The 224,878-nt window shown below is 64.5% G+C and carries 218 protein-coding genes, 3 tRNA genes, 1 other RNA gene and 3 pseudogenes (1 of these 225 cut by a window edge); 103 read left to right on the forward strand and 122 right to left on the reverse strand.

All coding sequences use genetic code 11. From position 1 onward, the window contains the following. Positions 1-267 precede the first annotated feature (267 nt). The 5 genes and pseudogenes from ACXMDY_RS11050 to ACXMDY_RS11070 all read left to right on the forward strand — a co-directional run bounded on the left by ACXMDY_RS11050 (position 268) and on the right by ACXMDY_RS11070 (position 3,989). Positions 268-504 carry a DUF7227 family protein gene (locus ACXMDY_RS11050; protein WP_457767619.1) on the forward strand — a complete coding sequence of 79 codons (237 nt, stop codon included), beginning with the start codon at positions 268-270 and terminating at the stop codon, positions 502-504. 21 nt (positions 505-525) lie between these two features. Beyond that, positions 526-2,138 (forward strand): annotated as a pseudogene (locus ACXMDY_RS11055) (IS3 family transposase). Then, the gene (locus ACXMDY_RS11060) at positions 2,131-2,712 is read left to right on the forward strand and encodes a DUF7227 family protein (RefSeq protein WP_457767663.1); all 582 of its coding nucleotides are present in this window, start codon (positions 2,131-2,133) and stop codon (positions 2,710-2,712) included. The pseudogene ACXMDY_RS11055 and the gene ACXMDY_RS11060 overlap by 8 nt, the downstream one beginning before the upstream one ends. Positions 2,713-2,756: 44 nt before the next feature. Beyond that, positions 2,757-3,554, forward strand: coding sequence for a dioxygenase family protein (locus ACXMDY_RS11065; protein WP_259702429.1), 798 nt, complete (start codon positions 2,757-2,759; stop codon positions 3,552-3,554). 105 nt (positions 3,555-3,659) lie between these two features. Next, positions 3,660-3,989, forward strand: a complete 330-nt coding sequence (locus ACXMDY_RS11070) for a hypothetical protein (RefSeq protein WP_259702428.1) — start codon at positions 3,660-3,662, stop codon at positions 3,987-3,989. 40 nt (positions 3,990-4,029) lie between these two features. Here the strand turns inward: ACXMDY_RS11070 and ACXMDY_RS11075 are convergent, their stop codons facing one another. The 7 genes from ACXMDY_RS11075 to ACXMDY_RS11105 are packed head-to-tail and all read right to left on the reverse strand — an operon-like array spanning position 4,030 to position 8,288. Continuing rightward, positions 4,030-4,224 (reverse strand): hypothetical protein, encoded by a 195-nt coding sequence (locus tag ACXMDY_RS11075; protein ID WP_259702427.1) that lies wholly within the window; start codon positions 4,222-4,224, stop codon positions 4,030-4,032. A 55-nt stretch (positions 4,225-4,279) separates the two neighbouring features. Then, positions 4,280-5,326, reverse strand: a complete 1,047-nt coding sequence (locus ACXMDY_RS11080; protein WP_259702426.1) for a hypothetical protein — start codon at positions 5,324-5,326, stop codon at positions 4,280-4,282. Between the two features lie 12 nt (positions 5,327-5,338). Further along, positions 5,339-6,010 carry a hypothetical protein gene (locus tag ACXMDY_RS11085; RefSeq protein ID WP_259702425.1) on the reverse strand — a complete coding sequence of 224 codons (672 nt, stop codon included), beginning with the start codon at positions 6,008-6,010 and terminating at the stop codon, positions 5,339-5,341. A 58-nt stretch (positions 6,011-6,068) separates the two neighbouring features. Beyond that, complete coding sequence (locus ACXMDY_RS11090; protein ID WP_259702424.1) at positions 6,069-6,263, reverse strand: hypothetical protein; 195 nt, start codon at positions 6,261-6,263, stop codon at positions 6,069-6,071. A 12-nt stretch (positions 6,264-6,275) separates the two neighbouring features. Then, positions 6,276-6,881 carry a hypothetical protein gene (locus ACXMDY_RS11095; RefSeq protein ID WP_259702423.1) on the reverse strand — a complete coding sequence of 202 codons (606 nt, stop codon included), beginning with the start codon at positions 6,879-6,881 and terminating at the stop codon, positions 6,276-6,278. A 9-nt stretch (positions 6,882-6,890) separates the two neighbouring features. Beyond that, on the reverse strand, positions 6,891-7,325 hold the full coding sequence (locus tag ACXMDY_RS11100) for a hypothetical protein (protein ID WP_259702422.1): 435 nt from the start codon (positions 7,323-7,325) through the stop codon (positions 6,891-6,893). A gap of 54 nt (positions 7,326-7,379) precedes the next feature. Beyond that, on the reverse strand, positions 7,380-8,288 hold the full coding sequence (locus tag ACXMDY_RS11105) for a major capsid protein (protein ID WP_259702421.1): 909 nt from the start codon (positions 8,286-8,288) through the stop codon (positions 7,380-7,382). A 258-nt stretch (positions 8,289-8,546) separates the two neighbouring features. Here ACXMDY_RS11105 and ACXMDY_RS11110 point away from each other — a divergent pair, with 258 nt between their 5' ends. The 4 genes from ACXMDY_RS11110 to ACXMDY_RS11125 all read left to right on the forward strand — a co-directional run bounded on the left by ACXMDY_RS11110 (position 8,547) and on the right by ACXMDY_RS11125 (position 10,281). Then, positions 8,547-8,732 (forward strand): hypothetical protein, encoded by a 186-nt coding sequence (locus ACXMDY_RS11110; RefSeq protein WP_259702420.1) that lies wholly within the window; start codon positions 8,547-8,549, stop codon positions 8,730-8,732. Between the two features lie 91 nt (positions 8,733-8,823). After that, entirely contained in the window at positions 8,824-9,555 is a 732-nt protein-coding gene (locus tag ACXMDY_RS11115) for a L,D-transpeptidase (protein WP_259702419.1), read from the forward strand. A gap of 3 nt (positions 9,556-9,558) precedes the next feature. Continuing rightward, positions 9,559-9,888 (forward strand): hypothetical protein, encoded by a 330-nt coding sequence (locus tag ACXMDY_RS11120; protein WP_259702418.1) that lies wholly within the window; start codon positions 9,559-9,561, stop codon positions 9,886-9,888. 174 nt (positions 9,889-10,062) lie between these two features. Beyond that, positions 10,063-10,281, forward strand: a complete 219-nt coding sequence (locus tag ACXMDY_RS11125) for a hypothetical protein (protein WP_259702417.1) — start codon at positions 10,063-10,065, stop codon at positions 10,279-10,281. Between the two features lie 338 nt (positions 10,282-10,619). Here ACXMDY_RS11125 and ACXMDY_RS11130 read toward each other — a convergent pair whose 3' ends face one another. From ACXMDY_RS11130 to ACXMDY_RS11170, 9 genes are all read right to left on the reverse strand, one after another. Next, positions 10,620-11,498: a hypothetical protein gene (locus ACXMDY_RS11130; RefSeq protein WP_259702416.1), complete on the reverse strand. Its 879-nt coding sequence runs from the start codon at positions 11,496-11,498 to the stop codon at positions 10,620-10,622. Between the two features lie 74 nt (positions 11,499-11,572). After that, complete coding sequence (locus ACXMDY_RS11135; protein WP_259702415.1) at positions 11,573-12,790, reverse strand: LysM peptidoglycan-binding domain-containing protein; 1,218 nt, start codon at positions 12,788-12,790, stop codon at positions 11,573-11,575. A 3-nt stretch (positions 12,791-12,793) separates the two neighbouring features. Continuing rightward, positions 12,794-13,288 (reverse strand): hypothetical protein, encoded by a 495-nt coding sequence (locus ACXMDY_RS11140; protein WP_259702414.1) that lies wholly within the window; start codon positions 13,286-13,288, stop codon positions 12,794-12,796. Between the two features lie 16 nt (positions 13,289-13,304). Then, a complete protein-coding gene (locus ACXMDY_RS11145; protein WP_259702413.1) occupies positions 13,305-13,760 on the reverse strand; it encodes a type II toxin-antitoxin system YhaV family toxin in 456 nt (151 codons plus the stop codon). After that, entirely contained in the window at positions 13,757-14,101 is a 345-nt protein-coding gene (locus tag ACXMDY_RS11150) for a hypothetical protein (protein WP_259702412.1), read from the reverse strand. Before ACXMDY_RS11150 ends, ACXMDY_RS11145 begins: the two co-directional genes overlap by 4 nt. Positions 14,102-14,184: 83 nt before the next feature. Next, positions 14,185-15,723, reverse strand: coding sequence for a DUF4055 domain-containing protein (locus ACXMDY_RS11155; protein ID WP_259702411.1), 1,539 nt, complete (start codon positions 15,721-15,723; stop codon positions 14,185-14,187). A gap of 553 nt (positions 15,724-16,276) precedes the next feature. Continuing rightward, a complete protein-coding gene (locus ACXMDY_RS11160) occupies positions 16,277-17,098 on the reverse strand; it encodes a hypothetical protein (RefSeq protein WP_259702410.1) in 822 nt (273 codons plus the stop codon). A gap of 6 nt (positions 17,099-17,104) precedes the next feature. Continuing rightward, a complete protein-coding gene (locus tag ACXMDY_RS11165) occupies positions 17,105-17,998 on the reverse strand; it encodes a hypothetical protein (protein ID WP_457767620.1) in 894 nt (297 codons plus the stop codon). Between the two features lie 133 nt (positions 17,999-18,131). Next, positions 18,132-19,334 (reverse strand): TRAFAC clade GTPase domain-containing protein, encoded by a 1,203-nt coding sequence (locus tag ACXMDY_RS11170; RefSeq protein ID WP_259702408.1) that lies wholly within the window; start codon positions 19,332-19,334, stop codon positions 18,132-18,134. Positions 19,335-19,391: 57 nt separating this feature from the next. On the opposite strand from ACXMDY_RS11170, the gene ACXMDY_RS11175 reads away from it, so the two are divergent. After that, positions 19,392-20,435, forward strand: coding sequence for a hypothetical protein (locus tag ACXMDY_RS11175; RefSeq protein ID WP_259702407.1), 1,044 nt, complete (start codon positions 19,392-19,394; stop codon positions 20,433-20,435). 430 nt (positions 20,436-20,865) lie between these two features. Here ACXMDY_RS11175 and ACXMDY_RS11180 read toward each other — a convergent pair whose 3' ends face one another. From ACXMDY_RS11180 to ACXMDY_RS11210, 7 genes are all read right to left on the reverse strand, one after another. After that, positions 20,866-21,531: a sigma-70 family RNA polymerase sigma factor gene (locus ACXMDY_RS11180; RefSeq protein ID WP_259702406.1), complete on the reverse strand. Its 666-nt coding sequence runs from the start codon at positions 21,529-21,531 to the stop codon at positions 20,866-20,868. 14 nt (positions 21,532-21,545) lie between these two features. After that, a complete protein-coding gene (locus ACXMDY_RS11185) occupies positions 21,546-23,192 on the reverse strand; it encodes a phage terminase large subunit family protein (protein ID WP_457767621.1) in 1,647 nt (548 codons plus the stop codon). Between the two features lie 8 nt (positions 23,193-23,200). After that, positions 23,201-23,722 carry a hypothetical protein gene (locus ACXMDY_RS11190; protein ID WP_259702404.1) on the reverse strand — a complete coding sequence of 174 codons (522 nt, stop codon included), beginning with the start codon at positions 23,720-23,722 and terminating at the stop codon, positions 23,201-23,203. Between the two features lie 4 nt (positions 23,723-23,726). Beyond that, complete coding sequence (locus ACXMDY_RS11195) at positions 23,727-24,104, reverse strand: hypothetical protein (RefSeq protein ID WP_259702403.1); 378 nt, start codon at positions 24,102-24,104, stop codon at positions 23,727-23,729. A 103-nt stretch (positions 24,105-24,207) separates the two neighbouring features. Beyond that, positions 24,208-24,897, reverse strand: coding sequence for a hypothetical protein (locus ACXMDY_RS11200; protein WP_259702402.1), 690 nt, complete (start codon positions 24,895-24,897; stop codon positions 24,208-24,210). Positions 24,898-25,184: 287 nt separating this feature from the next. Continuing rightward, a complete protein-coding gene (locus ACXMDY_RS11205; protein WP_259702401.1) occupies positions 25,185-27,842 on the reverse strand; it encodes a primase-helicase zinc-binding domain-containing protein in 2,658 nt (885 codons plus the stop codon). A 12-nt stretch (positions 27,843-27,854) separates the two neighbouring features. Further along, complete coding sequence (locus ACXMDY_RS11210; protein ID WP_259702400.1) at positions 27,855-28,049, reverse strand: ribbon-helix-helix domain-containing protein; 195 nt, start codon at positions 28,047-28,049, stop codon at positions 27,855-27,857. 105 nt (positions 28,050-28,154) lie between these two features. On the opposite strand from ACXMDY_RS11210, the gene ACXMDY_RS11215 reads away from it, so the two are divergent. Then, positions 28,155-29,588 carry a DEAD/DEAH box helicase gene (locus tag ACXMDY_RS11215; RefSeq protein WP_259702399.1) on the forward strand — a complete coding sequence of 478 codons (1,434 nt, stop codon included), beginning with the start codon at positions 28,155-28,157 and terminating at the stop codon, positions 29,586-29,588. Positions 29,589-29,689: 101 nt separating this feature from the next. On the opposite strand, the gene ACXMDY_RS11220 is transcribed toward ACXMDY_RS11215, so the two are convergent. Beyond that, entirely contained in the window at positions 29,690-30,961 is a 1,272-nt protein-coding gene (locus tag ACXMDY_RS11220) for an ATP-binding protein (RefSeq protein WP_259702398.1), read from the reverse strand. Positions 30,962-31,066: 105 nt separating this feature from the next. On the opposite strand from ACXMDY_RS11220, the gene ACXMDY_RS11225 reads away from it, so the two are divergent. From ACXMDY_RS11225 to ACXMDY_RS11265, 9 genes are all read left to right on the forward strand, one after another. Beyond that, positions 31,067-31,447, forward strand: a complete 381-nt coding sequence (locus ACXMDY_RS11225; protein WP_259702397.1) for a VRR-NUC domain-containing protein — start codon at positions 31,067-31,069, stop codon at positions 31,445-31,447. Beyond that, positions 31,444-31,623, forward strand: a complete 180-nt coding sequence (locus tag ACXMDY_RS11230; RefSeq protein WP_259702396.1) for a hypothetical protein — start codon at positions 31,444-31,446, stop codon at positions 31,621-31,623. Before ACXMDY_RS11225 ends, ACXMDY_RS11230 begins: the two co-directional genes overlap by 4 nt. 43 nt (positions 31,624-31,666) lie before the next feature. After that, a complete protein-coding gene (locus tag ACXMDY_RS11235; RefSeq protein WP_259702395.1) occupies positions 31,667-32,368 on the forward strand; it encodes a hypothetical protein in 702 nt (233 codons plus the stop codon). A gap of 125 nt (positions 32,369-32,493) precedes the next feature. Beyond that, positions 32,494-33,204: a hypothetical protein gene (locus ACXMDY_RS11240; RefSeq protein WP_259702394.1), complete on the forward strand. Its 711-nt coding sequence runs from the start codon at positions 32,494-32,496 to the stop codon at positions 33,202-33,204. Continuing rightward, on the forward strand, positions 33,201-33,428 hold the full coding sequence (locus ACXMDY_RS11245) for a hypothetical protein (RefSeq protein ID WP_259702393.1): 228 nt from the start codon (positions 33,201-33,203) through the stop codon (positions 33,426-33,428). Before ACXMDY_RS11240 ends, ACXMDY_RS11245 begins: the two co-directional genes overlap by 4 nt. Continuing rightward, the gene (locus tag ACXMDY_RS11250) at positions 33,421-34,014 is read left to right on the forward strand and encodes a hypothetical protein (protein ID WP_259702392.1); all 594 of its coding nucleotides are present in this window, start codon (positions 33,421-33,423) and stop codon (positions 34,012-34,014) included. The genes ACXMDY_RS11245 and ACXMDY_RS11250 overlap by 8 nt, the downstream gene beginning before the upstream one ends. After that, positions 34,014-34,298 carry a hypothetical protein gene (locus ACXMDY_RS11255; RefSeq protein ID WP_259702391.1) on the forward strand — a complete coding sequence of 95 codons (285 nt, stop codon included), beginning with the start codon at positions 34,014-34,016 and terminating at the stop codon, positions 34,296-34,298. The genes ACXMDY_RS11250 and ACXMDY_RS11255 overlap by 1 nt, the downstream gene beginning before the upstream one ends. Further along, on the forward strand, positions 34,295-35,065 hold the full coding sequence (locus tag ACXMDY_RS11260) for a BRO-N domain-containing protein (RefSeq protein ID WP_259702390.1): 771 nt from the start codon (positions 34,295-34,297) through the stop codon (positions 35,063-35,065). The genes ACXMDY_RS11255 and ACXMDY_RS11260 overlap by 4 nt, the downstream gene beginning before the upstream one ends. A gap of 257 nt (positions 35,066-35,322) precedes the next feature. Then, a complete protein-coding gene (locus tag ACXMDY_RS11265) occupies positions 35,323-35,469 on the forward strand; it encodes a hypothetical protein (RefSeq protein WP_259702389.1) in 147 nt (48 codons plus the stop codon). Here ACXMDY_RS11265 and ACXMDY_RS11270 read toward each other — a convergent pair. Together ACXMDY_RS11270 and ACXMDY_RS11275 are read right to left on the reverse strand one after the other, a co-directional pair. Continuing rightward, complete coding sequence (locus ACXMDY_RS11270) at positions 35,453-36,592, reverse strand: site-specific integrase (protein ID WP_259702388.1); 1,140 nt, start codon at positions 36,590-36,592, stop codon at positions 35,453-35,455. The genes ACXMDY_RS11265 and ACXMDY_RS11270 overlap by 17 nt on opposite strands. Positions 36,593-36,734: 142 nt before the next feature. Further along, positions 36,735-36,808, reverse strand: a tRNA-Arg gene (locus tag ACXMDY_RS11275). 89 nt (positions 36,809-36,897) lie between these two features. On the opposite strand from ACXMDY_RS11275, the gene rnpB reads away from it, so the two are divergent. Both rnpB and rnc read left to right on the forward strand, forming a co-directional pair. After that, positions 36,898-37,305, forward strand: an RNA gene (gene rnpB / locus ACXMDY_RS11280) — RNase P RNA component class A. A 24-nt stretch (positions 37,306-37,329) separates the two neighbouring features. Continuing rightward, complete coding sequence (gene rnc / locus ACXMDY_RS11285) at positions 37,330-38,112, forward strand: ribonuclease III (protein WP_259702387.1); 783 nt, start codon at positions 37,330-37,332, stop codon at positions 38,110-38,112. Here the strand turns inward: rnc and ACXMDY_RS11290 are convergent. After that, entirely contained in the window at positions 38,078-38,272 is a 195-nt protein-coding gene (locus ACXMDY_RS11290) for an NAD(P)H dehydrogenase subunit NdhS (RefSeq protein ID WP_259702386.1), read from the reverse strand. The genes rnc and ACXMDY_RS11290 overlap by 35 nt on opposite strands. A 60-nt stretch (positions 38,273-38,332) precedes the next feature. On the opposite strand from ACXMDY_RS11290, the gene rimM reads away from it, so the two are divergent. Together rimM and ACXMDY_RS11300 are read left to right on the forward strand one after the other, a co-directional pair. Continuing rightward, positions 38,333-38,941: a ribosome maturation factor RimM gene (rimM, locus tag ACXMDY_RS11295; protein WP_399244208.1), complete on the forward strand. Its 609-nt coding sequence runs from the start codon at positions 38,333-38,335 to the stop codon at positions 38,939-38,941. 69 nt (positions 38,942-39,010) lie between these two features. After that, positions 39,011-40,504 carry a mannose-1-phosphate guanylyltransferase/mannose-6-phosphate isomerase gene (locus ACXMDY_RS11300; RefSeq protein ID WP_259702385.1) on the forward strand — a complete coding sequence of 498 codons (1,494 nt, stop codon included), beginning with the start codon at positions 39,011-39,013 and terminating at the stop codon, positions 40,502-40,504. Here ACXMDY_RS11300 and selD read toward each other — a convergent pair. From selD to ACXMDY_RS11355, 11 genes are all read right to left on the reverse strand, one after another. Then, positions 40,447-42,648 carry a selenide, water dikinase SelD gene (gene selD, locus ACXMDY_RS11305; RefSeq protein ID WP_259702384.1) on the reverse strand — a complete coding sequence of 734 codons (2,202 nt, stop codon included), beginning with the start codon at positions 42,646-42,648 and terminating at the stop codon, positions 40,447-40,449. The genes ACXMDY_RS11300 and selD overlap by 58 nt on opposite strands. Positions 42,649-42,650: 2 nt before the next feature. Beyond that, positions 42,651-43,679 carry a UDP-glucose 4-epimerase GalE gene (galE, locus tag ACXMDY_RS11310; RefSeq protein ID WP_259702383.1) on the reverse strand — a complete coding sequence of 343 codons (1,029 nt, stop codon included), beginning with the start codon at positions 43,677-43,679 and terminating at the stop codon, positions 42,651-42,653. Between the two features lie 13 nt (positions 43,680-43,692). Continuing rightward, on the reverse strand, positions 43,693-45,804 hold the full coding sequence (locus tag ACXMDY_RS11315) for a transglutaminase family protein (RefSeq protein ID WP_457767622.1): 2,112 nt from the start codon (positions 45,802-45,804) through the stop codon (positions 43,693-43,695). A gap of 28 nt (positions 45,805-45,832) precedes the next feature. After that, positions 45,833-48,286, reverse strand: coding sequence for a glycogen/starch/alpha-glucan phosphorylase (locus ACXMDY_RS11320; RefSeq protein ID WP_259702381.1), 2,454 nt, complete (start codon positions 48,284-48,286; stop codon positions 45,833-45,835). Between the two features lie 131 nt (positions 48,287-48,417). Then, entirely contained in the window at positions 48,418-49,308 is an 891-nt protein-coding gene (locus ACXMDY_RS11325; RefSeq protein ID WP_259702380.1) for a transglutaminase family protein, read from the reverse strand. Further along, complete coding sequence (locus ACXMDY_RS11330) at positions 49,293-50,348, reverse strand: alpha-E domain-containing protein (RefSeq protein ID WP_259702379.1); 1,056 nt, start codon at positions 50,346-50,348, stop codon at positions 49,293-49,295. The genes ACXMDY_RS11325 and ACXMDY_RS11330 overlap by 16 nt, the downstream gene beginning before the upstream one ends. After that, on the reverse strand, positions 50,342-51,781 hold the full coding sequence (locus ACXMDY_RS11335; protein WP_259702378.1) for a circularly permuted type 2 ATP-grasp protein: 1,440 nt from the start codon (positions 51,779-51,781) through the stop codon (positions 50,342-50,344). The genes ACXMDY_RS11330 and ACXMDY_RS11335 overlap by 7 nt, the downstream gene beginning before the upstream one ends. Positions 51,782-51,887: 106 nt before the next feature. Further along, positions 51,888-53,609: an urease subunit alpha gene (ureC, locus tag ACXMDY_RS11340; RefSeq protein WP_259702377.1), complete on the reverse strand. Its 1,722-nt coding sequence runs from the start codon at positions 53,607-53,609 to the stop codon at positions 51,888-51,890. A 37-nt stretch (positions 53,610-53,646) separates the two neighbouring features. Continuing rightward, the gene (locus tag ACXMDY_RS11345) at positions 53,647-53,964 is read right to left on the reverse strand and encodes an urease subunit beta (RefSeq protein WP_259702376.1); all 318 of its coding nucleotides are present in this window, start codon (positions 53,962-53,964) and stop codon (positions 53,647-53,649) included. Positions 53,965-53,986: 22 nt separating this feature from the next. Then, complete coding sequence (locus tag ACXMDY_RS11350; RefSeq protein ID WP_259702375.1) at positions 53,987-54,289, reverse strand: urease subunit gamma; 303 nt, start codon at positions 54,287-54,289, stop codon at positions 53,987-53,989. 172 nt (positions 54,290-54,461) lie between these two features. Then, positions 54,462-54,641, reverse strand: coding sequence for a hypothetical protein (locus ACXMDY_RS11355; RefSeq protein ID WP_259702374.1), 180 nt, complete (start codon positions 54,639-54,641; stop codon positions 54,462-54,464). Positions 54,642-54,844: 203 nt separating this feature from the next. Here ACXMDY_RS11355 and ACXMDY_RS11360 point away from each other — a divergent pair, with 203 nt between their 5' ends. Both ACXMDY_RS11360 and ACXMDY_RS11365 read left to right on the forward strand, forming a co-directional pair. Beyond that, entirely contained in the window at positions 54,845-54,988 is a 144-nt protein-coding gene (locus ACXMDY_RS11360; protein WP_259702373.1) for a high light inducible protein, read from the forward strand. Between the two features lie 176 nt (positions 54,989-55,164). Further along, positions 55,165-55,401 carry a chlorophyll a/b-binding protein gene (locus tag ACXMDY_RS11365; protein WP_259702372.1) on the forward strand — a complete coding sequence of 79 codons (237 nt, stop codon included), beginning with the start codon at positions 55,165-55,167 and terminating at the stop codon, positions 55,399-55,401. Between the two features lie 104 nt (positions 55,402-55,505). On the opposite strand, the gene ACXMDY_RS11370 is transcribed toward ACXMDY_RS11365, so the two are convergent. Continuing rightward, the gene (locus ACXMDY_RS11370; RefSeq protein ID WP_259702371.1) at positions 55,506-55,643 is read right to left on the reverse strand and encodes a hypothetical protein; all 138 of its coding nucleotides are present in this window, start codon (positions 55,641-55,643) and stop codon (positions 55,506-55,508) included. 53 nt (positions 55,644-55,696) lie between these two features. Between ACXMDY_RS11370 and ACXMDY_RS11375 the strand changes: the two genes are divergently transcribed. Together ACXMDY_RS11375 and ACXMDY_RS11380 are read left to right on the forward strand one after the other, a co-directional pair. After that, positions 55,697-56,425, forward strand: coding sequence for a TIGR02117 family protein (locus tag ACXMDY_RS11375; protein WP_259702370.1), 729 nt, complete (start codon positions 55,697-55,699; stop codon positions 56,423-56,425). A 205-nt stretch (positions 56,426-56,630) separates the two neighbouring features. After that, entirely contained in the window at positions 56,631-57,518 is an 888-nt protein-coding gene (locus tag ACXMDY_RS11380; protein WP_259702369.1) for an alpha/beta hydrolase, read from the forward strand. Here ACXMDY_RS11380 and ACXMDY_RS11385 read toward each other — a convergent pair whose 3' ends face one another. Further along, entirely contained in the window at positions 57,519-57,722 is a 204-nt protein-coding gene (locus ACXMDY_RS11385; protein ID WP_457767623.1) for a hypothetical protein, read from the reverse strand. A 244-nt stretch (positions 57,723-57,966) separates the two neighbouring features. Between ACXMDY_RS11385 and ACXMDY_RS11390 the strand changes: the two genes are divergently transcribed. After that, complete coding sequence (locus tag ACXMDY_RS11390) at positions 57,967-58,773, forward strand: LysE family translocator (protein WP_259702367.1); 807 nt, start codon at positions 57,967-57,969, stop codon at positions 58,771-58,773. On the opposite strand, the gene ACXMDY_RS11395 is transcribed toward ACXMDY_RS11390, so the two are convergent. Continuing rightward, positions 58,763-59,482 (reverse strand): class I SAM-dependent methyltransferase, encoded by a 720-nt coding sequence (locus tag ACXMDY_RS11395; RefSeq protein WP_259702366.1) that lies wholly within the window; start codon positions 59,480-59,482, stop codon positions 58,763-58,765. The genes ACXMDY_RS11390 and ACXMDY_RS11395 overlap by 11 nt on opposite strands. Before the next feature lie 137 nt (positions 59,483-59,619). Then, positions 59,620-61,989, reverse strand: a complete 2,370-nt coding sequence (locus tag ACXMDY_RS11400) for a RelA/SpoT family protein (RefSeq protein ID WP_259702365.1) — start codon at positions 61,987-61,989, stop codon at positions 59,620-59,622. 69 nt (positions 61,990-62,058) lie between these two features. On the opposite strand from ACXMDY_RS11400, the gene ACXMDY_RS11405 reads away from it, so the two are divergent. The 3 genes and pseudogenes from ACXMDY_RS11405 (at position 62,059) to ACXMDY_RS11415 (ending at position 66,372) form a co-directional block, all read left to right on the forward strand. Next, the gene (locus ACXMDY_RS11405) at positions 62,059-63,678 is read left to right on the forward strand and encodes a dipeptide ABC transporter ATP-binding protein (protein WP_259702364.1); all 1,620 of its coding nucleotides are present in this window, start codon (positions 62,059-62,061) and stop codon (positions 63,676-63,678) included. Between the two features lie 8 nt (positions 63,679-63,686). Beyond that, on the forward strand, positions 63,687-65,006 hold the full coding sequence (locus ACXMDY_RS11410; RefSeq protein WP_259702363.1) for a chloride channel protein: 1,320 nt from the start codon (positions 63,687-63,689) through the stop codon (positions 65,004-65,006). Positions 65,007-65,050: 44 nt separating this feature from the next. After that, positions 65,051-66,372, forward strand: a pseudogene (locus tag ACXMDY_RS11415) (MFS transporter). On the opposite strand, the gene ACXMDY_RS11420 reads toward ACXMDY_RS11415, so the two are convergent. Beyond that, complete coding sequence (locus ACXMDY_RS11420) at positions 66,263-67,015, reverse strand: TetR/AcrR family transcriptional regulator (RefSeq protein WP_259702362.1); 753 nt, start codon at positions 67,013-67,015, stop codon at positions 66,263-66,265. The pseudogene ACXMDY_RS11415 and the gene ACXMDY_RS11420 sit on opposite strands and share 110 nt — an antisense overlap. A gap of 69 nt (positions 67,016-67,084) precedes the next feature. On the opposite strand from ACXMDY_RS11420, the gene ACXMDY_RS11425 reads away from it, so the two are divergent. Next, on the forward strand, positions 67,085-68,161 hold the full coding sequence (locus ACXMDY_RS11425) for an NAD(P)-dependent alcohol dehydrogenase (RefSeq protein WP_259702361.1): 1,077 nt from the start codon (positions 67,085-67,087) through the stop codon (positions 68,159-68,161). On the opposite strand, the gene ACXMDY_RS11430 is transcribed toward ACXMDY_RS11425, so the two are convergent. Together ACXMDY_RS11430 and ACXMDY_RS11435 are read right to left on the reverse strand one after the other, a co-directional pair. Continuing rightward, complete coding sequence (locus tag ACXMDY_RS11430; RefSeq protein ID WP_259702360.1) at positions 68,116-69,819, reverse strand: SulP family inorganic anion transporter; 1,704 nt, start codon at positions 69,817-69,819, stop codon at positions 68,116-68,118. The genes ACXMDY_RS11425 and ACXMDY_RS11430 overlap by 46 nt on opposite strands. A gap of 43 nt (positions 69,820-69,862) precedes the next feature. Continuing rightward, a complete protein-coding gene (locus tag ACXMDY_RS11435; protein ID WP_399244152.1) occupies positions 69,863-70,771 on the reverse strand; it encodes an urease accessory protein UreD in 909 nt (302 codons plus the stop codon). Between the two features lie 117 nt (positions 70,772-70,888). On the opposite strand from ACXMDY_RS11435, the gene ureE reads away from it, so the two are divergent. The 9 genes from ureE to ACXMDY_RS11480 all read left to right on the forward strand — a co-directional run bounded on the left by ureE (position 70,889) and on the right by ACXMDY_RS11480 (position 79,583). Then, on the forward strand, positions 70,889-71,377 hold the full coding sequence (gene ureE / locus ACXMDY_RS11440) for an urease accessory protein UreE (protein ID WP_259702359.1): 489 nt from the start codon (positions 70,889-70,891) through the stop codon (positions 71,375-71,377). Further along, a complete protein-coding gene (locus ACXMDY_RS11445) occupies positions 71,367-72,086 on the forward strand; it encodes an urease accessory protein UreF (protein ID WP_259702358.1) in 720 nt (239 codons plus the stop codon). Before ureE ends, ACXMDY_RS11445 begins: the two co-directional genes overlap by 11 nt. Before the next feature lie 60 nt (positions 72,087-72,146). Then, the gene (gene ureG / locus ACXMDY_RS11450; protein WP_259702357.1) at positions 72,147-72,770 is read left to right on the forward strand and encodes an urease accessory protein UreG; all 624 of its coding nucleotides are present in this window, start codon (positions 72,147-72,149) and stop codon (positions 72,768-72,770) included. A 154-nt stretch (positions 72,771-72,924) separates the two neighbouring features. Further along, the gene (urtA, locus tag ACXMDY_RS11455) at positions 72,925-74,247 is read left to right on the forward strand and encodes an urea ABC transporter substrate-binding protein (RefSeq protein ID WP_259702356.1); all 1,323 of its coding nucleotides are present in this window, start codon (positions 72,925-72,927) and stop codon (positions 74,245-74,247) included. A gap of 123 nt (positions 74,248-74,370) precedes the next feature. Then, a complete protein-coding gene (gene urtB / locus ACXMDY_RS11460) occupies positions 74,371-75,528 on the forward strand; it encodes an urea ABC transporter permease subunit UrtB (protein WP_259702355.1) in 1,158 nt (385 codons plus the stop codon). 3 nt (positions 75,529-75,531) lie between these two features. After that, positions 75,532-76,707, forward strand: coding sequence for an urea ABC transporter permease subunit UrtC (gene urtC / locus ACXMDY_RS11465; protein ID WP_259702354.1), 1,176 nt, complete (start codon positions 75,532-75,534; stop codon positions 76,705-76,707). After that, a complete protein-coding gene (gene urtD, locus ACXMDY_RS11470; protein WP_259702353.1) occupies positions 76,704-77,501 on the forward strand; it encodes an urea ABC transporter ATP-binding protein UrtD in 798 nt (265 codons plus the stop codon). The genes urtC and urtD overlap by 4 nt, the downstream gene beginning before the upstream one ends. Beyond that, on the forward strand, positions 77,498-78,256 hold the full coding sequence (gene urtE, locus ACXMDY_RS11475; RefSeq protein WP_259702352.1) for an urea ABC transporter ATP-binding subunit UrtE: 759 nt from the start codon (positions 77,498-77,500) through the stop codon (positions 78,254-78,256). Before urtD ends, urtE begins: the two co-directional genes overlap by 4 nt. A 13-nt stretch (positions 78,257-78,269) precedes the next feature. Next, positions 78,270-79,583: a chloride channel protein gene (locus ACXMDY_RS11480; RefSeq protein ID WP_259702351.1), complete on the forward strand. Its 1,314-nt coding sequence runs from the start codon at positions 78,270-78,272 to the stop codon at positions 79,581-79,583. On the opposite strand, the gene ACXMDY_RS11485 is transcribed toward ACXMDY_RS11480, so the two are convergent. From ACXMDY_RS11485 to queC, 3 genes are read right to left on the reverse strand one after another with little or no spacing between them, the layout of a single operon-like run. Then, the gene (locus ACXMDY_RS11485; RefSeq protein ID WP_259702350.1) at positions 79,507-80,370 is read right to left on the reverse strand and encodes an aminotransferase class IV; all 864 of its coding nucleotides are present in this window, start codon (positions 80,368-80,370) and stop codon (positions 79,507-79,509) included. The two genes, ACXMDY_RS11480 and ACXMDY_RS11485, sit on opposite strands and share 77 nt — an antisense overlap. After that, the gene (locus tag ACXMDY_RS11490; RefSeq protein WP_259702349.1) at positions 80,367-81,662 is read right to left on the reverse strand and encodes an anthranilate synthase component I family protein; all 1,296 of its coding nucleotides are present in this window, start codon (positions 81,660-81,662) and stop codon (positions 80,367-80,369) included. The genes ACXMDY_RS11485 and ACXMDY_RS11490 overlap by 4 nt, the downstream gene beginning before the upstream one ends. Positions 81,663-81,688: 26 nt before the next feature. Continuing rightward, complete coding sequence (queC, locus tag ACXMDY_RS11495) at positions 81,689-82,384, reverse strand: 7-cyano-7-deazaguanine synthase QueC (RefSeq protein ID WP_259702348.1); 696 nt, start codon at positions 82,382-82,384, stop codon at positions 81,689-81,691. A 73-nt stretch (positions 82,385-82,457) separates the two neighbouring features. Here queC and ACXMDY_RS11500 point away from each other — a divergent pair, with 73 nt between their 5' ends. Next, a complete protein-coding gene (locus tag ACXMDY_RS11500; RefSeq protein WP_457767624.1) occupies positions 82,458-82,988 on the forward strand; it encodes an ecotin family protein in 531 nt (176 codons plus the stop codon). A 15-nt stretch (positions 82,989-83,003) separates the two neighbouring features. Here ACXMDY_RS11500 and ACXMDY_RS11505 read toward each other — a convergent pair whose 3' ends face one another. Both ACXMDY_RS11505 and ACXMDY_RS11510 read right to left on the reverse strand, forming a co-directional pair. Continuing rightward, positions 83,004-85,094: a serine/threonine protein kinase gene (locus ACXMDY_RS11505; protein ID WP_457767625.1), complete on the reverse strand. Its 2,091-nt coding sequence runs from the start codon at positions 85,092-85,094 to the stop codon at positions 83,004-83,006. Between the two features lie 8 nt (positions 85,095-85,102). Beyond that, entirely contained in the window at positions 85,103-86,149 is a 1,047-nt protein-coding gene (locus ACXMDY_RS11510; protein ID WP_457767626.1) for a cysteine synthase A, read from the reverse strand. A 100-nt stretch (positions 86,150-86,249) separates the two neighbouring features. Here ACXMDY_RS11510 and egtB point away from each other — a divergent pair, with 100 nt between their 5' ends. From egtB to ACXMDY_RS11535, 5 genes are read left to right on the forward strand one after another with little or no spacing between them, the layout of a single operon-like run. Then, positions 86,250-87,488 carry an ergothioneine biosynthesis protein EgtB gene (egtB, locus tag ACXMDY_RS11515; RefSeq protein WP_259702521.1) on the forward strand — a complete coding sequence of 413 codons (1,239 nt, stop codon included), beginning with the start codon at positions 86,250-86,252 and terminating at the stop codon, positions 87,486-87,488. Next, complete coding sequence (gene egtD, locus ACXMDY_RS11520; RefSeq protein WP_259702522.1) at positions 87,485-88,465, forward strand: L-histidine N(alpha)-methyltransferase; 981 nt, start codon at positions 87,485-87,487, stop codon at positions 88,463-88,465. The genes egtB and egtD overlap by 4 nt, the downstream gene beginning before the upstream one ends. Next, positions 88,462-88,686, forward strand: a complete 225-nt coding sequence (locus ACXMDY_RS11525; protein ID WP_259702523.1) for a hercynine metabolism small protein — start codon at positions 88,462-88,464, stop codon at positions 88,684-88,686. The genes egtD and ACXMDY_RS11525 overlap by 4 nt, the downstream gene beginning before the upstream one ends. A gap of 10 nt (positions 88,687-88,696) precedes the next feature. Next, a complete protein-coding gene (locus tag ACXMDY_RS11530; RefSeq protein WP_259702524.1) occupies positions 88,697-89,218 on the forward strand; it encodes a hercynine metabolism protein in 522 nt (173 codons plus the stop codon). Between the two features lie 12 nt (positions 89,219-89,230). Next, entirely contained in the window at positions 89,231-90,028 is a 798-nt protein-coding gene (locus tag ACXMDY_RS11535; RefSeq protein WP_259702525.1) for a YdcF family protein, read from the forward strand. A 93-nt stretch (positions 90,029-90,121) separates the two neighbouring features. Here ACXMDY_RS11535 and ACXMDY_RS11540 read toward each other — a convergent pair whose 3' ends face one another. From ACXMDY_RS11540 to ACXMDY_RS11570, 7 genes are all read right to left on the reverse strand, one after another. Then, positions 90,122-90,385 carry a hypothetical protein gene (locus ACXMDY_RS11540; RefSeq protein ID WP_048016474.1) on the reverse strand — a complete coding sequence of 88 codons (264 nt, stop codon included), beginning with the start codon at positions 90,383-90,385 and terminating at the stop codon, positions 90,122-90,124. Between the two features lie 45 nt (positions 90,386-90,430). Continuing rightward, positions 90,431-91,951: a lysine--tRNA ligase gene (gene lysS / locus ACXMDY_RS11545; RefSeq protein ID WP_259702526.1), complete on the reverse strand. Its 1,521-nt coding sequence runs from the start codon at positions 91,949-91,951 to the stop codon at positions 90,431-90,433. A gap of 76 nt (positions 91,952-92,027) precedes the next feature. Further along, on the reverse strand, positions 92,028-92,834 hold the full coding sequence (gene rpaB / locus ACXMDY_RS11550; protein ID WP_259702527.1) for a response regulator transcription factor RpaB: 807 nt from the start codon (positions 92,832-92,834) through the stop codon (positions 92,028-92,030). Positions 92,835-92,909: 75 nt separating this feature from the next. Continuing rightward, positions 92,910-94,211 (reverse strand): ABC transporter substrate-binding protein, encoded by a 1,302-nt coding sequence (locus ACXMDY_RS11555; RefSeq protein ID WP_259702528.1) that lies wholly within the window; start codon positions 94,209-94,211, stop codon positions 92,910-92,912. Positions 94,212-94,254: 43 nt separating this feature from the next. After that, positions 94,255-94,755, reverse strand: a complete 501-nt coding sequence (gene mreD / locus ACXMDY_RS11560) for a rod shape-determining protein MreD (protein WP_259702529.1) — start codon at positions 94,753-94,755, stop codon at positions 94,255-94,257. Positions 94,756-94,758: 3 nt separating this feature from the next. Continuing rightward, positions 94,759-95,514, reverse strand: a complete 756-nt coding sequence (mreC, locus tag ACXMDY_RS11565; protein WP_259702530.1) for a rod shape-determining protein MreC — start codon at positions 95,512-95,514, stop codon at positions 94,759-94,761. A 5-nt stretch (positions 95,515-95,519) separates the two neighbouring features. Continuing rightward, complete coding sequence (locus ACXMDY_RS11570; RefSeq protein ID WP_259702531.1) at positions 95,520-96,566, reverse strand: rod shape-determining protein; 1,047 nt, start codon at positions 96,564-96,566, stop codon at positions 95,520-95,522. A 162-nt stretch (positions 96,567-96,728) separates the two neighbouring features. Here ACXMDY_RS11570 and ACXMDY_RS11575 point away from each other — a divergent pair, with 162 nt between their 5' ends. Then, on the forward strand, positions 96,729-97,133 hold the full coding sequence (locus ACXMDY_RS11575; protein WP_259702532.1) for a single-stranded DNA-binding protein: 405 nt from the start codon (positions 96,729-96,731) through the stop codon (positions 97,131-97,133). 71 nt (positions 97,134-97,204) lie between these two features. On the opposite strand, the gene ACXMDY_RS11580 is transcribed toward ACXMDY_RS11575, so the two are convergent. After that, positions 97,205-97,864: a DedA family protein gene (locus tag ACXMDY_RS11580; protein WP_259702533.1), complete on the reverse strand. Its 660-nt coding sequence runs from the start codon at positions 97,862-97,864 to the stop codon at positions 97,205-97,207. Further along, a complete protein-coding gene (gene ahcY, locus ACXMDY_RS11585) occupies positions 97,864-99,327 on the reverse strand; it encodes an adenosylhomocysteinase (protein ID WP_259702534.1) in 1,464 nt (487 codons plus the stop codon). The genes ACXMDY_RS11580 and ahcY overlap by 1 nt, the downstream gene beginning before the upstream one ends. 105 nt (positions 99,328-99,432) lie before the next feature. Here ahcY and tsaE point away from each other — a divergent pair, with 105 nt between their 5' ends. Beyond that, positions 99,433-99,885 carry a tRNA (adenosine(37)-N6)-threonylcarbamoyltransferase complex ATPase subunit type 1 TsaE gene (gene tsaE / locus ACXMDY_RS11590; protein ID WP_259702535.1) on the forward strand — a complete coding sequence of 151 codons (453 nt, stop codon included), beginning with the start codon at positions 99,433-99,435 and terminating at the stop codon, positions 99,883-99,885. Here the strand turns inward: tsaE and mutT are convergent. From mutT to ACXMDY_RS11605, 3 genes are read right to left on the reverse strand one after another with little or no spacing between them, the layout of a single operon-like run. Further along, positions 99,797-101,029, reverse strand: a complete 1,233-nt coding sequence (gene mutT / locus ACXMDY_RS11595; RefSeq protein WP_259702659.1) for an 8-oxo-dGTP diphosphatase MutT — start codon at positions 101,027-101,029, stop codon at positions 99,797-99,799. The genes tsaE and mutT overlap by 89 nt on opposite strands. Before the next feature lie 51 nt (positions 101,030-101,080). Next, positions 101,081-102,664 carry an NCS2 family permease gene (locus ACXMDY_RS11600; protein ID WP_259702536.1) on the reverse strand — a complete coding sequence of 528 codons (1,584 nt, stop codon included), beginning with the start codon at positions 102,662-102,664 and terminating at the stop codon, positions 101,081-101,083. An 8-nt stretch (positions 102,665-102,672) separates the two neighbouring features. Continuing rightward, on the reverse strand, positions 102,673-103,407 hold the full coding sequence (locus ACXMDY_RS11605) for a 2OG-Fe(II) oxygenase family protein (protein ID WP_259702537.1): 735 nt from the start codon (positions 103,405-103,407) through the stop codon (positions 102,673-102,675). Between the two features lie 59 nt (positions 103,408-103,466). Here ACXMDY_RS11605 and ACXMDY_RS11610 point away from each other — a divergent pair, with 59 nt between their 5' ends. Beyond that, positions 103,467-104,090: a DJ-1/PfpI family protein gene (locus ACXMDY_RS11610; RefSeq protein ID WP_259702538.1), complete on the forward strand. Its 624-nt coding sequence runs from the start codon at positions 103,467-103,469 to the stop codon at positions 104,088-104,090. Positions 104,091-104,123: 33 nt separating this feature from the next. Here the strand turns inward: ACXMDY_RS11610 and ACXMDY_RS11615 are convergent, their stop codons facing one another. Continuing rightward, positions 104,124-105,053, reverse strand: a complete 930-nt coding sequence (locus ACXMDY_RS11615; RefSeq protein ID WP_259702660.1) for an RpoD/SigA family RNA polymerase sigma factor — start codon at positions 105,051-105,053, stop codon at positions 104,124-104,126. A 216-nt stretch (positions 105,054-105,269) separates the two neighbouring features. After that, positions 105,270-106,679, reverse strand: coding sequence for a magnesium transporter (mgtE, locus tag ACXMDY_RS11620; RefSeq protein ID WP_259702661.1), 1,410 nt, complete (start codon positions 106,677-106,679; stop codon positions 105,270-105,272). Between the two features lie 92 nt (positions 106,680-106,771). Between mgtE and ACXMDY_RS11625 the strand changes: the two genes are divergently transcribed. Further along, entirely contained in the window at positions 106,772-107,251 is a 480-nt protein-coding gene (locus tag ACXMDY_RS11625; RefSeq protein WP_259702539.1) for a glutathione peroxidase, read from the forward strand. Here the strand turns inward: ACXMDY_RS11625 and ACXMDY_RS11630 are convergent. The 4 genes from ACXMDY_RS11630 to gyrB are packed head-to-tail and all read right to left on the reverse strand — an operon-like array spanning position 107,217 to position 110,318. Next, positions 107,217-107,645, reverse strand: coding sequence for a fluoride efflux transporter FluC (locus tag ACXMDY_RS11630; RefSeq protein WP_259702540.1), 429 nt, complete (start codon positions 107,643-107,645; stop codon positions 107,217-107,219). The two genes, ACXMDY_RS11625 and ACXMDY_RS11630, sit on opposite strands and share 35 nt — an antisense overlap. A 1-nt stretch (position 107,646) precedes the next feature. Further along, on the reverse strand, positions 107,647-108,030 hold the full coding sequence (locus ACXMDY_RS11635; protein WP_259702541.1) for a fluoride efflux transporter FluC: 384 nt from the start codon (positions 108,028-108,030) through the stop codon (positions 107,647-107,649). A 21-nt stretch (positions 108,031-108,051) separates the two neighbouring features. Further along, a complete protein-coding gene (locus ACXMDY_RS11640; RefSeq protein WP_259702542.1) occupies positions 108,052-108,360 on the reverse strand; it encodes an SH3 domain-containing protein in 309 nt (102 codons plus the stop codon). Further along, complete coding sequence (gene gyrB, locus ACXMDY_RS11645) at positions 108,360-110,318, reverse strand: DNA topoisomerase (ATP-hydrolyzing) subunit B (protein ID WP_259702543.1); 1,959 nt, start codon at positions 110,316-110,318, stop codon at positions 108,360-108,362. Before gyrB ends, ACXMDY_RS11640 begins: the two co-directional genes overlap by 1 nt. A 325-nt stretch (positions 110,319-110,643) precedes the next feature. Here gyrB and miaA point away from each other — a divergent pair, with 325 nt between their 5' ends. The 4 genes from miaA to cysE all read left to right on the forward strand — a co-directional run bounded on the left by miaA (position 110,644) and on the right by cysE (position 114,353). Beyond that, positions 110,644-111,543: a tRNA (adenosine(37)-N6)-dimethylallyltransferase MiaA gene (gene miaA / locus ACXMDY_RS11650; protein WP_259702544.1), complete on the forward strand. Its 900-nt coding sequence runs from the start codon at positions 110,644-110,646 to the stop codon at positions 111,541-111,543. Positions 111,544-111,708: 165 nt separating this feature from the next. Continuing rightward, positions 111,709-112,371, forward strand: a complete 663-nt coding sequence (gene infC / locus ACXMDY_RS11655) for a translation initiation factor IF-3 (RefSeq protein WP_457767627.1) — start codon at positions 111,709-111,711, stop codon at positions 112,369-112,371. A gap of 112 nt (positions 112,372-112,483) precedes the next feature. Continuing rightward, positions 112,484-113,512, forward strand: a complete 1,029-nt coding sequence (locus ACXMDY_RS11660; protein WP_259702546.1) for a GntR family transcriptional regulator — start codon at positions 112,484-112,486, stop codon at positions 113,510-113,512. A 70-nt stretch (positions 113,513-113,582) separates the two neighbouring features. Continuing rightward, the gene (cysE, locus tag ACXMDY_RS11665) at positions 113,583-114,353 is read left to right on the forward strand and encodes a serine O-acetyltransferase (protein ID WP_259702547.1); all 771 of its coding nucleotides are present in this window, start codon (positions 113,583-113,585) and stop codon (positions 114,351-114,353) included. Positions 114,354-114,369: 16 nt separating this feature from the next. On the opposite strand, the gene secA is transcribed toward cysE, so the two are convergent. Next, positions 114,370-117,213: a preprotein translocase subunit SecA gene (gene secA, locus ACXMDY_RS11670; protein ID WP_259702548.1), complete on the reverse strand. Its 2,844-nt coding sequence runs from the start codon at positions 117,211-117,213 to the stop codon at positions 114,370-114,372. A 301-nt stretch (positions 117,214-117,514) separates the two neighbouring features. Between secA and ACXMDY_RS11675 the strand changes: the two are divergent. From ACXMDY_RS11675 to ACXMDY_RS11685, 3 genes and pseudogenes are all read left to right on the forward strand, one after another. After that, positions 117,515-117,967: pseudogene (locus ACXMDY_RS11675) on the forward strand (GNAT family N-acetyltransferase); the annotation flags it as partial. An 800-nt stretch (positions 117,968-118,767) separates the two neighbouring features. After that, positions 118,768-119,571: an ABC transporter permease gene (locus ACXMDY_RS11680; protein WP_259702662.1), complete on the forward strand. Its 804-nt coding sequence runs from the start codon at positions 118,768-118,770 to the stop codon at positions 119,569-119,571. After that, the gene (locus ACXMDY_RS11685) at positions 119,572-120,981 is read left to right on the forward strand and encodes an ABC transporter ATP-binding protein (protein ID WP_259702549.1); all 1,410 of its coding nucleotides are present in this window, start codon (positions 119,572-119,574) and stop codon (positions 120,979-120,981) included. A 398-nt stretch (positions 120,982-121,379) separates the two neighbouring features. On the opposite strand, the gene ACXMDY_RS11690 is transcribed toward ACXMDY_RS11685, so the two are convergent. The 6 genes from ACXMDY_RS11690 to ACXMDY_RS11715 all read right to left on the reverse strand — a co-directional run bounded on the left by ACXMDY_RS11690 (position 121,380) and on the right by ACXMDY_RS11715 (position 128,147). Next, entirely contained in the window at positions 121,380-122,396 is a 1,017-nt protein-coding gene (locus tag ACXMDY_RS11690) for a class I SAM-dependent methyltransferase (protein WP_259702550.1), read from the reverse strand. Between the two features lie 907 nt (positions 122,397-123,303). Further along, a complete protein-coding gene (locus ACXMDY_RS11695; RefSeq protein WP_399244293.1) occupies positions 123,304-123,495 on the reverse strand; it encodes an integrase core domain-containing protein in 192 nt (63 codons plus the stop codon). Beyond that, positions 123,486-123,746 carry an integrase core domain-containing protein gene (locus tag ACXMDY_RS11700; RefSeq protein ID WP_399244295.1) on the reverse strand — a complete coding sequence of 87 codons (261 nt, stop codon included), beginning with the start codon at positions 123,744-123,746 and terminating at the stop codon, positions 123,486-123,488. Before ACXMDY_RS11700 ends, ACXMDY_RS11695 begins: the two co-directional genes overlap by 10 nt. 507 nt (positions 123,747-124,253) lie before the next feature. Further along, positions 124,254-124,436 (reverse strand): transposase, encoded by a 183-nt coding sequence (locus ACXMDY_RS11705; protein WP_399244298.1) that lies wholly within the window; start codon positions 124,434-124,436, stop codon positions 124,254-124,256. 253 nt (positions 124,437-124,689) lie between these two features. After that, positions 124,690-126,477 carry a glycosyltransferase gene (locus ACXMDY_RS11710; protein WP_259702551.1) on the reverse strand — a complete coding sequence of 596 codons (1,788 nt, stop codon included), beginning with the start codon at positions 126,475-126,477 and terminating at the stop codon, positions 124,690-124,692. After that, the gene (locus ACXMDY_RS11715) at positions 126,474-128,147 is read right to left on the reverse strand and encodes an FkbM family methyltransferase (protein WP_457767628.1); all 1,674 of its coding nucleotides are present in this window, start codon (positions 128,145-128,147) and stop codon (positions 126,474-126,476) included. The genes ACXMDY_RS11710 and ACXMDY_RS11715 overlap by 4 nt, the downstream gene beginning before the upstream one ends. Before the next feature lie 443 nt (positions 128,148-128,590). Here ACXMDY_RS11715 and ACXMDY_RS11720 point away from each other — a divergent pair, with 443 nt between their 5' ends. Beyond that, positions 128,591-129,526, forward strand: coding sequence for a class I SAM-dependent methyltransferase (locus ACXMDY_RS11720; protein ID WP_259702553.1), 936 nt, complete (start codon positions 128,591-128,593; stop codon positions 129,524-129,526). Positions 129,527-129,989: 463 nt separating this feature from the next. On the opposite strand, the gene ACXMDY_RS11725 is transcribed toward ACXMDY_RS11720, so the two are convergent. From ACXMDY_RS11725 to ACXMDY_RS11755, 7 genes are all read right to left on the reverse strand, one after another. Beyond that, positions 129,990-130,928, reverse strand: coding sequence for a GDP-mannose 4,6-dehydratase (locus tag ACXMDY_RS11725; RefSeq protein WP_259702554.1), 939 nt, complete (start codon positions 130,926-130,928; stop codon positions 129,990-129,992). After that, on the reverse strand, positions 130,925-132,469 hold the full coding sequence (locus ACXMDY_RS11730) for a glycosyltransferase family 2 protein (protein ID WP_259702555.1): 1,545 nt from the start codon (positions 132,467-132,469) through the stop codon (positions 130,925-130,927). Before ACXMDY_RS11730 ends, ACXMDY_RS11725 begins: the two co-directional genes overlap by 4 nt. After that, positions 132,466-133,617: a glycosyltransferase family 9 protein gene (locus tag ACXMDY_RS11735; protein WP_259702556.1), complete on the reverse strand. Its 1,152-nt coding sequence runs from the start codon at positions 133,615-133,617 to the stop codon at positions 132,466-132,468. Before ACXMDY_RS11735 ends, ACXMDY_RS11730 begins: the two co-directional genes overlap by 4 nt. Positions 133,618-134,174: 557 nt before the next feature. Continuing rightward, the gene (locus ACXMDY_RS11740) at positions 134,175-134,558 is read right to left on the reverse strand and encodes a DUF6165 family protein (RefSeq protein WP_259702557.1); all 384 of its coding nucleotides are present in this window, start codon (positions 134,556-134,558) and stop codon (positions 134,175-134,177) included. Between the two features lie 21 nt (positions 134,559-134,579). Then, the gene (locus tag ACXMDY_RS11745; protein ID WP_259702558.1) at positions 134,580-135,449 is read right to left on the reverse strand and encodes a hypothetical protein; all 870 of its coding nucleotides are present in this window, start codon (positions 135,447-135,449) and stop codon (positions 134,580-134,582) included. A 172-nt stretch (positions 135,450-135,621) separates the two neighbouring features. Further along, positions 135,622-136,863 (reverse strand): class I SAM-dependent methyltransferase, encoded by a 1,242-nt coding sequence (locus ACXMDY_RS11750; RefSeq protein ID WP_259702559.1) that lies wholly within the window; start codon positions 136,861-136,863, stop codon positions 135,622-135,624. Between the two features lie 823 nt (positions 136,864-137,686). Continuing rightward, on the reverse strand, positions 137,687-138,481 hold the full coding sequence (locus tag ACXMDY_RS11755) for a glycosyltransferase (protein ID WP_259702560.1): 795 nt from the start codon (positions 138,479-138,481) through the stop codon (positions 137,687-137,689). Positions 138,482-138,851: 370 nt separating this feature from the next. Between ACXMDY_RS11755 and ACXMDY_RS11760 the strand changes: the two genes are divergently transcribed. From ACXMDY_RS11760 to ACXMDY_RS11770, 3 genes are all read left to right on the forward strand, one after another. Continuing rightward, positions 138,852-139,769 (forward strand): glycosyltransferase, encoded by a 918-nt coding sequence (locus tag ACXMDY_RS11760; protein WP_259702561.1) that lies wholly within the window; start codon positions 138,852-138,854, stop codon positions 139,767-139,769. A gap of 345 nt (positions 139,770-140,114) precedes the next feature. Further along, positions 140,115-140,186 (forward strand) — tRNA-Gly (locus tag ACXMDY_RS11765). 670 nt (positions 140,187-140,856) lie between these two features. Further along, positions 140,857-141,942, forward strand: coding sequence for a calcium-binding protein (locus ACXMDY_RS11770; protein ID WP_259702562.1), 1,086 nt, complete (start codon positions 140,857-140,859; stop codon positions 141,940-141,942). 1,400 nt (positions 141,943-143,342) lie between these two features. Here the strand turns inward: ACXMDY_RS11770 and ribH are convergent. Together ribH and psbZ are read right to left on the reverse strand one after the other, a co-directional pair. Continuing rightward, positions 143,343-143,837, reverse strand: a complete 495-nt coding sequence (ribH, locus tag ACXMDY_RS11775; RefSeq protein WP_259702563.1) for a 6,7-dimethyl-8-ribityllumazine synthase — start codon at positions 143,835-143,837, stop codon at positions 143,343-143,345. A gap of 6 nt (positions 143,838-143,843) precedes the next feature. Then, positions 143,844-144,032 (reverse strand): photosystem II reaction center protein PsbZ, encoded by a 189-nt coding sequence (psbZ, locus tag ACXMDY_RS11780; RefSeq protein WP_259702564.1) that lies wholly within the window; start codon positions 144,030-144,032, stop codon positions 143,844-143,846. Between the two features lie 170 nt (positions 144,033-144,202). Between psbZ and mutS the strand changes: the two genes are divergently transcribed. Next, positions 144,203-146,986 (forward strand): DNA mismatch repair protein MutS, encoded by a 2,784-nt coding sequence (gene mutS / locus ACXMDY_RS11785; protein ID WP_259702565.1) that lies wholly within the window; start codon positions 144,203-144,205, stop codon positions 146,984-146,986. Here the strand turns inward: mutS and ACXMDY_RS11790 are convergent. After that, a complete protein-coding gene (locus tag ACXMDY_RS11790) occupies positions 146,983-147,615 on the reverse strand; it encodes a precorrin-8X methylmutase (RefSeq protein WP_399244248.1) in 633 nt (210 codons plus the stop codon). The two genes, mutS and ACXMDY_RS11790, sit on opposite strands and share 4 nt — an antisense overlap. A gap of 11 nt (positions 147,616-147,626) precedes the next feature. On the opposite strand from ACXMDY_RS11790, the gene holA reads away from it, so the two are divergent. From holA to ACXMDY_RS11805, 3 genes are read left to right on the forward strand one after another with little or no spacing between them, the layout of a single operon-like run. Continuing rightward, the gene (gene holA / locus ACXMDY_RS11795; protein WP_259702567.1) at positions 147,627-148,595 is read left to right on the forward strand and encodes a DNA polymerase III subunit delta; all 969 of its coding nucleotides are present in this window, start codon (positions 147,627-147,629) and stop codon (positions 148,593-148,595) included. Positions 148,596-148,630: 35 nt separating this feature from the next. Beyond that, entirely contained in the window at positions 148,631-150,442 is a 1,812-nt protein-coding gene (locus ACXMDY_RS11800) for an aspartate kinase (RefSeq protein ID WP_259702568.1), read from the forward strand. After that, the gene (locus ACXMDY_RS11805; RefSeq protein WP_259702569.1) at positions 150,443-151,777 is read left to right on the forward strand and encodes a sugar transferase; all 1,335 of its coding nucleotides are present in this window, start codon (positions 150,443-150,445) and stop codon (positions 151,775-151,777) included. A gap of 16 nt (positions 151,778-151,793) precedes the next feature. Here the strand turns inward: ACXMDY_RS11805 and uvrB are convergent, their stop codons facing one another. The 3 genes from uvrB to ACXMDY_RS11820 are packed head-to-tail and all read right to left on the reverse strand — an operon-like array spanning position 151,794 to position 155,151. Beyond that, positions 151,794-153,800, reverse strand: coding sequence for an excinuclease ABC subunit UvrB (uvrB, locus tag ACXMDY_RS11810; protein ID WP_259702570.1), 2,007 nt, complete (start codon positions 153,798-153,800; stop codon positions 151,794-151,796). Between the two features lie 56 nt (positions 153,801-153,856). Further along, on the reverse strand, positions 153,857-154,282 hold the full coding sequence (locus tag ACXMDY_RS11815) for a phage holin family protein (RefSeq protein WP_259702571.1): 426 nt from the start codon (positions 154,280-154,282) through the stop codon (positions 153,857-153,859). A 38-nt stretch (positions 154,283-154,320) separates the two neighbouring features. Then, complete coding sequence (locus ACXMDY_RS11820) at positions 154,321-155,151, reverse strand: DUF561 domain-containing protein (RefSeq protein WP_259702572.1); 831 nt, start codon at positions 155,149-155,151, stop codon at positions 154,321-154,323. Positions 155,152-155,268: 117 nt separating this feature from the next. On the opposite strand from ACXMDY_RS11820, the gene tilS reads away from it, so the two are divergent. Further along, entirely contained in the window at positions 155,269-156,258 is a 990-nt protein-coding gene (tilS, locus tag ACXMDY_RS11825) for a tRNA lysidine(34) synthetase TilS (protein ID WP_259702573.1), read from the forward strand. Then, positions 156,251-156,856, forward strand: a complete 606-nt coding sequence (locus ACXMDY_RS11830) for a hypothetical protein (protein WP_259702574.1) — start codon at positions 156,251-156,253, stop codon at positions 156,854-156,856. The genes tilS and ACXMDY_RS11830 overlap by 8 nt, the downstream gene beginning before the upstream one ends. A 3-nt stretch (positions 156,857-156,859) precedes the next feature. On the opposite strand, the gene ACXMDY_RS11835 is transcribed toward ACXMDY_RS11830, so the two are convergent. The 3 genes from ACXMDY_RS11835 to ACXMDY_RS11845 form a co-directional block, all read right to left on the reverse strand. Next, positions 156,860-158,839 carry a ribonuclease J gene (locus ACXMDY_RS11835; protein ID WP_259702575.1) on the reverse strand — a complete coding sequence of 660 codons (1,980 nt, stop codon included), beginning with the start codon at positions 158,837-158,839 and terminating at the stop codon, positions 156,860-156,862. Between the two features lie 97 nt (positions 158,840-158,936). Further along, on the reverse strand, positions 158,937-159,845 hold the full coding sequence (dapA, locus tag ACXMDY_RS11840; RefSeq protein ID WP_259702576.1) for a 4-hydroxy-tetrahydrodipicolinate synthase: 909 nt from the start codon (positions 159,843-159,845) through the stop codon (positions 158,937-158,939). Further along, on the reverse strand, positions 159,842-160,933 hold the full coding sequence (locus ACXMDY_RS11845; protein WP_259702663.1) for an aspartate-semialdehyde dehydrogenase: 1,092 nt from the start codon (positions 160,931-160,933) through the stop codon (positions 159,842-159,844). Before ACXMDY_RS11845 ends, dapA begins: the two co-directional genes overlap by 4 nt. Positions 160,934-161,463: 530 nt before the next feature. Between ACXMDY_RS11845 and tig the strand changes: the two genes are divergently transcribed. From tig to ACXMDY_RS11870, 5 genes are all read left to right on the forward strand, one after another. Beyond that, positions 161,464-162,798: a trigger factor gene (gene tig / locus ACXMDY_RS11850; protein WP_259702577.1), complete on the forward strand. Its 1,335-nt coding sequence runs from the start codon at positions 161,464-161,466 to the stop codon at positions 162,796-162,798. 100 nt (positions 162,799-162,898) lie between these two features. Next, on the forward strand, positions 162,899-163,579 hold the full coding sequence (clpP, locus tag ACXMDY_RS11855) for an ATP-dependent Clp endopeptidase proteolytic subunit ClpP (protein WP_259702578.1): 681 nt from the start codon (positions 162,899-162,901) through the stop codon (positions 163,577-163,579). Between the two features lie 52 nt (positions 163,580-163,631). Then, positions 163,632-164,972: an ATP-dependent protease ATP-binding subunit ClpX gene (clpX, locus tag ACXMDY_RS11860; RefSeq protein WP_259702579.1), complete on the forward strand. Its 1,341-nt coding sequence runs from the start codon at positions 163,632-163,634 to the stop codon at positions 164,970-164,972. Between the two features lie 19 nt (positions 164,973-164,991). Then, on the forward strand, positions 164,992-165,669 hold the full coding sequence (locus ACXMDY_RS11865) for a lecithin retinol acyltransferase family protein (protein WP_259702580.1): 678 nt from the start codon (positions 164,992-164,994) through the stop codon (positions 165,667-165,669). Beyond that, the gene (locus ACXMDY_RS11870; RefSeq protein WP_259702581.1) at positions 165,666-167,462 is read left to right on the forward strand and encodes a DNA polymerase III subunit gamma/tau; all 1,797 of its coding nucleotides are present in this window, start codon (positions 165,666-165,668) and stop codon (positions 167,460-167,462) included. Before ACXMDY_RS11865 ends, ACXMDY_RS11870 begins: the two co-directional genes overlap by 4 nt. Here the strand turns inward: ACXMDY_RS11870 and ACXMDY_RS11875 are convergent. Together ACXMDY_RS11875 and ACXMDY_RS11880 are read right to left on the reverse strand one after the other, a co-directional pair. Further along, complete coding sequence (locus ACXMDY_RS11875) at positions 167,459-168,823, reverse strand: glycosyltransferase (RefSeq protein ID WP_259702664.1); 1,365 nt, start codon at positions 168,821-168,823, stop codon at positions 167,459-167,461. The two genes, ACXMDY_RS11870 and ACXMDY_RS11875, sit on opposite strands and share 4 nt — an antisense overlap. A 199-nt stretch (positions 168,824-169,022) precedes the next feature. After that, a complete protein-coding gene (locus ACXMDY_RS11880) occupies positions 169,023-170,582 on the reverse strand; it encodes a SpoIID/LytB domain-containing protein (RefSeq protein WP_259702582.1) in 1,560 nt (519 codons plus the stop codon). A gap of 96 nt (positions 170,583-170,678) precedes the next feature. On the opposite strand from ACXMDY_RS11880, the gene rpmI reads away from it, so the two are divergent. From rpmI to ACXMDY_RS11895, 3 genes are read left to right on the forward strand one after another with little or no spacing between them, the layout of a single operon-like run. Beyond that, the gene (rpmI, locus tag ACXMDY_RS11885) at positions 170,679-170,879 is read left to right on the forward strand and encodes a 50S ribosomal protein L35 (RefSeq protein WP_259702583.1); all 201 of its coding nucleotides are present in this window, start codon (positions 170,679-170,681) and stop codon (positions 170,877-170,879) included. Between the two features lie 51 nt (positions 170,880-170,930). Continuing rightward, complete coding sequence (rplT, locus tag ACXMDY_RS11890) at positions 170,931-171,278, forward strand: 50S ribosomal protein L20 (protein ID WP_259702584.1); 348 nt, start codon at positions 170,931-170,933, stop codon at positions 171,276-171,278. 25 nt (positions 171,279-171,303) lie between these two features. Then, entirely contained in the window at positions 171,304-171,894 is a 591-nt protein-coding gene (locus tag ACXMDY_RS11895) for a tetratricopeptide repeat protein (RefSeq protein WP_259702585.1), read from the forward strand. Here the strand turns inward: ACXMDY_RS11895 and ACXMDY_RS11900 are convergent, their stop codons facing one another. After that, on the reverse strand, positions 171,895-172,452 hold the full coding sequence (locus ACXMDY_RS11900) for a hypothetical protein (protein WP_259702586.1): 558 nt from the start codon (positions 172,450-172,452) through the stop codon (positions 171,895-171,897). It abuts the gene before it with no gap. A 65-nt stretch (positions 172,453-172,517) separates the two neighbouring features. Here ACXMDY_RS11900 and ACXMDY_RS11905 point away from each other — a divergent pair, with 65 nt between their 5' ends. The 4 genes from ACXMDY_RS11905 (at position 172,518) to ACXMDY_RS11920 (ending at position 176,052) form a co-directional block, all read left to right on the forward strand. Then, positions 172,518-173,351 (forward strand): thiazole synthase, encoded by an 834-nt coding sequence (locus ACXMDY_RS11905; RefSeq protein WP_311133762.1) that lies wholly within the window; start codon positions 172,518-172,520, stop codon positions 173,349-173,351. Between the two features lie 72 nt (positions 173,352-173,423). Continuing rightward, on the forward strand, positions 173,424-173,591 hold the full coding sequence (gene psb34, locus ACXMDY_RS11910) for a photosystem II assembly protein Psb34 (RefSeq protein ID WP_259702587.1): 168 nt from the start codon (positions 173,424-173,426) through the stop codon (positions 173,589-173,591). An 84-nt stretch (positions 173,592-173,675) separates the two neighbouring features. Then, positions 173,676-174,872, forward strand: coding sequence for an NAD-dependent epimerase/dehydratase family protein (locus ACXMDY_RS11915; RefSeq protein WP_259702588.1), 1,197 nt, complete (start codon positions 173,676-173,678; stop codon positions 174,870-174,872). Between the two features lie 46 nt (positions 174,873-174,918). Then, a complete protein-coding gene (locus tag ACXMDY_RS11920; protein WP_259702589.1) occupies positions 174,919-176,052 on the forward strand; it encodes a glycosyltransferase family 4 protein in 1,134 nt (377 codons plus the stop codon). On the opposite strand, the gene mrdA is transcribed toward ACXMDY_RS11920, so the two are convergent. The 5 genes from mrdA to cbiD form a co-directional block, all read right to left on the reverse strand. Then, positions 176,037-177,788: a penicillin-binding protein 2 gene (gene mrdA / locus ACXMDY_RS11925; RefSeq protein ID WP_259702590.1), complete on the reverse strand. Its 1,752-nt coding sequence runs from the start codon at positions 177,786-177,788 to the stop codon at positions 176,037-176,039. The genes ACXMDY_RS11920 and mrdA overlap by 16 nt on opposite strands. Positions 177,789-177,793: 5 nt before the next feature. Further along, complete coding sequence (locus ACXMDY_RS11930) at positions 177,794-178,186, reverse strand: hypothetical protein (protein WP_259702591.1); 393 nt, start codon at positions 178,184-178,186, stop codon at positions 177,794-177,796. A gap of 83 nt (positions 178,187-178,269) precedes the next feature. After that, on the reverse strand, positions 178,270-178,878 hold the full coding sequence (locus tag ACXMDY_RS11935) for a hypothetical protein (protein WP_259702592.1): 609 nt from the start codon (positions 178,876-178,878) through the stop codon (positions 178,270-178,272). A gap of 69 nt (positions 178,879-178,947) precedes the next feature. Continuing rightward, positions 178,948-180,546 carry a glutamine-hydrolyzing GMP synthase gene (gene guaA, locus ACXMDY_RS11940; protein ID WP_259702593.1) on the reverse strand — a complete coding sequence of 533 codons (1,599 nt, stop codon included), beginning with the start codon at positions 180,544-180,546 and terminating at the stop codon, positions 178,948-178,950. Between the two features lie 31 nt (positions 180,547-180,577). Continuing rightward, complete coding sequence (gene cbiD, locus ACXMDY_RS11945; RefSeq protein WP_259702594.1) at positions 180,578-181,732, reverse strand: cobalt-precorrin-5B (C(1))-methyltransferase CbiD; 1,155 nt, start codon at positions 181,730-181,732, stop codon at positions 180,578-180,580. An 89-nt stretch (positions 181,733-181,821) separates the two neighbouring features. Between cbiD and ACXMDY_RS11950 the strand changes: the two genes are divergently transcribed. The 4 genes from ACXMDY_RS11950 (at position 181,822) to ACXMDY_RS11965 (ending at position 183,888) form a co-directional block, all read left to right on the forward strand. Then, positions 181,822-182,976, forward strand: coding sequence for a pyridoxal-phosphate-dependent aminotransferase family protein (locus ACXMDY_RS11950; RefSeq protein WP_259702595.1), 1,155 nt, complete (start codon positions 181,822-181,824; stop codon positions 182,974-182,976). A 40-nt stretch (positions 182,977-183,016) separates the two neighbouring features. Further along, positions 183,017-183,088: transfer RNA gene (locus ACXMDY_RS11955), tRNA-Gly, on the forward strand. A 174-nt stretch (positions 183,089-183,262) separates the two neighbouring features. Beyond that, on the forward strand, positions 183,263-183,499 hold the full coding sequence (locus ACXMDY_RS11960) for a hypothetical protein (RefSeq protein WP_259702678.1): 237 nt from the start codon (positions 183,263-183,265) through the stop codon (positions 183,497-183,499). A 53-nt stretch (positions 183,500-183,552) separates the two neighbouring features. After that, entirely contained in the window at positions 183,553-183,888 is a 336-nt protein-coding gene (locus ACXMDY_RS11965; RefSeq protein ID WP_311133950.1) for a hypothetical protein, read from the forward strand. On the opposite strand, the gene ACXMDY_RS11970 is transcribed toward ACXMDY_RS11965, so the two are convergent. Next, complete coding sequence (locus tag ACXMDY_RS11970) at positions 183,858-184,145, reverse strand: hypothetical protein (RefSeq protein WP_259702596.1); 288 nt, start codon at positions 184,143-184,145, stop codon at positions 183,858-183,860. The two genes, ACXMDY_RS11965 and ACXMDY_RS11970, sit on opposite strands and share 31 nt — an antisense overlap. A 54-nt stretch (positions 184,146-184,199) precedes the next feature. Here ACXMDY_RS11970 and ACXMDY_RS11975 point away from each other — a divergent pair, with 54 nt between their 5' ends. Both ACXMDY_RS11975 and ACXMDY_RS11980 read left to right on the forward strand, forming a co-directional pair. Beyond that, entirely contained in the window at positions 184,200-184,760 is a 561-nt protein-coding gene (locus ACXMDY_RS11975; RefSeq protein WP_259702667.1) for an AbrB family transcriptional regulator, read from the forward strand. A gap of 79 nt (positions 184,761-184,839) precedes the next feature. Next, the gene (locus ACXMDY_RS11980) at positions 184,840-185,286 is read left to right on the forward strand and encodes a DUF6554 family protein (RefSeq protein WP_399244259.1); all 447 of its coding nucleotides are present in this window, start codon (positions 184,840-184,842) and stop codon (positions 185,284-185,286) included. On the opposite strand, the gene ACXMDY_RS11985 is transcribed toward ACXMDY_RS11980, so the two are convergent. Next, positions 185,280-186,860, reverse strand: coding sequence for an SNF2-related protein (locus ACXMDY_RS11985; RefSeq protein WP_457767629.1), 1,581 nt, complete (start codon positions 186,858-186,860; stop codon positions 185,280-185,282). The two genes, ACXMDY_RS11980 and ACXMDY_RS11985, sit on opposite strands and share 7 nt — an antisense overlap. Before the next feature lie 247 nt (positions 186,861-187,107). On the opposite strand from ACXMDY_RS11985, the gene ACXMDY_RS11990 reads away from it, so the two are divergent. Then, positions 187,108-187,521, forward strand: coding sequence for an HNH endonuclease (locus ACXMDY_RS11990; RefSeq protein ID WP_259702598.1), 414 nt, complete (start codon positions 187,108-187,110; stop codon positions 187,519-187,521). Between the two features lie 13 nt (positions 187,522-187,534). On the opposite strand, the gene ACXMDY_RS11995 is transcribed toward ACXMDY_RS11990, so the two are convergent. Further along, positions 187,535-187,705 carry a hypothetical protein gene (locus ACXMDY_RS11995; RefSeq protein WP_259702599.1) on the reverse strand — a complete coding sequence of 57 codons (171 nt, stop codon included), beginning with the start codon at positions 187,703-187,705 and terminating at the stop codon, positions 187,535-187,537. A 34-nt stretch (positions 187,706-187,739) separates the two neighbouring features. Here ACXMDY_RS11995 and ACXMDY_RS12000 point away from each other — a divergent pair, with 34 nt between their 5' ends. After that, the gene (locus ACXMDY_RS12000; RefSeq protein WP_259702600.1) at positions 187,740-188,675 is read left to right on the forward strand and encodes a Rossmann-fold NAD(P)-binding domain-containing protein; all 936 of its coding nucleotides are present in this window, start codon (positions 187,740-187,742) and stop codon (positions 188,673-188,675) included. Positions 188,676-188,712: 37 nt separating this feature from the next. Here the strand turns inward: ACXMDY_RS12000 and ACXMDY_RS12005 are convergent, their stop codons facing one another. Continuing rightward, positions 188,713-188,892 carry a hypothetical protein gene (locus tag ACXMDY_RS12005; protein ID WP_259702601.1) on the reverse strand — a complete coding sequence of 60 codons (180 nt, stop codon included), beginning with the start codon at positions 188,890-188,892 and terminating at the stop codon, positions 188,713-188,715. Here ACXMDY_RS12005 and pdxA point away from each other — a divergent pair. Next, positions 188,891-189,907, forward strand: a complete 1,017-nt coding sequence (pdxA, locus tag ACXMDY_RS12010; protein WP_259702602.1) for a 4-hydroxythreonine-4-phosphate dehydrogenase PdxA — start codon at positions 188,891-188,893, stop codon at positions 189,905-189,907. The genes ACXMDY_RS12005 and pdxA overlap by 2 nt on opposite strands. A gap of 15 nt (positions 189,908-189,922) precedes the next feature. On the opposite strand, the gene accB is transcribed toward pdxA, so the two are convergent. Then, positions 189,923-190,393 carry an acetyl-CoA carboxylase biotin carboxyl carrier protein gene (gene accB / locus ACXMDY_RS12015; protein WP_259702603.1) on the reverse strand — a complete coding sequence of 157 codons (471 nt, stop codon included), beginning with the start codon at positions 190,391-190,393 and terminating at the stop codon, positions 189,923-189,925. Positions 190,394-190,399: 6 nt separating this feature from the next. Further along, complete coding sequence (efp, locus tag ACXMDY_RS12020) at positions 190,400-190,960, reverse strand: elongation factor P (protein ID WP_259702604.1); 561 nt, start codon at positions 190,958-190,960, stop codon at positions 190,400-190,402. A 116-nt stretch (positions 190,961-191,076) separates the two neighbouring features. Between efp and ACXMDY_RS12025 the strand changes: the two genes are divergently transcribed. Together ACXMDY_RS12025 and thiL are read left to right on the forward strand one after the other, a co-directional pair. After that, positions 191,077-192,192, forward strand: a complete 1,116-nt coding sequence (locus ACXMDY_RS12025; RefSeq protein ID WP_399244304.1) for a peptidylprolyl isomerase — start codon at positions 191,077-191,079, stop codon at positions 192,190-192,192. Positions 192,193-192,209: 17 nt separating this feature from the next. Next, positions 192,210-193,241 (forward strand): thiamine-phosphate kinase, encoded by a 1,032-nt coding sequence (thiL, locus tag ACXMDY_RS12030; RefSeq protein ID WP_259702605.1) that lies wholly within the window; start codon positions 192,210-192,212, stop codon positions 193,239-193,241. An 82-nt stretch (positions 193,242-193,323) separates the two neighbouring features. Here thiL and ACXMDY_RS12035 read toward each other — a convergent pair whose 3' ends face one another. Next, positions 193,324-194,346: a type I glyceraldehyde-3-phosphate dehydrogenase gene (locus ACXMDY_RS12035; RefSeq protein WP_259702606.1), complete on the reverse strand. Its 1,023-nt coding sequence runs from the start codon at positions 194,344-194,346 to the stop codon at positions 193,324-193,326. 172 nt (positions 194,347-194,518) lie between these two features. On the opposite strand from ACXMDY_RS12035, the gene murC reads away from it, so the two are divergent. From murC to ACXMDY_RS12050, 3 genes are read left to right on the forward strand one after another with little or no spacing between them, the layout of a single operon-like run. Then, a complete protein-coding gene (murC, locus tag ACXMDY_RS12040) occupies positions 194,519-195,946 on the forward strand; it encodes a UDP-N-acetylmuramate--L-alanine ligase (RefSeq protein WP_399244265.1) in 1,428 nt (475 codons plus the stop codon). Further along, on the forward strand, positions 195,943-196,863 hold the full coding sequence (gene murB, locus ACXMDY_RS12045; protein WP_259702608.1) for a UDP-N-acetylmuramate dehydrogenase: 921 nt from the start codon (positions 195,943-195,945) through the stop codon (positions 196,861-196,863). Before murC ends, murB begins: the two co-directional genes overlap by 4 nt. Before the next feature lie 36 nt (positions 196,864-196,899). Further along, positions 196,900-197,235, forward strand: a complete 336-nt coding sequence (locus ACXMDY_RS12050) for a YbaB/EbfC family nucleoid-associated protein (protein ID WP_259702609.1) — start codon at positions 196,900-196,902, stop codon at positions 197,233-197,235. Here the strand turns inward: ACXMDY_RS12050 and rsgA are convergent. From rsgA to grpE, 4 genes are read right to left on the reverse strand one after another with little or no spacing between them, the layout of a single operon-like run. Beyond that, the gene (gene rsgA / locus ACXMDY_RS12055) at positions 197,198-198,229 is read right to left on the reverse strand and encodes a ribosome small subunit-dependent GTPase A (protein ID WP_259702610.1); all 1,032 of its coding nucleotides are present in this window, start codon (positions 198,227-198,229) and stop codon (positions 197,198-197,200) included. The genes ACXMDY_RS12050 and rsgA overlap by 38 nt on opposite strands. A gap of 2 nt (positions 198,230-198,231) precedes the next feature. After that, positions 198,232-198,525 carry a sulfurtransferase TusA family protein gene (locus ACXMDY_RS12060; RefSeq protein ID WP_259702611.1) on the reverse strand — a complete coding sequence of 98 codons (294 nt, stop codon included), beginning with the start codon at positions 198,523-198,525 and terminating at the stop codon, positions 198,232-198,234. A 20-nt stretch (positions 198,526-198,545) separates the two neighbouring features. After that, the gene (gene dnaJ, locus ACXMDY_RS12065) at positions 198,546-199,655 is read right to left on the reverse strand and encodes a molecular chaperone DnaJ (RefSeq protein ID WP_259702612.1); all 1,110 of its coding nucleotides are present in this window, start codon (positions 199,653-199,655) and stop codon (positions 198,546-198,548) included. Then, the gene (gene grpE, locus ACXMDY_RS12070) at positions 199,655-200,374 is read right to left on the reverse strand and encodes a nucleotide exchange factor GrpE (protein ID WP_259702613.1); all 720 of its coding nucleotides are present in this window, start codon (positions 200,372-200,374) and stop codon (positions 199,655-199,657) included. Before grpE ends, dnaJ begins: the two co-directional genes overlap by 1 nt. 97 nt (positions 200,375-200,471) lie before the next feature. Here grpE and ACXMDY_RS12075 point away from each other — a divergent pair, with 97 nt between their 5' ends. From ACXMDY_RS12075 to ACXMDY_RS12085, 3 genes are all read left to right on the forward strand, one after another. Continuing rightward, positions 200,472-202,316, forward strand: a complete 1,845-nt coding sequence (locus tag ACXMDY_RS12075; protein ID WP_259702614.1) for a GspE/PulE family protein — start codon at positions 200,472-200,474, stop codon at positions 202,314-202,316. 47 nt (positions 202,317-202,363) lie between these two features. Continuing rightward, a complete protein-coding gene (locus ACXMDY_RS12080; protein ID WP_259702615.1) occupies positions 202,364-203,443 on the forward strand; it encodes a type IV pilus twitching motility protein PilT in 1,080 nt (359 codons plus the stop codon). Between the two features lie 159 nt (positions 203,444-203,602). Further along, positions 203,603-204,862, forward strand: a complete 1,260-nt coding sequence (locus ACXMDY_RS12085; protein WP_259702670.1) for a type II secretion system F family protein — start codon at positions 203,603-203,605, stop codon at positions 204,860-204,862. Here ACXMDY_RS12085 and ACXMDY_RS12090 read toward each other — a convergent pair. Continuing rightward, positions 204,855-206,126, reverse strand: a complete 1,272-nt coding sequence (locus ACXMDY_RS12090; protein WP_259702616.1) for a BaiN/RdsA family NAD(P)/FAD-dependent oxidoreductase — start codon at positions 206,124-206,126, stop codon at positions 204,855-204,857. The two genes, ACXMDY_RS12085 and ACXMDY_RS12090, sit on opposite strands and share 8 nt — an antisense overlap. Before the next feature lie 6 nt (positions 206,127-206,132). Between ACXMDY_RS12090 and dusA the strand changes: the two genes are divergently transcribed. Then, the gene (gene dusA / locus ACXMDY_RS12095; RefSeq protein WP_259702617.1) at positions 206,133-207,140 is read left to right on the forward strand and encodes a tRNA dihydrouridine(20/20a) synthase DusA; all 1,008 of its coding nucleotides are present in this window, start codon (positions 206,133-206,135) and stop codon (positions 207,138-207,140) included. A gap of 7 nt (positions 207,141-207,147) precedes the next feature. Here the strand turns inward: dusA and argH are convergent, their stop codons facing one another. The 6 genes from argH to ACXMDY_RS12125 all read right to left on the reverse strand — a co-directional run bounded on the left by argH (position 207,148) and on the right by ACXMDY_RS12125 (position 213,685). Then, positions 207,148-208,596 (reverse strand): argininosuccinate lyase, encoded by a 1,449-nt coding sequence (argH, locus tag ACXMDY_RS12100; protein WP_259702618.1) that lies wholly within the window; start codon positions 208,594-208,596, stop codon positions 207,148-207,150. Positions 208,597-208,633: 37 nt separating this feature from the next. Then, complete coding sequence (locus ACXMDY_RS12105; protein WP_399244272.1) at positions 208,634-210,007, reverse strand: PP2C family protein-serine/threonine phosphatase; 1,374 nt, start codon at positions 210,005-210,007, stop codon at positions 208,634-208,636. Positions 210,008-210,082: 75 nt separating this feature from the next. Then, positions 210,083-211,546 (reverse strand): signal recognition particle-docking protein FtsY, encoded by a 1,464-nt coding sequence (gene ftsY, locus ACXMDY_RS12110; protein WP_259702619.1) that lies wholly within the window; start codon positions 211,544-211,546, stop codon positions 210,083-210,085. A 15-nt stretch (positions 211,547-211,561) separates the two neighbouring features. Then, positions 211,562-212,173, reverse strand: a complete 612-nt coding sequence (gene nusB, locus ACXMDY_RS12115) for a transcription antitermination factor NusB (RefSeq protein WP_259702620.1) — start codon at positions 212,171-212,173, stop codon at positions 211,562-211,564. A gap of 30 nt (positions 212,174-212,203) precedes the next feature. Next, positions 212,204-212,956, reverse strand: a complete 753-nt coding sequence (locus ACXMDY_RS12120; RefSeq protein WP_259702621.1) for a DUF502 domain-containing protein — start codon at positions 212,954-212,956, stop codon at positions 212,204-212,206. Between the two features lie 78 nt (positions 212,957-213,034). Beyond that, positions 213,035-213,685, reverse strand: a complete 651-nt coding sequence (locus ACXMDY_RS12125) for an HpsJ family protein (protein ID WP_259702622.1) — start codon at positions 213,683-213,685, stop codon at positions 213,035-213,037. Positions 213,686-213,716: 31 nt separating this feature from the next. On the opposite strand from ACXMDY_RS12125, the gene queG reads away from it, so the two are divergent. The 3 genes from queG to ACXMDY_RS12140 all read left to right on the forward strand — a co-directional run bounded on the left by queG (position 213,717) and on the right by ACXMDY_RS12140 (position 218,178). After that, positions 213,717-214,685 (forward strand): tRNA epoxyqueuosine(34) reductase QueG, encoded by a 969-nt coding sequence (gene queG, locus ACXMDY_RS12130; RefSeq protein ID WP_259702623.1) that lies wholly within the window; start codon positions 213,717-213,719, stop codon positions 214,683-214,685. 26 nt (positions 214,686-214,711) lie between these two features. Beyond that, on the forward strand, positions 214,712-215,629 hold the full coding sequence (locus tag ACXMDY_RS12135) for a tetratricopeptide repeat protein (protein WP_259702624.1): 918 nt from the start codon (positions 214,712-214,714) through the stop codon (positions 215,627-215,629). Between the two features lie 77 nt (positions 215,630-215,706). Then, entirely contained in the window at positions 215,707-218,178 is a 2,472-nt protein-coding gene (locus tag ACXMDY_RS12140) for a DNA gyrase/topoisomerase IV subunit A (protein WP_259702625.1), read from the forward strand. A 2-nt stretch (positions 218,179-218,180) separates the two neighbouring features. On the opposite strand, the gene purF is transcribed toward ACXMDY_RS12140, so the two are convergent. The 5 genes from purF to ACXMDY_RS12165 all read right to left on the reverse strand — a co-directional run bounded on the left by purF (position 218,181) and on the right by ACXMDY_RS12165 (position 224,746). After that, positions 218,181-219,611 carry an amidophosphoribosyltransferase gene (gene purF, locus ACXMDY_RS12145; RefSeq protein WP_259702626.1) on the reverse strand — a complete coding sequence of 477 codons (1,431 nt, stop codon included), beginning with the start codon at positions 219,609-219,611 and terminating at the stop codon, positions 218,181-218,183. Positions 219,612-219,715: 104 nt separating this feature from the next. Then, the gene (gene purL / locus ACXMDY_RS12150; RefSeq protein ID WP_259702627.1) at positions 219,716-222,088 is read right to left on the reverse strand and encodes a phosphoribosylformylglycinamidine synthase subunit PurL; all 2,373 of its coding nucleotides are present in this window, start codon (positions 222,086-222,088) and stop codon (positions 219,716-219,718) included. Positions 222,089-222,163: 75 nt separating this feature from the next. After that, positions 222,164-223,015 (reverse strand): RNA methyltransferase, encoded by an 852-nt coding sequence (locus ACXMDY_RS12155; RefSeq protein ID WP_259702628.1) that lies wholly within the window; start codon positions 223,013-223,015, stop codon positions 222,164-222,166. Between the two features lie 4 nt (positions 223,016-223,019). Next, positions 223,020-224,204 carry a DNA polymerase III subunit beta gene (gene dnaN / locus ACXMDY_RS12160; protein WP_259702629.1) on the reverse strand — a complete coding sequence of 395 codons (1,185 nt, stop codon included), beginning with the start codon at positions 224,202-224,204 and terminating at the stop codon, positions 223,020-223,022. Next, positions 224,201-224,746, reverse strand: a complete 546-nt coding sequence (locus ACXMDY_RS12165; RefSeq protein ID WP_259702630.1) for a hypothetical protein — start codon at positions 224,744-224,746, stop codon at positions 224,201-224,203. Before ACXMDY_RS12165 ends, dnaN begins: the two co-directional genes overlap by 4 nt. Before the next feature lie 15 nt (positions 224,747-224,761). On the opposite strand from ACXMDY_RS12165, the gene ACXMDY_RS12170 reads away from it, so the two are divergent. Beyond that, positions 224,762-224,878, forward strand: partial view of a hypothetical protein gene (locus tag ACXMDY_RS12170; protein WP_259702631.1) — the 5' portion only. It continues 951 nt past the right edge of the window; only the first 117 of its 1,068 coding nucleotides appear in the window; the start codon lies at positions 224,762-224,764; its stop codon lies off the right edge, out of view.

Raw genomic sequence — 224,878 nt, forward strand, 5'->3', positions numbered from 1 at the left:
CCGGCCCGCTTCGCCGGCGCAGATGGTGACAGGGCCGAGCAACCAATGGCACATCCACGGCCATCGATCGCCTCAGCGCTGATGTGCCGCGGGCGATCGGCTGCGCTTTGAGGTCGGTGCCGCAGGCCCTTCCATGCTCCGCGCCTTGGCAAGGGCTTCACCAGCCAGCCGTGCTGGACGTTGGGCTCCGCTGCGCTGCGCCATTCTCTGGTGGCTGGCCCTTGACCGGCGGCGCGGCTGCAGGGCGGGTCCTGCGTCACCCCACCTGTGGCTGCTGCCCAGTCCCACCGTGCATCCCTCTCGTTTCCAAGCGAAAACCGCAAAACCGGCCCAATCGCCGTCTCCAGCACAAGCCGGCTCACCTGCCCCTGCAGCTGCCCCTTGGCCGGGCGAGAAGGCTGCTACGCCGAAGCCGGCCATCACACCCGTCTGCACTGGGATCGGCTCAGCCCCCCTCTGCCAGCAAAGTTGACGCCTCTCCACCCCGACCATCTTTTCCACTAGGGGGCTTGATGGAGCGATTCGATGCATCGGTACAGCGAGGCCGTGAAAGCTGACGTGAAAAGGCGGATGACTCCGCCGCACAGGCAGAGCGTGGCCCGGATTTCAGAAGAGCTGGGCATTCATGTGGTCACGCTCTACAACTGGAGGAAGACCTGGCGATTACAAGGGGAAGTGGTGCCGGCATCCGAGAAGGATCCTGAGGGCTGGGGCGCCACCGACAAGTTCACGGTGGTGCTGGAGACCGCGGGGTTGAACGCCACTGAACTCAGTGCCTATTGCCGTGAGAGGGGCCTCTATCCGGAACAGGTGGCCCGCTGGCGCCAAGCATCCCAGGATGCCAATGAAAAGCCAGTGCTCACCTTGAAAGAGCAGAAGGATCTAGACCGCCGCCATCAGCAGGACCAGCGTGAAATCAAACAGCTCAAACAGGAACTGCGGCGTAAGGAGAAGGCCCTGGCGGAGGCGGCAGCACTGCTATTGGCTGCAAAAAAGATCCAGGCCTTCTGGGGAGAGGACGGGGGCGACTGACCTCGCCCGAAGACCGCCAGAAGGCTCTGCAGATCCTGGATGAAGGCATCGCGGCAGGCGCCCGTGTCAGTGAGCTGGCCCTGCTGCTGGGGGTGGGCCTCACAACGTTGCAACGCTGGCGACGCCAATTCGCAGGTGATGGGGACGGCCTTGATCTCCGTAAAGGGAGCCACCGCCATGTCGGTCACCGGCTCAGTGAGGAGGAACGCCAGCGGATCCTGCTCACTTGCAACGAGCCGGAATTCGCGGCGTTGCCCCCCGGGCAAATCGTGCCGATTCTGGCTGACCGGGGCCTGTTCATTGGCTCAGAGCGCAGTTTCTACCGGGTGTTGCACGCCCATGGCCAGGCCCACCGCCGTGGTCGTGCCCGGCCACCGCAAGAGCCCAGAGCGGTTCCACGCCTGCGGGCTGCAGGGCCGAATCAGTTGTGGAGCTGGGACATCACCTACCTGCCCACCACCGTCCGTGGTGTGTGGCTCTACCTCTATCTGGTGATCGACGTCTGGAGCCGCAAGGTGGTGGCCTGGGATGTCGCTGAGCGAGAAGACCCAGCCATTGCAGCCGATCTGGTGAGCCGGGCGTGCCTGCGCGAGCGGTACTGCTGCGCAGAAGGCTTCGCCTACAGCAAAGGCCGCAAGCAACCACTGGTGCTGCATGCCGACAACGGCAACGCCATGCGTGCTGCCACGCTCAAGAGCCGGCTGGAGGAGCTGGGTGTGCTCAGGTCCTTTTCCAGGCCACGGGTGTCGAATGACAACCCTTACTCCGAATCGCTGTTCCGCACAGCGAAATACCGACCCGACTATCCAAGGCGGCCATTCAGCAGCGTGGAGACGTCATGTCAGTGGGTGGCGTCGTTTGTGGACTGGTACAACCACAGGCACCGCCACAGCGGCATCAAGTTCGTCACGCCCCACCAACGGCACAGTGGCCAGGCCGTTGACATCTGCCGCCACCGGGCTGTCGTCTACGAGCAGGCACGCCAAAGGCATCCACGACGGTGGTCACGATCGACGCGGTGCTGGCGTCAACCGGAAGTGGTGTGGATCAACCCGCCGCCGCCTGAAATCGAGTCAGACTTAACTACGTTGGCGATGGCTGCCTGAACAGCAGCAGAGGCATCATCTTTCCTGGCAGTCACCGAGCCGCGGCGAGACCGGCTTCCCGGCGGCGGCCTTCATCCGTCAGGTGATGGCACTGCCGGCCGGCATCCTCTTCCGCCATTGCGTGGCCGGGGATCAGTGGCCCGATCCCGCTGATCCGCTGCGCATCGATCAGGCCCTGCTGCTCCAGCTGGCACGGGCCACCAGGCATCTGCGGGCGGCCTGGTCCTACACCCACTTCCCGTTGGGCCCTGAGAATCAGGCCACCGTGCGGCTGGCGGCCGCCAAGGGCCTTGTGGTCAATGCCTCCACCGAATCCCGATCCGTGGCGGCAGGGCTACAGCGCCAAGGCATCCCGGCGGTTTGCGTGGTGCCGACCGAGTGGCCAGCGGTGTTCCGCCATCAGGGCGTGCGGTTCGTGGCCTGCCCCGCCAACCGCGGCGGCCGCAAGGTGCAGTGCATCAGCTGTGGCGGCCGCTTTGGCCTCCCCCTCTGCGCCCAGGGCGATCGGGGGTTCGTAATCACCTTCCCGTCCCATGGCGCTCGCGCCGCGGCGGCAGCGGCCCATTGCAGCTGAGCGGGCAGGGCCCGCCAGACTTGCCAGCAGGCGCAGGCGCAGGCATGGCCACCTCTCCATCGGTTCTGTTCGTGGCTCATGGTTCGCCGATGTTCGCCATCGAGCCTGGTGCGGCCGGTGTGGCCCTCCAATCCCTCGCCACCGAGCTGGACCAGCCGCGGGCTGTGCTGGTGATCAGCCCCCACTGGGAGACGGAAGTGCCAACGGTGAGCACGGCAAGCCAGCTGGAGACCATCCACGACTTCGGGGGCTTTGATCCAGCCCTGTACGAGCTCCAGTACCCGGCCAGTGGCAGCCCACAGGCAGCACAAGAAATTGTTCAGGCTTTGCAGGCCAAGGGGCTGTCGGTGACCACTGACCCGCAGCGAGGTCTGGACCATGGGGCCTGGGTACCGCTGCGTTATCTGTTCCCCGCGGCGGATGTGCCCGTGGTGCCGCTGTCGATTCAGCACCACGGCGGCCCGGAGCATGCTTATCGGGTGGGCCAGGCCCTGGCGCCCCTGACTGAGCAGGGTTGGCTGATCGTGGCCTCCGGCAACATCACCCACAACCTGCGCGACTGGCAGCAGGCCACCCGCAGCGGTGGGGTCGACACCAGCTACGCCCAGCGGTTCTCGGACTGGGTCGACAAGCAGCTGAGCAGTGGGCAGGTGGAGGCGCTTCTGCATTACCGCGAACACCAGCCGGATGCGTTGCGCGCCCACCCTCGCGATGAGCACCTGCTGCCGCTGTTCACGGCCCTCGGTGCGGCCGGTGCTGATGCCAAACCACGTGCCTTCCACCGCGGCATCACCGACCATGTGATCGCGATGGACGGCTACGCCTTTGACCGCACGGCCTGAGCTGGGGATGGGCTTGCTACGGGCCTCTCCAGTCTGAGGCCCTCCTGCCGTCGGGCCTCCGCTGGGATCGGTCCCGTCGCTGCGCCACATCCGGCGCCGATCGTCATGGCCACGCTCTTCGCCTTCCCGCCCGCTGCGGCTGCCTCGCCGTTCTGCAGCCCCGAGGAAGATCCATTCCTGCTGCTGGAATCCACGCTTCGCGGGGTGCAGGAGATCCTGTTGCGTCGGCGGGGGCTGCCGCTGCGCCGCATCTGGATCGAGCAGCCCTATGGAGAAGAGGAGATCACCCGGCTCGAGGAGGAGGTACTGCCGGTGATCCAGCAGTGCCTGGAGCGCATCGCTGAGATCGATGCGGAGCTCCAGGCGCAGCAGGAGGCCGAGATCTCCTGCCTCCAGGCCCAGTGCCTGGCTGAGCTGGAGCTGGCGGAGGCCTGAGCCCGGCTGGGGGGCTCAGACCCCCTGCCCGTCGCGCGGCTCAGTCAGCTGAGAACACCAGGGTGGTGAGCGGCCACCAACCGCTGCCGCCCTCCTCGTAGCTCAGCTCCACCATCGGATCAACGGGGCTGCTGCTGGTGTCGAAGCTGAGCACCATGGCGCCGGTGGCGGGGCTGACCAGGTCACGCCAGCAGCGCGAACCGATCGCCGGCAGGGCTGCAGTGGTGGTGGTCATTGTTCTGGAGGGGTGTGAATTGGTCGTGCCGTTGAGATGCGGCACGGGGGGCTGATCAGGGGCTGAGCATCACGCGGTTGCCGCTGCCGCTGTTGCTCACCGCCACGAACTGCGCCCGCTGCGGCGACCAGCAGATCGAGCGCCAGCCCAGATCGGCCGGTGAACTGCGCACCGTCCAGTTCAGGCCATCGGGGCTGGTCATGATCCGGTTGCCGGTGCCGCTGCTGGCCACCGCCACCAGCAACCCCCGTTCCGGCGACCAACACACGGATGTCCAGGCGTTGTCCGCCGCCGAGCTGCGCAGGGTCCAGGTGATGCCATCCGGGGAGGTCATCAACCGATTGCCTTTGCCACTGCTGCCGATCGCCACCAGTAGTCCCAGTTCCGGTGCCCAGCGGAGCGCGGTCCAGTTGTTATCCGCCGCGGAGGTCCGCAGAGTCCAGCGGCTGCCATCAGGCGAGGTCATCACCCGTTGACCGCTGCCGGTGCTGCTCACGGCAACGAACAGACCCAGCTCCGGTGCCCAGCACACCGATCGCCAGTCTTGATTCGCAGTAGCCCTTGCTGTCCAGTTGATGCCATCGGGGGAGGTCATCACCCGGTTGCCGCTGCCGCTGCTGGCCACCGCCACCAGCAAGCTGCGTTCGGGCGACCAGCAGAGCGCGGTCCAGCTGTTGTCTGCCGGTGTGGCACGCACCGTCCAGGTGATGCCATCCGGAGAAGTCATGACGCGTTGGCTACTGCCGCTGTCGCCGCTGGCCACGAACAGGCCCAGCCCGGAGGCCCAGCAGAGCGCGATCCAGTTGTTCTCGGTCGCTGCTGCTCGCGGGCTCCAGCGGAATCCATCGGGTGAGGTCATCACCCGGTTGCCGCTACCGGTGTTGCCCACGGCCACGAACAGGCGGCGCTCCGGTGACCAACAGGCGTCCTGCCAGCTGTTGTCCGCCGCAGAGCGGGCGCTCGACCAGAGGATGCCGCTGATCCCCAGCACCAGCGCGGGGCTGAGCTGCGCCACCAGCGCCAAAACCGGGAGCTGATAGGTGCCGGCCTCGGGCCCAGCGGGGCGGGTGATCGCCAGCCGGTCATCGCTGTGGAGCGTCATCAAGAAGTGAGCTCAGGGCAGGGCCGGCAGGGTGCTGATGTCCAGGGGCATGTAGTCACCGGCTGGCTGAGCAGCGGCCATGGCTTCCGCAAGTTGAGCGGCATCCACGACGGCCCCAGGCGTGCCGGCGCTGATGTCCGTGCCGCCGGCCAGCCGCACTACACCGACAGCTTCCGTGGTGGCGCCGCTAATGCCGATAAGCGGCTGGGCCGGGTCGTTCTCATCCACCGTCACCGGGGTCTCAGCCAGGATCCGTACCACACCAAGGCCATCGGGACCCAGGGCGGCGTTGGCGCTCCATGCGCTGCCGTCGAACAGCAGCAGATCGCCCTGGCTGATCGCCTCCCCGGCGAGGCCGCTCCAGCTGGCCAGGGCCGGGCCGGGGCTACTTGCCAGGTAGACATCCCCCACCGCCGCATCCGCCGGGGCATCTTCTGTGGTGGGGTCGATCGCGCCCTTGTAGAGCAGGGCGCCGGGGATGGCGGCATGGAGGGTGCCGTCAGCCTCCACCGTCAGGTTGGTGCCGGGCTTGATGCCACCGATCGCTGCCGCACTTGCGGGAGTGAGCACGTAGGCCTTCACCTGCTCGGCGGTGGCCTTGTAGGGAGTGCTGCCCCGCTGCACCAGCAGCAGATCGGTGGGCTGGGTTGCGGCGGCAGCGGTGGTCGTTGCGGTGGGGGCCATGGCGAGGGAGAAGCAGAAGTGCGGATTGAGTTGACCGTGGTTGAACCAGTCCTGGCGGTCAGGGCGGCAAGGGGTCGAGCAGCTGCAGATCAAGGTGGAGGCTCACCACGCCATCCAGCTCGCTGCTGACAAGGGGTGGCTGGGCCTGCACGGCGGTGATGGCGCCATCCGGGGGAAGCGGTGGCAGAAGGTCATCGCCCTGCCACTGCGCCTCCCCCAGAAAGACCACACCCTCCAGCCGATCTGACGCCATCAACCGGCTGCCTCAGAAGAGATCAGCGGGCAACTCCAGCAAAGGAGTGCCGTCGGCAACGGCGCCGGCTTGGAGGGCGGTGGCTTCCTCCACCAGCTCAGCCTTGGTCATCCCCCCATCGAGGCTGACGCCATAGGTGCCGGAGCAGAAGGCGACGATCTCGGCCTTGGTCATCGCCTGGAAGTTGGGAGCTTCCTCCGCCAGCAGCGCCTCACCGGCAGCTGGCTCGGGGGCCTGAGGCTCAGGCTCCTGGGGCTCGGCGGGTTCGGAGGCCAGAAGAGGTTCCTCCAGCTCCGGGTGCGGTTCGCTGGGTTCCCGTGGCTCCGGCTCTGTCGGCTCCGGCTCAATCGGCTCCGGCGCTGCCGGTGGGGTGGGGTTGACCACCTGCCAGCCCAAGGCCTGCCAGCCGGTGAGATGCACCGGCCAAATCGAGCGGTTCTCGCTGTCCTTGGTGATCAGAAGCCGGGAGTGCAGCAGCTCCAGCTCCACACCAGCGGTGTCAGCCGCCAGCAGCATTGCGCGGCGCTCTCCACCGGGCGGGTTGGGTGTAGCGATCTGACTGTCGGGGTCTAGTGGGCTCAGCAGATCGAGGGGCAGGGCGTCGGGGGCTTGACTCATCGCTGCACCTCACAGTCCCTGGGACGCGGTGAGCGCCACCAGCATCCCGTCAGGGGAAGTGGGGGAGACGAGGGCGCGGGCCAGGCGGATGCAGGGCGGCTCGGCGCTGCCTGCATCGGCCGGGTTGGGCAGCAGGCCGTGGCCGGCGATCGTCGCCTCCACCTTCCCGCCAGCGGCGGGGATGGCGACGGCCGCGGCGGTGATCCAGGTGCCGGCGTTGCCGTCGGGGAGCAGTGGCGCCAGCTCCAGCGTCACCGTCACCGCCTCGCTGTGGCCTGGGTGGGAGGCCACCAGCACAAAGGAGGCGCTGGTCTCGAGGTCGGTGCCGAGGTTGATGATTTCGCCGCTGGATCGGATGTGCTCGTAACAGTCGGTGGCGGAGTGGTTGATCCAGCCGACGAGCACGGTCTGGGCATCCAGCAGCCGGGTGGCCTGGGTGGTCATGGGGTTTCTTGTTGCGGTGAGGTCGTTGATCAGGGCTTGCTGCGCTCCTGCTGGTCAGGGGGTGGCCAGCGGCATGGGGGCGACGTTGTACAGCCGCGCGGCGGCCTTGCGGTCACACACCGCAAAGCCCACGTACCAGTCGATGCGGGTACGGAACACCGGGGCGTCATGCACCTCCCCGAAGTCCCGCACCGCGATGCCATAACGGCCCTCGAAGGGGCCCTGCAGGCCGCAGACCGCCGCATCACCGAGCACGCAGCAGTACAGGGAGGTGGTGTCACCGGCCTCGTCGTAACCCAGCACCGGATGGCCCTCGGCGTCGTCCTCCACCAGCAGGAACTCCACCCCCTCGAAGTAGTGGCGCCCGTCGATCACCTCGTAGAGGTCACCGCCCGCCTGGCGGGAGGCGGTGCTCAGCTGGCGGCGGGCGGCCTTGCTGCCGATCAGCACCTTGTCGCCGCCGTAGCTCACCACGCTGTCGATCAACGCTTCGACGGCCAGCAGGTTGAGGGTGCCGCCGCCGTTGTCGATCGTCTGGACCTCCCCCGGCACCAGGCGCTTGCTCAGCCCGTTGAACGCCCGCGGATCAAAGGTGTCGTCGCCGTTGATGATCGCCGCCTCAAGCGTGAGGCGCATCGAGCGCACCTTCATCTCGGTCTGGGCGGCGCGGGCCTCGGGGCCCTGAAGATCCACGATCGAGCGGTCCACATCCAGATCGCCGCCGAAGAGGTGGACGAACTCGCTGTCGTTGTGGATCACGCCATAGCTCTGGCGGTAGCCCTCGTTCACCGCCCGGAACCCCACCCGGGGGAGCTTCACCTCGGCGGGAAAGGAGAGGGAGCCGCCGATCAGGTTGCGGAACGGCAGACGCCGCAGCAGCTCCCCTTCCGAGAAGGTCTTGAGCACGGCCAGGCGCTCAACCCGCTTCTCGTACTTGGCTGCCTCCAGCAGGGTGAGGCCCATGGTCACTCCCGGGGCCTGGCCCCAGACACGTCACCATCTGTTGCCAGGTCGTCAAGCAAGGCAGCGGTCGATCGCGGTACGGCAGCCATCCGCTCTCTCGAGGGCTTCGCTCCGGCCCTCTTCATGGTCGGGGAGCGCGTCAAGGGTTCCACGAGCCCGCCGTTGTGGATGCTGGCTCCGCTGCGCTCCGCATCTCCGTGGTGGACGGACCCTTGACCCGCCCCCCGCCGGCTGAAGGGTCCTACGCGAAGCCCTCCCATGGCCTCTCTCTCCCGCAAGATCCGTCTGCAGCAGTTGTCCTGGCAGTTGCTGGAGGATCTGGCGATCTGCGGCGAGCGCATTCCCCGCCTGGCCACTCTGGCGGCCGAGGTGCTGTTTGAGCAGCAGTGCCAGCGGCCAGCAGCACCGGCCGATCCGGAGCTGGAGGCGCTGCTGCCCTGGTGAGGCCGGCTCAGCCAGCGGGGCTCCCCAAGCCCCCAGGGGGCCGCTGGACTGCTGATCGCAGCTGGCAAGAGGGGTGGTGAGCCAAACCACCATGACCACCCCGATGACGGCCGAGCGGTTCGCGGACCGCTTCCGCTTCTACAAGGACCAGGAGCAGCAGCACCGCGGTGTTCTGCAGCTGCACCAGGCCATCGCGGATGGCCTGCCGGCGGAGGAGATCCTCGTCGAACAGGCCCCATGGGCGGTGACCTTCAGTTCGGCGTCGCCGGCACCCCCCGCCAGTTCCGGTGGTCTTGATCCGAGGGGTTCAGAGGAGGCCGGCCTGATCGGCCCCAAGATCAAGGCACCGGTCAAAGCCGGCGACTCCTACTTGCTGGTCAACGACCGCGACGAGGACCTGGAGGCGTTTGATCACACCGGCACGTTCCTGTGGAAGGTGCCGTGTCTGGCCCGGGGTCAGGGGGCTGACAACGACTGGAAACACACCAGCACCGACACCCCGCCGGGGCTCTACAAGCTCGGCCAGCTCTATCCCGACTACGAGCAAAACCCCAATCCGCCCTGCAGCGATACCGCCATGTCCTACGGCTGGTTCAGCTTCGACATGGAAGAACTGGAGGGGCAGGAGGTCAAGGTCGGCCGGGCCGGGATCATGCTCCACGGCGGCGGATCAGGTTGCGGCTGGCCCGGCGCCTGGGCGCCCACCCAACCACTGCTGCCGACACTCGGTTGCGTGCGGCTCCACAACATCGACCTGCGGGATAAGGTGCTGCCGCTTTACCGCCAGGGCAGCGTCTACGTCGGCGTCTTCCAGGAGCCGTAGGCCGTGGCCGGCCAAGCGGAACCGGAGCGGCAAGCCGAGCGGCCTGGTGATCACCCGCACGCGCAAGGCGATGGCGGCAGGTCCAGCAGCGGCGGCAGCGGCTTCAACCGCGAGCGCTTCCTGCTACGGCTGGTGGCCGTGATCCTGATCGCGGAGGTGCTGCTCTTCACCCTCGCGTCTACCGCCTGCATCGCCCTCGCCCAGAGGCGGCCGCTGCCGGAGAAGAGCCTCTGCCACCGGGCCGACAGCAGCCTCGAGGCGGCCTTCGCGGTGGCGCTCAACACCTTGCTCGCCCTACTAGGCGGCAAGGCCATCGGTGACAGCGCCAGGTAGCGGGGTTTGTATGAGGCCGCCCGCGATGAACAGCGAACGGGACCGGCGCAGGGGGCCTGGTGAGGTGCTGCTGGCGGGACCGGCGCGAAACACCGTCCTCAGTCTTCCCCCCGTGCTCGGGCTAGCCCTGCGCGCGCGGGGAGCTGGGCCTGTGTTCTCCGCACCCAGCCAGCCATGGCAGCACCCCAAGGCCCCATCTGCGAACTCCGCCTGCTCGTGGTTCACCGCTATGAGCCCGGCATCCAGAAGCTCGGCTCCACGCCTCTCGCCATCGAGCACCTTGGCCGCCGCGGCAAGCCGGTCAAGAAGATGCGGCTGATCCCCGCGGAGAAAGCCTTCGCCTTTGCCCGCAAGCTGCAGGGCACACCCGGCTGCACCGTCTCGGTCTGCTGAGCCCGTGGGCTCTGGCCCGGCCCTGCCTGGGGCCGGGCCTTCCTTGACATCTCAGAGCCAAAACCGGTAACGACTCCGCTGCCGGCGGGCCCTGGCCTTCGATGGCGCACTGCCGAACTGAGGACTGCTGCCGTCCCGGCGCCGACGCACCCACGCGCCCTTGCGGATGAGGTGGGAGTCGGCAGCATTGGCTCTGCGGGCAGCCGTGATGGAGCCGTAGCCGCGCTTCTGTCTGGCCGAAGCCCGGCGTCTGGCCTGACTGGCGCTGGCGGCCGGCACCACGGTCGCAGTGGAACGATTCCGCCAGAACACCAGATACCAGGCCATCGCACTCGGCCTCAGCTGCGCGCCGGCACCCGCGGCGTGGTGGAGCGCATCGCCTCCATGTACAGCTCCCGGGTGCTCATGCTCTGCAGATTCACTGGAACGCCGGTGCTGTCGTAGCCGCCCTCAGCCGTGGACTGGTAGAGCCCGCTGCGCTGCTGGAACAGGAAGCTGTACACCGGGTGGCGGCGCAGCTCCTCCACGTAGTCGGTTGCTGAGAGCGCCACACCGTCGAGCGCATAGGGCTGGCCGGCGCCATCGATCGGCTCCAGCCGTTCCCTGCCCTCGCTATGGCTGAGGCGGAACTGGCCGCCGCAGAGCTTGCAGAAAGTGTCAAAGAAGGTGCTGCGTTCATCGCCGCCCACCCGGCCCTCGGCGTCGACGAACAGGCGTTCAAGCAGCCGTTCCTTGCGCAGGCTGAGCGACTGCTCGCGAGCGTCATCCCGCTCCTTCTCCACTGCCTGCACGCGGCGGCGGTTGGCGTTGTTCAGCTCCTGCTCGCGCAGGTTCCACTGGCGTTCCTGCTCCTCCCGCTTGCGCTCGCCCTCCTGCAGGCGGGCGTACTCGTCGGGATTGATCTCTGAGAAGCGGGCCAGCTGGGCACGGGCCTTGCGTAGCTCCTTCTCAAGCTGGTTGCTGCGGCGGCGTTCGGCGCGCAGGGGATCAGGACCATTAGGAGGAGCACTGCCAGCGGGAAGGTCGTCGCCGTCGCTGGCCGGATCGAGCTCATCGCTCTCCGGCGGAGCATCGTCCAGGTCGTTGTCTTCAAGCGGAGCAAGGTCAGGCTCGCTGGTCGGTGGAGCAGCGGCTGGGGCCTGGTTGGGTTGCTGCTGGAGCTGGGGCTGGAAGGCGCCAGTGTCGGCGCCGAAGCGTTGGAGAAAGGAAGAGGGCATCACCCATCACGGCTGTGGTGCTGCAGGCGCCCCGTCCGGGCTGCACCTGCACCTGCTGTTGCCAGCTCGTGCGATCAGGCCTCCGGCACTGGCGGCGGGGTGGACTGATCCCAGGCATCACTCACCACACTTGCCCGCCTGCGGGGGATCACGATCCACTCGCCCGCCGGCAGCTCCGTCGAGGGCAGATACGCCGGGGCCAGCAGCGGCTGGCCCAGCTGCAGCGGCGCCGATGGCCGCACGGCCAGCACCAGCAGTTCCGCGGCGATCGGCAGCGGGTCGTAGCGGGGCCAGCGGGCGTAGTCCGGATTGAGATCTCGCAACGCGGTGACGGTCATCTCAAAGGCCGCCGCCACGCTGGTGAGTGTGTCGTCAGTGGCGGTGACGAAGGGCTCGGCCTGCTGCAGCTCTGGGTTGAGGCGCCGCAGCGTCTCGATCGTGGTGCCATGGCGGCCCGCCAGCACCGTGAGCGAATCGCCCTCGGCGGTGGTGATCGTCTGGGTGCTCTCCAGGTGCGGGTTGAGCTTGCGCAAGGTCTGAACAGTGGTGCCGTAGCGCTCCGCCAGCAGGGTGAGGGTGTCGCCGGCGCGCAGCACCAGCACGCTGTGGGGCTTGAGCACCAGCTCGATCGCCTCACCGAGCAGCGGCTGGGTGAGCAGCCCGATGCCGCCGCTGCCGTAGCGCGCCCCGAAGTGCTGCACCAGGCAGCCTGCGAACTGGGCTCGCGGCTCATTGGGCAGCACACCGTCCGGCTGCAGCAGGGCCAGGTCCCCCAGCCAGATCACCCCTTCGCAAGGCGCCACCACTGTGCCGAGCAGGGCTGGATCCCAGGGCAGGGGCTGGCCGTCGCGGAAGCCAGGTGTGCCCCAGGCCTGCTCCGCCGCCAGCCAGTCAAAGGTGTTGCTGGTGGCCAGCGGCAGGACGGCGGCGCGGCAGAGGAAGCCGGAGTAGCGCACGTCGCCGGGGTCGGTGAGGGCTGTGTCGTCGTAGCCGCCCACCACCCGTTCAAAGCGCAGGAAGACATCGAGCACATGGCGGCGGATGGGGACCGGCTCCTTGCTCTCCGGCCGGTCCACTTCGAAGAGGCAGAGGCGTGCGTTGGCGTAGGGCTGCAACGCCAGCCAAAGGGGCTGCACCCCGAGGGGCATGGCCCCAAACGGTGCCGACGTGGGGGTGGCCGCCCGGCTGTCGATGGCCGGTGAAGCGGTGGGCAGCGCCACCAGCTGACCCCACAACGGAGCACCACGCAGGGGGTTGAGGCCGTGGTTCAGCGGCGAGAGGGGTTCGCTCATGCCTCAGCTGCGCACCAGAGTTCCCCGGAACGGGTCCGGGTCCGTCAGCCGCCAGTTGGCCAGCCGCGGCAGCAGCAGCACCAGCTGCTGGATGTGAGCGCTCCGCTGGCGGGTCAGCACCAGCGCGGCCGAGGGACCCTCGGCAGACCACTCGGTGTCGGTCTCCTCCAGCAGCAGCTCGGTGGCGTACTCGACCACATCGAGCTTGCTCAGCGGCAACGGGTTGGGCACCACCCCGCCGGACACGCCCTTGCGGCGTCGGCGGATTGGCGCGTTCAGCTCCGCTGGCGTCAAGGCCGCCAGCTGCTGGTTGAGTGCCGCGATGGCCTCGAGGTGCCCCTGGGCCGTGCACACCCCCGTGGGGTAGTGGATCTCCAGGCCCGCCATCTCACGATGCAATGCCGAGAGGGCGACAGCGGTGACGGGGATCGAGAGGGCGATGCGCAGGGCCTCGGCGTCATCCGGACGCCAGCTGCACGTGGTGGAGGACTGGTGCATGCCCTCCCTTGCCAGCTCAGCCAGCGTCGAGCTCGCGCTGAAGGCTCTCCCAGTCCTGGGGAAGATCGCCTCGGCTCACCATCTGCGAGAAAACGGCATAGCAGTCGTTGCGGTCTCCCTCCTTACGGGGGAAGCCCAGCCAGAGAATCAGCAGCAGGCGCCGGCCGTCTGCCTCAAAAGGCCGGAAGAACAGGCGGTAGCGATCAGGGAGCCCGAGGCCCTTGAGTCGGCCGTAACGCCGCAGCGGTCCACTGAGGGCAAAGCGGCTGGCATAGGGATCGGCAGCAATCCGCTCCTTGATGCCCTCCATCACCGCCGCCAGCAGTTTCACCTGGGGATGCTGCACAAAGGCCTGGTGATCGAGCTGCTGCTTGAGTCGCCTGGCCTCAGCCTTGAGCTCGGCGTATTGGCGTGCAAACAGGCGCGGCTGGAAGGCAATCTCCCAGCCATGACGCACCAACGCTGGGCTCATTCCGCCGCTGCATCCACCACATCGACCACGACCCCGGCGAGCAGTTCGTCGTCGTCGGCTGCCATCGCCTCGGTGTAAAGCAGCGGACCGCCGTCGGCCGTGAGGGCCTGTCGACTGAGGAAGTCAAGGAAGAGTCCCAGCATCAGGCTCTCTTCTTCCGCATCGGCCTCCAGCGGCTGAACGGGCTCAAGGCGGAGCAGCAGGGTGTTGTCACTGAGCACCTCCACCTGGCCTGCGGCGCCAGCGAACTGGGGATGATCGCGGTAGAAGGCGACAGGCAACCGCAGGCCCGAGGAGTTACCGATCTGGGCCGGCGTGACGCGGTAGGGGGTGGTGGTCATGGCCGGCAGCCCGCCCCAGGCGGACTTACGTTGCGTTAGTCCAAACCCTAGGGCTGATCGCTTGACCTGTCCATCGCGGCCAGTCAAGGGGGCTCAAGCCCCAGCTGGCTGCGCAGCTCGGCCGACTCCACCAGGCCGCGTTCATACAGCTGCAACCATTCGCCCACCGTGGGCACCGGCTTCTGCGGCGGTGCCAGTGGGGTCACTTCCAGGCAGGCGCCGGCCCCGTCGCACAGCCGCTCTGCGGTGATCGAGGTCCATTGCCGTAGCAGCGAGGAGCACAGCGACACCTTCTGCCCGGCCAGGGACTGCAGCACAGCAGAACCCTGACCGGCCGCCAGCGACACCTCCAGCTCCGTGCGGGCAGGGCCCCCGGCCAGGGCAGGGCTGAGGGCATCGCGGCGCATCGCCTCCTCCAGCTGCTGCAGGTAGGCGCGGTGCTCGGCGAGCGAGCGGGCCTCGATCTCCACCCACCGGAACGAGGCCCCTTCCGGCAGGTCCATGAAGGAGGAGCTGGAGAGCACCAGCCGCTGCGGCCGTTGGGGGGAAGCCCCGGAGCCATCGGCGCCGTCGCCTTTGCGAAAGCCATAGGGGTCCACCAGCCCGGTGCGCACACCCACCGGCAGGGCCGTGCGGGAGAGCAGGTCCTCGTACTCGCTGCGGCAGCGGTAGTGGTTGAGATACTGGTGTGCCAGGCCCAGGTGCGGCAGGTCGCCTTCCCCGAAGGCCGCGCCATCGGCGCTGTACCAAAGGGCCGGAAGGTCAAAACGCTGCGGGATGCGTTCCACCGGGCCAGCAGAGCTGACGCTGTAGCCGTTGGGCTCAGCCGGGTTGGGCTCCGCCAGCCAGCTCTGCAGCACCAGGCCGTCATCGCTAACGGAAAGGCTGCGGTAGGTCCAGGCCTGCAGGTCCGCCGCCAGCCCGCCATGGGCATCGAGCACCACTGTGGGCACCAAGGCGTTGCCGCTGGCGTAGCGGGGCGGCAGAGCCGTGTGGCGCGGCTCCCTCCAGACGATCGATAGCGGGCCTGAGGCTGGCACAGTTGAGCAAGCACCCTCAGTGGGCAGGCGCCAATTGAGCAGGTCTCCCCGTGGCACCAGCTGCAGGCGCGGCAGCGACAGCCGATCACCGCGGGCGATGGCCTCCAGCCGGTCACCCTCTGAGGGCCAGCGGTGCTGGGGCGGCAGCAGCAGGATCAGGCAGCCGCCATCCCGCAGGGCCAGCAGATCCGCCAGGAAAAGGAAGAGGCCCAGATCCGTGCCCTGGCCGTCCACATCGGTGAGTACCCGACTGAGCGAATCCGGCAGCTCCTGCCACTGCAATCGCGAGAGCATCCCGGCGTAAGTGCGCAGGGCATCGCGGAAGAAGCCCGTGGGCCGAGCCGCCTCCAGCCTTTGGCGGAAGCAGGTTTCCGGCTCCTCCACACCCCGGGACAGATACACGGGGCGGCGGCTGGTGCCATCGGGGAGCTCCAGCAGGCTCCAGCAGTCGAACACCAGCTGCAGGCGATCCCGCAGGCCGCTCAGCGTGGGGTGCTCCAGCCAGGGGGGCTGGTCAGGGGTTGGCGCCAGGGGAGTTGCCTCGACTGAGGTCCAGCGGTGGTTGCTGCGGTGTATTGGCACGAGTCACTGCGGCAGTGCCAGCTATTACCAGGTCGAGTATGTGGCCGGGACTGGAGGGCATGGAACAACTGTGTTGACGCATACTTCAGGACTTCAGGCAGGCGGCACTGGATCAGGGCGAAGGGATCGTGCGTAATTCACACATAGCAAAGCCTCACAGCAACTCGTTCTACTGATTTGCCCGCGCAGCACGCATCTAGGTGTATCCGCAGCCCCCAAACCTACACCACCAACATCAATGAACTGGGAATGGCCAGGCGTCCTCAGAATAAGAGCATGGAGAGCAACAGTTGCAGATACGACCCATCCTTTCGAGAATTATTTCTACGACAGACAGAGCAGGGAAACTCGAGTGAGGGAGACCATCTCAGGCCAACTATTTTATTGCTTGTACAGTCATTAAGCCATGACCCAGGCTGCTGAGAATGACCGTATCAGAGGCAGGCTTCCTCGGCGCCCTGGCATCAGATGTGTAGACAAGTGGACAGAAAGGCAGTTGAATAAGTTCGCGGATTCATCAGCCACCCGCTCTACTTCGCCAGGATCCTCATTCTCAAAAGGCATTATTCATTAGGCTTGAGCGCTCTTCTAGAATAGCTGCGTAGGCTTCCTGATAACCAATAGAATAAAAGAATCTCTCCGCCTGGTCCAAGCAGGCCACTGCTTCACCTAAATCACCCATTTCAAGAAGTGAGCGACACTTAATTATATAAGGATATTGGCTGGGACAGCGATTCGCAATAGCGATTTCAGACCATTTGCCAGCATCGGCTTTGCGCTGAGGCCGTAACCAATAAGCAATACAGATCCACTCCAAAAATCTATGATCGAATGGTGGACTTGCATCAGAGGAGTCGGCAACAATCTCGGCAAGCTCGAATTCCTTGTCCAAGAGCGCACACTCCAGGCATGTCGCAGAAAATAGTTGGAAATTCCTTTCACGAATATCTTCGCTATATTCGGAAAATAAATTAGATATGAATTCAAAGCTATCTGCGTACCATTTGAGGGATAAGCGTGTTCCAATGCTTACAGACAAGGCTCGATAGAAGGTGTCAAGCTCATCAAATGTTAGCGCAGTAAGTGATGTAAACTCTTTAAGTGCATACTCAGGGAGGCCTGCCGAAAGCAGTAATCTGCAGTTCCTGAAACGGATGTCATTAACTAGAGAAAAATTGATTGAAACTCGATTTAAAACGTCAGAATCTGCATTCTCAATTTCATTTTCAGCAACTCCCTTCCTAATTGGAATAGCAAGTGAACTAATAATGCTATCTTGGGCTTGTAGCAAAACATAAGTTGCCTGTCGAACTAGTTCGTCATTACTTAACGCCTGCGAACCACTCATTGAATGATCGCCCTCAAGTTCAGCCATATCTATTTACGAATCCAACATTCCAAGAAGAATATCTTTGAAAGTGTCAGAGATTTGTTCAAAACGATACTCAATTGCCTGCAAAGGAGATTCCCCATCCAACGATTCCGCCAATAGATCCAAATGTCGATTCAAGAGGGCGACTTTATTGCTATCCTTGATTCCCTGGCCAGGATATTGCCAAAAACCTTTATCAACATTAGTTATAGGTACAAAATTCCAAGGAGTGATGATGCTCCATGCATCTGCCAAGCATTTATAAACTCCCCTCCACTCCTTCCCCACATTTTGGCTGGTGAGCAAGTCCCTTTTCCGGCTTGCAACGGCAAGAAAATTCTTAAACACCTTGGATTCTTGGCTACGAGAATACTTACACAGTAGATCCAGAACTCTAAGAGATTTTCTTGATAAAAAAACTAGATCGTCAAGCCACTGAGAGCGTCCAGCGTTGGATTCAAATCTTTGTTGTTGATGAGGTAGGTCGCGTTTGATTTCAGTTGCTTGCGCCTGGATGCGGGTATGGCGAACTCCAGTCTGCTCAGCTCTCGTCGATAGAGAATTCCCAGACTGGTTTAAATCCTTCCATAAAGTCAAATCACCGTTGATTCCAAGACCATGAAGTTCAAATAGTTGTGGCTGGTAGTTCTCATCGTTTTGGTAGTCTAGAACCAGTGGCAGCAACAAACGCTTTACGTCCGCCAACTTGAAAAGTACAACTGCACAATCGCTGTCAAGCTCTTGTACGACGCCAACACCAAGATTGATAGGACGGCCAATCTGTTCAACGTATGGTATGCCTACTAGGCCAAAAGAGTCAATTCGGCCACACCATAACTGAAGATGCACATTTGGACCTACTAATTTTGTCGAATGCTTAATCTCTTTGTCCACATAGTCCAACGGAAAGAAGCTTTTCATCCGCGTCTTTAGCCCAACTTCAGGTGCTCCAAGAGAGCCAGGCAGGTCTGTGATCAATCCGTAGTCAGACCATTTACTTCTTGTGATAACAACTAGGTAACACTGAGTCATCGAGCTAGCTGGGAAGATCTCGAATAGATACCAAGCATTCAGGATTCAAGGCCTCAAAAGTATGCATGCCCTTGAGAAACATGTCACAGCAGTACTGCTGGGCCCGAAGCTCATCGGCAATTTCTCCCTGTTGCTTCAGGATCTCTTGAAGGCTGGTCTCATGATTCCTTACAAGTTCGATATGCTGTCGTTGAGCGTCTCCTCCAATACCTTCTCCAAACCATTTAAAGAGGCCACCTGCAAATGGCAATTGAGAAAGGCCATCGAACGCCTTCTTCATGCCAACGCGAATTCCTCCTTCAAGATCAAGCTCTGGGCGCTTGCCTAGCCTGACCTCAGCTTCTCTTGCACGTTTCAACTCCTCTTGCTCAGCATAGATCTGCTGTTCAATATAGAGGGGGATCAGCGATGTCAAAGGGCATTCGACATTGAAGGGCTCAGGAAAGACATCCTCACGCTTATGCATAATATCACTCTCTTCGTCATACCAGGCAAAGTTCTCTCCAACAGAACTTACTGGGTAAACGCGAATTGAGGCCTTGCGGTCTCCCTTCATCATGGCGTCTTCAACAAGTGGACGTGCAAACTCGCCTACTTCTCTAATTTTGGTAAATAGGAGTTGCTTGCAGTCCTGAAGGCTTAGGCCGGCGGACTGAAGAACATCCCATTTAGATATGACAAACTGAGTGGGTTTTGTTGCGTCCTGTAGCAGGGGAGGGATAACTGTGGAGCCAAACTGTACAGCCCATTTGACGCCAAGTCTTTTGCCCTGGTGTAACTGGAGGAGTCTAAGACCGTCGACTAGTACTAGATACCCGTCAGCGCTGCGAATCGCCTTCTGAACTTCTTGGTCAACATCTGCGTACCCCCCAAAGTTGCCCCCAGCATAATCAAGGTAATTGAATGTAAGAGCTTTGACAGTTTTGCCATCATTCTTCCTGACACGACAATCAAAGCTCCAGGATGAAACGTTCGCCGTTCCAGGAGGCCATTCAGTCTCAAAAGCAACTGTTTCGTATATCTTATTGAGAGTATTAATTTTGTCTTGTTGATCTGGCAGGGAAAGGTAAAAATCTAAATTCCCTCTGGCAGGCACATTTAGTTTTTTCCAAAGGGCGGCTAGATAGACAGTTTTCCCTGAGCCCGAAGGCCCGATCATTAGAATATTGAAATGGGTCTTAGCGTTCTCGCTATTGGATTGGCTCATTGCCAATTGCAATGGTATTGATTAACATAGAGAATAGCATGATTGATGGTGTGTGTCATGGCTGACCACGAATCTCTTCTGAAAGATTTTACTTCATATGATGCTTACGCTTCGGTATGTCGAAGGATTGGCATAGCGCCGTTGACATGGTTCGAATTCTGTCGCGCGAAGGAGAGCCGTCTCGCGTCAGCATATACTTCATCTGCTGGTATTCAATTTAATGCTGCAGCAATCGAAAGACTTATTCCTGATCCGTTAGATTTTGAGAGCTTATCACCCAGCCTTCGATCCAAATTTCATCTTGCAGGTACCCATGGTGCCTATAGAGACGAGGCCGAGGCTGCTCAAGTCTTTTATCAGGATACCCCGGAACCAATCATTAGATCTGGATCAGAAGTTCTTCTTGATTCCTTCCTAGACGGAAAGCACTATTCTCACATTTTGCCGCACTCAGCCGGGGGTAGCTACGACCCTATCAACATGATCTGGACGCCTGCTCGCGAGAACCTGATCCAAGGTGACACTCCCCTTGCAGAGCATCAAGCTGCCTTGTACGAAATGCGAAACAATCAAGAAGCAATTGCTCTATCGCGTGACATTGACCGCATTGACCTCTTGGCTGATGTCGGAACAATTGGGTCAGTTGTAGCTGCCTGTGCAGTCACTGGGAGTTTGAACGCAGTGTCTCAAAGGCTTGCTTACCTCTATGGCATGGGTGGTAGTCAAGCAATTAGTGCCTTACCCCAAATGACTGAACTAATTGCAGCGGATGTTACTTATGCTGCCGTCAATTCTTCTATTCGTGGAGCCTCTTCAGCTGGGCTCGCTGTGCTTACAGGGAATCCAGTTCTTGGTGCCGCAATCGGTTTTGTTGTGGTAGATGGCTTGAGTCTGCTTGGTAAAGTGCTAAATAACCAAGTCGAGCCTACTGATGCTGGCGAGTTTGCTGCTAAAGCGCTCGGATCAGGAGCTTTGGTGGCAACATGTATTGCATTGCCGCCGGTTGGCATCTCTCTTGCTGTTCTAAATGTACTCGGATCCTTCATGCGTGGCAGTGCTGCAGGCGCTGGGTGGATTCAGTCGGAAGCCAGATATAAATAGAGGTCATTCTCTTGGACGCATCCTTCTGGCGAGGTCCCAAGAATCATTAATGCTTGTTGATCCGGATTGTCTCAGGCTTGCTCTTGGATTTTCTGATGTAAATTAATAGCTTCTATCCGCTAGTCAGTTTCTTATTGTGGTGCATTAAGGATCTTGTCCCGAACGCGCCTCTTTTCTTCTTGTTGACGGGGCTACTCCTGGACACTGGGATCGATTAGTTTTGAGTTGTGCAGGTTCCATGTAGGTGCTCTATCTGCGAAGCAGGTTCGAAATGGGGATATGGGAAATTAGCCGCACTCTCAGCGTCTTTGATGCTTTTAAGGTCGTAGAAGGAGGTTGGCGTGGGTGGGGCCTGCAGTGGCCTCTGCGAGCGTAGAGCCTGGCGTCTATTGTTTTTTACGACTTAGTCATTTCGTTTTTCCACTTAAGATCAGTGCAACTCGGCCGGAAACGCAATGACTCGTGCCGAGCACGCTTCGACTATTTGTCGCCAGAGTGTGAGCTTGATCCCCAATCGCTCCGATAACTCCACCATTTCTACTCCTGAGCTCAGTAACCGCTGCCCGCGCGCATGCAGCTCCCGCCACGTCGGCGGCACCTTCAGAAGGAATCCGCTGTCCCGCAGGAAGTGCGTGATCTCCCCGTTGGCATAGGTGCGCCCATAGGGCCGGAAAGGGCCCCGTGAAGGGTCATACCGCCGCGCAGCCTTGATCAGGCCGATCATCGCGAGCTGCAGCAGGTCTTCCTTCAAGTGAATCGTGCGACGTGCAAAGTTGCCGGCGATCTTCTCCGCGAGGTCCATGTGCTCCAGTGCAAGGGCGTCGGCAGCGGCATGGGGCCGCACCGGTCGCTGGCGGCGAGGGCGCCTCGGGAGGTGCCGTGCCGCCGACTGATGAACAGGCCGGTGCCTCGGTGGCTGCAGCTCCATCTCCAGCTGTTCCGCTCGGGCATGGCAGCAGGGACGTCGGTAGCGCCGTTGACGCAGCATCTGCTCCACGCCGGCGCCATCACCCACGAGCACCACCGTGATCGGCAGCACCAACTGCACCGCCATACCTGGCGTCTCAGATGGGGCAAGCAGCAGTGCGGTGGACATGGCTCGGCTCTCCCTCAGCGGCTGATCAGTAGCGGTGTCGCCACCGGCTGAATGCCCTGGGCCCGCCAGTAGCGGCCCTCCAGCCAGAGGGCGCCGTGGCAGAAGGCATCCACCAGATCCTTGCTGCCCTTGGGGAAGCGGATTGCTTCCTCCACCAGCGGCTGGGCACGGTGGTGAAAGCGGATCTGACCGGCCTCCATCAACGGGGCGACGGCATGGGCTCGGGTTTCTTTGGATCCCCGGGCAGTGATCGGCAACATTCCCGGCACCCGCCGCCGCAGCGTCTGCAGCACCGCCGGACCATTAGCGGCGTCCTCGATCAGCACGGCGTTGGGGCGCAGGCCCTGCTGCTCCAGCGCCTCCAGGCAGCTCAGCAGGAAGCGGATCACCTCCGGCAGGCCAAAGCGATGCCGCGCCGCCCACAACACCTCGATCTCCAGGGCGGCTGCCGGGGGGAGGCCATCCGGTTCACCCGATCGGGGGTTGATGGGCCTGGATGGTGCTGCCAGCAGGCCGGCCAGGCAGAAGCCGCAGTAGTCGCTCTCCGCCTCCCCCTTGAAGGACAGGTCACACGACAGGGCCAACAGGGCGTACTGCCGCTGCCGGTCAACGGCCAGTCCTGTCCCTTCCCTGGGGAAAGGCGGTTTGATCCATTGGCGCAGGAAGATCGAGCCCATCGCCGGGCTGGGCCGCTGCTGGTACAGCGCTGCCCACCAGTAAGCACCGAGGCGGGCTCGGATTTTGAGCAGCTCGCTCAGCGGGAACCGCTCCGGGCAGAGGGCTTCCCCTGGTTGGCGCCAGTCGGAGATCAGGGTGCAGGTGGGCGGGACCTTGGGCCGCTCGGCGGAGTCTTCCGCGATGGCGGGAAGGTCCAGCACCGTCCAGTGCTGGGGGGCCTCACCCCGCTCCTGCTCCAGCAGCCAGGCCACCACGTCCTGGTGGTCCCAGCGGGTGAGCACGATCACCTGGGCCGAGAGGTTCGGGTGCTCCCGCCCGTCAGGGCCGAGAACGGCTGCAGGTTCGGCGCGGGTGAGCCAAACCGAGCGCAGCCACTCGATCAGCTTCTGCCGCATTGCAGGGCTGGCGGCATCGCCGGGGCCCTTGTAGGGGTCGTCAATGATCCCCAGGCTGTAGCCCTTCCCCGTGAACGGCCCATCCACACCGGCCGCAATGCAGCCGCCGCGCTGTCGGCTGAGCCAGTTGCCCACAGCCGCTGAGTCCCGGGCAAGTAGGTGGCCGGTCGCCCGGTAGAAGTGGCGCGCTTCCCGTGAGTGGGCGTAGGCCAGCTCCGCGGAGTACGAGGCGATCGCCGCGAACAGATGCGGGTAGCGCTGTAGGAAGTAGGCCGGGAACAGCTTCGAAACCAGAAGGCTCTTCCCCAGCCGGGGAGGACAGGTGACGATCAAGCGGTTCAGCTGGCCATCGGCCACCTGCTGCAACAGCTCAATGAGCACCTCGGCCCAGCGGTGGAAGCCGTAGCGGGGGTAGGCCTCGGCGATGAAGCTGCGCAGGCTCTGGGGTTCGGTGGGGATCGCGGCCGTGCTGGCCGGCAGGTGGAGCAGGCCCGCGTCACCCCAGGGGTCGATCTCCGGCAGCAGCAGTCCGCCCCCATCGCTGGCTGCGGGATGGAGCGCCTGCGCTGGAATGGTCGCTGCCGTCACCATCGCCATCATGTCCTTGGCTCCGGCGGCTTGATCGGCGCCCGCAGCAGCCCGCCGATCTCGGCGATCACTCGGAAGGCACCGACAGCTGCTGAAAACTGATCGGCATCCATCGCCCGACGGGCGCATTCGTTGAGCGCAAAGATCTGCTCGGCCTGATGGCGGCGGCGGTCGGTGATCAGTTCCTCAACCATGCGCATCCGCGCCAGGTCGAGGTAGCGATTGACCGTCTTGATGTTGCTCACCCCCCAGTTCTCGCCCGCATTTGCCCTGATCTGCAGCAGGGGAAGCCGCTGGGCGATCCATAACTGGGCTTCCGCGATGCGGCGCTCCACCTCCCCGGCCGTCGCCCTAGGGGTCTGGGCGTGATGGGGTGCCCGGCGGGGTGGGTTGGTCTGGCTGATCGGGCGGGTGGGATCCACCGCCACTGGTGCCCAGAGGCCATGGCCGTCGTCGTCCTGCTGCGCCGGTGCGGAGCGCAGCTCCTCCACCGGATCAGACGGGGCCGGTGCATGGGAACACTGGGACATCAGCTCAGAAGGGCAGCTGCTGTGACTTGGGCGCTCGGATGGTCCAGAAGGGCTTGCCGCGCATCTCCGCCGCGCTGCCCTGCTGGATCGCCGCATCGCGGGCGGCCTTGAGCTGCTGCTCGATCTGCCGTACCGCCGGCGGGAAGTCGTAGGTCAAGCGGCCGAGGCTGTGGCTGAACGCCCAGTCGTTATGGGAGAAGGACGGGTCCAGCTCACCGGTGGCCATCGCCTCGCTGAGGGCGTCGAGCAGCGGTTCGAGCTGCTGCTCCAGCTGCTTCTGCTGGGCCTTGATCGCTGTGATGGCATCGAGTAGGGCGTCGACATCAGCTGCGGCATCAGTGGCCGGCACCTGGGGAGCAGCAACGAGCAGAAGGTCCGCCATCAGGAAACAGAAGCGATGAGGCCGGACGTATCCGAGCCAGGCCAATCTAGCGGCTCATGATTGCTAGCCAATGCTCTCGCTTGCCTCGCGTGCGCCGGGGCTCTCAAAAGGGTCTGTGGGCGAGGCAGTAGCGGCTCCAGGCCGCGGCCCAGGCAGCCAGGCACTGCTCACGGCTGTAGAAGGTGCTGGTGAACGCCTCGCCGGGCTTGCTCCAGATCGTCTGGCCCAGCTCGTAGTGGTTCCCCTGCGCGCTCTCCAGCACCATGTAGCCCCCCAGCTGTGCGGCGGTGGAATAAGGCCGGCCGTGGGCTGAGAGGGTCTTGAGGTCGTAGAGCACCCGCACAGGGTGGCCCCGTCGCTCGCTCAGGGCCGGCGAGAGATACGCCCCATCAAAGGCGCCGGCAAGATTGCGGGTGAGGCAGCAGGTGAGCCGTTCGCTGGCGATCACTTGCACCTCATCCCAGAGCGGCAGCTGCAGCAGCGGCAGGATCCAGTCCCGGTAGGGGTGATGCCCGGGGAGCTCCTCCACTGCCAGCAGGGCATCGCCGGTGCTGTGGCCCACCAAGAAACGGGCCTGGCTGTAGTGCTCCAGGGCGGCATGCACCGTGGTGCCGCGAGGCTCCCAGACCGGCCGCTTGGCCTCGATCGCCCTGCGGGCCGTGGCGCTGAGGCCATGGGCCAGCACGCCGGTGATCGACACGGGAAACAGGTGATCACCAAGCCAGTAGAGGTGGGCCGCCTCATCCCTCCAGAGGCCGGGGATGGGTTCAAGCCAGGTGGTGGAGGTCAGCATGGCCGTTTCAGCTGTGACGCGGTGTGACGGTGGACGTAACGGCCGAGATGGTCGGCCTGCAGAGGCTTGTGGAGGTGCCTGTAACGATGTAACCCTTATTCAGATGTAGAGGCATTAGCAAGCAGCAGTACCAAGCGAAGAGGGCGTGCATTGGTCTCTAAATATCTAAAGGGCTCTACGTGCTCCCAAGAGCGTTACATCGTTATAGCGGCTCAGGTCGGTTGCGGGGCAGTGGATCTCGGCGTTACTTCTGATGTTATGTCTGGCCAATTTGTAACGGCTGCTCGTTACAGCACGCTCAGTGGAATGGCGACGGCACGGCTGACCATGCCGGCGCCACAGAAGCGCACCGGTCCAGCCCGTTGCGCGCCTCCCAGGCGCAGCAGCACCACGGGCCAGCTGTTCTGCCAGGCGGTGTCAGCGAGGAACTGCTCGATCGCCTTGGCGGTATTGCTCACCAGCAGGCGGTCCTGATCCACCCGCAGGCCGTGGCGGCCCAGGGTCTGGACCGCCAGACCTGGGCTCACATCGAGGCAGGTGCTGTGGCAGGCGGCCAGCTCCACCAGTTCGCCAATGGTGCGGGTGACGGGCTTGTCGTCGGTCTCCACCCGCACCTGGCGCTGCAGGATCGTCTGGATGCAGCGGGCTTCATCGGGGACTTCAGTGCTCTGGCTGTAGCTCTCCCAGTCGTGGCAGGAAATGCAGTGCTCGGCTTCCTCCTGGGTGGGCACTGCATCGCTGAGCAGCGACCAGGCACCGGCCATCAAGGTGCCGTACTGATCGCCGAGGCGCTGGGAGTCAAAGTGCCGGGCGGCAGCGGTGGAGAAGACGACCACGGACTCACGAATCACAGGGATTAGCGAGACGGTGCGGGCGATCAGCCGTTGGGCCAGCTCCGGGGTGATGTGGTGATCTAGATCACGATCCAGGGCCTGCCAGTGGGCTTCCCGCACCTCCTTGGCCATCTCGGTGGGGCTGCGAAGGGTCAACTGCGCGAAGCGGCTCTTGTCGGCGCCCTGCCTGAGGGCGGTGGCGATCGATGACATCAGGAACATTGAGCGCACCCGGTAGCGGCTCACATCACCGCTGGGGGAACCTTTGAGCATCTCGGCGCTGCTCTCGCTGCTGGCCACCCGCGCCAGCGAGAGGATCGCCTGCATCCGCTGCTGGTCGCCCTTCTCGTTGCTCTCCGCCTCATCGAAGACCACCGGCACGGCGTCAGAGCAGATCGTCTGCCTCAGGCCCGCCTCGGTGGTGGCGCCCACCACCACCAGGCTCAGATCACCAAGCAGCGGCGCCACGAAGCGATCGAGGATCTGGCTCTTGCCCGAACCGGCACCGGCGGTGAGCCAGATGTGGGGCCGCCAACGCAGGGCACCGCAGATGGGAGCCAGCACCACCCAACCGAGCAGCAGGGTGCCGGAGGCGGGCACCTCCCAGCGGAAGCGGTTGGCGATGCTCACGATCACGGCTGCTTCCTGCACGGTCAGAGGGTCGACGCCGCAGGGCCCCTCGAGGCGTTTGAGGCGCTGGTAGATGTGCCGCGAGCGGAACGGCTTGGTGATGGCCTGCTCGCCTTGAGATGTGATCAGGCGGTCGCCCAGGTGCAGCACGGTGCGGCCCTCGTCCCACCAGGCCCCTCGGCCGCGGATGCGCTCCACCGCAAAGATCCCCATCGCGGCGGAGCTCTTGTGCAGATCGCTGGCCGCTGCCGGCCAGTTCACACCGGTGCGGCTTGGGTAGAGGGTCTCCCAGTACTCCAGCGGCGCCAGCGCCACCAGGTGGGTGGCGGTGTGGGAGCCGCGGGGCAGGCGAATCACCTGGCCGGTGCTGCCCGGCTGATAGAAGTTCGCGTCGGCGTCGTAGCCGAGGCAGAGAAAAGGTGCCTGGTGCCGAGCGGCCGTTGGCCCAGGCGCTGGAGGTCCGCCATCGGCTTGACCGATGACATCAGCTTCGGGTTCAGCATCAGGGCCTACGCCAGCAGCCTCTGGTGGCATCCACGGCTTGGCTGCCTTGGCCAGCTGCCGGGCGGCTTGCCGTGGCGTCCAATCCGCATCGGCCAGGTCCCAGCCAGCCGGCAGGTCATCGGGCAGGGCAACGAGTTGGACCTGGCAACCCTGGGCCTGCAGCAGTGCGGCCAGGCTCTCCATCGCTGCCTGCCCAGCGGCATCTGCATCGGGCCAGAGGATCACCGACCGGCCGGCCAGCGGCGACCAGTCCGCCTTGGCGATGGCTTTTGCGCCGTTGGGCCAGGCGAGCACCACGTGCTCCGGCAACAAGCGGGCGGCCGCATCGGCGGTGCCCTCCCCTTCCACCACCAGCACCGGTGCCTCCAGGCGCTGCAGCAGATCCGGCAGGCCATAGAGCGGCCTGGGTGTCGGCCATTCGCAGGAAAAGGCATCGCGGCGGCTGGGGCGGTGCCAGTCCCCATCCAGCCAGACGCGATGCAGGAAGGCCTTGCCGCCGTTGCGCAGCTGGATCCGCTGGATCCAGAACAGCACCTCCCCAGCGCCGTTGCGGTAGGCCCACTGGGCAGTCGCGCCGCGATTCAACGCCGGCGGCAGGGCATCGCCGGGTGGCTTCTCGGGCATGCGCCAGGGCTTGCCGGTTCGCCTTGAACCCCTGCTAGCACTGGTGCCCTGGGCATCAGGCACCAGACCGAGGAAGGCCTCCACCTGCCTGGCAGCTTCCACAAAGCTCCAGCCCTGGCGGCGCATCAGCAGGTCCATGCCGGAGCCGGCGCCACCGCGTTGGTCCTTGCCGCCGCACTGGTTGCAGAACCAGGAGCCGCTGCTGTCCTTGTCATCGAAGCGGTAGCGGTCTGTGCCGCCGCAGAGCGGGCAGGGCTGATGGTGATTGCTGAGCTGCTTGCTGCTCAGCCCCGCCAAAGCACAGAGGAGTTCCGGCCAACGGCCGCGGGCGGCCTCGATGGCATCAGAGGCCATGGTCGCTTCCGCTCAGTTCCCCTGGGCAGGCGAACTGGGCACGGCGAACTCCTGCTGAGAGTTGGGCGCGTCGGCGCGGATCAGGGCATCGAGGGCCTGGCGCAGGGCCGCCGAGCGACTGATGGAGCCATGGCGCCGGCGCCTGTCCAGCCAGCGCAGTTGCTCATGGGTGATGGACACGCTCAGCGGCGGCGCGTAGAGGGACATGACGGCGTTGCTCGCTCACTACAGCCTAACTCGCAAAGCCTAGGCTTGTTAGCCTGGGTCAATGGCAGTGATCGACCAGCCATTATCCCGATCAGTCACAGCACCATGTCCCCCGTTGTCCTGCGCGACTACCAGCAGCGGCTGCTGGCCGACCTCCGCACCGCCCTCAAGACCCATCGGCGGGTCTGCGCCGTGATGCCCACCGGTGCGGGCAAGGGCCAGACGATCGGCGCGATTGTGCAGGGCGCTGCCGGCAAGGGCCGGCGGGTGCTGGTCCTTGCCCATCGGGCCGAGCTGATTGACCAGCTCACAGGCACTGTGCGGGCCTGGGGTCTGGAGCCCAATGTGATCGCTCCCGACCAGCGGAGGGCCGCCCAGCACAACGGCGAGAGCCGGGTGGCGGTCGGGTCGGTGCAGACCGTCGCACGGCGACTGGCGTTGTTGCCACCGCCGGATCTGATCATTCAGGACGAGGCCCACCATCTGGTGGCCGGCAACGTCTGGGGCCGGATCATCAACGCCTGGCCACAAGCCCACCTGATCGGCAAGACCGCCACCCCCGAAAGGCTCGACGGCAAGGGGCTCGGCGTGGAAGCTGGTGGCTTCTTTGAGGCCCTGGTGCTGGGCCCATCGGCAGCGTGGCTGGTGGCTCAGGGCTGGCTGGCCCGGCCGCGGGTCTTCTCCTGGCCCAGGGCGAAAAACAGCAAGCTGCGCCGCCGAATGGGCGAATTTGATCTGGAGCAAGCCGCCCAGGCCTTTGGGGATCGGGCCGCCATCGGCGATGCCGTCTCCCACTACCGGCGCCGGCTCCACCCGGGCACCGCCATCTGCTTTTGCTGCACCGTCGAGCACGCCGAGCAGATGGCCGGCGCCTTCCGCACCGCGGGAATTCGGGCCGCTGCCGTCAGCGGCAGCACCCCAGCCGAGGAACGCAGGCGCCTGATCGCCGGGCTGGCCACCGGCGAGGTGGAGGTGCTCACCAGCTGCATGATCATTTCCGAGGGGACCGACATCCCCTCGGTGGGCGGCGCGATCCTGATGCGCCCCACTGCCAGCCTGTCGCTCTACCTGCAAATGGTCGGGAGGGCCCTGCGGCCCGCACCGGGGAAGCAGGAGGCGGTGATCCTCGATCACGTCGGCAATGCCCATCGCCATGGCCTGCCCACCGATGAGCGGGAGTGGAACCTGGCCGGGCGCCGCCGGCGGGACGGCGTCTCGATTCCGATCAAAGACTGCCCGGTTTGCTTCTGCAGCTGTCCCAGTGCAGCGCAGATCTGCCCTGATTGCGGCCACCTATTCCTCACGGACGAGCGCGATGAGCAGCGGCGCGGACTTCAGCAGCTCGAGGGCGAGCTGGTCGAAATCATCGGTTCAGCCCACCACCGGCCCAGGCCCAACCAGCAGCAGCTGACCCGGCGCAGCCACCCGGCAGCTGGTTGCCGCACGTTTGAGCAGCTACTGCAGCGCGAGCAGGAGCGCGGCTACAAGCCCGGCTGGGCTAAGCACATCTGGGCGGCCCGCCAGCGCAGCAAGGCATGAGGTATTTACGAAGGGGGCAGCCCTGCCAATACACCCCAGGTATTTGGCAATCAGCAAATACTCAGAGTATTTGTGCGCTCGTTTCTCGTGGTTGAGCCGGATCAAAAAGCCAGCCGTGCCGTCCCGGTGAGCATGTACTGAATCGGCTCACGCCCCTTGCGGGGCAGGGCTTCCACGGCGCCAACAGCGGTGAGTTGCTGCAGGGTCTGGGAGACCGCCGGCTGTCTGATGCCCCACAGCGTCACGAGATCGGTCTGAATCTCATGGGCTTCCAGGTCACGGTTACCCCAGGCCAACAGACGTTCCCAGGCCGTTGGCCCCAACTGGTCCTTCAGCTCCTGCTGATTTCGTTGCTGCAGCACCAGCAGCAGATCGTCCATGCCGGCGGGCGCCACGCCGTCGCTGGTTGCTGCAGCGGTCAGCCCCAGCAGAGCCGTCATGCCGTCCTCCAGGGCCTTGAGCATCCCGCGCAAATCCCCACGGAAGAGCTGATAGAGCCGCTCCACCACGGCGCCTTCCACCGGTGCACGCCAGGGCTGGCCCGGGGCCAGCTGCAGGGCGGCGTAGCGGTTGGCCAGCAGCTGCTGCACGTCCTCCAGCTCAAGGGGCTGAAGCACCAGAGGATCGCTGAACACCGAACGGATCTGGGTGTGGGTCTGCACCACCGTTCGCACCGCGTCCGTGGTGCCCACCACAATCAGGTGCAGCCCATCTAGAAGTAGGGCCTGATCGCGGATGCTGCGAAGCAGATCGGCTGCACGGTCTGCGTCGGCCTCGCTGAGGTTCTCGAGATTGTTGAGATGAAGCACCAGGCCCTGGGCCCCCTGCGCCTCCGCATAGGCCAGCAGGTCCCGCAGCACCCGTGGGCCATCGAGGACCAGGGCACTGGGTGGTGTCGACACGCCTTCGGTTTGGGTGCCGCCTGCCCCGAAGCCAAAGGCCGACGCTGAAAAGCCACCGCCACGCAGTCGAAAGCTCCGCACCAGCTGCTGGGCCGCCTCCACCGCCGGACCGGCCGCAGTGAGGTAACTGGCTAGCACCGCGTCGTAGGCGCCACTGAGCAGCCGGCCAAGAAGGTCTTCTGAGCTGCCTTCACTGCCCAGCGCAATGATTTCGGCAGAGGTCCAGTAGCCCGCCTCACGGGCGTCAGCCTTCACGGCCTGCACCAGGGTGGTCTTGCCGATACCAGGCCTGCCGGCCAAAGCCTGCCTTGAGCTGCGGCTGCTGCCGATCGTGGTGAGGAGCAGTTGCCGTTCCCGCTGCCGGCCGACAAAAAGACGCAGGGGCGTGGCCTCGGTGTCAGACCTCAGGGTGGCCTGAAAGTAGGGGGAGGAGCGCAGGTTGTAGAGCCCCCAGAGGTTCGGCAGCGCCATCGATCGAGGTATCAGCCGAGGAACCAGTTCAGCCAATACTGCCCATGTATTGGCTGAACTGCCAATACATGTGGATGCCTGACGGCCAGCCCGGCAACAGGAGGTATGGCCTCCTCCTCGCCCAGCGAACACGAGATCCAGCAGCGCATCCGCCTGGCCTGCGGCCGGGGCCCGGTGCGGCTCTGGCGCAATAACACAGGCGCCCTGCTCGATCAGCAGGGGCGCTACGTGCGCTTTGGGCTCTGCAAGGGCAGCAGCGACTTGATTGGCCTGCGCTCTCTGGAAGTGACACCGGAGATGGTGGGCAAGCGTGTCGCCCAGTTCGTCGCCCTGGAAATCAAGACCTCCTGCGGGGTTGTCAGCCCGGAGCAGCGGGCCTTTCTGCGGCTCGTGCAGGAGCTCGGCGGGGTGGCTGCGGTCTGCCGCTCCATTGAGCAGGCCCAGGCCGTTCTGGATCTGGGCGCAGCAAGCAAGGAAGTGGCATGAACCGGCCTGAGTTGCGCCGGCAGCTGCAGGCGCTGGCCCGCCGCCATCCAGGCGCCCATCCCTACACATTGGCCCTGCGCTTCCAGGCCCAGACGGGCCGGATTCTCAGCGGCCAACAGGTCAAGCAGCTTCTGGCCAAGCCAGGCAACTGCCGCGACCAGGCTGCCAAGCTGTAACAAGCTCTGGCTAGCTGTGCCAAGGATTGCGTAAGATTGGGCTATGGCACAAGTAAAGAAGCCCGTTAAGCGCACCTACCAGGCTGTCCTCGATTGGCAGGACGAGTCGCGTCGGGCCTTCGGGAAGATGCTGCTCAACTGGCGGCGCCGCAACGGCTGGACCCAGTACACCGCTTGCGAATGGGGAACAGAAGCCAACTTTGAGGTGATCTCCTACGGCAACCTCTCGGTGATCGAGCAGGGCAAGGCTGGTGAGCTGCGCCAGAAGGCCTTCTTCCAGCTCGAGGAGCTCAACCGCCGCCTCGATGACGACCAGAAACGATGGGAGGGAGTGAAAAGCCAGCGCCTCAAGGAGCAGCTCAAGGACGCCGAAACCCTGCGCGGTGACGACGGCAAGCTCTGGGATGCCGTCGATTTCTGGAGCTGCTACATCGGCTACTTGCCAGTGCCGAGGGCCTACCAGGCTGCGCCTGCCCCCACGCTCACGCCCAAGCGGGCAGAGGAGACCTGCCAGAAGTGGCGCCAGCACGTACGCCGCGTGATCAAGGAAGGCGGCCTTGACGTCACCCAGGCCCTGGAGCAGCTGGTCAAATCTGCACCGCAGGAGCACCAGAAGCGCTTCTCGGAGGTGCTGGCCATCGATGACTACAGCTCGATCGAGCTGGCCCAGCTCTGGGTAGAAGGGGAAGACTTCCTGCCCGAGCAGTGGATCAGCACCTGGGAGCAGAAGTCCCTGGTCGACTAGCGGGGCACGCCATGACAGGAGCCTCAGCAGGGCCCGGACGATTGCGAGCCCGGCAAGGAGTTGCACCTAGCGTTAGCAAGCCGCTAAGCTCAGGCCAGCGGGCACAAGCCCGAGTCTCAGTCGCCATGACGCAATCCCCCGCGCGCGCAGGCGTGCCAGTCGAAGCCCTTGAACTGCTCAACGGAAAAGGCAGCGCCGAGCGTGCCCTCACCGCCGCCCTGGCTTCCTTTCAGGAGCAGGTGCAGGCGGTTTCATCCCTTGATCTGGCTGCCGTGGTCGAGGCAGCCCGGCCGGCCTTTGCCTCAGGTATTGCTTTCAGCGCCCAGCTGGTCGACATCCGTGGTCGTCACAAGCTGCGCGTCACCGTGATGCACGCTGGCGGCGCCGAGGTCAGCAGTGAGGAGTGGGCCGACGAGGTCGATGACCTGCTGCAGGCCTCCGGCTGGATGCTGGCCATGCTGCTGGGCATCCCTTTGGCCCAACAAGCTCAGCCTGTAGAGCCTGAGAATTGTGAGCGCATAAAGCTTGCAACTGCAGGCATCGCTGAGTCTTCGGCTCAGCTCTCTCCCGACAAGCAGGAGGGCCCCGCTCCGGCGGTTGACCTCGATGTCGCCCTGGAGCCGCTCACGCCCCAGGAGATCGAGGCCACCCACCAGCGGATCCTGGCCCTGCCCCAGGCCGCTCGACAGGAGCTGACCAAAGCGTTCCGCGAGCACTTCCAGGTGCCGCGCAATGCCCGCTCCATCGGCGATCGCATCACCCAACACCAGCACGCCGCCTTGATCGATCGCTTCCTCGAAGAGCTCGATGGCGCGCAGGCGCCGGCGGATCCATGAGCAGCCGGCGGCGCTACGGCGAGCAGCCCCGCTCACGGGCCGGTCGTCACTTCATTCAGACCCAGGTGCGCACCGACGTCTACCTACGGGTTCGCGAGCTGATGGAGCACCACAACCTCTCCGCCAGCGGAGCGGTGCATCACCTTCTGCGCGAGCGCTTCGGCTTGCCTCCCCTTCCCCCGTTCAATCAACACCCCGTTTCCACCGATTCAACCCATGGCTAAGGACATCTTCCGCACGCCCCTCGCCGAAGTGCGCTGGGCCCACCTGATCACCCCCCGTCACCAGCTCGATCGGAGCAAGCCCAAGGCCTGGACTGCCGATGTGTTGCTCCCCAACAGCAACGAGAAAGCCCAGGCTTTCCTGCTGGCGATGGAAGACCAGTTCATTGCCCTGCACGGCAGCCGCAAGCGGCGGGCTGAAAAGGGCTTCCCCTGGAAGCCGGACAAGGAGAAGCCCAGCGAGATCACATTGGTGCGCTTCAAGGTGCCGCAGTTCCAGCGGCGCGACGGCTCACTCTCCGAGGGGCCCCGCATCGTCGATGCCAAAAAACAGCCCTGGGATGGGGCCGCTGTCGGCAACGGCTCCAAGGTGATCGTCGCCTTCGACATCTACGACTGGGATGGGGAGAACGGCTGCGGCATGACCTTCCAGCCCCGCGCCATCCAGGTGGTCGAGTTCGTGCCCTACGAGCAGGTCGATCCCACCGACGGGTTTGACGAGCTGGACGGCTACACCACCGGTAGTGGCTCAGACGCTGGAAGCACTACCGGTTGGGCTGTCGAGGATGACGACGAGGCGCCTTTCTGATGGGCTCTCCGTACGTGACCGGCAGCCGGGGCGGTGGTCGCCGACCGCAGCTACCGGCTTTTTGCCGCAGCCGCCGGCCCAGCACCATCACGGTCAGCGTCAGCAGCCTCGCCGCCCTTCGCCAGCTGGTGCTGCTGGGGCTGGTGTTTCAGCTCAGCACCCTTCTGCTGGTGATCGCTGGTCCAGTGCCGCCGCGGCTGTATGCGGTCACCAACGTCTTCCGCCCCGATACAGGTTCCGCCGTCAGCGCACTTTCCACAGTCACACCGATTTCAGACCGATGAACAACAGCACGTCTTCCCTTGTGCCCTTTGACTACGAGGGCCGTCAGATCCGGGTCATTACCGATGAGCTGGGTGATCCCTGGTTCGTCGCTGCCGATCTGCTCGCCTCGCTCGCCCTTGACCGCAAGGCCTTGGAGCGGCTGGACGACGACGAAAAGGGTGTGAGCTCAATTCACACCCCTGGTGGCGAGCAGGCGATGACGATCGTCAATGAGCCTGGTCTCTACAGCCTGGTACTGGGTAGCCGCAAGAAGGAGGCACAGCGTTTCAAGCGCTGGGTCATCCATGAGGTCCTGCCGGCGATTCGCCGCACGGGAAGCTATGCGGTGCCGGGCACCGCACCCGCGTCGGCATCCTTGCCCTCAGAGAAGCAGGACAGCGTCGGCGCTCTGCTGCTGATCGGCCAGGCCATCGCGCAAGTCCCTGGCGTGAAGGCCGGCATCGCCATGGCCGCGACTCTCACCTGCATTCAGGAGAACACCGGCCTGGTGGTGGAAACCTTGCGCCGAGCCTTGCCGGCGGCCGAGGAGCCCATCTGTTCACTCAATGCCACCCAATTGGGGCGGCGCCTGGGCATGTCGGCCCGGGTGATGAACCAGCACCTGGCGGCCTGCGGGTTGCAGATCCGCAACGCTCGCGATGAGTGGGAACTGACGGATCGGGGCCAGGAGTGGGCCGAGGCCATGCCGTATTGCCGCCATGGCCACAGCGGTTACCAGCTCCTGTGGAACCCGGCCGTGGTTGACGTCGTGCGGGAGCTTGGCTGATGGAGAGCGCCGCATCACCGGGCCGGCAGCAAACCTGGATCACCCAAGCCAGCAGCAGCAAGCGGCTGGTGACCGTCGGGTCGATGGCCAGGGGGTGAGCCATGAAGCCAGACCACAGCGACATGGAGCACGTGGTTACTGAGCTGACGGATCAGCTCGCGAGACTGTCGGCACAGTTGAAGTTGCTCACGGCTCAGCAGCCGCCGACTGCGCGGAAAAGCAGTCCCTGGCTTCCATTGCGAGAGGCCGCGGAACTGTTGCACTTCTCGTCGCCCCGGGCTCTCAAGTACCGCATCGTGCGCGGTGGCTTTCCACCGGATTGCTATCGCCAGATGCCCTCACCCTCCGGTAAGCGCCACTCCTATCTGGTGAATGTGGAGCGCTATCTCAAGACGCTGCGCTGAGCACCGCCTGGAGCGACTCCATCTCATGGGCGTCGAACCAGCGCTGGTAGACGCTGCTGTGCACCGCCAGGCTGTGCCCCATCGACTTGGCGGCCAGTGACGGCGAGATCTTCGGATTGTGAATCGCCCGCACCGCCCAGGCATGACGCAGGTCGTACGGCTGAAACTCAGCTCCTGTACGGCGGAACGCCTGACCCATCAAGGCCCCGACATCACGGTGGCTGCGCTCGGGGTTGAAGGCCGGCAGTCGCTTGGTGTGCAGGGACCAGCGCTTGATCCACTCCGCCGGCAGGGCCAGCGACTGCCGCGCCCCGGTCTTGCCATCGGTGATGCGCAGCAGCCCTGACGGCTGGACATCGGCGAACAGCAGCGCCTCATGGGGCCGGCAGCCGTAGGCAGCCGCCACCGCCACCGGCCACTGCCAAGAGGGCGACAGGCGATCAATCAGCGCTTCGATTGCCTCATCCTTGGGTAGATCGCGGGGAGCCTGGCTGCGGGAGCCGCTGTAGCCCTTGCCAAGTTCCCGCAGTTGGGACACCAGCTCATCGGGCCAGTCCAGAGCCCTGGCCACCGTGGCCGCGGCCTGAGAGGCCCGTCGCCTGGAGCGGCTGCCTGATGGCGTTGCTTCCACCAGCGCTACCAGGTGCTCAGGCCGCAGGGGGCTGATCTCCAGCAGGGGCGCCAGCGGGGCGGCGTAGTCAACCTTCCAGCTGTCCTCCGCGGAAGGGCCCCGCCGCCGTTGCTTCTCCCACCACTGCTGGGTGAGGCGAACAGCCTGCTGGCCGCTAACGCCATCCAGCTGGTCAGCCCCGTCAGAGGACTTCCTCTGGCGCCCCTTGGGCAGCCAAGGCGTCCAGTCGAATACCTCCAGCCCAAGGCGGTGCCGCTCTAGGGCATTGCCCAACTGCTCGGCCAGCTGCAACGACTCTGTGGCCTGATCCGGATAGGTCAGCCCAGTGCTGATGCGGTGCTGCTTGGGTTCGGCCCCGGTTGGTTCGTTAGGACGCGCCGGCATGGTCGCCCGCAGGCGCACCCGACCACCTCCTACATCGAGGGCCACGCCGTGTCCTTTCAGCTTGAGAGCGGCGTTCTGGCGGGCCAGCCAGGGGTCGGAAGGAGGCACCGAATTTGCCTAACCATTTGCCTAATGGTGGTCGATCCGGGCCGATTTGCCTAGTTCTTTGCCTAACGGCGGAGGCTGGCGGAAGCCGACTTTACGGCCTTGGCTTTCCTTAAAACCTTGTTAGGACCAGGGTTTTAGAGAACGGGGCTGGCGGGACTCGAACCCACGACCTACGGTTTAGGAAACCGTCGCTCTATCCGGCTGAGCTACAGCCCCAATGGCTTCCATTATCCGCATGGGTGGGACGCATCGCATGGGTGGGGCGGATCGGTGAGCTGACGGATCACTGCCTAAACTCGCAGCTGAAAGCAGGCGAGGTGGTCGCAATCGGAGCGGAAGTCCGGCCTTCGGGGCGGAATGCCGGGTCCGGTTGAGGAAAGTCCGGGCTCCCCAATGGCCAGGCCTGCTGGGTAACGCCCAGTGCGGGCGACCGTGAGGACAGTGCCACAGAAACACACCGCCGATGGCCCGGGTTCGCCCGGCGCACAGGCAAGGGTGCAAGGGTGCGGTAAGAGCGCACCAGCAGCATCGAGAGGTGCTGGCTCGGTAAACCCCGGCTGGGAGCAAGGCCCAGGGACAACGGTTGGCCATGGCACCCGTCCCGACACAAGCGCGCCGCTCGAGGCCGTCGGTAACGGCGGTCCCAGATAGATGACTGCCCCGGTCCGCTCCGGCGGGCTGGAACAGAACCCGGCTTATGTCCTGCTTTCACCCCCTTCCGCGCCAGGCAGCAGCGCATGACGCCTCCGATCTCCCCAGCAGCGCCCCTTGCCCCGGATCGGCGGCGGCAGCTGCTCCACTTTCTTGTGGCGATCGGCGTTCTGGATCCGATCGACCCGGAGAGCGCGGCAATCGGGTGGCCCGAACCCGATCTGGAGCCGATCGACGAGGCCCTCACCCACAGCTCGGCGGGCCTGAGCCGCAACCACGAACGACTCGAATTCCTCGGCGATGCCGTGCTGCGCCTGGCGGCGGCGGAACACCTGCAGCAGCATCACCCCGAGCTCGGCGTCGGGGCCTGCTCGGAGCTGCGCGCTCAGATCGTCAGCGACCGCTGGCTGGCGGAACTGGGCGAGAGCTGTGGCATCGAGGCGGTGCTGCGGCTGGGCCCACTGGCGATCGGTGATCCAGCCGGGCGCCGCACGATCCGGGCTGAAACCTGCGAAGCGCTGGTGGGTGGGCTCTATGAAGCCTGGGGAAGCCTGAAGCCGGTTCACCGCTGGCTGGCCCCCCACTGGCGGCGCAGCATCGCCGAGCTGCTGGGCGATCCCCATCGTCACAACTGGAAATCGGCCCTGCAGGAATGGAGCCAGGCCAGGGCCAGCGGCCTGCCCCACTACCGCAGCGAAGAGCGCAGCCAGCGCCACGGCGATCCCCAGCGATTCATCTGCTGGGTGGAGCTCCTGGGCGATCGGCTCGGCGAGGGCTGGGGGGGCTCCCGCCGGGAAGCGGAGCAGCAGGCGGCCCGGGCGGCCCTGGCCCGGCTCAGCCCTGCTCCAGGGTGCTCAGAGGAATCGTGACCAGCTTGTCCCAGTTGCCCCCCTCGAACAGCACGGCGGCGCGAGCACCGCTGATCCGCTGCACGAAGCCGCGATAGCCGTTGTAGATCGAGGTGATGTCGCGAACGGTCACGGTGCTGCCCGGCAGGATCGGCAGGAGTGGCAGATCTGTGGCGACCATCGGAGCAGTTCAGCGGTGGGTCCATTATCGAGGCCGATGGCGAAAACAGGGCAAGACGCCATGGGCGGCAGTGAACAGGCAAAGGCGCCGGGTTCCGTGGCAGACGATGCAGCGGATGACTGGCTTGTGGTCGGCCGGGTCGTTGGGGCCCAGGGGTTGCAGGGAGAGCTGCGCATGCTCCCCCGCACCGACTTCCCTGAACGCTTCACCCGGCCTGGCCGCCGCTGGCTGCGCCTCATGCAGGAGGCGCCGCGGCCGGTGCAGCTGCTGAGCGGCCGCCAGTTGCCCGGCCGGGAGTTGTTCATCGTGCGGCTGGAGGGCATTGCGAGCCGCGAGGCGGCCGAGGCCCTGGTTTCCCAGGAGCTGCTGGTCTCCGCCGACGATCGCCCCCGCCTGGCTGAGGGGGAGTTCCATCTGCTCGAACTCCAGGGGCTGGAGGTGCGGCTGGCACCGACCGGCACGCCGATCGGCACCGTGGTGGATCTGATCCACGCCGGCAACGATCTGCTGGAAGTGGAACTGAATGACAGCGCCGGCATCACCCCGGCCGGCGGACAGGCCAAGCGGCGCCGGGTGCTGATCCCCTTCGTTGAACCGATCGTGCCGCGGGTGGAGGTCGGCGAGGGCTGGCTGGAGATCACACCCCCACCGGGCTTGCTCGACCCCTGACATGGCGGCGGGAAAGCTTCTGAAACCGGGGCCTTTCCATACGATGGGGTGAGTGCGGACCGCTCATCGATGGGACCAACCGCCTGCTTGGTGCCGGTCATCCTCTGCGGCGGCACGGGCACCCGCCTCTGGCCACTGTCCCGGGCCACCTACCCCAAGCAGTACTGGCCCCTCGCCGGCGATGGCGACGAGACCCTGTTGCAGCAGACCCAGCAACGGCTCGAAGGGCTGACCAACCTGGCTGCTCCCCTGCTGATCTGCAACGAAGACCACCGCTTCATCGTGGCTGAGCAGATGCGCCAGATCGGCGTCGATCCCGCCGCCATCCTGCTGGAGCCGATCGGCCGCAACACGGCGCCGGCCATCGCCGTGGCGGCCCTCCATGCCAGCGCCCGGGGCGAAGACCCCCTGCTGCTGATCCTGGCCGCCGACCATGTGATCCGCGACGCCGCCCGGTTTCGCGCCACCGTCGAGGCCGGCCGCGACGCCGCGGAAGCCGGCCGGCTGGTCACCTTCGGTATCGTGCCGACGGCTCCGGAAACCGGCTACGGCTACATCGAAGCTGTCGAGCCCCTGAAGGTCGGTGAGGCCGGTGGCGTGCCATCGCCCCAGCCGATCGCCCGTTTCGTCGAAAAGCCAGATCCCGCCACCGCCGAGCGGTTCATCGCCACCGGTCGCTTCACCTGGAACAGCGGCATGTTCCTGTTTCGCGCCAGCTCCATCCTGGCGGAACTGGAGCGGCTGGCCCCGGAGCTGGTGAGCTGTTGCCGCTCAGCCCTCGATCACGACAGCGCCGACCTCGAATTCCTGCGGCTGGAGCGCGAGGCATTCGCCAACTGCGCCAATGTGGCGATCGATGTGGCGGTGATGGAGCGCACCTCGCTCGGCTCGGTGCTGCCCCTTGAGGCCGGCTGGAGCGATGTCGGCAGCTGGAACGCCCTCTGGGAAACCGCCGATCAGGACGCCGCCGGCAACGTGCTGCGCGGCCGGGTGATCAGCGAAGGTTCCCGCAACTGCTACCTGCGCAGTGAACACCGCCTGGTGGTGGGGCTCGGCGTCGACGACCTGGTCGTGGTGGAAACGGATGACGCCGTGCTGGTGGCCCACCGGGACCGTGCCCAGGAGGTCAAGACGATCGTCCGGCAGCTGGAGGCGGTCGGCGCTGCCGAGGGCAAGGCCCATCGCCGCATCTACCGCCCCTGGGGCTACTACGACGGCGTGGTCGAGGGGGAACGCTGGCAGGTCAAGAAGATCCAGGTGAAACCGGGAGCGTGCCTGTCGCTGCAGATGCACCACCACCGGGCCGAGCACTGGATCGTGGTCAGAGGCACCGCCGTGGTGGAAAAGAACGGGGTGGAGGAACTGGTGGGGGAGAACGAAAGCACCTACATCCCGCTCGGTGCCAGGCATCGACTCTCCAACCCCGGCAAGATCCCGGTGGAACTGATCGAAGTGCAGAGCGGCCCCTACCTGGGCGAAGACGACATCGTTCGTTTCGAGGACCGCTACGGCCGCTCCGACGCCGGTCGGCCGCCCGCCGCCGTTGCGGTGCCGGCGCCCTGATCCCTTCGAGGCGCCGGCACATGGCCGATCAGGGCGGCCTCAGCAAAGCCGCAGGCCTTCACGGCGGCCAGCGCGGCATGGCAGCGCTCCGCCGGCAGGGCCGCCAGGAGGGGACCACAGGTCTGGGGGTCGATCAGCAGCTCCCGAGGCAGCAGCTCGGTGCCCTGCTGCCGGATCCGCACCCGTCCCGTTTCGAGCAGCGCGAAGGCCCGGCGGTTGGCGGGCGCCAGACTGCTGGCAAACCCCTGGCTCAGCAGCTCCCGAACCCCTGGCAGGACAGGAATCGCCCCATCCTCCAGCACGACGCTGAGCGATCCCGGCGCCGCCTCGAGCATTTCCCCCAGGTGGCCCAGCAGGCCAAAACCGGTGATGTCGGTGCAGGCCCGGCAGCCATGGGCAGCCAACCGCTCCACCAGGGGCGCCTGGCTCTGTTGCATGACCTCCAGGGCGGCATCGATCCAGCCGGGCTGGGCCGCCCCGGCCATGGCGGCGGCGAACAGCACTCCGCTGCCGATCGGCCGGGTGAGCAACAGGGCATCGCCGGGCCGCAGGCCCCCCTTGGACCAGAACCGCCCCGACGGAACCGTTCCGTTCACGGTGAGGGCAAGACTCAGCTCGCCATCAGCCTGCCGCTGCTGAAGCGTGTGCCCACCGAGCAGGACCGCCCCCAGGGGCTCAAGCACCGAGCAGACCCCGGCCAGGGTCTGCAGCAGCAGCTCCTCCTGAACTGACTCAGCCGCCCGGGGCAGGGTCACCAGAGCCTGGGCACTGCTGACCCTGCCTCCGCAGGCCCAGAGGTCAGAGCAGGCATGCAGGGTGGTGAGTCGACCATTCAGCCACGGGTCGGCCACCAGGGCCGGGAAGCCGTCGAGGCTCTGCAACTGCAGCTCGCCATCGGCCCCGCTGCCCACCACCACCGCATCCTCCGCCCCCGTCGCCGGGGCGCTGGCCTCGCCAAGGGCAGCCAGGCCAGCCAGGGCTCGGGCGAGGGGATCGGCCGGCAACTTGGCGGCGCAGCCCCTGCAGGCCATCGCACCCACCAGCGGCCGGCCGGAGCCCATCGGCGCCAGGGCCGTGAAGCCGGCCATGAAGCGGTGATCGATGGCGGCCTTCCAGCGCCAGAGCCAGGGGCTCGGCCCCAGGGCCAGCGGACCCCAGAACGCCACCGCCCGCGGCCGGCCACCGGTGGGATCGCCAAGCAGCTGCAAGGCACGCCGCTGGGGGCGCCAGCGGCGCAGGGATCGGCCATCGGCCACCAGGCTGCGGCGCAGATTCACCGCCAGCACCGGAGCGGCCCGCACGGCCCAGACGCCGCTGGGGGGTCGCGGGTCTACCTGGACCTGAGCACAGTCGCCGCTGGCAAAAATCGCCGGGTGCCCTTCCACCTGCAGGGTGGCCATGGTGAGCACGCGGCCCGTGGCCGGATCAACCGGCAGACCGGCCGCGGCCAGCCAGTGCGGCGCCCTGCTGCCGGTGCAGCGGACAGAGCTGACCGCAGCGGCGGACTCCTCCCAGATCGGAATGTCGGCATCCTGCAGCAGCCGCTGGCCGCAACGGTTCGCCACGGCCGATCCCAGCCGCAGGCCCTGGCCGCGCAGGGCCAGCATCACCGGGCGGCGCTCGCCGAAGCGAGCTTTCAGGGCCAGCACCACTTCCAGCCCGGCTGCGCCGCCACCCCGCACGACCAGGGGCTTCTGATCACGGCGATCCGGGCAGGAATCCTGCAGCACGCACCAGGCGAGGAAGGGCTCCAATGGTTTGATCGGCCGGTCATCGCCGGAATCAGCGGCGGCGGCGGGCGTCACGGCGCCGACATCGAGGCTGAGCCGGTCCCAGCGGATCGGCGGGCGACCGGCGAGCAGCAGCTCGCGCCGGAGCCGATCCAGGCCAGTGATCTCAGCGCGAACAAAACCCACGCCAGCCAGCTCGCAGAGTCGGCGCAGGTCGATGCGGCAGTGCTCAAGACCGTGGAGCCCGGCGATCAGGCCGGGCACCATGCCGCTGTAGAGCGCCGTGCTGGCCCTACTCACCAGACTGATCCGGGCCCCGGGCGGCGACCCCTGCATGACCCAGCGGCGCAACACCAGCGCGTGGCTGTGCCCCCCGCCCGCCAGCACCAGATGGTGGCTCGGATCGGGTCGCACGCTCAATAGCCGCTGGGATTGGCCTGCTGCCAGGCCCAGCCATCCCGGCAGATCTCATCAAGTCCCCGGCTGGTGCGCCAACCCAGCCGCTGCCGGGCCAGGCCGGGATCCGCCACGGTGATCGCCACATCCCCGGGCCGGCGCTCAACCAGCTGGTGGGCGATCGGATGACCGCAGGCCCGCTCGAAGGCCTGCACCACCTCCAGCACGGAATGCCCCTGCCCACTGCCGAGGTTGAGGGTGAGCTGCTGGGGCGGCGCGGCGAGCAGTACGTCGAGGGCGGCGCGGTGGCCTTCGGCCAGATCCAGCACATGGATGTAATCCCGCACCCCGGTGCCATCCGGGGTGGGCCAGTCGTGGCCGAACACCTGCAGCTGCGGCCGCCTGCCCACCGCCACCTGGGTGAGAAAGGGAAACAGGTTGTTCGGGATGCCATCGGGGTCCTCACCGATCCGGCCACTGGGATGGGCTCCGACCGGGTTGAAGTAACGCAGGCAGGCGATGCGCCAGCCCGGTTCACTGGCGGCCAGATCAGCCAGCATCCGCTCCACGGCAGCCTTGGTGTGGCCGTAGGGATTCACCGGTGCGAGCGGGGCCGTTTCGGCGATCGGCACCTGATCGGGCAGGCCATAGAGGGTGGCACTGCTGCTGAACACGATCGTGCGGCAACCGGCGGCAGCCATCGCCGCCAGCAGCTGACGGCTGCCGGCGACATTGACGTCCCAGTAGCGGAGTGGATCGGCCACCGATTCCCCGACGGCCTTGAGCCCGGCAAAATGCAGCACCGCATCGATCGGCGCAGCGCCGCCGAAGGCACGAGCCAGGTCGGCCGGGTTGCGGAGATCCCCTTCAATCAGGTTGAGCCGCTGCCCCGCAGCGGGCCCGGCCAGCTCGACGACACGACGCAGGGCCTCCGGGGAACTGTTCGAAAAATCATCGAGCACCACCAGGCGATGGCCGGCCTCCAGCAGCACCAGAGCGGTGTGACTGCCGATGAAACCGGCGCCTCCAGTGATCAGCAGGGTGGACATCACGAAGCCTGGGTCAACCCAGGCGCAGATCGAGCGTCCTGCCGCCGGCGGGCGGAGCACACCAGTCGGGACGCTCGAGACTCCAGGCCCCATCCAGCTCAGCGCTGGAGCCGGCCACAGGCACCATCTCCCCATCTCCACCATCGAACTGGAACCTGGCTACCGGCTCCACACCGGCCGGCTGACGAAACGCCGGGCTGGTTTCGATCACCAGCTGCAGCGGCAGGTGGGGATCGATGCAGGGGTGCAGGGATGGGTAGAGGCTGGTCTGGCGATAACGGAGCCCCAGCCAGCCGTTGCCGAGCGGCAGAAGCCCACCGTTGAGGCGCAGGCGGTGGCACTCGAGAAACGCCTGGTTGGCCCTGATCTCAAGACGTTGCAGGGAACTGTCCACGAAGCGGCTGGTGCTGCCCCCCTGCACCGGCGTGTCGCACAGCAGGGGCCAGGGCTCGAGGGCCTGGCGAATCTCCAGGCAGGCATCATCCCGTTGCCAGTCGAGCAGGAGGGGAAAACGCCATTCCCAGATCTGGCGATACGGTTCCGCCTCGATGTCGAGGCCGTCGGCCTGGAGCAGGGTGAGCACCTGCTCCAGATCAGACCACAGGGCCGCAGGCAGCTGGAGCTCATCCGCCAGCCGCTCAGCGAAGGCTTCCAGGCTGGTGGGGCGATGGGAGGGCTCCAGCAGGTAGGCGGCCAGGCAACTCCAGAGCAGGGCGATCGCCGCGGTCCATTCAGGCCGGGGCAGGCTTTCGATCGCCCGGAATTCGATCAGCCCCTGGCAGCCGCCACCCCAGGCAGGGTTCCAGAACTTGTCGAAGCTGATCTCGCTGCGGTGGGTGTTGCCGCTGCGATCGGCATGGATGTGACGCAGCGTCTCGCTGATCAACAGCCGCTGGTCGCCCTCCGGCAAAGCCTCGATGGCGGCATGGGCAAGGTTCAGATCGAGGCGGCTGGCGCTGCCCTCGTCCAGGCGCGGCGACTGGGACGCCGGACCGACCGAACGGTTGCCGAACAGATAGGAGAGGCTCGGGTGATGCTGCCAGAAGCGCAGGATCCCCACCAACCAGCCCGGCCGGGTGAAGAATGGATTGGCCTCCAGGCTCGGTCCCCCCCAGAGCAGATGGTTGCCGCCGCCGGTCCCTTCGACCCGGTTGCCGTTCTGCTTCCAGGAACGCAGCCCGACCAGCTCACCGACTTCATCGAGGGTGTGGATCCAGCCGGCGTAGGCGATCCAGCTGTGGCAAACGGGCAGATTCACCTCCAGCACGCCGGGATCGGCGGTGAGCCCGAGCACCTGCCAGTGGCCATCGACATCGATCGGCAGCACTCCGCTCAGGTCGGGGCGGCTCCAACCGGCACTGGCGGCGGCGATCAGCTCAAGCAGTTGCTGCAGGGGCTGCCGGGCCAGGGGGGGCAGGAAGAGGCTCCAGCCGTCGTCGGCGATTTCCAGGGTGAGCACCTGACGCAGCACGCCCTCGGGGAAGACCTGCAGGGGCAGGCGCAGGCCGGCCGGACCTGCGGCGGGCAGCAGCTCCCGCAGGGGCTTGGCGAGTGGCCACTCGGCTGCCTGCCATCCAGAGGGTCCATCGGCTGAATCCGGCTCGCCCAGGTGGCAGAGCGGCACGGCCCAGACCCGGTGGTCGGGTGCGAGCGGATCGCGCAGCTTGAGCGGATGAAGGGGGCAGCCGAGCGCATCGCCGATCGCCGCAAGAAAATCAGCAGCCCGTTTGCCCGGCAGCGGCTTGGCCTTCTTCAGCTTCCTGGGACGGCCGGCGGCCGGCGAGGACGGCGGATCACCATCCTGGGGCCAGCGGACCACGGGATGGCCATCGGGCCCGGTGATCAGCCGCAGCGCCCAGCGGGGGTTGACCTCACCGTCGTAGCGCTTGCCGGGGCAGTACATCAAGGTGCTGCCCGGCCAGACCCGACGCTGCAGCTCCAGCGCCAACGCCCTGGCATAGCTGAGCTTGGTGGGTCCATCGGCCGCGACGGTCCACTCGGCGCCCACCGGCTCGAAGGGCACATAGGTGGGCTCGCCACCGAGGGTGAGGCGGATGCCGGCCGCCTGCAGCCGGGCTTCCGCCTCTGCCGCCGTGGCCAACATCCAGTCGCTGGTCTGGGGCATGAGGGGAGCCAGGTCCGACACCACCATCTCAGCTTTCGCCCCTCGGAGCGGAAGGAAGCAGGGTGCAGGCATTGATCGGCACCGGTTTCACCTTCCAGATCCGCTCCGCATACTCAGCGATCGAGCGATCAGAGGAGAAGAAGCCACAACGGGCGCAGTTGAGCAAGGACATCCGACTCCAGCTTGCACTGTTCTGCCAGGCCTCATCCACCGCACTCTGGGCGCGGCGGTAATCGCCGATATCCGCCATGACCCGGAACGGATCCTGGGTGCAGAGGTTGGCGAGCAGGGGATGGAAGAGCTCCCGGTCGCCTTCACTGAAGTGACCCGAGCCGATCAGATCGATCGCTTCCCGGGCGATCGGATCACTTTCCAGCCAGGGCATCGGGTGGTAGCCGTGCCGGTTGAGGGCCTCGATCTGCTCGGCGGTGTGGCCGAACAGGAAGAAGTTCTCATGGCCGACCAGATCGCGGATCTCCACGTTGGCGCCATCGAGGGTGCCGATCGTGACGGCACCATTGAGAGCCATCTTCATGTTGCCGGTGCCGGAAGCCTCCTTGCCGGCGGTGGAGATCTGCTCGGAGAGGTCGACGGCGGGATAGACCTTCTGGCCGAGGCTGACACTGAAATTGGGCAGGAACACCACCCGCATCCGCCCATCCATGGCCGGATCCATGTTGACGATCTCGGCGATGCCGTTGATCAGACGAATGATCAGCTTGGCCATCGCATAGCCGGGAGCCGCCTTGCCTCCGAAGATGTAGGTGCGGGGTGGGAGGTCTTCGCCATTGCGCAGCCGCAGATAGCGCTCAACGATCTGCAGAGCCGCCAGGTGCTGGCGCTTGTACTCATGGATGCGCTTCACCTGCACATCGAACAGGGAGGACGGGTCCACCAGCACGCCCAGCTGCTGGTGGATCACCGTGGCCAGCCGCTGCTTGCCCTGATCCCGAACCGAGCGCCAGCCCTCCAGGAAGGCGCTGTCGCCGGCGAAGGATTCGAGCCGCTGCAGTTCGGAGAGATCACGGCGCCAGGTGCTGCCGATCGCTTCATCCAGATAGCTGGCCAGCGGCGGGTTGGCCACGGCGATCCAGCGCCTCGGCGTCACCCCGTTGGTGACGTTGGTGAACCGGTCGGGCCAGAGAGCCGCAAACTCGGGAAACAGCTGGGTGCGGACCAGATCGCTGTGCAGGGCCGCCACCCCGTTCACCCGCTGGCTGCCGACCACGGCCAGATTGGCCATGCGCACCTTGCGATGGGGCCCTTCCTCGATCAGCGACATCCGCTCCAGCAGGTCTGGATGGCCGGGATAGCGGATGCGCACCATGCGCAGGAACCGGGAATTGATCTCGTAGATGATCTCCAGCTGGCGGGGCAGGAGCCGGGCAAACAGGTCCACCCCCCAGGTTTCGAGCGCCTCGGGCAGCAGGGTGTGGTTGGTGTAGCTGATCGCCGCTGTGGTGATCGTCCAGGCCGTGTCCCAGTCGATGCCGTGGTCGTCGATCAGCAGCCGCATCAGCTCGGCCACGGCAATCGCCGGATGGGTGTCGTTGAGCTGAACGGCGAACTTGGTGTGGAACTCGGTGACCGCCAGCCCCTGTCCTTTGAGGATGCGGAACATGTCCTGCAGGCTGCAGCTCACGAAGAAGATCTGCTGGCTCAGCCGCAGCTGCTTGCCCTGCTCCATCTCATCGTTGGGATAGAGCACCTTCGAGAGCGTTTCCGACTGCATCTTCTGAAGCACGGCCCGGGTGTAATCACCGGCGTTGAAGGAAGCGAAATCAAACGACTCCGGTGCCTGCGCCGACCAGAGCCGCAGGGTGTTGGCGGTGTGCACCCCATAGCCGAGGATCGGTGTGTCGTAGGCCACCCCCATCACGGTGTGGTCGCCGATCTTGACCGGGTAGGTCCACTCCGGCCGGATCACTTCCCAGGGGTTCCCCTGGGCCAGCCACGGGTCGGTGCTCTCCACCTGATTGCCGCAGCGGATCTGCTGGCGGAAGATGCCGAACTCGTAGCGGATGCCATAGCCGATCGCCGGGAGTTCGAGGCTGGCCATCGACTCCTGGAAGCAGGCCGCCAGGCGGCCGAGGCCGCCGTTGCCCAGGCCAGGCTCCGGCTCCTCCTCGATCAGCTCCTGCAGGTCGAGGCCCAGTTCGGTGCAGGCGGCCTGGGCGGCCTCCCTCAGACCGAGATTGACCAGATTGTTCTCGAGGTGGGGACCGAGCAGGTATTCGGCGGAGAGGTAGGCGACGGTGCGGACGTGGGCCTCGGTGTAGGCCTCGGCGGTATCGACCCAGTTGTGCAGAAGCTGATCGCGGACGGCCAGGGCGAGGCAGCGGTAGAAATCGTGGGTGGTGGCCAGGGAGGCGGACTTGGCCTGGCTGGAGAAGAGGTGGTGGCGCATCCCTTCGGCCAGGTCGTGCCCATCCGAAGGACCGGCGGCAGCACGGTCTGAGGGAGGGGCGCTGGTCGTTGCCATGGAGCGATACCGAACGTCATTGACCTTCATGGTGCGGGACCTTGCCCTGACGCTGCTCCAACGGTTACCGATTCCTGTTGATGCAGGGTCTCCCTGACAGTTGCCCGGCCGGGCGCTCTCCAGGCCGGCGCTCAGAAATGGAGCAGATCCGGCACGGCCGGGACCTCGCTGAGCACCTCGGCCTCGATCGCCCAGCTCAGCTCGCTCTCCACTCCCGGCGGCCCACTGAACGAGCCCGAAACAGCGGCAGTGAGGCTTGGCTTCGAGGAGGTGGCCAGGGGGATGTAGCGGTCATCGACGGCGCCGATGCCGCTGGGATCGAAGCCTCGCCAGCCTGCCCCGGGCAGGTAGACCTCCGCCCAGGCATGCAGGTCGTAGCGATCCGGCCTGGGCTCCACCAGGTGGTAGCCGCTCACGAAACGCGCCGGCAGGCCGACACAGCGAGACGCCTCGATCATGAGCACCGCCAGATCCCGGCAGGAGCCCACCCGCTCCTTGAGGGTGCGGCCCGCCGGCCAGGCAGGCCCGGCATGGCGCTGGGTGTACTTGACCCGGTCCTGGATCATCTCCACCAGGTTCTGAAGGAACATCAAGGCGCGTTGGTCGCTGCCCATCAAGGCTTCCTGGGCCAGCTCGACGGCGGCAGGCTCGTGCTGGCCGTTGGGCAGCCAACCCTCCAGGCTGCCCATCAGATCGCCGTTCAGGTGGCCCACCGGATATGGAAGTTCCGGTTCGTTCTGGGCCAGGCAGACCTCAAGCAGGGGCGCCACCTGGGTTTCCACATGGCTGATCGCCTGGATCTCAAGGGAATCGGTGAAACCGAAGAAATTGGCACGGAGGATGTCGTCGCCACTGGCGGCGATCAGGGGATGGAGCCGATGGGGATCCGGCGAAAAGCTCAGATCAAAGCTCAGCAACCTCTGAAAGCCGTGGGCACGGGGCTTGAGACAGAGACGATGGGCTCCCAGCTGGACCGGTTCGCTGTAGCGATAGGTGAGGGTATGCCTTATGCGGGCGCGCATGCCTGGGACGTGGGAGCAATGGGAAGGGTGGTGTCCTGAGTGGCGGCCTGATCGGCTCCATCAATGGGATGGATGCAGGCGGTTGGCCCGGGTGCCGGTTGGCTGGTGATGAAGTAGCGCTCCTCGATCTGCGCGTGCAGGGTGTTCAGGTCGGTCTGGAAGTGATCGATCGCTTCATGAAGGCCGCGATTGACCAGATCATCGATGCGCACGAAGCTCCAGTTGGCCAGCATGAGCCCGGCGAGGCATTCCAGATCATCGGGAGGCCCCGGCACCGGGTTGCTGCGGATCACCCTCAGGGATTTGTTGATGCCCTCCAGGCAGTAGCGCACCGAACGGGGGAAAATCGGATCCAGCAACAGGAAGGCCGCCACCGCCTTGGGGGCGATCGCCTTCTGCTGGGACTGCCGGAACATCTGATAGGCCCCGGCACTGCGCAGCAGTGAGATCCACTGCAGTTCATCGAGGACCCCACCCACCTCCTCGGAGCTGGGCAGCAGCAGAAAGTACTTCACGTCAAGGATGCGGCTGCTCTTGTCGGCTCGCTCCACCAATCGCCCCAGCTTGCTGAACTGCCAGGACAGATCACGGCTGAGGGTGGCATCGGTGATGCCATAAAACAGCTGACAGGCGTAGCGAATCTCATGGAGCTGCTCCTGGGCGGGCTGTTGCCAGAAGCGATCACTCTCATGAACGGTGAGATAGATCTCATTGAGCTGCTCCCACATCTCAGTGGTGATCACCTCGCGGATCTGGCGGGCATTTTCCCGTGCTGACGCGATGCAGTTGACGATGCTGCTGGGGTTCTCAGGATGGTTGACAAGGAACCGCACCACATCGGTGGGCAGACCATCGGGGCAGAGAACATCGAACAGTTCCCGATCGCCGCTGGCATCGATCAGGGGCAGCCAGGGCTCGGCGCTGCCAGGCGGGCAGTCGAGGGCCATGGCCTCGCTCACTTCCAGAAACCGGGAGAGGTTCTCAGCCCGCTCGATGTAGCGGTTGATCCAGTAGAGCGAATCGGCGACGCGACTCAGCATGGGGCTTCATCCACGATCCAGGTGTCCTTGCAGCCACCGCCCTGGGACGAATTCACCACCAGGGAACCCCGTCGCAGGGCGACGCGGGTGAGACCACCCGGGCTCACCCAGGCGCCCTTGCCCCGCAGCACATAGGGTCTCAAGTCGACGTGGCACGGATACAGCTCACCTTCGCTCAGGGAGGGCACCGTCGAGAGTTCCAGGGTGGGTTGAGCAATGAAATTTCTTGGATCCGCCTTGATCTTGGCGGCGAAGCTGAGGATCTCGTCGGGCTGGGCATGGGGACCGATCAGCATGCCGTAGCCGCCGGCCTCGCCCACCGCCTTGACAACCAGATCCTTGAGATGGGCCAGGACGTAGGCCTGGTCCTCGGCCCGGGCGCAGATGTAGGTGGGCACGTTCTCGATGATCGGTTCCTCCGCCAGGTAGTAGCGGATCATGTCCGGCACATAGGCGTAGATCAGCTTGTCATCGGCAACGCCGGTGCCCGGAGCATTGGCGATCGCCACCCGGCCGGCTCGGTAGGCCTCCATCAGGCCCCGCACGCCGAGCATCGAATCGCTGCGGAACACATCCGGATCGAGGAAGTCGTCGTCGATGCGGCGATAGATCACATCAACCGCCTCCAGGCCCGCGGTGCTGCGCATCCACACCCGGTTGCCCTCGCAGACCAGGTCGCGTCCCTCGACCAGCTGGATGCCCATCTGCTGGGCCAGGTAGCTGTGCTCGAAGTAGGCGCTGTTGAACACCCCGGGGGTGAGCAGCACCACCTTGGGGCTGTCGGTCCAGGGGGCCAGCTCCCTCAGGGCCTGAAGCAGGTGGGAGGGATAGTCGTCAATCGGCTGAACGGTGCGCCCGGCGAACAGGCTCGGGAACATCCGCTTCATCACGCGGCGATTTTCGAGGAAGTAGGCCACCCCGGACGGGCAACGCAGGTTGTCCTCCAACACCCGCCAGGTGCCCTGGCCATCGCGGATCAGATCCAGCCCGGACACGTGGCACCAACGGCCGAGGGGAGGCTTGAACCCCCGCATCTGGGGCCGCCAGCCATGGGAGCTCTCGACATCCTCGCGGGGCACCACCCCGTCGTCGAGGATTTTCTGATCGCCATAGACATCGGCCAGGAAGTGATCAATCGCTTCCAGGCGCTGAATCAAGCCGAGCTCAAGGCGCTGCCAGTCGCCGGCGCGGATCAGCCTGGGCAACGGATCGAAGGGGAGAATCCGCTCGCCTCCCTCTTCACCGGAGCCGTTGAGCCGAAAAGTGGCACCGAGCCGTTTGAGCAGCAGGCCGGCGGCCACATGGCTGCGGTTGATCTCCTCGATGCCCAGCTGGCCGAGGGAAGAGAGCAGGGGGCGGAGGGCGGAGCGGGGCTCGGAAGCGGCGTTGAAGTACTCGTCGTAACCCTTGCGCGGATGGTATTCGGTGAACATCAGGGCACGCTCAAGCTGGAATCGATCATGAAGAGCGTGGTTGACAGCTCCGGTGATCGTTGCTACCGATTCAAAGCGGCTTGTGGCTGGGGGCGGGGCCCTGTCTTCAGAGCAGGAAATAGAGCTGCGCCATCGGCAGCACCTCGGCCGGCTCGCAGGTCATGAGTTCGCCGTCGGCGAACACCTCATAGGTCTGCGGGTCCACCTCCACCACCGGCAGGGCGTTGTTGTTGCGCATCTCGGCCTTGCCGATGGCGCGGGTGTTCACCACCGGCACACAGGGCCGCTTCAGGCCCAGCTTCCGGGGCAGGTCATCGTCGAGGGCGGCCTGGCTCAGGAAGGTGAGGCAGCTGGGGGCGAGGGCACCGCCGTAGGCGGCGAACATCGGCCGGCCGTGCACCGGCCCGGGGGTGGGAATCGAGGCGTTGGCATCACCCATCTGGGCCCAGACAATGGAGCCCCCCTTGACCACCAGCTCCGGCTTCACGCCGAAGAAGCCCGGTTTCCAGAGCACCAGATCGGCCAGTTTGCCCACTTCCACCGAGCCGATCTGGCTGTCGAGGCCGTGGGCGATCGCCGGATTGATCGTGACCTTGGCGATGTAACGCTTGATCCGGGTGTTGTCGTTTCGCCCCCCACATGAAGCGGCGTCCTCCGGCAGGCTGCCGCGCTGCACCTTCATCTTGTGGGCGGTCTGGAAGGTGCGGGTGATCACCTCGCCCACCCGGCCCATCGCCTGGGAATCACTGGCGATGATCGAGAAGGCGCCCAGGTCGTGAAGGATGTCCTCGGCGGCGATCGTCTCGCGGCGGATGCGCGATTCGGCGAAGGCCACGTCTTCGGGGATGGCGGGATCGAGGTGGTGGCACACCATCAGCATGTCGAGGTGTTCCTCGAGCGTGTTGCGGGTGTAGGGGCGGGTGGGGTTGGTGGAGCTGGGCAGCACATTGGCCTCGCCGCAGATCCGGATGATGTCGGGGGCGTGGCCGCCGCCGGCCCCTTCGGTGTGGAAGGTGTGGATGGTGCGGCCACCGATGGCGCGGATCGTGTCCTCCACGAAGCCCGCCTCATTGAGCGTGTCGGAGTGGATGCAGACCTGCACGTCGTACTTGTCGGCCACGGTGAGGCAGCAATCGATCGCCGCCGGGGTGGTGCCCCAGTCTTCGTGGAGCTTGAGGCCGCAGGCACCGGCACGGATCTGCTCTTCGATCGCCGCCGGGGTGCTGGCGTTGCCCTTGCCGTAGAAGCCCAGGTTCACCGGCAACCCCTCGGCCGCCTGCAGCATGCGGGCCAGGTGAAAGGCGCCGGGGGTGCAGGTGGTGGCGTTGGTGCCGGTGGCCGGGCCGGTGCCGCCCCCCAGCAGGGTGGTCACACCGCTGGCGATGGCGGTTTCGATCTGCTGCGGGCAGATGAAGTGGATGTGGGTGTCGATGCCGCCGGCGGTGAGGATGTGGCCCTCACCGGCAATCGCCTCGGTGCCGGGACCCACCACGATCGTCACCCCATCGGTGATGTCGGGGTTGCCCGCCTTGCCGATCGCGCAGATGCGGCCGTCACGCAGGCCCACATCCGCCTTGACGATCCCCCACCAATCCACGATCAGGGCGTTGGTGATCACCGTGTCCACCGCCCCTTCGGCCCGGGAGGTCTGGGCCTGGCCCATGCCGTCGCGGATCACCTTGCCGCCGCCGAACTTCACCTCCTCGCCGTAGGTGGTGAAATCCTTCTCCACCTCCAGGATCAGCTCGGTGTCGGCCAGCCGCAGCCGGTCACCGGTGGTGGGTCCATAGGTTTCGGCGTAGGCCCGACGATCCATCCGATAGGGCATGGCTCTGCTGCGGAAAGGGTTGAGGGAGGACTGGCGGTCAGTCGAGGGGACCGTTCACCAGGCCGTTGAAACCGAACACCTGGCGGCGACCGGCCAGCGGCACCAGGTCCACATCCCGCTCATCGCCCGGTTCAAAGCGAATCGCCGTGCCGGCAGGGATGTCGAGGCGCTGGCCGCGGGCGCTGTCACGGTCGAACACCAGCGCCGCATTGGCTTCATAGAAGTGGAAGTGGGAGCCCACCTGAACCGGGCGGTCGCCGCGGTTGGCCACGTTGAGTGTGGTGACAGGGCGGCCGGCGTTGAGTTCGTGGCTGCCGGGCTCCGGCAGCAGCTCGCCAGGGATGAGATAAGACATGCAGGCGGGGTGATCAGGGGGATCAGCGGATCGGATCGTGCAGGGTGACCAGCTTGGTGCCATCGGGGAAGGTGGCCTCCATCTGCACCTCACCGATCAGCTCGGGAACCCCTTCCATCACCTGATCACGACGGAGCCAGGTGCTGCCTTCGCGCATGAGTTCAGCCACGGTCTTGCCATCCCGGGCACCCTCGAGCACCTGAAAACTCAACCAGGCCACCGATTCGGGGTGATTCAGGCGGAGGCCCCGCAGCAAGCGCCGCTCCGCCAGCAGGGCGGCCGTGACGATCAGGAGCTTGTCCTTCTCCTGAGGAGTGAGATGCATGGCAAGGGATAGGCCCGAATCACTCTGGCAGTGGCCAGGCTCCGGGGCAGGTTCATCAGGAACCTTCGGCTGCCCCCCGCGATGGCGGCTACGGCCAGGTCGCCTGATCAGTTCCCTGCCACCGGTCTCTCTTGCCAGTGCCTGGGCCAGCTACGTCGAGCCGGCCGTGGCCTCAGCGAAGGCCGGTCATCGAGGCGTTGATCTTGCTGAGGTGAATGCCGAGATAGGCAGCTTCATGGCTGAGGGCCATTTTCATGCGGCTGTTTCCGGCGGCCGAAGCGGCGGTGTAACGAACGAGCAGGGAGTCCCGAAGGGCTTGATCGCGGGCAGGACTGGTGGAGGCTTGGGCCATGGACAGGGGTGGGCAGGCGCGGGAAAAGGGCCGCTGAGCAATGCTAGACACTTTTCGTGAGAAAAAACGATGAGCCGTCTGTAGCCGATCACACAAAGAGCATCAGCGATCCCTGACCTTGGCCGGCGCCAAAAATCGGCTCACCCCTGAGATCCGGCCCCCGTTACAATCTGTTACAGTTCTGTCATCCCGCTGAAACCGCCATGGCTGATTCTTCCCCCCGCTACGGATTTGTTGCTTTTGCCGAAACCTGGAATGGTCGCCTGGCCATGCTCGGCTTTGTGATCGGTGTGGCCACGGAGCTGCTCACCGGCCAGGGCATCCTCACCCAGATCGGCCTGGGCTGACGCCATGACCACCGACTACAGCACCGCGATCACCGCTGTTTTCCTGCTTGTGGTGGTGCTCACCGGGATGGTGGCCTTCGTGTTCTCACGCCCCACTGATCAGTCGTCCCGGTCTTGAGCACCTCCGCAGCAGTTGATCTTCACCACTGCCTCTGACATTCCCTCCCGCAAAAGCCATGACAACAACTCCATCTCGTAACAATCAAATCCAGGATCTTGCCGCTCAGGAGGTGCACCTTGAGCAGCTCAAAAGAGCTGAGCTGTTCAACGGCCGGGCCGCCATGCTCGGCATTGTGATCGGAATCATCACGGAAGGATTGACTGGAGCCAGCATCATTCACCAGATCGGGCTTGGTCCCCTGGTGGATGGCTTCACCACCTGCCACACCCAGTTTCTGCCCTTCTGCTTCTGAAGCCTCCGGGTCTGAGTGAATACCCCCTAGCCTCCCGGGTTTTGCCTGGGGGGTTTGTTATGGCGTGGGCAGACAGCCAATCAGTTGATCAGGCTGACGAGGATTCAGGCATCACGGATGGTGAGGTTGTCATGCACCGCCTTGGCATCGATCAGATTGTTGAGGGCAAGGGTGGTGTTGGGGCTCAGCAGAGTGGCGATGCGGGTGCCGGCGGCGCCGATGTTGGACAGATCAACAACCAACAGACGGACGGGGCTACGTTGGTGACTTGAATGGAGATGGCGCTGGCGCATCAATGTATCCATTTGGCAGGACCATCACCGCGAAGCTGGCTGGATTGATTCTCGCCGCACTTGCCGTTAGCTCCTGCTCGTGGAAGCCAGATGCTGTCCGGTCAAGAGTTCCATCGTCTGATGCCATTCGTTCGCATCCGATATTCGTGGTAAGGCATGGATGGCATACGGGCCTTGTGATTCCAGCTCATGATCTAAATCAAGCCATTCCTGGTCTCAAGGAGTATTATGGCGACGCCGCCTACTATGAAGTTGGCTGGGGTGATCAGGAGTTCTACCCATCACGAAACCTATCAATCGGTCTAACCTTGCAAGCGATCTTCAGGTCGGAAGGCGCTGTGATGCACGTTGTTGCTATCCCGGCTTCTCCGAAGACGTTTTTTGACTCAAACGAAGTTATCAGCACCTGTTTAACCGATCAACAAGTTTCTGCTCTGGCAGCATTTGTGGCAAACAGTTTTGCCCGTGACCAGCAAGGAGGCATTGTCCGCCTCATGCCGGGCCTGTACGGCAACAGTCGATTCTTTCAAGGAAAGGGACGCTTTTCCTTGTTGCATACGTGCAACAACTGGACTGCCAAAGGATTGAAAAGCGCCGGAATGAAGCTATCTTCGACTTTTTCCCAGACCTCCCTGCAGGTGATGAGCGCGATCCGAGAGCTGCGACAGCAATGCGCCTTGCCCCCCAACCCCACGCTCAAGAAGATGCAACGCAACCAGGCCGCCTCATGATCCTCGCGTTGAACAAAGAACCTCCTGCCCGACAACTCCCACGATCTGGTGGGGTGAGGAACAAGGCTGCGCAACCGTCTGCCGAACACGCCAATGGCGATCGGGTGCTTTGGAATCGGCTTTTTTGTGCTGGGCATCGGCTGTCTTCAGCTTGCTGCGCCACGCCAACCAGCTGGGCTGTCAATGGGCGATCCGCACAGCACCGATGAGTGTGGGTAGGTGGTTGGGCCTGGCCGGCTGGCTGGCGCTGGGCTATGGCGGTGTCTGCCTGCTGGTGTTCCTCACCCAGCGCTCGTTGATCTATCTCCCCCAGCCCGCCGCCGATCCGTCCGGCCAGCTGGTGCTGCAGGTGGAGGGCAAGCGCGTGCTGGTGGCCCATCGCCCCCATGCGGGTTCCCGGGCGCTGATCTACTTCGGTGGCAACGCCGAAGACGTGTCCCTCACCCGCGCCGAGCTGGCTGTCCTGCTGCCCGACACGGCCCTTTACCTGCTCCACTACCGCGGCTACGGCGGCAGCGAGGGCAGCCCCAGCGAAGCGGCCCTGCGCGCCGACGCCCAAGCCCTCCATGCCCACGTGGCCAAGCGCCACGACGCGATCACGGTGGTGGGCCGCAGCCTGGGCACCGGCCCGGCGGTGCATCTCGCTGCCACCCGCCCGGTGCAGCGGCTGGTGCTGCTGGTGCCGTTCGACAGCTTGCTGGCGGTGGCCCGCGGCACCATGCCCTGGCTGCCGGTGGACCTGCTGCTGCGTGATCGCTGGGAGGCGGCCGCTGAGGCGCCCCGGGTGCGGGCCCCCACCACGATCGTGGCGGCGGCCATCGATCGGGTGGTGCCCACGCGCCACGCCATCGCCCTGCACCGCGCCTTCCCGCCCGGCGTGGCGGAGCTTGTGCTGGTGCCCGACCTCGACCACAACACGCCGGTTCTCAGCTCGGCGGCTTTCCGCGCTGCGCTGCAAGGCCAGATCGAGCCGCGATCGGCTGAACCAGGCAGAGGGGCTGCAAGAACACGACAAATCCCGCCTACCAAAAAAGACGTCTCATTGCAACAATTTGGTATCGCCCATCCGTTTTCAGGTGCTCATACCTGTTGATCAGTCGACCCCCTTGCTCAAGATGAAGTCAGATGCATTCAGGCCTTCAAAAGCTATGCTCAATGGGGTACCTGCTGTGCCTGCTTTGGAAATCTGCAGGGCCTGACACCCAGGATTCAGCAGACGAGAGCAGCAAAGCCAGTTTTGCATTTGAACCTTTGCCCACTGCTGATCCTGAGCGATGAGGAAGAAGCTGAAATACATCCTATTCAGAACAGGATCAGCCATAGCATAGTGTGCCATAAAGCTGAATTAGCCATGTTGAGGCTCACAAGGCAGGGCATATCCTGGCCCACAAGCTTGCAACCGTGGCGACGTCATTGCACGGGAGTCATAGGGGGAAGGTATCGCATCTGCGAGCAATCGCGGGTCGTGGCAGTTGTCTTAGTAGCTTGCGTGCCATCCAGTTGAGTCTCGTCGCGGCCACAAACAAGCGAGCGGTGCGCCTGTGGATAAGCCGGATTTCTCCAGGCTCGACTCGCTTTTCGGCACATTTCGCCAAAGATGTCCTGGGTTCGGCGCAACGTTCCTCATGTTCAAGCAACTGCAACTGACCTCAAATGCATGCTTCTATCGTAATAGCTATAGAGGTTCCGATCAAACAATCAACCGACCCCAACAAGAAGCTCCAATGCAGAGCAGCATGACACTGAGTAGCGGCATCGCATTATTCAGCGCCATGTCTGTCCTGGCAGCGATTCCCAGCGTAAGTGTTGTAGCTGTCTCCACTCGGTCGGCAACCTTTGGCTTCATTCATGGTGTGTTCACCAGCCTTGGCATCATCACTGGGGACATCATCTTCATCCTTGTGGCCATTGGCGGCTTGTCTGTGTTGGCGGCCAAGATGGGGAGTCTATTTTTCCTTATGAAATACTTCGGCGCTGCCTATCTGATCTTGCTGGGGATCGGATTGTGCCGCTCCCCGGCCCAAGACCTTGAATCCAAAGAGCTTGCTCAATCCTCTCTTTTGTCGAGCTTCCTGACTGGGCTGCTGATTACATTAGCCGATCAAAAAGCCGTCCTGTTTTACCTGGGCTTTTTCCCGGCATTTTTGGATGTGGCCAAAGTCTCACTCATTGACACAGGCATCATCATCGCGATCGCTGCTGTCGCTGTTGGTGGGGTCAAACTGGCGTACGCATCGATCGCCAGCCGAGCAAGGTTTTTGATTCGAGCGAGCGTCGCAAAACGGCTAAACTTCTGTGCTGGCTGCATAACAATCACTGTGGGAATCACTCTGATCTTCAAACCATAGGTTTGTCAAGCTGACAGATCAATAGAGCTGAGAGTGGCTTTTCACTGGCTGGGTGCACTGGCTCCAAGATCCTGTCAATTGCGAATCCATTGCGAGCAAGCAGCTCAATCCAAGCTTGCTGCCGTCGAAAGTACCAAGGCATCGGCGCGGAAAAGCCTGCTCCAAAACCAGAAAAATGTTCAACGAGCCAACCTTCTGTCTGATCAATGCCAATGGCTTGAGAATGAACCGTTTGGATCAAAAGCGATCCTTGCCGAGTTAGCATCGCTTTCATCTGCTGCATCACAGCATCCAATTCCTCCTCCAACAATGAAAAGTTGCAGACAATCACATCGAAGTAGCGTCCTGAATGGGGCAAGGTCTTGTAATAGCCAACATAGAACTCGCCTCCCAGTGCCTGAGCTCGGTTGATCAACTCTGGGGAACCATCAATCCCGACTGCCACAATTCCCTGTGCTGCAACAGCTCGACACAGCCACCCTTCTCCACAACCAACATCGAGCAGTGTGTTGGGCTGAAGGCGTGATATCTCTGCCATAATTGCTGAATCCGTCACCAATCGGCGGCTCTCGATCTGCTGATGCCGGACGGCATTTGTCCACGCCATCGAGTTAGTGCGCCAACTCTGGATCATCTGCTCTTGATAACTTGTCATCACCTCATGCCCATTGGGCGTGCAGGGCCAGATCAGCTGAGCGATAGAGTTCAACCGGGAGGCACGCCATTCGTCTCGGAAGACATACCCTGGACATCGGCAGTTCTACGAATCGCTTCGTGAGAAAAGGGGTGGATTCCAGGCTCCAAGAACGTCTGAATCACTCTGGCAACCAGCGGTGATCCTGAGCCTCAACCGATTCCGGTGCGGCAGAGGTTGAGCACGTCGGCCATCGAGCGGATCTGATCCATCGTGGTTCGTAATTGGGAGGCGCTGATCAGTTCCACCTTCAGGTCGATGCAGGCTGGTTTGCCATAGGCGGTGCGCACGCGGGCATCGCTCACATTGATGCGGCTGTCGGAGAGGCGGGTGAGGATGTCCTTCAGCACGCCGACCCGATCGAGCACTTCGATCCGCATCTGCACCGGATACCGGCGGTGCTGCGGGTCGGCGAGCGGATTCCAGCGCACCGGCAGCCGGCGTTCCACCGGCATCTGGTTGACGTTGGCGCAATCCTGGCGGTGGATGGTGATGCCGTGGTTGCCGAGGGCGACGCTGCCCACGATCGCCTCCCCCGGCAAGGGGCAACAGCAGCCCCCGAGCCGATACTCCAACCCCTCCAGCCCCAGGATGGCGGCGCCGCCGGCATCGGCTCCGGCGGTTGAATCAGCACCCGGGCCGCTTCCGGCCCTGGCCGCCACGCTTCGGGCCAGCTCTTCATTCGAGAGCACCGGGGCGGTGGCGGCGCTGGCCAGCCGCACCTCCTCCCGCAACCGGTTGAGCACCTGATGCAGGGTGACACCACCGAAGCCGAGCGAAGCGAGCAGATCCTCCGTGCTGCCCAGATTGCAGCGGCGAGCCACCTTGGCGAGGGCCTCGCCATTGATCAGCGCATCGAAGCCGTTGCGGCCGAGTTCCCGCTCCAGCAGCTCCCGACCCCGCAGGATGTTTTCCTGGCGATGGCTGCGCTTATACCACTGGCGGATACGGTTGCGCGCCGTCGGGGTGGCCACGAAGTTAAGCCAGTCGAGGCTCGGCCGCGCCGTTTTCGTGGTGATCACCTGGACGAAATCACCGTTCTGCAACGGCGTGGCCAGGGGACAGAGCCGGTCGTTGATGCGGACGCCCTGGCAATGATTACCCACCTCCGAGTGGATCCGATAGGCGAAATCCACGGCGGTGGAGCCGGTGCGCAACCCCACCACATCCCCCTTGGGGGTGAAGACGAACACCTCCTCATCGAACAGGTCTTCTTTGATCGAGGCGAGATAGTCGCTGCTGTCTTCACCGCCACCGTCCTGTTGCCAATCCACCAGCTGACGCAGCCAGTTGAAACGATCGGTGTCACCCCCGGCGGCCGGTGATCCCCCCTCCTTGTACTTCCAGTGGGCGGCGATGCCGTACTCCGCCACCTGATGCATCTCCGTGGTGCGGATCTGCACCTCCACCGGCCTGTGCCTGCCGATCACCGCCGTGTGCAACGACTGATAGCCGTTCGGCTTGGGCAGACCGATGTAATCCTTGAAGCGGCCGGGAATCGGCCGGAAGGTGTCGTGCACCACGGCCAGAGCCCTGTAACAGCCCTCCACATTGGTGGTGAGGATGCGTACGGCCGCCACATCGAAGATTTCGTGGAAGGCCTTCTGCTGGTGGCGCATCTTGCTCCAGATCCCATACAGATGCTTCGGGCGGCCGGTGACCTCGCACTGGCTCAGCCCAGCCGCCCTGAGGCGATCCTTGAGCAGGGACACGGTGACCGCAAGCCGGTCTTCCCGGTCGCTGCGCTTGCTGGCGACCTCCTGCTTGATCTCGCGATACGACTCGGGCTCGAGAATCTTGAAGGCCAGATCCTCCAGCTCCCATTTGAAGCGGCCGATGCCGAGGCGGTTGGCCAGCGGCGCGTAGATCTCACGGGTTTCGCGTGCGATCCGCAGCTGCTTCTCCGGTTTGAGCGCCCCGAGCGTGCGCATGTTGTGGAGGCGATCAGCCAGCTTCACCAGCACGACGCGGATGTCGCTGGCCATGGCCAGGAACATGCGGCGCAGGTTCTCGGCCTGGGCCTCGGTGTGGTTGGTGAAGTGGATGCCACCCAGCTTGGTGACCCCCTCGACCAGCGCCCGCACCTCCGCCCCGAAGTGGGCCTCCAGCTGCTCGGAGCTCACCTCGGTGTCCTCGACCACGTCGTGGAGGAATCCGGCGGCGATCACGCAGGGGCTGGCGCCGATATCGCGCAGCAGATCGGCGACAGCGATCGGATGAATGATGTATGGCTCGCCGGTGGCCCTCACCTGGCCGTCATGGAGCTGGAAGGCGAAATCAAAGGCTCGAGCGAGCAGGGCTTCGCCATCGCTGGGGCAGCTCTCCCCTGCTGCCGGTGGAACCTGCTCGATGCAGGCCTCCAACCAGGACGGCAGGGCAACGCCGTAGTCGGCGGCCACCTGGATCCGCTTGCGGCCGAGCAGGAAGGCGGGGCCGCTTGGCTGGGAATCGCTGCCGGCACTGAAAACCGCCGGGGCTTCGCCCCGCGGGCGGGTGATCAGGGAGCCGGCGATTTCGGTCATCGGAGCTGGCTGATCATTTGATAGTAGGCAAAATGACCTGACAACGGCCACCTGACCATCGATCGCTCCATGGCCGCACCCCGCAGCCCTGGCCCGGTGCTGGCGATCCACGATCTCGTGGTGAGCTACCCGGGTTCCACGGCCGCACCCACCCTGCAGGGCCTGGACCTGCAGCTCAACCCCGGCGACCGGCTGGCCCTGGTGGGGCCCTCGGGCTGCGGCAAGAGCACCGTGGCCAGGGCCGTGCTGCAGCTGCTGCCCGCCGGCAGCGTCTGCAACGGAGAGCTGCTGCTGGTCGGCGAGGATCCGCGCCGATTGAACCGTCCGGCCCTGCGCCGCCTGCGGGGTGAGGCGGTGGGCCTGGTCTTCCAGGATCCGATGACCCGGCTGAATCCGCTGCTCCGGGTGGGGGACCATCTCACCGACACCCTGGCCGCCCATCGACCTGACTGGTCACGACGGCGACGGCGGCAGCGGGCCGCTGAGCTGCTGCAGCGGGTGGGGATCGGCCCAGAGCGCTACGACAGCTATCCCCATGCGTTCAGTGGCGGCATGCGTCAGCGGCTGGCGATCGCCCTGGCGATGGCGCTCGAGCCCGCCCTGGTGATCGCCGATGAACCCACCACCAGCCTGGATGTGGCGGTGGCGGCCCAGGTGATGGCCGAGCTCACCGGCCTCTGCCGCGACAGTGGCAGCGCCCTGCTGCTGATCAGCCACGACCTGGCCATGGCCGGCCGCTGGTGCGACCAGATCGCCGTGCTGGATCAGGGGCGCCTGGTGGAGCAGGCCGCCTCCACGATCCTGCTCACCCAGCCTTGCGCCCCCCTGACCCAGCGGTTGGTGGCCGCCGCCCGGCTGCGGGAGGGGGGACGCTCGCCCCTGGCCCAGCAGGCGGCGCCACTGCTGGAGGTGGAGGAGCTGCGCTGCTGGCACCCGCTGCCGTCGCTGCCGTGGCAACGCCGCTGGCTCAAGGCCGTCGACGGGGTGGGCCTGCAGCTGCGGGAAGGCGAAACAGTGGGCGTGGTGGGGGCTTCCGGCTGTGGCAAGAGCACCCTCTGCCGCGCCCTGATGGGCCTCACCCCGGTGCGCGGCGGGGCGGTGTGGCTGCAGGGCCGCAACCTGCGCGAACTGGGCGGCCGTGAGCTGCGCCAGGCCCGGCGCCGCATCCAGATGGTGTTCCAGGACCCGCTCGCCTGCCTCAACCCGGCAATGACGATTGGAGAGGCCGTGGCCGATCCGCTGTTGATCCATCGGCTGGCCGGTCGCAGCGAAGCACGGCAACGGGCACGACGCGGGCTTGAAGCGGTGGGACTGAGCCCGGCCGAGGCGTTCGAGAACCGCCTGCCGCGCCAGCTCTCCGGCGGCCAGCAGCAACGGGTGGCGATCGCCCGGGCCCTGATCCTGGAGCCCGCCGTGCTGCTCTGCGACGAGAGCGTCAGCATGCTCGACGCCGAGGTGCAGGCGGAGGTGCTGGCCCTGCTGCGGGAGCTGCAGCGGCGCCTGGGCCTGGGGATGCTGTTCATCACCCACGACCTCTCGGTGGCGAGCGGCTTCTGCCAGCGGGTGATCGTGCTCGATGGCGGCCGCATCGTCGAAGAGGGCCCCGGCGATCGGCTGCTGGAGCAGCCTCAGGCGGCGATCACCCGCCAGCTGGTGGCGGCTTCGCCCCGGCTGCCCGCCCTGGCCTGACTGACCCGATGACCGTCACACCCTCTCAACGCCGCCGCAAGCTGCGCCGCCTGTTGGGCCTTTTTCTGCTGGTCAACGCGATCGGCATCGGCGTGGCCGCGGCGATCTGGCTCTATGGCCAGGAGATCCAGGCGGTGAACAACCTGCGGCTCCAACTGGCCGCCCGCCTGCCACGGCCGCTCGTGCTCCCGCTGATCGGCGTGCTGGGCGGCGGCATCGCCGGCGGCCTGATCGCCTTCCTGGAGCCTGGCGCCAAGGGCTCGGGAATCGTGCAGGTGATGCTCTGGCTGAGGGGTGTGCCGATCCCGATGGGCTGGCGGGTGGCGGTGGTGAAGCTGCTGGCCAGCGGCATCGCGATCGGCAGCGGCATCCCGGTGGGGCCGGAGGGCCCCTCGATCCAGATCGGTGCCTCCCTGGCCCGGGAATCCGCCGATGCCCTCCAGGCTGATGGCGGTGATCGGCGCCTGGCGGTGGCGATCGGCAGCGGTGCCGGCCTCGCCGCGATCTTCCATTCGCCGCTGGGGGGGCTGGCCTACAGCCTTGAAGAACTGCTGAAGCGAGCCGACATTCGCGTGAATGCGATCGCCGCCTTCGCCACCTTCGCCACCGTGGCCTGGACCCGGCTGCTGGCCGGTCATGGCGGCGGACCCGCCTGGCTGAAGCAGCTGGCGCCGATCATCAGCTTCCCCAGCCAGCTGAGCGAATTCCGGCTGGTGGATGTACCGGTGCTGCTGCTGCTTGGGGCGGCAGCCGGGCTGCTGGCCATGCAGTATCAGCGCTGGATCCTGAAGATGCGGCAGGGTTTCTTCCGGCTGCGGCTGCCGGTCTGGCAGTTGCTGCCGCTGGTGGGGCTGGCGATCGGCCTGGGCTGGTCGCTGCTGCCGCCTTCCTTCGACAACCCCGACAGCCTCGGCTTCGACGCCCTGCAGGGCCTCGACACACCGCTCAAGGCCCTGGTGGCCCTTGGGGTGCAGGCGGCGGGTACGGCCGTGGCCGTGGCGGCGGAAGCCCCCGGCGGCTTCCTCGCCCCGGCCCTGGTGGTGGGCGCCTGCCTCGGCACCCTGATGCAGCAGCTCTGCCTGCTGCTCTTCCACACCGCCCCGGCCACCCTGCTGTTCGCCGGCGGCGGCGCCTTCCTCGGAGCCCTCACCCGCACGCCGCTCACGGCGATCCTGCTCACCTTCGAACTCAGCAAGGACTACTCCCTGCTGCTGCCGATCGGCTTCGCCACGCTCACGGCGATCGCCGTGGCCGACCTGTACGAGCGCGACACGATCTTCGACCTGCTGCGCCAGGAAGCCCTGCGCGAGCTGGAGCCAAGGGAGTGAACCAGGCTCCTGTCGCCTTGGTCGAGCCGATCGATCTGCTGGCGATGCCGGCGGCCCTGCGGCGGCGCACGCTTGTTGCCTACGGGATCGGCGATGCCGGCACCGGCATGGCCGCGGCGCTGATCGGCTTTTACCTGTTTGTGTTCTACACGCAGATCGCCGGGCTGCCCCCCTGGCTGGCCGGGCTGGTGCTGATGGTGGGACGGGCCTGGGATGCGGTGAGCGATCAGCTGCTCGGCTGGCTGAGTGATCGGACCCGCAGCCGGCTGGGGCCCCGCCTTCCCTGGATGATCGGCAGCGCCGTGCCGCTTGGCGTGAGCATGGCCCTGATGTGGTGGTTTCCGCCGGGCGGCGAGCTGCTGCGCTTCGGCTGGTTCGTGCTGATCTCGGTGCTGTTCATGGCCGCCTACACCGGCGTGAACCTCCCCTACTGCGCACCCGTCTCAACGCGGCCCGCTTCACCGGCTCGATCCTCAGCAGCCTGGTGGGCCTGCTGCTGGGGGCCCTGCTGGTGGGCGGAGGCGCCCCCGGCTACCTCTGGATGGGGGTGGCCAGTGGCGCCGTGGCGATCGTGGCCACCCTGCTCTGCTGCTGGGGCCTGGCCCCAGCAGCCCGGGTGTGCCGGCGGCCATCGGGGCGCGCCGAGCCGATCACCACCCAGCTGCTCCGGATTCGCCGCAATGGCCGCTTTCTGCGGGTGGTGGGCCTCTACCTGCTGCTCTGGGGTGCCCTGCAGCTGATGCAGCCGGTGTCGCTGCTCTACCTCTCCGAGGTGATGCACGTACCGATGGATTGGAGCACCTGGATGCTGATCCCGTTCCAGCTCAGTGCCATGGCGGGGCTGGAACTCTGGAGCCGGCTGGCGGCCCAGCGCGGCCGGCTGTGCGCCCTGCGCTGGGGCTGTGGGCTGTGGATCGCCATGGGGGCTCTGGCCATGGTGCTGGTGCCCCTTGATCCCGGCCTGGCCCCGTTCGCCAGCCTGGCCAGCGGGCTCAGGTTCACCCTGCTGCTGCTCGTGGTGCTGCTGATGGGTCTGGGAGCCTCCACCGCCTACCTGATGCCCTGGTCGCTGCTGCCGGATGCGATCGATGCCGACCCGGAGCGGCCCGCCGGCCTGTTCACCGCCTGGATGGTGCTGACCCAGAAGCTGGGCAGTGCCGTATCGGTGTTCCTGCTCGGCAACCTGCTCAGCTGGAGCGGCTTCGTGGCCGGGCAGACCCTGGAGCAACCCCAGACAGCGCTGCTGACGATCCGGCTCAGCATCGGCCTGATTCCGGCCACCCTGGTGCTGCTCGGTCTGCTGGTGATGCGGGGCTGGCCGCGGCGTTCAGCCCCGTCAGGGTTCGCTCCAGGCCATCAAGAATGAAAGCGAGACCGAAGCCGAAGACATGGAGCCCGTCGTAGCGGCGTGCGATCACCTCCAGGGTGAGCCCGTTCAGGTGGGGATAACGATCGGCGGGAAGCTGCGGCAGGAAGGTGGCGGCGATCGCGGCGTAATCGTGCGCCTCGATCGGGAAATTCAGCTCCTGCAGGGTGAACCCATAGACGTGGTTGTCGATGGCGTTCAATCCATGGTCGGCCTGCTGCAGGGAAAAGCCCGCCTCCGCCAGGCAGCCGAGCGAAGCATCCACGTAACGCAGCATGGCCGGCCCCGTGTTCAGCCGCGACAGAATCGCCAGCGCCGCCCAGGGATGGAGGCGCAGGACCTGGTGGGCTGAAGCGGCCCGCTCCCGCATCGCCGCTTTCCAGTCCCCGCCGATCGCCGGCAGGGCGATTTCGCCGACCACGATTTCAACCAGGCCGTCCACGATGGCGTCGCGGCTGGCCACGTGGTTGTAGAGCGACATCGCCTTGACGCCGAGCGCTTCGGCGAGCTTCCGCATCGTGAGCACAGCCAGCCCTCCCTGATCGGCGATCTCCAGGGCCGCGTGCAGAACCCGCTCCCGACTGAGGGGCAGCCGGGCGATCGGCTGCTGAGAGCTCAGCCCAGCACGGTTCTCCGGCTCCAATCCCGACCCGCCAGTGCGGACCAAGCTTACGGTGTATGCTTTGCTTACGTTGTAAGTAGTGGTGAAGTCATGGCGGTTCACGGCAGGGCGCAAGCGCCGCAGACAGGCAGCAACCAGGCCGGCGGCTCCACCCCGCTCCCCGCCACGATGCAGGCGATCACCCAGGAGATCTACGGCTCGCCGGCGGTGCTCTCGCTCCAGACGGTTCCTGTCCCCACGATCGGCCCCCAGGAGGTGCTGATCAGGGTTCACTCCAGCTCTGTCCATGCCGGTGACTGGCATCTGATGCGTGGTGAACCCTTCCTGGTGATCCGCCTGCTGTACGGAGGCCTGCGCCGGCCGAAGATCCGGACCCTCGGCTGTGATGTGGCCGGCACCGTGGTGGCCATCGGCAAGGGAGTCAGCCGCTTCCAGCCCGGCGATGCGGTGTTCGGCGATCTCTCTGAGTGCGGCTTCGGCGCCTTTGCCGAATACGCCCGCGCCTCTGAATCATCGGCCCTGGCGATCAAACCGGCCTCGGTCGGATTCGAAGCCGCCGGCACGGTGGCCTGCTCGGCCCTGTCGGCCCTGCAGGGCCTGCGCGATCTGGGCCGACTTGAGGCGGGACAGAAGGTGCTGATTCACGGAGCCGCCGGTGGGGTGGGCTCCTTCGCGGTGCAGATCGCCAAAGCCTTCGGCGCTGAAGTGACCGGCGCCTGCAGCGCCGCCAAACAGGCCATGGTGCGCTCGATCGGCGCCGACCACGTCATCGACTCGGCCGGGGCGGATTTCAGCGCGGATGGCCGCCGCTACGACCTGATCCTCGATACGGCGGCCTTTCGGCCCCTGGCCGACTTCCTGCCGGCCCTGACGCCATCCGGCACCTACGTGCTGGTGGGTGGCTCGATGGCGCGTTTCTTCCAGGTGATGCTCTGGCAGGGACCCTGGATCTGCCGCACCAGCCGCCGCCGGGTTGCCGTGCTGGCCTCGAACCCCAATCCGCTCGATCTGCAGGTCCTGGCCGATCTGCTCGAAGCCGGCAAGATCACGCCGTTCATCGATCGCCGCTGCGGCCTGAAGGACGTTCCCGCGGCGCTGGCAGCCCTTGAGCAGCGGCAGGTTCAGGGCAAGGTCGCCATTGCGGTAGGCGCTGAACCGGCCTCGTAGCGCTCCACCGCCGTCTCCACGTTGAAGCAGAGGCGCTCCGGACCGAGGGTCCTGCCCAGCTCCGAGTGCCGCACCACCCGCAGACTGTCCGGATTCAGCCCGGCCAGCCAGAGGCTCACGCCCTGCTTCCGTTGCTTGCGCTCCGCCTCGGTGAGCCGCTTCAGGGCGGAATACTCGATGTCGATCACGGCGCTGCAGTCGATCACCACCACCCGGGGCTCGGCCCGCTCGATCAGCGCCTCCATCTGGGCCCAGACCGCCTGGGCATTGGCGAAGAACAGCCGCCCCTCGGCCCGCAGCAGCAGCAGACCCGGCCAGGTCTGGTCATCCGGGTGGGCGGGGTGGTGGCCCAACCTGGGTCTGAACACATCCGTGCCCCGCTTGCGGGCCAGCACGTAGACCCGGGGATTCATTTCCTGCTGCGCCAGCGCCAGCAACGACACGATCACCGCCACCAGAATTCCGCGCAGGGTTCCCAGCAGGGCTACGCCGGCGCAGGCGATCAGGGCCCAATGGAACTCAGTGACCCGCACCCTGCGGATAGCGATGAAATCGGCGGGAGCGATCAATTCAGCCGAATACACCACCACCACAGCGGCCAGAACCGCCAGGGGCAGCCGGGCAATCAAAGGAGCCAGCAGCAGCAGGGTTCCCATCGCCACCGCCGCCGTGACCAGCTCGGCCAGCTGGGAGCGGGCACCCGCCCTGCGGTTCACGGCGGTCTGGGTGGTGCCACCGCCGGCGGCCATGCCACCCAGCAGCGCCCCACCGATGTTGGCCAGCCCGAGGGCGAACAGTTCCTGGTTCGGGCGCGGCTGGGGTTCCTTGCTGCTGGCGAAGGCGCGGCCGGCGGCGATGCTTTCGGTGAAGCTCATCAAGGCGATACCGGCGGCGGCCGGCCACATCCGCTGCGCCAGAGCCAGCTGCGGCAGGGTGAGGCCGGGCAGTCCCGGGGACACCGGGCCGACGGTGGCCACCCCAAGTGCTTCCAGCTTGAACAGGGCCATGGCAGCGAGGGCAACCGCGATCGCCGCCAGGGGTGCCGGCAGCCCCGGCGCCAGACGGGGCAGGCTCAGCAACAGCCCGATCGACAGAAGCGACAGGACCACTGTGGGCAGCGAGGTCTGCGGCAACTGGCCCACGACTGCGCCGATGTCGGCAAAGAAGCCGGCCCTGGTGATGGGAACGCCGAGCAGCTTGGGCAGCTGATCCACCACGATCACCAGGCCGATCCCCGACTTGAAGCCCACCAGGACTGATTCGGAGATGAAGTTGGCAACGAAGCCGAGCCGCAGCAGCGCAGCCAGCAACAACATGGCTCCCACCAGGGCCGCGAGCGTTGCACTGGCCACCAGCAACTCCGCCGGCGCCGCCCCCGGGACCACCCTGTTCAGCTCAGCCCCGACCAGGATGGCCAGGGTGGTGGTGGTGCTGACGCTCAGGGGCCGCGAAGACCCCAGCAGGGCGTACACCAGCATCGGCACCAGGGCTGTGTAAAGCCCCACCTCCACCGGCAGGCCGGCGATCGTGGCGAACGCCATCGCCTTCGGCAGCACCACCGCCGCTGTCGTGAGCCCGGCCAGCAGATCGCTCCGCCTCCACTCCGGCCGATAACGGCGGATCCAATGCTCCCAGGGCAGGAATGCCGAGCCACTCATCCGACACCTCCAGCCGACAGGCACCCGGCTGAAGCTTGCCTGGTCAGAGCGACGGGAGTGTGGCGCCGGAGGCGGCGATCAGCGGCGCCTCCTGAAACGGCCACACCCGGGGCAACTGCGGCGCGGCCAGGCCGCGCTCCGCCCGGATCCGGGCCCAGATCCGCGTGAACCAGAAGCGGGCCGCCTGGCTGGAGGGTCCCCGGTAGCGAGCGACGAGACCCTGCTCCAGGCGGCCGCAGGCCATCTCACCGGCGAGGCCGGCGCGATCGGCGCGGCAGTGCTCGATCAACCGCTCACTCAACGGCATCGGCGCAGCCCACACCAGGCTGCCGAACACCGGCAGGCCATCAAGGCCATGGTCCCCCTCCAGGCTCTCGCCACCGAGCTCGAGCCGATCCGCCACGCTCCACCGGCCCTCGCGGCGGATCTCCAGCAGAGAGCGCCAGCGGCCGCTGCCAAGCTGCTCGCCGTCGGCGCTGCGACCCAGCCGCACCACCTCGGCCCCCAGCCAGCTGGCCCCGGCCGCCAGCTCCACCCGGACGACCTGTTCAAAGAGCCCGCCGGCAAACACAACCAGCTCCTGGGGCAGCCATTCCAGATCAGCCCCTTCCGCCAGGCTGCAGGCCAGTTCCTGGCGGGCCCAGCGGCCCTGGGGCGTCAGCCGGGAGCGGCCGATCGAACCGTAGATCTTCTGGGCCGCCACGCTGGTGATCAGGGCACGGCTGCCGGCTTCGAGCGCCACCTGAATCGAGAGTTCATCCCCACCCACCAGGCCGCCGGCTGTGTGCAGCAATGGCAGCTCACAGCGACCATCCGCAGCGGCGAAGGCCTTCTGGAACTTGAGCGGGGCCGTGGTTCCACCCTGGTGGATGGTGGCACCGCCGGGCGTGGAACCCCGATGAAAGAGCATCTGGGCGCTACCACGCCAGGAAGCAAGGGGAGCTGGAGTCATCCTGGTGATCGTCGACGCCGGATCGGTCGATTCCCGTATCGATTGCCACCGTTCCGACCCAGCGGTCTGGCGATGGTGGCGGATCATTCCCTGGTTTCCCTTGCTGCAGATCCGCCCGTGAGCGCCCAAGCCAGTTCTCCGGTCCTGCTGGAACGGCGGCACGACCAGCCTGCCCCGGGAATCCAGGCCCTGCGGCTGCCGCTCAGCGCCGACCAGCGCAGCAGCCTGCGGGGCCACCGCCGCAGCGCCTGCGGCAGGGACCTGCTGCTGCAACTTCCCCGTGGCAGCGCCCTGCTGCCAGGGGAGGCCCTCAGCGACGCTGCCCAGGTCACCGTGGTGATCGTGGAGGCGGCGGCTGAACCGCTGCTGCTGGTGAGCAGCTCCGATCCCCTGGCCCTGCTGCAGGCCGCTTATCACCTGGGCAACCGCCATGTGGCCATGGAACTCCGGCCCGGCCAGCTGCGGATCCTGCAGGACCCTGTGCTCGAGATGCTGCTGCGCCAACGGGGCCTGAGCGTGGAGCCTCTCACCGCTCCGTTCCTGCCGGAGGCGGGAGCGTATGCCGGCGGCGGGGATGGGGGAGGCGGCCATCAGCATGACCACTGATTCCCGCCCGCACCTGTGGCAACTGCTCAGCCCCGCCCTGCCAGTGGGCGCCTTCAGTTATTCGGAGGGGCTGGAGGAGCTGGTTCAAGGCGGAAGGCTGGGAAACGCCGAGGCCCTGCGGCGCTGGCTGGAAGCGGAGCTGTGGCGAGGGGCGATCACGATCGAAGCGGCAAGCCTGAAGCCACTCCAGTCCGCCCTGACGAGCTGGCGCGACGCGGAGGACCGGAACGATCAGCTGGCCGCCGCCGCCGCCGCATCCGACCTGCTCGATCGCGACGGCTGGCTGCGGGTCCTGCGGGAGGCGCCGGAGCTGCGGGCCCAGCAGTGCCAGATGGGCCACTCCCTGCTCCAGCTGCTTGGCGAGCTGGGCTGGCCGCTGCCCGGCAACGGCCACGCCATCAGACCGGCGCGCCTGGGCTGGCCAGCCGCCTGGGCCTGGGCGGGCCTCTGCCTGGAGCTGGAGCTGGAGGAGCTGGTCGAGGCCTATCTCTATGGCTGGGTGGCCAACCAGGTGAGCGCGGCTGTGCGCCTGATCCCGCTCGGTCCCACCCAGGGACAGCGGCTCCAACTGGCGATGGCCAGCCTCCTGGGCGAGCGGGCCATCGCCCTGGTGAACGCTGATCCGCATCAGCTCTGGAATGGCGGCGTGGGGGCAGGGATGGCCCAGCTCCGCCATGCTGAGCTCTATTCCCGTCTGTTCCGCAGCTAGCGCCACACCAGCCACCCCGATCACCGTTTAGAACCCGATCCACCAGGGAGGAATCGTGGGATGAGCAAGTTGCGCCTGGGGGTGGCCGGGCCGGTGGGTTCCGGCAAAACGGCCCTGGTGGAAGCTCTCTGCCGCCGGCTGCGTGATCGCCTTGAGCTGGCGGTGGTCACCAATGACATCTACACACAGGAAGACGCCCAGTTCCTCACCCGGGTCGGGGCCCTGGAGCCCGAGCGGATCCGGGGCGTTGAAACGGGGGGATGTCCCCACACGGCCATCCGCGAAGACTGCTCAATCAACCGGGCGGCGGTGGAGGAGCTGGAGGAGCGCTTTCCCAACCTGGATCTGGTGATGGTGGAGAGCGGCGGCGACAATCTGGCCGCCAGCTTCAGTCCCGAGCTGGTCGACCGCTGCATCTACGTGATCGATGTGGCGGCCGGCGACAAGATCCCGCGCAAGGGCGGCCCGGGCATCACCCGCTCCGATCTCTTGGTGATCAACAAGATCGATCTGGCGCCGATGGTGGGCGCGAGCCTGGAGGTGATGGAGCACGACACCGGGCGGATGCGGGGCGGCAGGCCCTGGTGCTTCACCAACCTGCGCAGCGGCGAAGGGGTGGAGCAGGTGGAAGCGTTTGTGTGGCAGCAATTGCCACAGCTGGCCGGTGCCGAACCGGAGCACTGAAGCGATCAGCCAGGGCGAGCGGAGCGCTCCAAGGACAGCAGATCCTCAAAGTGTTCCAATCGCTACAAGGTGTTCATGGCAACAGTCGATACGGTCCTGTACCGCCGATGAGCGGACCACTCTTCAGGAGATTGACCAGATGAAGCCAAACTCGATGCAGCTGACTCGCCTGCGGCAGGCCTCGCTGCAAAAGGTTTCCCTCAGGATTCTTGGTGGCAGCCTGGCTCTGGCCACCAGCATCACCCTGGCCTCCTGTGGGGGCGGCGCCGAAAAAGCCGCTGATGGAGGCGGTGGTGAGTTCGACGGTGAAGTGAAGGTGGGCATCCTTCACTCCCGCTCCGGCACCATGGCCATCTCCGAGAACACGGTGGCCGAAGCCGAGCTGATGGCGATCGAGGAGATCAATGCCGCCGGCGGCGTCAAGGTCGATGGAAAGAAGCTGAAGATCGTGCCGATCGAAGAAGACGGAGCCTCTGACTGGCCCACCTTCGCCGAGAAGGCCACGAAATTGATTGATCAGGATCAGGTCGCCGTGGTGTTCGGCGGTTGGACCTCAGCGAGCCGCAAGGCGATGCTGCCGGTGTTCGAAGCCAAGGATCACTTTCTCTTCTATCCGATTCAGTACGAGGGCCAGGAGTGCTCGAAGAACATCTTCTACAGCGGCGCCACCCCGAATCAGCAGGCTGAGCCCGCCGTGTCCTGGCTCCTCAAGAACAAGGGCAAAGACTTCTTCCTGGTTGGTTCCGACTACGTGTACCCACGTACAGCCAACACGATCATCAAGGAGCAGCTCAAGGCTGAGGGAGGCAACCTGGTCGGCGAAGACTATCTCCCCCTCGGCAACACCGAGGTGGCACCGATCATCGCCAAGATCAAGCAGGCTCTTCCCAAGGGCGGCGTGATCGTCAACACTCTGAACGGCGACAGCAATGTGGCCTTCTTCAAGCAGATGAAGGCAGCCGGGATCACCCCTGGCAATGGCTACGCGATCATGAGCTTCTCGGTCGCGGAAGAGGAAGTGGCCGCCATCGGCCCTGAGTACCTCGAAGGCACCTATGCCGCCTGGAACTTCTTCCAGAGCCTCGACACACCTGCCTCCAAGAAGTTCACCGCCGACTTCAAGGCCAAGTACGGCGAGAAGCGGGTCACCAATGATCCCGCTGAATCCGCTTACAACATGGTCTACCTCTGGGCCAAGGGTGCTGAAAAGGCCAACAGTGTCGATGACAACAAGGTTCGGGAAGCCTTGATCGGGGTGAAGTTTGATGCTCCCCAGGGCCCGATCGAAGTGCAGCCCAACCACCACACCACCGAACTGGTGATGATCGGTGAGGTTCAGAAAGACGGCATGTTCAAGATCATCGAGAACCAGGGCATCGTCAAACCGCTGGCCTGGAACCAGTTCGTGCCCGAAACCAAGGGATACACCTGCGATTGGACCCAGGACCGCCCCGACGCGGGCAAGTTCAAGATGTGATCGGCCAACCGGCTTGATTGCTCAGGGAGCTGCTTTGCTCCCTGAATTCCAGGCCGCACCTTTTCTACGGGTGCGGCCTCTTTTTTCAGACCCATTCCTATCGCAGGTCCCCAACGGGACGCCATGGATCTTCTCTACGAAACGCTCTTCAACGGCCTGGCCATCGGCTCCGTGCTGGTGCTCGCCGCCCTCGGTCTTGCCGTTGTCTTCGGCCTGATGGGCGTCATCAACATGGCCCATGGCGAGTTGATGATGCTGGGGGCCTACACCACCTATGTGGTGCAGAACCTCTGCAAGGAAGGTCCTCTCGAAGCGCTCTTCCCCATCTACATCCTGGTGGCCATCCCCCTGGCCTTCCTGGTGAGTGGCCTGGCCGGACTGCTGCTGGAGAAAACCGTGATCCGGCGCCTCTACGGCCGGCCGCTGGAAACCCTGCTGGCCACCTGGGGGGTGAGCCTGATCCTGCAGCAATTCGTTCGCTCGGTATCAAGCGCCTTCATGGTGGGCCTGGTGCTGGCCGTGGCGATCGGGCTGCTGCTGCCGCGGTTCACCCCCAGGCGCTGGTGGGAGCAACGCTGGACGCCGATCATCGGCGTCTCCAGCTGGCTTGTGGCTGGCCTGGTCGGGATTCTGGCCGCATCTGCCCTGGGCACGAACCGATCCATGGATCAACCCTGGTTCAGCGCCCGCAACCTGGATGTCAGTGCGCCCGATTGGCTGCAAGGGGCAGTTGATGTCGGCGGGGTCACGATGCCCACGGCCCGTCTGTTCATCATCGCCTTGAGCCTCGTGGCCCTGCTGGCGGTCAACTGGTTCCTGCAGAAAAGCGTCTGGGGGATCAGGATCCGCGCCGTCACCCAGAACCGGTCAATGAGTGATTGCCTCGGCATTCCAACCCAGACCGTCGATGCCCTCACCTTCCTGGTGGGCTCCGGCCTGGCCGGTGTGGCCGGCGTGGCTGTGACCCTGCTCGGATCCGTCGGCCCGAATCTGGGCGGCAACTACATCGTCGACTGCTTCATGGTGGTGGTGCTCGGCGGGGTCGGCAAGCTGCTCGGCACCGTGGTGGCAGCTCTGAGCATCGGGGTGCTCAGCTATGTGATCGGATCGGGCTCGCTGCTGCTCGTCTGGCCGACGATGCCAGCTGGAATGAATGAAGTGATCACCTTCTTCGCCACCACCTCAATGGCGAAGGTTCTGGTGTTCATCCTGATTGTGGTGTTCCTGCAGTTCAAGCCAGCCGGGCTGTTCCCCCCCAAGGGCCGCATGGTGGAGGCCTGAGCCATGACCGCTACCTCCCCATCCACCCTTCGCCGCTGGTTGCCCTGGGTGCTGATCGTGGCAGCCGGATTGATTCTGCCGGTGCTGCTTCCCCCCTTCCGCCTCAACCTGCTGGGCCGATTCCTGTCCCTTGGCATCGTGGCCCTGGGGATCGATCTGATCTGGGGTTTCACCGGCATGCTCAGCCTCGGCCAGGGGATCTTCTTTGCCCTGGGCGGCTATGCCATCGGCATGTTTCTCACCCTCGACAACCTCGAGCCCGGCAAACTGCCTGAATTCTTCGACCTGTATGGCGTCAAGGAATTGCCCGGCTTCTGGCAGCCCTTCAACTCTCCGGTCTTCACCTTTTTCGCGATCTGGGTGATTCCTGCCGTGGTGGCGGGGTTGCTGGGTTTTCTCGTTTTTCGCAACCGGATCAAAGGCGTCTATTTCTCAATCCTCACCCAGGCTGCCCTGCTGGTCTTCTTCAATTTCTTCAACGGCCAGCAGAAACTGATCAACGGCACCAATGGCCTGAAGACCAGCACCGCCCAGATTTTCGGACAACTGGTTGGCTCCGATCTGATGCAGCGCTACATCTTCATGATCACCGTGGTTCTCACCGTTGCGGCCTGGTTTCTCTGTCGTTGGCTCACCACCGGTCGATTCGGCGATGCCCTGATCGCCATTCGCGATGACGAACCGAGGATGCGGTTCACCGGTTACAACCCCACCACCTACAAAACCCTCGTCTTCGCGGTGGCCGGCGGGCTGGCCGGTATCAGCGGAGCCCTGTACACCGTCCAGTCCGGCATCATCTCGCCCCAGTTCATGGCTGTGCCCTTTTCAATCGAGATGGTGATCTGGGTGGCCGTGGGTGGCCGTGGCACCCTGATCGGCGCGGTGCTCGGAGCCGTGGTGATCAACTACGCCAAGAGCCTGGTCAGTGAGCAGCTGCCTGAAACCTGGCTGTTCATCCAGGGGGGCCTGTTCCTTCTGGTGGTCACGGCCCTGCCCGATGGACTGGTCGGCTGGTGGCGGCTGGGCGGAGTGGCCAAGCTGCAGGCGATGGTCGGCTGGCCTCCCCGCTCCCCCACTTACCCCGCCCTGGATCTTGATCCGGCCCTGCGCTCAGAAGCGGGCTCGATCGACTCCAGTGCAGAGCTCGAACCCATTCGGCCCCCGGGAGCACAACCATGACCAGTCGATCCGCCCCGAGCGCCGATCAACCGCTGCTCGAGCTCCGCTCGGTGAGCGTCAGCTTTGACGGCTTCTGGGCGCTCAAGGATCTCAACCTGAGCCTTTCCGCCGGCGAGTTGCGGGCGGTGATCGGACCGAACGGCGCCGGCAAGACCACCTTCCTCGATGTGATCACCGGCAAGGTGAAGCCCACCAAAGGCGACGTGATGTTCCGCGGTCGATCCCTGGTCGGCACCGCCGAGCACCGAATCGCCCGGCTGGGCATCGGCCGCAAGTTCCAGACCCCCAGGGTGTATCAGAACCTCACACCCCGTCGCAACCTTGAGCTGGCGGTGAGCGGCAATCCCTCGCCGCTCAACCTGCTGTTCGGTGGGCTCGATGCGAACGCCCGTGACCGGGTGCAGCATCTGCTCGGAGTGGTGGGGCTTGAGCCCTACGCCAATCAACAGGCCGGGGGACTGTCCCACGGCCAGAAACAATGGCTGGAAATCGCCATGCTGGTGGCCCAGGATCCAGACCTGCTGCTTGTGGATGAACCGGTGGCCGGCCTCACCGATGAAGAAACCGGTCGCACCGCCGATCTGCTCAAACAGCTCTCCGGTGATCACACCGTGCTGGTGATCGAACACGACATGGACTTCATCCGCGAGCTCGATTCCCAGGTCACGGTGCTGCATGAGGGCCACGTGCTGTGTGAAGGACCGATGGATGAGGTGCAGAGCGATCCAAGGGTGATCGAGGTGTATCTCGGCGTCGAAACCGACGATCTCGAAAGCGTGGAGGACATCGAATGACGACGACAACTGCTCCGATTCCCCTGCAGGAGGCCAGCGGTGAGGCTGGCAATCAGCTCACCCTGCGCGGCCTCAACGTCTATTACGGCGAAAGCCACATCCTCAGAGATGTCGATCTGAGCGTGAAACCAGCCCAGATGGTCTGCCTGATCGGCCTGAACGGCGTCGGCAAAACCACCATGCTCAAAACGATCGTGGGGCTGCTGCGGCAGCGCAGTGGCACCGTTGAGATCGGCGATCGGGAACTCTCCACCCTGCCGCCCCACCAGCGGGCCCGAGCCGGGATCGGCTATGTCCCCCAGGGCCGCGAGATCATCCCCCAGCTCACCGTGCGCGAGAACCTGCTGCTGGGCCTGGAAGCCCTGCCGGGGGGGCTCTCCCGCAACCGGCACATCGATCCGCTGGTGTTTGAGCTGTTCCCGGTGCTCGAGAAATTCCTGGCCCGCCGCGGCGGCGACCTCAGCGGCGGCCAGCAGCAGCAACTGGCCATCGCCAGGGCCCTGCTCGGCAAACCGAAGGTGCTGTTGCTCGATGAGCCCACCGAAGGGATCCAACCATCGGTGGTGCTCGACATCGAGCGGGCCGTCAAACGGATCATCGCCACCACCGGCATCAGTGTTCTGCTGGTGGAGCATCATCTCCATTTCGTGCGGCAATCCGATTGGTATTACGCCATGCAGAAAGGTGGGATCGTGGCCAGCGGTCCCACCAAGGCCCTGAGCAAGGACATGATTCACCGCTTCCTCAGCGTCTGAACGTCAAGCCGGAATGAGCTGGCTTCTCCTGTTGAGCCTGCTGCTGCTCGCTCCCCTGCTGGGCCTGGCCGCTCAGCCCTACCAGTGGCTTTCTGAGCTGGGTTTCAAGCTTCAGATGCTCTGGCCGCTCGGCAGCGGCCAGCCCCTGAGACCCGTGCTGCTCGCCGCTCCGCTGCTCGGCACCTGGGCCCTGGTGGTCCTGGCCAACGGTCCGCTGCGGCGGGGCGCTGGAGGCGGGGTGACCCCCGTGCTGGCCCTGCAGGAGGCCGGCAGCGTGAACCAGGCAGGCGCCAGCGCGGCGCGGCTCAGCCTCGGCACCCAGCTGATCCGGCTCCCCCTGCTGGCGCTCACGCACCTGGCCGGCCTGACGGTGGGAATCGAATCCCCCTCGGCGGCCCTGGGGGCCAGCCTGGTGCTGGCCGCCCGAAGGCGGCTGCCGCCGTTGCAGACCCTGCCGGAGCCTCTGCTGGCGGCAGCGGGCGGCGGAGCGGGGCTTGGGGTGGCCTTCCAGTCGGCCCTGCTGGGGGTGGCCTATGCCGCCGAGGAGCTCAGCGGCCGCCTCTCATTCCCCCTGGTGAGCAGTTGCCTGATTCTGGGCAGCATCGGGACCTTGTTCGCTTCAGGCCTCGGCGCCCCGGCGATGGATCTGCTGCCGATCCGCGCTGGCGTACCCCCGGCGGCGCTCTGGCCTGGTCTGGCCGCACTCGGCCTGGTCGGCGGCCTGCTGGGGGGGCTGTTCGTGCGCCTGCTGGGCTGGGGATCCCACTGGGTGGGGATCGGGATGCAGCGGCATCGTCTGCCGGTGACAGTGGCTCTGGGCCTGGCGATCACCTGCCTGGCCAGCCTCAGCGGGGGCTGGAGCCTCAACGACGGCCAGCTGCTGATGGTGCATCAGGTGCAGGACAGCACGACCCCGGTGCCGCTCTGGGTGCTCCTGCCCCGGGGTCTGGCCGCCCTGCTCAGCCTGAGCATCGGTGCTCCCGGTGGCCTCATCCACGACACCATGTCGCTCGGTGCGCTGCTCGCCTCGCCCTGGCTTGAGGGCCTTGGCGGGGTGGATCGATCGACACTTGTGCTCAGCGGAGCGGTGGCCCTGTTCAGCGGCGCCTGCCGCACCCCGCTGTTCTGCAGCCTGTTTGTTGTGCGGATCAGCGGTGATGCCTCCCTGCTGCCGGTGCTGCTGCTGCTGGCGGCTGTTGCGGCTGTGGTCGGCAGCTGGATGACCCCAGCCACCTGGAACGAGCTGCAGCTCAGCCGCTTCCGAGCAACGATCGCCAGAAGCGCTCCGGATCCGGCCCCACCGGCAGGGACCGCCCCGCCAGGCTGAGCACCGGCCGGCAGCCGAGGCTGTTGATCAACAGAGCCGCACCAAGCTGGTCCGGCTGAAGTGGGGCCTCCACGGCCAGGCCGAGCTCCAAGGCCCGGCCGCGCATCACCCCCGGCAGGCAGCCGGTGCTCAGGGGCGGCGTCAGCCAGGTTCCCGTTCCAGCCCGCAGCACGAGCAGGTTGGAGCTGGTGCCGCAACAGAGGCCACCGGAGGTGCTGAGCAGCAGGGCATCGTCGGCGCCGGCGGCGCGGGCCTCCCGGCGCGCCTGAACCATCGGCCCGTAGGCGAAGCTCTTGCAGCGGCTGAGCAGGCTGGCGGCATTGCGTTGTTCGCTGGCACTCACGATCAGACGAACCGGCTCGAAGCAGGGCTCAGCGGCGCTGAGCTGCAACCAGAACCGGGGCCGTGGTGACGCTTCATCCGGCCCGGGCAGATCCAGGCCGCGGCCAGCGCCGATACCCCGGCTCCAGTTGAGCCGCAGGGCACCGGTGCTGATGGCGCTGCGCCGCAGGGCCTCGGCCAGCAGGGGCTCCAGCCTGGCCCGATCGGGTGGCCGCTCCATCCCCAGCAGTGCCGCACTGGCCTTCCACCGCTCCAGATGCTCCGGGAGCAACTGCGGCTGGCCCGCGTCCACCAGCACCGTTTCAAACAGGCCATCGGCAAGCAGCAGGCCGCGATCGGCCAGGGGCAGCCCCAGCTGCACAGGCGAGCCCCACTGGCCCGGCGCAGCTGCCGCTTCAGCAGCGTCGGCCTCGGCGGGGCTGGCGATCCAGGCGATCGGCTTCATGCCAGGGCCTCCAGCAGAGGCCGGAGTTTCCAGCCCAGCTCCTCGGCCTCGCCGGCCGGATCGGAGTCGGCGACGATTCCGCAGCCGGCGTGAGCCCGCAGCCGGCGGCCCTGGAGCATCACGCTGCGGATCAGGATATTGCTGTCGAAACTGCCATCGGACCCAAAGCGGAACAGGGAGCCGCAGTAGGGCCCGCGCGCCACCGGCTCCAGCTCGCCCAGGCGCTGGCAGGCACGGATCTTGGGGGCGCCGCTGATCGATCCACCCGGCCAGCAGGCCCTCAGCAGGTCCACCACGGTGCAATCCCCCCGCAACTGCCCTTCCACCACCGAAGTGAGGTGATGAACCTGTCGGTAGCTCTCCAGCCCCACCAGCTGGGGCACCCGGATCGAGCCCGGCACGCAGACCCGGCCCAGGTCGTTGCGGAGCAGATCGACGATCATCACATTCTCAGCCCGGTCCTTGGGGCTGGTGATCAGCTCGACAGCGGCGGCGGCATCGGCGGCGACGGCGGCGTGGCGGGGGCGGGTGCCCTTGATCGGCCGGGTCTGCACGCGTCCATCGGCGCTCACCCGCAGGAAGCGCTCCGGCGAGGCAGAGAGCACGGCGGCGTCCCCGGCCACCACCAGGCCGGCGAAGGGGGCGGGGCAGTGCTGACGGAGACGGCGATAGAGCGCCAGTGGATCAGGAGGCTGCGCCAGCAGCAGCTCACAGCAGGCGGTGAGGTTGGCCTGGAACAGGTCGCCGGCGGCGATGCGCTCCAGCAGCTGCTCCACCTGGGCGGCGAAGGCGGTAGCGCTGGTATGCCAATGCCAACGGGCGGGATCGATCGGGATCGACGGGCCATCAAGGCTGGAGGACAATCCCAACGGCAAGGACTCGATCACGGAGGCCATTGCGCTGAGCAGCGCCTGATCGCTTCCCTCCAGCCAGACGTGCCGTTCCTGGAAATCGAACCGAAGCAGAGGGTCGTAGCGGGCAGCCCAGAGCGTGGCCATCGACGACGAACGCCAGTGGGACCCCTTCTCCACCCAGGCCCCGGCTCCATACGCCAACCATCCCAACCAGGAGCCTCCATCCTTCTGCATCCCCTCCAGGGCCGCAAACGGATCCGCGGAACCCGCTTCACCGGGCAAGCCTCTGCAGACCTGCACCTCCAGAGGCGCCAGGCCCAGGCTCCCCCAGCGGCCGAGGGCGGTGCCATCTCCATCCAGCCAGGCAAGACCATCGCGGCCCAGCCGCTCAGTGAGCCGCTCCACCAGGAACCATGGGTCCCTCCAGGGCAAAGCCATGGTCAACGCGCGCTCCGCGGACCGGCTCATGCAGAGCCTGATGGGGCCTCCAGCTGCCCCCAGGCACTGGCCAGATCCGGGCGGCCGGCCTCCCGCAGGGCCGCGTCGCGGATGCGGCAGCTGTCGCAGCGGCCACAGGGCTGCTCGCCGCCGGCGTAGCAGCTCCAGGTGGCCTCGATCGGCACCCCGAGCCGCAGGGCCTCCTGCACGATCCTGGTTTTGCTCCACTCCACCAGAGGGGCCCAGAGCCGGGCGCCATGGCCTTCGCGGCCGCTTCTGCTGGCCAGGTCGGCCAACTGCTGATAAGCGGCGAGGTAATCGGGCCGGCAGTCGGGGTAACCGGAATAGTCGATCGCGTTCACCCCGAGCACCAGCCGGGAGGCACCGCGGGCCTCAGCAAGGCTCAGGCCCAGGGCGATGAACACGGTGTTGCGGCACGGAACGTAGGTGGGCGGGATCACCCCTTCCTCCACGCCGGTGGTGGGCACCGGCGTGGAGGCATCGGTCAGGGCCGAGCCACCCCAGACGGCCAGGTTCACTTCAATCGTGTGGTGCTCCACCAGAGCCAGGTCCGAGGCCAGGGCGGCAGCGGCCTCCAGCTCCCGGCGATGCCGCTGGCCGTAGTCGAAGGACAGTCCGATCACCCGGTGGCCTGCCTCGATGGCCAGAGCAGCGGCGGTGGCCGAATCCAGGCCGCCGGAGAGCAGGGCGATGGCGATCAAAGGAGCAAGGCAGAGCCTGGGGCCATTCTGGTGCCTGCCGGGTCATGATCGTTCCGACCCTGCGGAGTGGCGGATGGCCTGGCGTTGGCTGCTGATGGTTACCGCGTTCAGCGGAGCGCTCGGTGGAGCGCTCGGTTTTCCCGCACCTGCAGGGGCGATCCCCCGGCTCGATCTCAGGCCCTATCCAGCGGCCGGCAGTGGAGAACAGCGCTGGGTGATTCAGTTGCCCGGTGTGCTGCCGCCAGCGGCGGACCCCGCCTTGTCAGCCAATCCGGCCGACTGGCGGGTAGAGCTGATCGTCGGCCAGGAGCGCCGGGTGGACTGCAACCGCCATCGCCTCGGCGGCCAGCTTAGCAGCGAACCCGTCAAGGGCTGGGGCTACACGGTGTTTCGCCTGGTGTCGCCGGGGCCGATGATTTCCACTCGCATGGCCTGCCCCCCCGGCGAACCGCTCCGCTCCAGCTTCGTCAAGGTCGGCAGCAAACCCTTCGTTCTGCCTTACAACGCCAGCCTGCCGATCGTGGTGTACACCCCGAAAGACATGGAGGTGCGCTGGCGGTTGTGGAAGGCGGAAACCCGCCAGCAACGGGCCGAGCCTCTCTGAGCCAGGAGGCTCAGCTCACTCCCGTGGTGCTGTCGGCGGCGGCGGCGGAGCCTGGGGAGCCGCCGGCGCCGGTGGCGCCGCAGGGGTCTGTGGCTGCTCTTCCCGTGGGGCAGGCGAACTGGCCGGCGGCGTTGCCGGCACCTCGACCGGTTCACCCGGCACCACCTCCACCGGCGCGGCCGGTGGCTCCGGCGGCGGAGCATCCGCCCGCAACGACAGGGTGATCATCGCCGGTGCCACCCCTTCGTTGTTGACCAGAAGCTGCACCTGGGAGCTTTCCAGCTTGCCGAGGGTCACCACCCGCAACGGACCCCTCGGCTCCAGCAGCGCCCCGCTGGAGTCGTAGAGGCTCATCTGCATCAGCGGCGAGCCGTTCACCCCCAGCGCCAGCCGATACCCCGGCGGCACCCGGATCGGGAAAAGGCGAGCGCCACCGGCCTCGATCTGGGCCGAAACGACCCTGGCCACGCCCGGTGCCGCCTCGATCGATTCGATCCGCAGGCTCTGGAGGGTCTGCTCGGCGGCGGCATACCAGAGCTGGCGCAGGGGTTCGGGTGGAATGGTCTGGCCGGAGCGGCCCGGCAGCAGGTTCTGAGCACTGCCCGACACCAGCTGACGCAGAACGGCCGGGCTCAGACCCTGGGCGGCCAGACGCCGTTGCTGGGCCTCCCAGTCGGCGGAGTTGAAATCACCGAGCTTGCTGCGCAACTGCAGCGGCAGAGATTCCACCCGCACCAGCCACTCCTCGGCCAGCTCGTTCCAGACCTTGCGGAAGGGGGCGTCCTCAAGCGAGTCAGCCGGCAGGCGACCACGGCGCTCGGGGAACTGGGCCAGCAGGCTGGCATCCACCAGCTTCAGAAACCAGCCACGGTTCACCTGCAGCGCCCGCAACCGGTTGAGCAGCTGCTGCCGTTGGTCGACCTCCGCCGGCGGCAGGCTGGCGGGAACCTCCAGCAATGGTTCCGATCCGGCGCTCGGCGGGGTGCGGCCGCGGCCCAGCAACCACCAGCCCAGGGTGATTCCCACAACGGCAGACAACACCAGCGCCACCACCACCGGCCATAGGCGTCCCTCCACGGCGTCCTCCTTGTCCTGCTGACGGCTGCGTGGCGATGGCCGGGGGGGTTGGATCGGTGGCGGCGCCGCCGGCCTTGACTGCGGTGCCGGCAGGACCGGCTCTGCCAGGGGCACGTCCAGGACCTGGGGCTGGATGTCCTCCTGCTGGACAGGCGCCGGAGGCGGATCGGTGGGCGGGGGCTCCGCGGCCGCGGGCACCAGCACCACGGTGCGATCGGCGCGGGGCACCGGTCCGGTGCTCTCCGGCATCGGCAGTTGCTGAAAGGCGGCAAGGGCCTGGGCCGCCGATCCGAACCGCCTGGAGGGATCGGAGCTAAGCAGGCGTTCGAGGGCGGCGCGGAAGGGCGGATCGAGAACCAGACCCGCCGGCCAGCGCCAGGACAGGCTGGCCGGATCCAGCAGCTGGGCGGGCTCTTCGCCACTGAGCATCACCAGGGCCACCACACCGAGGCTGTAGAGGTCCATCCAGGGCTGGGCCGCCTCGCCGCGACCCAGCTCCGGTGGGCCGTAGCCCGGTGTCGCGCCGGCCGGGGCGGTGGCCTGGCTGCGGGTCAGGCCAAAATCCAGCAACACCGGCAGGCCGTCCCGGTCGCGGCGCAACAGGTTGGCGGGGCTCAGATCGCCGTGGACCAGGCCCTGGCCATGCAGCACCGCCAGGGCAGGCAACAGCTGACGAAGCAGCAGCAGCACCTCACCGGCACCGAACACCAGCTGGCGCTCACGGCGGGAGACGATCAGGTCGTGGAAGCTGCGACCGCCCTGCCACTCACGCACGAACCAGAGATCACCGGCACGGCTGATCACCTCGCCGAAGCGCGGCAGCTGGGGATGGAGCACCCCCTGGAGCCGGGGCCAGAGAGCCTGCAGGGCGGCCTGGTCCTGATCCGGCCCCAGTTGTCGCAGAACCATCGGAGCGTCTGCCGCCAACTGATCGCTGGCCCGCCAGAGGGTGCCCTGGCCGCCCTGGCTCAGCTGCGCCTCGAGGCGATACCGATCGGCGATCAGCACGCCGGCAGCTGCGGCAGGCATGGGATCCATCAGGCCCCGCGTCGGGGCTGGCGGAGCCCCTTGGACGCCAGCCAATCGGTTGCGTAGAGGCGGGAGCGGTAGCGGTCGCCGCTGTCGCAGAGAACCGTCACGATCGTGTGGCCAGGGCCAAGCCGCCGGGCGGTTTCGACCGCCGCCGCCACATTGATGCCCACCGAGCCGCCCAGGAACAGGCCTTCGTGCCAGAGCAGGTCGTAGATCGTGTCGAGGGCGGTCTGGTCATCGATTCGAACGGCGTCATCGACCGGCGCCCCAGCCAGATTGGCGGTGACGCGACTGTTGCCGATCCCCTCGGTGATCGAACATCCCTCCGCCTGCAGCGCACCGGTGGTGGCCCAGCTGTGCAGGGCGCTGCCGTGGGGATCGGCCAGCACACAGCGCACCGCAGCCGAGCGCTCCTTCAGGAACAGGGCCACACCGGCATAGGTGCCGCCGGTGCCCGTGGCCGACACCCAGGCGTCGATGCGGCCGCCGGTCTGCTCCCAGATCTCCGGGCCGGTGCTGGCGTAGTGGGCGCGGCGGTTGGCCAGGTTGTCGAACTGATTGGCCCAGATGGCCCCAGGGGTTTCCGCGGCGATCCGGCCCGAAAGCTTCACGTAGTTGCTGGGATCGCGGTAAGGCACCGCCGGCACCGTGCGCACGTCGGCCCCCAGGCTGCGCAACAACTCGATCTTCTCCGCCGACTGGGTGTCGGGGATGACGATCAGGCTGCGGTAGCCGCGGGCATTGCAGAGGTGGGTGAGGCCGATGCCGGTGTTGCCGGCCGTTCCCTCCACCACAGTCCCGCCCGGCTGCAGTGCTCCGGACTCCTCAGCCTCCAACAGGATCCCCAGGGCAGCCCGGTCCTTGACGGAGCCGCCCGGGTTCATGAACTCGGCCTTGCCGAGGATTTCGCAGCCGGTGCGCTCGCTGAGCCGATCAAGCCGGATCAGCGGCGTGTTCCCGACCGCCCCCACGAAGCCCCGACAGATCGTGCTGCTGCGATCCAGCAACGGGCTGACCGCCGTGTTGCTGACCGCTGGCTGGCTGCTGCCCATCTCGCGGCCCTGAATCAAGTGAACGGACTGCGGCTGATCGTAGGGGCGGCGAGCCGGGACGCCTGAGACCCCTACGATCAGATCCAGCGAACCTCTGGCCATGGCCGCCTCCGCCCCGACCGAGGCCCTGCTCGAACGGCTTGAAGCCACCCGCCGTCGCAGCGAGGAGCTGGTCGAGGGCCTGGAGCCCGAAGACCTCGGCCTGCAGGGCATGGCCGAGGCCAGCCCGCCGAAATGGCATCTCGGTCACACCTGCTGGTTCTTCGAAACCTTTCTGCTGACGCCCCATCTGCCCGGTCATGTCCCTGCCGACAGCCGCTGGGGCTACCTGTTCAATTCCTATTACGACGCGATCGGCGCCCGCCATCCCCGCCCCGAGCGGGGCCTGCTCAGCCGCCCCACGATCGGCGAGGTGATCGCCTGGCGTCACCGGGTCGATGCCGGCCTCGAAGCCCTCGTGCACCAGTTCGCCCGGCTCAGTGAAGCCGAGTCGGGCCCACTGCTGGCTCTGCTCGAGCTGGGCCTCCAGCATGAACAGCAGCACCAGGAGCTGCTGCTGATGGACCTGCTCGACGGGTTCAGCCGCAATCCCCTCGAACCGGCTGCCTTCCCAGGGGCTGATGGACCTGAATCCAGCTACGGGGTCAGCCGGGTGACCGATCCTCTCCGCTGGCTGGCCGGCTCCGCCGGGCTCGTGGAGATCGGTCACCGGGATGGGGGTTTCCACTTCGACAACGAGGCGCCCCGGCACCGGCTCTGGCTGGAGCCCCACGAGCTGGCCAGTCGCCTGGTGCGCAACGACGAGTTCGCCTGCTTCATCGCCGATGGCGGCTACCAACGGCCCGAGCTTTGGCTGAGCGAGGGCTGGGAGACGGTCGAGCGGCACCACTGGCAGGCTCCCCGCTACTGGCGTGGCAGCGGACCCGCCGCGGGGTGGGGCTGGGAGTTCAGCCTGGCCGGCCGTCGGCCCCTGCATCCCGAGGCGCCGGTGCGGCATCTCAGCTGGTTCGAAGCCGACGCCTACGCCCGCTGGGCCGGCGTGCGGCTGCCCACGGAAGCCGAATGGGAAGCGGCGATCGATCAGGGAACCGCCCTGGAGCAGGTCCACGGGGTGTTGTGGCAATGGACCGCCAGCCCCTACCGCCCTTATCCGGGCTTCAGGCCCGCCGCCGGTGCCGTGGGCGAATACAACGGCAAGTTCATGAGCTCCCAGATGGTGCTGCGCGGCAGCAGCTACCTCACCCCGGCCGGGCATGGGCGCACCACCTACCGGAACTTCTTCCCGCCGGCCAGTCGCTGGATGGCGGCCGGCCTGAGGCTGGCCAGGGACAGCGCATGAACAGCACCCAGCCCCGCAGCAAAGACATCACCTTGATCGATCTGCACCCCGTGGCCGCCGACATGGAGCGGCTGGTGGTGGAGGGGCTCAGCCGGGTCCCGAAGCAGCTGCCCGCCTGGTTCCTCTATGACGCCGAGGGCTCGCGGCTGTTCGAAGCGATCTGCCGGCAGCCCGAATACCGGCTCACCGCGATCGAAACCGACCTGCTGCGCCAGGAGGCGGCGGCGATGGCGGCGGCGATGGGCCCGGGCATTCCGATCGAGTTCGGCGCCGGCAGCGCCCGCAAGGTGTCGCCACTGCTGGAGGCCCTGCCAGCCACGGCCTATGTGGCCCTGGACATCAGCTCCAGCCATCTGGCCGCAGCCTGCCGGGCCCTGCAGAAGCGCCATGCCCACCTTGATGTGCTGGGCATCTGCTGTGACTACAGCCAGTTGCAGGCCCTGCCGAACCATCCCCTGCTGGCGGGCCGGCGGCGGCTCGGCTTCTACCCCGGCAGCTCCCTGGGCAACTTCGACCCCGTCCAGGCCCGGGGGGTGCTGAGCCAGTTCGCCCGTCTGCTCGGCCCGGACAGCTGCCTGCTGATCGGCATCGATCAACCCCGCCAGGTGGCCAGCCTGGAGGCCGCCTACAACGATCGGGCCGGCTACTCCGCCGCCTTCGCCACCAACCTGCTGCTGCGGCTCAACCGCGACCTGAACGCCGGCTTCGAGCCAGGGGCCTTCACCTACCGCGCCCGCTGGCAGGCGCTGGAAAGCCGGATCGAAATGGCCCTGGTGTGCCAGGGGCCGCAACAGGTGGCGGTGGCCGGGCGAAACTGGAGATTCGCCGCCGGCGAAAGCTTGATCACCGAATACAGCTACAAGTACTCCCCGGAGGCCTTCACGGCCCTGGCAGCCGAGGCGGGCTGGCGCGCCGTGCGGCGCTGGAGCGACCCGAACGACCACTTCAGCCTCCACCTCCTGGAGCCACAGCGATGAGCAGGGATGACCAGCGGCGGGCCATGCGCGAGCTGCGCGAAGGACTGATCAACCAGCTTGAGGAGCTTTACCTCCAGGCCTTCGACGACATCAGCCGCCAGGACCTCGGCGAAGGGGCGATCGCGCGGCTCACCCAGCTGCTGCTCCGCTCCCGCGAAGCGGCGATCACCCCGCTGCACGAGGAGATCGAAGCTCCGCTGATCACCCGGGCACCGCAATGAACAGGTCCTGATGAGCGGCAGTTGGTTCGAGCAGCTTGAGGCCCAGCTGGATCGGCAGTTGGAAGCCTTCCTGAGCAGGAACCCCGATCAGCGGCACCTGCTTGATGCGGAGGAGCGGCAGGAGCGGCAACGACGCCTCAGCCACCAGCGCTTGCAGATTCAGATGCAGGCGGACTCCAGCCGCCAGGCGCTGCTGGAGCTGGCAGGGGAGATCACCCAGTGGCAGCAACGGGTGGGGCGGGCCAGGGCCGCCGGAGCCCTGGCCCTGGCTGATCAGGCCGAAGCCCACCTGCGCCAGTTGATGGGGCTTGGCCGCGACCGCTGGCAGGCCTTGCATGATCTGGGCAGCTCCTTGCGACAGGTGGAAGCCGAGCTGGCCGAGCTGCTGGAGCCGGACGGCCCGGCGGCCCCGAGCACTCCGGCCAGCCCGCCAGAGCCCGGGAGCCCCGACCTGGAGCAGGCCTGGGCCCGTTTCGAGAAGCAGCAGGACCTCGAGGACCTGCGGCGGAGCAGGAGCTCCCCAGGTTCCTGATCACTGCTGCCGATGGGATTCCTGCTCTCGAAACTGCTGCCGCTGCTCGTCTACCCGCTCGGACTGAGCCTGGTGATGCTGCTCACGGCGCAGCTGGGACGCGGCCGCCACTGGTCGGCCTGGCTGGGCGGTGGCGGCATCGCCCTGCTCTGGATCAGTGCCATGCCCTTCACGGCGCGGCAGCTGGTCTGGGGCCTTGAGGAGCGCAGTGCCGCCCTCACCCCGGCGGCAGTCCCCCGCGCCGATGCCATCGTCGTGCTCGGTGGCGGACTGCAGTCCCCCTTGCCACCCCGCGCCGGCGTGGAGGTGAACGAGGCTGGCGACCGCCTGCTCAGCGGGGTGCGGTTGATGCGAGCGGATCGCGCTCCACTCCTGCTGGTCAGTGGAGGCAGGGTGACGTTCCGCCAGGACGACCCGGCGCCGCCGGAGGCCCTGGCGGCCCGCAACCTGGCCGTTGAACTCGGCGTTCCAGCCGCAAGAATCCGAATGAGTGACCAGGCCAGAACCACGGCGGAAGAAGCTGCGGCGATCGATCAGCTCGCCAGGCAAGAGGGCTGGCGCTCGGTGATCCTGATTACCAGCGCCATCCACATGCCCCGTTCCCTGGCCACCTTCGAACGGCGCACGTCATTGAAGGTGATCCCCGTCGCCTGCGACTATCTTCTGCCGGCCCGGGCCCAGCTGGGCGAGCCAACCCCCGGCTCACTGCTGGGCTCGATGCTTCCTGATGCCGGGTCCTTGCAGTTGAGCACCCTGGTGATCAAGGAGCATCTCGGCCTGCTGATCTACAGGCTGAAGGGTTGGAGCTGATCCTGATCTCGCCACGACCCTGATCCCCCGATCTCAATCCCCCAATCCCAATCGCCCAATCCCAATCGCCCAATCCCATGCCGTGGCCAGGCCTCACTTCTTCGGCGCCGGCGGCACCAGGCTCACCCCTTCCGGCGGTGGTGTGGGATCGGGATCGGCGATCAGCATGTGCTGCAGCACGATCTCGGGGCGTTCACTGTCGCGCCAGCGGATGCGGTAAGCCGGCATCTTGGTGCCACGGCTGGTGGTCTGCTCCACCGGCTCCATCACCCAACCGCGACGGGAGCGGCCCTGAGGGTTGCGCTTGACCACGGCATCTGCGTGCTTGAAGCGGAATCCGACGCGCTCACCGCTCATGGGCCAAGGTCAGTGCCAACGTGACCCCATTATCCACTTTGGCCTTCAAGCCCCTGTGGAACCGGCTTCCGGACGCAACAGCGGGAAGGCGATCACATCACGGATGCTGGGGCTGTCGGTGAGCAGCATGGCCAACCGGTCGATGCCGATGCCCAGCCCGCCGGTGGGGGGCATGCCCACCTCCAGGGCCTGGAGAAAATCCTCATCCACCCCCTGGGCCTCCAGATCCCCTGCCAGGCGGCGCTGCTGCTGGGCTTCCAGGCGCCGGCGCTGATCCACCGGATCGATCAGCTCGCTGAAGGCATTGGCGGTTTCGCGCCCCACGATGAACAGCTCGAAGCGCTCCACCAGGCCGGGCTTGCTGCGGTGCGTGCGCGCCAGCGGTGAGATCTCCACCGGGTAATCGAGCACGAAGGTGGGCTGAATCAAGCTGGCTTCCACCCGCTGCTCGAAGGCTTCGTTGAGCAGGCGGCCCACGCTGTCGGCGGCAGCGGGCACCTCCAGCCCGGCGGCCACCATGGCGGCCGCGGCCTGCTCGCGGCTGGCGAAGCCGTTGAAATCCAGCCCGGTGGCCTGCTCCACCAGCTCGTGCATGGTGGCCCGGCGCCAGGGGGGCGTGAGATCGATCGCCACGCCTTGGTACGTAAGGGCAGTGGTGCCACACACCTGCTCGGTGACTTCAGCGATCATCTGCTCGGTGAGCGCCATCATGTCGATGTAATCGGCATAGGCCTGATACACCTCCACCGAGGTGAATTCCGGGTTGTGGCGGGTGCTGATGCCTTCGTTTCGAAAGATGCGACCCAGTTCATAGACCCGCTCGAAGCCGCCCACCACCAGCCGCTTGAGATGCAGTTCGGTGGCGATGCGCAGGAACAGCGGCAGGTCGAGGGCGTTGTGGTGGGTGCTGAAGGGGCGGGCATCGGCACCGCCGGCCTCCAGGTTGAGCACCGGCGTTTCGATCTCCAGAAAGTCGCGGGCATCCAGCCAGCGGCGGATGCCGCTCACCAGGCGGGCGCGGCGGCGGAAGGTTTCGCGGGTGTGAGGAGACACGATCAGATCGAGATAGCGCTGGCGGTAGCGCTTCTCCACATCCGCCAGGCCGTGCCATTTATCGGGCAGGGGCTGCAGCGATTTGCAGAGCATCTCCCAGCCGCTCACCTTCACCGAGAGCTCACCACGGTCGGTGCGGCGCAGCGTGCCGTGCACACCGATCAGGTCGCCGGCATCCACCAGCGAGGTGATCTGGGCGAAGGCCTCGGGCTGCTCGGGCAGCGCCGCCAGCAGATGAGCCTTCTCGATGAACAGCTGGATCGGACCGCTTTCATCCACCAGGGTGAAGAAGGCGAGCTTGCCCATCACCCGGCGGGTCATCACCCGGCCGGCCACGGCCACGGCCACCGGGCGCTCCTCGCCGTTGGGCAGGTCGGCGTGCTGCTGCTGCAGGGCGGCGGTGCGGTGGCTGGGCTCGAAGCGCAGGGCGTAAGGCCCCTGACCGAGGGCCGCCAGGGCCTGGCCCTTCTCCAGACGGGCCTGCTCCAGACGGTTGTGGCGCAGCTCGGACAAGGGACGAATCAAGCGGTTCAGCGCCCCATCCTGAAGGACGGGCCGGCGGGCGGCAGGCTGATTCGGCCGGTTGGGCTCAGAGCGCGGCGCTCGCGAGCGGCTCGCCGATCCGCTGGGAGGAATAGCCGGTACCGCGCACGGTGAGAATCAGCTCGGGATTGCGGGGATCGGGCTCCAGCTTGCCCCGCAGCCGGGCGACATAAACATCAACGACGCGCAGATCAGCGGCACGACGGGGAGGGTACCCCCAGAGCTGTTCGAGAATCTCAGCGCGGGGCACGACCCGACCCGGCTCCCGGAACAGCAGCTCCAGCAGGCTGAATTCGGTGTAGGTGAGGCCGATCCGGTCGCCGGCCCGGGTGACCTGGCGGCGATTGGTGTCGACCATCAGATCGCCGACCCGCAGAATGCCCTGACCGGCCGGCACCTCCCGCGGCTCAAGGGTGGCCGAGCCCCGGCCCACCCGGCGCAGGATGGTCGAGATCCTGGCTTCGAGCTCCTTGGGGCTGAAGGGTTTGGGCAGATAATCGTCTGCGCCGAGGTCGAGGCCCGAAACCCGTTCGGCGATGGCGTCCAGGGCCGAGAGAAAAATGATCGGCACGCAGGATTCTGCCCGCAGCCTTCGGCAGACGGCGAAACCATCCAGCTTCGGCAGCATCACATCGAGAACGACCAGATCGGGTTGCTCCTTGTGGAAGACGGCCAGGGCCTGCTCGCCATCCTCGGCGCAGAGGACGCGATAGCCGGCCAGCTCCAGGCGCATCTGCAGCACCCGCCGGACGGTCGCCTCGTCATCGACGACAAGCACCGTGGCCAGGGTGCGAGCCACCAGATCCTCGGAAGCCTCACCCTGACCTGGCCGGGGCTGCGCTTCCAAGGACATGGCAAAGTTTTTTTCACGAAATGAAACCCTACAGCTCAGGGCCCTGGCCCCGAGAGACCGGCCTTGATCAAGGCTTCAGGGCCAGCGGGCCGCGGCATAACGATTCCACTCCAGCTCCGCCGCGGCCAGGGCCGCATCGCTGCTGATCTGACCCAGCATGGCCCGCTGCAGATGGCGATACAGGATCGCCTGGAGCCGCTTCACCCCAGGGCTCGCCGGCACCAGCACCTCCGCCCGCCGCAGCGCCTCCACCGACTGCAACCGGGCCCGGCGCACCAGCTCCTGACGGGGATCGCTCAGGTCCTGGGTGCGCAGCCGGCGCTCGATCTGGCCCAGGGCGACCGTGGCGGAAGGCAGCACCCGCGCCTGCTCGGCAAAGCGCACCTGGTTCTCAGCATTGGTCAGGAAGAGAGCAAAGCTCACCGCCTGCTCCGGCAGGGCGCTCTGCCTGGGTACCGCCAGGTTCATCACCGCCACGTTGGTGGTGCCGTCCGGCCCGGTCAGGGGTGGATGGGGCTCGGTGAGGTCGGCGATCCGGGGGGCATTGGTCTGAATGCTGCGCAGGAACTCCGCTCCGCTGGCCAGGGTCGCCAGCTCGCCGCTCTGGTAGAGCTCGATGGCGCGCCGGTAGCCCTGGCTGACCACCTCACGCGGCAGCAGACCCCGGCGATAGAGATCGCTCCAGAAGGCGAAAGCGCGGCGACCGGCCGGGCTGTTGAAGGCCGCACGGCGTCGCCCATCCTGGAGGGTCACCCCCATCTGCACCATCGACTCCAGCAGTTCGGCGGAGTCGTCCGGCACCACCGTGACGAACAGGGCGTAACGCCCGGTGCGGCGCTTGACCGCCTCGGCGAAGGCGGGCACCTCCTCCCAGCGGCGGGGCGGCTGGGTGTAGCCGGAACGGCCGATCAAGTCCCGGTTGGCGAGAGTGATGCGGGCGGTGAGATACCAGGGAATGGCGAACTGGCGACCCTCGGCCTGGCTCGCCCGCCAGATCCGCGGCAGATAGGCGTCACCGGCCCCGGGGGGCAAGAGCGGATCCAGTTCCAGCAGGCCCCCTTTGCTGGCCAGGTTGGCGGCGAACAGAGGGTTGAGGTTGACCACATCCGGCGCCGTGCGGGCAAAGACCGCCGCCAGCAGCTTGCGCTCCACCGAGCCCCAGGGCAGGTCCGTCCAGCCCACCGAGACCCCCGGATGATCGCTCTCCCAGGCAGCCATCACCCGGCCGATCTCCGCGTTGAACTTGGGCGAGAGATCGAGGGTCCAGAGCTGCAGCTCCTTCTGGGCTGGCGGGCCGGGGGCGCAGCCCGCCAGCAGCAACAGGGCCGAGCCGAGCACAGCCCAGCTTCGCTGCAGTGTTGATCGGATCAGCGGCATCGGATCAGCGGCATCGGGGCGACGGCAAAGGATCTGTGCCTTGTCATCGCTGCTGTTGACGCCAGAGCAGCAGCAGCAGCGAACAGATCATCGGTGCCAGCAGACCGGTGAGCAGAGTCTGGGCCAGCAGCGTATGCAGGATCGAGAGCTGGGGAATGAACCCGGGCAGGGGAAAGCCATGGCGCTGGACCAGCAGGCTCAGGCCGAGCAGAAAGGCTCCCAGCAGGGCCAGCAGCCCCAGGCTCAGGCTGCGTTGGATCGGCGGTCCCTGGCGCGCCAGGCGCCCCCACCACCACCCGAGCACCGCGAGGGCAGGGATCTGGGTGGCGCCTCCCAGGTTGAGACCGTCCAGCAACAGTCCCAGCCCCAGCCCGGCCAGGGCGCCGGAGAGCGGGCCATCGGCCAGAGCCCAGGGCAACAGCCAGAGCACCGCCCAGCTGGGCGGCACACCCGCCAGCTTGAGGAAAGGGGGCGAAGCGAGATTGAGCAGGGGCACGGCGACAGCGGTGGCGACGGCCCAGGGCAGGCGGTGGAGAATCCCCATCGCTCAGGGCGCCGGCGGCGCTTGGACCAGCACCTGCACCCAGTCGATCGAGCCCACTGGTGCGCCCAGCTGCACCACCGCCGTCGGGGCCGGCACCCCCTTCTCATCGACCGACTGGATCACTCCCACGTTCAGGCCCGGCGGCAGCAGGGTGCTCGCCGGTGAGGTGACCACCAGGTCACCCGGGCGAACCTGGGGATCCTTTTCGAGGAAGACCAGAGTCGGCCGACTGGTGCCGACGCCGGTGAGCAGACCATGGCGTTGGGTGCGCCCCACCCAGACCCCCACGCGGCTGGCCGGATCGGTGAGCAGGGACACCCTGGCGGTGGTGGGAGTCACGCTCGCCACCCGACCGACCAGTCCCCCGGGGCCCACGACCGGATCCCCGGCACGAATGCCCTGGATCTGGCCAGCACCCAGCAGCAGTTGATGCCACCAACCTGCCGTCTCCCGGGAGAGCACCGCGGCGGTCACTTCGCCCGGATCGGCCCGCTTCAGGCCCAGCAAGGCGCGAAGACGACGATTGTCCTGCTCCAGGTGGGCCTGGCGGGCCTGCAGCTCCAGCTGCTTCGAAGCCTGCAACCACTCACGCTGCGCACTGCCCGGCCAGAACGGCCGGCTGATCAACGCATAAACATCGCTCAGGAAGGCTCCCTTGCTGAGCCGCAGTCCCACCAGGGCCACCAGCAACAACCACCAGGGCCAGGACTGGATCAACAGCCGCAGGGAAGGGACGCGGGGCAGGCGCCCGAACGGCATGACGATCAGGCGGAGAGGCGAGTGAAGTCAGGGGTGTCAAGCACCCGCTCCAGCCGCTTGTAATCCTCCAGCACCTGGCCGCAGCCGTTGACCACGCACAGGAGGGGATCCTGGGCGAGGTGGGTGAGGATGCCGGTCTCATGGCTGATCAGGTCGCTGATCCCCCGCACCAGGGCACCGCCACCGGCCAGCATGATGCCTCGATCGACGATGTCGGCGGCCAGCTCCGGTGGCGTCCGCTCCAGGGTGCGCTTCACCGCCTCCACGATCACGTTGAGCGGCTCGGCCATCGCTTCGCGGATGTCACCGGCCCGCACGTTGATCGTGCGTGGCAGGCCCGAGAGCAGGTGAAGGCCACGCACATCCATCGAGCCGTTGTCATGGGCGTCGTCAGGGAAGGCGGAGCCGATCCGGATCTTGATCTCCTCGGCCGTCCGCTCGCCGACCACCAGGTTGTGAACCTTTTTGAGGTAGACGGTGATCGCTTCGCTGATCTCATCACCCGCCACCCGCACCGACTCGCTCACCACGGTGCCACCGAGGCTGAGCACAGCCACTTCAGTGGTGCCACCGCCGATGTCGACGATCATCGTGCCGACCGGTTCTGTGACCGGCAGACCCGCTCCGATCGCCGCAGCCACCGGCTCATCGATCAGATGCACCTCACGGGCGCCGGCGAGGCCGGCCTCACGCACGGCCCGCCGCTCGACACCGGTGACGCCGCTTGGAATGCCGATCACCAGCCGGGGAGCCACGATGCCGCGGCCCTCGTTGCCCTTCTGGATGAAGGTCTTGATCATCATCTCGGCGGCATCGAAATCGGCGATCACGCCATCGCGCAGCGGACGAACGGCCCTGATATTGCCTGGGGTGCGACCGAGCATCAGCTTGGCTTCATTGCCCACCGCGAGGGGGATGCCTCGCTCCAGATCCAGGGCCACCACGGAGGGCTCCTGCAGCACAATGCCCTTGCCGGACACGTACATCAAGGTGTTGGCCGTTCCCAGATCGATGCCGATGTCACGGGAGAGCTGGAAACGTCGGAAAAACACTGGGCAGCCGCAGAGCGGGGTGAATCATAGGTGTGGGGGACCCGGGGCTCCACCGGCTCCTCTCTGGTACATCCGGACCGATCGGTGGAACCTAATGGGAGAAGCGCCTTGATCGAATGGCGCATCATTGATCCAACCAACCCCCCAATCAACCGAAAGCCCATGGGCGTGAATTCCGTAACCCTGGTCGGCCGAGCCGGCCGCGACCCCGAAGTCCGTTACTTCGAATCCGGCACGGTGGTCGCCAACCTCACCCTGGCTGTGAACCGTCGCAGCAGGGATGACGAGCCCGACTGGTTCAACCTGGAGATCTGGGGCAAGCAGGCCCAGGTTGCCGCCGACTACGTGCGAAAGGGCTCCCTGCTCGGCATCATCGGCTCGTTCAAGCTCGACCGCTGGACTGATCGCACCAGTGGCGAGGAGCGCACCAAGCCCGTGGTGCGGGTCGATCGCCTGGAACTGCTCGGCTCAAAACGCGACGCCGACCAGGGCGGCTACGGCGATGGCGGGCCAGGTGCCGGCTCCGCTTACCAGGGTGAGCCCAGCGAAGAGGAAGTTCCCTTCTAGAACCAGAGTCCGGTGCCGAAGAACCGGCCACTGCCGGCTGGAGCATCTCCCGCAGACGGTGGCGGATCAGCTCAGTGGTTGCTTTGGCGCTGTCGCCAGATGCGCAGGCCCAGCCACACCGCAAAGGCCAGACCAAGCACCACGAGCAGCACCTTGATGGCTCGGGCCACCGGCTCGATCCAGGCCTCCACATTGCTGTAGCCCTCGCCGAGCAGCATCCCTGCCAGGGTGAGCAACAGGGTCCAGATCAGGCTGCCTGCCGTGGTCCAGATCAGGAAGGGAAGCATCGGCATCATTTCGATGCCGGCAGGCACCGAAATCAACGTGCGGATGCCTGGCACAAGCCGGCCCCAGAACACCAGGGCGGTGCCATGGCGGTTGAACCAGTTGCGGCTCCGGCGCAGTTCCTCGGAACGGATGCCGATCCAACGGCCGTGGCGATCAAGCCATTGCTCCAGGCGCTCCTCGTTCACCAACCGACCGATGCCGTACCAGGGAAGGGCACCCAGCACAGTGCCGAGCAGACCGGCAATCACCACAGGCACAAAGGCCAGCTGGCCCTGGTGGACGTAAAACCCCCCCAGGGGCATGATCAGCTCCGAGGGAATGGGCGGGAACAGGTTCTCGAGGAACATGGCGAGAAAGATCGCGCCATAGCCCGCCCATGGATTGGCCCCGACAGCTGCACCGATCAGTTCGGGCAGCTGCTGGACCAGTTCGGCAACCCCCATCAATAGCGGTAGTGGTCGGGCTTGTAGGGGCCCTCCACCGGCACCGCGATGTAATCGGCCTGGATCTGGCTGAGCTCGGTGAGCTTGGCGCCGATCTTCTCGAGGTGAAGGCGAGCCACCATCTCATCGAGATGCTTGGGCAGGACGTACACCTGCTTCTCGTACTGCTCTCCCTTGCTGAACAGCTCGATCTGGGCGAGAACCTGGTTGGTGAACGAGTTGCTCATCACGAAGCTGGGGTGGCCTGTGCCGCAGCCCAGATTCACCAGACGACCCTCAGCCAGCAGGATGATGCGCTTGCCATCCGGGAAGATCACATGATCCACCTGGGGCTTGATCGTGTCCCACTCGTACTGCTTGAGGGAGGCAACGTCGATTTCGTTGTCGAAATGGCCGATGTTGCAGACGATCGCCTGGTCCTTCATGCGGATCAGATGATCGTGGCCGATCACCTGGAAGTTACCGGTGGCGGTCACGAAGATGTCCACATCCGAAACCACGTCTTCCAGACGGACGACGCGGTAGCCCTCCATGGCCGCCTGCAGGGCACAGATCGGATCCACCTCGGCGATCATCACCGTGGAACCCAGGCCCCGCAGCGACTGGGCTGATCCCTTGCCGACATCGCCGTAGCCGATCACCAGGGACACCTTGCCGGCCACCATCACATCCGTGGCGCGCTTGATGGCGTCCACCAGGGATTCACGACAGCCATAGAGGTTGTCGAACTTGCTCTTGGTGACCGAATCGTTGACGTTGATCGCCGGGAAGGGAAGCTCGCCGGCTTTCTGCATCTGGTAGAGGCGAGCCACACCGGTGGTGGTTTCCTCGGTCACACCCTGAATCTGGGCATAGATGCGGGAATAGAAGCCGGGTTGAACAGCCAGCCGGGCCCGGATCGACTTGAAGAGGGCAATCTCTTCTTCGCTGCCGGGGTTGTCGAGTACGGACAGATCCTGCTCGGCTTTGGTGCCGAGCACCACGAGGCCGGTGGCATCGCCGCCGTCATCAAGGATCATGTTCGGGGTGCCGCCATCGCCCCACTCCAGGATCCTGTGGGTGAAGGCCCAGTACTCATCAAGGGTCTCGCCCTTGTAGGCAAAGACGGGAATACCCTTCGCCGCGATCGCTGCGGCGGCGTGGTCCTGAGTCGAGAAGATGTTGCAGGAGGCCCAGCGCACTTCAGCACCGAGGGCAACCAGGGTTTCGATCAGAACCGCCGTCTGGATCGTCATGTGGAGGCTGCCGGCGATCCGGGCGCCCTTGAGCGGTTGCTCCGCCCCGAACTTGGTGCGCAGAGCCATCAGCCCGGGCATCTCCGTTTCGGCGATGGCCAGCTCCTTGCGGCCCCAGTCGGCCAGGCCGAGGTCGGCGATCACATAGGAGGAGGTTGCCTGGAGCCCGGGGGTGAAGCTGGCCGTTGCGGCCTCGGATTGAACAGTGGAAGAAGGTGCGGCCACCATGGTGGGATAGCTCCCGTGCGGGAGGAAGATTTGGGTGTGGAATATCTGCAGAGACGCCGAGGCTTCGGGCTCGCTGAAGGTGAATCTACAGGGGCCATCAAGTCCATGCGCGCCACCATTCGATTTCTGCCCGACCTGGCCGCCACCCGCTGCCTGGGGGAGGAGCTCGCCGTTCTGCTCCAGGCAGCACCCGCGCCCTTGCTGCTGTTGAAGGGCGAGCTGGGAGCCGGCAAGACCAGCCTGGTGCAGGGACTGGCCCAGGCCCTGGGCATCACGGAGCCGATCACCAGCCCCAGCTTCGCCCTGGCCCAGCACTACCGAGGTCGTCGCCTGGGTCAGACAACCCACCTGGTGCACCTTGATCTTTATCGGCTCGAGCAACCGGCCGCCGCCGATGAGCTGTTCGCCCAGGAGGAGGAGGAGGCCCGCTCACTCGGTGCCCTGCTGGCGGTGGAATGGCCGGAGCGGCTCAGCCTGCAGCCTGAGCCCGTCTGGCAGGTGGAGCTGCGGCATCACCAGGAGGGGCGTCTTGCCCTGCTGGGCCCACCGAGCCCTTGAGCCGATCGACCTTCGCCAACCCGAGCCGCTCCTGCAGGGCCTGGATCATGCGGGCATTGGCGGCCGGGAAATGGAACTCCTGCAGCCGCTCCGGCGCGACCCAGCGCACCTGCTGACTGGCCAGGGGTCGGGGATCCCCCGAAAGCCAGCGGCAGAGATGCACGACAAAGCGCAGCCGTTTGTGGCTGTAGCTGTGCTCCATGCTGATCAGCTCCTCTCCCACAACCACCTGGATGGCCAGCTCCTCGGCCAGCTCCCGCTCAATCGTGGTGACGATCGACTCACCTGGCTCCTGCTTGCCGCCGGGGAACTCCCAGAGGCCACCCAGCAGCCCCTCGGCCTGACGCTGGTCGATCAGCACCCGGCCATCTGGATCGAGCACCACACCCACACCGATCACCTGGTGAGGAACGGATCTGATGGCGTCCTTCACGGGATAGCTGCCGGAATCGCCGGCAGTGTAGGCAGCGCAATGCCCCTGCCAGGGGCAAAGGCCACAGCCGGGTTGGCGGGGTGTGCAGACCGTGGCGCCGAGATCCATCAGGGCCTGGTTGAACGCCCGGGGCCGCCGCGGGTCGAGCAGCGAGCCGCTGAGCCGCCAGAACCCGGCCAGGTCCCGTTGCGGGGGAAGCGGGCTGGCGACCAACCGGGCCAGGACCCTTTTGACGTTGCCATCGAGGATCGCAAACGGCTGATCAAAGGCGGAACTGAGGATGCCGCCGGCCGTGCTGGGGCCGATTCCCGGCAACGCCAGCCAGCCGGCCAGATCCCGGGGCCAGGGATCGCCGGACGCCAACCCGCTCCCGGGGACCCGGGCAGCCAGCAGTTGCCGCGCTCCCTGCTGCAAGCGACGGGCACGGGCGTAATAGCCCAGCCCCTGCCAGAGCATCAGCACGTCGTGATTCTCGGCCGCAGCCAGCGCTGTGAGGCTGGGCAGGGCGGCCATCCAGCGCCGCCAGAAGGGCAGCATCACCGTCAGCTGGGTCTGTTGCAGCATCACCTCAGCCACCCAGATGGCGTAGGGGTCCAGGGGCTCCCCATCGCCGGGTCGCCGGCCATCGGGTAGCCGCTTCCAGGGAATCCCGTGGCGGCCATGGGATTCCCACCAGCTGAGCACCAACCGCCTCAGGACCACGGCATCCAGCCGTGATTCAGCAGCGGTCGGGACTTCGCGTGGGATCAGGCTCTCACCCACTCAGCCGGCTGGCCCCCTCCGCCGGGCCAGGGCCGCCGCCCCAAACACCAGGGCCATCGCCAGATAGCCCTGGGCCCAGGGGGCACCGCTGCCCCAACCCAGCTGCAGCACGGTGTCAGCGGGGGTGAAACGCCAGGCGTGGATCAGACCGAACCAGGCGGCGAGGGCAGCCAGGCCGGCAGCGAACGCCGCGGCAGCGAAGCGCTGCTCGATCACGTACACCAGCATCGCCGAGAGCAGCATGGCCGCCACGATCTGGCCCTGCTCAAGGGCAAAGGCGCCGGCGGCCCAGACGTCAGCCTGCTGCAACGGAATCAGCAGCGCCGAGCCGAAGGGATTCGCGGCACTGCCGGCGCCGCCGGCCCGCAGGCCTGCCTTGAGCAACAGGGCTCCCCAGCCGGCCAGACCCGGCAGCAGGCCCAGCACCACCGCCGGCGCATGGGCAGGCGGTGTGGCCTGGAAACTCTGGGCGGCGATCACCAGTCCGATGTAAAGCACGATCGCCATGCCCGCCTCGATCGGCAGCAGCTGGCCCACCAGACCGAAGACCCCAAGCAGGCAACCCAGCCCCATCAGCAGCCCGTTCAGCCAGGAGTAGCCGATCCGGGCCCCCATCGCCTTCCAGCCTGGATGGCCGATGTAGAGGGTGGTGGGAAAACACGACCCGAGGGCGGCGGCCACCAGCGTGCCGATGCCGTTGATCAGCAGCGAACTCCTCACCGGATAGCGATCGCCCGCCGCTTCGGCGCTCTCCAGGTTCTGCAGGGAACCGAGCAGGTTGAACAGCCCCATCGGCACGATCACCCCCAGCCAGGGCAGCAGCTGGCCACGGGCCTGCCAGAGCGCGCCCAGCTGCAACGCCGGCAGGTGCAGGCCCACCTGGGCGGCATTCGCCTGCCAGCTGGCCGGATCGATCCGCAGCAGGCCAGTGGCGGCGGCCAGCACGATCCCAAGCAGCACGGCGATCAGGCCACCGGGCAAAGGCAGCTTGACGCCGCCGTAGTAGGTCAGCAGGATCACCGCCAGCACGGCCAGGCCCACCACCGGCTGGGCGTAGGTGCGCAGCAGGAACCCAAGCGCGATGTAGCCCAGGGCGATGCCTGCCAGGGTGGAGAGCAGGGCCGCCCGTGGCAGCCAGCGACGCAAGCCAGCCACGCAGAAGGCCCCGCCCGCCTCGATCGCTCCGGAGCCGAGGCAGGCGATCAACCCCGCCTGCCAGGACAGTCGCACCGCGTCGGCTTCGGCAAGCCCCTGGCCGAGCCCAGCCAGCTTCACCGGCAGCATCACCAGAAACACGTAAGCGAACAGGCTCACCGTGTTGATGCCGTAGGGAAGGGCGGTGCGGTCGTCGCGCCCTTCCCGCCTGGCCAGCTGGTAGGCCTGCCAGGCGTAGGCCGCATTGCCAACCACCAGGCTCAGACCGGTGGCGGGCAGGATCACCCCGAAGATCAGCCCATCGGGGTAGCCCAGAACCCCACGGCAGAGGCCGAGGATCAGCAGGATCTGGATCAGATTGTCGAGACCCAGGCCCATCAGGCCGTCGATGTCGCCGGCCACAAACCATCGGGGTCGGCAGGTCGGCATCGCGTCGTTCAGGCGAACCCCCCTGGCCGCTGGCGGGAGGTGGAAAGGGAGAGATTGGCTTTGGCAGCAGCAGGGGCGGCGGCAGAAACACCGGACCCGGCGGGATTGACCGGCGTCGGCACCGCCACCACGTTGAAGGCCAGCGACCAGCGCTCACCATCACCCCGGAACGGCGGCACCGAATGGGGCTGCCAGGCGGGAAACACATAGACATCCCCGACCACCGGCAGCATGTACTGGGCCATGCCGGTGCGGAAACTCTGGATGTGCCACTCCTCGGGGCCGTGGAAACAGAGCTGACCGTCGAAGCTGTCGTTGTGGATCTGGGGGGGCACCTGCAGGAAGATCACGCCGGAGAAGGAGCCACCGTGGGTGTGCATCGGGTTGTAATCCCCGGCTGACTGGGAATTGAGCCAGACATCGATCATCTGCAAGCGATAGCGGCCGGGCGTCCAGGGGCCACGCCCCTGGGGCGGCTGCCGGTCGATCACATGGCGGATCCAGTGTTCGCAGGCCGGCAGGATCAGCTCGGCGCAGAGGGACTGGATGCAGGCATGCTGGGGGCCCAGCTCCCGCTGCTGGGCCAGCTGTCCGGCCAGCTTGGCGGAGGCATCCGGGCTTCGCTCCGGCTGGGCCAGCACCTGCTGGGCCAGCTGCAGCAGGTCGGCCAGCAGGGGTTCAGGCAGTCGGCTCCTGAGGATGTATCGGGGAAAGAGGGCAAGAACTTCCGTGCTGCTGTCCATGGCTGAAGGCCGGCCGCTGCGGCCAGCATGGCGGGACAGACGATCGCGGTCGAGACCCGGTGCAACTCGGAATCCTTGTTTACCCCCAGGTCGAGGAACTCGACGTGATGGGCCCGTGGGAGATGGTCACCACCTGGAGCCAGTTGCCCAGTGGGCCATCCAGCTGCCGGATCGTGGCGGAATCAACCCAGCCACTTCGCTGTGCCAAGGGCCTTTCGATCAATCCTGATCTGAGCTTCGCCAGCTGCGCTCCCCTTGATGTGCTGATCGTTCCCGGTGGCCAAGGGAGCCGCAGGGAAGTGGACAACCCTGCCTTGATCGACTTTCTTGCCCGCCAGGCAAGCCAGTGTCAGGCCCTGCTCTCGGTCTGCACGGGGGCGTTCCTGCTGCACGCCGCCGGACTGCTCAGTGGCCGGATCGCCACCACCCACTGGGGCTCCCTGGACCGACTCCGCGCCCTCGGGGATGTGACCGTGGTGGAAGAACGCTTCACCCGCGACGGGCGGATCTGGTGCTCGGCAGGTGTTTCAGCCGGGATCGACCTGACTCTCCGCTACATCGCCGCCACTGCTGGTGAGGCCGTGGCGGGCCAGGTGCAGCTGGCCACCGAATACTTCCCGTCTGGTGAACGCTACGGAAACGTGAGCCTGAATCCCCAGGCCCCCGGCTATCTGCGGGACTGAGTGAACAGACTCACCAGGCAGTGGGGATCGAATTCAGCAGGCCGCGTAATCCTCAACACTGGCGCTGAGGCGCCGCAGGCCGACCAAGCCATCACGCTCCAGGTTGCGCACACGATCACGACTCATGCCGAGGATGCGGCCGATGCCGGTGAGGCTCATCGGCTCTTCCACGTCGATGCCGTAGCGCATCTTCAGCACATCACGCTGCAGCTCCGGCAGTTGCTCCAGCAGCGCCCGCATGTCGCCCCGCAGGCACTCGCTGTCCACGTTCTCCTCCGGCAACGTGCCATCCCCCTGCAGCAGATCCAGCAGTTCGGTGTCTTCACCGTCGCCCACCTTGGTTTCCAGGCTCACCGGTTGCCGCGCCCGGCAAAGCAGATCCTTCACCTCCTCCTCCGGCAGCTCCACAGCCACCGCCAGCTCGCTCAGGGTGGGGGTGCGGCCCAGCTCCTGGCTCAGTTCCCGCTGGCCCTTCTTCAGCTTGTTGAGCGTTTCGGTGATGTGGATCGGCAGCCGGATCGTGCGGCTCTTCTCGGCGATCGCCCGGGTGATCCCCTGCCGGATCCACCAATACGCATAGGTGGAGAACTTGTAGCCGCGGGTGGGATCGAACTTCTCCACACCCCGCACCAGGCCGATCGTGCCCTCCTGGATCAGGTCCAGAAGCTCCATGTTCCGCTTGGTGTATTTCTTCGCCACGCTCACCACCAGCCGCAGGTTCGCCGCCACCATCCGCTCCTTGGCCCGGCGGCCGTTGATCAGCTTGCGCTTCAGCACCGGCAGGCTCAGCCCGAGCGACTCGGCCCACTGCTCGGGGTTCGGCTTGCTGCCGCTGCGCATCTGGAGCTCCTGCTCCGCCTCCTCCAGACGCATCAGCTCCTGCACCTGGCGGCCCAGGGTGATCTCCTGCTCATGGCTCAGCAGGGGCACACGGCCGATGTCCCGCAGGTAGGACCTCACCAGGTCGCCGTCGACCGGGGGGTGGGAACGACCCGCAGCCTGGAAGGTCTTGGGCCCGGGAGCGACGTTCGAATCAGGGATCCGATCCAGCGATAGAGCGACAACCACAGCGAAGCTCTTGAAGGTGTGTGAAGCCTAACCTAAAGAAGTGTGAAGGACCTCTCAGAAAACCAAAGAAACTCTGTTTTCTGTCAGACCCTGCGGCGCAGCCCGGAGCGCTCAGGGGTTCAGACCCACGTGGTTGAGCAGCCAGGAGGCAGTCTGCAGGTAGATGAACACGCCGGCGACATCGGTGGCGGTTGTGATGAACGGCGCTGACATCAGGGCCGGATCAAGCCCCAGCCGGTCGAACAGCAACGGCAGGGACGCTCCGGCGGTGGCGGCCAGGGTGGTGATGCAGACCAGGCTGATTCCTGCCGCCGTGGCCACCAGCATCCCCCCACCCACCTGCCAGGCCCAGGGCACCACCACGATCACCAGCAGCAGCCCAAGCAACAGCCCGGACAGAGCTTCCCGACCGACCGTGCGCCAGAGCCCGAGCGACTGGATCCTCTGGGTGCTCAGACCCCTGATCACCACCGTGGAACTCTGGGCGCCCACGTTGCCACCGGTGCCGATCAACAGTGGGATGAAGGCCGCCAGCCGCACCACCTCCTTGAGAACCCCTTCCTCGGAGGCGATCACCGCTGAGGTGCCGGTGTTGGCCACCAGCAGCACCAGCAGCCACACCACCCGACGGCGGGCCACTGTGAACAGGTTGCTCTGGAAGTAGTCATCCTCATCACCGGCCTGCACGGCGCCGGCGGCATAGAGATCGCGGGTGGCCTCCTGCTGGATCACGTCGATCACGTCATCGACGGTGACAATCCCCACCAGGCGCTGCTCCCTGTCCACCACCGGCACGGCCAGAAAGTCGTAGCGCTGGATGATCCGGGCCACCTCCTCCTGATCGGTGCCGGTGGAGACGTTGAGCACGTCACGGGTCATCACGTCACCGATGCGGTCATCGGGCTCTGCGGTCACCAGATCGCGCAGGGAGAGGATGCCGGTCAGGTGGCGAGAGGCATCGGTGACATAGAGGCTGTAGACGGTTTCGGTGTCGCGGGCGCGGCGACGCACGATGTCGAGAGCTTGGGCGGCGCTGTGGAACTCCTTGAGATCGATGAACTCCGTGGTCATCAACCGGCCTGCTGTTTCCGCCTCGTAGCCGAGCAGCTGAGCGGTGATCCGACGCTCGGCAGGACTCAGCTCCATCAGCAACCGCCGCACCACCTTGGCCGGCAGTTCATCGAACAACCGCACCCGGTCGTCCGGGGACATCTCCTCGACCAGCTCCAGCACCTCACCAGAGCGCAACCGCTCCAGGAGGGTCTGCTGCACTGCGGGATCGAGATACTCGTAGACCTCGATCGCCTCATCTTTGGCGAGCAGGCGGAAGGCCAGGGCCTGGAGGGTACGGGGCAGGCTGCCAATCGCCTCGGCGCAGTCCACCGGCTGGACCGGCTCCAGCAACAACTTGACGCCGTCGTAGTTGCCAGCAGCCAACAGGCCCTGCAGCTGGCGGGCGACGATCTCCGCCACCTGCAGGCTGCTGTTGCTCACCGTGGTGGGGCTGGTGGCCTCGCTCATCGCCCGGGAGGATCGCAGCTCCCCGAGTGTATGGGGAGGGGGCACCAGGCTTGTCTCGAGCGCCTAGGGTCATTTCTCACTGGAATCGCTTCATGACCCTGAATGTGTCGGATGTGGTGGTGACCAGCGCCACCGGAGCTGCCCAGCGGCTTGGCGAGTTCGGCGGTCAGGTGCTGCTGATCGTCAATGTGGCCAGTCGGTGCGGCTTCACCCGGCAGTACGCCGGCCTGCAGACCCTGCAGGACACCTACGGGCCCCGGGGCCTGGTTGTGCTGGGCTTCCCCTGCAACGATTTCGGCGCCCAGGAGCCGGGCAGCCTCAGCGAGATTCAGCAGTTCTGCTCCACCACCTACGGGGCCAGCTTCACCCTGTTCGACAAGGTGCACGCCAAGGGGGTCAAGACCCCCCCCTATGACCTGCTCACCCAGGTGGAACCTGCCGGTGACGTGGAGTGGAACTTCGAGAAATTCCTGGTGGGCAGGGATGGCACCGTCCTCGGACGGTTCAAGAGTGCGATCGAACCCGATGGCGCAGAGCTCACCGCGGCGATCGAGGCGGCTCTGGCGGCCTGAACGCGGCTCGGCTGCTGGCCAGCCCGATGGCTGCTGCGGCCAGGCCGAGCAACAGGCTGGCGACCAGCAGGGCCAGCGCAGCTGGGGTCTGTCCTTCCTCCCCCAACCAGACCAGATCCAGCATCCAGGAGCTGAACGTGGTGAGGGATCCACAGAAGCCGACGCCACCAAGCAGCAGCAGGGGTGCACGCCACGGGATCGGCCCCGCCAGCACCCCGAGCAGGAACGAACCCGCCACATTGGCCAACAGATGGGCCGCCGCCACCCCGGCGGCCCCATCGGCGAGCAAGGGGCCGATCTGAACCCCGATCCGCCAGCGCAGCAAAGCGCCGGGCACAGCTCCTGCAGCCACAAGCCCCAGCTCCCAGAACGCGAAACGAAGACGACGCCTCACCTCAGGACGCCCCCATTCGCAGACCCAGCTGGACGGCCAGCAGCCCGGCCAGCACCGAGGCTGCCGCCAGGATCCCCGCCTCGGCCCAGCGGCCCTGGCGCTGCTCCTGCAGCAGTTCCAGCATCAGGGTGGAAAAGGTGCTGAAACTACCGAGAAAACCAGTGCCCAGCAGGAGCAACAAGCCGGTGCCCGCCAGGCTGTGGCGCCGGTCGATGCCAACGAGCAAGCCGAGGGCAAAAGCGGCAACCACATTCACAGCGAAGGTGCCCCAGTGGCGCCGAGGCAGGATCGGCTCGAAATGGTTGACCAGCTGCAGCCGCAACCACGCCCCCGGAATCGCACCAAGCGAAACGAGCAGGAATTCAGTCCCGCTGCTGCTGCTCACGGCTCATCAAGGCTGACGGGTTCACCCGGGCAACCAACCGCGGCGGGGACCAGCCCCGCCGGAAGCGGGTATCTGCACCTGCAGCCACCGGTCACCGTCAGGCTCCCACCAGGTGCGCAGGAGCCGCAAGGGAACGTTTGCCTGCAGGCGGGTCAGGGCGGGTGCGGAGTGCTGTGGAGCACATCGCAGCAGCAATGACCCTGCAGCCAGCAGGGGTTCCTGGCTCTGGCGCCTGCGCAGCTCGGGGGAGCGTCGCTCCCCTCCACCAGCCGGCAGGGCGGCAGGAGCAATCAGGGCCATCCCCAGAACCCAGGCCAGGCGCCAGTCCATCAGATGTCGAGCTGGGCAAAATCGAGCTCGGCGCTGTGCTTCTCGATGAATTCCCGTCGTGGAGCCACCTTGTCGCCCATCAGGATCGTGAAGATGCGGTCGGCTTCGGCGGCGTCTTCAATCTCCACACGTTTCATGGTGCGGGTGGTGGGATCCATGGTTGTTTCCCAGAGCTGTTTGGGCATCATCTCACCTAGGCCCTTGAAACGCTGGATCGTGTAGTTGGCCTTCTCGCCAAAACCATCAAGCGTGGTTTTCAGATCCTGCTCGTTGTAGCAGTAAGTGTGATTCTTGCCCCGCTCAACTTTATAGAGGGGCGGACAGGCAATGTAAATGTAGCCACCTTCCAGCAGCGTTTTCTGATAACGGTAAAAGAAAGTGAGCAAGAGGGTGCGGATGTGAGCTCCATCCACATCCGCATCGGTCATGATCACAATGCGGTGGTAGCGCAGAGCCGATTCATTGAACTCCTCTCCCTTGATGCCAAGACCCAATCCGGTAATCAGGGACTGAATCTCAGTGTTTTTATAGATTTTCGCATCATCCGTTTTCTCGATGTTGAGAATTTTTCCACGCAAAGGCAAAATGGCCTGAAAACGTCGATCGCGGCCCTGCTTGGCAGAGCCCCCGGCGGAATCGCCTTCAACCAGATATATTTCGGATTCGGAAGGATCTCGCGAGCTGCAGTCAGCCAGTTTGCCAGGCAGGGTGGAGCTCTCCAGCACAGATTTGCGCCTCACCAGCTCCCTGGCTCGCCGGGCGGCTTCGGCCGCATTGAAGGCCTGGATGGCCTTCTCCAGAATGAGATCAATCACCTGGGGGTGAAACTCCAGGTATTCGGCCAGTGACTGGCCAACCACCGTATCCACGATGCCGCGAACCTCGGTATTGCCGAGCTTGGTTTTGGTTTGGCCTTCGAATTCAGGATCAGGCACCTTCACCGAAAGAACGGCAGTAAGCCCTTCCCGGATATTCTCCCCAGCCAGATTCGGATCCACATCCTTGCGCTTGTTCCGTTTCTTGGCAAAGGTGTTCAGCGTGCGGGTCAGAACTGTTTTGAGCCCTTCAATGTGGGTGCCACCATCCACGGTGCGAATGTTATTGGCAAAGCCAAGAATGCTATCGGAATAGGCATCAACACACCATTGTAGAGCGGCTTCAACCTGGACGCCATCTTTCTCATTGTTGACGTAAATAATGTCGGAATGAAGCGGCTCCTTGCCCGCATTCATGTAAGCCACGTACTCGCGGATACCACCCTCGTAGTGATAGATCTCCTCGTGCCCCTCAGCCTCAGGCCCCCGGGCCTCCGAGCGCTCATCCCGGAACACGATCCGCACACCACCGTTCAGGTAGGCAAGCTCGCGCAGACGGCCCGAAAGGGTGGTGTAGTCAAAAGTGATGCCGCCGGTGAAGATCTCGCTGTCCGGCTTGAAGCGCACGCCTGTTCCAGTGGCTCCGGAGTCGTCGGATTCCGAGCGGAGCGTGCCGATCGGAGTGCCTCGCTCGAAACGCTGCCGGTGCACCTGTCCCTGACGGCGCACGGTGACCTCGACCCACTCGCTGAGCGCATTGACCACCGAGATACCAACGCCATGCAGGCCCCCGGACACCTTGTAGCCGCCGCTGCCGAACTTGCCGCCGGCATGGAGAACGGTGAGCACCGTTTCAAGGGCGGATTTACCGGTGCGGGGGTGAATGTCGGTGGGAATGCCGCGACCGTTGTCGGTGACCTCGACCGATCCGTCTTCGCAGAGCCGGACGAAGATCTCATTGCAATGGCCGGCCAGGGCCTCGTCTACGGAGTTGTCGACCACCTCGTAGACGAGATGGTGAAGGCCACGGGGACCGGTGGTGCCGATGTACATTCCAGGCCGCTTGCGCACCGGCTCCAGCCCCTCCAGGACCTGGATCTGCTCGGCGCCGTAGGCATGCTCGATCTTGGAGGAATCGCTCATTCCGCTTGACTTGCGTGGGAGACGGACCGATCGAGGCCGACACGACCGATCAGCGCTGGTGGTGTGAGAATGACTGGACTCAGCACTGGGTTTCAGCTCAACACTGGTATCAGCTCGGCACCGGGCTCAACAGACAAGGCTTGCCAGAGGGCTCATTGAAAGCTCAGGGACAGGCTCAAGAACTGCTCCAGGCCTGACGAGGGCTTCCAGCTTACCACCGAGCACTCAGGGTGGCTTCCAGGGGCCTCTGAGAGGCTGTTGAGGCCTGGGATGCATCAACCCCAATTCAGACCAAGCCTGATCGGCCCAGCGGCCGGCCCATTCCATGGCCCTGTCAACCCTGCCTGTGATCGTGCTGCTCGGCCCCACCGCCAGCGGCAAAACGGAGCTGGCGATCCGGATCGCCGAGGCCCTCGACCTGGCGATTCTGTCGGTGGATTCCCGCCAGCTCTACCTCGGCATGGACATCGGCACCGCCAAGCCCACCCCCCTGCAGCGGGCCCGGGTGCGACACGAGCTGCTGGATCTGTCCCCACCGGATCGGCCGATCAACCTCCATGCCTTCCGGCTTGCCGCCGCAGACCGCATCGCCGCCGAACGACAACGCCGGGGCATGGCCTTCCTGGTGGGAGGAAGCGGCCTCTACCTGAAGGCGATGATCCGTGGGCTTCTGCCGCCAGCCGTGCCGCCGCAACCGGCCCTGCGTGCCCAGCTCACTGCCCTGGGCCAGAGCACCTGCCGCCAGTTGCTTGCCCAGGCCGACCCGGTCACAGCCGCCCGCATCGCCGCCGCAGACGCGGTGAGAACCCAGCGGGCCCTGGAGGTGCTCTATGCCACCGGAAGGCCAGCCTCCAGCCTGCAAGCCACCGAGCCTCCGCCCTGGCAGGTGCTGGAGCTGGGACTTGACCCACCCGATCTGCCCGATCGCATCGCCCGACGCACTCGCCAGCTCTACAGCTCCGGGCTGGTGGCGGAAACGGCCTTGCTGATCCGACGCTATGGCGCAACCTTGCCCCTGCTGAACACGATCGGCTACGGAGAAGCCAAGCGCCACCTGGCGGGTGAACTCGACGAGGCCGAGGCCATCCGGCTCACCGACCTGCGCACCCGTCAGTTCGCCAAGCGGCAGCGCACCTGGTTTCGTCGCCAGCATCAGGCCCTCTGGCTGACGGGAGCTGATCCACTGCGGGAAGCCCTGGAGTCGGTCCAGCGCGTCCTAGAGTGAAAACCTGCGTGTTGCCCCCTGAACGCGCCCGATTGTGATGGCAATGCCCTGACCAAGCCAACGCTTGTGCCGGGCCATGCTTGAACAGGGTCATGGATGTCGTTCATGGCCATCCCCACTGCGGCCATCGCTGCGGCCTCACGCTTCGCCCCCTCGCTCTTCTGAATGCCACCTCGTCCCCGTTTCGACCGTCGTGCCCCCGTTCGGGAGCTCCCGAACATCAACGATCGCATCAGCTACCCCCAGCTCCGGGTGGTCGATGCCGACGGCAGCCAGCTCGGGGTGATCACCAGGGAAGAGGCCCTGGAGGTGGCCAAGGATCGGGAGCTGGATCTGGTGCTGGTGAGCGAGAAGGCTGATCCGCCGGTCTGCCGGATCATGGATTACGGCAAATTCAAGTTCGAGCAGGAGAAGAAAGCCAAGGAGGCCAAGAAGAAGTCTCACCAGACCGAAGTGAAGGAGGTGAAGATGCGCTACAAGATCGACTCCCACGACTATCAGGTCCGCATCGGCCAGGCCGTCCGCTTCCTCAAGGACGGTGACAAGGTCAAATGCACGGTGATCTTCCGGGGACGTGAGATTCAGCACACGGCCCTGGCCGAGCTGCTGCTGTTACGGATGGCCAAGGATCTCGAGGAGAGTGCCGAGATTCAGCAGGACCCCAAGCGGGAAGGCCGCAACATGATCATGTTCCTGACCCCGCGCAAAACACCCCTCACCAAAGAGAAAGACGCCGCCGCCCTGGCCTCGAAGGCCGTGCGCACGATCCCCTCACCAGTGCGTCAGGTGAGTGGTGCCGACGCGGCGGTCGCCCAGGCCGAAAGCTGAGGTCCGAGGAGCGGCTGGTCGGCAACCGGCACAGCCTCCTATGCCACAGGGGGAATTGTCACCGGGGCCGATGCTCCGTAGGGTGGCAGCAAAGCTGCAGGTTCCAACGGGCGTGCGATTCCACATTCAGCAGGAAAGCGACATCCCGGCGTCGACCCAGCTGTACAACCAGATCTGTTTTGCGATCGCGGCGCGACACTACCCGCCCGGTCACCGGTTGCCCAGCACCCGGCAGCTGGCCATGCAGACCGGCCTGCACCGCAACACGATCAGCAAGGTCTACCGCCAGCTCGAGAATGACGGCGTGGTGGAAGCCATGGCCGGTTCGGGCATTTATGTGCGCGACCAGCAGAAGCCACGCGAAATCAAGGTGCCGCCCGGCCTCCGCAACCGCCTACGCCCCGACATCGACCGTGAGGTGCGTCAGTGTGTGGACGGCCTGCTCAACGCCGGCTGCACCCTTCAGCAGGCCAGGGAGCTGCTCACCCGGGAGATCGACTGGCGACTGCGCTGCGGCGCCCGGGTGCTGGTCTCCACCCCCCGCGAAGACATCGGCGCCTCTCTGCTGATCGCCGAGGAACTGGCGCCGGTGCTGGAGGTTCCTGTTGAGGTGGTGCCCCTGGAGGAACTCGAAGCGGTGCTGGAGAGCTCCAGCAACGGAACCGTGGTCACCAGTCGCTATTTCCTCCAGCCGGTCGAAGAGCTTGCCCAGCGCTACGGCATCCGGGCCGTGGCGGTGGACCTCAACGACTTCCGCCAGGAACTCGACCTGCTGAAGGAACTGCGCACCGGCAGCTGTGTCGGTCTGGTCAGCATCAGCCCCGGCATCCTGCGCGCCGCCGAAGTGATCCTGCACAGCATGCGCGGCAACGAATTGCTGGTGATGACGGCCAACCCCGATGTCGGCAGCCGCCTGCTGGCCCTGCTGCGCGCCGCCAGCCACGTGCTCTGCGACCGGCCCAGCCTGCCGCTGGTGGAGCAGACCCTGCGCCAGAATCGGGCTCAGCTGATGCGAATGCCCCAGGTCCACTGCGCCCAGAGCTATCTCGGGGCTTCCACGATCAACCTGCTGCGCAAGGAGATTGGCCTGACCGAACCGCCAGACGGTTTGATCGATCCTCAGACCCTCCAGGCAGGCTGAGTCCCACGGGCCCAGGGTTCGTGGGTGTGGCGGCACCAGCGTCTTCCCCGTTCCCCTGTATCCGTTCGCCTTGGGTTCCTCGTTCCGGCACCTCCTGAGCACCGTGGCGGCAGACCTGCGGATCATCAAGGAGCGCGACCCCGCCGCCCGCAGCACGCTTGAGATCCTGCTCTGCTACCCCGGCTTTCATGCCCTGGTGCTGCATCGCTTCAGTCATCGGTTGTGGCGGTGCCGGATCCCGCTTCTGCCCCGGCTGTTGTCACAGCTGGGCCGCTCCCTGACGGGGGTGGAGATCCATCCAGGCGCCCGGATCGGCTCCGGGGTCTTCATCGACCACGGCATGGGGGTGGTGATCGGCGAGACCGCCGAAATCGGCAACCGCTGTCTGCTGTACCAGGGAGTGACCCTGGGGGGAACAGGCAAGGTGCACGGCAAGCGCCATCCCACCCTGGGGGAGAACGTGGTGGTGGGGGCCGGTGCCAACGTGCTCGGCGCGATCACCGTGGGCTCCAACACCCGGATCGGAGCCGGTTCGGTGCTGCTGCGCGACGTGCAACCCGACAGCACGGTGGTGGGCATTCCCGGCAGGGTGGTGCATCAGTCAGGGGTGCGCATCGACCCCCTGGCCCATTCAGCCCTTCCGGACGCCGAAGCCCGGGTGATCCGCAACCTCATGGAGCGGATTGATGTGCTGGAAAACGACCTGAGTCAGCTGCAGCATTGCCTGCGGGATGTGGCAGCCGGACGGCCCCTGCTGGAAGGCTGCGGAGCCAAGGCCCAGAATCTCAAGGATCGGGAAATTCTGGAGTTTCTGGGGGATCGCTCCAGCATCAACGGCTGAAGCCGCCGGGCCTGCTTCAGCCCGTGGCAATCGCCTCGGCGCTTTCCATACGAGGTTGGAACATGAACATGGAATAGATCACGTTGCGCCGCATCGAGGTCATCATGTCAAGGAACATGTCATAGCCCTCGTTTTTGTATTCGATCAGCGGATCTTTCTGGCCATAGCCACGCAGCCCCACCGATTCGCGCAGCGCATCCATGGCCTGGAGATGCTCACGCCAAAGTGTGTCGATCTGCTGCAGAATGAAGAAGCGTTCAGCCTCGCGCATCAGGTTTGGACGGGATTGCTCAACCTGACTCTCCTTCAGGTCGTAGGCATTGCGCAGCTGCTCACGCAGGAAGGCCTTGAGTTCCTCCATCGACAGACCCTGCAACTGCTCTGGGGTCAGATCTGCCAGCAGATAAACAAACTCCTGCACCTTGGCAACCAGTTGTCCCAGATCCCATTCCTCCGCAGGAAGATCAGGATTGACATAGGCCTCAACGATATCGTCCATGGTGCGCTCACCGTAGCCGATCACCTGCAACTTGAGTTCCCTGCCCTCAAGTACACGCCGACGCTCGGCATAAACAGCACGACGCTGATTGTTCATCACTTCGTCGTACTCAAAAACCTGTTTGCGGATGTCGTAGTAATACGTTTCCACCTTTTTCTGAGCCCCTTCCAGGGAACGTGTGAGCATGCCGGACTCAATCGGCATGTCCTCCTCTACCCGGAAGGCATTCATCAGGCCAGCCACCCGCTCTCCACCGAAGATGCGCAGCAGATTGTCTTCCAGGGAGAGAAAGAAACGGGTGCTGCCTGGATCTCCCTGACGACCGGAACGGCCGCGCAACTGGTTATCCACCCGTCGCGATTCATGCCGCTCGGTGCCGACGACGTGCAGACCACCTGCCTGACGCACCCGCTCCTCCTCCTCCTTCACCACCGCGTCGTACTCACCACGCACCCGGCTGATCATCTGGCGCAGGTTCTGGATCTGGACGTCATCGGTGGGGGCCTTCTCCGCCGCCTGGGCGATTCGATCCTCAAGCTCGAGCACCGAGAGGGCCCGGTCGCCCCAGGCCTTGACCAGCTCCCTGGCCAGCTCGACCAGGGACTGCTCTGTGGCGTCAGTGAGGGAGCAGGGGTAGAGCGCCCCAATGGCACGGGCCTCGCTGGGGGCGTGGGGCAGGGCCTCAGCAGTGTTGCCGAAGCCACCACCACTGGATGCCTCGCGCGGCAGGGGAACCGGCGGGCGATGGCCCTCCTCCGGACGCACGAGGCGAGGAAGCAGCACCTCCCGCAACTTGAGGCGTGCCATGTAGTCACTGTTGCCACCAAGGATGATGTCGGTACCGCGGCCGGCCATGTTGGTGGCGATCGTGACGGCACCGGCCCGGCCTGCCTGGGCAACGATCTCTGCCTCGCGCTCGACATTCTCCGGCTTGGCGTTCAGCAGGTTGTGGGGAACCCCCTGCTCTGCCAGCAGGTCGCTGAGCAACTCCGATTTTTCGACACTGGTGGTACCGACCAGCACGGGCCGTCCAGCCCGGTGGATCTCGGCGGTTTCTGCGGCGACAGCTCTCCATTTGGCCACCTCGTTCTTGTAAACCTGATCAACCAGATCGGTGCGCGAGCGCTGTCGGTTGGTGGGCACCACCGTGACTTCGAGCTTGTAGGTTTTCTCGAACTCCACTTCTTCGGTTTTAGCGGTGCCGGTCATGCCGGCCAGGCGCGGATAAAGCAGGAAGAAATTCTGGTACGTGATGCTGGCGAGGGTCTGGGTTTCAGGCTGGATCGGCAGGTTCTCCTTGGCCTCGATCGCCTGATGCTGGCCGTCACTCCAGCGGCGCCCCGGCATCACCCGGCCGGTGAATTCATCGACAATGACGGCGTCCTCGCCGCGCACTATATAATTTACATCCTTGATGAACAGGGACTTGGCTTTGAGCGCATTGGTGATGTAATGCGCCCAGGGGTCTGCTGGATCAAACAGGTCTCCAACACCCAACAACGTTTCAGCCTTGGCATAGCCTTCATCCGTAAGGGTTACATTGCGCTGCTTTTCATCCACTTCATAATCCCCTTCTGGATCAATTCCATCCTTGGCAGTGCCTTCAGCGCGCTGCAGTAACTCAGCAATCTCGGCTGCCCGGCGATACTTTTCCTGGGGCCGCTCAATCTGGCCAGAAATAATCAGGGGAGTTCTGGCTTCATCCACAAGGATGGAATCCACCTCATCAATGACGCAATAGTTGAAGTTGCGCTGCACCACCTCTTCGATGTCATTGGCCATGTTGTCGCGCAGGTAGTCGAACCCGAGCTCACTGTTGGTGGCGTAGGTGATGTCGCAGCCGTAGTTGCGACGCCGCTCGAACGGGGGCATGTCCTGCTGGATGAGCCCCACCGAGAGGCCGAGGAAGCGATGCACCTGGCCCATCCACTCGGCGTCCCGACGGGCCAGATAGTCGTTCACGGTGACGACGTGGACCCCGGCGCCGGTCAGGGCGTTCAGATAGGCCGGCAGGGTGGCCACGAGCGTTTTGCCCTCGCCAGTCTTCATCTCGGCGATCTGGCCTTCATGCAGCACCATGCCACCGATCAGCTGCACATCGAAGTGGCGCATGCCCAACACCCGCTTGCCGGCCTCCCGAACCACCGCGAAGGCCTCAGGCAACAGCGCATCAAGCAACTGCCGCTGCCTGGCCGGAGTTTCAGCCTTCTGGAGCTGCTCCTTGAACTCGGTAGTCTTGCCGCGTAGCTGATCGTCACTGAAGGCAGCGATCTCCTCCTCCAGCAGATTGATGTCTGAAACCAGTGGCTGGTAGCGCTTCAGCTTGCGGGCATTGGGATCGCCCAACAGGAATTTGAGCATCGAAAGCAGCCGCCCGGTTGGTTCAGCCTATCACCGCCCACAGGTCATCGACCCTCTAGAGCCTAGGCAGGGCAAGGGGTTTCGCCAGATGGAAGGCCTGGAGGTAGGGTGATTGGTGGGGAATGTTTCGACCTGAATCAGGCCAGCGCCCATGGCTAGGAACCTCAAGGACCGGCTGGCACCTGCCAGACAGGTGGACCCGTCACGGTCGATTGACACAATCGCTCAACAGCCAGGCCCAGAGTCCGGCTCACAGCCAGTCACGGCTACGGGTCAAGCTTCTGCAGCCCAGCTTCCAACGGTGAACAGGCACTCACAGGCTTCGCCGGTAGACAACGAAAGGAGTCCGACAAGAATCGTCCGACACGGGCCGGGGGCCCCGGCCCTGCGCCTGCTGAGGCTGAATCAACTGAAGCGGCTCCTTGATCAGCACAGCTTCTGGGCCCAAGGGCGGGAACGGTCCCAGCTCGGGAGGATGCTCGGAGGCAGCCAGGCAATAGTCAGCGCCTGGCGGCGGCGGCAGCTGGTCGGCTTCGGGCGGGCCACAAGCGACGGCGTCTACCGGGCCGTGCTTTGGGATGTGGTGGTGGCCAATGGCCACCAGGGCCAGGGTGTCGGCAGGAGGATCATGGAAGCTCTGCTCAGCAGCCCGGCCATCAGCGGGGTGGAGCGGGTGTACCTGATGACCACGAACGGCTCAGGTTTTTACCAGCAGCTGGGCTTTTCACCTTCCGATACCCAGAATCTGCTTGTCTGGGAAGCACGAAGCGAGTTGGCTGAAACCAAGGAAATTGAAAACAGCCGAGAATTTAATCATGGATCCAAAAAAGTCCAGCTACCAAACAAAGTCGATGACTAGTGAGCTCTAACAAACCGGCTAATGATCAAAGTACTTGATGCCATGCATTGAGCCATCAAGCAGCTGGAAGCCGCCATTCAGGCGTGGAGCGAATACTGCTCTGCCAGCCGTCAGCCAGAACCCTCCAGGCACTGAAAGACGAGATGGGCACCTCACGCCGTGACCAGGGCTGATCCTCTGGGTGAGCTTCAGCGAACGTCTGTTCAAACCAACATCATGGGGCTCAGCTGCAGAGATTGGATCGACCACTTCATAGGAAAAGGGACCTGCAGAACCGCCGAATGAAGCAAGCGCTAAAAGATGCTCTACGAGAAGGACACAATGGGTCGACAGTGGGGCCAACCTGTTGAGGTGGATCCGACGGGATTCCATCCCGAGCCATCAACGCGAACTCTATGGCCGCAGTGGCTGTACTCTTTGAGACAATGCGTGGGAGGCAAGGTTCTTGGCCTGACGAGCATGGGTACACATCAATTCTCTGGTCCACATCGCTTTGCAAGACGCTGAATCACAGATGAAGCTGTACCCAATGGTTCAGATCGAACCACTCGAAAGGACAGGTCTACGGCTGCAGAGCCTTCTCTTAGAAGGCAGCACAGGTGGATTGTATGGGACCAATTGTCGGCAAGTCACAAACTCTCAAAAACCATGAGGAACAGGAGTAAGGGGAAGCAGCGGGGACTAGATTGATGACCATGAATATTAGGTTTCCAAAATCGGTTTTACGACAACGCGAGTTGCTATGGCGGCTCAGTCAGAGGGAAATCCAAGGAAGATACAGGGGGTCAGTTCTAGGCCTTGGCTGGAGCTTCGTTCAACCTCTTGCGATGCTGGCTGTCTACACGCTTGTCTTCTCCCAAGTTTTCAAGGCTCGGTGGGGGAACGGCGAGAACACTGGCCCGCTTGCATTCGCCGTCAACCTGTTTGCAGGTCTGATTGTCTTCAACCTATTTGTTGAGTGTGTCAATCGCGCCCCTGGACTGATTCTCGTCAATCCAAACTATGTAAAGAAGGTGGTTTTCCCATTGGAAATCCTAGCGCCAGTTGCACTTATAACAGCTGGATTCCACGCCATCACAAGCCTTGTGGTACTGATCATCTTTGAGATCGCAGCGTATGGTCGGATTCCCATCAGTATCTTATGGCTACCTCTGGTATGGACACCGTTGCTTCTGGGGACCTTAGCCATCACCTGGCTGCTTTCGGCCGTCGGAGTATTCCTGAGAGACATAGGACAACTTGTGGGAGTGCTCACAAGTATGCTGATGTTCCTGAGTCCCATCTTCTTCCCATTGTCTGCTCTGCCGCCACGGTGGCTGCCAGTCCTCCAGCTCAATCCTCTAGCCCAAGTCATTGAACAAACGAGAGAAGTCACAATTATTGGAAATGCACCGAATCCAACCTATCTGGTTCTGGGAATCAGCCTTGGACTGATCGCCTGCGAACTCTCGTTCCGGGCCTTCCAAAAGGCAAAGCCAGCTTTTGCAGACGTGATTTGAATGGAGTCCTCAACAACTGGGAAAAGCAGCAGGAAATCAATCATCACAAGAGATCTCGGAAAACGCTACCAGATCTACGCAAGCCCTACAGACCGACTAAAGCAAGCACTTTGGCGTGGGCGACGAAACTATTGCCGGGAGTTCTGGGCACTTAGGAATGTCAGCCTGGAAATAGAGAAGGGAGAAACTGTAGCCATTATTGGCCGCAATGGTAGCGGCAAGAGTACATTGCTGCAAATGATCTGCGGCACGCTTTCGCCCACAGAAGGCAAAGTGGAAACAAGCGGAACAATTGCAGCGCTGCTTGAACTGGGAAGCGGCTTTAACCCGGAATTCACCGGGATCGAAAATATCTACCTCAATGCTTCTCTGCTGGGCCTTCACCAGGAACAGATCAAGGCGCGACTTGAAGACATCCAGTCGTTTGCAGATATTGGGGATTTTGTCTATCAACCAGTCAAGACATACTCCAGCGGAATGCTCGTGCGGCTTGCCTTTGCAGTGATTGCCCATGTTGAGCCATCCGTTCTCATTGTCGACGAAGCGCTCAGTGTTGGAGACGCCGTCTTTAGCCAGCGCTGCATGCGGTTTATCAGACGCTTCACCGAAGGCGGCACTCTTCTGTTCGTAAGCCACGATCTCAATGCAGTGTCAAGTCTATGCGAAAAAGCTATCTGGATTGAATCTGGTCGCGTAAGGATGAACACGCAAACTGCCCCGATTCTCACTGCGTATACCAGGTATTGCTTGGAAGCATCCAATTCCGAAATCCAAAGCATGGCGAGCGCAGAAGCGATTCAGAAGAACGTGGATGCACTGGTCGACAATTCGGAGAGCAGGGTCTCATTGCAAGAAGCAACTGCAGTCAATACTGTGACGAACGAAGACTCGATAGCAAGAATTATCTCAACTGCAAACGAACTGAATGCGCTGCCAGAACAGAACTACTGGGACAACAAGCGCGACTATGGCAATCAACATGCCTACATTACAAGGGTGGAACTAGTGGGCATGGATGGACAAAGAACCAATACACCAAATTGCGGAGAAATTGTTCAGCTACAAATATCAGCCCAATCCATTCGCTGCGTCGAAAGCTTCATTGCCGGATTTGTTGTGCGAGACCGTACTGGACAAGTCATCTTCGGAGAGAATAGCACCGGACAGGATAGGGTACAAGTCGCGATGAATCACAAAGCCTCTACAAACTTTGAGTTTGTGATGCCCTTCCTTCAGCCTGGCAGCTACAGTCTGTCGGTTGCCATCAGCAATGGCGACGCAAAGCAGTTCCAAGTTATGCACTATAAACCTGACATAATGATTCTTGAACCCATGGTTGGCAACAGGCCGGTCCAAGGAGTTTTTGCGACCACAACAATGACCATCAAGTCTGACGTCCATGCAAAATAAAGATAGAATAACTCACAAAGGTCATATCCTGAGTCAAGCCAAATGAAAAGAGAAAAGCTGTTGTCGAGGCCCAACAGCTGCAGCTGCACAACCAGTCCTACCGATGCAGGACTGAGGGAGAACCCTGCGCGACTCAACTACTCGTACTCACCAGATCCATGGGCAAAGCCACCCCTTCCTTCAGAAAAGATAGCAGTACCCCTGGGCACGCCATAGCCACCAAAACAACCACGGAGCAAACCCAAAATACATATGCCGAACAGATCATGGAGGCGTCAGACCAAGATCGATGACATCCTTGGAGGCTTGTTCCTGATAGAAAATGTGAGCAGAGTACCTTCAGCGCTCTCTTCCCTGGAGACGAAACTTCTGGAGAAATCCCCATTTGGTAATTCTGCCTACACTGCAACTCTCTGGAAGATCAGCACCTGTGGACGAGTGAACAGCTTATAGACGGCCGGCCGACGTCGGTTGGCGTCCAACTCGGCCCAAAACATCTCCACTGTGCCATTCGGACCGGTTAAATGTTCATCAACCAACCGGTCGAGCTGCTCTTGGTCGATTCCCTCGGGAGTGGGAGCTTGCGAAGCGACCGTCAAGAGGGAGTTGTTCCGGTAGTAAAATGGAATAACTGCCGAAAGGCTGAAGCCTACCGATTGAATCAAGTCAACGTAGGCAGATGCTGGATAAGCCCATTCATATTGATGATAACGCACACGGGTTGGATGCGTCTCCATCGCTTGGATGAATTCAGCAGGGGTGTCGGCAAACCATTCCATCACGACAAACCAATAAGCTCCCGGCTTCATTGTACGGCGGGCTTCCAGAGCAATCCAGGGGATGTGATCCCAGTGGTGAATAGTGGCCACGGAAACGATTGCATCGAACCGGTGACGAATACTTCGCCAAAGATCCAAGTCAGTCACAATTTCGATCCGATTTCCCGCCGCCTCCTGGAGGTTTCTCACCACCTGACTCGGCTCCATCGCGACCAAATCCCTGTAGCCAAGGCGATCAAGCGAAAAGGGCAGCCATCCCCAGCCACAGCCAACGTCTGCGATGCAATCAGCAGGGCCAATTCCAAAGCGGCCCATCAGTTCGGCGATAGCCTGCGCGACGCCAAGGTTGTAAAAGCGCTCAAACAGCTCGCTCGGCAGCCCCCATAAATTATACACGTCGAACATCTTGGCGATTTCCGAGACTGTTTTGGCATCGGCTCGCATGCGCGCCCAGAGCTCATCGCCATCGTTACCTTCAATATCCTTGACAAGAACAACCTGATCCATTGGGTCGGTTGCTTCTCCGGGTCGAGTCTCAATCAGCACAGGGTCTGGGCGGTTAAGCGCTTCCCAGAGCGAGCTTGCTGAGAGCGACGGCGGTGCCCACAGATCGGGGGGTGGGGTGAAGTCACTCATCTCCCACTCGCTCCGTGATGATGGGCCCGACAAGTCTGGCTAAGAATCGATCATGGAAAAGACCCATGGAATGATTTGTTTCTACATACAACAGAAGGCTACCACCGGCCCCAAAGCCTGCCCGTTCACGGGTCAGACAACCAAGCACCAGAGCAGCCACCCACAAATCACCCGACTAAAGCTTGGCTCATAGGCAGAGATTCCCCAAAATAGACACTGCTTCCTCTGGCACTATCGCGCCAAAGCCTGTCCATCGCCAAATCAGCAAGCTGGTACTGCAGCAAGCGCAGAGAATCAAGCAGTACGCTTGCAGCAAGCCAATGTAGGCACTTGTGCCGCCCTCACGCATGAGCAGGAAAGCATTCATGCCTGACAGCCAGCGGGTGGGGCAATGCACATCATCCCCAAAGCACAATCATGCGACCGTTCCCTGAGTATGCAACCAATCAATTAGAGCTGTTCGAAATCACCGAGCTAGATGATCTGACCGCCTCAGCTAGCAGCGGCACAGCATGCTGGCTCAGATTGAGTTAGGCCTCACCAAGAACAGTGGCATCCACTGGCCTTGGGACCATAGACAAAGACGCCTCGTCGATAAACGTCCGTTGGCCTAAAACGAGCCAGAAGGATCACTCCACAGCCATTGACTGATTGCCAAGCGGATAATCGCGATGCCTTCAATAACGTTTTTCTTCACATTAGTGTGGCGAATAATCCACAAGGACAAGACCAAGAAGAGTCGTGCTCCGGAACTTCTGACAATGCCTCCGAAGGAAGGCCAGACAGTCCTCTACATTGTCACGGCCGGCCTCCATCACAGGCGAAAGCATGGGGGAAATCATCTCAGCATCTCCAGACACAGACTCCCCTTGACCATATGACGTGACCCCCTTTGATGCTCCAGTCCCTATGAGAGCTGATGAGTTGATAAGGCCGCTTTCCATTGCTGGAGGACTTCCAGGGGCGTACGGCCCTGGAGAGCCGAATGCGGCCTGTAGACGTTGTACTCGATTCGGTGCTGCTCTGCCATCATCGTTGCCTCAGGTAACGATGAGAAGAGCTCAATATATGGCCTCCGGCCGACTTCGTCTACAGGAATTCATCCCTGAGCCTGCCGTTGAATGACTCCACGAATGGGTTCCCCCAGGGTGAGCCCGGCGGGATGTATGCCGTTGCCGACCCACTTCCCGTGCACCACTCCTGTAGAGCATGGGCAATGAACTCAGGGCCATTTCCATCCTCAGATGGGTAGGTGCTGGATACTGCCTTAGCAGCTCCTCGATCGTATCGATCACATCCACAGCCTTGCAGCGCCGGCCCACTTGAATGGCCAGACAGACACGGCTGAATTCATCCACCACGTTCAGAAGCTTGAGCGTGCTGCCATCCATTGTTTGGTCGAACTGGAAGTCGATTGCCCACACATGCTGGGGGTATTCAGCTCTGAGCAGCTCCCTTGAGCCGTTCGCCGGCCGTGAGCGCTTGTGTTTGCGTGGCAGGGGCCGCTGGAGCCCTTCCTCACGCCAGATCCGTTGCACCCGCTTGTGATTAACGCTCCAGCCATCGAGCCGCAGCCGCCGGTAGACCAGTCGCCGGCGCAGCTTCTGCTCCTCGATGTCCGCCAGTGGCACGGGACGCCGCTGAGTACTGCAATTTTGGCACGCCAAGCGGCACGCGCGTCGTTGGGAAACCCGGAATCGATCCTGCAGAACCACGACGGCTCTGCGGCGACGTTCCGGGCTTAGAAATTTCCCTCGGCAAGCTCCTACTGCTTCGCAGAAGCCCTTCGGGCTAGAGCATGGCTTTGTCCAGCTCGGCATCAGCAAGCAATCGCTACTCCTTCGGAGAAGCCTTCGGCTAGAGCCTCGTGTTCTCCTGCTCGAGTTCCTTAAGGCGTTTAGCCTCTGTCGCCTTCATCCCCCCGTACAGCTGCTGCCAACGGTGGTAGGTGGGTGCGGAGACCTCCAGGCCACAGCAGACGTCAGTGACGGTCTGGCCCTGATTGAGGAGCTGTTCAGCAGTGCGCAGCTTGCGAATGATCTACTTGGGGTTGTGGCGTTTGCGATTCATGGGGCTTCTCCTGGCCTAGTCTGACCGGTAGTGAAGTTCTCATAAGGGCTGGTTCAGTTTCTGGGGTCCACGTCACATACCTGCTCAACATTCTGGGCACCGAACACAGAACCATTGGCGCAAGTCTCTTGGTTCCGGAAAGATCTAGGAAATTCGCGAGCTCTGGATGGGGTCCATGACTGACCATGCGAAGAATCCACAGTTTGTCAATGGGCGCTGGATCTCAGGAGGGGAGCGTGCGGCTGAACAGACGCTTGGACGCCTTAAATGCCGGCAAGAACCACGGCGCCAACAGATACATATCGAGGCTGCGGCCCAAACGAACAGACTCCAGAGCCACCCCTAGGACCCGATCGTCACCTGGGATCTGGAAGCCCGGGCTCTCAAAGCGCAGAGTCAACTCTCGGTGGCCCCTGAGCGGCGAGAGCCTTGCAACGCGATCAAAGAGTCGGCTGCGCACTTTGCCACTCAGCACCTCGCTCTCGTTCACGAACACCCGCAGGTGAGTTCCTCGGGCTGGAGTGATGCCCCAGGTGCGCACCCTCAGCCACCGTGGCGGCCTGTCAGGATCAATCGCCACGGTCAATGCCGCTGATTCGGCCGTCCAGCGAAGGGGGAGTCCCCTGAACTGCTCAACTGGACCCAGTCCCGCTGAGTGGATCCAGACAGAGCTGTTGGTGCCGATCTCCACGTCCACTTCCTGGCGTCCAGCAGGTGATCTGCGTGGCCGGAGGAACGAACGCCACGGCGAACGGCGGGGCATCACGGGCCGTGAGCAAACCTGCTCGATGAGGGCGGGCCAGGCGGCAAGGCTTCGGGCCAGGTTGCCGTTGCGAATGTCATCCATAAGCCGGGACAACTCTCCGAGCTTCCCAGGCGAGCGCAACAAACCAGCTGCGAGTTCCGCCGCAGTTTGCGGATCATCCAGGGTGAAGAGAGGGATTCCGTTTGACCCCGGGACCCCGGTCAACGCCTCCGCCGTGGCGAGCAAGGGCGTGGCGTAGGCAAGGGCCTCAAGGATTTTGATCTTGGAGCCGAAGCTGTTTTCGATGGGGGCGATGAACAGACCACATCCTGTGAACTGCCGCAGGACCTCATCCGCAGTGGAACGCCCAAGAAGGTCGACATTAGGCTGTTTCCAGGTTTCAGGTGCGTCGTCTGGCTCCGCACCGATGATGGTGATCCGCGCCTCCGGAGCACAGGCAGCGAGGGCCGGAGCGAACGACTCGCACAGCCAGTGAACTGCAGAAAAGTTCGGGTAGTGGTTGACGTTGCCAACAAAAAAGACATTCGAGAGGCCCTCGTGGCGCCATTTCAGCGCATGCTCGTCGAGCATCGGTTCGATCACCGTCGTGCGAGCCGCCTGAAGAGAGTCGCTCGGAATGTCATGCGAGCTCAAAACCACAATGTGGTCAGCCGAAGCCAAAACCTCATTCTCGAACCGCCCAAGGCGCCACTCGGCCAACGCGCTGTCGACGGCCTTCGCCGGCATCAGGCCAAGCTTCCTCTGGTCGCTGTAGAACTCCTTCTCGCGATTCTGAGTAATCATCACAACACGAGCCCCACAATGAAAGGCCGACGGCAAGAAGAGCGCTGAAAACAAATAATCCAGAAAGATGACGTCGGGCCGGATCTCCGTCAAGAGATCACGGAAAGAGAGGTCCACCCGCCAATACAGAGCCGCGTCCCGCTCCATACTGAAGGATTGGGCAAGGGGGTTCGGCATGCTGAGCAATCCCCCCCTGGGTGGTTGGAAAACCAGCGGATGAAAAACCGCCCCCACTGACCTGGCAAAGTCTTCAGCACCACCCGGCGTAATGCCGGGTGGTGCGAAGACATGGGTCTCAGTACCATGCGCACCGACGATGCTACGCAGATGATCGCGGCAGACAATTGTGCCGCCACTTGAGGTATCTAAAGGAACTATGGTGGCGAACAGGATCACCTTCTGAAGACGTCCATTCGCGTTCTGGGAGGTCTGGAATGGGACCACCGTCTGGTCATCCGTCATCGGCGGAAGAGACGGCTGATCCAAGAACCCTGCTTGGGGGATGGCTGAGGATCTTTGGTAACAACGATTTTGGGCAGATTGGTCAATTTAACCAGGACGCTGTCGAGATACGCCTTTGTGGTGTCATATGCCTTTCTCAAGGTGACAACCTGGCCACGCAGGGATTCCAACTCTGCAGTGGCGGCATCAGCTTGGGCCTTCGACACCTCCAGATGCGCTCTCATCGTGGCAGCCTGGGCGCGCAGAGATTCCACCTCGGGATTATAAAGTGTGTAAGCGTCAAGCACGTTAATCGGCACAAGGAACACCTTGGCAAGATGGGCACTTTCCCGGCGAACCCAGAAATCGTTGATCCCATCAAAATATGCAAATTGATAACGGTTCTGCTCAAGCACGACTTGCCAACGCGTCTTCATACGGATGTTTGTGTATGGCTCACTGCTCTCCACGACCAAAATCTCAGGACGGTGGCGGGCCCAGTCGGCCGCTGCAATGATGGCGTCCTCTGCTCCTTCGGCATCAATCTTGAGAAACTGGATGTGCCGACCAGGGGCGTGCTCATCAAGAATTGCCGGGAGGGTCGAAAGGCGAACCTGGAGCGGTTTGATCTCTCCAGCCCGCTGGGCCACAAGGTCGGGTACATCATCGAGCAGGGATGATGTACCCGTATTGCCAGAGTGGACCCAGAAGGTTGTCTCGCCTTCGCGATCGGAGACGGCCAGTTCGAGGTTGGTGTCCCGCTCGCGTTCGGCCCGGAACTGAATGATGCCCTCACCAGGCTCGATGTTGATCCCTGACCATCCCTGCTCGTAAAACCACCGGGTCAAGGAGGCACTGGTCGGATGGTGAGCCCCGATGTCCACGTAGAACCCATCACTCACACCCTCAAAACAACGACGCAGGAGAACATCCTCAAGATTGCCTGTGTAGCTGGTCATCGCGGGAGCGAAGCCACGCTGGGGGGACATGAGCGCCACATCGTTTAACACGTAAACGTTGTTCGGCGTCAAGCGCTGCCAGCGCACATAACCATGACTACCGACCAAGTCATCAATCTCCGTTTTGCCGAAGAGTTCCTCGATGATGAGGACTTTGGGCTGAAAGCGATCAAACGAAAACCCCCTGAGGCATTCGAGCTCCCATCCCTCGGTGTCAATGCAGAGGATGTCAACCTCAGCCAGGCCATCAATTGAATCGAGAATTGTGTCGAGCCGCCGTTGCCGAACCTTGATCTCCTGGGTGGTGAAACGATCTGCCATGGTATCGAACAACTTCCTGAATTTCCCACGGATCCCCAACGAAGAAAACGACTCATAGGAGATCTCGCCACCCCGATATCGTGAGCCGAGATTCTTTGCCTGCGCAAGGGTAAAAGCTACGTCATCAAGATCTGCGTCGCCGCAGGCGAATTCATGGATCTCATGCCCACGTTCTCGATGCATCTCGGCAAAGATCGGGTTCGGCTCAATGCTGATCACACGCCACCCGCTGCTGCGGAAGGAGTTACCCAAGGAAAGATAATCTGGGGAGGCAGCACCAACCTCCACCAGAACTCCGCGGCTACCACCGGGGAAGAAGGTGTCGCGTACCAAACTGTCCACTGCCCCTTCGGCCTCGTTGACAGGGGAGCCATCGGGTTGCTCGCCCACAACGGACCCACCGAGCGTCATGCGATCTTGAACTCACTTCTCTTGAGACTATACGAAGGACCCTTGGGGGGCACGCCGTCTAGCCAGGGCTGCCATCGTAACGTTTCGTGTTCGCTTCCAAGCCCTCTTGGGGAACGTGTTCCAGGACTGCGGGCACTGAGCTCCTGACAGAACCAATTTCGTTTAAACGGACCGGAAAGAGAGGATCCTCACCATCAACTCGCCACCGCAAGGGTGCCTCCAGATCTTGCTTCATGTCGCCTTGATTCAGGAGTTTCGTGAATGCCCGAACCGCAAGTTTGCATTCTCCTTGATCAACTGTCCCTAGAACCAGGCCGCACAAGGCACATTCCTGCAATCAAGGCAGGTCGTCCTGCAGTGGACCTTCCCATCCCGTTGACGTGTTAAAAACTGTTCGGATGCCAAACACCTCGACTTCTGGCTCCGCCCTCCGCCCAGGCACCGTGGAAAGTCCCCCAGTCAGTGTCAGCGCTCCCTACGGCTCCTTCCCGGACGATCTGGACCGCTTCCAGATGAATGGTTACGAGGATCCCGGCCAATGGGAGGCAGCCATGAAGAGGGCGTTTGTCGAAGCGGAAACCGACGCTGAGGTCGCCCAGCTACTCAAGACCCACTACCTGGAAGAAAACATAGCCGCCTCCTTTGCCGCCTACCGCGCAACGGGTGTCTCCGAGGCGGTCGACGGGCTTCTCCAGCGCCTTGGCGTCTCGCGACAGACCCCAATAGCCGACATCGGATGCGGCCGTGGCCACGCTGCGCACGCCATGTCCAGAATCGGATATAAGAACATGACGGCAATGGACCCGAACGACGAATGGTTCACCGGAACCGGTTATCTGCGGTCGCTGGATGATCACCAGATCCGCATCATTAACAGTCTTGAGGAATGGGGACAACTGGGTGGACAATTCGGTGCCATCATCTCCTCCGGCACTGTGCACCATTGGCAACACATTCCCCAGCTTGCCATCGAGACGCGACGAACCATGCAGCCGGGCGGCTATTGGCTGATGATGGCCGAATACTTTGCCAACAGCGCCCGCGAGCTTGTTGACGGACTCAGCAGCCACCCAACCGCGACTCGCTACGGCTCCTTTGAGTGGGCCTACCCAGCATCAGCATACGTGGATCTCATCCAGACATCTGGCTTCCTACTGGTTGGAGTCATCCCCCTTCACTATAAAGGTGCTTTGTTTTACAGCGGCTGCAGCCTTCCCGCTGACGAGGAGCTCGACCAATGGGTTGACGAAAACCTGACACGTCAAGACGGGACCGTGGAGGCGTTCTGGTCCGAAGTCGATTCCTGGCGGCGCGGCACTGGGACCAACCGTAACTACACAGTGCCGCAGGTACTCATCTTCCAACGCGTCCAAACCTGAGTCAATCAGCCAAGCAATCACGGCCTGCAATTCGGGCGATCGGATCTGGATTGCCTGGGCAGAAGAGATGATTGAAATGGTCAATCGGGTCTTGCTGCTGCAGAGGCAACCCAACTGCCTGCCCCTCGCATGTTGAATCGATAGGATCAGTTCTGTAAAGGCAATTGAAGTAAAGCATAAGAAGAATCGATGGCCTGGAGTATTATTGCAACTGGGTCGCGTAGATTAGTGCGCAGGAGGTGACACGCTGGACACAGCGATAGGGCCTTCAATCAAACAGCCAGAAGCTGCTGTAAATCCCCGATGAACCACTCGAATTGTTCTCGAACGTACAGTTCGATTCACTCGTCCATGGACAAGCAAACACGTGGGGCGACAGCAACTCTTGACATTCACAACAGTTCGGCGCGGCTCTACAGGAGAATGGCTTGGAGTAGAAGACCAGACAAAATGAAGTAACAATCTAAGCAACCTCGGGAGATCCACTCGCAATCAACCGATCACACAGAGAAAGAATATCTTCGCGGGGTGCAAGGCCAAGCACTAGGGTTGTCTCGGAGACATCGACATCAAAGGCAGAAGAATCCCCGTCAGTTGGAACATCCAGATGACAAGAATAATCAAGACCATGTCTTGCAAAGAGTTCCCGGGCAAAGTCACGACCATGCCATGTCACGCCGCTGGCAAAGTTCAACTCCCCTCCCCAGCCAATCTCCACGGCACGAATAGCCATCTGCATAAAATCATGAGCTGAGCTCCAGTCACAATGGAAAGAGAGTGTCTGCACCTTCTCTCGAAACGAGGAATCGACCAACGCGGTCCTAACAACTCTACAGATCTTGGGAATAAAGAATGAAGCCTGACGCCGCTCTGATTCATGGTTAAAGAGAATTGCCACAGTCGTCTTGATGCCATACATCCGGTCGTAATGGGAGGCAAGCTGGCCTGAAGCTTTCTTCGTAATTGAATAAAGACATTGGCCTAGGTGTGGCGTCGAGACATCGACACGACCCTTCAATGCTGAGCCAAAGATCTTGGCAGAGCTGGCATAAAAAATCCGAAGCTCTGGCCGCCGCCGCCTGGCATACTCCAGAACACGGTGGAGAGACTTGGTGTTGACATCTACGGCACTTCCCCACACTTCCTCATAAATGAAGCCGGCCGAGCCATGGACAGCCGCGACATGGAAGACCTCGTCAGGCTCGAATTCCTCCAGACACCGGTCCAGCTCATCTTGATCCGTGAGGTCAAGCCTTCGATACGAAAAGGTAGGGCTGGCAATCCTGAACTGAAAAACCGCCCTGCGGCCAAGGCCCAGCACTTGGCGGCCTGCGGCAACCAACTTCTCGGCGAGGATGCTGCCATCCTGCCCTCCCACACCCAGGACAAGGGACCTGATCATGCTTGCTCCAATTCTGCAAGTGTCCGGTGAAAGTCCTTCAGAATATGCTTCACCGTGGGCAGATACAGAGGAAGATCATGCCGGGTCTTCTGATCCTCATGTTGCCGGGAGGAAGCAAGCACTTGATCGACCGAAAACAGGCATGCGCCGGAAAGGGCAAAACGGAGAAACATTTCGTAGTCCATAGCATAGTGCAAGTACTCCTTAACATGACTACCCGCGCGGCTCCATAGATCTCGCGTAAAAAAGACCTCAGGCTGATAGAAGTAGAGCCCACTCTGCCAGGTCGCGGTGAAGCTCGCCAGGTCGCCAAAACTGAGGGGGCTTAGCTCGCCCGTGTAGAAGCCGGAATGGTGAATCTGCCTGGTTCGGCCCGCGCCATCAATGACTCGACAGCCACCAACAACCAGATCGCAAGAAGTCTGCGATTGGATGCGAGCTACCATCTCCAACGAGCCTGGTTCCAGCCGGTCGTCGCTACAAAGCCAGGTCATGACATCCCCTGAAGCCAACTTAAATCCTTTGTTGAGTGCGTGGGATTGGCCCCGATCAGGTTCGATCACGAGATGGGAGAGTCGGTGGCGATAAGACTCGAGAATCTCACGGCTTCCATCTGTGGAGCCACCGTCAATGACCACGAAATCAAGATTGGGGTAGTTCTGGTCAAGGACCGACTCAAGACATTCACGAAGAAAGCGGGCTTGGTTGAAGCTGACGGTAACTACAGAGATTCTGGGCCATTCGCGCCTCTCTTCCACGTCCCCCCGCACAGCCAACTGGGTCGCGCGTTCCGCCAACGGATGAACTGATGAGCCCTGACAACGCTCATCCATCCCAATGAACGATTCCACCAACCCCATCGGCGTGTCCAGGCACATTGCAGGAGTGTGCGATCGCTTGGTTGAACGCTCGAAACCAAGGGCGGTGCGGCGCGCCCAGGAAACAAAGGCGTTGGAAGAGATCATGGGGATGCGCATGCCAGGCCATGGCTGTGCCTGCTTGGGATGGGCACGAACGGGTTGACCGGAAAAAGGCGACTGCCGCTTAGTTCCTGCAGCGGAGAAAGATCTCCTGCCTACAAACAACAGGGTGACCTTGGCAATCTGGTGGTCCACGGGTAGGGGGGGGAGACGATCCCAAAAGGTTCGAAAGAGCCTCTTGAACTTTTTCGAAAGATCCGCAGTGAGCACCAACGCTCTCCCAGGGCGTTGGGCCAGGCGTTTGTATCGACCGCTCCAATTGATCGGCCCAAACTGGGGGAAATCAAGTCCGGTCCGCAGTAACTCAACTGGTGGGATGTCCCAAGTGGCTCTTTGAAAAGCAAGATCAGGGAGGGTCTGCACCGCAATAAGACGAGTCAGATGCTCGCAGTCTGCTTCAAGAATCTGAAGGTAGGCTTGAAGTCCATAGGACTCCTCGATACAGATCTCCTCCACAAAGCCATCGCTCCCCCAACTCAGCAATGCATGGGGAAGGGGACGCGCTGCATGGGCCAGCGAAACAGCTCGCTCCTGTCCTTCAGCATGATGATCCTGGTTCACGAGAGGCACTCCTGCACGAAGTCCCACTGCCTGCTTCCACTCGGTAGGCGGAACGACCGGTCCAGCGGGCAATGCGGGAGAACTCTCCTGCGTGCATGATCGCGCAAGTCAATGCGGTCGGGATAGCGCCGAAACGCATGCGCCAGGGATTCGGCGGCATCAAGATACATGCCACGTTCCATCAAGGATTTACCTATAGAGTGAAGAAAACTGAAGGTGACAGGCACTGGTTGGTGGAATTCAGCAATCGCGTGCTGGAGGCCGGAACCTTCGGAACGTTGCAGACACTCAACCGTGACTCGCGGGGTGGCGTCGCGCATCTCGATGAAGTAGTTAGTTGGCTTTCCCCAGTATAAGAAGTCGTGGAAAAAAGAACCCAGTACCGAGCGCTTGCTATCCAAGATCTGGAGATTGGGAAGCTTCTTTGCCTGGTCGCAAGTAGCAATAACTGTCAGCCCGCTGCCGCAACCGATGAAATCAGTGCAATAATCAAGGAGAGCAAGATTCTCCCTCATCGTGAGTGTGGATGCCGATACTGCATTGGGAGGGAGATCTCTGCCAAGCGGTTGCATTGTGGAGAGGAGAAAGAACACATCCATCTTCCGTGCCGCACTCAACCTCGCCACCTTCTTGGCAAAGTCTGGCGTCACATGGGACTGCATGCTATTGGAAGAACATTCGAAAAGAACAACACGCGCCCGATCGAGAAGACGATGTTCGATGGCGAAAGCATCAACGCGCTCTTTCTCATCCGAGGTTAAACAAATAACCGGATCAATCGGAACGCTTATGGGACGGTCATAGCCTCGGAGCATGCTTGGGCGAACAGTTCCATCAAAGTGGCGAAAATTGTCTGGATAGACCTGCGGGATCCAGATGCGATCGTATGGTTCGCAGCCAGCCTGCCGCCGCATGATCTCGCGGCTGGCCAATGCCCAGATGAGATCTCGGCTGGCATTGGTCCAGTCAGGTAGGTCAACAGTGACGACCTCGTCCACATGGGGATTGGCCAGCAGCAGGCCGCGACACCGTGAGGAGATCCACCAAGTCAGGTGGCAACCGGGATGATCCTGCTTGATCTGCCGAGCGATGGTCGTTGCATAGAGGCAGTCTCCATTGGCATCGAGCTGGACCAGTGCTGCCTTCATGCGTCATCCCCATGGAGGAGGCGGGGCAAGTCGGCAGGAAGCCGATCACTGACCACTCTCAAAGACAGGATCAATGCTTGTGGAAGCACGGGCATCAAGGGATTGGGATGGAGGAAAGGATAATGGAAGCTCATCGTTCCGCTCAATCCTATGCTGACAGGTTGGCATGAACAGACACTACTAACTCCTCAGCCTGGTTCACTGGGCTGAAAGCAGCGTCCACATCATTGATGAGCAGCACCGCAATCATCCATCATCTCGGCAACAGCGATTGCTGGCCTGTATCAACATCCGAACTGAAACGCTTCTCCTGGGAAGGTTTGCAATGGCCACACCTGCAACGCCTGGCCATTTTTCGTGGAGGGTCCCGCAGAATGGTGCTGTGCCACACGGAGCTGAGCCGAGCACCAATATCGCAAAAGGGAGAAAGCTCCAAGGCGGCGAAACATCAGCCATGCTGCATAGAATCCTCCCTACATTCATCGGACAGGAAAGCGGCAGTACAACAACCGAAAGTCATCCCAAGGAACGGTGAAAAAATGACGCATTGACCATGTCTACACATCATATGACTGATAAGACTTCTCCTCCACAAGCTCGGATTTACAGATCGTATTGATCATCTTCTTGGCGTGGGCGCGTCTGTCATTCGTGCGGTAGATGAGGCGAGCGATCTCGACGAACTCATGACCAAAGTCATCGGCACGCTCCTTATCGCGGATGCGATCTTCAAGGTCCCACAACTCGCTGTTGGCCTCACGCAACAACTTCTCCCACGGCGCAATTGCGAGATTGTCGATCAGGGTAGCCGGTCGAATGGCGCGTAGACGATGGAGTTCATTGCGAACATTGACAAGTTTGGATGCTTCACCAATGCGTTTCTCCTTGATTTCAAGGATGACAATCTTGTCGACAAGTTCTCCTAACGAAACCGGGATCAAGACAGTGTTTTGATGCATTGCTTACGAGGCAGTGCCTGCTAAACGATCCTTAGGCAGAGCCATGGCTCGCAGCCACTCCGCGCTGTAGGGGTCACCAAGCTCGCCGAGTCGGACCTTCCGATTAGAGCGGCAGCAGTGGACCATACAACCAGAAATGAGATCGAATCGGTCCCTACCGCGTACATAACTCAACCGCCCCGCAGGGTCACGCGAGTCACGGTGGATGGCGGGCCAAGCGACGCGCCGCCTGATCTTTCCAGCGAGCTTAGGTGCATGGTCCACCCGAACAAAAAAGGCGTTCAGGCCGTTCATGCAGGTGCCTAAGAACTCATAGCCACGGCTCTCCGCCAACTCGCGTAACGCCGCGATGGACGCTCCAAACAACAGCCCCGAGTGGTGACTGCCAAAGCGCTCAAACTTCGGGTCGTAGGGGACAGTCACGGCATGTCGGTCACCGAAAACCGGGTTGCATTCGAGGATGAGGATGTCCGGGCGCAACCCACCAAGTGCCTTCAGGATCCAATAATCATTCCCATCGAGATCGATGCTCAGGATGCCCAAAGGTCCGTAAAACCCATTCTGCTCGATCAGTTGCTGGATGTTCTCCGCCGTGATGAAAGCGGCCTGGGCCTGGATGTCGTGGCGCCAGTATGTGGCAGACGAGCGCAGGACGTTCATGTTCCAGGCGTCACCATCAAGCACCAAGCCAGTCCAGTTCCTGTTGAGCAGGAGAAAACGGGTGTTGGCCTCGAGATAGTTTTCTACCCCGAACTCCACAAAGGTTTTATTCTGGAGATCCAGATTAGAGACCAGCCACTCGATGATCCCATCTTCACCAAACTGGGAAAACACCTGAAACTCAACATCTGCAAGAGTTTCGATCTCTTGCATACGCTGAACCTGGAAGGCTGCGAGACGCCCATTAAGGCAGGCATGGCGCTCCCATTTGCTATCGACCCGACGAAGTTTCGCCAGGCATGAGATCGCAGCACGACCCGTATTTGCCAGAGACCTGGAGGCGCGGGCGAAACTGCCTCTCAACCTGCGAATCATGAAAGACAAACTAAACGATTTCAATCTCTGGGAACGGGAAGATCAGGCGGCCACCACCAGCCAAATACTGCTTTTCCCTCTGCACAATACCGCCACGGAAGTGCCAGGGCAGAACAAGATAGTAGTCAGGCTTCATGGCAGCAGCCTCCTTCTCCGAGATGATCGGGATTTTCGTGCCAGGTGTGACACGGCCAAATTTCTCCTCGTTAACTTCAGCAATGAAGGGAATCTCGCTTGGGGTGAACCCACAAAACTGCAAGACCACATTTCCCTTCGTTGAGGCACCGTATCCGAAAATGGTCTTGCCATCGGCAACGAGAGACTTGACCAGCCGCGTGAGATCGTCGCGATGACGGAAGACGCGCTCCTCGAAATCACGGAATGGCTTGGGAGTGGAGAGTCCCATGCGCTCCTCCTGTTCAAGAAGCCAGTCAATGACCGTTGAATTGCTCCCCAAGGAAGTGTTGGATTTACGTGCTGCGGTCACAGCAAAACTCCCACCATTGACATTGTTCATCACCACATCAACGAGGCGCAGATCGGCTGCCTCGAGGATTCTGGCTACGACGCCAAGTGAGTAGTACTCAAGGTGCTCATGACAGATTGTGTCGTAGGAATTCGTTCGCAGCATGGACGGCATGTAGCTCTGCTCAAAGTGCCACACCCCATCTTCTGCCAACACCTCATGGATCTGCCTGGCAAAGGAGACTGGATCCTCCAGGTCATAGAACATGGCGATGGAACTGACCACCTTGGCGGGGGCTTGGGAAACGTTGCGGAAGGCTGTCGCCGAAAAGAAATCTGGTACCAGCTTGATATCATCAGGGTAAAGTTCAGCAAACTTTACCCCGGTAGGATCTATTCCAATGCGGTGAAGCTCTTTGGTCTGGTAGGCCTTGAGTGTGGTGGCGTCATTGCTCCCAATATCAAGGACCGTATCCCCCGGGCTAACCCTGGCCAAACGCTCCAAATAGTGCACTTTGGTCGTGAGATGGTCGACCATGGACTGGTTCAGCCCAGAGCGATAACCGTAGTTATCCCCATACATCTCGTTGGGGTTGTAGGAGTGCTTGAGTTGAACAAGGCCGCTGGAGGGGCACCAGACAAGCTCCAGCGGACCACTGGTCACCTCCTCCTCTGGAGTGGAGGGGAAAACGCCGGTGAGTGCCTGCCGGCCAAGATCAAGAATAGTGACCAAGTGTTGGTCACCGCCCACGCGGCACCGTTCAATCTCTGCGTAGGGTAAGGCCATTGAAGCCGCGTGGCGAACAGGCTTAACATAGTATCTGAGCAGGCGTTGGCTTCCCAGGGCGAGTCCACTGCCAAGAAAACCTGGGCCACAATCAAAGACATGGACTGGGCAGTCTTGGGTGCAAGTGCTCTGCTTCTCCACCTTCTGGAGAGCCAAAGCAATGCCGCACATCCGCACTAGGCGTTGCTTGGGCCGCCAGCGAGAGGAGTTCCTGCCAGCGCCAGAGGAGATGATTTCAGGCAAAAGCTGGAAGGCCTGATCCAAGCACGGCCCTAGGATTGAAGCAGTGGGAGGCTGGACAACGCACACGCTCACCGCCATTCTGCTGATCAAGTGGCAGAATCAAAGCCAAGGTATTACTAATCAAGCAAAGAAGAGTACTCAATACAAACGACCCTCAGACGAAGCATTCACAGACATCGGCCTTGCGAATGGAAAGATCTATTGGCCTAATTCATTGCTCCTACGAGCAGAGCTTGCCATCCAAACAACGCAGCAGAGAATGTACCAGGCAAAGTTCATGTTTGCTTCGCTGAAAGACCGCAAATTCCTTAAGCATGAGCACAATCGAAGTTCTTGTATGTGGCACAATCAGGCATGAGTATTGATTCTCGCAACTCATAAGCACGTCCTTGATCGAAAGCAAGTCCTGATCGAGCAGTCATTCTCGCCAGGGTTGTCGGCTTGGTGAATAAAGCAGAGCCTTATACCCCAGCCGCAGCCCATTCAGACCAATCAGCAAGGATGCGTAGCTAGCGGATCCGCTAGAGCAACGAGAACCCCTGGCAACAACCTGTGGCTGGGAAGCAGGTCGGGGAGCCGTTCAACGAACACTGCCATAGGCATCAAGATGCTGCTGGACCAGACGATCCATCTCGTAGTGGTGGCGCAGGCTCGCGTATCCCTCAGGTCCGAGGCGACGGCTTGGTCGTTGCAGATCCGCTGCTGAATGACTCCTCAGCCAGTCCGCCCAGACCCTGGCGTTGAGAGGCGACAGGAAGGTCATGAAGCCCTCGCCAACCTCACGGTGCACCTCAATGTCTGAGGCCACGATCGGGGTGTCGCAAGCCAGAGCCTCAATCAGGGGCAAGGAAAAACCCTCCGCAAGCGAGGGGACAAGCACAGCCTCGGCATGGCGATAGAGCCAGGCCAGCATTGGATCATTGACAGGTAGCTGGAGAACAGCATGCTCAAGGCCGTGGGCGGCAATGTGTTGATGTTCTTCGGAACGCCAAGGGCCGCCACCTGCGAAGACCAGAAGCGGAAAATCACAACCCGCACCACAACCTTGATGCATCAAAGCCAGAGCTCGCAACAAGGTCTGGCCATTCTTGTAGGCATACCGCTTGCCGACCATCAACCAGAAGCGCCGACCCACAAGCCTGTCCACCTGTTGGGGCTGGATCCTATCCATGGCTGTTGCCAGATGAATCACCCGAAGAGGTGTGCATAGACCTGGATGAAAGAAAGTGAGATCATCAGCAGAGGCAGCACTGATGCTGATGATCAGGTCTGAAGCAGAAAACCAGGCGCGCTTGTTCGCGTGGGGAGAGCGCAGAGCAGGAAGAAAGAAGTGCTCTGGATGACGCTCCGGAACCATGTCAAAGAGAGAGCTCACAAGGCGCTGTTCAGTGCGTAGCCTGTATGGACGACCGCCATAGAAGGTTGCATGGATCACATCGGCCTGGCGCCATGGCGGTGTGTTCAACCACCCTCTGGATTGCTTCGGGGCACGACTGACACACACACCCGCACGCTGCAGCCCAGTGGCTAAGTCAGCAAAATAACGGCTGATGCCACCTCGACGCTGCCTGCGCAGGATCTGTGAATCGAAGCCGATTGACAATTGACCCACAGATGGAATGCCGCCAGAAGAAAGGTAGGAGAACAGTTGGAATGAGGCTGGACAGGAGCCGAGCCTAAGACACGTATCCCGGTGAGTCTTAACTCCATGGCAGGATGTTGATCAGCGCAGCCGCAAGCAGCCCATGGCCCAAGCCCCTGAAGGCGGGGAAACCCAAGGAATGGCTTGGTCTGACCAAGAGACCGCTATAAGCCCCCAGCCGCTTATCACGGTCATCACCCCTTGCCTGAATTCGGTAGACACCATCGTTGAAAACGTTCTGAGTGTATTGGAAGCCCGCGTGACGCTGACACGAAGTGGCTGGGAACTCGAGCATCTCATCATTGATGGCGGCTCCGTTGACGGCACTGCAGAGCTGGTGTCCAGTCACGCTGCGAAACATTCCTTCTGCCGGTGGGTCTCCAATATCAGCGGTGGCCCCTATGCCGCTATGAATGCAGGGCTTCAGCAAGCCAGCGGACGTTACACCCATGTGTTGAATTCTGATGATCTGCTGCTCGATCCCCGTGCCTATGCGGGCTTTCTGCAGGAGGGAGAGGGGAAAGAAGCACGTGTGATGATTGCTTCGATCGGCTACTTCCAGAGACCTAGTCGGCACCTGAAGAGCCTTTGGCTTGTTCGTCCTATCCCAGCCGACAAAAGCAAATGGCGACAGCAACTTCTACGCGGACTGCATTATCCTCACCCAGGATTCATTGCTGAGACAGAACTCTACAAGGCGGTAGCGTTTGACGAGCAATATGGCCTTTCGGCTGACTACAAACTGATGCAATCCATCCTGCTTGGACCGGCAATACCCCAAACTACGATGATCTGCAGCCAACCCTTGGTTGCCATGGCGGAGGGGGGGGCGACAGGCAACTGGAAGGCCATCCTTAAGGGGTACAGGCAACTGGCTGCCATCAATAAAGAATTGGGGATACAGGCTTCCGGCGCGAAGCGATACTGGGGAAAGGTGAGGCAAAGGCTACGGCCCCTACCTCAAAAGATAACCATCAGAAAGGCAGGAGACTCTGCGCCAGATTTGGCCGAGGATAGTTGATAAAACGGAGTTGCCCGCAAATCACTACAAGCTGGGTGCATGGTTTGTGATCAACCTCAAGTTTCGTTGTGCTCAGCATCCATCCAGTATCAGCACGATCAAGCAAGCGGCCTCGACTCCAAGGGGCCGATGTCTTGCCATCGTGGCCGAACAGGCCGGGGGGGGGGCAGCAGCCCGGAGCAGTGGGCACAGCCCCCTCCATCCCGGAGAACGGGGGATTGAGAGGAGACGAGGGCCTCAGCTCGCCAGTTTCCGCAAGGGGGTTGCCATCGTGCACACCCGATGGTGCATGATGGATCTGTTGGCGGCGATGCCGTCCACAACGCCTGCTACCTCAGGTGATCTGCGGATGTAGCTCAGTGGTAGAGCATCTCCTTGCCAAGGAGAGGGTCGAGAGTTCGAATCTCTTCATCCGCTTGATTCAACCGCCACCGCCGCATCAATCCAGGCGGCACTCATAGAGTCTTGGGGCTGGCTGCCTTGGCTTCGCCTGCGGCCGTCTCCAGCAGAATCAGCGGCTCCAAGACCTCTCTCATGGCAGTGGGGCTCACAGCTGGCGCCTGGGCCATCCCGGTTTCAGGTTGGGCCACAGCCAGTGACCCTGGGCCGGTGGGCACTGCCTGTGGCCAGGTCGTTCTTGTGCATCGGGGCATCTGGCCGATCACGTCATCGCTGGCCAACGACCAGCTGGCGCGGATTTCAGGAGCTGCCTGCCCAGCCTGCGCTGCTTGCAGAGGCCAGAACATCTGCTGAACAGCCCCGGCAGCCCGGCTGCTTGAGGTTGGTGGCCGCAATTGGATTCACCCCAAGGCGGCAGCAACTGGGCAGGCCATCCCTCAATGCCACCACCGACCCGATGGAGTCACAGCGGGCGGATCCCCTCTGATGTGCCGCTGCTGCCCTGCTGAACGCCCAAGAGAAGCTCAACGGGTAACAACCAACTCGCCGACTGGCACCAGGCAAAACCGCTGCCTGGCGATAGCCCTACCTGGCCTCCACTGCAGAAAGATCAGGTTACGAAGGGATAAGGGATGAAATCGAGACTGTTGCGATGCTAAACTTCTAAAGTTATAAAAACACAATTCGTATGCCAACATTTATCGGTACCGATTTAGGCAACACCGTATCTTCTGGTGTTTTTGACACATGGTATGGGCTGGGCGGCAACGACGATCTCACTTCCTCAACCCCTGGGTTTACCTACATGGAAGGAGGGGAAGGCAACGACAAGCTTGATGCCAATGGAGGCAATGCAGATCTCTATGGCGGGAGCGGTAATGACTGGATACTAGGGCCAGTTGGTGCCTTCGCAAGCTTTATGTATGGAGGCGATGGAAGCGATAGACTACAGAGCTTCAGCAGTTCTGGTGATTATCTTGATGGTGGGCAACGTGCCGACAGACTGGATGGACACAGCGGAGACGACACTCTCTTGGGTGGTGACGGCTTCGACAATCAACTTGCAAATATCTTAGTAGGGCCTGGAAACTCTCAGATCGCGGGTGGCCTCTTTGGAAACGGTGGCAACGATTATCTGGATGGCGGCAACGGGAATGATTTCCTTGATGGTGGAACTGGTAACGATGTGCTGGTCGGTGGCACGGGCAACGACACTTTGAACGGTGGCGCCAATGATGATCTGATCTATTCCAGTTTCCGCTCAGGCTCCACTGTGGGCTCTGCCGATGCAGCCTCCACCGGGAATGGCGGCTCCGGAAACGACAGCCTGATAGCCAACGGCAAAGATACAATGTTTGGCGGAACTGGAGATGATCTCCTTTATGCCAGCACCAGTAACATCGCCACGTTCTATGGAGACGAAGGTGCCGATACGTTGATCGGCAGATATGCCGGCGATATCCTCATAGGTGGTGCCGACAACGACGTCCTGATCGGCAACGGTGGCAACGATTACCTCCTTGGTGGCGGCGGCTCCGATTACTTCGATTTCCGCTCTGATATCGAGCCTGGAGTGTTCGATTACATCGGAGATTTCAATATCGGTGGTGCCGCAGACACTCTCGTGATCCCCGCTGCCTTCCAGGCTGCCACAATTTTTTACCAGTATGGCTCTGCCACCCTGGTGATCACCGCCCTCGGCAGCAGCGCCTGGTATGGCTATGTCGAGAATGCTGTCGCTGCCCAGGTCCAGTCCCAGACCTACTTCGGCTGAGGGCGGCTGTGACCACATTCACCTTGATGGTAATGATAGCGATAAGCATGGTGCAAGCTGCTTGGTAGGGCCTGTAAACCTGCTTGGACAGGTGGCTTGATTGGAAACGGTGGCAACGACTATCTGGATGGCTGCAACCGAAATGACACGCATGCTGGTCGTATCGGCAACGATCTGATTGATCGAGGTTTCCGCCAAGACACCGGCCTGAGGTCACCTGTTGCAACTTCCGCTACCTAAGGCGACGACGGTAACGACATCCCGATCGCCAACGGAGAGAGACGATGAGTGAGGCTCGGACAATGATCTGCTCAATGCCAACACCGCTAAACCTGCTGCTCTTTCAGGGCATGATGGCAACGGTTCTTTGATCGGTGGCACCTGCAGCGACGTTCCAGGAGCCTGTCGCTCACAGGTCAGAATCCGGCATCTCCACAGACTCTCCCAATCTGCCCAGATCCCTTTGACAGCGGCAGATCTGGGCGAAAGAACAGGGCATGTGTCAAACCCAAGTTCTTGCTTCCCGGGAACCCGGAGCAGGCGCTGCTGCTCCTGTACACCTACTACGTCGGGCTGCCGAGCTCCAGGACGATTGTGAAAGCCGGCCGGTAAGCCCCGGAATTGTACGTTCAAGTGCTGCGCCTTGGCAGGAAGACGGTCTGGTGAGCCTGGGCCACGTGGCGGTGGACGGAACCAAGGTGAAAGCCAATGCCAGTAGGCACGAGGCCATGAGCCAAGAGCGGATTCTCTAGCCCGTAGGGCTTCTGCTTAGCAATAAGGCGAGAAGCAGTTGGAGGGCGAGATGCGGGCGCTGCTGCACAAGGCTGAAGGACTGCAGTGCGACAGCAGCCGCTTGGAGCAGTTTCGCAAGGCCAAAGCCGAACTGGAAGCAGCGGCTGCGGAACAAGAGTGAGCTGAGACTGAAACCAGTGGTGACGCTCAGGCTGGTATCTTTACTGAGGTACCAGCTTGAGCCTCCAAGCTACATCTCGATTCAATGCACAGCAACGAATTCGAGCAATCATTGCAAGTCGCTGGCTGGCACTGTAAAGGCAAAATCTCACAAGCAAAAACTTGTTTAGGATCAGGTTAATCAATAACAATACAACCTGGGGGCGTCATTCGCAAACATCGACATGCCGTACGGCGACTTCAAGAATCGTTCTGATGGATAGCGCTTGCTTTTGCGATCTCAAGATGTGAAAAGCATTGAATGATTGATTGCATGATGAAATCAAATTTGGCTAGATTTCCTGCATCAGTAATCGCAATTCATGACAGAAAATTTTTTGCCAACATGATCATTCCATCATGAGAAAAAGTTCTTCACTATTTTGCTTCGCAACCCTACTTTGAGCGAAACCCGCTGAGAATCATGCTTCTTGATGAGGGCAAACCGCTCAGGGGTGGCTCGCAGATCCTGGCAACCCCGCCATCAAGCTGCCCATCTCCAGGGCCTGCAGCGCGTAGCTCCAGCCAAGGTTGCTTTTGATGCCGGCCCGCTCCAGGGCCTGCTGCATCGTGTCGGTGGTGAGCACGCCGAAGATCACCGGCACGCCGGTCGACCGGGAAACGGCTGCCACCCCCTTGCTCACCTCGGCGACGACCACATCGAAATGGGGGGTGTCTCCACGAATCACGGCCCCCAGGGTGATCAGCACCTGATAGCGCCCACTGGCCGCCAGTTTCTGGGTCACCAGAGGGATCTCAAAACTGCCCGGCACCCAGGCGACATCCAGCTGCTGGCTGGTAGGGCTGACATCAATGCCGTGGCGGGAGAGACAATCCAGACAGGCGCTCAGCAGCTTGCCGGTGACCAGGTCGTTGAAACGGCCCACCACCACAGCGATGCGGAGGTCACTGACATCGGTGAACCGACCTTCGAAAATCGTCAAAGGGACTCAGACCACGAAATAGCTCATGCCCCAGTTGAGCAGAACGAGCGCCACCCAGGCCGCTCCACCCAGCAGGATCAGGCGATTGGAGCGGCCGCTGTCCTCGCTGCTGGCGTACAGAACCGGCACCGCCACCACCAGCGCGAAAGACAGCACCACCAGGGCCAGAACGGTGAGGGTGTTGAGAATCTGCATGGGTCCTACAGGGGCCTAGACGGGCATTGGGGCGATCTTCCCACGCTGGACCGGCTGCTGCGCGGCTCCCCGGCTGGATCCTTCACAACTTGTCGGGGCGGCGGGTCGCGGCGGCGGCCGGAACCGGCGCTCCGAGCCTCCTACGATCAGGCCCTCGGTGGAGGTGAAGCGTGGCGGCGGAAGCCCAGGAACAGCTGTCGCTGATTGCTGCTCCAGTCGTTCAGGGAAGCCTGTTCGGCCCCGCCGCTGTCCCATCCCAGGCTCCTGCCGAGCCCGATCCAGTCGAGCCCGATCCAGGTGACACCGAGCTCGATGACGCGGCCCTGATCGCCCAGGCGGCCGCCCGACCCCGAACGCGCCGGATGATGGCCGATCCGGCAGCCGCTCTTGCCGGCAGTGCGGCACCTGCCACCGATGCCGACTCCGACCTGCCCGCCTGGCACCACCACAGCCTGGTCGATCCGGCGGCCCTGCCGCCGATGCTGCGTCACTATGTGACCCTGAAGCAGGCCCACCCCGAGCGGGTGCTGCTCTACCGGCTCGGCGACTTCTTCGAATGCTTCTTCGAAGACGCGATCCGGGTGTCCCGACTGCTGGAGCTCACCCTCACCGGCAAGGAGGCCGGCAAGGGGATCGGACGGGTGCCGATGGCCGGCATCCCCCACCACGCCGCCGAGCGCTACTGCGGTGACCTGGTGCGGCTGGGTCTGTGCGTGGCCCTCTGCGACCAACTGGAAACCACACCGGCCAAGGGCGCTCTGCTCAAGCGGGAGATCACCCGGGTGATCACCCCCGGCACCGTGCTCGAGGAAGGAATGCTCGCCGCCCGCCGCAACAACTGGCTGGCGGCGGCAGTGGTCGAGCAGGGCCACTGGGGCCTGGCCATCGCCGATGTGAGCACCGGCGAGTTCAGGGTGAGTCAGCGGGAGGGCAGCGCCAACCTCCACCAGGAGCTGCTGCAGCTGGAGGCCGCCGAACTGCTCTGGCCGAGCGGGGAAGCGGCGAACGACGGCCCCGCCGCAGCCTCTCCCAGCTGGTGCCCCGATGCCCTTCACCTCACCCGCCTGCCGCTCACGCCGTTCTCGGCGCCGGAGGCCCGCCGCACCCTGCTGGAGCGCTTCGAGCTGGCCAGCCTCGATGGGCTGGGCCTGGGCGAAGCCCCCCTGGCGCTGCGGGCGGCCGGCGGTCTGCTGCGCTATCTCGATGACACCCAGCCCGGCGAGGCGGACCCGGCCGGCGGCCAGAGGCCGGCGGTGGTGCCACTCGATCCCCCCACCCTCAGGTTCGCGGGCGATCAACTGGTGCTGGATGCCCAGACCCGGCGCAACCTCGAGCTCACCCGCACCCAGCGGGACGGCCAGCTGCAGGGATCCCTGCTATGGGCCCTGGATCGCACCATGACCGCCATGGGCGGCCGTTGCCTGCGCCGCTGGATCGAGCAGCCGCTGCTTGATCTGGGCGCGATCCGGGAGCGCCAGAAGGGGGTGAGTGAACTGGTGGATCAGCGGCCGCTGCGGCTGGCCCTGCGGCGCCTGCTAAGGCCGATGGGTGATCTTGAACGGTTGGCCGGCCGGGCCGGCGCCGGCTCGGCCTCGGCCCGGGATCTGGTTGCCCTCGCCGATGGTCTCGAGCGGCTGCCCCGGCTGGGTGCCCTGCTGGCCTCGGCGACCAGCACCCCGTTACAGGTTCTCCAGCTGCCCGTCCCCGAGCTGGTGGAGCTGGCCACCCAGCTGCGCCACACCCTGCTGGATCCAGCACCACTCAGCCTCAGCGAAGGTAGCCTGATTCACGACGGCGTCGATGCGCAGCTGGACGGCCTGCGCAACCAGCTTGATGATCACCAGGCCTGGCTGGCCGATCAGGAGGCGGCGGAGCGGCGCAACAGTGGCATCCCCACCTTGCGATTGCAGTTTCACCGGAGCTTTGGCTACTTCCTTTCGGTGAGCCGGGCCCGGGCCAAGGCGGTGCCAGACCATTGGATCCGCCGACAGACCCTGGCCAACGAAGAGCGCTTCGCCACCCCCGCCCTGAAGGCTCGTGAGGGCAGGATCCTGCAGCTGCGTGCCCGCGCCGCCCAGCGGGAATACGGGCTGTTCAGCGAGATCCGTGCCGCGGTGGGCGCTCTGGCCGCTCCGATCCGGGCCGCGGCGCGTCGGGTGGCCGCCCTTGATGCGATCACCTCCCTCGCCGAGGTGGCCGCTCTGGGTGGCTACTGCTGCCCCGAGCTCACCGACGACCGCCGCCTGTTCATCGAGGCAGGCCGCCATCCGGTGGTGGAGCAACTGCTGGTGGACGAAGCCTTCGCCGCCAATGGCATCCATCTGGGCGAGCCAGGCCAGCCCGATCTGGTGGTGCTCACCGGCCCGAATGCCAGTGGCAAGAGCTGCTATCTGCGCCAGACGGGGCTGCTGCAGCTGATGGCCCAGATCGGCAGCTGGATTCCGGCCCGCTCCGCCCGGCTCGGGCTCTGCGACCGCATCTTCACCCGGGTCGGCGCCGTTGATGATCTGGCCACGGGCCAGTCCACCTTCATGGTGGAGATGGCCGAAACAGCCAACATCCTTCACCACGCCACCGATCGCTCCCTGGTGCTGCTCGACGAGATCGGCCGCGGCACCGCCACCTTCGACGGCCTCTCGATCGCCTGGGCGGTGGCCGAGCACCTGGCCGAGGGACTGCGGGCCCGGGCCGTGTTCGCCACCCACTACCACGAGCTCAACGAGCTGGCTGAGCTGCTTCCGAATGTGGCCAACTTCCAGGTGATGGTCGAGGAAACCGGCGACCGGCTGCTGTTCCTGCATCAGGTGCGTCCCGGCGGCGCCAGCCGCAGCTACGGCATCGAGGCGGCCCGTCTGGCCGGCGTGCCGGCGCCGGTGGTGCGCCGCGCCCGCCAGGTGCTCGGCAGGATCGAGGCCAACAGCCATGTGGTGATGGGGCTCCAGAGCGCGGCCTAGGGCTGGCTTCGGGCCCGAACCAGCCAGGCGTGCCGCAGCAGCGCGTTCACCGCCGCCGCCACGAGGCCGGCGCCGCCCTTGCTGCCCTCCAGCCGGATCTGAGGCAGCTCGCTCTCGGCAAGCTGGCGCTTGCTTTCGGCCACACCCACGAAGCCCACCGGCATGCCGATCACCAGGGCCGGCACCCCTTCTCCCCTGCCGGCAGCCACGGCGCTCAGCCGCAGCAGACGCTCCAGGGCGGTGGGGGCGCTTCCGACCAGCACCACCGCCCCTGGATGCTCCGCGATCGCCGCCGCCATGCCCTCGGCGGCGCGGGTGCCCCCCTCCGGCGCCTGGGGAGGTGCCCAGTCGAGGACGCAGCGCACAGGGTTGGCGAAGGTGCGCCCCGCCATCGGCGCCACCGCCGCCGCCGCCATGGCGGTATCGGTGAGGATCACGGCCCCGGAGGCCAGCGCCTCCATGCCCACCTGACAGGCCCCGACGCTGAAGCGCAGGTCCGGCACGATCGCCAGATCGCCACTGCTGTGCACAAGCCTCTCCAGCACGTCCTGTTCCACCCCGCCAGGACCGGCTGTCCCCAGCCGTTGGCGGATGATCCGAATGCTCTCGATGAAGATCGGGTGATCCACGGCCAACCCTGATGCCGATCCATCTCTACTGGGGAGACGACGAAGCCAGCCGTAACAGGGCGGTGGAGTCTTTGATCGCAGCGGTGGTCGATCCCGGTTGGCAGAGCATCAACCTCACCCGCCTCGATGGCCAGGACCCGGCCCAGGCGGCCCAGGCCCTGAGCGAGGCCCGGACGCCACCCCTGGGGGGCGGTGACCGGGTGGTGCTGCTGCAGCGCAGTCCGTTCTGCAGTGGCTGCCCGGCCGAGCTGGCCGCGGTGTTGGAGGAGAGCCTGGGGCTGATCCCCGACCACAGCCACCTGGTGCTGATCAGCCCTGGCAAGCCGGATGCCCGGCTGCGCACCACCAAAGCCCTGAAGGCCGTTGCCCTGGAGCAGAGTTTTGCTCTGCCGGCGGTCTGGGATGGCAGCGGCCAGGTTGAACTGGTGCGTCGCACGGCCGAGGCGCTGGGCCACACGGTGGCGCCGGAAGCTCTGGAGGCCCTGGCGGAAGCGATCGGCAGCGACAGTGCCCGCCTCGCCAGTGAGCTGGAGAAGCTGGCGCTCTACTGCGGCCAGCGACCGATCGACCCGGCCGCCGTGGCGGCCCTGGTGGAATGCCACGCCACCAACAGCCTGCAGGTGGGCGATGCCCTGCTCGGCGGAGACCTGGGCAAGGCGATCAGCCTGCTCGATGCCCTGATCGCGGCCGGTGAGCCTTCGCTGCGGATTGTGGCGGCCCTGACCAGCCAGATCCGCGGCTGGCTGTGGGTGAGCCTGCTGGATGGCCAGGGGGAGCAGGACGTGACCGTGATCGCCAAGGCGGCTGGGATCGGCAACCCGAAGCGCATCTACGTGATGCGGAAACAGATCCGCGGCCGGCCAGCCGGCCGCTTCCTGCTGCTGCTCGGCCAGCTGCTGGAGGTGGAGGCGGCCCTGAAGCGGGGTGCGGAGCCCGGCGATGCCTTCCGCGATGGGTTCCTGGCGGCCTCCCCCCGATAATCAATCCATTCGCCCACCGTTGCGCGCAGACCGGGATGGCCCTGCTGGTACAGAAGTTCGGAGGCACCTCCCTCGGCAGCGTGGAGAGGATCCAGGCCGTGGCGCGGCGAATCGCGGCCAGCCGTGATGACGGCCACGACCTGGTGATCGTGGTTTCGGCCATGGGTCACACCACCGACGAACTCACCGGCCTGGCCCACGCCATCAACACCGACCCCCCCCAGCGCGAGCTGGACATGTTGCTGGCCACCGGCGAGCAGGTGTCGATCGCGCTGTTGTCGATGGCCCTCAATGCCCTGGGTGTGCCGGCGGTGTCGATGACAGGCACCCAGGTCGGGATCGTGACCGAATCGGCCCACGGCCGGGCCCGCATTCTCGAGGTCCGCACCGACCGGCTGCAGAAACTGCTCGAAGAGGGTCAGGTCGTCGTCGTGGCCGGCTTTCAGGGCACCAGCTGCGGCAGCGCCGGCACTCCGGAGATCACCACCCTGGGGCGGGGCGGCTCCGACACCTCGGCGGTGGCCCTGGCCGCGGCCCTGGGGGCGGCGGCCTGCGAGATCTACACCGATGTGGCTGGCGTACTCACCACCGATCCCCGCAAGGTGGACGACGCCCAGCTGATGGAGGCCGTGAGCTGCAACGAGATGCTGGAGTTGGCCAGCCTGGGAGCCGCCGTGCTGCATCCGCGGGCGGTGGAGATCGCCCGCAACTACGGCGTGCCGCTGGTGGTGCGCTCCAGCTGGAGCGATGCCCCCGGTACCCGCCTGACCAGCGGCGCCCCCCGCCGGATCGGCAGCGGCGGCCTGGAGCTGGGCAAGCCGGTGGATGGGGCCGAGCTGGACGATCACCAGGCCGTCCTGGCCCTCACCCATGTTCCCGATCACCCCGGCGTGGCGGCACGGCTGTTCGAAGCCCTCTCCGCCGCCGGCCTGAACGTGGACCTGATCGTCCAGTCCACTCAGCAGGGCGCCACCAACGACATCGCCTTCACGGTGACCGACGATCAGCTTGTGGCTGCCACGGCCGTGTGCCGCGCCCTTCTGACCGATCTGGGAGCCGAGCAAGCCGGCCTGACCAGTCAGGGGGGCCTCGCCAAGCTCAGCATTTCCGGAGCCGGAATCATGGGCCGCCCTGGCGTGGCGGCCCGGCTGTTCGACACCCTGGCCCGCTACGGGATCAACCTGCGCCTGATCGCCACCAGTGAGGTGAAGGTGAGCTGCGTGGTGGAGGGCAGCCAGGGGGCGAAGGCCCTGCGAGCCGCCGCCGAACTGTTCGAGCTGCCGGACACCCAGCTGCGTCAGAACCCGGTGGCCTGCGACCTGGGAGACCCGGCCGTGCGTGGCGTGGCTCTTGATCAGAACCAGGCCCAGGTGGCCGTGCGCCATGTGCCCGATCGCCCCGGCAGCGCCGCGGCGATCTGCCGGGCCCTGGCCGATGCCGGGATCAGCCTCGACACGATCGTCCAATCGGAGCGAACCCATGGAAACGATGGCGGGCCGGCCGGCAGCGGACTCAGCCGCGACATGAGCTTCACCCTGCGCCGCGACGACCTCGGACGGGCCAGGCGGGCCCTGCAGCCGCTGCTGATCCAGTGGCCCTCAGCTGCCTTCGAGGAAGGGATCGCCATCGCCCGGGTGAGTGCGGTCGGAGCAGGCATGCCGTGCACGCCCGGTACCGCCGCCCGCATGTTCCGCGCCCTGGCCGAGGCCGGGATCAACATCGAGATGATCGCCACCAGCGAAATTCGCACCAGCTGCGTGGTGGGCGAAGCCGATGGGGTACGCGCCCTCCAGGCTGTGCATGCCTGCTTCGGCCTGGGGGCTGCCTGCGTCGAGGCGGCCTGTTAGGTGCACTGGCTGCGCCACCGCCGCCTGCTGGCCCTGGCCGCCGGCTTTGACGCCCTGGGGGTGAGCCTGCTCGCCGTCTGGATCGACAAGGCACGCAACGGCCAGATCGAGCAGCAGCTTGGGCTCCTGGTGCTGATCGTGGTGATCTATTGGAGCCTCGGCTGGCTGTTCGGCTCCTACACCCTGCTGAAGGCACCGAGGCTGCGCTGGATTCAACTGCTGATCCGGGTGGGGCTGGCCGGCCTGGCCACGGTGATGGCTGGTGCCGTGCTGGGCTGGTTGCTGCAGGCGAGCCCCCAGGTCACCTTGCTGCACCGGGGAGCCCTGATCCCGCTGTTCGTGCTGGCGGCCACCTGGAGCGCCGCCGTGAGGATCGGCCTGCGGCGCCTCTCCCGGACAAACGGCCAGGGGCACTGGTTGATACTGGCCCACGCCGAAGAAGCGCCTTTGATCCGGCTCGAATGGGGCAGGCGTGGGATCAGCGACCTGCCGAGGATCCTGAGCCTGCCGGCTTCGGCGCCACTGGAAGCCGGCCTCACAGGCCAGCAGAGCAGCCCCGGCGGGGTCGCCATCAGTCCGGCGGTCCTCGGCCAGGCCAACATCCAGGGCGGCGTGGAGACGGTGGTGGCACGCGGCTGGGCGATCACCACCCTGGCCCAGCTGGCCGAGCAGGAGCTGCAGCGCATACCACCCCGCTGGGTCGGCGACCAGTGGATGCTGTTCTCTGGCCGGATCGAGGGGAGCCGGGTCGGATTCGAGCAGCAGCTCAAGCGTTACGCCGATGTGCTGATCAGTCTGATGCTGCTGGTGATCACCGCCCCGCTGATGGCGCTGGCAGCGCTGTTGATCAAGCTGAGCGATCGGGGCCCGATCCTCTACCGCCAGCGGCGGACCGGCCGACTGGGGCAGTCGTTCGACGTGATCAAGCTGCGCACGATGGTGGCGGATGCCGAAACGGAACAGGCCGTCTGGTCGGAACCCAACGATCAACGCATCACGGCTGTGGGGGCCTGGCTGCGACGCACCCGCCTGGATGAACTGCCCCAGCTGATCAATGTCCTGCGGGGTGAGATGAGCCTGATCGGACCACGGCCGGAGCGGCCGGAACTGGAGGGGGAACTGGTGAGCCGGATCCCGAACTATCGCCTCAGGCACTGGGCCATGCCCGGCCTGAGCGGCTGGGCCCAAGTGAACATGCCTTACACCTCAACCGTAGAGGATGCCGAGCTGAAGCTCAGCTACGACCTCTTTTACCTGCGGAACAGCAGCATCTGGCTCGACCTCCTGATCCTGTTCAAAACGATCAAGATCGTGCTCAAGGCCGCCGGCCGTTAACCGCCCATCTCCGGCCTTAATGGTTCCCGACCAATTTCTGGCGCAGCTTCTTGATGCGATCCCGAAACGTGCCGGCCTCTTCGAACTCCAGGTTCCTGGCCGCCGTCTTCATCTTCTCTTCAAGCTGAAGAATCAGCTCAGGCAGGGCATCAAGAGACACGTCATCCAGAAAGGCTCGGTCATCGACCACCTCAAGGGGATCGTCATTGAGACGACGGCTGAACTCCAGCGCAGAAAGAATGGAATTGCCGGCCCGCTTGCCGGCCGGGGAAGGGGTGATTCCGTGCTTCTCGTTGTAAGCGTGTTGAATGACACGGCGGCGCTCTGTTTCGGAGATCGCCCTGGCCATGGAATCGGTGAGGTTATCGGCATAGAGCAGCGCCCGGCCGCTGATGTGGCGTGCTGCCCGACCGATCGTCTGGATCAAGGAGCGCTCTGCCCGCAGAAAGCCCTCCTTGTCGGCATCAAGAATCGCCACCAGCGACACCTCAGGCAGATCCAGCCCTTCCCGCAGCAGATTGACGCCCACAAGGGCATCGAAGACGCCGTTGCGAAGGTCCTGGATGATTTCAATCCGCTCAATGGAGTGGATCTCCGAGTGGAGATAGCGCACCCGCAGACCGTTCTCGGCCAGATAATCGGTGAGATCCTCGGCCATCCGCTTGGTGAGGGTGGTGATCAGGCTGCGCTCGCCCCGATCGGCCCGCTGCCGGATTTCACCAAGCAGATCGTCCACCTGGCCCTCACTCGGGCGCACCTCCACCACCGGGTCGAGCACGCCGGTCGGCCGGATCACCTGCTCGGCGATCTGGCCCACGCTCTGCTCCAGCTCCCAGCTGCCCGGGGTGGCTGACACGAAGATCGTCTGGTGAGCCTTTCCCCAGAACTCCTCGGCTTTGAGCGGTCGGTTATCGGCGGCGCTGGGCAGCCTGAAGCCATGGTCGATCAGAACCTGCTTGCGGGCCCGGTCGCCGTTGTACATCGCATGGAGCTGGGAGCAGGTGACGTGACTCTCATCCACCACCAGCAGCCAGTCGTCGGGGAAGTAATCAATCAGGCACTCAGGGGGAGTGCCCGCCGGCCGGCCGGCCAGATGACGGGCATAGTTCTCGACCCCATTGCAGTAGCCGACTTCCTTGAGCATCTCCAGGTCGTAGGCGGTGCGCTGCTCCAGTCGCTGGGCCTCCAGCAACTTGCCCTGGCTGTAGAGCTCATCAAGCCGCAACCGCAACTCATCGCGGATCGCAGCAACGGCGGCCTCAAGCCGATCCTTGGGGGTCACGAAGTGCTTGGCGGGATAGATGTTCACCGTGTCCAGGCTCTGCAGGATCTCACCGGTGGTGGGATCCACATAACGGATCGCCTCCACCTCGTCCCCGAACAATTCAATCCGCACCAGCCGGTCTTCGTAGGCCGGACCGATTTCGAGCACATCTCCCTTGACCCGGAAGCGACCTCGGCCAGGTTCCACATCGTTGCGGGAATACTGGTTGTTGACCAGCTCCCGCAGAGAACCACGCAGATTGAGCGTCTCTCCGACCTGGAACCTGACAGCGGCCTTCAGATATTCGGAAGGAATTCCAAGCCCATAAATACAACTGATCGAGGCCACAACGATCACATCGCGCCGCTCAAAAAGCGAACGGGTGGCCGAGTGTCGCAGCATGTCGATCTCTTCGTTGATCGAGGCTGTCTTGGCGATATAGGTATCCGAAACCGGCACATAGGCCTCGGGCTGGTAATAGTCGTAATAGGAAATGAAATATTCAACGGCGTTGTTGGGGAAGAATTCCCGCAGCTCATTGCAGAGCTGGGCCGCCAGGGTCTTGTTGTGGGCAAGCACCAGGGCCGGTCGGCCGGTGCGGGCGATCACATTGGCGATCGAGAAGGTCTTGCCGGTGCCGGTGGCCCCCAGCAGGGTCTGGAAACGCTCGCCACCCTCTACCCCCTTGGTGAGAGCGGCGATGGCGGAGGGCTGGTCTCCTTTGGGCTCGTAGGGCGCCTCAAGCTGGAATCGGGCCATGCCCGTCGGGAATCAGGCGAAGCCTGAACAGGAGGAGCCGGATTCTAAGAAGGGTTTCAGGCCACGGCGCCACCCACCAGCGCCGCAGCACGGGTGAAGGCCACATCAAGACCCAGCAGGCGCAGGATCACGGCACTGAGCACGCTGTAGACCAGAGAGCCCAGGATGGCGCTCACCAGGCCGTTCTTGAGCCGGAAGCCCTGGATCAGCCAGGCCGCCAGAGCAAACAGAACGATGCTGATCAGCCAGTTGAACAGCAGCGACACCGGGCTGATCAGGCCACCCAGGGAGGTAACGGCCCAGACGGGACCGAGGAGCAGCTTCAGGGGCCAGATCAGCAGGGTGCCGAGCAGGCCGATCACCACCGCTGAGATCAGAGCCGTGGTGAAGTTGGCCATCTCGACCCCAAGGGGGAGGGCCGCCACGATCAACAGCACTAGGGCGCGGATCGGCCACTGCAGCAACCAGACAAGAGCTCCCATAAACCCAACAATCAACTCCGCAAGATTAGGCAGGAAGGTCAATCCCCTCGACCGATGACCCCGCTGTCTCCACGGACTGTCATCTCCCCATCCAGGGCAGGCGGCGCGGCTCCTGCTGGTGCCGCCAGGGCCTCTTTGAGGCTGCGCACCACGGCCACCATCGCGATCTCATCCGTGAGTCGATTCACAGCGGAACCGACGCCGACGCCGCTGGCCCCAGCGGCGATCGCCATCGGCACCGTCACAGCCGACAGGCCGGAGGCGCAGAGCACGGGAAGCGGGGCGCCGCACCACTGCAGGGCCCGGCTGATCGCATGGGCGGCGGCCAGGGTGGGGGCGGCCTTTTCAATCAGCCCCAGGGCACCGGCGCTGAATGGGCGGGCACTGGTGCCTCCCTCCGTCTGGATCAGGTCGGCGCCGGCGGCCACCAGGTCCACAGCCAGCTGCTCCTGCTGATCGATGGGCAGCACATGGGGCACGGTGACGGAGAGCACCACATCAGGCAGCAACCGGCGCGTTCTGAGCGTCAGGGCGATCACCTCCTCAGCGCCGAAGCGGCGGCCCAGCGGATAGAAAGCATCGAAATTGCCGATCTCCACGATCGTCGCCCCGGCGGCCACGGCGGCAGGGAAGAGCTCCGGATCCACTGCCGAGGCACAGATCGGCAGGCCCGAGACGCTGGCCGCGAGGGACACCAGCTCAGGAGTGCAGGCGACATCGATCAGGTCAGCACCCCCGGCGGCTGCAGCCCTGCTGATCCGCTCCACAGAAACCGCATCGTGGTTGGTGAGTCCGGCGATCACCTTCAAAAGCTGCCGTGAGAGCAGCGCCGCCTGGAGTTCGGCAGGCAGGCTGGAAAGACGCGACATCGACGGACGGAGCAGTTGGAAGCGATTCTCCCACCCGAAAGCACAGGGGAGCCGGACACCCGCCATCCCCCGAAGCCGCCCTGGGGTCCGCTGCACCAGAAGCTGCATCAGGAATTGGTGCACCGTCCCAGCCTGCTGCCGGCAGGCGAACGACTGCTGCTGGCGGTCTCAGGGGGCCAGGATTCGATGGCCCTGACCCGCTTGCTGCTCGACCTCAGTCGTTTGCACCACTGGGAGCTGCAGCTCTGGCACGGCAACCATGGCTGGCGGCCTGAAGCCGCCGACCAGGCTGCGGAACTGGCCGCCTGGTCGGCCCAGCAGGGACTCCCCATCCATTTGGAGCAGGCAGAGCCAGCACCCGGGAGCGAAGCCGCGGGGCGTTCCTGGCGCTACGCGCGGCTGCTGCACTGGGCCCGACAGCTGGGGAGCCAGCATGTGCTGACAGGCCACACCGCCACCGATCGGGCCGAAACGGTTCTGCTGAACCTGGCCCGCGGAACCCACCGGCGTGGACTGTGCAGCCTGCGCCGCCACCGTTCCTTCGGGGCGGGCCGCTGGCTGGTGCGGCCCCTGCTGAGCCTCAGCCGGGAAGAGACAGCGGCCTTCTGCGCCGCCTGGGAGGTGCCGGTCTGGCTCGACTCAGGCAACGACCAGTTGCGCCACAGCCGCAACCGGATCCGTCACCAGGTGATCCCTGTGCTGGAGGACCTTCATCCAGGTGCCAGCCGCCGGATCAGCGCCCTGGCCGAGCGCCTGGAGCAGGATTCGCTCGAAGAACTGCTCGGGCTGGCCCTGGAGCGGTTGGTGGATCCAGCCGCGCCGAAGCGGCTGAGCCGGGGGGCCCTGAGCACCTGCTCCAGCAGTTGTCAGGACCTGCTGCTGCACCATTGGCTGGAGCAGCAAACGGGCCGCAAGCTGTCCTCAAGGCCGGTGGAGCTGCTCAGCCAGCGCTTGCGGGAGCGGCCGGAGCCTGGCAGCCTCGACGTTGGCGGGGGCTGGCGGCTGGAATGGCAGAAGGACACCCTTCTGCTGCTTGAGCCGGACAACCGATCCCCTGCCACGCACCGGCACCCACCACCCAACGAAGACAATCCCTCCGATGGCTGAGCCCACCGATCCTGGCCTGTTCGATCAGTCCGAACGATTCGATCAGGCCTACAGAGAAGTGGAGCTCTCCTACAGCGAGGGGCGCTTCCAGGAGGCCCTGCAGCAGGCCGATGTCCTGCTGGAGCAACACTCTCCCGGTGAGGGCGATCCCCGGACCGAGCGGCTGAAACTGATCCTCGGCCACATCCACCTGCATGGCCTGCAGCAGCCCGAGCGCGCCATCGGCCACTACCAGAATGTTCTCGACACCGGCAGCACACCCACCTACCGCGACCTGGCCGAGCAAGGCCTGAGCCTCTGTCAGGACGCGATCGCCCGATCGGCCACCATCCTGCCGGCCGGCATGACGGACAGTGCCAGGGCGGGAATCGCCTCACCGGCGATGCCCTGGTTGCTGGAGTCGGGCTCCGGCCCCTCTGGGCAGGATCTGGATTTCTCGATCGAACCGGTTCGGGTCGAGGAGCTGATCTTCACCGCACCCGCCGCTTCGAAGGGTCCGGCAATGGCGCAACCCTCCCAGACCAAAGCCTCCCTGGCCGTTGATCCCCTGGCCGAGGCTGAGCTGGCCAGGGGGCTGCTGAGGGTGGTGCTGAGCTGACGCTCAGCCTGCGGCCGTTGAGCGGCGGCGGCGCACCCGGTTGGCAGGCATCTCCGGCTCTTCCGATGGGGCGGCGATCACGGCAGCGGCGATCACCGGTGCCTTGGTCACCACAGCCGCCACCGCAGTGGTGGCCGGAGCCGGCTCGTTGCGAGGTCCGACATTGCGGATCACTTCACGGCTGGTTTCGCGACCACCCTGCCGGCCAGAGCGACCAGCCGGACGGGTATCCGGCTCAGCATCGGCCCGCCCCTTGTAGGCGGGTGTGCCAGCGGGAGCCGGCTGAACCAGACAGATGATCAGGGGTTCCACCTGCAATTCGCGACGCAGTCGCCGCTGCAGCCCCACTTCGATCTCCCGCTGGACACCCACCCAATCCACCTCCGGGGCGGTGCCACCGGTCTGGCGGCAAAGCTGGTTCCAGCGGTTTTCGAGCACCCAGCCGATCTCACGCTCAGCCCAGATCGAGAGCTTGCGGGCATCGGCCGTGGTGACCACGCCGCGGAGGTTGACCCGTGGTGGCGCTCCCATCACACCGTCGGTGCTGATCACGGTGAGCAGGGTGATCACGCCGTCTTCCGCCAGTTGCTGGCGTTCCTTGAGCACCCGGGCATCGACGATGCCGTTGCGGGAGGCATCGAGCAGTTCAATACCCGCCTTGACCGGATCCCCCTTGCGGATCGAATCAGGGGTGAGCTCCACCACATCACCGTTATCGACGATCAGGATGTGATCAGCCGGCACACCCATCGACTGGGCGGTCTTGGAATGGCAGACCAGCATGCGGTGCTCGCCATGCACCGGTACGAAATACTTCGGCCTGGTCAGAGCCAGCATCAGCTTGTGATCCTCCTGGGAGCCATGGCCGGATACATGGATACCTTCTCCTTTGCCATAAACAACCTTGGCACCAAGCATCATCAACCGATCAATCGTGTTGACCACGGAGATCGTGTTCCCGGGAATCGGGCTGGCTGAGAAGATGATCGTGTCAGTGGACTTGACCTGCACCTGGGGGTGCTCGGATCGGGAGATGCGGCTGAGGGCCGCCAGCTCCTCACCCTGGCTGCCGGTCATCAGCAGGAGGGTTTCACGATCGGGCAGGTCACGGATCTGCTTGATCGGCACAAACAGATCATCCGGGCAACGGATATAACCAAGCTCGCGGGCCTTGGCGATCACATTGAGCATGGAACGGCCGAGCAGGCCCACTTTGCGACCATGCTTGAGCGCCAGCTCGAGAATCATCGAAACCCGGTGAACCGAACTGGCGAACGTGGTCACGATCACCCGGCCTTCTGCGCTGGCGAAGTGGCGATCGAGATTGGGAAACACCGCCCGTTCAGGGGGGGTGAAACCTGGCAGTTCGGCGTTGGTGGAATCACTGAACAGGCAGAGCACCCCCTGCTCTCCGTAATGGGCCATGCGCTGGATGTCGAAGAATTCGCCATCCACAGGAGTGTGATCGAACTTGAAGTCGCCGGTGAACACAATCACACCAACAGGGGTGGTGATGGCCAGGCTGAAGCTGTCGGCGATCGAGTGGGTGTTACGGATGAACTCCACCTGGAAGTGCTGTCCCACCTTGACAACATCCCGTGGGCTGACGGTCTGGATCACGGTGCGGTCGGTGACCGCCGCCTCTTCCATCTTTCCCTGCAACATCGACATGGCCAACCGCGGGCCATAGATCACGGGAATGCTGAAGTTCTTGAGGTGATGGGGGATGCCACCGATGTGATCCTCATGTCCGTGGGTCACGATCATGCCCCGGATGCGCTTCTGGTTCTCGCGCAGGTAGCTGGTGTCAGGCAGCACCACATTGACGCCGTGCATGCCATCGCTGGGAAAGGCGAGGCCGGCATCGACGAGCATCAGATCATCGCCGTACTCGAACACACAGGTGTTCTTGCCGATCTCATGGAGGCCGCCGAGGGGAATCACCCTCAGGGTGGGCTTGGTGCCGTTGGTGGTAGTGCTCATGGGTTGGAACATCCGGGGTGAATCCGGGGAGGGGAAAACTGGAGGGGCCTGAAGCAGAGATCTCCGGGCCAGGGTGCGCCGGAGGTGAGCCGTGGCGTCAGGTGGGACGCAGGGCAGCCAGGGCGGTGGTCAGGCGGTCGCGCACGTCGCTGTCGGCGGAAACAAGAGGGAGGCGGGGGGAACCGACGGGCCAGCCCTCGAGCTCCAGAGCCGCCTTGACGGGAATCGGATTGGTGGTGGAGAACAGGGCCCGGCAGAGGGGCAGCAACCTGTCATGCAGGGCCAGGGCGCCAGGGTGGTCGCCGCCCAGAAAAGCCTGGATCATCTGCTGGATCTGGCGACCGACCAGATGGCTGGCCACGCTCACAACCCCGACCGCTCCGACGGCGAGCATCGGCAGCGTGAGGGCGTCATCACCGCTGTAGATGGCCAGACGGTTCCCGCAGAGCTGGCGAAGCCGGCTGACCTCATCGATGCTGCCGCTGGCCGCCTTGAAACTCACCACATTGGGGAGGTCCATCAGGCGGGCGGTGGTTTCGGCCGAAAGGCTGCAGCCGGTGCGGCCTGGAATGTTGTAGAGCATCACCGGCATGGTTGGAGCCGCCATGGCGATCGCTCGGAAATGGGCTTCCAGCCCCTCCTGGGGAGGCTTGTTGTAATAGGGAACCACCACCAGCGCACCATCCGCTCCCTGGTCCTGCGCCTGGCCGATGGCCTGGACCGCCTCAGCGGTGCAGTTGCTGCCTGTGCCGGCGATCACCAGGGCCCGCTCCCCGACCGCCGCCTTCACCGTGGCAAGCAAATCGTGCTGTTCCTCCCAGCTCAGCGTGGGGGATTCACCGGTGGTGCCACAGACCACCAGGCCATCGGAGCCATGGTTCACCAGGTGCTCGGCCAGACGGCCGGCCTGGAGAAGATCCACCGATCCGTCGGCGGCGAAGGGGGTGACCATCGCGGTGACCACCCGCCCGAATGGAATGGTGGAGCTGGAGAGGACCGCGTTCAAGCAACACCTCCCAGCGACACGGCAGACAGGGAGGGAATCGCCTGAGCCGGCTCCAGCAGCAGTTCAGCGATCTGGATGGCATTGAGCGCAGCCCCCTTGCGGATCTGATCTCCGCAGAGCCAGAGCTCCAACGCCCGGGGGTCGCTGATGTCCTGACGGATGCGGCCGATCGCCACGGGGTCGCGACCGGTCACATCGGTTGGCATCGGGAAGCGATTCGTCGCGAAGTCCTCGATCAACTCAACACCCGCCGCCGCCGCCAGCAGATCCCTGGCCTCCTCGACCGGAAAGGGTTCCGAGAAAGCGATGTTGACCGCCTCGGAATGGGCGCGCAACACAGGAACCCGCACACAGGTGGCCGTGAGCCGCAGATCAGGCAAGCCAAGGATCTTGCGGGTTTCATTCACCATCTTCAGCTCCTCCTCGCAGTAGCCATTGGGCTGCAGAGGCGAGTTGTGCAGAAAGAGATTGAAGGCCAGGGAATGGGGCAGCACCGCGCTGATCGGATCACCACCGTCGAGCACGGTGCGGCTCAGCTGCCGCAACTCCTCCATTGCCCGGGCACCGGCTCCGCTGGCGGATTGATAGGTGCTCACGACGACCCGCTCGATCGGCCGACGCGCCTGCAACGGTGCCAGGGCCAGGGTCAGCAGGATCGTGGTGCAGTTCGGATTGGCAATGATTCCCTGATGGGAAGTGGCGGCCTGGGGATTCACCTCCGGCACCACCAGAGGAACGAGCGGATCCAGGCGAAAGGCACTGGAGTTGTCGATCACCAAAGCCCCTGCCGAAACCGCAACGGGGGCCCACTGCCTGGAGATCGAGCCACCGGCCGAAGCCAGCACCAGATCCACTCCCGCCAAGGCTTCGGTCGTCACCGCCTGCACCCTCAGCTCCCGGCCCTGCCAGGAGATGAGCTGACCGGCGGAACGTGGCGAGGCAAGCAACCGGAGTTCCCCCACCGGAAACCGACGCTCCGCCAGCAGGGCCAGCAACTCCTGGCCAACGGCACCGGTGGCGCCGAGCACGGCGACGACCAGGGGCCGCTGGGGCAGGAACGGGGAGGGCGAAACGGAGGACAACGGCAGCGAAGAGCTAGGGCTTGAGCTTGGAGTTGGGCTTGGCGGCAGAGGATCGGATCCGACGTCTGGAATCAAAGGTGTTGGATCAGAAGCGTTGAAGCGGAACCAGGAAGCTGATACGCAACTTGATTGATTCGGAAATCAGCTTGCGGGACGTTGAGGCTGGCGATCAGGACTGTTCCGATCGATGGGTGGATTGCCTGGCGCAGGAGCGAGGGAGGTCCAGGGAGAAAAAGAAGAGCTGGCCTGAAATCAGAAACGGCAGGGTGAAGAAATGAAAGTGAAAAAACTGAGGATCGGCTTCTTGGAGGCTGGCTTCTCTTGAGAGCCAGTAAGCACTGTTCCTGGAAGTGATCCTGGAAGCGTGGGGACTCAGCGGAGCCGGACCTCACATTTTGTTCTCAAATGATCATACGCCCAGTCAGGCCATGCTCCCCGCGATCACGACCCGGCTGAACGGGCTGAACTGGGGTGGCGGCAGCATGGGTTTCTAGGATCGACGGCTGCCCTGCATCGCCGGTCCGGCCGGTCCGCCCATGAGCTCCGCCCTGAAGGTCAAGACCAGTCCCCGTCCTGGCAGCCGGTTGGCCCTGGAAGTGGAGATTCCCGGCGGTCGCTCCCAGGCCAGCTACGAAGCGGCCGTGACGAAACTGAGCCGTAGCGTGCGCCTGCCCGGCTTCCGTCAGGGCAAGGTGCCCCGTCCGGTGCTGTTGCAGCAGATCGGCCCTCTGCGGATCCGGGCCACCGCCCTGGAAGATCTTGTCGACGGTGTCTGGCGCGACGCCCTCAAGCAGGAGGAGATCGCCGCCCTCAGCAATCCGGAGCTGAGCGAGGGCTTTGAAGCCCTGCTGGCAAGGTTCAGCCCTGGTGAGACGCTCACCGTCACCCTTGAGCTGGACATCCAGCCCACCCCCAGCCTCAGAACCACCAAGGGATTGGTGGCGCAGGCCGAAGCCATCCTGTTTGACCCTGCCCGGGTGGATGCGTTGATCGAGCAGTCACGCCGAGATCTCGCCGCCATGGTTCCAGTCGAGGGACGCCCTGCCGCAAGCGGCGATCTGGCGGTGGTGAGCTTCAGCGGTTCCTATGCCGACAACGGTGAGCCGATCCTCGGTGGCAGCGCCGACGATCTGGAGGTGGAACTGGAGGACGGCCGGATGATCCCAGGCTTCGTGGAGGGAATCCTCGGAATGGAGTCGGGCGAGACCCGCACCATTGCCTGCCAGTTCCCAGCCGATTACCCCCAGGAAGACGCCCGGGGCAGGGAAGCCAGCTTCACGATCACCCTGAACGATCTCAAGGCCCGTGAACTGCCTGAGCTGGATGATGCCTTCGCGCAGCAGGCCAGCGAACTGCCGACCCTGGCCGAGATGCGAGCCGACCTTGAGCAGCGCCTGCGGGACGACACCGAGCGCCGCGCCCGCGCCGGCCGCCAGGACGCACTGCTGAAGGCGCTGGTCGAGGAGCTGGAGGTTGAGCTTCCCGAAACCCTGATTCAGCAGGAGATCCGGGCCCTGATCGAGCAGACCGCCAGTCAGGTGGCGCAGCAGGGCATGGACGTCAAGAGCCTCTTCACTCCAGAACTTGTCCGCAACCTGATCGACAGCTCACGGCCCGAGGCCGAACAGCGGCTCAAGCGCGGGTTCGCACTTCAGGCCCTGGCCAGCGCCGAACAGATCGCGGTGGAAGACGACGAAATTGAAGCCAAGCTCAAGGAAGTCCGCACCGGCCTGAGCAAGAACGAGAGCATCGATCCGACGCGCCTGCGCGGAGCTGTCGCGGAAGATCTCCTCCGCAACAAGCTGCTGAGCTGGCTGGAAACAAACAGCACCATCACCGAATCAGAGCCTGAACCGACCCAGGAGGTCTAGGCCTCTCAGGCAGACGAGGTGCAGGCCGGGGCCAAGCCGACGGCGGCGGAGGCTGAGACAGCCATAGATTGAAATCCCTCTCCCCATACGAGTTGGCTGCGTGATCAACGCCGTTCGTCCCCATCCGATTCAGAACCGCTGGCAGGGCTGCCGTCCTGCCGCCATCCGCGACACCACTCCCCAGGCCGCCCCTGGGGTCCTGCCCACGGTGGTCGAGCAATCGGGGCGGGGTGAGCGGGCTTTCGACATCTACTCCCGTCTGCTTCGGGAGCGGATCATCTTCCTGGGCACCGGCATCGACGATGCGGTGGCCGATTCCCTGGTGGCCCAGCTGCTGTTCCTCGAAGCGGAAGATCCCGAAAAGGACATCCAGATCTACATCAATTCTCCAGGCGGCTCGGTCACCTCGGGGCTGGCCATCTACGACACGATGCAGCAGGTGGCTCCGGATGTGGTCACCATCTGCTACGGGCTGGCGGCCAGCATGGGGGCCTTCCTGCTCACCGGTGGCGCCAAAGGCAAACGCCTGGCCCTGCCGAATGCGCGGATCATGATCCACCAGCCGCTCGGGGGGGCCCAAGGCCAGGCCGTTGACATCGAGATCCAGGCCAGGGAAATCCTCTACCTCAAGGACACCCTGAATGGATTGATGGCGGAACACACGGGTCAGCCGCTGGCCAGGATTGCCGAGGACACCGACCGGGATTACTTTTTGTCTCCACCGGAAGCTGTGGCCTACGGGCTGATCGATCGGGTTTTCGACGACGCGACATCGCTCTGAACCCGAGCGTTTCGGCTCTTCACCTTCCCCTTTGCTCCGAAGCTCCCGCCTGATGGCCAAGTTCGACGCCCATCTGAAGTGCTCGTTCTGCGGCAAGTCCCAGGAGCAAGTGAGGAAGTTGATCGCCGGACCCGGCGTCTACATCTGCGACGAGTGCATCGACCTGTGCAACGAGATCCTCGATGAGGAGCTCGCTGAGGTTCAGGGCGGCGGCCGCTCCCAGGCCGACTCAACCCGCAAGGCCACCCCGAAGAAAAGCGGCAAACCCGCCCCCACCCTGGCCTCGATCCCCAAGCCTCCCCAGATCAAGGCCTTCCTCGACCAGCAGGTGGTGGGCCAGGAGGAGGCCAAGAAAGTGCTGGCCGTCGCCGTCTACAACCACTACAAGCGACTGGCCTGGCATGGAGATGGCAACGGGGAAACCGACCGGACCGCCACCCGGCTGCACAAGTCGAACATCCTCCTGATCGGCCCCACCGGCTGCGGCAAGACCCTCCTGGCCCAGACCCTGGCCGAACTGCTTGACGTACCCTTCGCCGTCGCTGACGCCACAACCCTCACCGAAGCCGGCTATGTGGGCGAAGACGTCGAGAACATTCTGCTGCGGCTGCTTCAGAAGGCCGACCTCGACGTGGAGCAGGCGCAGCGGGGCATCATCTACATCGACGAGATCGACAAGATCGCCCGCAAGAGCGAAAGCCCTTCGATCACCCGCGATGTTTCCGGAGAAGGGGTGCAGCAGGCCCTGCTCAAGATGCTGGAAGGCACCGTGGCCAACGTCCCCCCCCAGGGCGGACGCAAACACCCTTATCAAGACTGCATCCAGATCGACACCAGCCAGATCCTGTTCATCTGCGGGGGGGCCTTCGTCGGGCTCGACGACGTGGTGCAGAGACGGCTGGGGCGCAATTCGATCGGCTTTCTGCCCACCGACGGCCGCGGCCGCAGCCGCAAGGAGCATCAGGCCACCCACGTGCTGCGGCATCTGGAGCCGGAGGATCTGGTCCGCTACGGCCTGATTCCCGAATTCATCGGCCGTCTGCCGGTCAATGCCGTGCTTGAACCCCTGGATGCCAGGGCGCTCCGGGCCATTCTCACCGAGCCGCGCGATGCCCTCGTCAAGCAGTTCCAGACGCTGTTGAGCATGGACAGCGTCCAGCTGGAGTTCGAACCCGAGGCGATCGAAGCGATCGCCCAGGAGGCCCATCGTCGCCGCACCGGTGCCCGGGCCCTGCGGGGCATTGTCGAGGAGCTGATGCTCGATCTGATGTACGAGTTGCCCACCAGCACCGATGTGACCACCTTCCTGGTCACCAGGGAGCTGGTGGAACAACGCAGCAAGGCCAAGGTGCTGACCCACCCCAGCGCGATCAGTCAGCAGGAGTCGGCCTGAGGCCGGAAGAAACCCCGCCATGGCAACCGCTGATCACCTGCAGGTGCCTCGCCAGCACGGCCTCTTCGACCATCACGGCATCGACCTGGGTGACGGAACCGTGGCCCATTACCTGGAAGGACGCCAGATCCTGCGCAGCCCGATCGATGTCTTCAGCCGCGGCGAAACAGTGGCTGTGGTTCCCTACGACTCCGCCGCCGTCTCAGCGCCAGGGGTGACGCTGCGGCGTGCGATGGGCCGACTCGGAGAACAGCGCTACAACCTCGTGTTCAACAATTGTGAGCACTTCGCGATCTGGTGCAAAACCGGTCACCACCGCAGCACCCAGGTGGAGGACTGGTTGCGCAACGGCAGCCTCGGCGCCCTTGCCGTGGGGCAGTTCATCCCGGCGGCTCTGCTGGTGGCCATCCGGCTGCTGCTGCGCCAGGGACTCAGCCTGGATCACGGCCGTGAGCTGGCCCAGCGGAGCCTGGAGCAGCTCGATGGGCTGCGACTGCGGCTGCAGCAACGGCTGGAGCAGGAGCTGGAGCAGGCGGAGCAGTGGTGGGCCGGGGACAAGGGCACCGACCAGCTCGGCAAGCTGCGCCTGCAGGCCCAGAGCCTGGCCGATCAGCTCGCCACGGTGGAGGAGCTGGAGGACCGGCTGGAGCGGCTGCTCAGTGAGGCCAAGCCCACCCGCGACGACCCGACACCATGAGTGAGGCTCCGGCCTACCAGCCCCTGCACCTCAAGTACCGTCCCCAGCGATTCGACCAGCTGGTGGGTCAGGAGGCGATCGCTGCCACCTTGAGCAATGCCCTGCTCCAGAACCGGATTGCGCCGGCCTATCTGTTCAGCGGTCCGCGGGGCACCGGCAAGACCTCCAGCGCCCGCATCCTGGCCCGGTCGCTGAACTGCGTCGACAGCGATCGACCCACAGCCCAGCCGTGTGGCGTCTGCGAGCTGTGCCGTTCGATCGCGGCCGGCAACGCCCTTGATGTGATCGAGATCGACGCGGCCTCCAACACCGGCGTCGACAACATCCGGGAGCTGATCGAGCGATCCCGCTTCGCGCCGGTGCAGGCGCGCTGGAAGGTGTACGTGATCGACGAGTGCCACATGCTCTCGACCGCCGCCTTCAATGCCCTGCTCAAGACCCTTGAAGAGCCGCCCCCCCGGGTGGTGTTCGTGCTGGCCACCACCGACCCCCAACGGGTGCTGCCGACCATCCTTTCGCGCTGTCAGCGCTTCGACTTTCGCCGCATTCCCCAGGCGGCCATCGAAGGCCATCTGCGCTTCATCGCCACGGAAGAGCGGATCGAGATCAGCCAGGAGGCCCTGCAGATGGTGGCGCAACGGGCCCAGGGGGGGTTGCGGGACGCGGAAAGCCTGCTCGATCAGCTCAGCCTGCTTCCGCCCCCGATCGAGACGAGCGCGATCTGGGAGCTGCTGGGAGCGGTGCCGGAGCAGGAACTGCTGCACCTCGCAGCCGGACTGGCCTCCGGCGACCCGCTCGTGTTGATCGAAGCCTGCCGTCTGCTGCTGGATCGAGGGCGCGAGCCCTCCGCGGTGCTGCAGGGGCTGGCCTCCCTGCTCCGCGACCTCGTACTGGCCGCGGCCGCCCCGGGCCGGCTGGAGCTGAGCAGCCTCTCGCCCCAGTTCAGGCCAGAACTCCCGGAGCTGGCAGAGAGGCTCGGCAACGGGCGGTTGCTGCGCTGGCAAAGCCAGCTGCGGGGCAGCGAACAGCAGTTGCGCCACAGCATCCAGCCACGGCTCTGGCTCGAAGTGCTGCTGCTGGGGCTGCTCTCCGAGCCGGCCAGCAGTGGGACGGCCAGGAGTGGCATGGAATCCCCGCCAGGAAAGCCCGAGCGCCTTGAACCTGTCGCCGTGGCCGTGGCCAGGGAGGTGGAGGTCCGCAGTCCTGAAACTCCGCCACCCCCGGCCACGGGCACCCCGACCACGGCCACCCCGGCCGAACCTCCAGCCCAGAACCTGCCGGAGCTGTGGCAGCAGATTCTCTCCCTTCTGACACTGCCCTCCACCCGCATGCTGCTGTCCCAGCAAGCCTCCCTGGTACGCCTGGACGACCAGCGGGCCGTGGTGCGGGTCAGTGGAAACTGGATGCCGATGGTGCAGAGCCGCCAGCCGCTGCTGGAACAGGCCCTGCAGAGCGCCCTGGGAAGCCCACGCCAGCTGGTGCTGGAACCACAGGAAGCCTCCCCACAGCCACCTGAGCCGACCAGCCAGCCAGTCCCTGCAACGCGAGCGCCCCAGCCTGCCGCTCGACCCCAGCCCGTGCCCGTGCCCGTGCCCGTGCCGGCCGGTCCCCCGCCGGCTCCGTCATCGGAAGCAACGGCGTCTGGAGCGCCCCTGCCAGGGCAATCCCTGCCAAGGCAATCCCCGCCAGGCCAGCCACTGGCCGAGAAGGCCCAGCGGCTGGCCGAGTTCTTCAACGGCGAGGTGGTTGACCTGGAGGAGCCCGAGGCCGAGGCCGGCAGCTCGGAGAATTAGGTGGTCTGGGTGGAGAGATCGGAATCGGATGGGAGCTGACCGTCTTCGCCGTCCGCAGGCTGGTCGGGATGGCTCCCGAGATGAAGGGTCTTGGCCCAGACCAGCCGTTTCGGCATCACCGCCATGCGAACCGCCACGAGGGGAATAACCACGAGCCAGTGGGTGAAGTAGGTCATGGCCAGCAGAACACTGAACGGGTTCAGTGCCGGCAGGGGAGGGCCCTCGGATGGCCGGCGGCACCCGATCACCAGGGCTGCGGTGGTGAGGCTGATCGCCACGAAGGACAGGGGCCAGATCGCCGGCGACGTTCCACTCAGCAAGGCAGCGAACAGATCGAAGGCCGCGATCAGCGGCAAGGCGTATTGCAGGAAGAAGAAAACGGCGAGATCAACCCTCTGACGGCGGGAAAGCCGGGAAGAGATCAGGCCAGGCCCGTAATCGAAGAAGCGCTGCAGGCCGCCCTCGGCCCAGCGCTGCCGCTGCTTCCAGAGCGAGGCCAGGGTGAGAACGGCTTCCTCCTCCACCGGCGGATCCCAGAGCACGCCAACCGGATGCCCTGCCAGCAGGAGCCGGAAGCTGAGATCGAGGTCATCAGTCACGGTGGCCTCGTTGAACCCTCCACAGGCTTCCAGCACGTCACGGCGAAGCAGCTGACCATTGCCCCGTAATTCGCCGATGCCACCGGAGCGCACGCGGCCCTCCTGGATGCCCGCGTCCAGGGCCATCTCCATCGCCTGGGCCCTGGTGAGCAGATTTCGCTCCGTGTTGACCACAGCCTTGCGGAGCTGCACAGCTGACCAGCCTGCCGATTCCGCAAAGGGGACAAGGCGCTCGAGCAGATCAGCCTGGAGACCTGCGTCGGCATCAAGCACCAGCATCCAGCGACCCTGCAACTGCTCAAGAACAGCATTCAGCGCGCCGGATTTTCCCCCACCGGCTTCCCGGCTGCGCCGGATCACGGTCAGTTGCGGTGTTCGACCCTCCAATTCGGCGAGCAGCTCGGCTGTGCGGTCTTCACTGCCGTCGTCAATCACCCACAGCCGGATTCGGCCGGCGGGATAGCTGAGCTGGCCAACGCGCTCGACCAGGCGGCCGATGACGGCTTCTTCATCCCGGGCGGCCACCACCACATCCACGAGCGGCCAGTCCCCAGCCTGACCGGAGAGCGTCTCGACAGCCTGCCCCGGCGCCGCGGCGGCTTGATCAGGCTTGCCGGCAGGTCCGCTCCAGAGCGGCCGAAGCACCGTGCGCAACACATAGGTGGCGATCAGCAAGCTGAGGCTGAGGGCAGGCAGAAGGTTGCGGGGTGGATCAAACCAGTGCGGAGCAACACCGACCCAACCGCAGAGGATCACGAACATGGCCGCTTTGCCGCGACGTCGGGCTGCTCCTGCCAAGGGTTGGGTCACACCGGCCACAACGCCCCCAGGCGCTGCTCGATCCCTTTCTGGTTCACTGTCTGGGGCACCTCCTTGTTCAACTTCCCGTTCAAGCGCATTGCTGCAACGGATCCCTTGAGCAGACTTCTCGCGACGCCGCAAAGGCCATAGTCCAGGCACTCTAAAGGCGTCCCTCCAGGGAAGGGATGGTCTGCAGGTCAGTGCCAGGGTAGTAATGCTCGAGAATCCGCTCGAGGCTCCAGCCACGAGCGGCCAGATCGATCGCTCCTGCCTGGGAGAGACCGGCCCCATGGCCGAATCCGCCGCCCTGGAATCGCCACGACCCGGGGCGATCCGGCACCAGCTCGAACAGTGTGCTGGGGAGCTGGCGGAAGGTGCGCCGGATCGCGTCAAGCCGAAGCACCCGCTCCCCCGTGCTGCCCTGAATGGCCAGGGCCACCACGCGCCCACTCGGGCCGCGCTCCAGCACCTTCAGCCGCAGGGGAAGTCCCACGCCGGCGCCGGCCCGGTCGAGATCGGCTCGAATCCGCTCAGCGCTCAGCAGGCGTTGCCAGCGAAAGCGCGGATGATCTGCGCCATAGGCCTGGCCTCCCTGGCTGAGCAACGTCGGCAGCAACGGGGCCGCCAACGGAACGGTGAAGCGCCTGGCAAAGCCGGCGGGCCCATCCGGGCGGGCCTGAAGGTAGGGCAGGGCCACGCCACTCCAGACCTCCTCGAATCCCGCCGAAATGCCGCCATTCGTGGCGTGATAGACGGCGTGAATCGGCTCACCCTTCCAGCTGAGCACCCGGCCCCGGGTGGCCTGGATCGCCCGGCTCACCGCTGCGCCGGCCTGGCGCGGGTCTGCGTAAACCTGGCACTGGGTGTCCGCGCAGAGGTGATAGCCATCGGTGGCGAAACGATGGCGGTTGCGCAAAGCCCAGGTCCGCGCCAGCACGGCCTGGGCGGCCAGGGCGGCCGCCGGGGAGGCGGCTCCGATTTCATGGGGAACCACCCCGAGCAGATAGCGCTCGATCGGCACCTGTTCAATCAGGCTCCAACCCCCGTAAGCATTGGGCTGGAGACGAAACGGCCCCTTGAAGACGCCGCCCTGCCAGCGCAGACCACCTGGAGCGGTGATCTGAATGGGCCCTTCGAGCAGGATCGGAGTCGATCCAGCCACGGGGGCCTCCAGGCCGAGCCGGCTGGTCATCAGCCGCTCGACCGTGCGGACCTGGAAACCTTTCGGGGGAGTCGCATCCACCGGAGCCCACACTTCCCAGTCGAGTGGATAGGCGATCTGGGCTGCGATCCCGGCGGCCCGCCAGGTGTTGGCCGCCTGCTCGGCACTCTCAAAGCTGGCGAAAGGACCCAGCACGCTGCGCCGCAGCGGCAACGGCTCCGCCAGGGGAACCTCCCGCCAGCGCAGACTAAGCCTGGTGCCGCTCTGTCGCCGCCCCGCCGCATCGACCAGGCTCAAGGAACCGGTCGCTGCCTCCAGCACCAGTGGTGGCGCCTGAGCCGCACCCCCCACCCCTGGTCCCAGCCGGGAGGCGAGGGCGATCCAGAGCACTGGGTCGTTGCTCTCAAGCGGGGGCGGCAGCTGGGTGGGCCAGTGCAGCGCCACCTGAGCGGGAACGGCGCGGCAACCCGGTGCGACCAGCAGCGTGGCGCCGATGGCAAGCAACGCCGGAGCGAGACGACCGGCCGAACTGGCGAGGGAAAAAGACAGGCGAAGCATCGATGCGAAGGGTGAGGATAGGGACCGGTTTGGCGGGGGAGTTGGCGGAAGGGACTTCCACGTCGTACTTTGATTGTTTGTGCCCGAGCGGACGAGATGCCGAAGCTCAAAACCCGCAGAGCTGCCGCAAAGCGGTTCAAACTGAGCGGAAGCGGCAAATTCATGCGCCGCCGCGCCTTCCTCAATCACCTGCTTGATCACAAGAGCCCGAAGCGCAAGCGCTATCTCGGCACGATGGCGGTTGTCGATGCACGCGATGTCGAGAACGTCAGGGGCATGCTCCCCTACGCCAACTGAGCTGCTCGCCTGAGCCTCACCCGCACCCACCCAACCCCCCGTCACTGATCCATGTCTCGCGTCAAGAGGGGCAACGTCGCCCGCAAACGCCGCATCAAGGTCCTGCGCCTCGCCCGCGGTTTCCAGGGGAGCGGCAGCAAGCTGTTTCGCACAGCCAACCAGCGGGTGATGAAAGCCCTCTGCAACGCCTACAGGGATCGTCGTCGTCGCAAGCGTGATTTCCGCCGCCTCTGGATCGCCCGGATCAACGCTGCTGCACGCCTCAACGGCCTGAGCTACAGCCGCCTGATCGGCGGCCTCAAAAAAGCCGACGTGCAGCTCAACCGCAAGATGCTGGCCCAGCTGGCCGTGGCCGACCCCGCCAGCTTCACCAGCGTGGTTGGCGCCGCCCATCCCTGAACTGACCCCCTGACGGGGAGGCCCGATGGATCTTCTCCTGCCCCAGGCCTACCTGATCGGACTGATCGTCCTGCTCGGTGCCGCTGCGCTCGTGATCGGCTTTCAGCTGGTTCGGGTACGACGCGATGAGGCGACCCTCTCCCGCCTGGAGAGTGAAGGCAAGACAGGGGTGCAGCAGGACCCAGCCGCTCTCTACGAGCTGGGCTCCGTGCAGTTACGCAAACGGCTCTATGCCCAGGCTGTGAACTCCCTCCAGCTGGCACTGAAACGGTCGAGCGGTGAACCACAGGAAGCACAGGCCCTGATCCAGAACGCCCTGGGGTTTTCCCTCGCGGCCCAGAACAATCACACGGCCGCGATCCGGCATTACAAGGCCGCCCTGCAGGCCAAGTCCGATTACCCCGTTGCCCTCAACAACCTCGGCTACGCCTTCGAGCGACTGAGCAAACCAGAAGAGGCCCGTCAGGCCTATGAGCAGGCCCTCAGCCTCGACCCAGGCAACAAAACCACCCAGAAACGGCTCAAACTGCTCGATCGCCGCAACCCGAGGCAACCTGAAGACAGCTCCGGTCCGGGCAAAGGAATGAAGCCCCAGGCCAAGACCAACGGAGCCTGATCACCAGAGTCCACGAATGGGTCCAGGGCCCTGGCCTGGAGAAACCGGTTTCGACTCGGCCATCGGCGCCAGCACCAGCCGTCCACCAAGATTGGTTAACCGCGGTGCGTTCCAGCCACTAAGACTCAAGCCCTGGAGGCCCAGAAAATCTCCGCCGGGCTCCAGACCGGAGCTGAGATCGTTGATCAGGGGCAGCAATTCGAACTGATCCGATTTGGCGTTGAGATTCCCCTGCACAGGGGTGGTGACCGATCCGATCGTCATCACGCCTCGCAGATCCACGACCTGGCCGATCGGCTTGAGAGCATCGAGCCGCAGCTCCACCGGGACCGCCGTTGCGGAACCGAAGGCCTGGTAACTGCCTCTCCAGAGCCGGGGGAGCTGATCGGCCAGCAACTGAGCCCGGACGATGGGATCAAAGGTCTCCACCGGACCGAAGTCCGTCTGGAACGATTCGACCGTGGCGGGATCCGGCAAGCGGAAAGGCACCATCCCACCGACGGGAACCGGAGTGGCCGCCAACAGCAGCGGAAGCACGAAGTCCACAGCGATCACCATCCTTTTCGCAAGGTTAGGCCGCTGCTGAGCCCTAAGCTTGCGAGCCATTTCCTTCTCTCGCAGCCGTGGCCGCAGCTGAACCGGCCGAAGCGGATGCCCTGCTGATCGGTGGGAAGCGCTTCGGCAGCCGCCTGATGACCGGCACCGGCAAGTATCCCGATCTCGCCACCATGCAGGCCAGCCTGGCCGCCAGCCGCTGCGAGATCGTCACCGTGGCGGTGCGGCGCGTTCAGGCCGCCGCCGCCGGCCACGCTGGGTTGATCGAGGCCATCGACTGGAGCACGATCTGGATGCTGCCGAACACCGCCGGCTGCGCCACCGCAGAGGAGGCGGTCAGGGTGGCGCGGCTGGGCCGGGAACTGGCCAAACTGGCCGGCCAGGAGGAGAACAGCTTCGTGAAGCTTGAGGTGATCCCCGACAGCCGCCATCTGCTTCCCGATCCGTTCGGCACCCTGGAGGCGGCCGAACAGCTGGTGGCCGAGGGGTTCACCGTCCTGCCTTACATCAATGCCGATCCACTGCTCGCCAAACGCCTGGAGGAGGCGGGCTGCGCCACCGTGATGCCGCTGGGCTCGCCGATCGGTTCCGGCCAGGGCATCCGCAACGCCGCCAACATCGCCTTGATCATCGAGAACGCTCGGGTTCCGGTGGTGGTGGATGCCGGCATCGGGGTGCCCAGCGAGGCCGCCCAGGCCATGGAGATAGGGGCTGACGCCGTGCTAATCAACAGCGCCATCGCCCTGGCCGGTGATCCCGCCGCCATGGCGGAAGCCATGGCCCTGGCCACCGAGGCCGGCAGGATCGCCTGGCGGGCTGGGCGGTTGCCGATGCGGCCGCAGGCCAGCCCCAGCTCCCCCCGCCAGGGGCTGGTGGGTCAGGTCGGCACGGCTTCTTCGTGAACTTCCCGCAAGGCAACCCTGAGATCTCGGCCTCAGCCGATAGCGTTTCTGGCTCTCTGCCTCGTCTCCAGAATGTCGGTCACCCGGGAAGACGGCGGCAGGTTGAACGCCTTTGCCAAGGAACCACCGATCCTGTTGGTCGAATCCGGCGGATCGATCGGCAGGGCCAGTCTGGTGCTGCTGATCGGCGGGGCAGCCCTGGTGCTGGGGATGGTGGCGGTGGCCGTCCGGATCAGCTGAGGCGCCTGGAGCCGAGCGGAGCCGCCGGATGCCTGTAGTAGCTTGCCAGCAGGGAGCATTCGCTCGTTCGGCAGGAGTTCAGACGTGAAGGTTCTCGTTCTCGGTGGCGATGGCTTCTGCGGCTGGCCCTGCGCCGTGAATCTGGCCGATGGCGGTCACGATGTGGTGATCGTCGACAACTTCAGCCGCCGCAAGATCGACATCGATCTGGGCGTGGAATCCCTGACTCCGATCGCCAACCTGCCGGATCGGCTGAGGGCCTGGGCGGAAACGGGGGGCAACCCGATCCGCTTCGTGCATCTGGATATTGCTCAGCAGTACCAGAGCCTGCTGGAACTGCTGCGCCTGGAGCAACCTGGGGCCGTCGTTCATTTCGCCGAACAGCGGGCTGCTCCCTATTCGATGAAGAGCAGCGCCACCAAGCGCTACACCGTCGACAACAACGTCAATGGCACCCATAACCTTCTCTGCGCCATCGTCGAGAGTGGGCTGGATGTGCACATCGTCCACCTCGGCACGATGGGGGTCTATGGCTACGGCTCCCACCGCGGCGCCACCATTCCCGAGGGATATCTGACCGTCGAGGTTCCCCAGCCCGATGGAACCCGCTTCCGCGAGAAAATCCTGCACCCCACCGATCCTGGCAGCGTCTATCACATGACCAAGACGCTCGACCAGTTGCTGTTCTTCTACTACAACAAGAACGACAGCATTCGCGTCACCGATCTCCACCAGGGGATCGTCTGGGGAACCAATACCGACCTCACCGATCGGGACCCCCGCCTTGTCAACCGCTTCGACTACGACGGCGATTACGGCACGGTGCTCAACCGCTTTCTGATGCAGGCTGCAATCGGCTACCCGCTCACCGTGCACGGCACCGGGGGCCAGACCCGTGCCTTCATCCACATCCGCGACTCGGTGAAATGCGTTGAACTGGCCATCGCCAATCCGCCTGGCTCCGGCGAGAAAGTCCGCATCTACAACCAGATGACCGAAAGCCACAAAGTCAAGGACCTGGCCGAAAAGGTGGCTGCGGTGACCGGAGCCAAAGTGAGTCATCTGCCCAATCCCCGCAAGGAGGCGATCGAAAATGATCTGATCGTTGATAACCGCTGCCTGATCGAACTGGGTCTCAAGCCCACCACCCTTGATGACGGGCTGCTGGCCGAAGTGGTGGATGTGGCCCGCCGTTGGGCCGACCGCTGTGATCGCGCCCGGATCCCCTGCGTCTCCGCCTGGACATCGTCCCAGGCTCAGGCCGTCAAGGCGACGGCCTGAGCCTGGCTCCCACTCCGAGTTCGTCCCCCCTGGAGCAGCGCCCCCCTTGAAGATCGTTTTTTTCACCGAAACCTTCCTGCCCAAGGTGGACGGGATCGTGACCCGGCTCACCAAGACGGTGGAGCATCTGGTGGCGGCAGGTGACCAGGTGCTGGTGTTCTGCCCGGAGGGAGCACCGCAGCTCTACATGGGAGCCAGGGTGATCGGGGTGCCGGCGATGCCCCTGCCGCTTTATCCCGAACTGAAGCTTGCTCTGCCGAGGCCCTCCGTCGCCGAAGCCCTGGAGGCTTTCGCGCCCGATCTGGTCCATGTGGTCAATCCCGCCGTGCTTGGTCTGGGCGGCATCTGGCTGGCCAAGTCACGCCAGATTCCCCTGGTGGCCAGCTATCACACCCATCTGCCGAAGTATCTGGAGCACTACGGCATGGGCATGCTGGAGCCCCTGCTCTGGGAACTGCTCAAAGCCGCGCACAACCAGGCCGATCTCAATCTCTGCACCTCCACCGCCATGGTGGAGGAACTCAGCCAGCGGGGCATCCAGCACACGGCCCTGTGGCAGCGGGGGGTAGACACCGAACTGTTCCGCCCCGACCTGCGCAATCCAGCCATGCGCCGCACCCTGATGGGGGGGCGTGACGACAGCCAACGTCTGCTGCTCTACGTGGGCCGGCTTTCAGCCGAAAAGCAGATCGAGCGCATCCGTCCCGTGCTCGATGCCTTGCCCGGCGCCCAACTCGCCTTGGTGGGGGATGGCCCCCATCGCCCCCAGCTGGAGCAGGTGTTCGCCGGCAGTGCCACCACCTTCGTGGGCTACCTGGCCGGAGAAGAGCTGGCCAGCGCCTACGCCAGCGCCGATGCCTTCCTGTTCCCCTCCAGCACCGAAACCCTCGGCCTCGTTTTGCTGGAGGCGATGGCGGCGGGCTGCCCGGTGGTCGGCGCCAACCGCGGCGGCATCCCTGACATCGTCACCGACGGGGTGAACGGTTGCCTGTACGACCCCGACGATTCCACCAGCCTGACGGCAGCGACCGAACGGCTGCTGGCCAGCCCGGAGCGCCGTGAACAATTGCGCCAGGCCGCCCGCCAGGAAGCGGAGCGCTGGGGCTGGACAGGCGCCACGGCCCAGTTGCGCTCCTACTACGACAAGGTGGCCAGGCCCAGACTTCAATTGGTCGGCTGAGCACCTCGAAACCAGGTGGTCATCAGAGCCTTCACCATCGGGGCCGCCACCGTGCCGCCGTAACCGCCACTGTTTTCCCCGAAGGCGATGATCACCAGATTTGGTTTTTCAGCCGGGGCATAACCACCGAACCAGGCATGATCCTGGCGAGGCGGATCCTCGGCAGTACCGGTCTTGCCTGCCACAGGCGGCAGACCGGGAATGTTCAGCAGGGTGGCGGTGCCCTGGGTGACGACCTCCCGCAGACCCTGGCGCAACACCGCCAAGGTGGAGGGCTTCAAGCCCAGCCACTGCCTGGACATGGGCCGGTCCACCAGGTGGGGGGTCACCAGCCAGCCGCCATTGGCGATCGCGGCATAGAGCCGCGCCATCTGCAACGGTGTGACGGCAACGGCGCCCTGGCCGATCGACGAGGTGATCGTGTCCACCGATGTCCAGTCTTCCTTGAGGGTTCGACGCTTCCAGTCCCGATCGCCCAACAGCCCCGGACTCTCCTCCTCGTTGAGCTCGATGCCGGTGGGACTGCCGAAGCCAAGCCGCCGGGACGCCTTGAAGAGCTCCGTCGCCCCCACCTTCAGACCGAGCCGATAAAAGAAGCTGTTGCTGCTCACAGCCAGGGCCTTGGCAAAGCCGATGCTGCCGAAACTGCCGTGATCGGCATAACACTGGCCGTCGTAACAGAAGGAACTGGAGGTCGGGATGGTGGAGCCGGGCTCGTAGCGGCCTGACTCAAGGCCGGCCAGGCTGCTGATCACCTTGAAGGTGCTGGCCGGTGGAAACGCCTGAAGGGCACGATCCAGCATCGGCGCCTCGGGTCGGTTGAGCTCATTCCACTGAGCCGTCGTCGGCCCGGCCGAAAACACATTGGGGTCGAAATTCGGGCGGCTTGCCATCGCCAGGATGGCGCCGGTCTGGGGATCCATCGCCACGATCGCCCCCTTCCGCACCCCATCGAGGGCCCGCTCCGCAGCCCGCTGCAACTCCAGGTCGATGGTGAGGCGCAGATCCCTGCCAGCCCGCGCCTGTTTGTCCCCAAGCACGCGCTGAACCTCTCCCGCCGCATTCACCTCCAGCTGCTGGCCACCCCATTCGCCGCGCAGGTGGCCCTCAAATACCCGCTCCAGGCCACTGCGGCCGATGCGGTCCTGAACCCGGTAACCACTGCTTTCAAGACGGTTGTATTCCTCTTCGTTGATGCTGCTGGTGTAGCCGAGCACGTGGGCGGCGAGCCGACCCTGGGGATAGGAGCGCAGGTAATCCACATCCACATCGATGCCGTCGAAGCCGGCGGCCTGTTCCTTGAAGCGGAGCACCTGCACGCTGCTGAGCGGGCCAGCCAGAGCGATGCGGTAGCCGTCCCCCTGGCCACCGCTCCGCCGCCTGCTCTCCAGCTGGCTGACGGGCACGCCCAGCACGTCGGCAAGCCGGCCGCGCAGCTGCTGCCAGCGCTCATCCGTCACCACCAGGGGGCGCAGATAGAGGTTGTAGGTGATGCGGTTGGTGGCCAGCACCTCCCCATGGCGATCCAGCAATCGACCCCGCATCGGGTGGCGAGGCACCAGGCGAATCCGGTTCTGATCCGCCAGCACCCTGTTCTCGGTGCCATGAACCAGTTGCAGCCAGGCCAGCCGTGCCCCCATCGCCGCCGCGACCAGCAGGACCAGACCCAGCAACCAGGCGGGCTGGTGGCGCATGCCAGCCTGACGGGACTGACCGAGCAGCAGACCGCTCCCCATCGCGATCAGGCCTCGAGCCTTCGCTGGAGCTCAGCAAGCCGATCAGCGATCCGGATCAGGGCGCCGTTGAGGGCATCCCCCTCCGCCTCGGCGTCAGCCTGGGGGTCCGATCCGCCCCCACTGGCCACCACCGCCTCGCTGGTTGGAATGTCACGCACCTCCACCTTCATCACCGGGTTGCCCAGGCCCGGCTGGATCTGATCCAGGCTTTCCCGGACGGCCCGGGCGGCCGGGTCCCCCTCCTGCCTGAGCTGGCCCAGGGGGTCATCCGAGCCGGTGAACGCTTCCACCACCTGGCGAGGCCCACCGCGGCGGACCCGCTCGACAACGGCCATGCCGACCGGAAGGATGTCCTGCATCAGCGAGAGCCTGAGGGCATCGAGGGGATCAGCAGCCATGGCGAGGGAAACGGAGCGCGGCAGGGTGGTTCTGATCCCACCGGCCTGGATGACCAGTCTGCCTGCCTTGAGCCTCCTCCTGTTCAGAACGTGCGCTGAATGCCTGGCTCCACAAGCCCAGGACGGCAGAACTGGCGGGATCCCAGCCAGGAACCGGCCAGCACCGCCAGGACCACCAGGGTGGTGAGGGGAAGAAGCGCCTGTCGGGTGACATCCAGGCTGAGCCATTCGCCCCAGCCGCGCAACCAGCGCTCCCGATCGAAACGGCGCCGCTCCTTCTGCTCACTCTTGAGCCGTCGCCCCAGGGCCTTCTCCACCCAGCGCTCGAAGGAACGCTTCTTGGTGACGGCCATCTTCCGTTCCACCTCGAGCAGATGGCCGGCGCTCAGATCAGGGTTGAAGGTGCTGATCAGCTCCAGGCTCTTGAGGAACATTTCCACGGCCCCGTCCTTGATCTGCCGCTCCTGGTCCGACAGCTCGTCCCAGAGCAACTCGGGATAGAAGCGCGTGCGATTGGCCTGGATCTGTTCTTCCTGGAGCTGGCCGGGCTCTCTCAGCCAGCGGTCGGTGTTCGCGTCAAAGCGTCGCCAGTAGAGGAAGGGATTAAGGAAAATGGTCTTGGCGCCAAGCTGGATGCTGTCCTGTTGAAGACGGCGCTGCAGCTGGGGATCCGGCTGGGTGGCGACAGTCACGGGGGTCAGGCTGGTGCCCGATGGTATCGAAGCCAGGCCGGCGCTACCAGCCTGGGCGCAGGACAAGGTTCATTCCCACTCGATCGTGCCGGGGGGCTTGCTGGTGATGTCCAGCACCACCCGGTTCACCCCCTTCACTTCATTGACGATCCGGTTGGAGATCCGCTCCAGCAAGTCATAGGGGAGCCGCGACCAGTCAGCGGTCATGCCGTCTTCGCTGGAGACGCAGCGCAGCACGATCGGATAGGCATAGGTGCGCTTGTCGCCCATTACCCCGACACTGCGCACCGGCAGCAGCACGGCGAAGGCCTGCCAGATCTCGTGGTACAGGCCTGCCTCCTGCACCTCCTCACGCACGATGAGATCGGCGTCCCGCAGGATGTTGAGTTTCTCGGCACTCACTTCACCAAGAATGCGGATCGCCAGGCCGGGTCCTGGGAAGGGGTGACGACGGACGATCTCCTCGGGCAGGCCCAGGTTGCGACCCACCTTGCGCACCTCATCCTTGAACAGGCGCCGCAGCGGCTCCACCAACTTGAACTGGAGGTCCTTGGGCAAACCACCGACATTGTGGTGGCTCTTGATCTTCACTGCCACCCGTTCGCCGGTGCTCGGGTCTGGCCCGGTTCCCGCGGATTCGATCACATCCGGGTAGAGCGTCCCCTGGGCGAGGAAGTCGAAGGGTCCGAGCCGCTTGCTCTCTTCTTCGAACACCCGGATGAATTCGGTACCGATGATCTTGCGTTTCTCCTCAGGATCAGCAATACCGGTGAGTTTTTCAAGGAAGCGATCGCGGGCATGGATGTATTCCACATGGATGTGAAACTTGCGATCAAAGAAATCCATGAGGAACTCAGGCTCTCCCTTTCGCATGAATCCCTGATCGATGAACATGCAGGTGAGCCGATCCCCGATGGCCTTGTGAAGCAGAAACGCGAGAGTGGATGAATCAACGCCGCCGGACAGCGCCAGCAGCACCCGTTTGTCACCAACCCTGGCCCGGACATCCGCCAGGGCCTCATCAATGAAGGCATCGGTGGTCCAGTCCGGCTTGCAACCGCAGATCCCGTAGACGAAGTTGCGGATCAGCGCCATGCCGCCGCTGGAGTGGACCACCTCCGGGTGAAACTGAACGCCATAGAGATGGCGTCGGTGATCGGCGATGGCGGCTTCGGGAGTGTTGGCGGTGTGGGCCAGCGTGGCGAATCCTGCCGGCAGTGCTGCAACGGAATCCCCATGGCTCATCCACATGGTGGAGCCGTCCTCCACCTGGCTGAGCAGAGCGATCGGATCGTCGACGAACAGGGGTGCCTTGCCGTACTCGCCCCGACCGGCCGCTTCCACCACCCCACCCAGCTGCTGAACCATCAGCTGCATGCCGTAGCAGACCCCGAGGATGGGAATTCCCAGATCCCAGAGGGCGGGATCACAGACCGGCGCGCCCTCGGCGTAGACGGAACTGGGGCCACCACTGAGGATGATTCCCTGGGGTGCGATCCGGCGAAGATCGGCGGCGCTGGTGTTGTACGCCATCACCAGGGAGTACACCTCGGTTTCCCGCACGCGACGGGCGATCAACTCGGAATACTGGGAGCCGAAGTCAAGGATGACGATGGCGGGCTGGCGTTTGGATTCCGGCTGTTCGCAGGATGAAGAAGCTTGCGACATACGACCGTTGCGGCGGTCAGGCCCTTTCAAGTCACCCTAAAGGGTGCCTGAAAGCCGCCAGCAGCACCCTTCCCTCCACCCCACAGGCGCGCAGCTGGCGAGAGCGATCGAACAGCACTGCACCGATCCGCATCGGCCAGGGGCCGTAACGGGAGAGATAGGCCTGGCTGCGCCGCTCGATCGTGTCAGCCAGGCGCTGCTCCAGCCGCGCCGCCAGGGCGGCATCGAGGCCGGCCAGAGCCGCCAGGGCCGCCTCCACCGTCGCCGCCGCATGCAGCCGCTCAAGCGGCTCGCCGGTCAGCCCCTCCAGGGCCGCCAGGCTGGTGAGAATCTCCGCCCTGCCATCGGCAAGGTGGTGGTGGGTGTGGAAAATGCCACCGGCCAGCTTGATCAGCTTGCCGTGATAGCCGAACAGGATCAGGCGTTGAACCCCCACTTCGGCGGCCGCCACCAGCACCGGCCCCAGCCAGTTGCCGGCCTTGAGCAGCCGTTCCGCCGGCAGCCCCAGCTGCGGCGCAAGATCCAGCCCGTTCTCGCCGATCACCACCACCAGATCTCCATCGAAACCGGGCTGGGCGGCTCGCTGGCGCAGTTCTGCCAGGCAGGCCTCCAGCTGATCGGGAGCCGCGCTGCGCTGCACATTGGCCTGGGTGCCGATCAGGGCCAGGCCTTCCACCACGCCAAAGGCGGCATTGCTGGTGCGCTCTGCCAGCCGTCTGCCTTCGGGAAAGATGATCCGCAACCGCAACCCCTGGCCGGCGGGCCAGAGCGGACGCAGGTTGGCTTCGAGCAGCTCACGGGCATAGGTGGACAGGCAGAGGGCCGCCGTGTCCGCATGGATTCCGACCCCTTCACCGGCCTCGAGCTTCAGCCAGTCGCCGCCGGGATCGGCAGGCTGATCCATGGCCAGCTGCCAGGAACTCGCCACCACCCAGACCGCCAGGCCACGGGTGAGATCCAGTCCCTCGCCGGGCTGGCAACGGCTGATGCCCAGGGCCGCGCCTCCTCCAAGCCGGGCTGCCCCCTCCACCGGCACGGGTTGCCGGCCCGCTGGGGCCAGCAACTGCAACAGGGGCGCCGGCTCGACCGGCCTCCCCGCCCCGGCCGGTTCCTCAACCAGGGCCTGCACCGCCGCCCGCGCCGCCGCCGCCACCCAGACCGGCAAGGTGTAACCGGTGCTGTTCATTGGGGCAGGGCGACATCCGGTTGGGCCAGAAGGCCCTTTTTTATGCTGGGTGATCGCGCTGCCGCGCTTTCACCCTCCAACCACCCACCATGCAGGACAAGCTCACCCTGATGATCCCCGGCCCCACCCCGGTGCCGGAGACCGTCCTGCTGGCGATGAGCCGCCACCCGATCGGCCATCGCAGCGCCGAATTTCAGGCGATCGTCAAACGCACCACCGCCCAGCTGAAGTGGCTGCATCAGACCGAATCGGATGTGCTGGCCCTCACCGGCAGCGGTACCGCCGCGATGGAGGCCGGCATCATCAACGTGCTGAGCCGGGGCGACAGGGTGCTCTGCGGGGACAACGGCAAATTCGGTGAGCGCTGGGTGAAGGTGGCGAAGGCCTATGGCCTTGAGGTGGAGGTGATCCGGGCCGAATGGGGGCAGCCACTGGATCCGGAGGCCTTCCGCAACGCCCTCGAAGCCGACACGGACAAGACAATCAGGGCCGTGATCCTCACCCATTCGGAAACCTCCACGGGAGTGATCAACGACCTGGAGGCGATCGCCGGCCATGTTCAAGCCCATGGCCAGGCCCTGATCGTGGCTGACTGCGTCACCAGCCTTGGAGCCTGCAACGTTCCCATGGACGCCTGGGGACTGGATGTGGTGGGCTCCGGCTCCCAGAAGGGATACATGATGCCTCCCGGCCTCGGCTTCGTGGCGATGAGCGAGCGGGCCTGGAAGGCCCAGGAGCGCTCGGACCTGCCGAAGTTCTATCTGAATCTGGCCACCTACCGGAAAGCCGCAGCCAAGGACAGCAACCCCTTCACCCCGCCGGTGAACCTCTACTTCGCCCTGGAGGCGGCGCTGGAGATGATGCAGAAGGAGGGGCTGGAGTCGATCTTCGCTCGCCATGCCCGCCATCGCCGCGCTGCCCAGGCGGGCATGAAGGCGATCGGCCTGGGGCTCTATGCCGCCGAGGGCCATGGCAGTCCTTCGATCACGGCCGTGGCTCCTGAAGGAATCGACGCGGAAGTGCTGCGCAAAGCCGTGAAGGAGCGGTTCGACATCCTTCTGGCTGGAGGCCAGGATCACCTGAAAGGCAAGGTGTTCCGGATCGGTCACCTCGGTTTCGTCTGCGACCGTGATGTCCTCACCGCCGTGGCGGCGATCGAGGTCACCCTTCAGGCTCTCGGTGTTTCAGCGGGGGAAGTGGGCGCCGGAGTGGCCGCCGCAGGAGCGGAACTGGCCCGCGGATAGGGGCCAGCTGGGGGCAGACGGTTTGCTAGTTTGTGCTGATGCGGGTGTAATTCAGTGGTAGAATGTCAGCTTCCCAAGCTGAACGTCGCCGGTTCGAATCCGGTCACCCGCTTTCAGCACACGATCTCAAGCCGCTCTGTTTCCTTCTTGAGATTCGATTAAAGTTTGACCGAAAGAGATGTTGTTGGTTCGATCGGAAACTGAAAGGGGTCTGATTTTCTGATTGAACTGAAGGTTGAGCTTGATCGCTCAGCTTTTGAACAGTCAGCTTTTGAACAGGTGAATCATGGCATCAGGGGCGTGGCTTGATCAGCTGAAGCACCTGGGGACCGAGTGTGTTGGCACGCCGTTCACAATCGAGTGCCTTGAGAATGCCTCGAGCGGCTCGGGGCAGGTCACCGAGCGCAGCGGCCGCAGCTGCTTCAGCCTCGTGAACACGGAGTTCCGTGAGCAGAACAGCACGCTGATCCCGATGAAATGGATCAGCTTTGGCCGGCGTATTCTTGGTTTGAAGTTGAAGTGAAAGCAAAATAAGCAGTCAGCAAGGCAATGTGCCCATTGATAGCTTAACTCCCGATGGAATCAAGTGCCGGGCTCTTCACCGTCATCACCGAGGGCAGCAATCTCGGAGCGAAGCTGATCAACCTTGTACTGATCGCCTCTGGCCACCGCAACGGCCAGGGAGAATTCAAGTTTTTCAAGTTGGTGACCGCCCTCGAAGAAACCGGAACTGGTTTTGCGGACCGAGCTGAATGGGTGGCCTTCCGCGCCGGTCGTCTTGGGCAGAGGGCAGGCGGGATAGGTGTTCGCCATGGTTGCATTTCTTTTCATTCTGTCATCCCTCCCGGGTTTGGTGCGACACATCAGGGTCAGAAACAGGCTCAGGCGGCGTTGGAAAAGGATTCGCGCTGAGGGTCGAACTCCCGGAACTCGGAAGCTTGCGGCACCACTGGCTCCTCCAGGAGCAGCCGGCAATCGCGCAGCAGCACTTCCACGTGGGCGAGGGCTTCAAGTTCGGCCGGCTCGGGGGATTGACGACGATCCATGGCCATTTCCAGGGCCCCCAGGCGCTGCTCCATCCGCACGAGCCGATGGGAGAGCGCGCTCACCGTCTCAGCGAGGTCTTCGGCATTGCGAGTGATCCGGAAGGAAACCGATTCAGGTGACATCTCAACGGAGCAGTTAAGGCTGATGACAACACAGATCGAGCCCAGACTCAAGCCATCTCCCAAACTGCCTGGACCCTCCCGACAGCTCCGACCATGCCATCGACCGTCAGTTTGGGGCTCTACATCCTGGGGGGCCTGGTCGGAGGCCTGCTGGCCCTGCGCACGGGAATCCCAGCCGCTCCTCTGGCCGGGGCCCTGATGGGGGCTGGTCTGATCAGCATGAGCGGGCGCTTTGAAGCGGCCCAATGGCCTGCGGGCACACGCACCTTGCTGGAGATCGCCATCGGCACGGTGATCGGCACCACGCTCACCAACAGAGCATTGCTGGAGCTGCGTCAGCTCTGGCGACCCGCCATCGTGATCACCCTGACTCTGGTGGCCACCGGTCTGCTCGTCGGGCTGCTGTGCAGCCGATGGCTGGGGGTCGATCCCGTCATCATGCTGCTGGGGGCTGCTCCCGGCGGCATCAGCGGCATGAGCCTGGTGGGCGCCGAGTTCGGGGTCGGGGCCGCCGTGGCCGCTCTCCATGCGGTGCGACTGATCACCGTGCTGCTGGTCCTGCCGGTCACGGTGCGCCTGGTGGTCTCAGCCACAGCTGGTCACGCCTCCAACTGAGTCCGGTCGCGGCCAAGCTCGACAGCCGCAGAGCGACCGATACGTTGGGCCCAGTGCCGCTGGCATCCCCGACATCACCATGCTTTCCCGTCGTCCCCACCTGCTCCAGCCCCTGATGCGCCTCGGCCTCAGCCTGGTGCCTGCGCTCACCGCTCTTGCGCTCCCCTTGCCCCTGCTCAGCCAGACCGCCCAGCCGAGCGCCACGAGTGCTTCCAGCAAAGGAGCGGAGGTGTACTGCTTCATGCGCAGGTCAGGCAACAACCATGAAGTGAGCTGGGCGGCGGCCTACGCCCTGATCAAGCGCCAGAGCGACAGCCTGTTCAAGACATCACCGGAGCACGCAGCTGTGATGATCACCGAGGCCGTGGTCAAGGAGCCCAGCGCCTATCCCGACTGCGGCCAGTATCTGGGGGCTCTCTATGGAGCTGAGAAGGCGCCGGAAGCCTCCCCCAGCCAGTCGTCCACAGGCGGAGCCGTTCCGCTCCCCAGCAGCGGGACCAGCCGGGGCGGGCGCTACAGCTACTGATCGGGCTCGCCCTGCGCTGGCGCCCCGCTTGCCCAGGTCTTGATCAGCGTCTGCACCAACGCCGGCAGACGGGTCCTCCGCAGGCTGGTCTGCCTGCCCTCCAGCAGCAGCGCAACACGCCCTGCCTTGCTGGCAATCAAGTCATCGACCAGCTGATCAGCCACGCCAAGCTGCAACCAGTGGCTGGTGAGGGGGCCGCCCATGCCGATCCGATGGCAACGGTCTTCCGCCTGTTCGGCATCCCCGGGAGTCCAGGGTCGCTCCAGCAACACCACATGGGCAGCCCGACCCAGATTGAAGCCCAGGCCTCCCGTGCCGAAGGTGGCGATCAGCAGAGACGTGTGACCTCCCTGAAACAAATCCACCTGGCCCTGCCGTTCAGCAGGCTTCAACCGGCCGGTGAGCAGGGCGCCACCCAGCCGTTCCTGCAGCCGTTCTGCGGCAGCCAGGAACGCTGTGAACACGACCACGGCCTGCTGTCGCCTGAGCAGCCCCGCCACCAGCTCCTCCGCCGCCGGCAGCTTGTACTGGGCTCCGATCTGGCGCAGGGCCGTGAGCATCGCCAGCGCCTCTGCGTCGGGCCTGACAATCCCCAGGGCCGCCCGACGGCGGTAATGATCCACCTTGCCCTGCAACAGGTGCTCAAAGCCCCTGGCCTGGCTGGCCGAGAGTTCCACAGGATGGAATTCCCGCCGTTTCGGAGGTAGATCGAGGCAGTCCTGCTTGCGGCGATAAAGGAGCAACGGGCGGGTCAGATCCTGGAGTTCCTCGAGCCGCTCAGCCCCGGAAGCCTGCCAACGCTGACGTCCGCCGACCTGACGCCAGTGACCCTGGCAATAGCGCTGCTCGAACCCCTGCTGATCGCGGCCGAGCGGATGACCGATCGCGGCCAGCAGGGGGAACAACTGGGATGGGCGACCGTTCTTCATCGGTGTGCCGGTGAGCAGCCAGATGCTCCGCAGGCGCGGGTGTCGCGCCAGACGCAGCAGGGACTGGGTGCGCACGGCCGACAGGTTCTGGGCGTAGTGGGCCTCATCCACGATCAGCACCGTGCCGGCCGGAGGCAGACTTGTGGGTAGCCGGCCCCAGCTGATCAGCTCCAGTTCGAGCCCGAGCGCCATCGACTCCTGGCGCCAGTGGGCATGCAGACCGGCCGGAGCCACCACGGCAATGCGACAGGCGGCAAGGCGCACCATCGCCCTGGCTGCCGCCAGGGCCGAGAGGGTTTTGCCGAGGCCCATGGCGTGGGCGAGCAGCCCACCGCGGCGGGCCAGCAGCCAGCGGGCAGCCAGTCGCTGATGGGGGAAGAGCCGGCGCCCATCGGAAAACGGCTGCTCCAGTTGGGCCGCTGCCACCAGGGCCCGATGGGGGGGCAGAGGGGGCAGGGGCTGCTCCAGCCAGGCCATCCATTCCGCCAGCTCGGGATCGATCCGGAACCGTCCGCCCAGCAGATTGCGCAGGGCCAGGGCTGCCTCCAGCGGGAACTCCCAGCGAAGTCGGCGGGATCGCCAGACGCCCCGGGGACGAACAGCGCGCAACTGGGCCTGGGTGACGGGATCGAAGGGGGAGACCACCTCGATCAAGCCGCTGGCACCCAGACCGAGCCGACACGTCGCTGTCGCTGCCCATCCACACGGATCGGGGATGGCGCAAACCGAACCAGAGGAGCCCCAGGCCAGAGACAATCACCACAGCGGCAGCATCGGAATCTAGGTGGGCCGGGTTCGCCGATCAGCGGCTGGCGAAGCAATCAAAATGCAGTGTTCGACACATTGACAGCCGAGGAGGTGGGTGCACAATGCTCGCAATTGAATCAAGAGGATGCACGCCAGAGATGCGGTCTTTCTTGAAGAACTCTGCCCCAAACTAAGGGTCCGTCACTGGCGACAATCCCTGCACAAACACACCCATCATCGTTGTATTTATTGCGGCGATCGTTCTGAATCCATCGATCACCTGATGCCACGTTGCCGAGGTGGCCTGAGTGTGACCGCCAACTGCGTCCCGGCCTGCCTGGCCTGCAATGGCCACAAGAGTGATGCCGATGCTTTTGATTGGTATCGGCAACAACGCTTCTACGACCCGCGACGGGCCATGGCGATTCGAGCCTGGATGGATGGCGACCTGCGGCTTGCCGTGCGGCTCTTGCAGTGGGCCACACCGGAAAAACCCGTTCATGGCCCCGGAATCGCAACGGACCAGGGTCCAGGCGGCCTGATGCTCCAGGCGGCCTGAACGGTTGACCGGCTCACCAGACACGGCAGATGGCCGGGCTGTTGTGGCGCAGACAGATCTCCTCCTGATCGCCAGGCCGCTCTGGTGCGACCAGGGCGGCGGCCAGCAGCAGGCCAGCGGCCAGAATGGCAGGCGCAGCCGAGCGGCCCAGACGTCGTGAAGAGGAGCCCAGGGATGCGGTCATCGATCAACGGATTGAAGATGGTACAGGTGTACTGATGACAGGCTCGATTGTCAATCCCCTGGGGGGCAGATTGCTGGTGCTCGGTGGCGGCTACAGCGGGCTTCGCCTGGCCAGGGCCGCCCTGGACCAGGGCATGGCCGTGACCATCACCCATCGCCAGGCCTCCCCCCCGGACACCGGCACAGGGCCGGAAGGCAATGGCGATGCGTTGCAGTGGGTTCACTTTGATTCCGGGGAAGGGGCCAACCAGCTCGATCCGGCGGCCCTGGCCGGGATAAGCCATGTGCTGGTGACGATCCCTCCTGATCGCCAGGGGCTCGATCCGGCGCTGGGCAGCCTGGCTCCACTCCTGGCCCAGCTTCCCTTGCAATGGCTCGGCTATCTCTCCACCACCGGGGTCTACGGAGACCGGGGCGGGGACTGGGTCGATGAGTCGGCCAACCCTCTGCCAGGCGCCCAGCGCTCCCTGGCCCGGCTGGCCTGCGAGCAGGCCTGGTTGGGGAGCGGCTGGCCGGTGCAGGTGTTTCGCCTGCCGGCGATCTACGGCCCCGGCCGATCCCCGTTCCAGAGCCTGCGGGACAACAGCAGCCGACTGATCCACAAACCTGGCCAGGTGTTCAGCCGCATCCATGTCGACGACATCGTTGGCGCCCTGCTGCATTGCCTGCGCCTGGCTCCAAGCCAGCGGCCTTCCCTGATCAACGTGGCCGATGATCGCCCCTGCCCTTCCAGTGAGTCCCTGGGCTACGCAGCCCATCTGGTGGGCTGCAAGCTTCCGGAGGTGGAGCGTTACGGGGATGTCGCCGCCAGCCTCAGCCCGATGGCGCGCAGCTTCTGGGCCGAGAACCGGCGGGCCAGCAACCGCAGGCTCTGCCGGGAGCTCGGCTACAAGCTGCGCTACCCCTGCTTCCGCGCGGGTTACCGTGCCAGCCTGGAGGAGGAAAGCAGCTGGGCTCGCAAGGCCGGATGAGCTCGGCAGCACCGGAGGAGGCCGGGATCTGAGGCCATCAACGGCTGGTTGCTCCGGTCGTCGGCGCGCACACGGGCGTGGCGTCCGGCGAGAGATTGTTCAAGGTCGGCAATTTGGTGTCGGCCAGGAAGCGGCACCAGTCGATCGAGATCCAGCCCCGCTGCATCCCTGTGCCCAGAGCGAAGAACATCGATCCAATCAGCAGCCAACGGATCATGGGTCCAACGATCCCCAGAACTCAGCGTAAGCAACGGCGCATCGCCCTCTGCCTCGGGGACCCCGCCGGCATCGGCGCCGAGGTGAGCCTGAAGGCCCTCGCCTCTCTGGAGGGACGGGGAATCGAGGTGCTCTTGGTCGGTTGTCGCCGCTGGCTGGAACGCACCCATGCCGCCCTCCGGGACGTCAGTTCAGTGGCCCTGGCCGATCCATCAAACCTCGCCATGCTCGATCTGCCCCTTGAGGGCGCAGTGGAACCCGGTCGCGGCAACGCCGCCAGTGGAGACGCCAGTTTCGCCTGGCTGAGCGCCGCCACCGAGCTGGTGCGCAGCGGCGCATGCCAGGCCCTCACCACCGCCCCGATCGCCAAGCAGGCCTGGCATGCGGCGGGCCACCCCTATCCAGGCCAGACGGAGCGGCTGGCGGAGCTGTGCGGGGGGGGCGAACCATCGATGCTGTTCACCGCCCGGGCCCCACGGGGCCAGTGGCGGCTCAACACCCTGCTGGCGACCACCCACATCCCGCTCAAGGAGGTGGCGCACCAGCTCAGCCCCGCCCTGGTGGAACGCAAGCTCGACGTGTTGCTGGCGTTCTGCCGACGCTTTGAGCCCAGGCCGCAACTGGTGGTGGCCGGGTTGAATCCCCATGCGGGGGAAACAGGCCTGCTGGGCCGCGAAGAGCAGGACTGGTTGATTCCCAGCCTGGAGCGCTGGCGCCGCCGTCATCCTGAGGTGGAACTGCTCGGCCCCCTGCCACCCGACACCTGCTGGCTGGGGGCGGCTGCCGCCTGGCGTGGTGACTGCCGTGGTCCGAGCGGCTACCTGGCGCTGTATCACGACCAGGGGCTGATCCCGGTCAAGCTGCTGGCCTTCGACGAAGCCGTGAACACCAGCCTCGGTCTGCCATTTCTGCGCACCTCACCGGATCACGGCACCGGCTTCGATATCGCCGGACAAGGCATCGCCAGATCCCGGAGCATGGAGGCGGCCCTGGAGACCGCCTGGGAACTGGGCTGAACCAGCGGTTGCGGTTCAGACCGGCTTGACCCGGACCAGCACCTGTCCGTACTCGACGGGGGTGCCGTTCTCCACCAGGATTTCGACCACTTCTCCGCTCACCTCAGCCTCCAGCTCATTCATCAGCTTCATCGCCTCGAGAATGCAGACCGGCTGACCGGCGGCAATGCGGCTGCCCAGTTCAACGAACGGTGGATCGCCCGGTGTTGCAGCCCGGTAGAAGGTGCCCACCATCGGTGCCGTGATGTCGACAAGATCGGTTCGGATGGGTGCGGCCGGAGGCGGCGGGGCTGGGGCGGGCACCGCTGCCACTGCCGGCGAAGCAGCAACCGGCAGGGCGGGAGCGACCGGGGCCGGCGCAGCGGCAACGGGCAGGTTGCGGCGTACCTCAAGCCGGAAGTCGTCGCCTTCGAGCTTGAGCTCCTGGATATCGCTCTGCTCAAGGACAGCGAGCAGGCGATGAAGCTGGTCATGGTCAAGCTGCATGGCGCCTCAGGACTCCCTGCCCAGATAACTGTCGGTGCGGGTATCGATCTTGATTTTCTCGCCGATTGTGATGAACAACGGCACCATCACCTGGGCTCCCGTCTCCACGATCGCCGGCTTGGTGCCGCCGGTGGCTGTGTCGCCCTTCACGCCGGGGTCGGTCTGGGTGACCTCCAGCACCACGGAGTTGGGAAGTTCCACCTCCAGGGGCGATCCGTTCCAGGACACCACACTCACCTCCATGCCTTCCTTGAGGTACTTGCGCCCATCTCCGATCTGCTTGGCCGTGAGCCGGGTTTCCTCAAAACTCGCCATGTTCATGAATACGTACTCATCGACTTCCATGTAGGTGTGCTGCAAGGTTGATTTCTCAAGCACCGCCTGGGCCACCGTCTCCCCAGCCCGGAACGTCTTGTCGACAACGCTGCCGCTCTGGACAGCCTTCAGCTTGGTGCGCACGAATGCCGACCCCTTGCCGGGCTTGACATGGAGAAACTCGACGACGCGCCAGACCTGCCCATCCAGCTCGATCGTGGTGCCTGTCCGAAAATCGTTGCTGGAGATCATTCCGGAGCGACATCAGAGCGGGATTGTACGGCTGCCCTTCCTTCGCCAAGCCACCAGGAGCCTGACCTGCCAGCCGTGCCAAAGTCCGATGATCGGCTGGATCAGTCTTGCCAAACATCCACATCCGATCAACCCGAGCTGTCGATCCCACCCGCTGGATCGGTCGGAGCCTGGCCATTCTTCTGGTCGCTCTGCTGGGCTTGATCACCGGCCTCGGCGGCCCAGCGGCAGCCCGGGCCGCCCTCCCTCCCGGCAATGCGGTCAGCGATCCCACCGCCCTGCTGCGCAACGCCCTGCCCATTCCGGCTGGCGACCTTCAGGATCTGCAGCACAGGCTGGAGGCCACCAGCGACGAACTCCGGGCCAAGCGCTGGAGTGCCCTCTCCAGCGCGGTGCGCCGCAGCCAGTCGTTGCTGAGCAGCCGTCGTGTCGCCCTGCTGAACGCCTTCCCCGCCGCCGACCAGAGCGAAGCCACGGTTCTGCTGGACCACCTGGAGACCCAGCTTCAGGATCTCTTCGAGGCCAGCGAGGTCCAGAACCGCGACGCCTTCCTAGACGCCCGGCGGGCCGCCCTGGGCAGCATCGGCACCGCTGAAGCGCTGCTGGTCGGGCCGTTCCCGTTCGAGATCCCCGCCGAATTCACGGCACTGCCGCGGCTGCTCGGTCGGGCAACCGTTCAGATCACCACCACCAAGGGCGACCTCACCGCCGTGGTGGACGGCTACAACGCGCCGATCACCGCCGGCGCCTTCGTGGATCTGGTTCAGCGGGGCTTCTATGACGGCCTGCCATTCAGCCGCGCCGAAGATTTCTATGTTCTCCAGAGCGGAGATCCCGCCGGTCCTGGTGATGGCTTCGTGGACCCCACCACCAGGCAGCAACGCCGGGTGCCGCTGGAAATCCGGGTGCCTGGCGAAGACCAGCCGTTCTACAACCAGACCTTCGAGGATCTGGGACTGTTCAAGGCAACACCGGTCCTGCCATTCGCCACCAAGGGGACGCTCGGCTGGGCCCATTCCGACGAAGCCCTCGACGATGGTTCCTCCCAGTTCTTCCTTTTCCTCTTTGAAGCGGAACTCACCCCGGCCGGACTCAACCTGATCGACGGCCGCTATGCGGCCTTCGGCTACGTGGTCGATGGCTTCGATGTCCTGCAGGAGCTCAGCGCCACAGACGGCATCGTCAAAGCCACCGTTCTGGAAGGGGCCGAGAACCTGCGGCCCCATGGCTGAACCGCTGCCTCGCATCCATGGCTGAGCAGGAGAATCTCACCCTGGCCGAGCTGGGTGAGTCAGGCCTGCTGGAGCGGATCGCCGGATTCGCCCCACCCGGCCAGCTCGACGATGACGCAGCCCTGCTGGCGGAACGCAGCGGTGCCGTGCTGGTGATCAACACCGACATGCTGGTGGAGGACGTTCACTTCAGTGAGGCAACGATGGGGCCGGCCGACCTGGGCTGGCGGGCCGCCGCCGCCAACCTGTCCGATCTGGCGGCGATGGGCTGCCGCGAGGTGATCGGCCTGACCGTTGGCCTGGTGGCCCCTGCCTCCACCCCCTGGAGCTGGGTGGAGGGTGTCTACAGGGGACTCAGTGAGGCCCTGGACTGCCATGGAGGCCATCTGCTGGGGGGCGATTGCAGCCGTGGCCAGCAGCGCCTGCTGGCGATCACGGCCCTGGGCAGGCTGGGTGAGGAAGGAGCGATCCGGCGTGGCGATGGCAGGCCCGGTGATCGGCTGATCAGCACAGGCCCCCATGGCCTGAGTCGCCTGGGACTGGCTCTGTTGCGCCGGGAGCCCGTGCTGAGCTCCATCAGCCCGGAGCTGCGGGATCTGGCCCTCAACGCCCACCGGCGTCCGGTGCCACGCCTCGATGCCGTGGTGGCCCTGGCGGAAACACGGCCAAGCGGACTGAGATGGCGGGTGGGCGGCACCGACAGCAGTGATGGCTTGGCCGCCGCCGTGGCCGCCATCGCCCGGACCAGCCAATGCGATGCGGAACTTGATCGCCATGCCCTGCCCCTTGCCGAGGAGATGAAGGCTCTGGGCGATGCGGAAGCCTGGTGCCTGGGGGGAGGTGAAGATTTCGAACTGGTACTGGCCCTCGATCCCAGCTGGGCGGCGGCGTTGCTGAGGGCCCTGCCCGGAACGGTGGAGATCGGCAGATTGAAGGAGAAACCTCCTGAAGGCATCCTCTCCGGCGGGACGAAAGCAACTCAGCCTGTGGGCTGGTCAAGCGGTGAGCCGCTGCTGCTGGAGACGGATAGCTTCGGCCATTTCCAGTGATCCAAGCCAGTCATCCACGAAGGATGCCGTAGGCATTCCGTTGGCGAGAGCGGCGCTACCCGTTCAGATCAAGGCGATGGCCTCACTGCCACTGGCGAGCAACCACTTCGGCGAGGTCCACAACCCGCTGGCTGTAGCCCCATTCGTTGTCATACCAGGAGATGACTTTAACCATGTTATCGCCCATCACCAAGGTGAGATCAGCATCCACAATCGCCGATTCATCGGTGCCGGCGTGATCGGAGGAGACCAAAGGAAGATCACAGAATTTAATGATGCCCTTCATGCCGTTCTCGGAAGCCTGTTTCAGCACCGCATTGACCTCTTCCTTGCTGGTGCCTCGGCTGACTTCAATGACAAGGTCAACCACGGAAACATTGGGAGTCGGAACCCGCATGGCGATTCCGTTGAGCTTTCCCTCCATCGGCGGGTACACCAGTGCAACGGCTTTGGCGGCACCAGTGGAGGTTGGAACGATATTGATGGCAGCAGCACGGGCGCGGCGCAGATCGCGGTGGCTGGCATCGAGAATGCGTTGGTCGCCAGTGTAGCTGTGGGTTGTGGTCATCGTGCCCTTGACGATGCCGAAGCTCTGATCCAGCACCTTGACGACAGGAGCCATGCAGTTGGTGGTGCAGCTGGCATTGCTGATGATGTCGAATGCACCATGGGTGTATTGGTCTTCGTTCACACCCACAACGTAGGTGCCGATGCCTGGTCCCTTGCCGGGCGCGGTGATCAGCACCTTCCTGGCTCCTGCCTGCAGGTGCTTACCGGCACCGTCCTTGTCGATGAAGACGCCGGTGGCCTCAATGACAAGATCAACCCCCCATTCCTTCCAGGGGAGATTGAGCGGATTGCGATCCGAAAAACATTTGATCGTGCGGCCGTTGACAATCAGGGCATTATCGGCATAGCTGACTTCAGCATTCCTGATTTTGCCGAGCATCGAGTCGTACTCGAGCAGGTGAGCGTTGGTATGGGGATCAGAGGTGTCATTGAGCCCAACGATCTCGATTCCCGTCGCTTCGCCACGGCTCAACCAACAGCGCATGAAGTTGCGACCGATCCGGCCAAAACCATTGATCGCAACACGCAGGGTCATAGCAGCAACGGGAAAACCGCGTCAGAATAGGTTTTGGATGCCGATCATACAGAATTGCCTTCTGGCCATTCCAGGGGAGCAGTCCTGCGGCGCTGTCCTGCCAGTCCAGTCGGCTGCCCACCCGCCTGGCAGGCCGGAGGGGGAATCACCGTTTAAGTTTCAGGCCGTTGTGGTGACGCCCTTGACACTGCTGCTCGATCCCAACCAGCCTCTGCATTTCATCGGAGTCGGTGGAATCGGCATGTCGGCCCTGGCTGTGATTCTTGCGGACCGAGGATTTCAGATCAGTGGCTCCGACAGCCGGGACACAGCTGCTGTCAGGGATCTGCGCCAACGTGGTGTGCGGGTTCACCGGGACCAGAGCGCCGCCACGATCAAAGCCCTCTGCGCGGACATGGTTCGGGCGCCGCTGGTGGTAGTGAGCAGCGCGGTGCCCAGCGGCAACCCTGAGCTGGAGGCGGCGCACAAAGCGGGGCTGGCGGTCGTCCACCGCTCGGATGTCCTGGCCGCCCTGATCAACAGCCAGCCCTCGATCGCCGTGGCAGGCAGCCATGGCAAAACAACCACCAGCACCCTGGTCGCCACCCTGCTCGAGGCCTCCGGTAACGATCCGACCGCCGTGATCGGCGGAATCGTCCCGGCCTTTCGCAGCAACGCCCGGGCCGGACAAGGCCGGCTGCTGGTGGCCGAAGCGGATGAGTCCGATGGTTCCCTGGTGAAGTTCCGACCCAGCCTTGGGCTGATCACCAATCTGGAACTGGACCACACCGATCACTATCCGAACCTCGAAGCCCTGATCGAAACGCTCCGCAGCTTCGCTGCCGGCTGTGAAACGGTTCTGGCCAACCGGGACGACCCCGTCTTGCGAACCCATTTTCACCCCAGCGTCTGGTGGTCGATCGAAACAACCGAAGGTGCCGACTTCGCCGCCATTGCGGTGGATGAACAAGGGGATGGCACCGTTGCCGACTTCTTCGAGGCGGGGGTCTGCGTCGGCCGCTTCTGCCTTCCCGTTCCAGGCCGTCACAACCTGAGCAATGCCACCGCGGCCCTGGCCGCCTGCCGCCTGCAGGGGATCCCCTTTGCCGATCTGACCGCCCCGATCCAGTCTCTGCAGGCTCCCGGCCGTCGCTTCGACTTCCGGGGCAGCGTCGAGGGGCGACTGATCGTCGACGATTACGCCCACCATCCCAGCGAGGTGGAGGCCACCCTGCGGATGGCAAGGCTGATGGTGGAGAGCGGCCGCAGCCCGCTGCCCATCCCGCCGCGCCGGGTTGTGGCCCTGTTCCAGCCCCATCGCTACAGCCGCACAGCCGAGTTCATGGGCCCATTCGCCAGCGCCCTGGCCCTGGCCGACCTGGTGATGCTGGCACCCCTCTACAGCGCCGGGGAAACGCCGATCCCGGGAATCTCCAGCGAACTGCTGGCCCACGAAACCCGTCAGGTTCGTTCTGACCTGGCCGTCCATGTGGCCGCCGACCTGGATGATCTGGCCCGGCAGGTCTGTCGCCACTGTCGGCACGGCGATCTGGTGCTGGTGATGGGGGCCGGGGATGTGAACGGCCTTTTCGAGCGGCTCGAGCCGAGCCTGATCGCATGAACGCAGGCGTCCCGGATGGGTTGCGCCAGCAGGTGCGGCTCGACGCCTACACCACCTGGAAAGTGGGGGGAGAGGCCCAATGGTTCGCCGAGCCGGCCCAGACGGCTGAACTGATCAGCCTGGCGGACTGGTCGAGCCGGCAGGGCCTCCCCCTTCAGCTGATCGGGGCAGGCTCGAACCTGCTGATCAGCGACGAGGGCCTGGAGGGATTGGTCCTCTGCAATCGCCGCCTCCAGGGAAGCCGCCTGGAGGCGGCCAGCGGCTCGGTGGAGGCCCAGGCCGGCGAACCGCTGCCGAGCCTGGCCCGGCGGGTGGCGAGGGCCGGGCTCAGCGGTCTGGAATGGGCCGTGGGGATTCCAGGCACGGTGGGGGGTGCCGCCGTCATGAACGCGGGGGCCCAGGGGGGCTGCACGGCGGAATGGCTTGAATCGGTCACCGTGCTCGAACCCGGCGGCTCGAAGCAACCCTTCACCCTGAAGGCGTCCGAGCTGGACTTCGCCTATCGACACAGTCGACTGCAAGAGGAGCCCCTGCTCGTTCTCGCCGTTCGCTTCCGGCTCAGTCCAGGTCACGATCCTGTCGAGATCAGCCGGAGGACGACGGCCAACCTGCAGAGCCGCACCACCAGCCAGCCCTACCACCAACCCAGCGGCGGCAGCGTTTTTCGCAATCCGGAACCGCAAAAGGCCGGACAACTGATCGAAAATCTTGGCCTGAAGGGTCTCAGCATTGGCGGGGCCATGGTGTCCCCCGTGCATGCCAATTTCATCGTCAACACCGGCGCCGCCCGCGCCGATCACATCGAGGCGTTGATTCAGGCTGTCCAGCAACGGGTGCACGGCTCCCACCGGATTGATCTGCACACGGAAGTGAAACGCCTCGGGCACTTCGCCTCACAGCCATGGGCACCCGCATGACCAGGATCTAGCCTGCAGGCCTCACGCATTCCTGGCATGGCCGGCTTCGGACTTCCCAACTTCGGTCAGCTGACGGAAGCCTTCCGCAAGGCCCAGCAGATTCAGCAGGACGCCCAGAAGCTTCAGGACGAACTGGATGCCATGGAAGTGGAGGGCAGCAGCGCCGACGGACGGGCCAGCGTCTGGCTTTCGGGCAACCAGCAACCGATTCGGGTGCGATTCGCGCCAGAGCTGGTGGCCGAAGGGACAGCCGCCACCGAAGCCGCCGCCTTCGAGGCTCTGAAGGCGGCCTATGACAGCTCGACGGCCACCATGAAGGAACGGATGGAAGAGCTCACCGGTGGCCTGAATCTGCCGGGCCTCGGGGGGTGAAGCGGAGCGATTCGCCCTGATCCTGCTCCTGCTGGCGGCGGCTGCGACGGGAGGTCTCCCTTAGGCGCGCATCGCGCTTCGGCTGGCGCCGCTCAGGCACCGCCGGCCCGGGGTCCAGCAACTCCTGAAGACACTGGCGATAGGCGGGATAGCGGTCCCAGTCGGTGCCGACCGCACAACCGGGATCTCCCTGGTGCAGGCAGTTGGTGTAGCGACAGGGCCCCAGGGCCAGCCGCCCCACCACCTCCGGAAACAGAGCTGCCAACCGGTTGGGATCCGCCGGAATCTCCGGCCTGTTGAATCCCGGTGTGTCGGCCAGCAGGGCCCCTGCTGCCAGGGAAAACAGCTCCACGTGACGGGTGGTGTGCCGACCCCGCCGCAGCTTGCCGGAAACCCTCCCCACCCGCAGAGCCAGGGCCGGAGCCAGGGCGTTGAGCAGGCTGCTCTTCCCCACCCCGGACGGACCGCAGAGCACGGCAAGGCCGGGCTTGCAGAGTCGCTGGCGAATCTCCGCCAGCCCCTCCCCCGTGGTCAGGCTGAATGCCAGGGGCTGATAACCCCAGGCCTCAACCCGCCGCAACCAGCCCTGCACGGCTTCCCCCGGCAGCAGGTCCGCCTTGGAGAACACCAGCTCGACCGCCTGGGCCGTGGCCTCGGCAGTGAGCAGGAACCGGGTGAGCTGGAGAGGGTCGAGATCAGGTTCCGCCAGGGCGACCATGACCACAACCCGGTTGCAGTTCGCCACGGCCGGTCGGCCCAGCAGGCTGCTGCGGGGCTTCAGGGCCACGATGGCGCCACGCCTGGCAACCCAGTCGAGACCATCGAGCTCGACGCTGTCTCCCACACAGACCTGCTGACCGGATTTACCAAGGCGGCTGCGGCGAACACAGAGCAGACGCTCGAGGCCGCCGGGGCCAGGCAAATCCAGCTGCACCTGGCAGAAATTCGCCTGCAAAGCCACCACCAGACCGGACACGACAGGTTCGGTTGCCATGCCTAGGCGCCGCTGCGGCAGACCAGCAACCGCACTCCGGCCGGCTGGGCCGTGTTGCCGGCCATCTCGATCGGCAGCGGCTGGGTGACGACCCTGTGACCCTCGGCCCGCAAGCCTTCGGCCACCATTCGCTCCGGTTCGCCTCCATCGAGGTCAATCTGCAGCCAGGCACCCGGAGCGACGGATTCAAGTTTCAGGCGGCTGCGAATGAAATTGACAGGGCAAGGGGTTCCCCGCAGATCAAGCCGCTGCCGTGGCTGGGAATCCTGCGGGGGTTCGGGTCTTTCCACCACCATGGCGCTCGCTGGCGAAGGAATTAACCGAAAAGCCCGCCGAAAAGCCCGCTCTTGTGGGGGTGGCCCTTTTCAGAATGGTGACCGGCCAGTTGCTCGAGCAGCTCCCGTTCATGGCTGCTGACCTTGGTGGGCAGCTGCACCTTCACCGTGAGGAAATGGTTGCCCCTGGCCACCGGATTCCCCAGCTTCGGCACCCCTTTGGCCGTCAGGGTGAGCACGGCGCCCGGCTGGGTGCCGGCCGGAATCTCGATGGACTCAGGACCATCAACGGTGTCAACTTCGATCTTGTCACCCAGGATCGCCTGGAGATAGTTCACCGTCGCATCCGAATGGATGTGGATGCCGTCACGGCGCAGCTTGTCGTGGGCCTGCACGAACAGGTAGACGTAAAGATCGCCGGCAGGGCCACCACGCTGGCCGGCATTCCCTTCGCCGCTGACCCGCAGACGGGTGCCTGAATCGACGCCGGCCGGGATGGTGATGCGCAGTTTCTTGCGCACCTGCTGCACCCCCTGACCACCGCAATCGCCACAGGGATCGGCAATCACCTGGCCGGTGCCTTCACAGGTCGGGCAGGGAGCCACCTGGGTGAAGCTGCCGAAAGGTGTGCGGGTGGCTCGACGAACCTGGCCCGACCCGCTGCAGGTGCCGCAGGTGGTGGGGCCGCTGCCTGACTTCGCCCCGGATCCCTGGCAGGTGGAGCAGGTTTCCAGATGGCGGATCTGCACATCGCGTTCCTGGCCGAAAACCCCTTCGTTGAAGCTGATGTTCAGATCCAGCCTCAGATCATCACCCTGGCGCGGGCCCCGGCGGCGCGGTGCACCTCCAGCCGCTGGGCCACCGAAACCACTGAAGAAGGTTTCGAACAGATCAGCGAAACCACCCATGTCGCCCATGTCGGGAGCACCGCCCCCGGAGACACCGGCTTCGCCGAACTGGTCATAGCGGGCGCGGGTCTGGGGGTCGCTGAGGATCTCGTAGGCGCGGCCGATGTCCTTGAAACGCTCTTCCGCCGCCGGATCCTTGTTCACATCCGGGTGATACTGCCGGGCCAGGCGTCGGTAGGAACGTTTGAGGGTGTCGGCATCGGCATCGCGACCCACACCCAGCAGGTCGTAGTAATCGGCCATCAGTGCGCATCCTCACCGGTGCTCTTGTCGTCCTGAGCGGGCTGGGAAGCCGAAGGAGTGGCTGGGCCCGGACCCATCGACACTTTGACAAGAGCATGGCGCAGAACGCGGCCGTCGAGTTGGTAGCCCCGTTGAAGCTCCTCGACAACAACGTCTTCGGCGAACTGGTCGCTGGGTTCGCGCAGCACGGCTTCATGCAGTTTGGGATCGAAGGGCTCTCCTTCAACGCGCATCGGCGCCACCCCAAGCTGTTTGAACACCTTGACCAGCTGCTCATAGAGCGCCTGATAGCTGCGATGCAACCCCTGGGCTTCCTCACTCTGGGGAGCCAGCTGCTGGCGAGCCCGATCAAAGTTGTCGACCACCGGCAGGATCTCACTGAGGGTGGAGCAGGTGATCTGCAGGCGCAGGTCGTCCTGATCCCTGCTCTGGCGCTTTCGAAAGTTATCGAAATCGGCCGCGATCCGCATGTACTGGCTGCGGACGGTGTCGTGCTCGGCCCGGAGACTGGCCAGCTCGACCTCCAGCTGCCGCACCCGTTCAGCGGGGTCGGTGACCGACTCCGGCTCCAGGCCGGCAGAGGCCTGGCCGTCGGGATCGCCTGGGCTGGCAACCTCTTCAGTCGGGGCCTGGGATTCGGAGGGCTGGGGGGTGCCATCCTGGACATCGTCCACAGGAGTGAACGGTTCCTGTTGAACGGGTGAGGCTTCTCCACTCATGCTGACTTGACCGCCAATCGCTCCTAGACATGTTGGACGTCGGAGCGCACCTCCCACAAGCGGCGGAAGCCCGCACCTTCAAACACCCCCCCAGCCCATGACGCGTTCCGTCTCCCGGCCCGTGCCGGAATTCCCCCAATCCGACCAGCAGCGGATCGAGCGGGAGCTGCTGCTGGGGGAGCGGATGCTGCGGGCCGGTGAACTGCAACAGGCTGATCCGCAGGCGATGCGGGCCTGCGCCTCGATCGATGCGGCCGGCTGGCAGGCCTTCGGCTGCCTGCCCCTGCGCCGGATCGGCGAACGCCTCGTCGTGGCGGTGCCGGCCGACTGGGGTCCAGAGCAGCGTGAAGCCATCACCAGCGCAGTGGCCCGCAGCGGCCTGCAGACCGACCTGCGGCTTGGCCTGAAACAGGAAATCGAAGCGGTGCTGGCCGATCGCCTGCTGGGTGGGTCGCCACCACCGGACGCTGACTCGGCAGCCACCAGGCCGGAAACCCAGATTCCAGCCGGAGCGCTGCCTCCACCGCCCGCCCGAATCTCCCTGCTGGAGGATCTCAGCCTCGACGAGCAGCTGGCCGAAGAGGAACAGGAACAGGACGGAGCCCTGAACCTGGAATCGAGCCTCAGCGCCTCCAACGCGTCACCAGTGGTGAGCCTGGTGAACAGAATCCTGATCCAGGCCCTCGACACGGACTCCAGCGACATCCACGTGGAGCCCCAGGAAGACGGGCTGCAGATCCGTTTTCGCCAGGACGGCGTCCTCCATCCCCTCGAGCAGCTGCCGAAATCGCTGATCCCCGCGATCACCTCCCGGCTCAAGATCATGGCCGACCTGGACATCGCCGAGCGGCGGATGCCCCAGGACGGACGCATCCGCCGCGTGTTCAAAGGGCGCTCGATCGAACTGCGGGTCAGCACCCTGCCGGGCCGCTGGGGCGAAAAAGTGGTGATGCGGCTGCTCGACAGCAGCTCCGCCCAGCTCAGCCTGGGGTCGCTGATCACCGATGCCGCCGCCCTGGCCAAGGTGCGGGCGCTCGGCTCCAAACCGTTCGGGATGGTTCTGGTGACAGGGCCGACCGGGTCCGGTAAGTCCACGACCCTCTATGCCCTGCTCTCCGAGCGCAATGACCCGGGCATCAACATCTCGACGGTGGAAGACCCGATCGAATATTCGCTGAAGGGAATCACCCAGACCCAGGTGAACCGGGACAAGGGGTACAACTTCAGCACCGCCCTGAGGGCCTTCATGCGGCAGGACCCCGATGTGCTGCTGGTGGGCGAGACCCGGGATGGGGAAACCGCCAAGACGGCCATCGAGGCCGCCCTGACCGGCCACCTGGTGCTGACCACCCTGCACTGCAACGATGCGCCGAGCGCCATTGCCCGCCTCCAGGAAATGGGAGTCGAACCGTTCATGGTCAGCGCTTCCCTGCTGGGGATCGTCTCCCAACGGCTGCTGCGGCGTCTGTGTATGCAGTGCCGGATCAGCTATCACCCCAGCGAAGAGGAGCTGGGCCACTTCGGACTGCTGGCCAGCCAGGAGGAGCGGATCAGCTTCTATCGGGCCAATCATTCCCATGACGGGAATCAACCAAGCTGCCCGACTTGCCAGGGAAGGGGCTACAAGGGAAGAATCGGTGTTTATGAGGTCTTGCGGGTGAACGACACGCTGGCCACAGCGATTTCCCAGGGGGCCAGCACCGATGTGATCCGCAAGATCTCCCTGGATGCAGGCATGAAAACCCTGCTAGGCTATGGACTGGATTTGGTGAGGGAAGGATACACAACTCTGGAGGAAGTGGAGCGCATGCTGCTCACCGATACGGAGCTGGAGTCGGAGCGGAGGATTCGAGCCCTCACCACACTCACCTGCCAGGGATGCGGGGCTGGCCTCAAGAGCGAGTGGCTGGAATGCCCTTACTGCCTCACCCCACGCGAATGATCCAGGCAGTCACCGGAAACAACCCTTTCATTCTTCGCTGAAACACCATGGAGGTCCAGATTGAGGAGTTGATGGAGAAGCTGGTTCAGGACAACGGCAGTGACCTGCACCTCAGCGCCGGCCAGCCCCCCTTCGGCAGATTCAACGGAGAGCTCAGGCCGATGCACGAGCAGACCCTGACGGAAGAAGCCTGCAACCGGATGATCTTCTCGATCCTCAATAACGGCCAACGCAAACAACTGGAGCAGACCTGGGAGCTGGATTGCTCCTATGGCCTGCGGGATCTGGCCCGATTCCGCGTCAACGTCTACAGCCAGAAAGGCACCTACGCGGCCTGCCTGCGAGCCTTGAGCAGCAACATCCCAACTCCACAGGATCTCAACCTTCCGCCCGTTGTCATTGAGATCACCAACCGACCTTCCGGGCTGGTGCTGATCACGGGACCGACGGGATCCGGCAAGAGCACCACCCTGGCCTCGATGCTGGATCACATCAATCATCACACAGCCAAGCACATCATCACGATCGAAGACCCGATCGAATTCACCTACAAGAGCGATCGCAGCCTGATCCATCAACGGCAGGTCAACGAGGACACCAAAAGTTTCGGCAATGCTCTCAGGGCGGCCCTGCGGGAGGATCCCGACGTGATTCTCGTCGGCGAATTGCGTGATCTCGAAACCATTCAGCTGGCGATCACCGCTGCTGAAACCGGTCACCTCGTCTTCGCCACCCTGCACACCAGTTCCGCCTCTCAGACCGTCGATCGCATGGTGGATGTGTTCCCCGGATCTCAGCAGACCCAGGTGCGGGTTCAGCTCAGCGGCAGCCTGGCGGCGATCTTCGCCCAGACGCTCTGCAGACGGAGTCACCCTGGCCGCCACGCCTTCGGCCGGGTGATGGCCCAGGAAATCATGGTCAACACCCCGGCCCTGGCCAACCTGGTGCGGGAAGGCAAAACGGCCCAGATCTATTCCCAGATTCAGACCGGCGGCCAGCTGGGGATGCAGACCATGGAAAAAGCCCTCGCCAACCTGGTCGCCATCGGCGACATCGAACTCGACGAGGCCCGCTCCCATTCGGCCAAGCCGGAGGAACTGAACCGCCTGCTCGTCAGCGGCACCTGATCGCGCTCAGCCATGGCTTCCTTTCTCGCCACCTTCACCACCCCCCGCGGCGAAACCCGAGAACTCCAGGTCACGGCGGTGGACGTGGTCAGCGCCAGGCGGGATCTGCGCCGTCGCGGCATCGTTCCCAGCTCCCTGATTCCAGCCAGGTCGACAGCACTGCCCTCCTTCGCAGCCACCTACACCGACAGGCAGGGCCGAACCAAACAGCAGCAGATCACTGCCGCAGACCTGGAATCGGCCAGGCGGGAACTGCGCAGACGCGGCATCAGACCCAGCTCGATCATTCCCCTCGCCGCAACCCGCTCCAGCCAGGCCACCCAGGCGAAGGCCAAGGCTGGCAACCTGCTCAGCCGCGACCTCGGCGCCTTCTTCGAAGCCAGGCCCACCATCCGGGACAAGGCCCTCTTCGCCAACAAACTCTCGGCCCTGGTGGATTCCGGCGTGCCGATCGTGCGCAGCCTGAGCCTGCTGGCGGCCCAGCAGAAGAAACCACTGTTCCGTCGCGCCCTGGTGTCGATCGGCCGGGACATCAGCGAGGGCGAGAGCCTCGGCAAAGCGACACGCAAATGGCCCAAGGTGTTTGATCGGCTCAGTGTGGCGATGATCGAAGCCGGGGAACTCGGCGGCGTGCTGGATGAAACCCTCCAGCGTCTGGCCCTGCTGCTCGAGCAGAACGCCAGGCTGCAGAACCAGGTGAAGGGAGCGATGGGCTATCCGGTGGCCGTTCTGGTCATCGCCGTTCTGGTTTTCCTGGGGATGACGATCTTCCTGATTCCCACCTTCGCCACCATCTTCGAGCAGCTCGGCGCCGATCTCCCCCCCTTCACCCAGCTGATGGTGAACATCAGTGCCCTGTTGCGATCCCCATTCTCGATCTACCTGATCGGTGTGATCGTGATCGCCGCCTGGCTGTTCCGGGGCTTCTACAAGACCCCTGTCGGTCGGCGCCAGGTGGATGGAGCCCTGTTGAAGCTCCCCCTGTTCGGCGATCTGATCCAGAAAACAGCCACAGCTCAGTTCTGCCGCACTTTCAGCTCGCTCAGTCGGGCGGGCGTACCGATCCTGATGGCGCTTGAAATCGTCCGGGAAACAACCAACAATTCCGTGATCGGCGATGCGATCGAAGCGGCCCGTTCCGAACTCCAGAACGGAATCCCCCTCAGTGTGGCCCTCTCGAAAAAGAAGGTGTTCCCGGAGATGGCCCTGAGCATGCTGGAAGTCGGAGAAGAAACAGGGGAAATGGACAAAATGCTCTCCAAAGTGGCGGATTTCTACGAAGACGAGGTGGCCGCCGCGGTGAAGGCTCTCACCTCCCTTCTGGAGCCGGTGATGATCGTGCTGGTCGGAATCATCGTGGCCGCAATCCTGCTGGCCATGTATCTACCGATGTTCTCCATCTACGACAAGATCAGGTGAGTGAAGCCAAGGTCCCGATCGCCGATCCAGCCAGCCAGCCAGAGCTCCAGCAATGCTGGAAATTGAAGCCACCGGTCACCCCGTCCACATCAAGGAGTTCACCAGCGAAATACAACCCTTTCTGCAATCGGCTCTCCATGGTGGCGAGGTTGACCTCCCCCAGGGCCACGCCGCCGGCCGTCACGAACTCCTCGCCGAAGGGGCCGCGGCCCTTCACCCGGTAGCGGCTGGCGCCCAGGGCAACCACCAGACGCTGCTGCTCCGGGCGGCTCAGATCAGCCCAACGCTTGGCTGCATCGACCGAATGGGCTTCCAGGAGGTGACTCCATAGGCGCCGGCTCAGTTCCGGCCAGGGCCGCCAGTTGGCCAGCTGACGCCTGGCCTGCTCCCGGCGCGCCTTGGCGAAAACCTCCTCCAGCTCCGCCCGGGAGCGGCCACCACACCAGTCGACGCGCAACTCGGCCCGGTAGCCGCACTCCTTGAGGGCGCGGGCCGCAAACGCTGTCAGCCGCAGGGTGGCCGGGCCGCTCAGGCCCCAGTGGGTGATCAGAACCGGACCCCGTTGACGGAAGCGCTGATCAGGCAGCACCAGTTCCAGCTCGACCGGATCCATCACCACGCCGCTGAGCTGAGCGAGAGGATTGGCTTCCAGGGCCAGGGTGAACAGGGAGGGGACCGGCGCCACCAGGCTGTGACCGAGCTGGGCCGCCAGCTGCCGGCCACTGGGATGGCCGCCGGTGGCCAGCAGCAGCTGGGAGCAGCTCAACCGCTGCTGGCCTTGCCCCTGGGCATCAGCGGTGAGCCGCAGCTGCAGGCCAAAGCCCCCCTGGGGCAGCGGCTCCACCGACCGCAATGCCGCCCCCCGCCAGAGGCTGACCCCGGCCGCCTTCGCGGAAGCCTCCAGCAACTGGACAACGGAACTGGAGCGATTGCTGCGTGGAAACAGTCTTCCGTCTGGTTCCTCCACCAGCTCCAGGCCGCGCTCGGCGAACCAGGCCAGCGTGTCGCCGGTGGCAAAGCGGCTGAACGGCCCCCGCAGGGCCTTGCCCCCCCGCGGGTAATGGCCCACCAGGGCCCGGGGATCCCAGCAGGCATGGGTGACATTGCAACGGCCACCACCACTGATCAGCACCTTGCCGAGCGCCTGCGGGGTGGACTCCAGCAGCAGCACGCCCGCCACCCCCCGCTCCGCCGCCGTGATGGCAGCCATGAAACCGGCCGGTCCACCGCCCGCCACCACCAGAAACCGGTCAAAGGGCAGCATGGAGGGATGGCAGAGAGGCACGGTCAACCGGCGGCCACAGCGGCCGCCTATCGCTTCAGTGTGGCGCCGATGATGGATTGCACCGATCGGCACTTCCGGGTGCTGATGCGACAGATCACCCGCCAGAGCCTGCTCTACACCGAAATGGTTGTAGCCCAGGCCCTGCATCACGGCCGCCGGGACAGCCTGCTTGATTTCGACCCCTGCGAGAAGCCGCTGGCCCTGCAGGTGGGCGGCGACGATCCCAGCCTGCTCGCCGAGGCGGCCAGGCTGGCTGCGGCCTGGGGCTACGACGAAGTGAACCTGAACGTGGGTTGCCCCAGTGAACGGGTGCAGAAGGGCCGATTCGGAGCCTGTCTGATGGCCGAACCCGCCCACCTGGCCCGCTGTGTGGAGGCCATGGCCAGCGGTCCCCTGCCGGTGACGGTGAAGCACAGGATCGGCATCGACGACCGCGATTCCTACGCCGAACTGCTCCAGTTCGTGGACACCCTGGCCGCCGCCGGCGCCGCCCGCTTCAGCGTCCATGCCCGCAAGGCCTGGCTCTCGGGCCTGGACCCGAAGCAGAACCGCAGCGTGCCTCCGCTTCGCTACGACCTGGTTCACCGGCTCAAGCGGGAGCGACCCGGGCTCCTCTTCGAACTGAACGGCGGCCTGCTGGAGCTGGCCGCCTGCCAGGCCCAGCTGGAGCTGGTGGACGGGGTGATGGTGGGACGGGCCGCCTATGACCACCCCCTGCGCTGGGGGCGGGTGGACCGGGATCTGTTCGGCGTGACCAGCCGGCCAGCGGCATCGGCTTCCACGGTTCTGCGGGGCCTGATCCCCTATGTCAGCCGCTGGTGCGAAGGCGGCGGCAGGCTCTGGCCGATCGCACGCCACCTGGTGCATCTGGTGGAAGCGGTGCCGGGAGCACGCCACTGGCGGCGACGCCTGGGAGAAGCGGCGGCAGTCAGAAACGCCGGCCCCGAGGTGCTCGAGCAGGCGGCGGCAGCCCTGGAGCAGCAGGGACTCTGAGCAGGGATCAACCAGGGGCGAGGGGCTGCGGCCCGGCGCCCAGCCGCAACCGGGTCAGCCGCAACTGGTCGCGCACCTGGCTGAACCCCGTGCCCCCTTCACTGCGCCGGGCCGCCACCACCTGGCGGGGCTCGATCGCTGCGTAGACATCGGCTTCAAAGGCGGGATGGAGGCCCTGCCAGCGATCCAGGGGCAGATCCCGCAACAGCAGGCCCTCCAGCAGGCAGGTTTTGACCAGCCCGCCCACCAGGTGGTAAGCCTCCCGGAACGGCACGCCCCGGGCGACCAGATAGTCCGCCACATCGGTGGCGTTGGAGAAATCCGCCGCCACAGCCTGCTCCAGGCGTTCCGGCTGGAAGCTGATGCCCTCCTCGATCAGGATCGCCATCGCCTCCAGACAGTCGTGCGTGGTGCGCACCACATCGAAGAGGGCTTCCTTGTCTTCCTGAAAGTCCTTGTTGTAGGCCAGGGGCAGACCCTTGATCATCGTGAGCAGTCCCTGCAGGTGGCCGAACACCCGACCGGTCTTGCCCCGCACCAGTTCCGGCACATCCGGGTTCTTCTTCTGCGGCATCAGGCTGCTGCCGGTGGCACAACGGTCGGTGAGCTGCACGAAGCCGAACTCCTCACTGGCCCAGAGAATCACCTCCTCCGCCAGGCGGCTGAGGTGGGCCAGGATCAGGCTGGCGGCAGCACTGAACTCCACGGCGAAGTCCCTGTCGCTGACCGCATCGAGGCTGTTGGCATAGATCGCCTCGAAACCCAGCTCGGCGGCGGTCGAGCGGCGATCAATCGGCACGGGGGTGCCGGCCAGGGCGGCGGCACCGAGGGGGCAGATGTTCACCCGTCGGCGCACGTCGGCGAGACGCTGTCGGTCACGTTCGGCCATCTCCACGTAGGCCAGCAGATGGTGGGCCAGGCAGAGGGGCTGGGCACGCTGCAGATGGGTGTATCCGGGAATCAGCGTGTCGGCATGGGCTTCGGCCTGGCCAAGCAGGGCGAGCTGAAAGCGCTGCAGCGAGCCATCAAGCCCATCGATCTTCTGACGGAGCCAGAGGCGCAGATCGGTGCCCACCTGATCGTTGCGGCTGCGGCCGGTGTGGAGCTTCTTGCCCAGGGGACCGAGCAATTCGATCAGGCGCCGCTCAACAGCGAAGTGCACATCCTCAGCTTCGAGGCCGGGGTTGAAGTGGCCGGCGGCGGCTTCGGCCCTCACCAGCTCCAGTCCCTCGATCAGCTGCCCGGCTTCGGCCGTCGTGATCACCCCGCAGCGGCCCAGCATGCGGGCATGGGCAATCGAGCCGTCCAGATCCTGGGGCAGCAGTTCCAGGTCGAAACCGATCGAAGCGTTGAAGCGCTCGATCGCCGGATTCAAGCCCTGCTCGAAGCGATCACTCCAGCCGGCGGCGCTGCCACCGGACACCCCTCTGGGCGGTTGGGATCTCTCTGCTGCCATCAACGCCGGCCCCGACCCAGCCGCCAAGCTTGCCGCATCAACCAGGGAAGGTCGGCAAGGCGACCTCCTCACGGACTTTCAACACCACCATGGAAGCGTCGTCATCCAGCGGGCGACTGACCCCGACAAAGCGATCAAGACGGGTGAACAGCTGATTGAGGATGTCCTGGGCGCTGAGACCGGCCTGGCTGGCGGCCTGCAGACTGCGGATCAATCTCCCTTCGTCGAAGCGCTCTCCACCGGGGCCGGGGGCCTCACTGACCCCATCGGTGTAGTACAGAACCACGTCCCCGGGCTCCAGCACCACCTGCTCGCAGCCGTACTCGGCATCGAGTTGCAGGCCGATCAGCAGCCCGGAAGCGTCGAGCCGCTCAACCCGATAGCCCTGGCGCCGGCACAGCAGCGGTGGATTATGGGCTGCATTGGCATAGCGGAGCACCCTGGTGAAAGGGTCGAAATCGGAATAGAACAGCGTGACGAACCGGTGGGACTGGGACAGATCCTCCTGGGCCAGCTTGTTGAGGTCATGGAGGATGCGGTCGGGGGGCAGGCGACTGAGCACCTCGGCCCGCAGCATCCCCCGCAGCAGGGTCATCAGCAGGCCGGCGGGCACTCCTTTACCCATCACATCGCCCATGACGAGGGCCCAGGGTGAGGTTTCGCGCTGGCGGCCGAGCCGTTCAGGATGGGTAGGAATGAAGTCGTAGTAGTCGCCTCCCACCTCGAAGGCTGGCCGGCAGCGGGCCGCCAGCTCCACACCATCGATCACGGGGCAATGGTCCGGCAGCAACTGGGCCTGAATCGCCGCACCGGTGCTGAGCTGGCGATCGAGCCGTTCGTGGCGTCGGCTGTCCTCCCGAAGCGAATCGTTCTCGATGGCCACAGCGGTGAGATCCGCCACCAGCTGGAGGTGGCGGTGATGCACCTCGCTCCAGCTCAGGCCAGCGTGGGAACCAAAGACATAAAGCCGCCCCCATGTGTGGTTGCGTGCCACCACCGGCGCGGCGAACACGGGGGCATCACCGAGCAGCATCGCCACCTCCTGATCCAGTCGTTCAGCGTCGAGTGGCTGATCAGCCAAGTCGGCAAGCTGGCGCAGAAGGTCTGAGCAGCGCTCCAGCGGGGAGCCATTCAGCTGCTCCTTCCAGAGCCGTCCATCTGCCTGGAGCACCACCAGCAGACTGCCCTCCGCTCCCACCAGACGGGAGCTCACCAGGGGCACCAACTCCAGAAAGCGGCTCAGATTGGTGAAGCTGCGCAGGGTGAAGCCGAGCGAAGCCAGCAGCTCCTGATTCCGCCGCTGCTCCCGGCTCAGGCTCTCCAGCAGTTGACGCATCGAAACCGCCGCCGAGAGAGACGGGTGGGGGCGCGGCGGTGAGGGCGGCACCCGTGGCTTCGGCGGGCGGCTCAACGGGATGGACTTGTTGGCTTTGAACGGTAGCAAGTTTGCGGCGGACCTCCTGATCAGCCGGTGCTGCGTCAAGCGCTAACGCGCCAGCAGCGCCTCGACGAACTCGAAGCCGTTGAAGGGGCGCAGGTCGCGGATCCCTTCGCCGGCGCCGATGAATCGGATCGGCAGCTCCGCTTCCGAGGCCACAGCCAGGGCCACGCCACCACGGGCGCTGCCATCAAGCTTGGTGAGCACCACACCCGTGAGGCCGGCGGCACTGGCAAAAGCCATCGCCTGACGCAACCCATTCTGACCCTGGCTGGCATCAAGAACCAGCAACGATTCCACAGCCGCCTCCGGTGCCAGCTTGTCGATGATGCGGCGCACCTTGGCAAGCTCCTCCATGAGATTGTGCTTGGTCTGGAGTCGGCCGGCCGTGTCGACCAGAACCAGCTCGATGCCCTTCGCCTTGGCGGCGCCGATCGCATCGAACACGACGGCGGCGGGATCGGCGTTGGCACTGGGGTTGGCGATCACCGCCACACCGCTTCGCTCGCCCCAGACAGTCACCTGCTGGACCGCGGCGGCACGAAAGGTGTCAGCGGCGGCGATCAGGCAGCTGTAGCCGCTGCGCACGGCCAAATTGGCCAGCTTGCCGAGGGTGGTGGTCTTGCCGACCCCGTTCACCCCCACCAGCAGCCACACGTTGAGGCGATCCCGCTCCGGGGCGAGCAGTTCGCGACCACTGGCCTTGATCGGTTGCTCCAGCTGGCTGCACAGCTGTTCCTTGAGAAAACGGAATCCTTCAGCCGGATCCACCACCTCCACGTTCAGACGTTGGCGCAGGGCCTCCAGCACCCGATCCGTGGCTCTCACCCCCACATCGGCCCGCAGCAGCAGACTCTCGATGTCATCGAGCACCTCCGGGGTGAGTGGATCGTCACCGAGAGTTTCAAGCAGCTGGCTGACAAAACCCTGACGGGTCTTCTCCAGGCCGCGGCGCAGGCGTCCCAGCCAGTCGATCTCCTCAAGAGACACCTGATCGGCCTGCAGACCCTGGGCCGCCAGCACCTCGGCAGACCAGCTGAACTCAGCATCAAAACGGCCCAGGCTGGGCGCCGCTTCCTCAGCATCGAGGGCGGGGGACGGCGCCACGGCAATGTCCAGAAGCTCCGCCTGCCGTTGCTCACGCCCCGCCGCCGCCTGCTCCAGCAGGGACAGAGCCGGGCTGGTGGACTCTGTGCTGGGTTGGAGCGGTGCTTCCGGTTCGGAATTCGCTGCCGGCTCGATCTCTCGTGCTGCCTGCTGCTCGGCCTTCAGTCGGGCGTAGGCCTGCCTGGCCCAGGCCAACGCCTCCTGATCCACCCCGTCGGGGGCAGGAGCTGGCTGGCTGGAAACTGCCGGCATCGCGCTGGAGGGCTCGGCCGAACCAGCTTCAGGAGCTTCCGTTCTGGCGTCCCGTTCCTGGGCCTCCTGCTCGGGTTCGGGCCCTGCTGGGGGAGACGCATCCGGAGGGGCATCGGAGGGAGCGGCCCGGCGGTTGAACCAGTCGAAAACCATGGCTTGCTCAGGCGATCAGCGGGCTGTGGTCAGCCGCCGCAGGATGCCGTTGATCATCCGCCGTCCCTGCTCGTCGCTGTAACGGTTGGCAAGCTCCACGGCCTCATTGCAGGCCACAGCCGCAGGCGTTCCGAAACGCTGCAGATCCACGGCCGCCAGGCGCAGGATGTCACGGTCGATCCGGGGCAGCCGGGTCAGTCGCCAACCTTCCATCACCCCATCGAGCTGCTGGTCGAGTTGCTCGCGATGCTCCAGAACAGCCCTGGCCCGATCAACCGCCCCGCGACGGATCTGCTCCTGGTCGGCGAGCATCAGCAAGCGGGGCAGTTCAAGGCCGGCGGAGAGCCGGTTGATCGCCTGCTCAGCGAGGGTCAGGCCGCTCTGGAGGTGTCGACGCACCCGAGGCAACTGGGCTTCGCCGTCGATCAATTCGCTGTCGAGCAGTTCCTGCTGGGCCTGTTGAAGATCGAGGGCGGAGCTGTCGAGGGCCTCACGCACGTGCTGGCCGAGGCTGGCGAGGGCCTGCTGCAGAAGCGCATCGAGCGGCAGGTCGGAAGCGGGAAGGCGGTCATGGATCTGACCGAGCATCAGCAGGGCCAGTTCTCGGGAAACGGATCGACTCTGCATCAAGCAACAGGAAAAGGGGCTTGAGTGAACTCAGGCCTTGGTGGGGGGAGTGGAGGAAAACACCGGAGCACGCAACTGGGCGATCAGGCTGGAGAAGCTGCGGCTGGCCGTGCTGGCCCGCTCATCATCAGGGCTGACGATCCCGGCTGAAATGATCGTGCGGAAGGCATCCTCCACGGAGAGATCAACATCCCGTACGGCGCTCTCGGGCACCACCGCGTACCAACCGGTGGTGGGATTGGGTGCAGTGGGAATGAAGACACTCAGCATCGGCTCCTGAAAACCGCTCTGAACGGCGGCACCGATCACGCCGGTGACGAAACCGACCGCAAAAAGCCCCTGCCGGGGATATTCCACAAGCACCACCCGGCGAAAGCGGGTGGAGTTATCACGAAAAACGGTTTCGAGCAGTTGCTTGAGGGTTTTGTAGACCGATCCAGCCAGGGGAATCCTCTGCAGGGTGCCTTCGCCGAAATCAAGCAGCCAGCGGCCCACGATGTTGCGCGCCATCAGGCCGATCAACAGAATGGCCAGCAGGGGCACCAGCAGTCCAACCCCCAGATTGATCAGATCCTGAAGAAGCGGATTGAGAGTGTTGAACGGATTGAACTGTTTTGGAATGGTGGTGAGAAAGGCCAGCACAAACCGGCTCACCGTGGTGGCAAGCCAGATTGTGGTTGCCAGTGGAATCACCACCAGCAGGCCGGCAATCAGATCATTCTTGAGATCCTGCTGCAGGCGTCCCGCCAGGGGTTGATCCGATCGTGGATTGGATTGAACCAACGGTGGGGCCGGATGACCGGCGATTCAACAGCTCCCCCCAACTTAACCAGCCATCGGCGGAGAAGGAGTGCAACGCACTCAGAGGACCGCCGCAAGAGCCACGAGGGTGAAGGCCACCGCCATCAGCACAGCAGTTGCCGTGCCGCTGTAAAGCCGCTGGTTGAGGGCAACACCGCTGGCCCTTTCCTCCTGCTTGAGCTGTTGCTCCATCTGCTGGAGCTGACGATCAATGAAGCCGCGGGCAGCCTGGAGCTTCTGATCGGCGCTGGCCTGGGGCGGCACCTGGCCAGCCTGCTCGGCCTGACGGATCAGCTGCTCGATCACCTGGGGATTCTTGCTCTGTTGCCTGGCCATCTCCAGCTGGCTGCGTTTCGCGGCCAGGGCCTGGTCGGTCTGGGCTGTCAGGGCTCCATCGCCGGTGATCGACAGAGGCACCGCGACGGCCAGGGCCACCGCCAGCAGCCCCGCCAGCACCGTGACCAGCCAGCGCAGCGGGGTGCGCGGCTGATCGGGATGGTCGAGGCGGGAGCCGAACAACACGAGAAGCAGACCGACCAGGGCCATCGGCGACTGGCTGATCAACCTCTCCAGCACCAGTTGAACAAAGGCCGGCTCGCTCCAGGTACCCAGGACAGCCACCGCCATCACCTGGAGAACGAGCAGCGCCACCAAGGTGAGGCCGATCCAGCGCAACAGGTAGCCGAGGCGTCCAGAGGCGGGTGTGCTCACAGCAGAATGGCGTTGTCCGAGAACTTTACGGGTGAGCTCAGAAGGGCAACCGGCCGGACCATCGGCCCTGACTCTGGCCCGGGAGCTGAAACGGGAGGCGGCTGCCCTGGGCTTCGAACCGGTGGGCCTCGCAGCCGTGCCGGCGGGCGAACGGATCGAGCTGCGCACAGCGGCGCTGCAGCGCTGGCTGGCCGCTGGCCATCAGGCCTCGATGGACTGGATGGCCGATCCAAGACGCCAGCGGATCGAGTCCCTGCTGCCAGGGGTGCGCAGCCTGCTGGCCGTTGGGCTCAACTACCACGTGGCCATGCAGAGGGCGCCCGGCAGCCTGGCCGTCGCCCGCTACGGCTGGGGCCGCGATTACCACCGGCTGATCGATGGTCGTCTCCGCCAGCTGGGGCGCTGGCTGGAGGGGCAGGTACCGGGGGTGCGCTGGCGAGCCTGTGTCGACAGCGCGCCTCTGCTGGACAAGGCCTGGGCCGAGCAGGCCGGCCTGGGCTGGATCGGCAAGAACGGCAACCTGATCCACCGACGGCATGGTTCCTGGTTTCTGATCGGTCACCTGCTCACCAGCCTGGAGCTACCGGCTGACAGCCCGGCCGAACCGCTCTGCGGCAGCTGCAATCGCTGCCTCGACGCCTGCCCGACCGGGGCCATCCCCGAACCCTTCGTGGTGGATGCCCGCCGCTGCATCGCCTTCCACACGATCGAAAACCGAGATCCTGTTCTGCCAGCGGCGATCAGTGCCGCCATGGGGCCTTGGGTAGCCGGCTGCGACATCTGCCAGGACGTCTGCCCCTGGAACCACCAACCTCTGGTCAGCAGCACCGATGCGGACCTGCAACCTCGACCCTGGCTGCTGAATCTGAAGGCGGAGGAAGCGATCAACTGGAGCGATTCCGACTGGGATCAGCGTCTGCGCGCCTCAACCCTGCGCCGGATCAAGCCCTGGATGTGGCGCCGCAATCTCCTGGCCAGCGCTGGCAGAACTGGCGCCTAGGCTGGTTGATCAATGGATTTCCTGGCATGGCACCGCGCTGGTTGGACATCCTGGCGGCTGCGCCCATTGCCCTGGCGATGGCCACAGGATTGTCGGCAGCTGTGGCGGCAACGGCTCCGGCCCTGGCCGTGGTTCCCTATGTCTACCTGCCCCGCTCGCAGGAGCTGGAATCGGCGGGCCTGGGCATCGCTCAGGCGGCCAGCCGGCTGCTGCGGCTCGGCCAGGCCGAAGACGCCGCCAGGCTGGCGAGCCTCACCGTGCAACTGCTGCCCAACGATCCCCGGGGTTGGGTGTTGCTGGCGGAGGCCCAGCTGCGCAGCAATCAGGCCAAGCAGGCCAGCCTTTCCCTGGCCCAGGCCAAGCAGCTCGATCCGGGCAATCCGGGCATCTGGTTCGCCGAAGGGTCGCTCGCCCTGCGGGAAGGGCAGCCGCAGAAAGCCGTCGGTTTGCTGGAACAGGGAATCCGGTTGGATGGCAAGAACGCCGGTGCCCATTTCGATCTGGGCAACGCCCATCTGCTGCTGAACAATTCCACCGGTGCGCTGACGGCCTTCAAACGGGCGACGGAGTTGCGCCAGGATTTCTGGGAAGCGATCAACAATCAGGGGCTGGTGCTCTACGAGCTCGGCCGCCGCGAAGAGGCGATCGAGCGCTGGCGCCGTTGCCTGCGGATCAACGCCAGGGCGGCGGAGCCGATGCTGGCCCTGGCCAGTGCCCTCAACGCCAGCCCGGCCGGGCTAGAAGAGGCCAGGCAGCTGGCCAGCGCCGCCCTGGCGATCGAACCCAACTATGTGCTGGACGCCTTTCAGAAGGAACAGCTCTGGGGCAGCCGCCTGCGCAGCAGCACCAGCACTCTGCTCAGCCAGCCTGAGTTGAAAGGCTCCGTCGATCGGGCCAACGCCAATGCCACCGGTACGGCCAGCTCGGGCGACGACGACAGCTAGGCCCGGCTGCCGCCGGGAGATCGGCCCGGACGGGATCTGTAGGCTGAAACCCTTCCGCCCTGAGACTCCAGACCCGGATGGCTGAGGAGCGCGTTCTGCCGATTTCCCTGCATCAGGAGATGCAGCGCTCCTACCTCGAGTACGCCATGAGCGTGATCGTGGGGCGGGCCCTTCCCGACGTCCGCGATGGGCTCAAACCGGTGCAGCGGCGCATCCTGTTCGCCATGCAGGAGCTGGGCCTCACCCCGGATCGGCCCTACCGGAAATGTGCCCGGGTGGTGGGAGACGTGCTCGGCAAGTACCACCCCCACGGCGACCAGGCCGTCTATGACGCCCTGGTGCGCCTGGCCCAGACCTTCTCCAGCCGCCATCCCCTGCTCGATGGCCACGGCAACTTCGGCTCTGTCGATGACGATCCGCCGGCAGCGATGCGATACACCGAAATCCGCCTGGCCCCGATCGCCAACGAGGGGCTGCTAAACGAAATCAGCAGCGACACGGTCGATTTCGCCCCCAATTTCGATGCCTCACAGCAGGAGCCGACGGTGCTGCCGGCACTGCTCCCCTTTCTGCTGCTGAACGGTTGCACAGGAATTGCGGTGGGCATGGCCACCAGCATTCCGCCCCACAATCTGGGCGAGGTGGTGGAGGCGCTGATCGCCCTGATCCGCAAACCCGAGCTCAGCGACGAGAAGCTGCTGGAGCTGGTGCCCGGCCCCGATTTCCCCACCGGCGGCGAGGTGCTCACCGGCAGCGGCGTGCGCGACACCTACCTCAACGGCCGCGGCAGCATCCCGATGCGGGGGGTCGCCCACATCGAAGAGGTGCAGCCCGGCAAGGGCCGCCATCGGCGCGGCGCCGTGGTGATCACCGAGCTGCCTTACCAGCTCAGCAAAGCCGGCTGGATCGAGAAACTGGCCGAACAGGTGAACGACGGCAAGATCGGCGGCATCGCCGACATCCGCGACGAAAGCGACCGTGATGGCATGCGGGTGGTGGTGGAAGTGCGTCGGGACGGGGAACCGGAGAAGGTGCTGGCCGAACTGCAGCGCCGCACCGCCCTGCAGAGCAATTTCGGCGCGATCCTGCTGGCCCTGGTCAACGGCCAGCCCCGCCAGCTCAACCTGCGCCAACTGCTTCAGCACTTCCTTGAGTACAGGGAACACACACTGATCCGACGCACCCGCCACGCTCTCAAGCGCACGGAAGACCGGCTTGAGGTGGTGGAAGGTCTGATCCGGGCCCTCGACTCCCTGCCTGAGGTGATCGAGCGGATTCAGGCTGCCAGCGATGCCGCCGCCGCCAAGGCCAGCCTGCAGGTTCATCTGGATCTGAGCGAGCGCCAGGCGGAAGCTGTGCTGGCCATGCCCCTGCGCCGCCTGACCGGCCTGGAGCAGGACGGCCTGCGCAAGGAGGCCGCTGAACTGGCCGAGGAACGGGAGCGGCTGCGTCACCTGCTCGATAACCGCCAGTCCTTGCTCGACGCCATGGTGCTGGAGTTGCGCGGCCTCAAGAAGCGCTACGCCACCCCGCGGCGCACCAGGCTGGTGAGCGGCGGCGATGAGCTGGTGGCCCAGCGCGCCGCTGCCAACCGACCCACCACCGAACTGCAGCGTCACCAGGCCTTCAACGCCCTCCCCCCCGACGGACGTCTGTTGATCCAGACCGACGGCCAGCTGCGGGTGGTGGGCGCCCAGATGCTCGGGCGCCTCCATCTCGATGAGCCGACCCCGATCGGCGACCATCCGGCACCGGCGCGACTGATCCTGCCGATCAGCAGCAAACCGGCCCTGCTGGCCTTCACCTCCAGTGGCCGGGTGGCGCTGCTGCGCTGGGAGTTCGCTGCCCAGCAAACCGGTGGCCTTGAGAAGTTCCTGCCCGAAAGCCTGGCCGGTGATGCGGTGGTCCAGTTGCTGCCCCTGGAGCAGGAACCCCGGAAAAGCCTGGGCCTGCTCAGCAGCGATGGCCGCTTCAAGCGACTGCCGATCGAATCGTTCCTCGACCTCTCCGGCCGCGCCGCGACGGTGCTGAAACTGAAAGATGGCCTCCGGCTCTGCCGGGTGGTGGAATGCCGGGAAGGCGAAGAGCTCGTGGTGGCCAGCAGCACCGGCCGGATGCTCCGCCTGGCAGTGAACGAGGCCAACCTGCCGCTGATGGGCAAGACCGCCCAGGGCCCCCTGTTGATGAGACTGCTGCCTGGGGAGGAGATCGTCGGGGCAGCCTGTGGAGCCGCCAGCTCCGATCTGCTGCTGGCCAGCAGCCTCGGCCAGATCAAACGCCTGCGCCACGAGAGCCTGCGCCTTTGCGCGCGGGGTGATCTCGGCCAGATCGGTCTGCACTTCGAGCGACGCGACGCCGCGCTTGTCGACCTGCAGGCTGCTGCCACCGCAGTGGTGGCAGCGTCCGTATCGAGTGGCCGCAGTTTCCGGTTGCGGGTGGAGGATCTGGAGCGGCAGGACTGCCAGGGCTCAGGACAGAGTTTCCCCCTCAAGCCAGGCGAAACCGTTCAGGGGCTGGTTCCACTGCTGGTGTCAATCCCGAACAACTGAGCTCAGACTGTGGCGGCAATCCCCGATGGCTCCAGCATGAGTTTGCTGGAGCGGATCTCCTCATCCATCGGGATTGGGTAATTGCCATCGAAACAGGCCGTACAGAAATGAGAGGCGTGATCGTGGGCAGCCTCCAGCATCCCTGCCTGGCTGAGATAGGCCAGTGAATCCACCTCAAGATGGCTGGTGATCTCCTCGAGGGTGAGCCGGGCAGCGATCAGTTGCTCCTGGTTATCGGTGTCGATGCCGTAGAAGCAGGGGTGGGTGACCGGCGGAGAGCTGATCCGCATGTGCACCTCGGTAGCACCGGCATCACGCAGGGCCTGCACCAGCTTGCGGCTGGTGGTGCCGCGCACGATCGAATCGTCGATCACCACCACCCGCTTGCCTTCGAGCACATCGGGGAGGGGATTGAGCTTGACGCGGATCCCGGCCTCCCGCATCGCCTGGGTGGGCTGGATGAACGTGCGGCCCACATAACGGTTCTTGATCAACCCATCGGCATAGGGAATGCCACTGGCCTTGGAGAAACCGATCGCGGCCGGTATACCTGAATCGGGAACCCCGATCACGATATCTGCTTCCACATTGGTTTCCCTGGCAAGCAGCGCCCCGATGCGGTGCCGATAACTGTAAAGAGATTCACCGAAGAAACGGCTGTCAGGGCGTGCGAAATAGATCATTTCAAACACACACAGCTTGGTGGGCTCCTCAATCCAGAGCCGCCGCTTCGGCACCGATTCACCAGCCTGAAAATGAATCAGCTCACCAGGTGCAATGTCACCGTCATAGGAGGCGCCGATGATATCCAGGCCGCAGCTCTCACTGCTCACCACCCACTGACCCTGGTGTTTCTCACCCAGGTGGCCGAACACCAGCGGCCTAACGCCATAGCCGTCCCGGAGGGCGAACAAGCCTTCTGGCGTGCCGATCGCCAGGCTGAAGGCACCACGACACTGACTCACAGCCGCTTCGATCGCGGCATCCCAGCCCTTGCCGCCATCCACCGCCTCCTGGAGGGCGAAGGCGATCAGCTCGGAATCCGTCGTGGAGGTGAACTCGGCAGCCAGGTGGCTCAGGGCCTGCCGCAGTTCAGCGGCGTTGACCAGGTTGCCGTTGTGGGCCAGTGCAAAGGGACCCAGCCGGGTCATCAGCACCACCGGCTGGGCATTGCAGACCTTGCTGCTGCCCGTTGTGGAATAACGGTTGTGGCCGATGGCCAGCTCGCCCGGCATCCGCTCGAGCACATCCTGGTCGAACACCTGGCTGACCAGGCCCATGTCCTTGTGAAGCCTGATCCTGGCGCCATTGAACACAGCGATCCCGGCTGATTCCTGGCCGCGATGCTGCAGGGCGTAAAGACCGAAATAGGTGAGATTGGCCACCGGCTGGCCCGGTGCATAGACGGCAAACACCCCGCAGGCCTCCTCCATGCGGTCGGGTCGCTCAGGGGGATCAGCCCGCTTGGACCGGTGATGCCTGGGGTGCGCAGAAACCACAGGCCCGTTCACCTTGAGATTGCTGCCTGCATTGTGCCTCAGGCTGAGACAGCCAGACGGCGCGGAATGGCCTGTTCGTAGAGAGCGGCGAGTGTGGCCACCTCGGCGTTCAGCACCGGTTGCGTCGCCAGGTTGATGGCCAGCCGACCATCACCCTCCACCTGGCCCAGCCGCATCGCCGGAACCGGACCCACCCCGGACGCACTGAGCAGGTGCTGCCAGGCCGGGAGTTGCCTCTCCGAAACGCTGACCAGCACACGAGCGCCACCCTCGGCAAACAGCAGACGGTCGAGGCGGCTGGCACCGGCCGGCAGAATCAGCTGGGCCCCCAGCCCTGACGCGATGCAGCACTCGGCCACAGCCACCGCCAGGCCACCATCGCTGAGATCATGGGCGGAAGCCACCAGGCCCCGGCTGATCGCCTGCCGCAGCAGACCCTGCAGCCTCCTCTCCAGGACCAGGTCGGTGCGGGGTGGACGCCCGGTGGCCAGACCATGGATGCACTCCAGGTAACTACTGCCGCCAAGGCCGAGGCGATCCTCTTCGGCCCCATCCGCTGTTTCGAGGGGAACGCCAAGCAGCCAGATCGTGTCCCCCGACTGACGCCAGGCGAGGCCGGTCACCTGGGAGAGATCGTGAACCAGGCCCACCATGCCCACCACCGGGGTGGGGTGGATCGGCTGGAGACGGCCATCGCCAAGGCGGGTTTCGTTGTAGAGGGAGACATTCCCACCGGTGACGGGCGTCTCAAGGGCCTGGCACGCCTCGGCCAGGCCGCGGCAGGCCATCGCCAGCTGCCAGTAGCCGGCTGGTGTCTCCGGTGAGGCGAAATTGAGGTTGTCGGTGACAGCCAGGGGTTCAGCCCCGACACAACTGAGGTTGCGAGCCGCCTCAGCCACCGCCGCGATCGCGCCGCGCTCCGGATCCAGCGCCACCCAGCGGTTGGGGCAATCCACCGTGGCGGCCACCCCACGCCGACTGGTCAGGAGGGTCGCAACCCCCTCCTGGGGCCGCAGCCGCAGCACCGCCGCATCGGCACCGCCCGGCAGCAGCACGGTGTTGGCCTGCACCTGCTGGTCGTACTGGCGGTAGACCCAGCGCTTGCTGGCGATGGTGGGGTCATCGAGCAACGCCTCGAGCACCTCGGCCCAGCCCAGGGACTGGCCGGCCCTTGGGCCGCTGTCAGGGGTGATGCCGGCGGCCCCTACAGCGGGCAGCTCGGCCTCGCTCCAGCACCAGTGGCCCTGGATCTCGGCCGGTGGCTCGCTCAGCAGCTCGTGGTGATTGATCGGGGTGTCGTCAGCAAGGGCACTGGCCGGCACTTCGGCTGCCAGCTCGCCGTGCTGCAACACCCGCACCACGTTCTCCTGGAGCACCCGTCCGACCACGGCGGCCTGCAGGCCCCAGCGCCGGAAGCGATCCATCAGGAGCTGTTCACGGCCCGCCTTCACCACGAACAGCATCCGCTCCTGGGACTCGGAGAGCAGGAATTCATAGGCGGTCATTCCCGCTTCACGGGCCGGCACCCGGTCGAGATCGAGCTCGATCCCCAGGCCCCCCTTGGCCGCCATCTCCGAACAACTGCAGGTGAGTCCGGCGGCGCCCATGTCCTGGGCCGCCAGCACATCTCCACTTTTGAACGCCTCCAGGCAGGCCTCGATCAACCCCTTTTCCAGGAATGGATCCCCCACCTGCACGGCAGGGCGATCATCCAGCGAGGCCGCACTCAGCTCCGCCGACGCGAAGCTGGCGCCTCCCATGCCATCGCGGCCGGTGGTGCTGCCCACATAGACCACCGGGTTTCCAACCCCGACAGCGCCGGAGCAGACGATCTCCTCGGTTTCCATCAAGCCAAGCGCCATGGCGTTGACCAGGGGATTGCCCGAGTAACTGGGATCGAATGCCACCTCACCGCCCACCGTGGGCACCCCCACGCAGTTGCCGTAGTGGGCGATGCCGGCCACCACCCCCTCCATCAGGCCCACATTGCGCTCGTCCTCGAGCGGACCGAAACGCAGGGCATTGAGCAGGCCGATCGGCCGGGCCCCCATCGTGAAAATGTCACGGAGAATTCCGCCCACCCCTGTGGCCGCTCCCTGGAAGGGCTCCACCGCCGAAGGGTGGTTGTGACTCTCGATCTTGAAGGCGAGCCGCTGGCCTTCACCCAGATCCACCACGCCGGCGTTCTCACCGGGTCCCACCAGGATGCGGGGGCCGGTGGTTGGAAAACCGCGCAACAGGGGCCGTGAGTTGCGGTAGCAGCAATGCTCCGACCACATCACCCCGAACATGCCCAGCTCAGCGCGATTCGGCTCCCTGCCCAGCCGCCGGACAATCTCGTCGTAGTCGGCCTGGCTCAGGCCCTCCTTGCCGAGGGCCTCGGCAACCGAAAAAGGCTTGGAGGCAAGCACGACACGGCCGTCAAAAGGACCTTCAGTCTGACCGAGGGCGGATCCCGGGCCGGGTCCGATGGCTCACTCCAGGTCTCACACCCAGGGGTCAGGCTCCGGGTCCTGCCGTTGCCGCGGTCGGGCATCCGGCCGAGCCTCCGGTGGATCGGGTTCAGGCCAGTCGGTCTCTTCCCAGTCGTCGAGGGGATCAAGATCCCGGGGTCGGCGGGAACGACGATCCTCCGGCTCCGGGAACTCCGGTTCATCCCAACGGCGGGAATCGGCTGGATCCTCGCCCGCATCCTGCCAGGGGGGCTCTTCAAGCCAGCCCTCCAATCGCTCCTCGAACCGATCCCCCACCTGCTGAAACTGACCGCGCAACCGACTGGTTTCCTCGCTGACCTGATCGCGCCATCGGCGGGAGCGGCGCAGCAGTTGCTGGCGCACACTGGAGCGGGCCAGGGGAAGATCGTCGAGACCCACCAGGGCGGTGGCCACCCGACCCGGTTGTTGATCAACGATGCGTTCCGGCGTGAGCCTCCAGCGGCTGCTGCCCGGCAGGCGGGGATCACTGCGTGCCACCAGATAGTGGAGGATGCGGCCCGTGCGCAGCTCGACTGCCGCATCCACAACGGAGCCGAGCACGGTCCCCTCGGCTCCGGTCAGGGCCGCCTCGAACAGGGTCGGCAAACCATCGAGGATGCTCTGATCGGTTTCGGCCGGCTCTCCATCGACCATGGCCTCGAGCTCGCTGAGGCCGCGCAGCTGATTCAGCCTCCAGACCAGGCGCCGGCCACCGAAGGCCGAAGGTTTGCTCGCCCAACCCAGCAGGCGGTGAACCGGCGGATGCATCCAGCCGACCAGGCCGGCGCCGTGCTCGAGTCCCTGGTCACAACGGACCCGCAATTTCAGGAGATCACTGAGCAGAAGCTCCTGGGGGAGGGCCACGGAATCAGCTGCGAATCTGGATCGGCATCACCAGATAGGTGAAGCTGGAATCCTCCACCGGCACCAGCACCGCCGGCGTGGTGGGGGCATTGCAGCGCAGCTCCACCCGATCGGCCGTCATCGCCTTGAGCCCCTCCAGGACGTAGCGAACGTTGAACGCGATCGCAATCGCCTCACCGTTGACCACGGCGGCGAGGTCTTCGGAACCGGAGCCCACGTCCTGGGCATCGGCACTGATCTCCAAGCGGCCAGCGACCGGATCGCTGCTGATCTTCACCACGTTGTTGTGCTGATCAGCCAACACGGCCACCCGCTCCAGGGCGGTGATGAAGCCTCGGCGGTCGAGCTCCAGGGTCCGGCTGAAGCTGGTGGGAATCAACTGGCGGTAATTCGGATAGGTGCCATCCAGGCTGCGGCTGGTCAGCACCTGGTCGGCCCAGAGAAACACCACCTGACCGCGATCACAGAACAGACTCACCGCCTCCTGAGACTGACGGCCCGAGAGCAACCGCTCCAGCTCGCGCAGGGAGCGGGCCGGAACAGTGACGGAAAAGCCTTCCAAAGGGACTTCGACCTCCAGATCGGCTTCAGGGCTGCCTTCCGCCGGAGCAGCACCGGGCTGGGCGGCGTTCTCCAGACGCAGCACCGACAAGCGGTGACCATCGGTGGCGGCGCATTCCAGACCCTGACGCTCAAAATCCAGATGCACCCCTGTGAGCAGTTGCTTGGCTTCATCACCGCTGCTGGCGAACAGGGTGGCCCGTAACCCCCGCACCAGGGCGTCCACGTTCAACCGGATCGGGGCACCGGTCTGCAGCAGCGGCAGATCAGGAAAATCCTCCGCCGACAACCCCCGCATCTGGTAGCTGCCGGAGCGGCTGGTCAGCTCCACCTGCTCCTGCCCCTCCTCACAGCTGAGCGTGATCGGACTGTCGGCCGCCAACCTGGAAACAATCTCGACGAACAGGCGCGAGGGCAGGGTGATCGCTCCGCTGCTTTCCACGGAGGCAGCAAGACTGGTCTGGATGCCCAGGCTGAGATCAAAGCCGGTGAGACTGAGCCGCCCCGTGCCGGCATCGGCCGTGAGCAGCACGTTGGCAAGAACCGGATGGGTCGGCCGGGCCGAAACAGCCCTGCTGACCAGCTGGAGGCTGGCGCTCAGTTCGCTCTGGGAACAGACCAGCTTCATGGTGTTGCCATCTCCGGGAAGGAAGCCCTCTGGCGGGCCCCACCACGCTTCCACAACAGCGGCCATTCCGCAACGGCAGGAAACCGCAGCTGAGCGCCAGTTCGGCTCCATCCACCCTGCTTTCTACGGTATTTCATGATTGCTTGAAAAAGAATAATCCCTAAGTCGTAGTAGAGGCAGTGGAATTGGCGGAAAAACGTCAGACACCCCATCAGCACAAGGATCCAAGGATTCAGAAATGGGGAAAACCCACAACAACTCAACCCGATCATCCCTTTTTCCACAGTTTCCCCATCTCCGGAAAAACTTCCCCGGAAAAGCGGAGTCAACCCTGGGTATTTTTTCCACAGGAAGGCCGGGATTTTCCCCGACCTCGAAACGGACAGTTGTTCATCTGGTTCTGGCCTGGTGGTTTTTGATAGAATGGCTAACAAGCGCCTTTTGATAGTATGAAGAATTGGGTGATCGCTGATAACGCTGCTGTTGGAAAATTGCTGTGCAAGATTGCATCGATTGTTCTGGATGGCGGCGCTGAGTTCCATCCATCCCTGCGGTTGATGGAAAGCGATGGCTCCATGTGGTTGAGCTGTGATGATTCTTCTCCGATCGCTGCAAATGAGAAGGAAGATTGTTCCCTTGTGCGCATGCCAAGCGAGCTGTTGCTTCCCCTGGAT

Source organism: Cyanobium sp. ULC082, assembly GCF_977927535.1.

Excerpts from the sequence above, each read along its gene's own strand:
- ACXMDY_RS11145 (WP_259702413.1), bottom strand. The coding sequence starts at position 13,760 with ATGAGCCCAGCGTTGGTGCGTCATGGCTGGGAGATTGCCTTCCAGCCG.
- ACXMDY_RS11300 (WP_259702385.1), top strand. The coding sequence starts at position 39,011 with ATGGGACCAACCGCCTGCTTGGTGCCGGTCATCCTCTGCGGCGGCACG.
- uvrB (WP_259702570.1), bottom strand. The coding sequence starts at position 153,800 with ATGGCCCGATTCCAGCTTGAGGCGCCCTACGAGCCCAAAGGAGACCAG.
- ACXMDY_RS12165 (WP_259702630.1), bottom strand. The coding sequence starts at position 224,746 with ATGGAACTCAGCGCCGCCATCCAGAACAATCGATGCAATCTTGCACAG.
- ACXMDY_RS11075 (WP_259702427.1), bottom strand. The coding sequence starts at position 4,224 with ATGACCACCACCACTGCAGCCCTGCCGGCGATCGGTTCGCGCTGCTGG.
- ACXMDY_RS12090 (WP_259702616.1), bottom strand. The coding sequence starts at position 206,126 with ATGCTGCCCTTTGACCGGTTTCTGGTGGTGGCGGGCGGTGGACCGGCC.
- tsaE (WP_259702535.1), top strand. The coding sequence starts at position 99,433 with ATGCGCGCCACCATTCGATTTCTGCCCGACCTGGCCGCCACCCGCTGC.
- ACXMDY_RS11895 (WP_259702585.1), top strand. The coding sequence starts at position 171,304 with ATGGATCTTCTCCTGCCCCAGGCCTACCTGATCGGACTGATCGTCCTG.
- ACXMDY_RS12075 (WP_259702614.1), top strand. The coding sequence starts at position 200,472 with ATGACGCGTTCCGTCTCCCGGCCCGTGCCGGAATTCCCCCAATCCGAC.
- mgtE (WP_259702661.1), bottom strand. The coding sequence starts at position 106,679 with ATGAGCGAGGCCACCAGCCCCACCACGGTGAGCAACAGCAGCCTGCAG.
- efp (WP_259702604.1), bottom strand. The coding sequence starts at position 190,960 with ATGATCTCCAGCAACGATTTTCGGACAGGCACCACGATCGAGCTGGAT.
- ACXMDY_RS11735 (WP_259702556.1), bottom strand. The coding sequence starts at position 133,617 with ATGAAGGCAGCACTGGTCCAGCTCGATGCCAATGGAGACTGCCTCTAT.
- ACXMDY_RS11345 (WP_259702376.1), bottom strand. The coding sequence starts at position 53,964 with ATGTCTTATCTCATCCCTGGCGAGCTGCTGCCGGAGCCCGGCAGCCAC.
- ACXMDY_RS11685 (WP_259702549.1), top strand. The coding sequence starts at position 119,572 with ATGGAGTCCTCAACAACTGGGAAAAGCAGCAGGAAATCAATCATCACA.
- ACXMDY_RS11680 (WP_259702662.1), top strand. The coding sequence starts at position 118,768 with ATGAATATTAGGTTTCCAAAATCGGTTTTACGACAACGCGAGTTGCTA.
- ACXMDY_RS11950 (WP_259702595.1), top strand. The coding sequence starts at position 181,822 with ATGCAGGACAAGCTCACCCTGATGATCCCCGGCCCCACCCCGGTGCCG.
- argH (WP_259702618.1), bottom strand. The coding sequence starts at position 208,596 with ATGGCAGCAGAGAGATCCCAACCGCCCAGAGGGGTGTCCGGTGGCAGC.
- ACXMDY_RS11320 (WP_259702381.1), bottom strand. The coding sequence starts at position 48,286 with ATGGCAACGACCAGCGCCCCTCCCTCAGACCGTGCTGCCGCCGGTCCT.
- ACXMDY_RS11135 (WP_259702415.1), bottom strand. The coding sequence starts at position 12,790 with ATGAGCGAACCCCTCTCGCCGCTGAACCACGGCCTCAACCCCCTGCGT.
- rplT (WP_259702584.1), top strand. The coding sequence starts at position 170,931 with ATGTCTCGCGTCAAGAGGGGCAACGTCGCCCGCAAACGCCGCATCAAG.
- holA (WP_259702567.1), top strand. The coding sequence starts at position 147,627 with ATGCCGATCCATCTCTACTGGGGAGACGACGAAGCCAGCCGTAACAGG.
- ACXMDY_RS11525 (WP_259702523.1), top strand. The coding sequence starts at position 88,462 with ATGAGCAGGGATGACCAGCGGCGGGCCATGCGCGAGCTGCGCGAAGGA.
- psbZ (WP_259702564.1), bottom strand. The coding sequence starts at position 144,032 with ATGCAGATTCTCAACACCCTCACCGTTCTGGCCCTGGTGGTGCTGTCT.
- grpE (WP_259702613.1), bottom strand. The coding sequence starts at position 200,374 with ATGAGTGGAGAAGCCTCACCCGTTCAACAGGAACCGTTCACTCCTGTG.
- urtD (WP_259702353.1), top strand. The coding sequence starts at position 76,704 with ATGACCAGTCGATCCGCCCCGAGCGCCGATCAACCGCTGCTCGAGCTC.
- ACXMDY_RS11110 (WP_259702420.1), top strand. The coding sequence starts at position 8,547 with ATGGCCTCTCTCTCCCGCAAGATCCGTCTGCAGCAGTTGTCCTGGCAG.
- ACXMDY_RS11125 (WP_259702417.1), top strand. The coding sequence starts at position 10,063 with ATGGCAGCACCCCAAGGCCCCATCTGCGAACTCCGCCTGCTCGTGGTT.
- ACXMDY_RS11180 (WP_259702406.1), bottom strand. The coding sequence starts at position 21,531 with ATGTCCACCGCACTGCTGCTTGCCCCATCTGAGACGCCAGGTATGGCG.
- ureC (WP_259702377.1), bottom strand. The coding sequence starts at position 53,609 with ATGCCCTATCGGATGGATCGTCGGGCCTACGCCGAAACCTATGGACCC.
- urtE (WP_259702352.1), top strand. The coding sequence starts at position 77,498 with ATGACGACGACAACTGCTCCGATTCCCCTGCAGGAGGCCAGCGGTGAG.
- ACXMDY_RS11070 (WP_259702428.1), top strand. The coding sequence starts at position 3,660 with ATGGCCACGCTCTTCGCCTTCCCGCCCGCTGCGGCTGCCTCGCCGTTC.
- ACXMDY_RS12060 (WP_259702611.1), bottom strand. The coding sequence starts at position 198,525 with ATGGTGGTGGAAAGACCCGAACCCCCGCAGGATTCCCAGCCACGGCAG.
- dnaN (WP_259702629.1), bottom strand. The coding sequence starts at position 224,204 with ATGAAGCTGGTCTGTTCCCAGAGCGAACTGAGCGCCAGCCTCCAGCTG.
- ACXMDY_RS11995 (WP_259702599.1), bottom strand. The coding sequence starts at position 187,705 with ATGACCGCATCCCTGGGCTCCTCTTCACGACGTCTGGGCCGCTCGGCT.
- gyrB (WP_259702543.1), bottom strand. The coding sequence starts at position 110,318 with ATGAGCGATTCCTCCAAGATCGAGCATGCCTACGGCGCCGAGCAGATC.
- ACXMDY_RS11600 (WP_259702536.1), bottom strand. The coding sequence starts at position 102,664 with ATGCCGACCTGCCGACCCCGATGGTTTGTGGCCGGCGACATCGACGGC.
- ACXMDY_RS11065 (WP_259702429.1), top strand. The coding sequence starts at position 2,757 with ATGGCCACCTCTCCATCGGTTCTGTTCGTGGCTCATGGTTCGCCGATG.
- ACXMDY_RS11085 (WP_259702425.1), bottom strand. The coding sequence starts at position 6,010 with ATGGCCCCCACCGCAACGACCACCGCTGCCGCCGCAACCCAGCCCACC.
- dusA (WP_259702617.1), top strand. The coding sequence starts at position 206,133 with ATGGCAGAGAGGCACGGTCAACCGGCGGCCACAGCGGCCGCCTATCGC.
- ACXMDY_RS11090 (WP_259702424.1), bottom strand. The coding sequence starts at position 6,263 with ATGGCGTCAGATCGGCTGGAGGGTGTGGTCTTTCTGGGGGAGGCGCAG.
- rpaB (WP_259702527.1), bottom strand. The coding sequence starts at position 92,834 with ATGTCCTTGGAAGCGCAGCCCCGGCCAGGTCAGGGTGAGGCTTCCGAG.
- rimM (WP_399244208.1), top strand. The coding sequence starts at position 38,333 with ATGGGCGGCAGTGAACAGGCAAAGGCGCCGGGTTCCGTGGCAGACGAT.
- ACXMDY_RS11410 (WP_259702363.1), top strand. The coding sequence starts at position 63,687 with ATGACCGTCACACCCTCTCAACGCCGCCGCAAGCTGCGCCGCCTGTTG.
- ACXMDY_RS11690 (WP_259702550.1), bottom strand. The coding sequence starts at position 122,396 with ATGAGTGACTTCACCCCACCCCCCGATCTGTGGGCACCGCCGTCGCTC.
- ACXMDY_RS11900 (WP_259702586.1), bottom strand. The coding sequence starts at position 172,452 with ATGGTGATCGCTGTGGACTTCGTGCTTCCGCTGCTGTTGGCGGCCACT.
- ACXMDY_RS11880 (WP_259702582.1), bottom strand. The coding sequence starts at position 170,582 with ATGCTTCGCCTGTCTTTTTCCCTCGCCAGTTCGGCCGGTCGTCTCGCT.
- ACXMDY_RS12140 (WP_259702625.1), top strand. The coding sequence starts at position 215,707 with ATGGCTGAGGAGCGCGTTCTGCCGATTTCCCTGCATCAGGAGATGCAG.
- ACXMDY_RS11235 (WP_259702395.1), top strand. The coding sequence starts at position 31,667 with ATGGCACAAGTAAAGAAGCCCGTTAAGCGCACCTACCAGGCTGTCCTC.
- ACXMDY_RS11835 (WP_259702575.1), bottom strand. The coding sequence starts at position 158,839 with ATGAGCACTACCACCAACGGCACCAAGCCCACCCTGAGGGTGATTCCC.
- ACXMDY_RS11625 (WP_259702539.1), top strand. The coding sequence starts at position 106,772 with ATGACCCTGAATGTGTCGGATGTGGTGGTGACCAGCGCCACCGGAGCT.
- ureG (WP_259702357.1), top strand. The coding sequence starts at position 72,147 with ATGAGCAAGTTGCGCCTGGGGGTGGCCGGGCCGGTGGGTTCCGGCAAA.
- ACXMDY_RS11105 (WP_259702421.1), bottom strand. The coding sequence starts at position 8,288 with ATGGGCCTCACCCTGCTGGAGGCAGCCAAGTACGAGAAGCGGGTTGAG.
- clpX (WP_259702579.1), top strand. The coding sequence starts at position 163,632 with ATGGCCAAGTTCGACGCCCATCTGAAGTGCTCGTTCTGCGGCAAGTCC.
- ACXMDY_RS11480 (WP_259702351.1), top strand. The coding sequence starts at position 78,270 with ATGAGCTGGCTTCTCCTGTTGAGCCTGCTGCTGCTCGCTCCCCTGCTG.
- ACXMDY_RS11815 (WP_259702571.1), bottom strand. The coding sequence starts at position 154,282 with ATGGGAGCTCTTGTCTGGTTGCTGCAGTGGCCGATCCGCGCCCTAGTG.
- ACXMDY_RS11330 (WP_259702379.1), bottom strand. The coding sequence starts at position 50,348 with ATGCTGAGTCGCGTCGCCGATTCGCTCTACTGGATCAACCGCTACATC.
- ACXMDY_RS11800 (WP_259702568.1), top strand. The coding sequence starts at position 148,631 with ATGGCCCTGCTGGTACAGAAGTTCGGAGGCACCTCCCTCGGCAGCGTG.
- ACXMDY_RS12135 (WP_259702624.1), top strand. The coding sequence starts at position 214,712 with ATGGCACCGCGCTGGTTGGACATCCTGGCGGCTGCGCCCATTGCCCTG.
- ACXMDY_RS11210 (WP_259702400.1), bottom strand. The coding sequence starts at position 28,049 with ATGTCCCTCTACGCGCCGCCGCTGAGCGTGTCCATCACCCATGAGCAA.
- ACXMDY_RS11250 (WP_259702392.1), top strand. The coding sequence starts at position 33,421 with ATGGCTAAGGACATCTTCCGCACGCCCCTCGCCGAAGTGCGCTGGGCC.
- ACXMDY_RS12050 (WP_259702609.1), top strand. The coding sequence starts at position 196,900 with ATGGCCGGCTTCGGACTTCCCAACTTCGGTCAGCTGACGGAAGCCTTC.
- purF (WP_259702626.1), bottom strand. The coding sequence starts at position 219,611 with ATGGAGGAGGCCTGCGGGGTGTTTGCCGTCTATGCACCGGGCCAGCCG.
- ACXMDY_RS11220 (WP_259702398.1), bottom strand. The coding sequence starts at position 30,961 with ATGGCGCTGCCGAACCTCTGGGGGCTCTACAACCTGCGCTCCTCCCCC.
- ACXMDY_RS11140 (WP_259702414.1), bottom strand. The coding sequence starts at position 13,288 with ATGCACCAGTCCTCCACCACGTGCAGCTGGCGTCCGGATGACGCCGAG.
- ACXMDY_RS11225 (WP_259702397.1), top strand. The coding sequence starts at position 31,067 with ATGGCCTCCTCCTCGCCCAGCGAACACGAGATCCAGCAGCGCATCCGC.
- ACXMDY_RS11170 (WP_259702408.1), bottom strand. The coding sequence starts at position 19,334 with ATGAGCCAATCCAATAGCGAGAACGCTAAGACCCATTTCAATATTCTA.
- thiL (WP_259702605.1), top strand. The coding sequence starts at position 192,210 with ATGGCTGAGCAGGAGAATCTCACCCTGGCCGAGCTGGGTGAGTCAGGC.
- ACXMDY_RS11580 (WP_259702533.1), bottom strand. The coding sequence starts at position 97,864 with ATGGGGGTTGCCGAACTGGTCCAGCAGCTGCCCGAACTGATCGGTGCA.
- ACXMDY_RS11870 (WP_259702581.1), top strand. The coding sequence starts at position 165,666 with ATGAGTGAGGCTCCGGCCTACCAGCCCCTGCACCTCAAGTACCGTCCC.
- ACXMDY_RS11130 (WP_259702416.1), bottom strand. The coding sequence starts at position 11,498 with ATGCCCTCTTCCTTTCTCCAACGCTTCGGCGCCGACACTGGCGCCTTC.
- ACXMDY_RS11290 (WP_259702386.1), bottom strand. The coding sequence starts at position 38,272 with ATGGTCGCCACAGATCTGCCACTCCTGCCGATCCTGCCGGGCAGCACC.
- ACXMDY_RS12000 (WP_259702600.1), top strand. The coding sequence starts at position 187,740 with ATGACAGGCTCGATTGTCAATCCCCTGGGGGGCAGATTGCTGGTGCTC.
- murB (WP_259702608.1), top strand. The coding sequence starts at position 195,943 with ATGAACGCAGGCGTCCCGGATGGGTTGCGCCAGCAGGTGCGGCTCGAC.
- ACXMDY_RS11260 (WP_259702390.1), top strand. The coding sequence starts at position 34,295 with ATGAACAACAGCACGTCTTCCCTTGTGCCCTTTGACTACGAGGGCCGT.
- ACXMDY_RS11230 (WP_259702396.1), top strand. The coding sequence starts at position 31,444 with ATGAACCGGCCTGAGTTGCGCCGGCAGCTGCAGGCGCTGGCCCGCCGC.
- urtA (WP_259702356.1), top strand. The coding sequence starts at position 72,925 with ATGCAGCTGACTCGCCTGCGGCAGGCCTCGCTGCAAAAGGTTTCCCTC.
- ACXMDY_RS11080 (WP_259702426.1), bottom strand. The coding sequence starts at position 5,326 with ATGACGCTCCACAGCGATGACCGGCTGGCGATCACCCGCCCCGCTGGG.
- ACXMDY_RS12035 (WP_259702606.1), bottom strand. The coding sequence starts at position 194,346 with ATGACCCTGCGTGTTGCGATCAATGGTTTTGGCCGGATCGGTCGCAAC.
- ACXMDY_RS11240 (WP_259702394.1), top strand. The coding sequence starts at position 32,494 with ATGACGCAATCCCCCGCGCGCGCAGGCGTGCCAGTCGAAGCCCTTGAA.
- ACXMDY_RS11865 (WP_259702580.1), top strand. The coding sequence starts at position 164,992 with ATGGCAACCGCTGATCACCTGCAGGTGCCTCGCCAGCACGGCCTCTTC.
- ftsY (WP_259702619.1), bottom strand. The coding sequence starts at position 211,546 with ATGGTTTTCGACTGGTTCAACCGCCGGGCCGCTCCCTCCGATGCCCCT.
- ACXMDY_RS11195 (WP_259702403.1), bottom strand. The coding sequence starts at position 24,104 with ATGGCGGACCTTCTGCTCGTTGCTGCTCCCCAGGTGCCGGCCACTGAT.
- ACXMDY_RS11095 (WP_259702423.1), bottom strand. The coding sequence starts at position 6,881 with ATGAGTCAAGCCCCCGACGCCCTGCCCCTCGATCTGCTGAGCCCACTA.
- ACXMDY_RS11605 (WP_259702537.1), bottom strand. The coding sequence starts at position 103,407 with ATGGACAGCAGCACGGAAGTTCTTGCCCTCTTTCCCCGATACATCCTC.
- ACXMDY_RS11770 (WP_259702562.1), top strand. The coding sequence starts at position 140,857 with ATGCCAACATTTATCGGTACCGATTTAGGCAACACCGTATCTTCTGGT.
- urtC (WP_259702354.1), top strand. The coding sequence starts at position 75,532 with ATGACCGCTACCTCCCCATCCACCCTTCGCCGCTGGTTGCCCTGGGTG.
- ACXMDY_RS11980 (WP_399244259.1), top strand. The coding sequence starts at position 184,840 with ATGCTTTCCCGTCGTCCCCACCTGCTCCAGCCCCTGATGCGCCTCGGC.
- ACXMDY_RS11445 (WP_259702358.1), top strand. The coding sequence starts at position 71,367 with ATGACCACTGATTCCCGCCCGCACCTGTGGCAACTGCTCAGCCCCGCC.
- guaA (WP_259702593.1), bottom strand. The coding sequence starts at position 180,546 with ATGTCGCAAGCTTCTTCATCCTGCGAACAGCCGGAATCCAAACGCCAG.
- ACXMDY_RS11640 (WP_259702542.1), bottom strand. The coding sequence starts at position 108,360 with ATGGACTGGCGCCTGGCCTGGGTTCTGGGGATGGCCCTGATTGCTCCT.
- miaA (WP_259702544.1), top strand. The coding sequence starts at position 110,644 with ATGGCCCTGTCAACCCTGCCTGTGATCGTGCTGCTCGGCCCCACCGCC.
- ACXMDY_RS11530 (WP_259702524.1), top strand. The coding sequence starts at position 88,697 with ATGAGCGGCAGTTGGTTCGAGCAGCTTGAGGCCCAGCTGGATCGGCAG.
- ACXMDY_RS11380 (WP_259702369.1), top strand. The coding sequence starts at position 56,631 with ATGAGTGTGGGTAGGTGGTTGGGCCTGGCCGGCTGGCTGGCGCTGGGC.
- ACXMDY_RS11360 (WP_259702373.1), top strand. The coding sequence starts at position 54,845 with ATGGCTGATTCTTCCCCCCGCTACGGATTTGTTGCTTTTGCCGAAACC.
- mrdA (WP_259702590.1), bottom strand. The coding sequence starts at position 177,788 with ATGGGGAGCGGTCTGCTGCTCGGTCAGTCCCGTCAGGCTGGCATGCGC.
- ACXMDY_RS11350 (WP_259702375.1), bottom strand. The coding sequence starts at position 54,289 with ATGCATCTCACTCCTCAGGAGAAGGACAAGCTCCTGATCGTCACGGCC.
- ACXMDY_RS12005 (WP_259702601.1), bottom strand. The coding sequence starts at position 188,892 with ATGATCCGTTGGCTGCTGATTGGATCGATGTTCTTCGCTCTGGGCACA.
- rsgA (WP_259702610.1), bottom strand. The coding sequence starts at position 198,229 with ATGGCAACCGAACCTGTCGTGTCCGGTCTGGTGGTGGCTTTGCAGGCG.
- ACXMDY_RS11715 (WP_457767628.1), bottom strand. The coding sequence starts at position 128,147 with ATGACGCTCGGTGGGTCCGTTGTGGGCGAGCAACCCGATGGCTCCCCT.
- dnaJ (WP_259702612.1), bottom strand. The coding sequence starts at position 199,655 with ATGGCCGATTACTACGACCTGCTGGGTGTGGGTCGCGATGCCGATGCC.
- ACXMDY_RS11245 (WP_259702393.1), top strand. The coding sequence starts at position 33,201 with ATGAGCAGCCGGCGGCGCTACGGCGAGCAGCCCCGCTCACGGGCCGGT.
- ACXMDY_RS11365 (WP_259702372.1), top strand. The coding sequence starts at position 55,165 with ATGACAACAACTCCATCTCGTAACAATCAAATCCAGGATCTTGCCGCT.
- ACXMDY_RS11820 (WP_259702572.1), bottom strand. The coding sequence starts at position 155,151 with ATGTCGCGTCTTTCCAGCCTGCCTGCCGAACTCCAGGCGGCGCTGCTC.
- ACXMDY_RS11710 (WP_259702551.1), bottom strand. The coding sequence starts at position 126,477 with ATGACGGATGACCAGACGGTGGTCCCATTCCAGACCTCCCAGAACGCG.
- ACXMDY_RS11255 (WP_259702391.1), top strand. The coding sequence starts at position 34,014 with ATGGGCTCTCCGTACGTGACCGGCAGCCGGGGCGGTGGTCGCCGACCG.
- ACXMDY_RS11540 (WP_048016474.1), bottom strand. The coding sequence starts at position 90,385 with ATGAGCGGTGAGCGCGTCGGATTCCGCTTCAAGCACGCAGATGCCGTG.
- cbiD (WP_259702594.1), bottom strand. The coding sequence starts at position 181,732 with ATGAACAGCACCGGTTACACCTTGCCGGTCTGGGTGGCGGCGGCGGCG.
- ACXMDY_RS11335 (WP_259702378.1), bottom strand. The coding sequence starts at position 51,781 with ATGTTCACCGAATACCATCCGCGCAAGGGTTACGACGAGTACTTCAAC.
- ACXMDY_RS11970 (WP_259702596.1), bottom strand. The coding sequence starts at position 184,145 with ATGTCACCTGAATCGGTTTCCTTCCGGATCACTCGCAATGCCGAAGAC.
- ACXMDY_RS11830 (WP_259702574.1), top strand. The coding sequence starts at position 156,251 with ATGGCTGAGCCCACCGATCCTGGCCTGTTCGATCAGTCCGAACGATTC.
- egtD (WP_259702522.1), top strand. The coding sequence starts at position 87,485 with ATGAACAGCACCCAGCCCCGCAGCAAAGACATCACCTTGATCGATCTG.
- ACXMDY_RS11990 (WP_259702598.1), top strand. The coding sequence starts at position 187,108 with ATGCACGCCAGAGATGCGGTCTTTCTTGAAGAACTCTGCCCCAAACTA.
- ACXMDY_RS11575 (WP_259702532.1), top strand. The coding sequence starts at position 96,729 with ATGGGCGTGAATTCCGTAACCCTGGTCGGCCGAGCCGGCCGCGACCCC.
- nusB (WP_259702620.1), bottom strand. The coding sequence starts at position 212,173 with ATGCAGAGTCGATCCGTTTCCCGAGAACTGGCCCTGCTGATGCTCGGT.
- tig (WP_259702577.1), top strand. The coding sequence starts at position 161,464 with ATGAGCTCCGCCCTGAAGGTCAAGACCAGTCCCCGTCCTGGCAGCCGG.
- ACXMDY_RS11215 (WP_259702399.1), top strand. The coding sequence starts at position 28,155 with ATGTCCCCCGTTGTCCTGCGCGACTACCAGCAGCGGCTGCTGGCCGAC.
- ACXMDY_RS12080 (WP_259702615.1), top strand. The coding sequence starts at position 202,364 with ATGGAGGTCCAGATTGAGGAGTTGATGGAGAAGCTGGTTCAGGACAAC.
- ACXMDY_RS11435 (WP_399244152.1), bottom strand. The coding sequence starts at position 70,771 with ATGACTCCAGCTCCCCTTGCTTCCTGGCGTGGTAGCGCCCAGATGCTC.
- ACXMDY_RS11750 (WP_259702559.1), bottom strand. The coding sequence starts at position 136,863 with ATGGCCTTACCCTACGCAGAGATTGAACGGTGCCGCGTGGGCGGTGAC.
- ACXMDY_RS11385 (WP_457767623.1), bottom strand. The coding sequence starts at position 57,722 with ATGTATTTCAGCTTCTTCCTCATCGCTCAGGATCAGCAGTGGGCAAAG.
- pdxA (WP_259702602.1), top strand. The coding sequence starts at position 188,891 with ATGGGTCCAACGATCCCCAGAACTCAGCGTAAGCAACGGCGCATCGCC.
- ACXMDY_RS11160 (WP_259702410.1), bottom strand. The coding sequence starts at position 17,098 with ATGGCTGAACTTGAGGGCGATCATTCAATGAGTGGTTCGCAGGCGTTA.
- ACXMDY_RS11190 (WP_259702404.1), bottom strand. The coding sequence starts at position 23,722 with ATGTCCCAGTGTTCCCATGCACCGGCCCCGTCTGATCCGGTGGAGGAG.
- psb34 (WP_259702587.1), top strand. The coding sequence starts at position 173,424 with ATGTCGGTCACCCGGGAAGACGGCGGCAGGTTGAACGCCTTTGCCAAG.
- ACXMDY_RS11965 (WP_311133950.1), top strand. The coding sequence starts at position 183,553 with ATGGAATCAAGTGCCGGGCTCTTCACCGTCATCACCGAGGGCAGCAAT.
- ACXMDY_RS11430 (WP_259702360.1), bottom strand. The coding sequence starts at position 69,819 with ATGAGTGGCTCGGCATTCCTGCCCTGGGAGCATTGGATCCGCCGTTAT.
- ACXMDY_RS11175 (WP_259702407.1), top strand. The coding sequence starts at position 19,392 with ATGGCTGACCACGAATCTCTTCTGAAAGATTTTACTTCATATGATGCT.
- ACXMDY_RS11315 (WP_457767622.1), bottom strand. The coding sequence starts at position 45,804 with ATGCCCCAGACCAGCGACTGGATGTTGGCCACGGCGGCAGAGGCGGAA.
- ACXMDY_RS11510 (WP_457767626.1), bottom strand. The coding sequence starts at position 86,149 with ATGGGCAGCAGCCAGCCAGCGGTCAGCAACACGGCGGTCAGCCCGTTG.
- ACXMDY_RS11745 (WP_259702558.1), bottom strand. The coding sequence starts at position 135,449 with ATGCAAGAGATCGAAACTCTTGCAGATGTTGAGTTTCAGGTGTTTTCC.
- ACXMDY_RS11205 (WP_259702401.1), bottom strand. The coding sequence starts at position 27,842 with ATGGCCTCTGATGCCATCGAGGCCGCCCGCGGCCGTTGGCCGGAACTC.
- ACXMDY_RS11100 (WP_259702422.1), bottom strand. The coding sequence starts at position 7,325 with ATGACCACCCAGGCCACCCGGCTGCTGGATGCCCAGACCGTGCTCGTC.
- urtB (WP_259702355.1), top strand. The coding sequence starts at position 74,371 with ATGGATCTTCTCTACGAAACGCTCTTCAACGGCCTGGCCATCGGCTCC.
- mreD (WP_259702529.1), bottom strand. The coding sequence starts at position 94,755 with ATGGGGATTCTCCACCGCCTGCCCTGGGCCGTCGCCACCGCTGTCGCC.
- ACXMDY_RS11485 (WP_259702350.1), bottom strand. The coding sequence starts at position 80,370 with ATGAAGCCGATCGCCTGGATCGCCAGCCCCGCCGAGGCCGACGCTGCT.
- ACXMDY_RS11535 (WP_259702525.1), top strand. The coding sequence starts at position 89,231 with ATGGGATTCCTGCTCTCGAAACTGCTGCCGCTGCTCGTCTACCCGCTC.
- ACXMDY_RS11490 (WP_259702349.1), bottom strand. The coding sequence starts at position 81,662 with ATGGCTTTGCCCTGGAGGGACCCATGGTTCCTGGTGGAGCGGCTCACT.
- ACXMDY_RS11555 (WP_259702528.1), bottom strand. The coding sequence starts at position 94,211 with ATGCCGCTGATCCGATCAACACTGCAGCGAAGCTGGGCTGTGCTCGGC.
- ACXMDY_RS11375 (WP_259702370.1), top strand. The coding sequence starts at position 55,697 with ATGTATCCATTTGGCAGGACCATCACCGCGAAGCTGGCTGGATTGATT.
- ACXMDY_RS11760 (WP_259702561.1), top strand. The coding sequence starts at position 138,852 with ATGGCCCAAGCCCCTGAAGGCGGGGAAACCCAAGGAATGGCTTGGTCT.
- ahcY (WP_259702534.1), bottom strand. The coding sequence starts at position 99,327 with ATGGTGGCCGCACCTTCTTCCACTGTTCAATCCGAGGCCGCAACGGCC.
- ACXMDY_RS11325 (WP_259702380.1), bottom strand. The coding sequence starts at position 49,308 with ATGCGCGCCCGCATAAGGCATACCCTCACCTATCGCTACAGCGAACCG.
- ACXMDY_RS11400 (WP_259702365.1), bottom strand. The coding sequence starts at position 61,989 with ATGACCGAAATCGCCGGCTCCCTGATCACCCGCCCGCGGGGCGAAGCC.
- ACXMDY_RS11355 (WP_259702374.1), bottom strand. The coding sequence starts at position 54,641 with ATGGCCCAAGCCTCCACCAGTCCTGCCCGCGATCAAGCCCTTCGGGAC.
- ACXMDY_RS11930 (WP_259702591.1), bottom strand. The coding sequence starts at position 178,186 with ATGGCTGCTGATCCCCTCGATGCCCTCAGGCTCTCGCTGATGCAGGAC.
- ACXMDY_RS11425 (WP_259702361.1), top strand. The coding sequence starts at position 67,085 with ATGGCGGTTCACGGCAGGGCGCAAGCGCCGCAGACAGGCAGCAACCAG.
- egtB (WP_259702521.1), top strand. The coding sequence starts at position 86,250 with ATGGCCGCCTCCGCCCCGACCGAGGCCCTGCTCGAACGGCTTGAAGCC.
- ACXMDY_RS11405 (WP_259702364.1), top strand. The coding sequence starts at position 62,059 with ATGGCCGCACCCCGCAGCCCTGGCCCGGTGCTGGCGATCCACGATCTC.
- ACXMDY_RS11960 (WP_259702678.1), top strand. The coding sequence starts at position 183,263 with ATGGCATCAGGGGCGTGGCTTGATCAGCTGAAGCACCTGGGGACCGAG.
- ACXMDY_RS11200 (WP_259702402.1), bottom strand. The coding sequence starts at position 24,897 with ATGCTGACCTCCACCACCTGGCTTGAACCCATCCCCGGCCTCTGGAGG.
- rnc (WP_259702387.1), top strand. The coding sequence starts at position 37,330 with ATGACGCCTCCGATCTCCCCAGCAGCGCCCCTTGCCCCGGATCGGCGG.
- accB (WP_259702603.1), bottom strand. The coding sequence starts at position 190,393 with ATGCAGCTTGACCATGACCAGCTTCATCGCCTGCTCGCTGTCCTTGAG.
- ACXMDY_RS11505 (WP_457767625.1), bottom strand. The coding sequence starts at position 85,094 with ATGCCTGCCGCAGCTGCCGGCGTGCTGATCGCCGATCGGTATCGCCTC.
- galE (WP_259702383.1), bottom strand. The coding sequence starts at position 43,679 with ATGTCCACCCTGCTGATCACTGGAGGCGCCGGTTTCATCGGCAGTCAC.
- ACXMDY_RS11150 (WP_259702412.1), bottom strand. The coding sequence starts at position 14,101 with ATGACCACCACCCCCTACCGCGTCACGCCGGCCCAGATCGGTAACTCC.
- ACXMDY_RS11725 (WP_259702554.1), bottom strand. The coding sequence starts at position 130,928 with ATGATCAGGTCCCTTGTCCTGGGTGTGGGAGGGCAGGATGGCAGCATC.
- secA (WP_259702548.1), bottom strand. The coding sequence starts at position 117,213 with ATGCTCAAATTCCTGTTGGGCGATCCCAATGCCCGCAAGCTGAAGCGC.
- infC (WP_457767627.1), top strand. The coding sequence starts at position 111,709 with ATGCCACCTCGTCCCCGTTTCGACCGTCGTGCCCCCGTTCGGGAGCTC.
- ACXMDY_RS11875 (WP_259702664.1), bottom strand. The coding sequence starts at position 168,823 with ATGTTCGTGATCCTCTGCGGTTGGGTCGGTGTTGCTCCGCACTGGTTT.
- ACXMDY_RS11115 (WP_259702419.1), top strand. The coding sequence starts at position 8,824 with ATGACCACCCCGATGACGGCCGAGCGGTTCGCGGACCGCTTCCGCTTC.
- rpmI (WP_259702583.1), top strand. The coding sequence starts at position 170,679 with ATGCCGAAGCTCAAAACCCGCAGAGCTGCCGCAAAGCGGTTCAAACTG.
- ACXMDY_RS11500 (WP_457767624.1), top strand. The coding sequence starts at position 82,458 with ATGGCCTGGCGTTGGCTGCTGATGGTTACCGCGTTCAGCGGAGCGCTC.
- mreC (WP_259702530.1), bottom strand. The coding sequence starts at position 95,514 with ATGCCGTTCGGGCGCCTGCCCCGCGTCCCTTCCCTGCGGCTGTTGATC.